General features: G+C 38.0%; 206 protein-coding genes, 4 tRNA genes, 19 pseudogenes, 2 riboswitches and 4 other annotated features (2 of these 235 only partly in view). Of the genes and pseudogenes, 182 read left to right on the forward strand and 47 right to left on the reverse strand.

Annotated features, from left to right (window positions below; all coding sequences use genetic code 11):
* The 7 genes and pseudogenes from lacC to RBL01_RS02670 form a co-directional block, all read left to right on the forward strand.
* A protein-coding gene (gene lacC, locus RBL01_RS02640) for a tagatose-6-phosphate kinase (protein ID WP_002290553.1) crosses the window boundary here: on the forward strand, positions 1–209 show its final stretch. The gene continues 724 nt to the left of window position 1, outside the view; 209 of the gene's 933 nt are visible here — the last part of the coding sequence; its start codon lies off the left edge, out of view; it ends in the stop codon at positions 207–209.
* A 2-nt stretch (positions 210–211) separates the two neighbouring features.
* Complete coding sequence (gene lacD / locus RBL01_RS02645; RefSeq protein ID WP_002290551.1) at positions 212–1192, forward strand: tagatose-bisphosphate aldolase; 981 nt, start codon at positions 212–214, stop codon at positions 1190–1192.
* A 27-nt stretch (positions 1193–1219) separates the two neighbouring features.
* Positions 1220–1537: a PTS lactose/cellobiose transporter subunit IIA gene (locus tag RBL01_RS02650; RefSeq protein WP_002290550.1), complete on the forward strand. Its 318-nt coding sequence runs from the start codon at positions 1220–1222 to the stop codon at positions 1535–1537.
* Entirely contained in the window at positions 1537–3243 is a 1707-nt protein-coding gene (locus RBL01_RS02655) for a lactose-specific PTS transporter subunit EIIC (protein WP_002343085.1), read from the forward strand. Before RBL01_RS02650 ends, RBL01_RS02655 begins: the two co-directional genes overlap by 1 nt.
* A gap of 141 nt (positions 3244–3384) precedes the next feature.
* Positions 3385–4791, forward strand: coding sequence for a 6-phospho-beta-galactosidase (gene lacG, locus RBL01_RS02660; RefSeq protein ID WP_010718300.1), 1407 nt, complete (start codon positions 3385–3387; stop codon positions 4789–4791).
* 22 nt (positions 4792–4813) lie between these two features.
* A pseudogene (locus RBL01_RS02665) lies at positions 4814–5087 on the forward strand (DUF3884 family protein).
* Positions 5088–5107: 20 nt separating this feature from the next.
* Entirely contained in the window at positions 5108–6007 is a 900-nt protein-coding gene (locus RBL01_RS02670) for an aldose 1-epimerase family protein (protein ID WP_010718299.1), read from the forward strand.
* Between the two features lie 355 nt (positions 6008–6362).
* On the opposite strand, the pseudogene RBL01_RS02675 reads toward RBL01_RS02670, so the two are convergent.
* Together RBL01_RS02675 and RBL01_RS02680 are read right to left on the reverse strand one after the other, a co-directional pair.
* Positions 6363–6629 (reverse strand): annotated as a pseudogene (locus tag RBL01_RS02675) (DNA polymerase III subunit epsilon); the annotation flags it as partial.
* Between the two features lie 80 nt (positions 6630–6709).
* Positions 6710–7213 carry a LexA family protein gene (locus RBL01_RS02680; RefSeq protein WP_002342445.1) on the reverse strand — a complete coding sequence of 168 codons (504 nt, stop codon included), beginning with the start codon at positions 7211–7213 and terminating at the stop codon, positions 6710–6712.
* Here RBL01_RS02680 and RBL01_RS02685 point away from each other — a divergent pair.
* Both RBL01_RS02685 and clpL read left to right on the forward strand, forming a co-directional pair.
* On the forward strand, positions 7176–7412 hold the full coding sequence (locus RBL01_RS02685) for a helix-turn-helix transcriptional regulator (protein ID WP_071243184.1): 237 nt from the start codon (positions 7176–7178) through the stop codon (positions 7410–7412). The two genes, RBL01_RS02680 and RBL01_RS02685, sit on opposite strands and share 38 nt — an antisense overlap.
* Before the next feature lie 236 nt (positions 7413–7648).
* A complete protein-coding gene (clpL, locus tag RBL01_RS02690) occupies positions 7649–9763 on the forward strand; it encodes an ATP-dependent protease ClpL (RefSeq protein ID WP_410779638.1) in 2115 nt (704 codons plus the stop codon).
* A 180-nt stretch (positions 9764–9943) separates the two neighbouring features.
* Here clpL and RBL01_RS02695 read toward each other — a convergent pair.
* A pseudogene (locus RBL01_RS02695) lies at positions 9944–10258 on the reverse strand (transposase); the annotation flags it as partial.
* 72 nt (positions 10259–10330) lie between these two features.
* Between RBL01_RS02695 and RBL01_RS02700 the strand changes: the two are divergent.
* The 11 genes and pseudogenes from RBL01_RS02700 (at position 10331) to RBL01_RS02750 (ending at position 20115) form a co-directional block, all read left to right on the forward strand.
* A complete protein-coding gene (locus RBL01_RS02700; protein ID WP_002341366.1) occupies positions 10331–10567 on the forward strand; it encodes a hypothetical protein in 237 nt (78 codons plus the stop codon).
* A 218-nt stretch (positions 10568–10785) separates the two neighbouring features.
* Positions 10786–10977, forward strand: a complete 192-nt coding sequence (locus tag RBL01_RS02705) for a hypothetical protein (protein WP_002314345.1) — start codon at positions 10786–10788, stop codon at positions 10975–10977.
* Between the two features lie 517 nt (positions 10978–11494).
* Positions 11495–12844 (forward strand): primase C-terminal domain-containing protein, encoded by a 1350-nt coding sequence (locus tag RBL01_RS02710; protein WP_063285975.1) that lies wholly within the window; start codon positions 11495–11497, stop codon positions 12842–12844.
* Positions 12845–12887: 43 nt separating this feature from the next.
* Positions 12888–13082 carry a hypothetical protein gene (locus RBL01_RS02715; RefSeq protein WP_002311030.1) on the forward strand — a complete coding sequence of 65 codons (195 nt, stop codon included), beginning with the start codon at positions 12888–12890 and terminating at the stop codon, positions 13080–13082.
* A 13-nt stretch (positions 13083–13095) separates the two neighbouring features.
* Complete coding sequence (locus RBL01_RS02720; protein ID WP_002316998.1) at positions 13096–13236, forward strand: hypothetical protein; 141 nt, start codon at positions 13096–13098, stop codon at positions 13234–13236.
* A 13-nt stretch (positions 13237–13249) separates the two neighbouring features.
* A pseudogene (locus RBL01_RS02725) lies at positions 13250–15055 on the forward strand (DNA topoisomerase).
* Positions 15056–15611: 556 nt separating this feature from the next.
* Entirely contained in the window at positions 15612–15800 is a 189-nt protein-coding gene (locus tag RBL01_RS02730; RefSeq protein WP_038809792.1) for a hypothetical protein, read from the forward strand.
* A gap of 724 nt (positions 15801–16524) precedes the next feature.
* Entirely contained in the window at positions 16525–16947 is a 423-nt protein-coding gene (locus RBL01_RS02735; RefSeq protein ID WP_002307506.1) for a cupin domain-containing protein, read from the forward strand.
* Positions 16948–17030: 83 nt separating this feature from the next.
* Positions 17031–17684: an ATP-binding cassette domain-containing protein gene (locus RBL01_RS02740; protein ID WP_025370695.1), complete on the forward strand. Its 654-nt coding sequence runs from the start codon at positions 17031–17033 to the stop codon at positions 17682–17684.
* Positions 17681–18445: an ABC transporter permease gene (locus RBL01_RS02745; protein ID WP_002311027.1), complete on the forward strand. Its 765-nt coding sequence runs from the start codon at positions 17681–17683 to the stop codon at positions 18443–18445. The genes RBL01_RS02740 and RBL01_RS02745 overlap by 4 nt, the downstream gene beginning before the upstream one ends.
* 509 nt (positions 18446–18954) lie before the next feature.
* Positions 18955–20115: pseudogene (locus RBL01_RS02750) on the forward strand (IS3 family transposase).
* 1995 nt (positions 20116–22110) lie between these two features.
* On the opposite strand, the gene RBL01_RS02755 reads toward RBL01_RS02750, so the two are convergent.
* The gene (locus RBL01_RS02755) at positions 22111–22776 is read right to left on the reverse strand and encodes a helix-turn-helix domain-containing protein (RefSeq protein WP_002326331.1); all 666 of its coding nucleotides are present in this window, start codon (positions 22774–22776) and stop codon (positions 22111–22113) included.
* A gap of 178 nt (positions 22777–22954) precedes the next feature.
* Here RBL01_RS02755 and RBL01_RS02760 point away from each other — a divergent pair, with 178 nt between their 5' ends.
* The 10 genes and pseudogenes from RBL01_RS02760 to RBL01_RS02805 all read left to right on the forward strand — a co-directional run bounded on the left by RBL01_RS02760 (position 22955) and on the right by RBL01_RS02805 (position 34943).
* Positions 22955–24937 carry a DUF1430 domain-containing protein gene (locus tag RBL01_RS02760; protein ID WP_156249430.1) on the forward strand — a complete coding sequence of 661 codons (1983 nt, stop codon included), beginning with the start codon at positions 22955–22957 and terminating at the stop codon, positions 24935–24937.
* A gap of 3 nt (positions 24938–24940) precedes the next feature.
* Positions 24941–25579 carry an ABC transporter ATP-binding protein gene (locus RBL01_RS02765; RefSeq protein WP_002318710.1) on the forward strand — a complete coding sequence of 213 codons (639 nt, stop codon included), beginning with the start codon at positions 24941–24943 and terminating at the stop codon, positions 25577–25579.
* 375 nt (positions 25580–25954) lie between these two features.
* Positions 25955–26866 (forward strand): peptidylprolyl isomerase, encoded by a 912-nt coding sequence (locus RBL01_RS02770; protein ID WP_002316482.1) that lies wholly within the window; start codon positions 25955–25957, stop codon positions 26864–26866.
* A 215-nt stretch (positions 26867–27081) separates the two neighbouring features.
* On the forward strand, positions 27082–27519 hold the full coding sequence (locus tag RBL01_RS02775; protein WP_002328523.1) for a hypothetical protein: 438 nt from the start codon (positions 27082–27084) through the stop codon (positions 27517–27519).
* A gap of 94 nt (positions 27520–27613) precedes the next feature.
* Positions 27614–28498, forward strand: coding sequence for a diacylglycerol/lipid kinase family protein (locus RBL01_RS02780; protein WP_002328522.1), 885 nt, complete (start codon positions 27614–27616; stop codon positions 28496–28498).
* Positions 28499–28718: 220 nt separating this feature from the next.
* A pseudogene (locus RBL01_RS02785) lies at positions 28719–29399 on the forward strand (hypothetical protein); the annotation flags it as partial.
* Between the two features lie 79 nt (positions 29400–29478).
* A pseudogene (locus RBL01_RS02790) lies at positions 29479–30604 on the forward strand (IS3 family transposase).
* 43 nt (positions 30605–30647) lie between these two features.
* Positions 30648–33140, forward strand: a pseudogene (locus RBL01_RS02795) (Ig-like domain-containing protein); the annotation flags it as partial.
* A gap of 19 nt (positions 33141–33159) precedes the next feature.
* Positions 33160–34188 carry a DUF916 and DUF3324 domain-containing protein gene (locus tag RBL01_RS02800; RefSeq protein WP_058128724.1) on the forward strand — a complete coding sequence of 343 codons (1029 nt, stop codon included), beginning with the start codon at positions 33160–33162 and terminating at the stop codon, positions 34186–34188.
* A complete protein-coding gene (locus RBL01_RS02805) occupies positions 34185–34943 on the forward strand; it encodes a WxL domain-containing protein (protein WP_002330033.1) in 759 nt (252 codons plus the stop codon). The genes RBL01_RS02800 and RBL01_RS02805 overlap by 4 nt, the downstream gene beginning before the upstream one ends.
* 85 nt (positions 34944–35028) lie before the next feature.
* Here RBL01_RS02805 and RBL01_RS02810 read toward each other — a convergent pair whose 3' ends face one another.
* Positions 35029–35769, reverse strand: a complete 741-nt coding sequence (locus tag RBL01_RS02810; protein ID WP_058128723.1) for a LytR/AlgR family response regulator transcription factor — start codon at positions 35767–35769, stop codon at positions 35029–35031.
* A 60-nt stretch (positions 35770–35829) separates the two neighbouring features.
* Here RBL01_RS02810 and RBL01_RS02815 point away from each other — a divergent pair, with 60 nt between their 5' ends.
* From RBL01_RS02815 to RBL01_RS02855, 9 genes and pseudogenes are all read left to right on the forward strand, one after another.
* Positions 35830–37083, forward strand: a complete 1254-nt coding sequence (locus RBL01_RS02815) for a GHKL domain-containing protein (RefSeq protein ID WP_073463078.1) — start codon at positions 35830–35832, stop codon at positions 37081–37083.
* Between the two features lie 294 nt (positions 37084–37377).
* Positions 37378–37632, forward strand: a pseudogene (locus tag RBL01_RS02820) (winged helix-turn-helix transcriptional regulator); the annotation flags it as partial.
* 121 nt (positions 37633–37753) lie between these two features.
* Entirely contained in the window at positions 37754–38080 is a 327-nt protein-coding gene (locus RBL01_RS02825; protein WP_002318717.1) for a nucleotide pyrophosphohydrolase, read from the forward strand.
* 67 nt (positions 38081–38147) lie between these two features.
* Positions 38148–38861, forward strand: coding sequence for a class A sortase (locus tag RBL01_RS02830; RefSeq protein WP_002318718.1), 714 nt, complete (start codon positions 38148–38150; stop codon positions 38859–38861).
* 309 nt (positions 38862–39170) lie between these two features.
* Positions 39171–40022, forward strand: a complete 852-nt coding sequence (licT, locus tag RBL01_RS02835) for a BglG family transcription antiterminator LicT (RefSeq protein WP_002318719.1) — start codon at positions 39171–39173, stop codon at positions 40020–40022.
* A gap of 120 nt (positions 40023–40142) precedes the next feature.
* Positions 40143–42008 carry a beta-glucoside-specific PTS transporter subunit IIABC gene (locus RBL01_RS02840; protein ID WP_165537884.1) on the forward strand — a complete coding sequence of 622 codons (1866 nt, stop codon included), beginning with the start codon at positions 40143–40145 and terminating at the stop codon, positions 42006–42008.
* A gap of 13 nt (positions 42009–42021) precedes the next feature.
* Positions 42022–43464, forward strand: a complete 1443-nt coding sequence (locus RBL01_RS02845) for a glycoside hydrolase family 1 protein (RefSeq protein WP_156249428.1) — start codon at positions 42022–42024, stop codon at positions 43462–43464.
* Positions 43465–43571: 107 nt separating this feature from the next.
* Positions 43572–44273 carry a GntR family transcriptional regulator gene (locus RBL01_RS02850; RefSeq protein WP_002293839.1) on the forward strand — a complete coding sequence of 234 codons (702 nt, stop codon included), beginning with the start codon at positions 43572–43574 and terminating at the stop codon, positions 44271–44273.
* Between the two features lie 161 nt (positions 44274–44434).
* Positions 44435–44911 (forward strand): annotated as a pseudogene (locus RBL01_RS02855) (PTS fructose transporter subunit IIC); the annotation flags it as partial.
* A gap of 397 nt (positions 44912–45308) precedes the next feature.
* Here RBL01_RS02855 and RBL01_RS02860 read toward each other — a convergent pair.
* Positions 45309–45518, reverse strand: a complete 210-nt coding sequence (locus RBL01_RS02860) for a phenylalanyl-tRNA synthetase subunit beta (protein WP_002296192.1) — start codon at positions 45516–45518, stop codon at positions 45309–45311.
* A 240-nt stretch (positions 45519–45758) separates the two neighbouring features.
* Between RBL01_RS02860 and RBL01_RS02865 the strand changes: the two genes are divergently transcribed.
* The 3 genes from RBL01_RS02865 to RBL01_RS02875 are packed head-to-tail and all read left to right on the forward strand — an operon-like array spanning position 45759 to position 47491.
* Complete coding sequence (locus RBL01_RS02865) at positions 45759–46334, forward strand: TIGR00730 family Rossman fold protein (RefSeq protein WP_002340344.1); 576 nt, start codon at positions 45759–45761, stop codon at positions 46332–46334.
* Positions 46334–46774, forward strand: coding sequence for a nucleoside 2-deoxyribosyltransferase (locus tag RBL01_RS02870; RefSeq protein WP_002293607.1), 441 nt, complete (start codon positions 46334–46336; stop codon positions 46772–46774). Before RBL01_RS02865 ends, RBL01_RS02870 begins: the two co-directional genes overlap by 1 nt.
* Before the next feature lie 15 nt (positions 46775–46789).
* Positions 46790–47491 (forward strand): deoxynucleoside kinase, encoded by a 702-nt coding sequence (locus tag RBL01_RS02875; protein WP_002340345.1) that lies wholly within the window; start codon positions 46790–46792, stop codon positions 47489–47491.
* A 487-nt stretch (positions 47492–47978) separates the two neighbouring features.
* Here the strand turns inward: RBL01_RS02875 and RBL01_RS02880 are convergent, their stop codons facing one another.
* A complete protein-coding gene (locus RBL01_RS02880; protein WP_002299985.1) occupies positions 47979–48404 on the reverse strand; it encodes a hypothetical protein in 426 nt (141 codons plus the stop codon).
* A gap of 373 nt (positions 48405–48777) precedes the next feature.
* Here RBL01_RS02880 and RBL01_RS02885 point away from each other — a divergent pair, with 373 nt between their 5' ends.
* The 5 genes from RBL01_RS02885 (at position 48778) to RBL01_RS02905 (ending at position 55555) form a co-directional block, all read left to right on the forward strand.
* Positions 48778–49749 carry a LacI family DNA-binding transcriptional regulator gene (locus RBL01_RS02885; protein WP_002299983.1) on the forward strand — a complete coding sequence of 324 codons (972 nt, stop codon included), beginning with the start codon at positions 48778–48780 and terminating at the stop codon, positions 49747–49749.
* Positions 49750–49780: 31 nt separating this feature from the next.
* On the forward strand, positions 49781–51178 hold the full coding sequence (locus tag RBL01_RS02890; protein WP_307780858.1) for a glycoside hydrolase family 1 protein: 1398 nt from the start codon (positions 49781–49783) through the stop codon (positions 51176–51178).
* Between the two features lie 158 nt (positions 51179–51336).
* Positions 51337–51960 (forward strand): hypothetical protein, encoded by a 624-nt coding sequence (locus RBL01_RS02895; protein WP_002293828.1) that lies wholly within the window; start codon positions 51337–51339, stop codon positions 51958–51960.
* 475 nt (positions 51961–52435) lie between these two features.
* Positions 52436–54529: an LTA synthase family protein gene (locus tag RBL01_RS02900; RefSeq protein ID WP_002321113.1), complete on the forward strand. Its 2094-nt coding sequence runs from the start codon at positions 52436–52438 to the stop codon at positions 54527–54529.
* A gap of 159 nt (positions 54530–54688) precedes the next feature.
* On the forward strand, positions 54689–55555 hold the full coding sequence (locus tag RBL01_RS02905; protein WP_002340346.1) for an Rgg/GadR/MutR family transcriptional regulator: 867 nt from the start codon (positions 54689–54691) through the stop codon (positions 55553–55555).
* Between the two features lie 21 nt (positions 55556–55576).
* On the opposite strand, the gene ndk is transcribed toward RBL01_RS02905, so the two are convergent.
* Positions 55577–56014: a nucleoside-diphosphate kinase gene (gene ndk / locus RBL01_RS02910; protein WP_002293327.1), complete on the reverse strand. Its 438-nt coding sequence runs from the start codon at positions 56012–56014 to the stop codon at positions 55577–55579.
* 172 nt (positions 56015–56186) lie between these two features.
* A riboswitch (M-box (ykoK) riboswitch) is annotated at positions 56187–56361 on the forward strand.
* 341 nt (positions 56362–56702) lie between these two features.
* On the opposite strand from ndk, the gene mgtA reads away from it, so the two are divergent.
* The 7 genes from mgtA to nhaC all read left to right on the forward strand — a co-directional run bounded on the left by mgtA (position 56703) and on the right by nhaC (position 66441).
* Positions 56703–59351: a magnesium-translocating P-type ATPase gene (mgtA, locus tag RBL01_RS02915; RefSeq protein ID WP_038809202.1), complete on the forward strand. Its 2649-nt coding sequence runs from the start codon at positions 56703–56705 to the stop codon at positions 59349–59351.
* A gap of 86 nt (positions 59352–59437) precedes the next feature.
* On the forward strand, positions 59438–60109 hold the full coding sequence (locus RBL01_RS02920) for an HAD family hydrolase (RefSeq protein WP_002321117.1): 672 nt from the start codon (positions 59438–59440) through the stop codon (positions 60107–60109).
* 76 nt (positions 60110–60185) lie between these two features.
* Positions 60186–60419: a binding site (T-box leader), on the forward strand.
* Between the two features lie 41 nt (positions 60420–60460).
* Positions 60461–60699 (forward strand) — a binding site (T-box leader).
* A gap of 55 nt (positions 60700–60754) precedes the next feature.
* Positions 60755–61828, forward strand: coding sequence for a methionine ABC transporter ATP-binding protein (locus RBL01_RS02925; RefSeq protein ID WP_002293318.1), 1074 nt, complete (start codon positions 60755–60757; stop codon positions 61826–61828).
* Between the two features lies 1 nt (position 61829).
* Positions 61830–62510: a methionine ABC transporter permease gene (locus RBL01_RS02930; protein WP_002293786.1), complete on the forward strand. Its 681-nt coding sequence runs from the start codon at positions 61830–61832 to the stop codon at positions 62508–62510.
* 16 nt (positions 62511–62526) lie between these two features.
* Positions 62527–63366 carry a MetQ/NlpA family ABC transporter substrate-binding protein gene (locus tag RBL01_RS02935; RefSeq protein ID WP_038809203.1) on the forward strand — a complete coding sequence of 280 codons (840 nt, stop codon included), beginning with the start codon at positions 62527–62529 and terminating at the stop codon, positions 63364–63366.
* A gap of 30 nt (positions 63367–63396) precedes the next feature.
* Entirely contained in the window at positions 63397–64620 is a 1224-nt protein-coding gene (locus RBL01_RS02940) for a M20 family metallopeptidase (protein ID WP_002319046.1), read from the forward strand.
* A 402-nt stretch (positions 64621–65022) separates the two neighbouring features.
* Positions 65023–66441 (forward strand): Na+/H+ antiporter NhaC, encoded by a 1419-nt coding sequence (gene nhaC / locus RBL01_RS02945; protein WP_002293307.1) that lies wholly within the window; start codon positions 65023–65025, stop codon positions 66439–66441.
* A 264-nt stretch (positions 66442–66705) separates the two neighbouring features.
* Here nhaC and RBL01_RS02950 read toward each other — a convergent pair whose 3' ends face one another.
* Positions 66706–67149 (reverse strand): DUF305 domain-containing protein, encoded by a 444-nt coding sequence (locus tag RBL01_RS02950; RefSeq protein ID WP_002299975.1) that lies wholly within the window; start codon positions 67147–67149, stop codon positions 66706–66708.
* 217 nt (positions 67150–67366) lie between these two features.
* Positions 67367–68707, reverse strand: a complete 1341-nt coding sequence (locus tag RBL01_RS02955) for an amino acid permease (protein WP_002296179.1) — start codon at positions 68705–68707, stop codon at positions 67367–67369.
* Positions 68708–68975: 268 nt separating this feature from the next.
* On the opposite strand from RBL01_RS02955, the gene RBL01_RS02960 reads away from it, so the two are divergent.
* Positions 68976–69872 (forward strand): oligosaccharide biosynthesis protein Alg14, encoded by an 897-nt coding sequence (locus RBL01_RS02960; RefSeq protein ID WP_307780857.1) that lies wholly within the window; start codon positions 68976–68978, stop codon positions 69870–69872.
* Between the two features lie 149 nt (positions 69873–70021).
* Here the strand turns inward: RBL01_RS02960 and RBL01_RS02965 are convergent, their stop codons facing one another.
* Positions 70022–70963 carry a 2-dehydropantoate 2-reductase gene (locus tag RBL01_RS02965; protein WP_002302095.1) on the reverse strand — a complete coding sequence of 314 codons (942 nt, stop codon included), beginning with the start codon at positions 70961–70963 and terminating at the stop codon, positions 70022–70024.
* A gap of 124 nt (positions 70964–71087) precedes the next feature.
* Here RBL01_RS02965 and RBL01_RS02970 point away from each other — a divergent pair, with 124 nt between their 5' ends.
* The 6 genes from RBL01_RS02970 to RBL01_RS02995 all read left to right on the forward strand — a co-directional run bounded on the left by RBL01_RS02970 (position 71088) and on the right by RBL01_RS02995 (position 78730).
* Entirely contained in the window at positions 71088–72209 is a 1122-nt protein-coding gene (locus RBL01_RS02970) for a glycerate kinase (protein ID WP_307780856.1), read from the forward strand.
* 257 nt (positions 72210–72466) lie between these two features.
* The gene (gene eat(A) / locus RBL01_RS02975; RefSeq protein ID WP_163299522.1) at positions 72467–73969 is read left to right on the forward strand and encodes an ABC-F type ribosomal protection-like protein Eat(A); all 1503 of its coding nucleotides are present in this window, start codon (positions 72467–72469) and stop codon (positions 73967–73969) included.
* Positions 73970–74035: 66 nt separating this feature from the next.
* The gene (locus RBL01_RS02980) at positions 74036–74563 is read left to right on the forward strand and encodes a histidine phosphatase family protein (protein WP_002296174.1); all 528 of its coding nucleotides are present in this window, start codon (positions 74036–74038) and stop codon (positions 74561–74563) included.
* Positions 74564–74773: 210 nt separating this feature from the next.
* Positions 74774–75835: a DUF871 domain-containing protein gene (locus tag RBL01_RS02985; RefSeq protein ID WP_002327704.1), complete on the forward strand. Its 1062-nt coding sequence runs from the start codon at positions 74774–74776 to the stop codon at positions 75833–75835.
* Between the two features lie 2 nt (positions 75836–75837).
* Positions 75838–76734 carry an N-acetylmuramic acid 6-phosphate etherase gene (murQ, locus tag RBL01_RS02990; RefSeq protein ID WP_307780855.1) on the forward strand — a complete coding sequence of 299 codons (897 nt, stop codon included), beginning with the start codon at positions 75838–75840 and terminating at the stop codon, positions 76732–76734.
* Positions 76735–76747: 13 nt separating this feature from the next.
* Positions 76748–78730 (forward strand): glucose PTS transporter subunit IIA, encoded by a 1983-nt coding sequence (locus RBL01_RS02995; protein ID WP_307780854.1) that lies wholly within the window; start codon positions 76748–76750, stop codon positions 78728–78730.
* A 64-nt stretch (positions 78731–78794) separates the two neighbouring features.
* On the opposite strand, the gene nrdI is transcribed toward RBL01_RS02995, so the two are convergent.
* The gene (gene nrdI, locus RBL01_RS03000) at positions 78795–79241 is read right to left on the reverse strand and encodes a class Ib ribonucleoside-diphosphate reductase assembly flavoprotein NrdI (protein WP_002287091.1); all 447 of its coding nucleotides are present in this window, start codon (positions 79239–79241) and stop codon (positions 78795–78797) included.
* A 210-nt stretch (positions 79242–79451) separates the two neighbouring features.
* On the opposite strand from nrdI, the gene RBL01_RS03005 reads away from it, so the two are divergent.
* On the forward strand, positions 79452–80876 hold the full coding sequence (locus RBL01_RS03005; RefSeq protein WP_002327706.1) for a basic amino acid/polyamine antiporter: 1425 nt from the start codon (positions 79452–79454) through the stop codon (positions 80874–80876).
* A gap of 180 nt (positions 80877–81056) precedes the next feature.
* On the opposite strand, the gene RBL01_RS03010 is transcribed toward RBL01_RS03005, so the two are convergent.
* From RBL01_RS03010 to RBL01_RS03020, 3 genes are all read right to left on the reverse strand, one after another.
* Positions 81057–81830: an ABC transporter permease subunit gene (locus tag RBL01_RS03010; protein ID WP_002287088.1), complete on the reverse strand. Its 774-nt coding sequence runs from the start codon at positions 81828–81830 to the stop codon at positions 81057–81059.
* Positions 81827–82732, reverse strand: a complete 906-nt coding sequence (locus RBL01_RS03015) for an ABC transporter ATP-binding protein (protein WP_002327707.1) — start codon at positions 82730–82732, stop codon at positions 81827–81829. Before RBL01_RS03015 ends, RBL01_RS03010 begins: the two co-directional genes overlap by 4 nt.
* A gap of 153 nt (positions 82733–82885) precedes the next feature.
* Complete coding sequence (locus tag RBL01_RS03020) at positions 82886–83206, reverse strand: DMT family transporter (RefSeq protein ID WP_270748218.1); 321 nt, start codon at positions 83204–83206, stop codon at positions 82886–82888.
* A gap of 473 nt (positions 83207–83679) precedes the next feature.
* On the opposite strand from RBL01_RS03020, the gene RBL01_RS03025 reads away from it, so the two are divergent.
* The 4 genes from RBL01_RS03025 to RBL01_RS03040 all read left to right on the forward strand — a co-directional run bounded on the left by RBL01_RS03025 (position 83680) and on the right by RBL01_RS03040 (position 87510).
* On the forward strand, positions 83680–84366 hold the full coding sequence (locus RBL01_RS03025; protein ID WP_002327708.1) for a DUF969 domain-containing protein: 687 nt from the start codon (positions 83680–83682) through the stop codon (positions 84364–84366).
* A 1-nt stretch (position 84367) separates the two neighbouring features.
* The gene (locus RBL01_RS03030; RefSeq protein ID WP_002287082.1) at positions 84368–85312 is read left to right on the forward strand and encodes a DUF979 domain-containing protein; all 945 of its coding nucleotides are present in this window, start codon (positions 84368–84370) and stop codon (positions 85310–85312) included.
* Between the two features lie 197 nt (positions 85313–85509).
* Positions 85510–86154 (forward strand): pyroglutamyl-peptidase I, encoded by a 645-nt coding sequence (gene pcp / locus RBL01_RS03035; protein ID WP_002287081.1) that lies wholly within the window; start codon positions 85510–85512, stop codon positions 86152–86154.
* A 78-nt stretch (positions 86155–86232) separates the two neighbouring features.
* Complete coding sequence (locus RBL01_RS03040) at positions 86233–87510, forward strand: hypothetical protein (RefSeq protein WP_002327709.1); 1278 nt, start codon at positions 86233–86235, stop codon at positions 87508–87510.
* Positions 87511–87693: 183 nt separating this feature from the next.
* On the opposite strand, the gene pnuC is transcribed toward RBL01_RS03040, so the two are convergent.
* Entirely contained in the window at positions 87694–88443 is a 750-nt protein-coding gene (gene pnuC / locus RBL01_RS03045) for a nicotinamide riboside transporter PnuC (RefSeq protein WP_002299958.1), read from the reverse strand.
* A 331-nt stretch (positions 88444–88774) separates the two neighbouring features.
* On the opposite strand from pnuC, the gene RBL01_RS03050 reads away from it, so the two are divergent.
* The 4 genes from RBL01_RS03050 (at position 88775) to RBL01_RS03065 (ending at position 90637) form a co-directional block, all read left to right on the forward strand.
* A complete protein-coding gene (locus RBL01_RS03050) occupies positions 88775–89155 on the forward strand; it encodes a VOC family protein (RefSeq protein ID WP_002287076.1) in 381 nt (126 codons plus the stop codon).
* A 95-nt stretch (positions 89156–89250) separates the two neighbouring features.
* Positions 89251–89760, forward strand: coding sequence for a hypothetical protein (locus RBL01_RS03055; RefSeq protein ID WP_002287075.1), 510 nt, complete (start codon positions 89251–89253; stop codon positions 89758–89760).
* 76 nt (positions 89761–89836) lie between these two features.
* Positions 89837–90016: a hypothetical protein gene (locus RBL01_RS03060; RefSeq protein ID WP_002291570.1), complete on the forward strand. Its 180-nt coding sequence runs from the start codon at positions 89837–89839 to the stop codon at positions 90014–90016.
* Positions 90017–90070: 54 nt separating this feature from the next.
* Positions 90071–90637, forward strand: a complete 567-nt coding sequence (locus RBL01_RS03065) for an N-acetyltransferase (protein WP_307780853.1) — start codon at positions 90071–90073, stop codon at positions 90635–90637.
* Positions 90638–90873: 236 nt separating this feature from the next.
* Here the strand turns inward: RBL01_RS03065 and RBL01_RS03070 are convergent, their stop codons facing one another.
* Positions 90874–91368, reverse strand: coding sequence for a hypothetical protein (locus RBL01_RS03070; protein WP_002327711.1), 495 nt, complete (start codon positions 91366–91368; stop codon positions 90874–90876).
* A gap of 139 nt (positions 91369–91507) precedes the next feature.
* Between RBL01_RS03070 and RBL01_RS03075 the strand changes: the two are divergent.
* Both RBL01_RS03075 and RBL01_RS03080 read left to right on the forward strand, forming a co-directional pair.
* Positions 91508–91898, forward strand: a pseudogene (locus tag RBL01_RS03075) (hypothetical protein).
* Positions 91899–92192: a hypothetical protein gene (locus RBL01_RS03080; RefSeq protein WP_010728846.1), complete on the forward strand. Its 294-nt coding sequence runs from the start codon at positions 91899–91901 to the stop codon at positions 92190–92192.
* A gap of 271 nt (positions 92193–92463) precedes the next feature.
* Here RBL01_RS03080 and RBL01_RS03085 read toward each other — a convergent pair whose 3' ends face one another.
* Both RBL01_RS03085 and RBL01_RS03090 read right to left on the reverse strand, forming a co-directional pair.
* Positions 92464–92979: an LURP-one-related/scramblase family protein gene (locus RBL01_RS03085; protein ID WP_002291449.1), complete on the reverse strand. Its 516-nt coding sequence runs from the start codon at positions 92977–92979 to the stop codon at positions 92464–92466.
* Positions 92980–93004: 25 nt separating this feature from the next.
* A complete protein-coding gene (locus RBL01_RS03090; RefSeq protein WP_002287072.1) occupies positions 93005–93874 on the reverse strand; it encodes a Cof-type HAD-IIB family hydrolase in 870 nt (289 codons plus the stop codon).
* A 125-nt stretch (positions 93875–93999) separates the two neighbouring features.
* Here RBL01_RS03090 and RBL01_RS03095 point away from each other — a divergent pair, with 125 nt between their 5' ends.
* The 4 genes from RBL01_RS03095 to RBL01_RS03110 all read left to right on the forward strand — a co-directional run bounded on the left by RBL01_RS03095 (position 94000) and on the right by RBL01_RS03110 (position 96926).
* Entirely contained in the window at positions 94000–94680 is a 681-nt protein-coding gene (locus tag RBL01_RS03095; RefSeq protein WP_002287070.1) for a uracil-DNA glycosylase, read from the forward strand.
* A 152-nt stretch (positions 94681–94832) separates the two neighbouring features.
* Complete coding sequence (pta, locus tag RBL01_RS03100) at positions 94833–95813, forward strand: phosphate acetyltransferase (RefSeq protein WP_002287068.1); 981 nt, start codon at positions 94833–94835, stop codon at positions 95811–95813.
* A gap of 122 nt (positions 95814–95935) precedes the next feature.
* Entirely contained in the window at positions 95936–96409 is a 474-nt protein-coding gene (gene tsaE, locus RBL01_RS03105) for a tRNA (adenosine(37)-N6)-threonylcarbamoyltransferase complex ATPase subunit type 1 TsaE (protein WP_002287066.1), read from the forward strand.
* A complete protein-coding gene (locus RBL01_RS03110) occupies positions 96402–96926 on the forward strand; it encodes a GNAT family N-acetyltransferase (RefSeq protein WP_002287063.1) in 525 nt (174 codons plus the stop codon). The genes tsaE and RBL01_RS03110 overlap by 8 nt, the downstream gene beginning before the upstream one ends.
* A 488-nt stretch (positions 96927–97414) precedes the next feature.
* On the opposite strand, the gene RBL01_RS03115 is transcribed toward RBL01_RS03110, so the two are convergent.
* Both RBL01_RS03115 and RBL01_RS03120 read right to left on the reverse strand, forming a co-directional pair.
* Positions 97415–97948 (reverse strand): 3'-5' exonuclease, encoded by a 534-nt coding sequence (locus tag RBL01_RS03115; protein ID WP_307780852.1) that lies wholly within the window; start codon positions 97946–97948, stop codon positions 97415–97417.
* Positions 97949–98687: 739 nt separating this feature from the next.
* The gene (locus RBL01_RS03120; protein ID WP_002293820.1) at positions 98688–99440 is read right to left on the reverse strand and encodes an exodeoxyribonuclease III; all 753 of its coding nucleotides are present in this window, start codon (positions 99438–99440) and stop codon (positions 98688–98690) included.
* A 112-nt stretch (positions 99441–99552) separates the two neighbouring features.
* On the opposite strand from RBL01_RS03120, the gene RBL01_RS03125 reads away from it, so the two are divergent.
* The 5 genes and pseudogenes from RBL01_RS03125 to RBL01_RS03145 all read left to right on the forward strand — a co-directional run bounded on the left by RBL01_RS03125 (position 99553) and on the right by RBL01_RS03145 (position 106239).
* Positions 99553–100473, forward strand: coding sequence for a Gfo/Idh/MocA family protein (locus tag RBL01_RS03125; RefSeq protein WP_002327714.1), 921 nt, complete (start codon positions 99553–99555; stop codon positions 100471–100473).
* A gap of 72 nt (positions 100474–100545) precedes the next feature.
* On the forward strand, positions 100546–101481 hold the full coding sequence (murB, locus tag RBL01_RS03130; protein WP_002287058.1) for a UDP-N-acetylmuramate dehydrogenase: 936 nt from the start codon (positions 100546–100548) through the stop codon (positions 101479–101481).
* A 297-nt stretch (positions 101482–101778) separates the two neighbouring features.
* Positions 101779–103257: pseudogene (locus RBL01_RS03135) on the forward strand (helix-turn-helix domain-containing protein).
* Between the two features lie 266 nt (positions 103258–103523).
* On the forward strand, positions 103524–105587 hold the full coding sequence (locus RBL01_RS03140) for a bacterial Ig-like domain-containing protein (RefSeq protein WP_010728843.1): 2064 nt from the start codon (positions 103524–103526) through the stop codon (positions 105585–105587).
* 82 nt (positions 105588–105669) lie between these two features.
* A complete protein-coding gene (locus RBL01_RS03145) occupies positions 105670–106239 on the forward strand; it encodes a GNAT family N-acetyltransferase (RefSeq protein ID WP_002317941.1) in 570 nt (189 codons plus the stop codon).
* A gap of 174 nt (positions 106240–106413) precedes the next feature.
* Here RBL01_RS03145 and RBL01_RS03150 read toward each other — a convergent pair whose 3' ends face one another.
* Positions 106414–107220, reverse strand: coding sequence for a hypothetical protein (locus RBL01_RS03150; RefSeq protein ID WP_002330881.1), 807 nt, complete (start codon positions 107218–107220; stop codon positions 106414–106416).
* Positions 107221–107357: 137 nt separating this feature from the next.
* Here RBL01_RS03150 and RBL01_RS03155 point away from each other — a divergent pair, with 137 nt between their 5' ends.
* Positions 107358–108872, forward strand: coding sequence for a flavocytochrome c (locus RBL01_RS03155; RefSeq protein ID WP_002287050.1), 1515 nt, complete (start codon positions 107358–107360; stop codon positions 108870–108872).
* Positions 108873–109331: 459 nt separating this feature from the next.
* Here RBL01_RS03155 and RBL01_RS03160 read toward each other — a convergent pair whose 3' ends face one another.
* From RBL01_RS03160 to RBL01_RS03185, 6 genes are all read right to left on the reverse strand, one after another.
* Positions 109332–110315 (reverse strand): NAD(P)H-quinone oxidoreductase, encoded by a 984-nt coding sequence (locus tag RBL01_RS03160; RefSeq protein ID WP_002287048.1) that lies wholly within the window; start codon positions 110313–110315, stop codon positions 109332–109334.
* Positions 110316–110319: 4 nt separating this feature from the next.
* Positions 110320–110967: an NAD(P)-binding oxidoreductase gene (locus tag RBL01_RS03165; protein WP_038809315.1), complete on the reverse strand. Its 648-nt coding sequence runs from the start codon at positions 110965–110967 to the stop codon at positions 110320–110322.
* A gap of 84 nt (positions 110968–111051) precedes the next feature.
* Positions 111052–111684: an ECF transporter S component gene (locus tag RBL01_RS03170; RefSeq protein ID WP_002317936.1), complete on the reverse strand. Its 633-nt coding sequence runs from the start codon at positions 111682–111684 to the stop codon at positions 111052–111054.
* A 15-nt stretch (positions 111685–111699) separates the two neighbouring features.
* The gene (coaC, locus tag RBL01_RS03175) at positions 111700–112251 is read right to left on the reverse strand and encodes a phosphopantothenoylcysteine decarboxylase (RefSeq protein ID WP_002317935.1); all 552 of its coding nucleotides are present in this window, start codon (positions 112249–112251) and stop codon (positions 111700–111702) included.
* Positions 112248–112985: a phosphopantothenate--cysteine ligase gene (locus tag RBL01_RS03180; RefSeq protein ID WP_002293460.1), complete on the reverse strand. Its 738-nt coding sequence runs from the start codon at positions 112983–112985 to the stop codon at positions 112248–112250. Before RBL01_RS03180 ends, coaC begins: the two co-directional genes overlap by 4 nt.
* Positions 112982–113971, reverse strand: a complete 990-nt coding sequence (locus tag RBL01_RS03185; protein WP_010728841.1) for an oxidoreductase — start codon at positions 113969–113971, stop codon at positions 112982–112984. The genes RBL01_RS03180 and RBL01_RS03185 overlap by 4 nt, the downstream gene beginning before the upstream one ends.
* 257 nt (positions 113972–114228) lie before the next feature.
* Here RBL01_RS03185 and RBL01_RS03190 point away from each other — a divergent pair, with 257 nt between their 5' ends.
* The 6 genes from RBL01_RS03190 (at position 114229) to RBL01_RS03215 (ending at position 120279) form a co-directional block, all read left to right on the forward strand.
* Complete coding sequence (locus RBL01_RS03190) at positions 114229–114771, forward strand: helix-turn-helix domain-containing protein (protein WP_002287040.1); 543 nt, start codon at positions 114229–114231, stop codon at positions 114769–114771.
* A 16-nt stretch (positions 114772–114787) separates the two neighbouring features.
* Positions 114788–115873, forward strand: coding sequence for an ABC transporter ATP-binding protein (locus RBL01_RS03195; RefSeq protein ID WP_002287039.1), 1086 nt, complete (start codon positions 114788–114790; stop codon positions 115871–115873).
* Positions 115874–115884: 11 nt separating this feature from the next.
* Positions 115885–116691 (forward strand): ABC transporter permease, encoded by an 807-nt coding sequence (locus RBL01_RS03200; protein ID WP_002317932.1) that lies wholly within the window; start codon positions 115885–115887, stop codon positions 116689–116691.
* Positions 116692–117519: an ABC transporter permease gene (locus RBL01_RS03205; protein WP_002287036.1), complete on the forward strand. Its 828-nt coding sequence runs from the start codon at positions 116692–116694 to the stop codon at positions 117517–117519.
* Positions 117516–118589 (forward strand): ABC transporter substrate-binding protein, encoded by a 1074-nt coding sequence (locus tag RBL01_RS03210; RefSeq protein WP_002293464.1) that lies wholly within the window; start codon positions 117516–117518, stop codon positions 118587–118589. The genes RBL01_RS03205 and RBL01_RS03210 overlap by 4 nt, the downstream gene beginning before the upstream one ends.
* Positions 118590–118860: 271 nt before the next feature.
* Positions 118861–119088 (forward strand) — a binding site (T-box leader).
* A gap of 60 nt (positions 119089–119148) precedes the next feature.
* A complete protein-coding gene (locus RBL01_RS03215; protein ID WP_002317926.1) occupies positions 119149–120279 on the forward strand; it encodes a 5-methyltetrahydropteroyltriglutamate--homocysteine S-methyltransferase in 1131 nt (376 codons plus the stop codon).
* 649 nt (positions 120280–120928) lie between these two features.
* On the opposite strand, the gene RBL01_RS03220 is transcribed toward RBL01_RS03215, so the two are convergent.
* Both RBL01_RS03220 and RBL01_RS03225 read right to left on the reverse strand, forming a co-directional pair.
* The gene (locus tag RBL01_RS03220) at positions 120929–122542 is read right to left on the reverse strand and encodes an FAD-dependent oxidoreductase (protein WP_010728840.1); all 1614 of its coding nucleotides are present in this window, start codon (positions 122540–122542) and stop codon (positions 120929–120931) included.
* 194 nt (positions 122543–122736) lie between these two features.
* A complete protein-coding gene (locus RBL01_RS03225; RefSeq protein ID WP_010728839.1) occupies positions 122737–124671 on the reverse strand; it encodes an ABC-F family ATP-binding cassette domain-containing protein in 1935 nt (644 codons plus the stop codon).
* Positions 124672–124896: 225 nt separating this feature from the next.
* On the opposite strand from RBL01_RS03225, the gene RBL01_RS03230 reads away from it, so the two are divergent.
* Positions 124897–125553, forward strand: a complete 657-nt coding sequence (locus tag RBL01_RS03230; protein WP_002317923.1) for a redox-sensing transcriptional repressor Rex — start codon at positions 124897–124899, stop codon at positions 125551–125553.
* Positions 125554–125626: 73 nt separating this feature from the next.
* Here the strand turns inward: RBL01_RS03230 and RBL01_RS03235 are convergent, their stop codons facing one another.
* Complete coding sequence (locus tag RBL01_RS03235) at positions 125627–125980, reverse strand: thioredoxin family protein (RefSeq protein ID WP_002317922.1); 354 nt, start codon at positions 125978–125980, stop codon at positions 125627–125629.
* A gap of 192 nt (positions 125981–126172) precedes the next feature.
* On the opposite strand from RBL01_RS03235, the gene RBL01_RS03240 reads away from it, so the two are divergent.
* The 3 genes and pseudogenes from RBL01_RS03240 to RBL01_RS03250 all read left to right on the forward strand — a co-directional run.
* Positions 126173–127102, forward strand: coding sequence for a permease (locus tag RBL01_RS03240; protein WP_002317921.1), 930 nt, complete (start codon positions 126173–126175; stop codon positions 127100–127102).
* Between the two features lie 10 nt (positions 127103–127112).
* Positions 127113–127949 (forward strand): TIGR03943 family putative permease subunit, encoded by an 837-nt coding sequence (locus RBL01_RS03245; protein WP_038809692.1) that lies wholly within the window; start codon positions 127113–127115, stop codon positions 127947–127949.
* Positions 127950–128195: 246 nt separating this feature from the next.
* Positions 128196–128852, forward strand: a pseudogene (locus RBL01_RS03250) (LytR/AlgR family response regulator transcription factor); the annotation flags it as partial.
* A gap of 51 nt (positions 128853–128903) precedes the next feature.
* Here RBL01_RS03250 and RBL01_RS03255 read toward each other — a convergent pair.
* Entirely contained in the window at positions 128904–130082 is a 1179-nt protein-coding gene (locus tag RBL01_RS03255) for an IS256-like element ISEf1 family transposase (protein WP_000997695.1), read from the reverse strand.
* Positions 130083–130189: 107 nt separating this feature from the next.
* Between RBL01_RS03255 and RBL01_RS03260 the strand changes: the two are divergent.
* From RBL01_RS03260 to RBL01_RS03270, 3 pseudogenes are all read left to right on the forward strand, one after another.
* Positions 130190–130291, forward strand: a pseudogene (locus tag RBL01_RS03260) (DNA-binding response regulator); the annotation flags it as partial.
* Between the two features lie 200 nt (positions 130292–130491).
* Positions 130492–131233, forward strand: a pseudogene (locus RBL01_RS03265) (ABC transporter ATP-binding protein).
* Positions 131226–132805 (forward strand): annotated as a pseudogene (locus RBL01_RS03270) (ABC transporter). Before RBL01_RS03265 ends, RBL01_RS03270 begins: the two co-directional pseudogenes overlap by 8 nt.
* Before the next feature lie 251 nt (positions 132806–133056).
* Here the strand turns inward: RBL01_RS03270 and RBL01_RS03275 are convergent.
* Positions 133057–133536: a threonine/serine exporter family protein gene (locus RBL01_RS03275; RefSeq protein WP_002317916.1), complete on the reverse strand. Its 480-nt coding sequence runs from the start codon at positions 133534–133536 to the stop codon at positions 133057–133059.
* Between the two features lie 15 nt (positions 133537–133551).
* Positions 133552–134304, reverse strand: a complete 753-nt coding sequence (locus RBL01_RS03280; protein WP_307780844.1) for a threonine/serine exporter family protein — start codon at positions 134302–134304, stop codon at positions 133552–133554.
* 116 nt (positions 134305–134420) lie between these two features.
* On the opposite strand from RBL01_RS03280, the gene RBL01_RS03285 reads away from it, so the two are divergent.
* The 7 genes from RBL01_RS03285 (at position 134421) to RBL01_RS03315 (ending at position 138373) form a co-directional block, all read left to right on the forward strand.
* A tRNA-Gly gene (locus RBL01_RS03285) sits at positions 134421–134491 on the forward strand.
* Positions 134492–134842: 351 nt separating this feature from the next.
* A complete protein-coding gene (locus tag RBL01_RS03290; protein ID WP_002300763.1) occupies positions 134843–135568 on the forward strand; it encodes a DNA/RNA non-specific endonuclease in 726 nt (241 codons plus the stop codon).
* A 254-nt stretch (positions 135569–135822) separates the two neighbouring features.
* Entirely contained in the window at positions 135823–136089 is a 267-nt protein-coding gene (locus tag RBL01_RS03295; protein ID WP_002290885.1) for an IreB family regulatory phosphoprotein, read from the forward strand.
* Positions 136086–136517, forward strand: a complete 432-nt coding sequence (ruvX, locus tag RBL01_RS03300; protein ID WP_002296503.1) for a Holliday junction resolvase RuvX — start codon at positions 136086–136088, stop codon at positions 136515–136517. Before RBL01_RS03295 ends, ruvX begins: the two co-directional genes overlap by 4 nt.
* A gap of 24 nt (positions 136518–136541) precedes the next feature.
* The gene (locus RBL01_RS03305; protein ID WP_002290887.1) at positions 136542–136847 is read left to right on the forward strand and encodes a DUF1292 domain-containing protein; all 306 of its coding nucleotides are present in this window, start codon (positions 136542–136544) and stop codon (positions 136845–136847) included.
* Positions 136848–137040: 193 nt separating this feature from the next.
* Positions 137041–137829 (forward strand): sulfite exporter TauE/SafE family protein, encoded by a 789-nt coding sequence (locus RBL01_RS03310; RefSeq protein ID WP_002338511.1) that lies wholly within the window; start codon positions 137041–137043, stop codon positions 137827–137829.
* 109 nt (positions 137830–137938) lie between these two features.
* Entirely contained in the window at positions 137939–138373 is a 435-nt protein-coding gene (locus tag RBL01_RS03315; RefSeq protein ID WP_002306155.1) for a GNAT family N-acetyltransferase, read from the forward strand.
* A 67-nt stretch (positions 138374–138440) separates the two neighbouring features.
* On the opposite strand, the gene RBL01_RS03320 is transcribed toward RBL01_RS03315, so the two are convergent.
* On the reverse strand, positions 138441–139763 hold the full coding sequence (locus RBL01_RS03320) for a 2-hydroxycarboxylate transporter family protein (protein WP_002317912.1): 1323 nt from the start codon (positions 139761–139763) through the stop codon (positions 138441–138443).
* Between the two features lie 153 nt (positions 139764–139916).
* The gene (locus RBL01_RS03325) at positions 139917–141557 is read right to left on the reverse strand and encodes a malolactic enzyme (protein WP_002306156.1); all 1641 of its coding nucleotides are present in this window, start codon (positions 141555–141557) and stop codon (positions 139917–139919) included.
* A 329-nt stretch (positions 141558–141886) separates the two neighbouring features.
* Here RBL01_RS03325 and RBL01_RS03330 point away from each other — a divergent pair, with 329 nt between their 5' ends.
* The 12 genes and pseudogenes from RBL01_RS03330 to RBL01_RS03385 all read left to right on the forward strand — a co-directional run bounded on the left by RBL01_RS03330 (position 141887) and on the right by RBL01_RS03385 (position 155553).
* Positions 141887–142357 carry a DUF4809 family protein gene (locus tag RBL01_RS03330; protein WP_002301065.1) on the forward strand — a complete coding sequence of 157 codons (471 nt, stop codon included), beginning with the start codon at positions 141887–141889 and terminating at the stop codon, positions 142355–142357.
* A 384-nt stretch (positions 142358–142741) separates the two neighbouring features.
* Entirely contained in the window at positions 142742–143845 is a 1104-nt protein-coding gene (locus RBL01_RS03335; RefSeq protein WP_002306159.1) for an alpha-hydroxy-acid oxidizing protein, read from the forward strand.
* Positions 143846–144129: 284 nt separating this feature from the next.
* Complete coding sequence (locus RBL01_RS03340) at positions 144130–144810, forward strand: WxL domain-containing protein (RefSeq protein WP_002343180.1); 681 nt, start codon at positions 144130–144132, stop codon at positions 144808–144810.
* An 89-nt stretch (positions 144811–144899) separates the two neighbouring features.
* A complete protein-coding gene (locus RBL01_RS03345) occupies positions 144900–145928 on the forward strand; it encodes a DUF916 and DUF3324 domain-containing protein (protein ID WP_038809388.1) in 1029 nt (342 codons plus the stop codon).
* 13 nt (positions 145929–145941) lie between these two features.
* A complete protein-coding gene (locus tag RBL01_RS03350) occupies positions 145942–146277 on the forward strand; it encodes a hypothetical protein (RefSeq protein ID WP_038809390.1) in 336 nt (111 codons plus the stop codon).
* Entirely contained in the window at positions 146261–148741 is a 2481-nt protein-coding gene (locus tag RBL01_RS03355; RefSeq protein WP_307780843.1) for a hypothetical protein, read from the forward strand. Before RBL01_RS03350 ends, RBL01_RS03355 begins: the two co-directional genes overlap by 17 nt.
* A gap of 55 nt (positions 148742–148796) precedes the next feature.
* Positions 148797–150356, forward strand: a pseudogene (locus tag RBL01_RS03360) (helix-turn-helix domain-containing protein).
* Positions 150353–151717 (forward strand): annotated as a pseudogene (locus tag RBL01_RS03365) (NAD(P)/FAD-dependent oxidoreductase). Before RBL01_RS03360 ends, RBL01_RS03365 begins: the two co-directional pseudogenes overlap by 4 nt.
* A gap of 170 nt (positions 151718–151887) precedes the next feature.
* Positions 151888–152958 (forward strand): ABC transporter permease, encoded by a 1071-nt coding sequence (locus RBL01_RS03370; RefSeq protein ID WP_002296464.1) that lies wholly within the window; start codon positions 151888–151890, stop codon positions 152956–152958.
* 14 nt (positions 152959–152972) lie between these two features.
* On the forward strand, positions 152973–153641 hold the full coding sequence (locus tag RBL01_RS03375) for an ABC transporter ATP-binding protein (protein ID WP_002295078.1): 669 nt from the start codon (positions 152973–152975) through the stop codon (positions 153639–153641).
* A 19-nt stretch (positions 153642–153660) separates the two neighbouring features.
* On the forward strand, positions 153661–154239 hold the full coding sequence (locus RBL01_RS03380; protein WP_002306167.1) for a TetR/AcrR family transcriptional regulator: 579 nt from the start codon (positions 153661–153663) through the stop codon (positions 154237–154239).
* Between the two features lie 402 nt (positions 154240–154641).
* Positions 154642–155553 (forward strand): N-acetylmuramoyl-L-alanine amidase, encoded by a 912-nt coding sequence (locus tag RBL01_RS03385; protein WP_002295084.1) that lies wholly within the window; start codon positions 154642–154644, stop codon positions 155551–155553.
* Between the two features lie 377 nt (positions 155554–155930).
* On the opposite strand, the gene rnhC is transcribed toward RBL01_RS03385, so the two are convergent.
* Entirely contained in the window at positions 155931–156848 is a 918-nt protein-coding gene (gene rnhC, locus RBL01_RS03390) for a ribonuclease HIII (protein ID WP_038809701.1), read from the reverse strand.
* A gap of 201 nt (positions 156849–157049) precedes the next feature.
* Here rnhC and zapA point away from each other — a divergent pair, with 201 nt between their 5' ends.
* The 8 genes from zapA to RBL01_RS03430 all read left to right on the forward strand — a co-directional run bounded on the left by zapA (position 157050) and on the right by RBL01_RS03430 (position 167287).
* Entirely contained in the window at positions 157050–157487 is a 438-nt protein-coding gene (gene zapA / locus RBL01_RS03395; RefSeq protein ID WP_002290800.1) for a cell division protein ZapA, read from the forward strand.
* A gap of 57 nt (positions 157488–157544) precedes the next feature.
* The gene (locus RBL01_RS03400) at positions 157545–158093 is read left to right on the forward strand and encodes a CvpA family protein (RefSeq protein ID WP_038809700.1); all 549 of its coding nucleotides are present in this window, start codon (positions 157545–157547) and stop codon (positions 158091–158093) included.
* 114 nt (positions 158094–158207) lie between these two features.
* Positions 158208–160568 carry an endonuclease MutS2 gene (locus RBL01_RS03405; protein WP_165537813.1) on the forward strand — a complete coding sequence of 787 codons (2361 nt, stop codon included), beginning with the start codon at positions 158208–158210 and terminating at the stop codon, positions 160566–160568.
* Between the two features lie 86 nt (positions 160569–160654).
* Positions 160655–160969, forward strand: a complete 315-nt coding sequence (trxA, locus tag RBL01_RS03410) for a thioredoxin (RefSeq protein WP_002290803.1) — start codon at positions 160655–160657, stop codon at positions 160967–160969.
* 181 nt (positions 160970–161150) lie between these two features.
* Positions 161151–162929, forward strand: coding sequence for an excinuclease ABC subunit UvrC (gene uvrC, locus RBL01_RS03415; protein WP_038809698.1), 1779 nt, complete (start codon positions 161151–161153; stop codon positions 162927–162929).
* Positions 162930–163073: 144 nt separating this feature from the next.
* Entirely contained in the window at positions 163074–163973 is a 900-nt protein-coding gene (locus RBL01_RS03420) for an ABC transporter ATP-binding protein (RefSeq protein WP_002295091.1), read from the forward strand.
* Positions 163966–165228, forward strand: a complete 1263-nt coding sequence (locus RBL01_RS03425) for an ABC transporter permease (protein ID WP_002296456.1) — start codon at positions 163966–163968, stop codon at positions 165226–165228. The genes RBL01_RS03420 and RBL01_RS03425 overlap by 8 nt, the downstream gene beginning before the upstream one ends.
* A gap of 160 nt (positions 165229–165388) precedes the next feature.
* Positions 165389–167287: a fructose-bisphosphatase class III gene (locus RBL01_RS03430; RefSeq protein ID WP_010721985.1), complete on the forward strand. Its 1899-nt coding sequence runs from the start codon at positions 165389–165391 to the stop codon at positions 167285–167287.
* Positions 167288–167614: 327 nt separating this feature from the next.
* On the opposite strand, the gene RBL01_RS03435 is transcribed toward RBL01_RS03430, so the two are convergent.
* Positions 167615–168334, reverse strand: a complete 720-nt coding sequence (locus RBL01_RS03435; protein ID WP_010721984.1) for a gamma-glutamyl-gamma-aminobutyrate hydrolase family protein — start codon at positions 168332–168334, stop codon at positions 167615–167617.
* A gap of 189 nt (positions 168335–168523) precedes the next feature.
* Positions 168524–168571 (forward strand) — a sequence feature (sodium ion sensor (DUF1646 type); this cis-regulatory element may regulate processes involved in with the transportation of sodium ions).
* A 99-nt stretch (positions 168572–168670) separates the two neighbouring features.
* On the opposite strand from RBL01_RS03435, the gene RBL01_RS03440 reads away from it, so the two are divergent.
* Genes RBL01_RS03440 through RBL01_RS03485 form a run of 10 tightly spaced genes read left to right on the forward strand, consistent with a single transcriptional unit; the run spans position 168671 to position 178588 of the window.
* Complete coding sequence (locus RBL01_RS03440) at positions 168671–169003, forward strand: hypothetical protein (RefSeq protein WP_002349065.1); 333 nt, start codon at positions 168671–168673, stop codon at positions 169001–169003.
* Positions 168990–170993 carry a V-type ATP synthase subunit I gene (locus RBL01_RS03445; RefSeq protein WP_002318568.1) on the forward strand — a complete coding sequence of 668 codons (2004 nt, stop codon included), beginning with the start codon at positions 168990–168992 and terminating at the stop codon, positions 170991–170993. Before RBL01_RS03440 ends, RBL01_RS03445 begins: the two co-directional genes overlap by 14 nt.
* Positions 170994–171011: 18 nt before the next feature.
* Positions 171012–171482, forward strand: coding sequence for a V-type ATP synthase subunit K (locus tag RBL01_RS03450; protein ID WP_002292848.1), 471 nt, complete (start codon positions 171012–171014; stop codon positions 171480–171482).
* A 20-nt stretch (positions 171483–171502) separates the two neighbouring features.
* Entirely contained in the window at positions 171503–172087 is a 585-nt protein-coding gene (locus RBL01_RS03455) for a V-type sodium ATP synthase subunit E (RefSeq protein ID WP_002295097.1), read from the forward strand.
* 14 nt (positions 172088–172101) lie between these two features.
* Positions 172102–173088 (forward strand): V-type ATPase subunit, encoded by a 987-nt coding sequence (locus RBL01_RS03460; protein ID WP_002306177.1) that lies wholly within the window; start codon positions 172102–172104, stop codon positions 173086–173088.
* On the forward strand, positions 173078–173389 hold the full coding sequence (locus RBL01_RS03465) for a V-type ATP synthase subunit F (RefSeq protein ID WP_002292844.1): 312 nt from the start codon (positions 173078–173080) through the stop codon (positions 173387–173389). The genes RBL01_RS03460 and RBL01_RS03465 overlap by 11 nt, the downstream gene beginning before the upstream one ends.
* 21 nt (positions 173390–173410) lie before the next feature.
* Entirely contained in the window at positions 173411–175192 is a 1782-nt protein-coding gene (locus tag RBL01_RS03470; RefSeq protein ID WP_307780842.1) for a V-type ATP synthase subunit A, read from the forward strand.
* On the forward strand, positions 175185–176561 hold the full coding sequence (locus RBL01_RS03475) for a V-type ATP synthase subunit B (protein WP_002292842.1): 1377 nt from the start codon (positions 175185–175187) through the stop codon (positions 176559–176561). The genes RBL01_RS03470 and RBL01_RS03475 overlap by 8 nt, the downstream gene beginning before the upstream one ends.
* Before the next feature lie 6 nt (positions 176562–176567).
* The gene (locus RBL01_RS03480; RefSeq protein ID WP_002295103.1) at positions 176568–177203 is read left to right on the forward strand and encodes a V-type ATP synthase subunit D; all 636 of its coding nucleotides are present in this window, start codon (positions 176568–176570) and stop codon (positions 177201–177203) included.
* Between the two features lie 29 nt (positions 177204–177232).
* On the forward strand, positions 177233–178588 hold the full coding sequence (locus tag RBL01_RS03485; protein ID WP_002304549.1) for a TrkH family potassium uptake protein: 1356 nt from the start codon (positions 177233–177235) through the stop codon (positions 178586–178588).
* Positions 178589–178779: 191 nt separating this feature from the next.
* On the opposite strand, the gene RBL01_RS03490 is transcribed toward RBL01_RS03485, so the two are convergent.
* Positions 178780–180174, reverse strand: coding sequence for a PLP-dependent aminotransferase family protein (locus tag RBL01_RS03490; RefSeq protein ID WP_002304550.1), 1395 nt, complete (start codon positions 180172–180174; stop codon positions 178780–178782).
* Between the two features lie 91 nt (positions 180175–180265).
* Between RBL01_RS03490 and RBL01_RS03495 the strand changes: the two genes are divergently transcribed.
* Together RBL01_RS03495 and RBL01_RS03500 are read left to right on the forward strand one after the other, a co-directional pair.
* The gene (locus tag RBL01_RS03495; protein ID WP_002334119.1) at positions 180266–181237 is read left to right on the forward strand and encodes an ornithine cyclodeaminase family protein; all 972 of its coding nucleotides are present in this window, start codon (positions 180266–180268) and stop codon (positions 181235–181237) included.
* Positions 181234–182016, forward strand: coding sequence for a PhzF family phenazine biosynthesis protein (locus tag RBL01_RS03500; protein WP_010721982.1), 783 nt, complete (start codon positions 181234–181236; stop codon positions 182014–182016). Before RBL01_RS03495 ends, RBL01_RS03500 begins: the two co-directional genes overlap by 4 nt.
* A 168-nt stretch (positions 182017–182184) precedes the next feature.
* Here the strand turns inward: RBL01_RS03500 and RBL01_RS03505 are convergent, their stop codons facing one another.
* Entirely contained in the window at positions 182185–182556 is a 372-nt protein-coding gene (locus RBL01_RS03505; RefSeq protein WP_002327753.1) for a VOC family protein, read from the reverse strand.
* Between the two features lie 133 nt (positions 182557–182689).
* On the opposite strand from RBL01_RS03505, the gene RBL01_RS03510 reads away from it, so the two are divergent.
* Complete coding sequence (locus RBL01_RS03510; RefSeq protein ID WP_002312217.1) at positions 182690–183133, forward strand: NUDIX domain-containing protein; 444 nt, start codon at positions 182690–182692, stop codon at positions 183131–183133.
* 42 nt (positions 183134–183175) lie between these two features.
* Here RBL01_RS03510 and yidA read toward each other — a convergent pair whose 3' ends face one another.
* Genes yidA through RBL01_RS03525 form a run of 3 tightly spaced genes read right to left on the reverse strand, consistent with a single transcriptional unit; the run spans position 183176 to position 186185 of the window.
* Positions 183176–183985, reverse strand: coding sequence for a sugar-phosphatase (gene yidA, locus RBL01_RS03515; protein ID WP_002295119.1), 810 nt, complete (start codon positions 183983–183985; stop codon positions 183176–183178).
* Positions 183986–184003: 18 nt separating this feature from the next.
* Positions 184004–185371, reverse strand: a complete 1368-nt coding sequence (locus RBL01_RS03520; protein ID WP_002304556.1) for an HD domain-containing protein — start codon at positions 185369–185371, stop codon at positions 184004–184006.
* Entirely contained in the window at positions 185355–186185 is an 831-nt protein-coding gene (locus RBL01_RS03525; protein WP_002295123.1) for a lipoate--protein ligase family protein, read from the reverse strand. The genes RBL01_RS03520 and RBL01_RS03525 overlap by 17 nt, the downstream gene beginning before the upstream one ends.
* Before the next feature lie 162 nt (positions 186186–186347).
* Here RBL01_RS03525 and RBL01_RS03530 point away from each other — a divergent pair, with 162 nt between their 5' ends.
* From RBL01_RS03530 to RBL01_RS03550, 5 genes and pseudogenes are all read left to right on the forward strand, one after another.
* Positions 186348–186785, forward strand: coding sequence for a DUF1934 domain-containing protein (locus tag RBL01_RS03530; RefSeq protein WP_002327754.1), 438 nt, complete (start codon positions 186348–186350; stop codon positions 186783–186785).
* A gap of 75 nt (positions 186786–186860) precedes the next feature.
* Positions 186861–187481 carry a DNA-directed RNA polymerase subunit delta gene (gene rpoE, locus RBL01_RS03535; RefSeq protein WP_002304561.1) on the forward strand — a complete coding sequence of 207 codons (621 nt, stop codon included), beginning with the start codon at positions 186861–186863 and terminating at the stop codon, positions 187479–187481.
* A gap of 188 nt (positions 187482–187669) precedes the next feature.
* Positions 187670–188176 (forward strand): RNA polymerase sigma factor, encoded by a 507-nt coding sequence (locus RBL01_RS03540; RefSeq protein WP_002295126.1) that lies wholly within the window; start codon positions 187670–187672, stop codon positions 188174–188176.
* 16 nt (positions 188177–188192) lie between these two features.
* Positions 188193–189092 (forward strand): RsiV family protein, encoded by a 900-nt coding sequence (locus tag RBL01_RS03545; protein WP_002304565.1) that lies wholly within the window; start codon positions 188193–188195, stop codon positions 189090–189092.
* Positions 189093–189183: 91 nt separating this feature from the next.
* Positions 189184–190069: pseudogene (locus tag RBL01_RS03550) on the forward strand (polysaccharide deacetylase family protein).
* A 191-nt stretch (positions 190070–190260) separates the two neighbouring features.
* Here RBL01_RS03550 and RBL01_RS03555 read toward each other — a convergent pair.
* Positions 190261–190332: transfer RNA gene (locus RBL01_RS03555), tRNA-Arg, on the reverse strand.
* 59 nt (positions 190333–190391) lie between these two features.
* Between RBL01_RS03555 and rpoN the strand changes: the two genes are divergently transcribed.
* The 7 genes from rpoN to RBL01_RS03590 all read left to right on the forward strand — a co-directional run bounded on the left by rpoN (position 190392) and on the right by RBL01_RS03590 (position 199119).
* Positions 190392–191726, forward strand: a complete 1335-nt coding sequence (gene rpoN / locus RBL01_RS03560) for an RNA polymerase factor sigma-54 (RefSeq protein WP_002295132.1) — start codon at positions 190392–190394, stop codon at positions 191724–191726.
* A 148-nt stretch (positions 191727–191874) separates the two neighbouring features.
* On the forward strand, positions 191875–192966 hold the full coding sequence (locus tag RBL01_RS03565; RefSeq protein WP_002321448.1) for a sugar-binding transcriptional regulator: 1092 nt from the start codon (positions 191875–191877) through the stop codon (positions 192964–192966).
* A gap of 40 nt (positions 192967–193006) precedes the next feature.
* Complete coding sequence (gene gap / locus RBL01_RS03570; protein WP_002292818.1) at positions 193007–194008, forward strand: type I glyceraldehyde-3-phosphate dehydrogenase; 1002 nt, start codon at positions 193007–193009, stop codon at positions 194006–194008.
* 109 nt (positions 194009–194117) lie between these two features.
* Positions 194118–195308 carry a phosphoglycerate kinase gene (locus tag RBL01_RS03575; RefSeq protein WP_002295135.1) on the forward strand — a complete coding sequence of 397 codons (1191 nt, stop codon included), beginning with the start codon at positions 194118–194120 and terminating at the stop codon, positions 195306–195308.
* A 103-nt stretch (positions 195309–195411) separates the two neighbouring features.
* A complete protein-coding gene (gene tpiA, locus RBL01_RS03580) occupies positions 195412–196167 on the forward strand; it encodes a triose-phosphate isomerase (RefSeq protein WP_002292815.1) in 756 nt (251 codons plus the stop codon).
* 115 nt (positions 196168–196282) lie between these two features.
* Positions 196283–197581, forward strand: a complete 1299-nt coding sequence (gene eno / locus RBL01_RS03585; RefSeq protein WP_002292812.1) for a phosphopyruvate hydratase — start codon at positions 196283–196285, stop codon at positions 197579–197581.
* A 398-nt stretch (positions 197582–197979) separates the two neighbouring features.
* The gene (locus tag RBL01_RS03590) at positions 197980–199119 is read left to right on the forward strand and encodes an ArgE/DapE family deacylase (RefSeq protein WP_156249471.1); all 1140 of its coding nucleotides are present in this window, start codon (positions 197980–197982) and stop codon (positions 199117–199119) included.
* 66 nt (positions 199120–199185) lie between these two features.
* Here RBL01_RS03590 and RBL01_RS03595 read toward each other — a convergent pair whose 3' ends face one another.
* Positions 199186–199761, reverse strand: a complete 576-nt coding sequence (locus RBL01_RS03595) for an ECF transporter S component (protein ID WP_002289479.1) — start codon at positions 199759–199761, stop codon at positions 199186–199188.
* 4 nt (positions 199762–199765) lie between these two features.
* On the reverse strand, positions 199766–200740 hold the full coding sequence (locus RBL01_RS03600) for a nucleoside hydrolase (protein ID WP_307780841.1): 975 nt from the start codon (positions 200738–200740) through the stop codon (positions 199766–199768).
* A 23-nt stretch (positions 200741–200763) separates the two neighbouring features.
* A riboswitch (PreQ1 riboswitch) is annotated at positions 200764–200808 on the reverse strand.
* A 214-nt stretch (positions 200809–201022) separates the two neighbouring features.
* Between RBL01_RS03600 and RBL01_RS03605 the strand changes: the two genes are divergently transcribed.
* From RBL01_RS03605 to RBL01_RS03725, 25 genes are all read left to right on the forward strand, one after another.
* Positions 201023–201991 carry an alpha/beta hydrolase gene (locus RBL01_RS03605; RefSeq protein ID WP_002317887.1) on the forward strand — a complete coding sequence of 323 codons (969 nt, stop codon included), beginning with the start codon at positions 201023–201025 and terminating at the stop codon, positions 201989–201991.
* Between the two features lie 112 nt (positions 201992–202103).
* Positions 202104–202382 carry a GNAT family N-acetyltransferase gene (locus RBL01_RS03610; protein WP_002296443.1) on the forward strand — a complete coding sequence of 93 codons (279 nt, stop codon included), beginning with the start codon at positions 202104–202106 and terminating at the stop codon, positions 202380–202382.
* A 117-nt stretch (positions 202383–202499) separates the two neighbouring features.
* Positions 202500–202736: a preprotein translocase subunit SecG gene (secG, locus tag RBL01_RS03615; RefSeq protein ID WP_002289017.1), complete on the forward strand. Its 237-nt coding sequence runs from the start codon at positions 202500–202502 to the stop codon at positions 202734–202736.
* A gap of 102 nt (positions 202737–202838) precedes the next feature.
* Complete coding sequence (locus RBL01_RS03620) at positions 202839–203594, forward strand: alpha/beta hydrolase (RefSeq protein WP_172436868.1); 756 nt, start codon at positions 202839–202841, stop codon at positions 203592–203594.
* Positions 203595–203596: 2 nt separating this feature from the next.
* The gene (gene rnr, locus RBL01_RS03625; RefSeq protein ID WP_038809449.1) at positions 203597–205954 is read left to right on the forward strand and encodes a ribonuclease R; all 2358 of its coding nucleotides are present in this window, start codon (positions 203597–203599) and stop codon (positions 205952–205954) included.
* Between the two features lie 21 nt (positions 205955–205975).
* Entirely contained in the window at positions 205976–206440 is a 465-nt protein-coding gene (smpB, locus tag RBL01_RS03630) for an SsrA-binding protein SmpB (protein WP_002292799.1), read from the forward strand.
* 301 nt (positions 206441–206741) lie between these two features.
* On the forward strand, positions 206742–207461 hold the full coding sequence (gene atpB, locus RBL01_RS03635; protein WP_002300474.1) for a F0F1 ATP synthase subunit A: 720 nt from the start codon (positions 206742–206744) through the stop codon (positions 207459–207461).
* Positions 207462–207513: 52 nt separating this feature from the next.
* Positions 207514–207729, forward strand: coding sequence for an ATP synthase F0 subunit C (atpE, locus tag RBL01_RS03640; protein ID WP_002292797.1), 216 nt, complete (start codon positions 207514–207516; stop codon positions 207727–207729).
* A gap of 90 nt (positions 207730–207819) precedes the next feature.
* Positions 207820–208344 carry a F0F1 ATP synthase subunit B gene (atpF, locus tag RBL01_RS03645; RefSeq protein ID WP_002292796.1) on the forward strand — a complete coding sequence of 175 codons (525 nt, stop codon included), beginning with the start codon at positions 207820–207822 and terminating at the stop codon, positions 208342–208344.
* Positions 208331–208873: a F0F1 ATP synthase subunit delta gene (locus tag RBL01_RS03650; protein ID WP_002292794.1), complete on the forward strand. Its 543-nt coding sequence runs from the start codon at positions 208331–208333 to the stop codon at positions 208871–208873. The genes atpF and RBL01_RS03650 overlap by 14 nt, the downstream gene beginning before the upstream one ends.
* A gap of 22 nt (positions 208874–208895) precedes the next feature.
* Positions 208896–210452 (forward strand): F0F1 ATP synthase subunit alpha, encoded by a 1557-nt coding sequence (atpA, locus tag RBL01_RS03655; RefSeq protein ID WP_002289008.1) that lies wholly within the window; start codon positions 208896–208898, stop codon positions 210450–210452.
* Positions 210453–210465: 13 nt separating this feature from the next.
* On the forward strand, positions 210466–211368 hold the full coding sequence (locus RBL01_RS03660) for a F0F1 ATP synthase subunit gamma (RefSeq protein WP_038809447.1): 903 nt from the start codon (positions 210466–210468) through the stop codon (positions 211366–211368).
* 22 nt (positions 211369–211390) lie between these two features.
* Complete coding sequence (atpD, locus tag RBL01_RS03665; protein ID WP_002289006.1) at positions 211391–212797, forward strand: F0F1 ATP synthase subunit beta; 1407 nt, start codon at positions 211391–211393, stop codon at positions 212795–212797.
* Between the two features lie 13 nt (positions 212798–212810).
* Positions 212811–213233 (forward strand): F0F1 ATP synthase subunit epsilon, encoded by a 423-nt coding sequence (locus RBL01_RS03670; RefSeq protein WP_002289005.1) that lies wholly within the window; start codon positions 212811–212813, stop codon positions 213231–213233.
* Between the two features lie 715 nt (positions 213234–213948).
* Complete coding sequence (locus tag RBL01_RS03675; protein ID WP_002289004.1) at positions 213949–214179, forward strand: DUF1146 family protein; 231 nt, start codon at positions 213949–213951, stop codon at positions 214177–214179.
* Positions 214180–214275: 96 nt separating this feature from the next.
* The gene (gene murA, locus RBL01_RS03680; RefSeq protein ID WP_002289003.1) at positions 214276–215577 is read left to right on the forward strand and encodes a UDP-N-acetylglucosamine 1-carboxyvinyltransferase; all 1302 of its coding nucleotides are present in this window, start codon (positions 214276–214278) and stop codon (positions 215575–215577) included.
* A gap of 12 nt (positions 215578–215589) precedes the next feature.
* Positions 215590–215766, forward strand: coding sequence for a DNA-directed RNA polymerase subunit beta (locus RBL01_RS03685; RefSeq protein ID WP_002292789.1), 177 nt, complete (start codon positions 215590–215592; stop codon positions 215764–215766).
* A 134-nt stretch (positions 215767–215900) separates the two neighbouring features.
* Positions 215901–216197 (forward strand): membrane protein insertion efficiency factor YidD, encoded by a 297-nt coding sequence (yidD, locus tag RBL01_RS03690; protein ID WP_002331562.1) that lies wholly within the window; start codon positions 215901–215903, stop codon positions 216195–216197.
* A gap of 63 nt (positions 216198–216260) precedes the next feature.
* Complete coding sequence (locus tag RBL01_RS03695; protein WP_010778165.1) at positions 216261–216728, forward strand: GNAT family N-acetyltransferase; 468 nt, start codon at positions 216261–216263, stop codon at positions 216726–216728.
* An 84-nt stretch (positions 216729–216812) separates the two neighbouring features.
* Complete coding sequence (locus tag RBL01_RS03700) at positions 216813–217697, forward strand: ROK family protein (protein ID WP_038810173.1); 885 nt, start codon at positions 216813–216815, stop codon at positions 217695–217697.
* 113 nt (positions 217698–217810) lie between these two features.
* Positions 217811–218047 carry a DUF2969 domain-containing protein gene (locus RBL01_RS03705; RefSeq protein WP_002316425.1) on the forward strand — a complete coding sequence of 79 codons (237 nt, stop codon included), beginning with the start codon at positions 217811–217813 and terminating at the stop codon, positions 218045–218047.
* Positions 218048–218134: 87 nt separating this feature from the next.
* Positions 218135–218215 (forward strand) — tRNA-Tyr (locus RBL01_RS03710).
* Between the two features lie 6 nt (positions 218216–218221).
* A tRNA-Gln gene (locus RBL01_RS03715) sits at positions 218222–218293 on the forward strand.
* A 124-nt stretch (positions 218294–218417) separates the two neighbouring features.
* Complete coding sequence (locus RBL01_RS03720) at positions 218418–218588, forward strand: hypothetical protein (protein WP_002294990.1); 171 nt, start codon at positions 218418–218420, stop codon at positions 218586–218588.
* A 219-nt stretch (positions 218589–218807) separates the two neighbouring features.
* Positions 218808–219515, forward strand: coding sequence for a GntR family transcriptional regulator (locus RBL01_RS03725; RefSeq protein WP_002292782.1), 708 nt, complete (start codon positions 218808–218810; stop codon positions 219513–219515).
* A 58-nt stretch (positions 219516–219573) separates the two neighbouring features.
* Here the strand turns inward: RBL01_RS03725 and RBL01_RS03730 are convergent, their stop codons facing one another.
* The gene (locus RBL01_RS03730; RefSeq protein ID WP_002323820.1) at positions 219574–220218 is read right to left on the reverse strand and encodes a YigZ family protein; all 645 of its coding nucleotides are present in this window, start codon (positions 220216–220218) and stop codon (positions 219574–219576) included.
* Positions 220219–220344: 126 nt separating this feature from the next.
* Here RBL01_RS03730 and RBL01_RS03735 point away from each other — a divergent pair, with 126 nt between their 5' ends.
* From RBL01_RS03735 to cls, 10 genes are all read left to right on the forward strand, one after another.
* On the forward strand, positions 220345–220632 hold the full coding sequence (locus RBL01_RS03735; protein WP_002294988.1) for a hypothetical protein: 288 nt from the start codon (positions 220345–220347) through the stop codon (positions 220630–220632).
* Positions 220633–220739: 107 nt separating this feature from the next.
* Positions 220740–221060, forward strand: coding sequence for a PTS sugar transporter subunit IIB (locus RBL01_RS03740; protein ID WP_002292778.1), 321 nt, complete (start codon positions 220740–220742; stop codon positions 221058–221060).
* Between the two features lie 80 nt (positions 221061–221140).
* Complete coding sequence (locus RBL01_RS03745; RefSeq protein WP_010778163.1) at positions 221141–222454, forward strand: helicase-related protein; 1314 nt, start codon at positions 221141–221143, stop codon at positions 222452–222454.
* Positions 222451–223170 (forward strand): ComF family protein, encoded by a 720-nt coding sequence (locus RBL01_RS03750; RefSeq protein ID WP_307780840.1) that lies wholly within the window; start codon positions 222451–222453, stop codon positions 223168–223170. The genes RBL01_RS03745 and RBL01_RS03750 overlap by 4 nt, the downstream gene beginning before the upstream one ends.
* A 127-nt stretch (positions 223171–223297) precedes the next feature.
* Positions 223298–223849 carry a ribosome hibernation-promoting factor, HPF/YfiA family gene (gene hpf, locus RBL01_RS03755; RefSeq protein ID WP_002294985.1) on the forward strand — a complete coding sequence of 184 codons (552 nt, stop codon included), beginning with the start codon at positions 223298–223300 and terminating at the stop codon, positions 223847–223849.
* A gap of 221 nt (positions 223850–224070) precedes the next feature.
* Positions 224071–226605: a preprotein translocase subunit SecA gene (secA, locus tag RBL01_RS03760; protein WP_038809528.1), complete on the forward strand. Its 2535-nt coding sequence runs from the start codon at positions 224071–224073 to the stop codon at positions 226603–226605.
* 125 nt (positions 226606–226730) lie between these two features.
* A protein-coding gene (prfB, locus tag RBL01_RS03765; RefSeq protein ID WP_096948712.1) for a peptide chain release factor 2 occupies positions 226731–227832 on the forward strand; the annotation gives its coding sequence in 2 pieces (ribosomal slippage) (positions 226731–226802 and positions 226804–227832; 1101 coding nt in all).
* A 104-nt stretch (positions 227833–227936) separates the two neighbouring features.
* A complete protein-coding gene (gene ftsE / locus RBL01_RS03770; RefSeq protein WP_002292768.1) occupies positions 227937–228623 on the forward strand; it encodes a cell division ATP-binding protein FtsE in 687 nt (228 codons plus the stop codon).
* Positions 228616–229500 (forward strand): permease-like cell division protein FtsX, encoded by an 885-nt coding sequence (ftsX, locus tag RBL01_RS03775; RefSeq protein ID WP_002294981.1) that lies wholly within the window; start codon positions 228616–228618, stop codon positions 229498–229500. The genes ftsE and ftsX overlap by 8 nt, the downstream gene beginning before the upstream one ends.
* A 151-nt stretch (positions 229501–229651) precedes the next feature.
* On the forward strand, positions 229652–230686 hold the 5' portion of the coding sequence (gene cls / locus RBL01_RS03780) for a cardiolipin synthase (protein WP_002300487.1). Its footprint extends 414 nt past the window's final position; only the first 1035 of its 1449 coding nucleotides appear in the window; it begins with the start codon at positions 229652–229654; the stop codon falls past the right edge of the window.

Genomic DNA, 230686 nt, shown 5'->3' on the forward strand with positions numbered 1-230686 from the left:
CTGATATCCCAGTTGTTAATCCAGTCGGATCAGGGGACTCAACGGTAGCTGGTATTGCATCAGCTTTAAATAGTAAAAAAAGTGACGCTGACTTATTAAAACATGCGATGACATTGGGTATGTTAAATGCTCAAGAAACAATGACAGGGCATGTGAATATGACTAATTACGAAACACTAAACTCACAAATTGGAGTAAAAGAGGTATAAAAATGGTACTTACAGAACAGAAACGCAAATCTTTGGAAAAAATTTCAGATAAAAACGGTGTTATCTCAGCTTTGGCATTTGACCAACGTGGTGCTTTGAAACGTTTGATGGCACAGTATCAAGATACAGAACCAACTGTAGCTCAAATGGAAGAACTAAAGGTTTTGGTTGCTGATGAACTTACAAAATACGCTTCTTCAATGTTGCTTGACCCTGAATATGGACTTCCAGCAACAAAAGCATTGGATAAAGAAGCAGGTCTTCTTCTTGCCTATGAAAAAACAGGTTATGATACATCAAGTACAAAACGTTTGCCTGACTGCTTGGATGTTTGGTCTGCAAAACGTATCAAAGAGCAAGGCGCTGATGCCGTTAAGTTCTTGCTTTACTATGATGTAGACAGCTCAGATGAACTTAACCAACAAAAACAAGCTTATATTGAACGTGTTGGTTCTGAATGTGTCGCTGAAGATATTCCTTTCTTCTTGGAAATCCTTGCTTATGATGAAGAAATCTCAGATGCAGGTTCTGTTGAATATGCAAAAGTGAAACCTCGCAAAGTCATTGAAGCGATGAAAGTTTTCTCTGATCCACGCTTTAACATTGATGTTCTTAAAGTAGAAGTACCAGTTAACGTTAAATATGTCGAAGGTTTTGCTGATGGTGAAGTGGTTTACAGTAAAGCTGAAGCTGCTGACTTCTTTAAAGCACAAGAAGAAGCGACTAACCTTCCATACATCTACCTAAGTGCAGGTGTATCTGCTAAATTGTTCCAAGAAACATTGCAATTTGCTCACGACTCAGGTGCCAAGTTTAATGGTGTGCTTTGTGGACGTGCTACTTGGGCAGGATCTGTAGAACCTTACATCAAAGAAGGTGAAAAAGCAGCACGTGAATGGTTGCGTACTACTGGATTCGAAAATATTGATGAACTTAACAAAGTTCTTGTTAAAACAGCTAGTCCATGGACTGATAAAGTATAGTAAAAACATAAAACGGAGGATATTGTTATGAACAGAGAAGAGATGACTCTCTTAGGGTTTGAAATTGTTGCTTATGCTGGAGATGCTCGCTCTAAACTTTTAGAAGCGCTTAAAGCGGCTGAAAATGGTGATTTCGCTAAGGCAGATAGTCTTGTAGTAGAAGCAGGAAGCTGTATTGCAGAGGCTCACAATTCTCAGACAGCTATGTTGGCTCGAGAAGCTTCTGGGGAGGAACTTCCATACAGCGTTACCATGATGCATGGTCAGGACCACTTAATGACTACTGTCTTATTAAAAGATGTGATTCATCACCTCATCGAACTTTATAAAAGAGGAGCAAAATAATGCATAAACTCATTGAACTTATTGAGAAAGGGAAACCGTTCTTTGAGAAAATCTCTCGAAACATCTATCTTCGTGCTATTCGTGATGGATTTATCGCTGGTATGCCAGTCATCCTTTTCTCATCTATCTTTATCCTTATTGCCTATGTCCCAAATGCTTGGGGATTCCACTGGTCAAAAGACATTGAGACCTTCTTGATGACTCCTTATAGCTATTCGATGGGTATCCTAGCATTCTTTGTTGGTGGTACTACCGCTAAAGCTTTGACGGACTCAATGAACCGTGACCTACCTGCGACCAATCAGATTAACTTCTTATCTACGATGCTAGCGTCTATGGTAGGGTTCCTTTTGATGGCAGCTGAGCCTGCAAAAGAAGGAGGCTTCTTGACAGCCTTCACGGGAACAAAAGGTCTTTTGACAGCATTTATTGCAGCCTTTGTGACAGTTAATGTTTACAAGGTCTGTGTGAAAAATAATGTTACTATTCGTATGCCTGAAGAGGTTCCACCAAATATCTCTCAAGTATTTAAAGACTTGATTCCATTCACTGTATCGGTTGTTCTCCTTTATGGATTTGAACTCATTGTTAAGGGAACTCTTGGTGTAACCGTTGCAGAATCAATCGGTACCCTTCTTGCTCCTCTCTTCTCAGCTGCAGATGGTTACCTTGGAATTACACTTATCTTTGGTGCTTATGCCTTCTTCTGGTTTGTTGGTATCCACGGTCCTTCAATTGTCGAACCAGCAATCGCTGCTATCACTTATGCCAATATCGATGCCAACTTGCATCTTATCCAAGCTGGACAACATGCAGATAAAGTTATTACTTCTGGTACTCAAATGTTTATTGTTACCATGGGTGGAACAGGAGCTACATTGATTGTTCCATTCTTGTTCATGTGGATTTGTAAATCAGAACGTAACCGTGCCATCGGACGTGCCTCAGTTGTTCCAACATTCTTTGGGGTTAATGAGCCAATCTTATTTGGTGCACCAATCGTATTGAATCCGATTTTCTTTGTACCGTTCATTTTCGCTCCGATTGTCAACGTTTGGATCTTTAAATTCTTTGTTGACACATTGAACATGAACTCATTCTCTGCCAACCTTCCATGGGTTACTCCTGGTCCGTTGGGAATTGTACTCGGTACTAACTTCCAAGTTCTATCATTTATCTTAGCCGGACTCTTGGTAGTTGTTGATACTATCATTTATTACCCATTTGTTAAGGTATACGATGAACAAATTCTTGAAGAAGAACGTTCTGGTAAAACAAACGATGCTCTTAAAGAAAAAGTAGCTGCAAACTTCAATACTGCTAAAGCAGATGCCGTTCTTGGAAAAGCAGGCGTTGCTAAAGAAGATGTAGCAGCAAACAATAATATCACAAAAGAAACTAATGTCCTTGTTCTTTGTGCAGGTGGAGGTACAAGTGGCTTGCTTGCCAATGCCTTGAACAAAGCAGCAGCAGAATACAATGTTCCAGTCAAAGCGGCAGCGGGTGGTTATGGTGCTCACCGTGAAATGTTGCCAGAGTTTGACTTGGTTATCTTGGCTCCACAGGTCGCTTCAAACTTCGATGATATGAAGGCTGAAACAGATAAATTGGGCATTAAACTTGCAAAAACTGAAGGAGCTCAATATATCAAATTGACACGTGATGGACAAGGTGCTCTTGCATTTGTTCAACAACAGTTTGATTAATAAATTTGTAAAAGTTATTTGAGACGAGATTATTCTTTCAGTTCCTTATAATATTGTTAACCATATCATTGCATTTCATTTCCTTGGTTTCCGGAACTCAGAATATCGTCTCAAATGCTTTTTTTGAAAGGATTTATAGTTATGATTAAAACACTTCCTAAAGATTTTATTTTTGGTGGTGCTACAGCTGCTTATCAAGCAGAAGGTGCGACTCACACGGATGGTAAAGGCCCAGTTGCATGGGATAAGTATCTTGAAGACAATTATTGGTACACAGCAGAGCCTGCAAGTGATTTTTACCATAAATATCCTGTTGATTTAGAATTAGCTGAAAAATATGGCGTTAATGGTATTCGTATTTCAATTGCCTGGTCTCGTATTTTCCCAACTGGCTATGGCGAAGTAAATGAAAAAGGTGTTGAATTCTACCATAATCTTTTTGCCGAGTGCCACAAACGTCATGTTGAGCCATTCGTGACTTTGCACCACTTTGACACACCAGAAGTTCTTCACTCAGATGGAGATTTCTTAAACCGCGAAAATATAGAACACTTTGTAGATTATGCCGCTTTCTGTTTTGAAGAGTTCCCAGAAGTAAACTACTGGACAACTTTCAATGAAATTGGCCCAATTGGAGATGGTCAATACTTGGTTGGTAAATTCCCTCCAGGCATTCAATATGATCTTGCCAAAGTCTTCCAATCACACCACAATATGATGGTTTCTCATGCACGTGCTGTGAAATTGTATAAAGATAAAGGTTATAAAGGCGAAATTGGTGTAGTACATGCGTTGCCAACCAAATACCCTTATGATCCAGAAAATCCAGCAGATGTTCGTGCCGCTGAGTTAGAAGATATCATCCATAACAAATTTATCTTGGATGCAACCTACCTTGGACACTATTCAGATAAAACGATGGAAGGGGTCAACCACATCCTAGCTGAAAATGGTGGAGAACTTGATCTTCGTGATGAAGACTTCCAAGCACTTGAAGCAGCTAAAGATTTGAACGATTTCCTTGGTATCAACTACTACATGAGTGATTGGATGCAAGCCTTTGATGGTGAGACTGAAATCATTCACAATGGTAAGGGTGAAAAAGGAAGTTCTAAGTACCAGATTAAAGGTGTTGGTCGCCGAATCGCACCAGATTATGTGCCTAGAACGGATTGGGACTGGATTATTTATCCTGAAGGCTTGTATGACCAAATCATGCGAGTGAAAAATGATTATCCAAACTACAAGAAGATTTACATCACTGAAAACGGTCTTGGATACAAAGATGAGTTTGTAGATAATACCGTTTATGATGATGGTCGTATTGATTACGTGAAGAAACACTTGGAAGTTTTATCAGACGCAATTGCGGATGGTGCAAATGTTAAAGGTTACTTCATCTGGTCACTTATGGATGTCTTCTCATGGTCAAACGGATACGAAAAACGTTATGGACTATTCTATGTAGACTTTGACACGCAAGAACGCTATCCTAAGAAATCAGCTCATTGGTATAAGAAAGTAGCAGAAACTCAAGTGATAGAGTAATATTACTTGAAAATGTAAAAAATTGTTATCCGATACTTTAGAAAAAGTACAACACTTATTTAGACCAGGCTTTGAAAAGGTATATATTGTTAGTTTCGAAGATTGTCCTATGATTCCTGAGCTTGAAGCTACCCCCGTTGCTAAAATGTGGTAAATGGTATGTTTTAACTAGAAAAGAGTGGATTTGCCATTCTGATTTAGAGTTATCAGCATTTGAATGGGAATTTTTACAATCACTCGATGTAGAAATACGTGAGACTATTCACTTCGAGGTAAATTATTTGCCTTTCCAATAATAAAAAGAAAGGAATTAGTTGTGACTATCGAATTAAAAAACGAGTATCTTACTGTTCAGTTTAAAACACTTGGTGGTCAACTGACTTCGATTAAAGACAAGGATGGGATAGAGTATCTCTGGCAAGCTGATCCAAATTATTGGAATGGACAGGCGCCTATTCTATTTCCTATCTGTGGTAGTTTACGAAATGATTGGGCTATTTATAGACCTCAAGAAAGACCTTTTTTTACAGGTCTTATTCGTAGACATGGTTTTGTTCGAAAAGAAGAATTTATTCTGGAAGAAGTCAATGATAATAGCGTGACCTTTAGTATTAAACCAAATGCTGAGATGCTTGATAATTACCTATATCAGTTTGAACTGAGAGTTGTTTATACCTTGAATGGTAAATCAATTAGAACCGAATTTCAGGTAACGAACTTGGAAATGGAAAAAACAATGCCTTACTTTATTGGAGCCCATCCAGCATTCAATTGTCCTTTAGTAGAAGGTGAAAACTATGAGGATTATTATATTGAATTTAGTGAGGTTGAGTCTTGCTCGATACCAAAGAGTTTTCCTGAGACAGGATTATTAGATTTGCAAGATCGGACACCTTTTTTGGAAAATCAAAAGATTCTCGATTTGGACTACTCACTTTTTTCCCATGATGCCATTACACTTGAACAGCTCAAGTCTCGTAGCGTAACGCTTCGGTCAAGGAAGTCTGGTAAAGGTCTTCGAGTAGATTTTGATGATTTTCCGAACTTGATTCTGTGGTCTACAACTAATAAAAGTCCATTCATTGCTTTGGAACCTTGGAGTGGTCTCTCCACTTCACTTGAAGAAGGTAATTTCTTAGAAGATAAAAGACAGGTAACGAAAATTTCACCTCAAGAAACTTCTAGAAAAATCTATGATATTACTATCCTTAATTAAAATTTGTTATTATTTGAGTCTTCAATAAGATTTGAATACTCTTACCTTGTGATGATAGATTGGTCTTCTCCGTGCCAGTCTTACATCGCAAGGTTTTTAAGTTTTTTGTGGGTCTATGTCAACTGTAGTGGGTGACGAAAAGCTTCAGCATTTTAGCAACATATGTTTTCCTCAAGCTAAATGTTTAATCGCTAAAAGTGGAAAATCAGAAAGTTGTTGAATGTATAGTTAAAATTGCTATGTATTAGGGTGAAATAGATGATTTGAAAGGAGAAATAACTGACATACTAAAAAAAATTCAACAAAAATCTATATAAAAAATAGAAATAAACTAATGATTCAGCATAATCTGAATCACTAGTTTATTTCTATCTATTTTGTTTTCGATAACGTTTTCTTTATCAGGGTTTTGAATAGTAGCATCTTCATTTTTTTCTATCGTTTGTTCTTTGATGATTTCTTTCATTTTATGAGAAAAACTCAAGAAAAGAATTCCTACCACGACAGAAAATCCACCTGATAAAAAATCTCCACTTGCTATGATTCCACCAAATAAACCTATAAATACAAGAAAAGCGCCTATTGAAAGTAATAATATTCGTACAATATTTTCATTTTTCATCCCCATCTCTGATATAATAATATACACAGTCTCAGAAATGAGAACCCTAGCCGCAGCTCCAACTGCGAATGGGGTATTTTTTATAGGTCAAAACTTACTTTTACCGCTTTACCCAAAATTCTTGCTGGATTATTTTCATCAATGATATAAGGATGATAATCATTATTATCGGGCATTAGCATTACAACATCATTAACATGTTTAACTCTTTTGAGAGTCGCTTCAGAGTCGCCGTTTACTATAACTGGTGCAATTTCTCCATCTTCCACAACTGGTTGTCTTCGAATCAACACGTAACTATCAGAAGGGATTGTAGGAACCATGCTATTACCTTTGATTTTTAAATAAAAGACTTCACCAGTGGGCAAGTTTTCGTCTATCTCTTCTCTATATTCTTCAATATTTTCTTCAGCTAAAATAGGATCTCCACAAGCAATTTCTCCCAAAACAGGAATCTGTCTATATTTTTTAACAGGTATTAAATTTTTCGGTATCTCGCCATACCGCGGATCAATCGTAGACTTCAATACGCCAAAATAATCTGCTATGTCGTTAAAGGCAGCGCGCGTTAATGCTGGATTCACTAGCAAAGAAGCCGCTAAAGCTGCTGATGTGCATTTTCAAACGTTGTCCAAATATGAAAAAGATAGTTCTGATATTCCATTTTCTCTTTTAAATGAGCTGTCTAATCTGTATCAAGTTCCTATTAACAATATTTTTTTGGGCAAAGAGTACGCTTTAATCTGTATCATAAATAATAAAAGAAATGAGGTAAAGAATTGAACGAAGTTTCAAAGGACGTTCTGGCAATCGAAGCCCACGAAAAAGCAAAGTCTTAGTCTGATACGCTTAACACTTCTTTACTATTGTTTAAACAAAATTATCCTAATTATTTCTAATTGATTCTATAAGCACTTTACTTAGCGATACATAAAAATTGTGATACAATTCAGTTGTAGTTTTAAAGGATATTATGGTCACTAAGTTACACATATAAATTTTTATGGAGGTGTGGTAATATGGCAAATTTCTACGGAAATGATCCTTTTTTCAACAATGATATGGATGATGTTTTCAATCAATTATTTCGGCGCATGAATAATCAAAATTCGGAGCGTGCACGGTATTTAGTTAATGGACAATCGTTGACACCGGATGAGTTTGCTCAATACCGAGCAACTGGTAAGCTACCCCAAAATAATAAAACAATAGAAGTATCTAAAGATGGTAAACAGGCTGTTAAAAAAGGAGGAATTTTAGAAAAGTTAGGGACTAATTTGACGGAACAGGCTCGTGATGGATTACTAGATCCAGTGATTGGACGTGAGAAAGAGATTCAAGAAACTGCAGAAATTTTGAGTCGTAGAACGAAAAATAATGCAATCTTAGTTGGTGATGCCGGTGTAGGTAAAACTGCAGTCGTCGAAGGTCTGGCACAAGCAATTGTGGCTGGTAAAGTTCCAGAAACGATTCAAGATAAAGAAATCTATTCGATTGATTTATCGTCTTTGGAAGCGGGAACTCAATATCGCGGTTCTTTTGAAGAAAATATTAAACAGCTGGTAGAGGAAGTTAAAGCAGCTGGTAATATTATTCTATTCTTCGATGAAATTCATCAGATTCTCGGCACGGGTGCCACTGGTGGTGAAGATGGTGGCAAAGGATTGGCTGATATCATTAAACCTGCTTTGTCACGTGGCGAGCTGAGTGTAATCGGGGCTACGACTCAAGATGAATATCGCAATACTATTTTGAAAAATGCGGCTTTGGCACGGCGATTCAATGATGTTGTGATTAATGAACCGACGGCCGCTGACACTTTACGTATATTACAAGGTGTTAAAGAGCTGTACGAAAAACATCATCATGTTGTATTACCAGATGATGTTTTGAAGGCGGCTGTGGATTATTCAATCCAATATATACCACAACGCACTTTGCCAGATAAAGCTATCGATTTGATCGACATGACTGCGGCTCATTTAGCGGCTAAAAATTCGCAAACTGATGTTGAGACATTGGATCAACGCCTTAAAAAATTAGAGGAAGCTAAGGAGGCCGCCATTAAAGCGGAGGACTTTACAAAAGCCGCTGATATCAAGAAGTCGATCGAGGAAACCAAGCAAAAAATTAAAGAAACGGATCAAAAAGAAAAAATCACTGCCACGATTGATGATGTGGCACAATCGGTTGAACGTTTAACTGGTATACCAGTTTCTGATATGGGCGCTAATGATATTGAGCGCTTGAAAAATCTTGATAAGCGTCTGAAAAGTAAGGTAATCGGTCAAGATGAAGCGGTTGAAATGGTAGCAAAAGCAATTCGGCGTAACCGTGCGGGCTTTTCAGAGGGTGATCAGCCGATTGGAAGTTTTCTGTTTGTGGGCCCAACTGGCGTAGGAAAGACTGAATTAGCTAAGCAATTAGCCTTAGATATGTTTGGAAATGAAAATGCGATTATTCGGCTAGATATGAGTGAATATGCTGATCGTACAGCTGTGTCGAAATTAATTGGTACCTCGGCTGGATACGTAGGCTATGAAGATAATGCTAATACTCTAACTGAACGGGTTCGGCGTAATCCATATTCCATTGTATTATTAGATGAAATTGAAAAGGCTGATCCACAAGTATTAACGTTACTGTTACAAGTGATGGATGATGGGCGCTTAACGGATGGACAAGGCAATGTCATTAATTTCAAAAATACGATTATTATTGCTACTTCTAATGCTGGCTTTGGTAATGAAGCATTAAGTGGTGACAAGCAACGAGATCAGTCATTAATGGATAAGTTAGCACCATTTTTCCGCCCAGAATTTCTGAACCGTTTTAATGGAATCGTGGAATTTTCACATCTGACTAAGCAAGACTTAAGTCAAATTGTCGATTTGATGTTGGCGGATGTACAAAAAACTTTAGCCAAAAAATCCATCAAACTTGAGGTAACTAAAGCGGCTAAAGATTGGCTGATGGAACAAGGCTATGATGAAGCAATGGGTGCGCGGCCATTACGGCGAGTAATTGAACGACAAATTCGTGATAAGGTAACGGATTTCTACCTTGACCACTTAGATGTCAAAAACTTGAAGGCTGATTTAGTGGATGCTGAGATTGTGATATCGGCAGCTTAGCTTAAATCAGTGTTCATAAATAACTTTATATAAGAGGAGATTTATTGGGAAGGAGATTGCTTGATAGATCTCCTTTTTTCGTTGATTTTCACCATTTGATATTAATCTATTGAGTAATATGGGTAGCGTCAAGAATCTTGTGTAAATGAAATGCCTCCGTACATATAATATGTAGTTAATTTAAATAAAGGATGATTCCAGGGTGTCCTGAAGTCCTTTGAATCCGCGATGGATTCGCTTCATAGACTTCTCGTTGTAGACATTAAACTGAGAAACCAGGAATCGATCCAGTGAATCTTCCGTTGGAAATTGTTCTTTGTGGTTGGTGTTGCGTTTGAGATGTTTGTTAAAGTTCTCAATGAAGTTGGTTGAATACAATGAACCGCGAATAGCTGGTGGGAAATCCATGAAAGTGAGCAGATTCGGCATTTTAAGCAGATTTTTGATTAACTTGGGATAGGTCTGATGCCAGTTGTTGGCGAAGTCATTCAATTTTCGTACCTGGCATGACATTTAGTGGGACTTCTGAACGAAATGAAGTTGATTACTGATGAATATAACTAGGAAATGACGCAATCGATTGGGGATATGGACCTTGAAGATGCCAAAATTAGCATAGAAGATCTAAGTGTTTATACGAACGATGATCAAACCTATTTCGTCGTTTTTGATCTCAAATATGAAGGATTGGATTCAAATCAAGTCCTTGTTTATGTAGCATCCGATCACGTCAGTTATTCCAATATAATCGATCATTATGAGCTAATCGCAACAAATACCAAATTAAAAAAGTGGAATAGATGATGGCTATTTTCGAAAAAGTCTCTTACTTTATTTCTATCGATCATCGGTAAAGTATCGTCGGTCGGTCACAAATCAAGTCAAACACCTGGAACGGGTGACGAGCAATGAATTTGATCAATTCAAAAATAAAGTAGCTTTTGAAAAGCTGCAGCGTGAAATCGAACAAGCAAAAATGAGTCAAGAGTCAGACCTATTCAATTAGGAGAAAGAGGAAAGTCATGGAAAATTATTACTTTATCAATAGCGTGGATCCAGAGAACCAAATGATGCGTATTCAAGAAGTGGGTGCTGGCGAAATGAGTGCGCAACAGGTACGTATCACGAAAGAGGATGCCGATGTTTATTCTTTAATGTTGGATGAAGCAACGCAAGAAGGGGAGCCGCTGATCGTTCAGCTGGATCTAAAATAAAGTCAAAATCAGCCGTAGAAAAAATTTTTTCGACCAGTACAAATAAAAACCGATTTTCTTTTTTTAGAAAGTCGGCTTTTAATAACGAAGCTAATTTAGTTGAAGTAGTTGCTCAATAATCGAAGAGCTGCCTGGTAAAAATAAAAGTAGACTACCTATGACTAACAAGATCCCTAAAACAAAACAGGCTATTACGAATTTGGTTGATCTAGATACTTCTTTATTTGAAACACTTATGATCAACAAAGTTATACCGACAGCTAACGTTAAAAAATACCAAAATCCCATTGTTATCGCCCACTTTCTTTGAATAGTTTTTACTTTCAAACTGTTTAATAAATTTTATCATAGACAAGAAGAACTAATCCTTGTACAAGAAAAATATATGTAAAGTTTAAACTTTCTTATACTATATAGGTTGAATTAAATACTTTACATCCGCACGCACAGTCGGTCAATCACTACCAAGCCAGGTAAAAGCAAAGGGGCTATCTTTGCGTATCGCTCAAAATCAAGCATGATTGGCGGACGTGGCGTTGTTCTGACTTCCGAAGAAGCGATTCACGAAAACAAAGATACATTTACGCATTGGACACCCAACGTTTATCGTTATGGAACATATGCAGACGAAAATCGCTCATATACTAAAGGGCATTCTGAAAATAATTTAAGACAAATCAATACATTCTTTATTGATTTTGATATTCACACGGCAAAAGAAACTATTTCAGCAAGTGATATTTTAACAACAGCTATTGATTTAGGTTTTATGCCTACTATGATTATCAAATCTGATAAAGGTTATCAAGCATATTTTGTTTTAGAAACTCCAGTCTATGTGACTTCAAAATCAGAATTTAAATCTGTCAAAGCAGCCAAAATAATCTCGCAAAATATCCGAGAATATTTTGGAAAGTCTTTGCCAGTTGATCTAACGTGCAATCATTTTGGGACTGCTCGCATACCAAGAACGGACAATGTAGAATTTTTTGATCCCAATTACCGTTATTCTTTCAAAGAATGGCAAGATTGGTCTTTCAAACAAACAGATAATAAGGGCTTTACTCGTTCAAGTCTAACGGTTTTAAGCGGTACAAAAGGCAAAAAACAAGTAGATGAACCCTGGTTTAATCTCTTATTGCACGAAACGAAATTTTTAGGAGAAAAGGGTTTAGTAGGGCGCAATAGCGTTATGTTTACCCTCTCTTTAGCTTACTTTAGTTCAGGCTATTCAATCGAAACGTGCGAATATAATATGTTTGAGTTTAATAATCGATTAGATCAACCCTTAGAAGAAAAAGAAGTAATCAAAATTGTTAGAAGTGCCTATTCAGAAAACTATCAAGGGGCTAATAGGGAATACATTACCATTCTTTGCAAAGCTTGGGTATCAAGTGATTTAACCAGTAAAGATTTATTTGTCCGTCAAGGGTGGTTTAAATTCAAGAAAAAAAGAAGCGAACGTCAACGTGTTCATTTGTCAGAATGGAAAAAAGATTTAATGGCTTATATTAGCGAAAAAAGCGATGTATACAAGCCTTATTTGGTGACGACTAAAAAAGAGATTAGAGAAACGCTAGGCATTCCTGAGCGGACATTAGATAAATTGCTGAAGGTACTGAAAGCGAACCAGGAAATTTTCTTTAAGATTAAATCAGGAAGAAATGGTGGTATTCAACTTGCTAGTGTTAAATCATTGTTGCTATCGATCATTAAAGTAAAAAAAGAAGAAAAAGAAAGCTATATAAAGGCGCTGACAAATTCTTTTGACTTAGAGCATACATTCATTCAAGAGACTTTAAACAAGCTAGCAGAACGCCCCAAAACGGACACACAACTCGATTTGTTTAGCTACGATACAGGCTGAAAATAAAACCCGCACTATGCCATTACATTTATATCTATGATACGTGTTTGAAAGAGAAGACGAAAACGGAGATAAAAAATATTTTATCGGTACATTTCAAAGCGATAAGTTGAAACGACTCACTCCATATAAAGATGATAAAGAGGAATTGGCTCAACAGCTTAAAAAACAGCAAGACCAACATAGAGAACAAAAGCAAGAACAAACGATAGCTTTACAAAGAGAAGAAGAAAAATAAAGGAGAATGAGCTATGAATTTTCTACAAAATAATTTCCAAACTTTATATTTAGGTGCAGCTGCAGGAGATATTCAAGGAAGAATTTCCGGAGCATTAACAACAGTTCAATCCGTATTGACAGGTATACAAGATCGTCAAAAAGCATTTAGATGAAGCGGAAACAATCGTGATTGCGACCGACAGCGACCGAGAAGGTGAAGCAATCGCCCGCTTGATTATCAATCTTTCGGGAAATAGCCGGAAAACCATTAAACGTTTATGGATCAACTCGCTTGAAACTAGCGAAATCAAAAAAGGATTTCAAAATCTGAAGGACGGACAGGCGTTTTATTCCACTTACAAAGAAGCAGAAACCCGACAAATCGCTGATTGGCTGGTAGGAATCAATCTCACCCGTCTTTACACGCTTTATATGCAGAAAAACGGCATGAGAGGCGTGTTTAGCGTTGGACGCGTCCAAACCCCGACTTTGTTCTTGATTTACCAACGCAACGAAGAAATCAAACATTTCGTCAGCAAGCTATTTTATGAGTTGTATGCCACTTTCACACACTCGAATGGTAAGTACAAAGGGAAATACAAAGAGCGGTTTGATACACTCGAAAACCTTGACGGGTTCAAAGAAACCAATCAGCTAGAGCAAGCGGAGAATGCCGAAGTAACAAATGTCAAAGTGGAAGAAAAACGGTAGTATGCGCCGAAACTCTTTAGCTTGTCTGATTTACAATCTTTCGCGAACAAACGCTTTAAGTACAGTGCCGAAAAAACGCTTTCGATCGCTCAAAAACTCTATGAAAAAAAGGTGCTTTCTTATCCAAGAAGCGATACCAATTATATTGGTAGCCCCGAATTTGACTACCTGAAAAGCAACCTCAGTCGGTATCTCGAACTAGCAGGAGTGGGCATTTCCGAACCGCAGCTAAACGAAAATAAACGGTATGTAGATGGAAGCAAAGTACAAGAACACTATGCGATTATTTCAACGAAGACATTGCCGAAGCTCAGTGATGTAACGAAAGACGAAAAAAACATTTATCTTCTGGTCTTGTATCGTACCCTCGCAATTTTTAAAAAGCCGTATATCTATGACGAAACGACCATTGATACAGCGATCAATCAGGTTCTGTTCCAATCAAAAGGGAAGACAGAAAAAGAGCGTGGATGGAAACGACTATATAAACAGGAAGAAAAAGACAAGGACGACCCACTTTTACCAGAAGTAACCGTCAATGATTCAGTGGCTTTCGCCCTTGAAACAAAGGAAGGGAAAACCCAACCACCCAATTACTATACAGAGGGCACACTGCTAACCGCCATGAAACATGTCGGACGGGCAATGGACGATAAAGACAGCAAAGACATTCTTAAAGAAACCGAAGGGATTGGAACCGAGGCCACTAGAGCCAGTATCATTGAAACCTTGAAGAAACAGGACTACATCACGATCAGTAAGAGTAAAATCTATGTGACAGAAAAAGGCGAATTGTTGTGCCGCATAATTGCAGAGGACGAAATCGCCAATGCCGGCATGACTGCCCAATGGGAACGCTATTTGAAAAAGATCCGAAGCCAACAAGGCACACAAGAAGCTTTTTTAGACAGTATCGAGCGGTTTGTGCAGCACCTCATTGAAAAAGTGCCACAAAACTTCCAAGACAAAAAAGAAAACATTGCAGATGTAGCCGGTCATATGGAACAAGAAAATGTGATGGGTACGTGTCCGAAATGTCAAAACAGCGTAGTAGACAAAGGAAAATTTTATGGCTGTTCGGGCTACAAAGACGGTTGCAAATTTACGCTTCCTAAAAGATGGAGCCAAAAAGCACTCACAAAGAAAAATGTCCAAGATTTATTAAGCAAAAGAGAAACGAGTTTAATCAAAGGGTTCAAAAGTAAAAAAGGAAGCAATTTCTCGGCAAAGTTAACACTGAATGACGAAATGAAATTAGCTTTTGAATTTCCAAAAAAATAAAAACACAAGATCTAGACCTTGCCCCTTTTGGAAAAAAGGGGCAAGCCCCCAAAATCGTCTCAGTCACCCAGTTGTAATAGCCTAAAACTGAATAACACTTAAATAAGTCAAGGAACGGGTAAGTATTTTTTGGCAGACCACCAAAAAATCTCCACCCTCACAGTCCTTGACTTCTTTATTTTTGGCTGTGGGCTGTCGTCGCCGACAGTCAAACCAGTTGTAAAAAATATTTGCTATCTTGCCTGTCGCTAAAATAGTGTACCGCCAAAAAACGCTTGAAAGGAATTTTTCTTTTGCTCGCTTGTTGCTTTGTAAGAATAAGTAGCTATTCTGCAAATAACCCTAATATTTCGTATTTCTCTAAAAAACCAGTGTTTGAGAGGGAAGTTCTACGCTCATTTCAGATTGATCTATGGGTAACTATCCATGAAAATGCCTGTAAACCGCTCTTTTTTCAGTTTTTTTAAAGAGAGAGAAAATAAAAATAAAATACCAACTTTTTACGTATATTAATAACGAAGGACTTAAATATAGGATGATCAAAGGAGGCGTTCTTATGTATGAAGACGAATGGAGAGAATACTATGCAACCAAAAATGAGAGCATACATATTACGAGAAACAAACTCATTTTCCAATGCAATGAAGGAATCGCTCTGTCTACTCATAAAACGGAAATTGAAAGAACCATGCATGCATTGGCACTTAAACTCTTATTACTGGAGTTAAATTCATATGATTTTTAATCTGCAAAAAAGTTTATAGCACCGTCGCTTATACCAGAAAATATAACAAACGCCGCATTGTTTTTTTGTGCACTTTAATAATCTATTCAACTAAGGAATTAAGCTGGCTGTCAAGAGAGTAATATCGTATTGAATCTCAGGTGGAAATTTTCTGCGGTATCTTTTTTGACTGAAATGACATTAGTGTCTTTTGGGGATTGTGTATGTAAGTATTTTTTAAAATCATTTTAATAAGTTTTGGACAAAAATTCTCATGAAAAAACAGAATTTAAATAGCATGATAAATTAGAGAAGATAGTTTAATGTGCTTATAGGAACACCCCACTTTTACAGTCACAATCAATAACCTTGCTACTTTCTTTCGAAATTGATAAGAGTCTAAAGGATTGACAACGCTTGATAGTGAGCATAAACTTAATGTACGCTAGTCAGTTTACAAGTGTAAACTAAAAAAGTATGATGTGTCGTCTCTGAAATTCTCCCTGATTCAAGTCATAACCAGAGTACATATCGGTTATTTTTTGATTCCATATTTTTTCCTTTATGTGCTGAGGATTAAGGGGTACCAATTGTAATTGCGCGTTATATGGTCTTTGTTTAGAATCGCTCTCCAAAAAATCAATTTTTTTGCATAGAATTTTTAGATGTGGTACCATTAATTAGAATTATTATAAATAAGAAGTAGGTATCATTGTTTCAGTACAAAGACTAGGAGGAATGGAAGATGGAAATAGACTACAAGGATCATGGGAAGAAGCCGTATATCATTAATATTGAAGACGCCACCACAGGAAATGATAATTACCGGACGACCATTTGGACAGGCAGTAAACTGCAAGTCACCGTAATGTCCATTCAACCGGGCGATGACATCGGTTTGGAAGTGCACGAAGGCATTGACCAATTTATCCGTATTGAAGAAGGAGAAGGCGTGTGTAAAATGGGGCCTTCTAAAGATAACTTACATGTTCAACAAAAAGTGATGGATGATGACGCCGTATTTGTTCCGGCGGACATGTGGCACAACATCGAAAACACCGGTGATAAGCCGCTCAGACTGTATACCATTTATGCTGGTCCAGATCACCTTGAAGGAACGGTTCACCCTACTCATGAAGACGCCAAAAACGATCCAAACGAACACTGAGGTACACTAGGATGAAACAAAAGCCCTGCACCCGTATGGATGGTCCACTGGTGCAGGTCTTTTTTATAAAGGAGAGAAGTGGTATGAGTGATTCATTGTTTCAATTAGAGAAGGTTGGTTTTCAGGCAAACGGAAAACAAATCCTTCAAGATATCTCTTTTACAGTAAACAAAGGGGAAGTGATTGTTTTTTCTGGTCCTTCTGGAAGTGGAAAAAGTACCCTTTTGAAATTAATTGGTACGCTGCTTTCCCCAACTTCCGGAAAAATTTATTATCGGGGTACGGATCTGCAAAAAATCGATCCTGTGGAGTATAGAAAAGAAGTCTCTTATTTCTTTCAAAACGCTTCTCTATTCGATGAGACAGTTCAAGAGAACTTGTCTTTTCCTGCCCGCATAAGAGAAGAAGGATTTGATCGGGAACGTGCAAAAAAATTGTTAGAACGAGTTCAAATACCTGAAACTTACTTATCGAAAGAGGTCAAGGAACTATCAGGAGGGGAAAAACAACGGGTTGCATTGGTCCGAAATTTGATGTATCAACCGAAAGTGTTGCTCCTGGATGAAGTTACCAGTTCATTGGACCAAGAAAACAGAGCGATTGTCCTTGATTTAGTCCGAGACATGATGAAAGACCAACAAACTACGGTGTTGGCCGTCACTCACAACCAGGAAGAAATCGACCAAGCTTCTCGTCTGATTACTATCAAAGGTGGAAAAATGGAGGAATCGAAATGACAAACAATTTGGAAATCAGTAATCTTTCTTTGCTTTTATCCTCTGTCCTCTTGATAGTTGCCTTGTTGATTGATTACAAAGAGAAATTGGGATTAGGAAACGACATTTTTATTGCGGGAATTCGCGCTGTCGTTCAATTATTCCTTATTGGATATGTATTGAGCTACGTATTACGAGTGGATAACAACTTTCTCACTTTAGCGATGGTTTTGTTCATTGTGTTCAACGCTTCTTATAACGCCCATACACGCAGTGAGGGGATCAACCGCTCTTTTAAAATTTCAACGACGGCTATTGGAGTAGGAACAGCCTTGTCCTTACTCATTCTTGTTTTTTCAGGAGTCATTGACTGGACCCCTTCCCAAATCGTTCCAATTACAGGCATGATTGCCAGCAACGCCATGACTGCGATTGGAGTGACCTATCGGTCTTTGAATTCAAAATTTACGGACCAACGCCAACAGGTATTGGAAAAATTGGCATTGGGAGCCAATAAAAAACAAGCGTCCATGAGTATTGTAAGAGAAAGCGTCAAAACGGGCATGGCTCCTTCTATTGACCGAACAAAAACGGTTGGACTTGTCAGCCTACCAGGTATGATGTCAGGGTTGATTTTTGCGGGAATTGATCCTGTTCAAGCGATTCGTTACCAAATTGTTGTGATGTTTATGTTGATTTCAGTTACTGCGATTTCTTCATTTATTGCTAGTTATATGGCTTACCGTGAGTTTTATAACAATCGCAGTCAATTAATTATATGATTTGGGATGATACACTACTCTTAAAACCAGTGGTTACAATTTTATGTAGTTAAAAGAAGACCTCACGAGAATAATTGCAAAAAGAACTTCATTTTTTAAGGAAGAAGGATATTTTTGTCATCGAATCTTTGGAACGACTAGAGCGAAACTATGATGAAATTTTTTATATAGTGCAGCAACTGGATTAAAAGGATATCGGACTGATTGTTTTGAACATGCCTATCCTCAACCAATGAGAACTTTCGACGAAATCATGTTCTAGAAAGAAATTTCTATCCAATAAGAATTCCAAATCATGGACACTATTATCAAAGAAGCTTTAATAGATAAAATATTCAAAGCAGATTCTAAAAAAGTCGATTCCACAAAATATACATGAAATGAAAAATGGAGGAATATAAGTGAACTTTATGTATGAAGTTAAAACAACTAAATGGATAGGCTACAATTAACTAGACAGAAAAATTAAGGTGTGTAGACTAGAAGAAAACATACCAGGAGGAATTTTTATGTCTAAGAGAACACGAAGAACTTTTTCACAAGAATTCAAGCAACAAATCGTCAATCTTTACTTAGCTGGAAAGCCACGTGTAGAAATCATTCGAGAATATGAACTAACGGCTTCAGCATTTGACAAATGGGTAAAGCAATCTAAAACGAGTGGTTCATTCAAAGAAAAAGATAATCTTACGCCTGAACAAAAAGAATTGTTAGAACTACGTAAAAGAAACCAGCAATTAGAAATGGAAAATGATATTTTAAAGCAAGCAGCGCTGATATTCGGACGAAGAGACAAGTAATCGATGCGAATAAGCATCTTTACCCTATATCAGCGATGTGCAGAATATTAGGTCTATCACGTCAGTCCTATTATTATCAATCAAAACCAAAGAAAGACGAATCAGAACTTGAAGAAGTAGTCGCTGAAGAATTTATCCGCAGCCGAAAAGCCTACGGCTCAAGAAAAATAAAAAAAGCCTTATCAAAACGAGGCATTCAGATCAGCCGACGAAAAATTAGTAGAATCATGAAAAATAGAGGATTAAAATCGAGCTATACTGTTGCTTATTTTAAAGTACATCATTCTACTTGCAATGAAGCCAAAACGACAAACGTATTGAATCGTAAATTCTTAAGAGACAACCCATTAGAAGCGATCGTAACAGACTTGACTTATGTACGAGTCGGGAAAAAATGGAATTATGTCTGTTTCATTTGGATCTGTTCAATCGAGAAATTCTCGGCTATTCTTGTGGAGAACATAAAGATGCCGTTCTAGTAAAAAAGCATTTAGCCGTATCAAACAACCTCTGACAGAGGTTGAGATTTTTCATACTGATCGTGGAAAAGAGTTTGATAACCAAGCTATTGATGAATTATTAACAACTTTTGACATCAATCGATCATTGAGTCATAAAGGCTGTCCTTTTGATAATGCCGTAGCTGAATCAACTTATAAGTCGTTGAAAGTAGAATTTGTCTATCAATACACATTTGAAACCTTACAACAATTGGATTTGGAGTTATTTGACTATGTCAATTGGTGGAACCACCTTCGGTTGCACGGTACACTTGGCTACGAGACACCGGTTGGTTACCGTAACCAGAGATTGGCGCAGCGAATCCTTGATAATGAGCTCGGATGTGCTAACGCTAGCGAGGCAGTCTAACTTTAACTGTTAGCTCCTGCCGAAGATCGTCACATCCGAGGAGGCTCATTGTCAAGGACAATCGGAATAGCATACGGAAAGAAGTTCTGCACCTTATAAAATTTGTCAAAAAAACTGTTGCCATTCCACAACTTTATTTTCAGATTTAGATAATTCTTGCAAATATCTATTGTACTTAATCGATCAACTATCCATAACTTTATCTTTGAGTCGTAAATAAACATAAGATTATTGATATGGAAGAAATTCAAAAAGATATGAAACTAATCAGATAGGTAAGAAATATCTTAAGTTGTAATAAAGAGATACAATAACCCTTAATCAACAATTACTAGAGAGCTTAAAAAAATACGTGAATCATTTAGAAAAAAATCAATTATCTTCAATTATAGTAAATGAACTTAACTTCATAGCTGAAACAGAATAACTTAAATCCTCAAATAACTTCTCTACCTGCTGTTTTGGTTACGATATTGGCTACGTTCCCGATGATAATATCTGCTGCTATATACTGTCAGTCTATAGTAATTTGTTAAATGAAATATCTATACAAAGCTTATTCCTTTACTCTGATTCCCAAAAGAGTCATTGGAAGGGTCTGTTGGATAACAACTAATTAATTGATCGAAACGCTTTAATATAAACGTTTCGATCATTTTTTTATTTATCAGTATATTAACTTAAAACAAACGACCGTCCAGAAATAATGAACTGAACAGCTAATATTATCCATTTGTCTGATGAATCTAAAGACTTGAATGTTTACTACTAGATTGTTTAAATTCTAGTAGTAGCTCAAGCAACATTTTTTAGTCACTACTTTGAGTGCGAACGACAATAATAAAATGTATGAAAGGGAATGGGGATAATTTTCTTCCCTTTTTACTAAATACATTCTTTTCCGTTATTAGAGAGGACTGAGCACTCAATATAATCCTATTCGTTGATTATGATGCCAAACAAACTTGCGAAGGCTGAGCTTGCTAGTGAGTAACCTTTTTAGAAATGGAGCGAGATAAATTCACTTCTTCCATTTGTTCGAACTAATTGGGCCGTCGGTAATGAGTATCACGATTAGAATAAACGATTGGATTCACTTTGACTTGGCGGGTAGCGAGTCTAGCACTTAACATATTATTTACTGATCCTGCATTAAGCTTGAATTTAATGGACTAACTAATGATAGCAATATCGTGATAATCAACAAGTAGTAATAAATGAATTTTCTCTGCGGGAATTCTAAACTCAAAATTATCTGTCAGCCAATTTCAGTTGGCTTTTTTCTTCTTATTTGGAGATAAAGAATTTTTCAACATATTCTCTTTATAATTTTTTGGTTAATTTTTCCGTATTTTTCCAAAGTTTTCTAGCCTTGGTTGCTGCTATTTCTTCACACCATTGCGTCAGGTATCACTATTTGGATTTGGAACTGTACTCCCAGAATTAATGGGTACCTTTAATTTGATTTTTTATCAAACGCCGGAAGATGCTGTCTTTAAAGCCCTTGGGGTAGAATAGACAACTTTTTATTAAGCTAATATCTTCAGAAAATTAATCAATGAACTTAACTTCATAGTTTAAACAGAAAAAATTAATTGCTTAAATAACTTTTCCATTTGCTGGTTTGACCACGTACCAATCTATATTACTTACTAGATTAGTCGTTAATCTATTCGGATCGAATGGGCAAAATATTTTTGTGTATGTTCGTCCTTGATTATGATTCCAAAAAGAATCATTGGGAGGCTGTGGCGTAAATATTATACTATAGGCCAGAAATACCTATATTTAGTTATTTCTGGATTTTTTGATAGAAAAATAACAGAAGAATAATACAAATAGCCTAATACTAGAATAGTCAGTCATTTTTTTTACCTATCATTCTGAACTTTTTTATTTAGGAACTTTCATCTCAAAGCTTTTTCAATTAATTTGTACCCCTGTTTTTTTTGATAAGATCATGTGCATTGTTCTATCTCTACGTTCATCTCCTACTTAATGCCTATCTGGCTCCTGAGGGCTTCTTTTTAAGGCGTCGTCATAGTCTTGGCTGAGGATTTCTTGGTAATCTGAGGGAATGGCTTCCCAAGAGAGCAGGCGAACGTTCATGACGTGTTTTCCTTTGTGTTTGATTACAGCATGATTCTTACCTTTTTCTACCTCTCCAGCGTGAAAAGAGAGCCATGTACCATGTCCAAAGATATCATTACATACCCAATGTTCGATGGAATTTTCCACGTATCCTACAGGGAGTGTGGTATAGCCGATTTGTGGTTTCAAAAAAGGATTGAATCGATCAACCGTTTCATTTTTGTATTGATAATTGATAAGAAAAAGATAGACCAAAAAAAAGACGAGAAGAAAGAAAGATAGTGCCTTTTTGAGTGATAATGGTGGTTTTGATGAATAAGATTTCTTGTTAACAAGAGGTTCGTCTGGCAATGTTGGTTCTATTGATTCGGTAGCTGATTCAATAGAAGGAAAATCAATCGGCAGCCCTAAAGTCTGATGTAAAAGTGACAGCATTTCAAGATCTGGCATTGTACGAGAATTTTCCCAACTAGAAATCGTTTTATCGGAAACACCAATTTTTTCGCCTAATTCTTTTTGCGTAAGGTTACAATTTCTGCGGTAAGTTCGTATTTTTTCTCCGATGTTCATCTTCTTCTCCTTTCGATTCTACAGTATATAGATTTATTCTACATGACCTATACACTTGATAGATACGTTTTTTTGATGAAAAACGGTATGATTTTATCAAAGAATCATTTAAGTAAGGGAGAGTGGTGATAATCAAAAAAAGTTCACAGTTTTACTCACAATCATAGTGACCGGTATCATGAGTGGTTTTGCCTTGGTTAGTATAAATAAACAGGTACTCTATCGGACAAATGAATTTTTCCATCAAACAGATACTTATACTCCGATTCGATTGCCACAACATTTTATTGGGCAAGAAGAATATGAGCAGCTAATCATGGTATTTGAAAATGTCTCATCAGAAACTGAGCTTTCTTATATGAAAAAAACAGTAAATGAATCCAATGAAGTAGATACATCTTGGAACTTCAAGATACAGCCAAAGCTTGAAATGACATTGTATTATCAAGGGGATGTCAAATCTTCTCACGAGAAGGTACCCTATTCTAATACCTCCTTTCGCGTAACGTCCATTGAAGAATCGATCAAAATAAAAGATTTTGAAGGTGAATTTTTCTTGATGACGAGAGAAAAAGAAGCCTATGAACGGTTCATTTCACTATTTGTGGAACGATTCAATCAAGCATTTCACACTGATTATGCCACTAATATTTTTGAAGACTTTGAAAATAGCTATTCGTATTCGGTTATTTCAAGTACAGACGTATATAATTATCGAGTGTATTTAACTATTGGATTGATTCTTTTATTCCTTTTGTTATCATCCTTTTTCTTATTGATGAATAAAGAAATAAGTTTATTGTTGAATAATGGCTTTTCATTACATCAAGTATTGTGGTGTTTATTGGGGAAAAAGAAAATCATTATTACATTCATAATTGCAGGAATCATTGGTGGTTTTATTTTTATGTATTATAAGGAGCAATTTCTTTATTTGTTCCAGATGTACGTTTTCTTGTTCAGCGGAATATATGGTATCTCTTTGATTTCTCTTTTATTAGTTGAAAAAATCGCTTCGTTAAGAGAAGCGTTCAACTATATCCAATACATTCTTTTTACATTTGGATTGTTATTTTCTCTTCTTTTGACCGTTGCCAATGTCGAATTAGCAACTATCGTTTTTTCTTCTTCACAGTTAGCTGTTTCCCATGAACCACCAAAAGAAATCGCTGGTGAGGACTATCATGTATTTTATCCAGTAACCATCGGGAAAAACCACGTGGATTTTATTTATTCCAATCGTTTTGCATCAGCAGCAGATCAGGAATTATATGAAACTTTGAATAAAAACGGAAGTATATTAGTCAATGTATCAGATTACTTGAATGAAGAAAACGAACAGTTTGGCAGAGGGATAAAAATAAATCTGAATTATCTTAAGAAATTTCCTTTGATTGATGTCTCTGGAAGGTTGATCCAAATAACCGAAGAAGAAACGCACCCTGTTATATTGATCCCTGAACGATATAGACATACAGATTTAAAAAATGACCTGGCGCAAATAACAGAATATTATCAAGAAATCAGTGAAAAAGAACCAAAATTTCTATTTATAAAAAACAATCAACCCATTTATACATTTATTCCTTCTATCCCCTGGATCGAACATTATCCGGTTGTTGAAATACTGACATTGAAAAACAGTACGTATTGGGAAAGAAATATTCTCAGCGGAGAAATCTATCCACTGTTAAAGATCAAGATAGGCTCTTTGTCGAAAGAAAGGTTATTTGAGCTGATTGAAGAAAGTCAGTTACGTGATAACTTGCAGTTATCATTTCCGTATACTCAGACTGAAGAGATAGCTGTCAAAGTGTTAAGCAGATCATTTCATTACTTGATACAGATATTTTTACTCACTTTCTTTTCTTTCTTCTTGTTGAGCTATGTCATGTTATGCATATATTTTGTCTACAATTGTCGGAAAATCGCTATCTTTCGTTCAAGTGGTTATTCGCTCTTTGAAACGTATAAAGATTTCTTCATGATGAACCTCATCAAATGGGGAACGACAAGTGTAATCTTCCTTTTTCTTATAGAAAGAGAGCCTAAATATCTTTTTAATATTTTTTTCTTTAGCTTCATTGATTTTATTCTTTCAGTTGTTTTTATTTTGTCTACAGAAAAGAAAAGTCAGTTATTGCTGATGAATGGAGGTTAACAATTGGAGCCGTTGATAGTGATAAAAGGTGCGAAAAAAATCATTCGAAACAAAACGATTCTTCATTTGGATCGTTTCACTGCGGATGCTGGGGATCTTGTGACTGTTGTTGGAGAAAGTGGAGCAGGTAAAAGTACGTTATTGAATATATTAGGATTGAATGATCAGTTCAGTTCAGGACAATTCTATTTGTTCGATCAAGAGATGAAACAATTAACTGGAAGAGAGAAGCGCTTGATAAAAAGAAATACCATATCTTTTCTTTTTCAAGATTTTGGGTTGATTGAATATGAAACAATCGATTTTAATTTAGATATTGGATTGAAGTTTTCGAATTTAAATGTTTCAGATAAGCGAACAGCAAAGTATGAGGCATTGAAAAAAGTAAATATAAACAAGAAACTAAGTACGCCTATCTACACATTATCTGGTGGTGAGAAGCAAAGAATCGCCTGTGCGAGAGTCTTATTGAAGAATAGCAAAATCATTTTAGCCGATGAACCAACTGGATCATTAGATAAACGAAATAAGGAGCAAGTCGTTGAAATCTTATCGCAACAGGCTTCCCAAGGTACGTTAGTTATCGTGGTCATGCATGATCCATATCTGACCAAAATAGGAAACAAGAAGATCATGCTTTAGAAAACAAATGAAAAATCAATTTTTTTCAATAAAAACAACAAAAAAATGTCTGGAAAATCGAACATAAAAGTGTCTGATTTGAATATCCCAGCAGCGGAAGAAGAAAAACAAAATTGATAACATTTGTTCTAAGAATTAGTTACGTTAAATACGGAACGCAAGATAGACTTGAAAAACGGTAACAAAAGAAGTAGTATATTAAGGTGTGATGTGCTACTTGACATTTATTCTGCTGAGCGAACTTTCTGGATTGTGTAGCCTTATATCTATTCAGGACGTATCGAGCAGATTAGTAAAGGTGTTCTTGATGATTTTCATCTTGAACACCTTTGTTTTTAGCAATTCGCAAAAAACGAAAAGTAGGAGAATTGATAAATGAAAAAAAGATTTTTAGCACTTGCCATCGTACTAGGCACTGGCTTATTGTCAGGCTGTACGAATGCCGGTGAAAAAACAGCCGTTAGTTATAAAGGCGGTACAATCAGCGAACAAGAAGTAATGGATAGCTTGAAAAAAATGCAAGGAGCAGATTCCGCTGTGCAACAGTTGATCGTTTATCAAGTATTTGAAGATAAATATGGAGATGACGTATCAACCAAAGAAATCGATTCCCAATATGATCAAACAAAGAAACAATTGGGTGATTCATTTGATTCACAATTGAAATCTGCAGGTTACACAGAACAAACATTCAAAGACAGTATCAAACAAAGTCTAGCCTTTCAAGAAGGTCTAAAGAAACATATCAAATTGACCGATGAAGATTTAAAAACGGCTTGGGAATCTTTCCATCCAGAAGTGGAAGCTCAAATTATCCAAGTAGCAAGTGAAGATGATGCAAAAGATGTGAAGAAAGCTGCTGATAAGGGAGACGATTTCTCTAAATTAGCCAAAGACAAGTCAACTGATACTACGACAAAAGAAGATGGCGGAAAAGTGAAATTTGATTCCACTACTACAACGGTTCCGGCAGAAGTCAAAGAAGCAGCCTTTAAGTTGAAAGATGGTCAAGTTTCTGATGTGATCACTTCTACCAATGCTTCAACTTATAATACGGAATATTATGTGGTTAAAATGGTGAAAAACCAAAACAAAGGCAACGACATGGATAAATACAAAAAAGAATTGAAAGAAATTGCAACAGACACAAAATTAAGTGACAGTACCTTCCAGAATAAAGTAATTGGCGAAGTATTGAAAGACGCTAATGTAAAAATTAAAGACAAAGACTTTGAAAATGTTTTGAGTACATTCACTTCAGATTCTAGTACAGCAAGTAGTAAATAAGCGGTATAAATAAAAATATGAACTATTTAAATCAATAAAACTGTTCATCTAAATCTTTTTATTAGAACTAAATCAACAGTAGTTTAATTACTACTTGATTTAGTTCTTTTTATTTTAAAAATTTTTTTTACTTAGAATCCAGCGACCCTAGATATTTTTCTGTATAATCTTAAATAAAGAAAACAATATCAAAAAATGCACGTAGAAGTAGATAAATGGAGTGGTTTTGCAAATTTCTTTTATTTCTAGAAGTTATTCACGTATACGGATTTGTTTTTCTCACAAATAAAAAGGCAGGAAGTACAATGGATCATTTGTATATAAAATATATTCATCAATTTTCCGTTTTGGTGTTAGGCACACTAATTATAGCGGGGATTGTCGCATTTATTATTCAAGGTCGTGACATATTAACAGTACATCAAGAGTTTTTCAGTTATGCATTTGGTATTCCTCTGATCGCTATAAGGTCTGATAACAAAAAGTGGAAGAAACGCTATTACATTCTCTTGCTATTTTTGTGTTTTTATCTGCCACCTAAGATTTTTATTTTATTAGGTATACAATGCCTATCATTTTCTTTTATTTCCTATATCATTGTTTTAATTTTCCTCAGTTTCATAGTATGGGTGTTTTATCTTGTCAAAAAATAAATGAATGTTTCATGAACAGTACTTCATCACAGCCTAATTTTTTTCTTTATGCTATCGTTATATTAAAGAAATCAATCAGAAGGGAAAGAAAGTGATGAAAAAAGTTTTATTAGTGGTAAACCCCAGTTCAGGCGGTGAACAAGCAAAGGAATTTGAGCAATTAGCGATAGCAAAATTGGAATCGGTGTTTGATGAAGTGGTCGTCTTGCATACAAAAAAAGCAGGGGATGCAAAAAACTTTACTCGCGAAGCGGCTACGGAAGGGTATCATAGTATGTTTGTCATGGGCGGAGATGGAACAGTCAACGAAGGAATCAGTGGAATCGCTGAACAAGAACATCGGCCAAATTTCGGATTTTTCCCATTGGGTACGGTGAATGACTTGGCTCGAGCATTAGGGATACCGCTAGAACCTGAGGAAGCGATCAATCATTTTTCGATTGAATCAGTCAAGCCATTGGATATTGGAAAAATAAATGACGACTATTTTATGAATGTCGTCGCAATTGGCTCTATCCCTGAAGCAATCAATGATGTAGATGCGGAGAAGAAGACGAAATTTGGAAAACTAGCTTATTTCATGTCAGGAATCAAACAGTTAGCTTCCACACAATCCTACTCGTTTCACGTAGAAGTTGATGGAAAGAAGAAAGAAATTGAGAGCAGTACCTTGCTGATAGGACTAACTAACTCAGTCGGCGGTTTTGAAACATTACTTCCAAATGCAAAAGTGGATGATGGTAAGCTCCATTTGGTTTATTTAAAAGATTCTTCTTTGATCGATACGCTTAAAACATTGCCAGACCTATTAAAAGGAGTAGATGAATCTACGAAAAATCTAGCCTATCTTACTTGTGAGCAATTAGTTGTGTCATTAGCTGATGAGGAAGAATTGACGACGAATGTTGATGGGGATGAAGGGGATAAATTACCTGTGATAATCAAAGTGTTACCCTCACATTTACAGGTTTATTGTTAAAATGGAGGTTGTGGCCGAAGAGTTGTCAGGAGAACACCGCTTGTTCGGGATAAGGGACTGTGACAAGACTTTTGTCACAGCCTTTTTTTGTACAAAAAAGAAATTTTCACCTAACAGAAAAATTTTCCATAAAAATACATATTTAAATATGAAAGTACAATTACAAATAAATTAAAACGTTAAAATAAAATTGTCAAAACGTCAGAGAGGATGGTGGAGAATGAATCAATATGTAAAAAAGCTGATTGCGTCGATTTTGTTTGTCTTCCCTCTCTTGATGGTGACATCCGTTTTTGCCGATGTAGAGAAAACAAGCGAATCAACGCAATCAGAGAATCAAAGTTTTGACAAGACTACTTTTTCAGAAGAATCAATTACTTCTGAAACTACAGAATCCCAAAGTGAGGCGCCTACTTCTAATACAAGGCAAGAAGAAAATAAGACAAGTGAGACCTCAGAAGTAGCTGAACAAACGTCTGATAGCAGTGAAGAGGTACAGGTTAGAGTTGTTTCAGCGGATGGGTACAGCGAAGCTGCCACAACAGAAGAACTGACGCAGCTTCTCGCAGACGAATCAGTAGCTAAGATTCGTTTAACTCAGCCTTTGACTTTAGACAGGGAATTGGAGATCAAGCGAGATATCGTTATCGATTTTGGCGGACTTGCTCATAATTTCGGCACACATCACATCTATATCAATGAGACACCTCAGTCGATCGAGTTTCAGAATTTTAAAGGAACGGCAGCTCATCCAGGTGGGTTGATACCAAATATCGATGGAAATGCCATTATCATTGCTTATATGTCCGATTTTTGGGGAAACAGATATCATTTTACGGGAGAAATAAAATTTACCGGGACACTTGACTTATATGATGGTTCTAAATTAGGCCTGATTTACTGGTGTTAGTATCAAATCTTAGACAGCTTTTCGTAGAGACAAGAATAAATTAAACTTATCTACGAGAGGATGAATTTTTATGACCCGATATGAAGAAAATTTTAAACAAATGATTGTTGAACTGAATCAAACTGGACGTTCTGTTCGAGGGTTAGCGAAAGAATATGGCTTATCTGAAGCAACGATTTACAAATGGAAGAATTTATATTTACCTGATCAGTCCACAGGACTGACTGGAAAAGAAGTAGCTGAACTGAGAAAAGAAAATGCTCGTTTAAATGAGGAACTTGAAATCTTAAAAAAAGCCGCAGCCATATTCTCTCGGAAAACCTAAATTCGCTTGTTCAATTTATTGAAAAATGGTGTAAGGATTACACTGTTTCTTTGTTATGTCGGTTATTAGAAATCCCTAGAAGTGTCTATTATTTTTATAAGAATAAACCGTTGACAGCTACAGAAATCAGAAATAATAAGTTGAAAAAGAAGATTTCAACAATTTTTTTACGAATAAACAACGCTATGGTGCCACAAAGATCCATCAAGTTTTATTAAAAGAAGGGATTTCAGTATCTCTTAAACATGTCCAAAAGCTAATGAAACAATTAAATTTAAGGTCGATTGTAGTTAAAAAATATAGACCTCAAAGGTCTAATAAACCGATCATTTCAAAAGAGAATCTCTTAAATCAGGACTTTTCTACTGAAACGATCTGTGAGAAATGGGCAGCTGACATTACGTACATTCCTACTAAGAAAAATGGTTGGTGTTACTTATCTTCAATCATGGATTTACACACGAAAAAAATTATTAGTTATACATTTTCAAAACGAATGACTGTGGATTGTGTCATTCAAACATTGAATAAAGCAAAAATACATTATCACATTCCAGAAGGAATGATTCTACACACTGACTTGGGCAGCCAATACACAGCAAGAGAAGTGGAACGATGGCTTAAAACCAACAAAATAAGGCATTCTTATAGTAGAAAAGGAACACCTTATGATAATGCTGGAATCGAATCTTTCCATGCCTCATTGAAAAAAGAAGAAGTCTACACGACTAGCTACTCAGATTTTGAAGAAGCAAATCGAGCGCTATTTAGCTACATTGAAGGATTTTATAACCGAAATCGAATCCATAGCTCGATTCACTATCTAACCCCACAGGAATTTGAAGAATTAGCAAAAGAAAAAATGGCTTAACCGTCTCTACTAAAATGTGTCCAAGATATTGACTCAAATCCATTACGCCCCTCGTGCAACTGTCACATTAGATGGTGTTTCCGGTGTATTGGATGTCCAACCAGTGAAAGAAGGGATGAATGCCGCTCCGTGTAAAGCTTATTTTTGTAGAAGCTATCAGCTAAATGTAATCAATGGTAGTCAGCTTTATGGACCATATCTAGGAAAATTCTATGGTTTTCTAGATTCAGGTGATGAGACGGGCAGTGGAAAAACAGCACCAGGACTCCATATCTTGAGTGGTTCAAAGGTCTCTCTTGACTATGATCGGGCAGATGGCGTCAGCGATGAAGGAGAGGCTGTCGATACGCTACCCGGGAATGTCACATTTAAAGTCAGTGGCTCAGGAAGTGAATTTTCGGTAAATACAAAGATCAATATTACCAACGACAACAATCGCGGAATTATCCAAATGAGAGGCTCAGGATCAAGAGTCGCTGTGTCGAATGATGGGAAAATCACAATCAATACAGCGACTACTGGCGGATTTCGCCTGCAAGGAGATTCTAGTCAAATCCATGTATCAAGTGGTGGACAAATCTCGGTCAAAATGGCTGGAGATGGCGACCAACCTGGAAACAATGGGATGCGTTTTGTAGGGAAAGGACTTTCTTTGATCGTAGAAGGAGCCGGATCAGTCATCGATATTGATAAGCAAAGTGGTCGTTCTAGCGCAGTTCGTTTTGAGAACGGTACGCAAAAACTAACAGTAACTAATGGAGGCTCATTGAAGGTAAGAAATGCAGGGGATGGCAAATCTTATGTGAACAGACTCAATCAAGGAAACCAAGCGATCCAATTTTATGACGCTTCTGGTTTTCTAGAAAGTCCAGGGTCAGCTGATTTTACGGTTACTGGAGAAAAATCAAATATCGATATACGCGCAGATTCCGGAGCTACCGTAGATACAACTGGAGATATTGATTTGAACTTTATGGCTGGCGAAAAAACTTATTTAGTCATGGTCGGGAAAATTGGGGAAGATAAGACTGGCATCATCAGTGGGGATGTGTTGAATGTAGACTTAGAATCTCCTACCTATTTCGATTTCCAAAACAAACGGATCGGAAGCGAGACTAATGGCATAGGTGGCTGGGTATTTCAAGGAAATGGCGATTCTTCTTTGAAGATCGCTCATTCAGAAATTGCTTTATGGCGAAAGGCAGGAGCAACGTTCGATAACTTTGAAAAAGATCCGGATTATTTTTCTGATATGACAGACTTATCGATCAATGGAACCGACTTAGGTAATTTTGTATCAAGCCCTAGTGCAGGTTTAACAAATGAATTTGCTCAGACAGGTGCCGGAATGAAAAATTATAATCGAATCAGTGCCAATAACCAGCTTCCGATGATTGAATCCTTAAGAGTACCAACGAATGCAGATAAAAAAATCTATGGGCATGTCGTTGTTCCCGAAGGTGTCGAGGCAAAGCCAAGAGATGCTTGGACAGGCGAAGTAGAAGTGACTTTACGTATTACTTATGCAGATACGACGAAATCACCTGTAGAAATTACTGCTCTCACACAAGGACAAACAGATGAAAATGAAGGGGCAGGATATAATCCGTGGGGAGAAGGCGAACAAGGCGGTTTGTTTGAGGTTCAAGTACCCAACGAAGAAAGACTAACAACGGGGGATCAAGTGCAAATAGTTGCTGCTAAAAAAGTAAGAGGCGGCCAAGAAGTGACAGAACTGGACTCTGCCAAAACGACAGTCGATGTGATTCCTCCTGAGCCTGCTAAATTAAGTACCACATTGATCAATGCAGCTTCTCGCTCAATCACAGGTACAGGCGAAGCAGGAGCTTTGGTTTCATTGAAAAAAAATCAAGCTGTTTTGTCCGAAACAACTATTGATGATACAGGGAAATTTGTTCTTTCTATCCCAGAAAATCAACTTTTTGCAGGAGATGTATTAGAAATTGTATTAAACGACCAAGCAGGAGAAGCTGCTGCTAAGGGTGTGCAGAACAAGCCAAGTACCAACGATGAAATTGGGAATCACAATCCAAGTGATACGCCAGTTGTTTATCATGATGCCCCGCCTTTTGCACCTGCTACGAAGATTGTAGTAGAAGGTGGTCTCTCATTTCTTGCCCCTTCCAAACTCGATTGTGGTCAGATCAAAGCAACTGGGTTGACGCAAGAAGCATTTGGCCAAATGGATATACAGGAAAAATTATGGATTTATGATCAGCGAGAAACAAAAAGTCCATGGATCTTAACGATAAAATTATCTCAGCCTTTCACAACCGATGCAGGATTTTCTATGCAGGATGTCCTATATTTCAAGAAAGCTGAGGAGTATCAATTAGTGAATGAAGAAGAACTGGAAATTGTCAGAGGACAAAATTCAACGAATGTGCAAACAGATTATTCAGAATATTTAAATAATGGTTGGGCGTTTAAACTTGTCTTAACCAAAGAAAATCAGATAGCTGGTAATTACTCAGCAGAGATGACATGGACATTAGCAGATGCGCCGACAGAATAAAGATCAAGGAGGATGATTGATGAATCGAATATGGAATAAAAGTCATCGAAACAACTGCTCTTTACTTCTGATCCTTCTCCTTGGATTCATCCTTTGGCAGACACCTGTCCATGCCTCCGAATTCAACTTTGCGGTAGATTTTGAATTACCGGCTAATCAGATTGATAAGAACAAAACATATATAAATGTAAGGATGGAGCCTGGGAAAACACAGGAAATCCCCTACACGGTCTTTAACCGAACAGATAAATCAGTAACAGTTGAGACATTGATCAACTCCGCTACGACGAATTCAAACGGTGTGATCGAATATGGAGAATCAAAAAGTAAATTTGATGAAACATTAAGTTATGATATGAAAAACTTAGCAAAAACAGTGGGAGAAATAACTGTTTCTCCTCAAAGTGCGGTCACTGAGACACTTTCACTGAAAGCTCCAGAAAAAGAGCTGGCTGGTGTGGTCGCAGGAGGAATCACGTTTCAAGAAAAAAAAGAGAACGTTTCTAACAAAAGTACAGTTGGTGTCGTCAATCAGTTTTCTCAAGTGAAAGCAATCTTGATTCGAAATAGCGAAAAAGAGTCTTCCCCAAATTTGAAATTAAAAAAAGCTTATGCGGATCAAAGCGATGGAAGAAATGTGATTAAGGCGAATCTTCAAAATCCAAATGCTTCTTATATGTTCGGCTTGACTACATCGGTTGAAATCTACAAAAAAGAAACAAAAGAGCCTTATCTTTCAATAAAAAAAGAAAAAATAGATGTAGCACCCAATACAAATTTTGATTTACTTGTCCCATTAGAAGGAAAAAAATTAGCTCCGGGACATTATCAAGCGGTTGTGAAGGGTGCTTGGAAAGAAAAACGCTGGAATCTCCATACCGATTTTGAAATAACTGATGATGCAGCGGACCAATTGAATGAAAAGGATATTGATTTAAAAAATCAGCCAGAAACATTTGACTGGCGATGGCTGATACTTGTTGGAGTCATTCTTATTGGCTTATTTGCTGGATTATTTATTTTAAAAGAAAGAAGGAAAAAGAAATGAAAAAAACAATTGCATTAAGTACCGTTCTAGCTGGAAGTCTATTATTATGTACACAAAGTGTTTTTGCTGAGAATAAGAGCTCAGCCACTACAGAAGGAACGATTTCTGTAACAAAACCAGATGCCGCAAATCCTGAAGACGTTGTTCCAGTTCCTCCTGTTGATCCAAATGATCCCGATACGCCGTTTACACCTGACGAACCAAATCAGGGAACATCCGGATTACTGACGATTGACCAAGCTCCAGATCTTGATTTTGGAACAATCAAGTTAGGTACAGCAAAAACAGTATATGCTGCATTACAAAACGGAACGGACAGTACAGGGACAGCAACACAAGTACAGAATTTCGTACAAGTAACGGATAAAAGCGGAATTTATGCCGGTTGGAAACTATCAGTCAAACGAACAGAATTTATTGGTACAACATCTGATACGAATAAACTAACTGGTTCAAAGGTGAAATTCAAAAACGCCGTGATTCGAAATAGCGCAACTAATAGCAGTGGAACGCCATCTACTATTTCTGGTACTGGCGCTGAAGGAATTGAGATCCCAGCAGATCAGGCAGTAGATCTAGTAACTGCAGGAGCAAATGAAGGGATTGGCACATGGATTTATTCATTAGGAGAGAATGTGGAACAAGGGAGACAATCAGTGGAATTATTTGTTCCTGTATCCAATTATGCCGTAGACAACTACGTTTCAACATTCACATGGTCGTTAACAGATGCTCCTACAGAAGGGAAAGCGTAAAATCAAATCAATGACTTCAGGGAGTGGAGCCGATTCAAGGCCTACTCCCTGAAATCTGCTATGCTTACGTCTCAGCTCTTATTCATCAACTCGAAGCAGTTTTTTGGAAGTCATGGAAACGTTCCTTTGTCTTTTCAAAGATCTTTCGACCAACGAGTAAGGAGTCACCATTGAAAAATTCTAACACATAATGAGCAGAATCAATTTTCTGCAATTGCGATAAGTTGATACAGTAAGATTTTAATAGTAAAAAGTAAGCATACTTTTCCAACTCTGTCTTCAATTGTTTTAAAGAAGTATTCACTAATTTATCTTCTGTAGTTGTTTTGACCATAACTTGGTTTTTCAAACCTTTGATACTTTCAATATATAAAATTTCCCGAGGATACAGGACGAGACTTCCACCTTTTTGATCAATAAAGATTTTATCGACATTTACGATTTGCTGTTCTTTCCAATTGATCTGTTCTAGCACTTGACGAATTTGTTCAGATAAATTCCTGTCTTTTCTGATATATCCAATCGGAAGGATTTTCCGATTGATGATCTCTACTGCAAAATTCGTATAAGCGGTGAAAAAAACAATATTACTATGTGCATTTTTTTTACGTATTTGTTCGGCGACATCAATACCTGTGAGTGATTGCTTCAAGTCGATATCGATAAAGAAAACATCGTGATTATAAATAGTGCCCAACTGGATCAACTGATTGATTTGAGAGATAGAAGTGAGCTGCACGATATTCTCGATATGATGATTGACCAATTCTTTGATGATCCATTCGCTGTGAAACTGGTTATCTTCTATGATAAAATACTTTTTCATATGCAGGCTCCTATTAAAAAAATATGTGTACATTTTGAAACAAAACAATGGAGGAATAAGATGGTCGCAACAGTGACACTTTATTTGAACTTTACTTTGATTTTAGATTTAGGTATCTATTTATTCTTTTCGAAACAACTGCTAGTAAAAAACAGCTTTGGTTGTATAGCTTTGATGGTGGTGACACTTTTATTTCCTATCCCTAAAGTGAGCTTTCCTTACCTAGTTGGCTTATTATTGATGTTTCTTTTTTATTTTACTACGAAAAACCTGTTTATCAGCTGTTTGATCAGTAATCTTTTTTTTGCTATCACTGGACTCAGCTTTTTTCTGGTTTTTGATCTGATGGATTATTTAGGAAAGAGACATCTTGGAACAGCAAGTTTTTTTGCACTACTTATCGCATTTATTTTCTATCTATTAGTAAAAAGTATAGACAAACAGACGAGATTTCTCAACTTGCTTTTTACTTATCCAACTGAACACTATTTTGGAGGTATTTGTATTTTATTAAGCTGGGGCGTGATTTACTTGGTATTGGGAAGTGTTCACTTCCGCTCATCTAATTATCTGCTTCTATCTCTTTTGTCGATAGTCATCAGTTTTTTTTCTTTGTTTTTTTCCATTATGTTGATCAGTTTCCAAGTAAAAGAAAGACAACATCAGGAATCGCTTCAACTGTATCAAATAAATGAAGAATATTACCATCATCTAGAGGAATTCAAACATGATTATAAAAGTCTACTGTTTTCATTAAAAATTACTCTTCAGGAAAATAAAAAAGAAACGTTGGAATTTTTAGAAATCTTAGAAGATCATTCTGCAGCTATTTTTGAAAAACCGCAAATACAACAGCTAACAAATATTGTATCCCCAGCTGTCAGGGGTGTCTTTTTAAAATTTCTAGAAAAAGCAGAATCGGAGAAAATCCCGATCCAAGTAGTTATTCCTGTCGAAGTGAAAACAATCCCGATTGATCTGGTTGTTTTTATTCGCTGTTTATCTATTTTTATTTCTAACGCATTCGATCATCGTGTAGCCGATCAGAGTCCGATTACGATCAATCTGCTGGAAGAAAAAGAGGGATTACGTTTTAGTATAGCGAACAAGGCAAATCCGACGAATTTGACGCTATCGGAGATGGTCAAAATAGGAAAAACCTCTAAAAAAAATGGCGGGTTAGGTCTATACAGTGCGAAAAAAATGTTGGATGTTTACGAAAATGCAGAACTAAAAATCGAATTTTCAAAACAGAATCACTATTTTTTTGTAGAAATGTATCTGGCATCTAGAAAGAGCAAATCAGCCTACTGACTTACTGTCAAAGGATAAGATTGAGGAAAGTCTACACGGAGATAGAGACAACAACACAGCATATTCAAAAGAAACAGAAGCGTGATGACCGTTGTCACCCTTCTGTTTCTTTTGCTATGTAGTTAAACAAAGTAGTTGACACTTCCGCTACTTAGTATTAGTACGAAAGTATACTTCATGATACTAAGTAGATAAGAAGTGAAAAGCGGAACCCACGATCGTCAAAATGCTAACTGCTTTGCTTACACCAGATAAAGGGAAGAGCAATATCGCTTATTTTAGGCGTGGAGAAGCAAGAAAATCCCTACGATCACACAAAAAATGCTGACCCAGCAGTTAAGAGAGTTAGAACAAGATGGCATTGTCCATCGAAAAGTCTATAACCAAGTCCCGCCTAAAGTAGAGTACTCGCTCACCGAAGAAGGAAAATCATTAAGAGAGATTCTAGTAGCGATGTCTGTTTGGGGAGAAGAACGTATCGAAAAACAAAAAGCCTCAGGGGAAGAAGTCACATTACTGCATACACATGGTGGCTACCTAAATTACTGATTTCTATGACATTTATTTTAAATAAAAGAAAACAGGAGTTTTTTTAAAAGCATCATCTATTTTTTATGTAAAAAAATGGTATGATTAATCAAGTAAGAAATGATTGGAAGAAGGCAAGCAAATGAATAGCATGGAAAAAGTCAACCAGTTTAGAGATGAACGTAATTGGCGACAATTTCATAACGAAAAAGATTTGGCTATTTCTATTTCTTTGGAAGCATCTGAATTGTTAGAACTTTTTCAATGGAAAACGCCGGAAGAAGTAAAAGAAACACAATTAGAACGAATCAAAGAAGAACTGGCGGATGTATTGATCTATTCATACATGATGGCAGACAACCTTCAGCTGGATCTAGATGAGATCATTGAAGAAAAATTGATCAAAAATAATTTGAAATATCCTGTAGAAAAAAGCGCAGGTGTACGAAAAAAATACACAGAGTTTTAGAAATGTGTCATTCGGCTGTTGGAAAGAGCAAAAGAAAAACAGTAAAATGAGTCTGGAGGGAGAGAAAATGAAAAAAAAAGGAAAAGCAAAAAGATGGCTAGTCAATATCCTCTTGTTCCTCTTGTTATTAGTAGGACTAGCTTTGATTTTCAATGAACAGATCAAGGATTATCTTGTCAGAGAGACAGGAGATAAATATGCTATAGCGAATGTAACAAAAGAAGATCTGAAAAAGAATAACGATAAAGATGTCAGTTTTGACTTTGATGCGGTAGAACCAATGACGACAGAAGGGGTCATGAGGTCGCAGATGAGAGGAACAGATCTACCAGTGATTGCTAGTATCGCAGTCCCTTCAGTTTCAATCAATTTACCGATTTTCAAAGGCTTGGATAATACGTCACTACTTTACGGAGCAGGAACATTATCTCCAGATCAAGAAATGGGAAAAGGAAATTATGCCTTAGCAAGCCATCGTGCAACGAACCCTGAATTGTTGTTTACACCGCTGGAAAATTTAGAGATGGGTGCCAAGATCTATTTGACAGATTTAGAAAATGTGTATACATACAAAACATTTTTTAAAGAAAAAGTTGCTCCTACAGATACCCAATTACTGAATGAAGTCGAGGGAAAAGAAATTGTCACACTAATTACTTGTGGCGACATGGATGCCGTCACGCGACTAGTTGTACAAGGAGAACTGGAAAGTGTTACACCGATAAAAGATGCGACAGATGATATGAGATCTGCTTTCAATCTAGAGACAAAAACATTTTAGGATACTGGGACATAAGTCGTTACAGATTAAAAACAGCCAAAGGATATGAATCGATAAGGAAAAACCAATTTGCTGAAAAAAAGAGGAACGCAAAGAGGTGCATCTCTGATTTGGTTGTTTTCTAGATAGACTTGTGTTCCAGTTTTTTTATTTTTTATATGAAAAGGCTTGCATAAATAAAAATTCGATGGTATGATGATTTTGAATAAGAAATGGATTGTTACTGTACGGTAGGCAAAACCAGAATTCAGCTAAGAAACAGTAGGCGAATTCTAGGTTTTTTTATTTTTCTTGAGAGGGCGAAGCAAAATGAAAATTGATAAAATTTTGAATAACAACGTCGTCATTTCGAAAAATGGATTCGGGGAAGAAGTCGTTTGTATGGGAAGAGGACTAGCTTTTCAAAAAAAGATTGGGGACGAGATTTCGCCAGAAGCGGTCCAAAAAGAATTTGTTTTAAGAGATTCTTTTGCTAAAAACCAATTCCAGCAGCTGATGGCTGATATTCCGGCAGAGGAGATCGAATGGGTCAAACAAGTAGTCGAACTGGCTGAAGATAAACTAAAAGTTGAATTTTCGCCTAATATTTATCTGACATTGACCGATCATCTTCATTATGCGATCACACGAGCAAAAGAAAATATCCAACTGCCTAATCCATTATTATTTGAAACAAAAAAATTTTATCCGAAAGAATATCAAGCAGCGAAAGAGGCTCTTTTGTTCGTGAAACAAAAGACGGGTGTGGAACTTTCTGAGGATGAAGCCGGTTTTATTGCCTTTCATTTTGTGAATAGCCAACAAGGAAACGAAGACATGCAAGTGACGATGACCGCTACCACAATGGTAAGAGATATACTGAGTATCATCAGTAAATTCTTCGGCATCGTGTTCGATGAAGAATCTTTGAATTATCAGCGTATTATTACTCATCTGCAGTTTTTTGCCCAGCGTTATCTCAAAGGGGAAGGATCTGACGAACAAGATGAATTTCTCTACGCATTAGTTCAAGGAAAGTATCCAAAAGCGTTTCATTGTGTCGAACGGATCAATGAGTATCTTCGACAAACGCAAAAACAGGAAATGGGGATCGCAGAGCAGATTTATTTGACGATCCATATTCAAAGAGTAGTAAGTGAGAAAAAAAGCATCCAATCATAAGGATTGTTACTGTATGGCAGGCAAAACCTGGATTGAAAAAATAGGTTCACGAATGTTTGTGACTGTTTTTTTCAATCTGGGTTTTTATTTTTTAAATAAAAAAGAAAGAAGGAAAAAACAATGGATAATCAAGCAGTTGGTCGTCGTGTATGGGAAGCGGTAGGAGGACAAAAGAATGTCAAAAGTTTAGTACATTGTGCTACGCGGTTGCGATTCAGATTAAAAGATGAATCTTTAGCAGATACGCAAAAGTTAAAAGAAGACCCGGACGTGATCCAAGTCGTCCAAAGTGGCGGTCAGTATCAAGTAGTAATTGGCAGTAATGTAGCAGATGTTTATCAATCGATCGTGGATGAGGAAGGTCTTGCAGTTTCGGAGGATGGAAAAGAAGAGTCCAAAAATATTTTGAATCGTCTGATCGATATTATCTCTAGTATATTTACACCTTTTCTAGGGGCGATGGCAGCCGCCGGGGTATTGAAAGGATTCTTATCATTGGCAACGGTGATGGGCTGGCTGACAGCTGATAGCGGTACTTATCAAATATTGTTTGCTGCAGCAGATGGTGTCTTTACCTTCTTACCTGTCATGCTTTCTTTTACAGCAGCTAAAAAGTTCAAAGCCAACCAGTTTTTAGCAGTAGCAATTGCTATGGCACTTGTGTATCCAGCTATCACAGCAGTTGCTGGTGCGGGAGAAGCTATCAGTTTCTTTGGGATCCCAGTGATTCTTTCACCATCTGGTTATACTTCTTCTGTCATACCAATCATTCTAGCCGTATGGGTTCAAAGTAAATTAGAGCCATTCGTAAAAAAAGTGATTCCGCAATTTCTGCAAATGATTTTAGTTCCGCTTGTCGTTTTAGTAGTGATGGTTCCATTAACATTTCTTGCTTTAGGACCAATCGGGACGGTTGCCGGTAATGCTTTAGGCGGTCTCTTCAACTCGATTTATGGATTTAGTCCAATCGTAGCAGGTCTAATCATGGGAAGTTTATGGCAAGTATTCGTGATGTTCGGCATGCATTGGGGATTCGTACCGATCATGTTTTTGAATATCGAACAATATGGGTTTGATGTATTGATGCCAATGCTTCTTCCAGCCATCTTGGCACAAGGTGGGGCTGCTTTAGCTGTAGCATTGCGAACAAAAGATACGAAACTTCGAGCATTAGGGATTTCTTCTACAGTGACTTCGTTATTTGGAATCACTGAACCAACTGTGTATGGTGTGACATTACCTTTGAAGAAACCATTCATTGCCGCTTGTATTTCTGGAGGTATTGGTGGAGCTATTATCGGATTTTCCGGAGTAAAAGCTTTCTCCAGCAGTTTGGTCAGCTTATTGACGATTCCGACTTTCATTAGTACGGTGGATGGTGTAGAGTCAAATGTGACAGTAGCAGTAATAGCTACAGGAATTGCTTTTGTTCTTGCATTCGTAGGTACATTGATTTTAGGATTTGACGAACAAACACAAGACAATCAATTAGAAAACAAACATGCGAATGCAGGAGAACCGATTACTTCAGCACGGCATACCTTAAAAAGTCCTTTAACGGGTAAAGTACTGCCATTGAGTGAAGTACCAGACCAAGTTTTTTCTTCTGGCGTGATGGGAAAAGGTATCGCTATTGATCCAGAAGTAGGAGAACTAGTTGCACCTGCAGACGGAGAGATCACGACTATTTTTCCAACTGGACATGCTGTAGGAATCACAACGACTGACGGAGCGGAGATTTTGATTCATATCGGGATGGATACAGTAGAATTAAATGGGAATGGCTTTGAGATCTTAGTCAAACAAGGGGATCTCGTCAAAGCAGGAGATTTATTGATTCGTTTTGACATCGAAGCAATTAGAGCAGCTGGCTATAGCGTAATCACTCCAGTTGTCATTACGAATACTGATGCATTTGCCGATATACTTGAATTAGACCAAAAAGAGATTATTGCAAACGAAGATGTTCTGGCAATTGTAAAATAAGGAGGAAATCAGGATGCAATCACGTTTTTCAGAAAAATTTTTATGGGGTGGAGCAACTGCTGCCAATCAATTAGAAGGGGCTTATGATCGAGACGGAAAAGGGCTATCCGTTGCAGATGCTATGCCTGGAGGTAAGCAGCGCTTTGCGATTATCGGCAGTGAAGAATTTGACTGGACGATTGATCAAGAAAAATATATTTACCCGAATCATCGAGGAATCGATCATTACGATCGTTTCAAAGAAGATCTTGCCTTGTTTGCGGAAATGGGATTCAAATGTTATCGTTTTTCGATTGCCTGGACACGAATTTTTCCAAATGGAGACGAAGGTACTCCTAACGAAGCGGGATTAGAATTTTATGATCAGCTGATTGATGAGTGCTTAAAATATGATATTGAACCTGTGATCACGATTTCTCATTACGAAATGCCTCTTCATTCGGCAAAAGAATACGGTGGCTGGAAAAATCGAAAACTGATCGACTTCTATGAACGATTTGCTCAGACAGTATTAGAGAGATACAGCAGTAAAGTCAAATATTGGATGACTTTCAATGAAATCAATTCGGCCTTTCACTTTCCAGCTTTAAGTCAAGGATTAGTAAAAAGCAATGGAGCAGGAGAGTACCAAAATATTTTCCAAGCATGGCATAATCAATTCGTTGCAAGTAGCAAAGCCGTAAAAATCGGCCACGAATTGCGTTCGGATATCCAAATCGGCTGCATGATTATCTATGCAACAACTTACAGCATCGATGCCAATCCAGTCAATCAGGCAGCAACAATGATCCAAAACCAAGAATTCAATTTTTTCTGCACGGATGTCCAAGTACGTGGAGAATACCCTGCATACACAGCGCGTATCCATAAAAAATATGGAGTCGATCCGGAAAAATTAGAGCAAACGGAAAAAGACTTCCAGTTGCTAAAAGAATATCCAGTGGACTACATCGGATTTAGTTATTATATGTCTACGGCAATCAATGAGACTGATCCACAAGCAGCAACTTCAGAAGGGAACTTGCTGGGAGGAGTAAAAAATCCGTTTCTTGAGGCAAGTGAATGGGGCTGGCAGATCGATCCAGAAGGGCTGAGAATCGCATTGAATGAATTATACAATCGTTACCAGAAACCATTATTCATTGTTGAAAACGGTCTTGGAGCCATTGATCATATGGAAGAGGATGGCACGATTATTGATGATTATCGGATCGATTATTTACGTCGTCATATCGAAGCGATGGCTAATGCAGTAGCAGACGGTGTAGATTTGATGGGCTATACGCCTTGGGGATGTATGGATCTTGTCAGTGCATCAACAGGAGAAATGAGTAAACGTTACGGCTTTATCTATGTGGATCTAGACGATGAAGGAAATGGGACACTGAATCGATCAAAGAAAAAATCTTTTGATTGGTATAAAGAAGTAATTGCCTCAAATGGCGTAAACTTGTAATTAAAGCAGCTGAATGAAAAAGAACACACTTCTCACATGTGATTTGTGTTCTTTTTTTATTTTTTATGTGCTATTCTTTTAGTAATAGTAAAGCAAAGGGTGACGTTATGAAAAGGACACGTGTACTATACTTGGAAGTCGCAGATAAAATTAAAGAAGATATTTTCTCAGGAAAATATCCAGTCGGTTCGATGTTACCGACAGAAAGTGAATTAGAAGAACTGTTTCAAGTCAGCAAAATCACTGTCCGAAAGGCAATCGAACTGCTGGCATCAGATGAATATGTCGCAAAGAAAAGTGGTCGTGGGACGACGGTTCTAAGCAATCGTCCTTACAATCGATTATCCAAAGCGGCAAGCTTTACGCAAATCTTGGAGAACTCCCGATATGAAGTCCGGAAAGAAACGCTGGATTTGCAATTGGTCCATATAAAGAAGGAAGATCCTTTGTTTTCCTTTTTCGGTGAGCAAGCTGTTTGTTTTAAGCGCTTATATTATTTGAACAATCAGCCTTATATTTATTTTGTTCATTATCTTCCACAAGAAATGATGCAATTCAGCAGAGAAGAATTTGGCAAAGAATCTTTGTATCGTTTGCTGACGAAAAAAGGATATACTATTGACTCATTTTCTGATGATTTCTCGGCAGTATTTTTAACAGAAGAAGAACAAGGAATTCTGAAAACAGACGCACAGATCGGCATCAAACGGATACGGAAATCGTCTACGCAAATTGGGGAAATGATTGAATATTCGGAGGCGGTCTACCATACGGAGCTGCATCCTTACCATATTGATTATGAAACATAAATAAAAAAAGAGGTTGTGAAAAAGCTGCCCTGCATCAAGTAATAAGAACAGCCAAACAAAAATAGCTTCTCATATTTTTCGTTTGGTTAGGCTTATTACCGCAGATACACGGCTGTTTCTGGATTACCATTTATTCTGGATAAGGGGGTGTGGCACGATTTTCAGAAGGAATCTATGAACCAATCACTGTATTGATTTTAGCTTCGATGGTAACCCCATTCGGCTTGACGATCGCTTATTTCTTAGGGAAAATCATTCGTAAAAATATATTCAATCGTCAAGAAATCGATACATTGAAGACCGCTTTTCCTATGGGGATCTGTCAGATCACAGAGGGATGTTTCCCTATCGTATTGAACGACTTGGCACGCAATGTCATAGCAACGGGAGTCGGTGGGGCAGTAGGTGGCGGATTAAGCATGTTTTGGGGCGCAGATAGCCGTATTCCGGCATCGGGAATGTTTGCAGTCGCTACGATGACCAGACCATGGGCATTCATTGGTGCATTGTTAGCTGGTTCTTTTGTCACAGGAATAACCATTTTATTATTGAAAAAACCAGTAGATCCGAATGCAGAAATCATCCAAGAAGAAAAAGAGGAAGAAGACATATCTTGGGATGATTTGACAATTAGTTAGGAGAGGCAGAATGGATTACAAGAAAAAAGTACAATAGATGTACCTTGAGGCAGGAATGGTATGAAAGAATCAGAGTTAGAAAGAATCGAATATACAGATTTTGGTTTAGGAGCGATCGAAACTGTCCAGAGCATCGGCACCCTCCTTGAAATGACGATGAAGGAAAAATGAGAACCTTTCGTTGTCGAAAAGGTCTGGTATACCTTATGTCGAAGGAAAGGAAACAAAAAAACTTTCCTGTACTATTCCAAAAAGGAAAGAAAGTTATTATACAGTAAAAAAAGAAATTATTCTTCATGCTAGAGATCAGTACACGTTCGAGCCCAATATCAAACACTAGTTCCAGGCAGGCGCAACAGGTGCGGTTATCACTGAATTTTCTTCCAGCAGTGACGATTCAAGTGATATTTTTACAAATCCAGCTATTTATCGTTAACAAAAAGATTTTTAGGAGAAGCTGATGAACAAAAATGATCAAATTTTGATCGTTTAGTTCGTCGGCTTTTTTATTTAGAGAAACATCATTTATCAGTGAAACATAACACGAGAACAAAATGATTTTTTCGTTAATAAAAGAAACAAGTATTTGTTGTTTAAAATAATACACGTTATTGGCATATAGGACGAAATCCCAGTATCTTCTATAAGTAAGTCATTTCATATCGATGAAAACACGTTATTTATTTTTGTTTTATCTATAAAATAGCTGAAAAATTATTTTTTTCTAAATACTATATATAGTGGTGTCTATCCTATATACCACTAAAAAACTACAAAATCTAGTCTTTTATTTTAAAAAAACACGTGTAGAATGAAGATAGACTTTTGAGTTAGGGAGTGTTTTTTTATGAAATTTACTGTTTTTTGCGGTTCCCGTTTTGGTAATAAAGAAAGTTACAAATTTATTGCGCAAACGTTAGGAAAATACATGGCACAAGAAGAAATCGAACTGGTTTACGGTGGTTCATACTCCGGGATTATGGGAGTGATTAGTAAAACAGTACTGGAAAATAATGGAAAAGTCACAGGTATCTATCCGAATGGGCTTTTTGAAACTGAATTGCCTGGAAAAGATGTTACTACATTTATTCCTACAGAAACGATCGATGAAAGAAAGGTATTATTATTTGAAAAGGGAGATGCTGTCCTCGTTTTCCCTGGAGGTCTAGGTACATTGGAGGAATTCTCACAACTTCTTTCTTGGATAGCAATCGGTCTGACGCCTGACAAGCCAATCGGAATATTGAATATTGGCGGTTATTACAGCGGCTTGCAACAATTATTAGAAACTTTTGCAAAAGAGGATTTTATGGATAAAAAATGGTTGGATCAAGTAATCTTTTCCAACAATCCATTGGAACTGGTCAATGAATTACGAGCAGTATCTATTAAAAATCAGTTATTATTGAAGGAGGCAAAATAATGAGTCAAATATATTTAGCAGGACCATTTTTTTCAGAGGAGCAAATCGATCGAGTAAGTCGTATCGAAAAAGCGTTGGAGGAAAACAAAACAGTCACAAGTTTCTACTCTCCACGTCATCACCAAGAAAGCAATTATGAACTATTCAGCGCTGGATGGGCGCAGGAAGTATACGAAAAAGATATGGAAGAACTGACAAATGCAGAATTTGTTGTTGCTATCCTTGACTTTGAGCATCAAACAATCGATCCAGGAACGGCTTACGAATTAGGTGTGGCAACTATGTTGAAAAAACCGATGATCATTGTACAAGAAGAGACGGTACCTACGAACTTGATGATTACACAAAGTCTCCATACGTATTTAAAATCAGACCAAGCTGTACGTGAATATGATTTTGAAACATTGCCTGTTGAAACTTACGTAGGCGAGTACTTATAGAAGAGGAAGGGTTGTATGTCAGTGATTTTGATTTCAGGAACGATTGGTGCAGGTAAGAGCAGTTTGACGGATATGCTTGCAAAAGAGATTGATTCTAAACCATTTTATGAAAATGTCGAAGATAACGAAGTATTGCCGCTCTTTTATTCAAATCCTGAGCAGTACGCTTTTTTATTGCAAATCTTCTTTTTGAACAAGCGATTTTTAGCAATGAAAAATGCTTTAGTGAACGATGACAATGTGCTAGACCGATCCATCTATGAAGATAGCCTGTTGTTCCATCTAAACGCTGATTTAGGTCGGGTAACGGATATCGAAGTACAGCAGTACGATAGCTTATTAGATACGATGCTAAACGAGTTAGATGATGTTGCTCCAAAAAAACGGCCTGATTTGATGGTCCATATCAAAGTTTCTTTGGACACGATGCTAGAACGTATCAAAAAACGTGGGCGTGACTATGAACAGCTAGAAAGCGATGAGACGTTATATACCTATTATGAAACGTTGAACACCCGCTATAATCAATGGTATGAAGATTTTGATGTATGTCCTAAAATACAAGTGGATGGGGATAAATTCGATTTTGTAGAAAATCCAGAAGATGCAAAAAAGGTGATCCATCAGATCCAAGAAAAACTAGCTGAATTGGAAGGAAAGCCTGCTGGAAAATATTTTACGGATAACCAGCATGCAAAAGGTCAAGAATTAGGCTAAAAATAAAAAACCAAACGACGGGAAAGAAAAATTACTACGTGATGTAGAATAAGCCTTTCTATCGTTTGGTTATTTTATATTCAAATATTTGAAATAAATAAATCTTTACTCTTTGATTTGTAAACTGAAATGATCCACTGTTTGTTTTACTGATGAAGCTTGATCAAAGGAAGAAGCTGAGTTTGAAGTTCATAAAAATCAGCCATAGTGAGTTTTGCTTGGATTTGTTTATCTTCTTCTACTTTTTACATAATTTTGAACAGGATAAGATTCAAATGTTTTAAATGAATCTTTGACTAGTTTGTGACAGTTGTCGCATATGCTCAAGCTTCCTTGGTCATTAAATTCTGTATGGATATTTTTGTTGTTATTACATGTACAATAATCAGGACTATCGATCATCCATTTCGTCTCCTTTACAATCATCTTGCTTCTTTACTATAGCAGAAAAGAAGGGGAGAAACAAAAGAAGATCCAACAGACGGCACTATAGACTGTAGATGTTGCCATCCTCATCCTTCAAACGGTAATTACCGATTTTGGTAAATGTGATGGTTGCTTCTTTTTTATTTTCTTTTCCTGAAATAATATATTCGTCATCTTTGGTAGTAATCTTGATGTCTGTCAGCACTGTTTTTTCTTCAGATGATTCAGAAGAATCAGTTTCTTGTGTCTGATACGTGCGTGTCCATTCCATTTTTTTATCTGTAAATGTCAACTGTCCCGCGGATAAATCCATATCTTTACGTACTTTTAGCGTATATACACTGTTAGTGATATCTGCTTTTTCCGCTTTTAAGACAGAAGAATCGGTTGTTTCATCCGAGGATTGGTCAGAGCCGCCAAACAAATTACAGCCAGTCAATGTCAAAAGTCCCGCAGACAAAATAAATAGTACGATTAATTTCTTCAAAATACTTCCCCCATTTGATAGGATAAAGAAATTATACCATTGGAAAGTAAAACTTCAAACGGATGGAAGAGAAAAACGCACAAAACACCCACAAATAGAGTAAATTTTAGAATAAAATTTTAAAAAGGCAAAAAATTCGCCATTTTAGGAAAGCGTTTTAAAAAAGTGTTGCAATCTTTTAAAAAAATGCTATATTAAAAATGAACCGGTTCAAATACTTGTTTAAGTATAATTAATAGTGAGAGGAAGTTGCTCTACTGAAGACTTTAGTTATATGGATATTGATGACAAGCAACACTATGCAAAGAAAGCGGTCATCATAATCGAACAACAAGAAAGAGAAATCAAATGTAACTGGCAGGAGTGAGAATGTATGGCATCGATCCGTGACGTGGCTAAGATGGCTGGTGTTTCAGTGGGAACAGTTTCCCGTTACTTGAATGGTCAGCAACTGAAGGAAAAGAACATGAAAAAAATAGCAGAAGCGATTTCAGCGTTGGACTATAAAGAAAACATCATTGCTAAAGGGTTGAAGAATAATCGAAGCTTCTCTATTGGACTTTTGATAAACGGGATTTCCAGCCGTTTTGGGTCGGAAGTTGTCTCAGGGATCGAAAGAGTAGCTGAAGAAAATGGGTATAGCTTATTATTAAGCGGGTTTGCCGATCAGCCAGAAAAAATTGAACAAAAAATTGAATACCTGATGAAGCATGTGATCGATGGGCTGATTGTCTTCTTATCCGAAGAAGAGTGGTCTGGATTTGAAATGCTCACAAAAATGAGTATTCCAGTTATCGCATTGAATTGCCCAGAAGGACCAGCAGGTATTGATACAATATTAGTGAATGATCGAGAAAGTGTAGCAAAAGTGATCGCTCATCATGGTGAACAAGGACATAAAAAAATCGGATTTATTGCTGCCACTCAAACAGACTACGTAGCAAGAGAACGTTTAGCAGGAGCAAAAGAAGCGGTACAAAATGATCCATCGATCCAATTAGAGGTCTTTACAGGAGACTATTCTAGAAAAAGTGGCTATTATGGGGCAAAAGAATTATTAGAAAAAGGAGTAACAGCGATTTTTGTCAGCAATTATAATATGTCGATCGGTGCTATCGAATGTTTCAATCAAGAAGGTATCAGAATCGGGAAGGATATTGCGTTTAGTCATTATGATTATTTGGATAAAAACGATTTGAGCATCCTTCCGAAAATCACGATTACACCACCAACAGATAAAATCGGGGAACAAGCCGCAGAACAGCTGTTGAAACGAATCAAAAAAGAAGAGGAAGAAAATGAAAAAGTAATTGTGATGGAAAATATCATACATGGAATCAACTAAAACGAACTAAAAAAGAAAAAGAGGTGCTTTGATGAAAAAATATCAATTTCCAGCAAATTTTTGGTGGGGTTCTGCAGCAAGTGGCCCACAAACAGAAGGAAGGATTTCAGGTGATGGAAAAGGAGAGAACATTTTTGATTATTGGTACAAAAAAGAACCGCAAAAGTTCTTTGACCAAGTAGGACCTGAAAAAACTTCACAAGTTTATACGAAGTATCAAGAGGATGTACAGTTGATGAAACAGACTGGGCATAATTCATTTCGAACATCTATCCAATGGAGCCGCTTGATACCTGATGAATCTGGAACAATCAACGAAGAAGCCGTTCGTTTCCATCATCGTTATTTTGATGAGTTGATTGAAAACGGTATCGAACCCTTTGTGAATCTGTATCATTTCGATATGCCGATGTATCTGCAAGAAAAAGGCGGATGGTTGAACCGAGAAACGGTTGAAGCCTATGAAAAATATGCCAAAAGTTGTTTTGAATTGTTCGGTTCGAAAGTAAAAAAATGGTTTACTCATAATGAACCAATCGTTCCAGTCGAAGCAGGTTATTTATATCGATGGCATTATCCAGAAGAGTCAGATATGAAAAAAGCGATCCAAGTTGGCTATCATGAAGCGTTGGCCTCAGCGTTAGCCATCAAATCTTACCATGAAATGGAGCAAGGTGGTGTTATTGGTATCATCTTGAATCTGACACCAAGCTATCCAAGAGACGAATCAAACCCTGAAGATGTTAAAGCAGCGCAAATAGCAGATGCGTTCTTCAATCGTTCATTCCTTGATCCAGCTGTAAAAGGCGAGTTTCCAAGTGAATTGATTGAGATAGTAAAAGAACTTGATCTCATGCCTGTGATCCATCCAGAGGATTTGACGGTCATCAAAGAAAATACAGTAGATCTTTTAGGTATCAATTATTACCAGCCACGCCGGGTAAAAGCAAAAGAAACACCAATCGATACTAAAAACGGTCCAATGCCTGAGGATTATTTCGACAATTATGAAATGCCTGGTCGTAAAATGAATCCTTATCGCGGATGGGAGATCTATGAACAAGGAATCTATGATATTTTGATCAATGTACGAGATCATTATGGAAATATCGACTGCTTTATTTCTGAAAACGGTATGGGTGTAGAAAACGAAGCACGATTTATCAAAGAAGATGGCATGATCCACGATGATTATCGGATCGAATTTGTCCAATCTCATCTGAAATATGTCCATCAAGCAATTCAAGAAGGTGCCAATTGTTTAGGCTATCATATGTGGACATGTATGGATAACTGGTCATGGACCAATGCATATAAGAATCGATATGGCTTTATTTCAGTAGACTTAGCACAAGATGGAAAAAGAACAATCAAAAAATCGGGTCACTGGTTCAAAGACGTATCAGATAAAAACGGATTTGAGGCTTAAGAAAGAATAGTTGAGAGCAAATGCGTGAAATTCTCCATTCTTACCATTTTGTGAAAAAGAAGTTCAATTATTTACGATCTTTTTCAACTTTTTTGTCTTTCTATTTCATTTTTTGTATATAATAGAATAGTCAAAATTAAATAGGAGTGGAGGAAAGCATGAGGAAAAAAAGACCGTTTCTTCTCTTTTGGTTATTCGGTTTTTTCTTACTGCTTATTTTATCCGCAGCATTTTCAGGAAAAATGACAGCAGATCTTGCTCAGAAAGAAACAGAAAAAATCGTAGCAAGCAAAGAATCAGTAGATAATTTCAAAAAAGAATTCTCAACTTATTGGTGGGCGGAGTATAAAATAACTGCCAATTACGAAAAAGGCGAATTGGACATCTATTTGCCAAAAGGAAAAGAAGAAAATCAATTTATTAATATCGATGACGTACTTAGTGCGATTTCTCTCAGACAATATCAATTTAAAGACAAGCATTTGACCGTTTTGCTTTTGACTCATGATGGCGACAAAGTAGCCCGTTTGAAAAATGGAAAAGTGATCACCGCTTATTCTGAAAAAGTAGACAAAAAAGTGGTCGCCGATCGTTTAGCGGAATGGAAAAAGACAAATGAACAAGTCAAGAAAACAACTGTCTCTTCTCAAAAAAACGAGTCGACAGGAACAAGTCCTTCAGATTCTGGCAGTGGACAAACGATAACGGGAAGTGAAGAAAATCAAGCCTCAATTATTACGAATGAGTCATCACAAGGACAATATCAATCCTATGGACAATGAAAAACAGAGGTTGTGAAATCAGCGTTTTGACCTGAGTATTAGAGAAACAAACGGCAAAATAGTTCCTCATATTTTGCCGTTTTTTGAGCTAATACCGAAGGTCAGCTGATTGAACACCGTGTATCAAGAGGTCTTGAGCTTGCCGTTTAACTCTGAGCCACAAGGAACAATTTCAAAAAACAGCTTCTCATGTTTTATAAATATTGTGACTTGTGGCCGAGGAGTTGGCAGGAGAACACCGTTTAAAGAAGAAGTTGTGAAAAAGCTGTCCTGCATCAACTAAACAGGAGCTGCGACAAGACTTTTATCACCTTACTGTTTCAATCGCTTATATCACAGCGGTTTTATGCTGTGAAAAGTGCACGGAATAATCTTTAGAAAGAATAAAAAAATCTTAAGATAACAACTTTTTTAGGGAATTTTCATTTTTCAGGAGCAAAATAAGGAAAAATGTGAATAGAGAGAAGTGATATACGTGACACAACTTAAAAAATTGTGCCAAAATCGTTTAGCAATCGTTTTGACAGCTGTTTTCTTTTTCTGGATGAAGACGATTATTGCTTACTATGCAGATTTTTCGTTAGGTGTGGAAGGTACGATCCAGTACTTTATCTTGTGGATCAACCCGATTGCAACTACCTTATTGTTTTTTGGCCTTTCTTTGTATATTAAAAAGCCAAAGCCAGCATTAGCCATTCTTTTGATCATTGATATTTTAAACACGCTTTTGTTGTACTTGAACATTATTTTTTATCGGGAATTCACAGATTTCATTACAGTCAAATCTGTATTGGGATTTTCGAAAGTGTCGCAAGGGTTATCAGGAAGCTCCTTTTCTTTGATGAAACCCCATGATGTCCTCTACTGGCTGGATATTGCTACGTTCATTGGGATACTGGTTTGGTTGACGATCAAGAAAATACCTATCAAAAGTCAACCTGTCAGCAAACCGATGGCTATCGCTGTGACCTGTCTTTCAGGGCTTATTTTTTCAGGAAATCTAGCGCTGAGCGAAGCCAACCGTCCACAATTGCTGCAGCGAACATTTGACCGTTCATATATTGTCAAATATCTAGGAATCGATGCGTATACTATTTATGATGGAATCAAAACAGGAATGACTAGCAGTGTTCGCGCGCATGCAAGCAGTAATGGGATTGATGAAGTTTTAGATTATACAAAGAAACATTATGCAGAGCCAAATCCCGAAACATTTGGGATCGCTAAAGGGAAAAATGTGATCGTTCTCCATTTAGAAAGTTTCCAGCAGTTTTTGATTAATATGAAGGTAGACGGACAAGAAGTCACACCGTTTTTAAATAGTATTTTCCAGAATCAAGCAACGATCAGCTTTGATAATTTTTTTCATGAAGTAGGACAGGGAAAGACAAGTGATGCTGAAAATATGTTGGAAACTGGCACATTTGGTTTACCTCAAGGCTCATTATTCACAGAACTTGGGTCAGATAATGTCTTTCAAGCCGCACCAGCGATCCTTGGACAAAAGCAAGGCTATACAAGCGCTGTTTTCCATGGGAATGTAGCTAGTTTTTGGAATAGAGATCATGTATATAAAAACTTAGGTTATGACAATTTCTTTGATCGATCTTATTTTGATGAATCAGATGAAACGCTAGGTTATGGAATATTAGATAAAGATTTATTCAGTGAATCTGCCCAATATCTTGAACATCTACAACAGCCGTTCTACACGAAATTCCTTTCCGTAACCAATCACACGCCTTATTATACGGATGATAAGAATTTCGATTTTCCATCTTTGAACACTGGAAATAGCACAGTAGATAACTATGTTCGAACGGCACATTATTTGGATCAGTCATTGGAACAATTTTTTACGTACCTGAAAAAATCCGCTATTTACCAAAATTCGATCTTTGTGATTTATGGGGATCATTTTGGCATCTCAAATACAGATAATAAAGACTTAGCAAGTGCTCTTGGAAAAGACCCAGATACATGGAATGAATTTGACAACGCACAAATGCAGCGTGTGCCATTAATGATTCATATACCTGGTTATACTAAAGGGTCAGTCAATCACGAATACGGTGGAGAAATCGATGTTTTGCCGACATTACTTCATCTCTTGGGAATCGATGATAAAGACTATCTCCATTTTGGTACGGATTTATTATCTCCTCAGCATGATCAAGTAGTGGCTTTTCGAAATGGGAACTTCGTGACACCCAAATACACCATCTTAGGAGGAAAAGCTTACAATAACCAAACAGGAGAAATCATCGATACGAAAGCAGCAGGAATCGACGAGGAAATTTCCAAAGATCAGGAAAAAGTCAAGTCTGCTTTAAGTCTTTCAGATAAGCTGAATCAAGAAAATCTCTTGCGTTTTTATGTGCCAAACGGATTTGAAACGATCGATCCGAAAAAATATGACTATAAAAATGAAGCAGAACGTAACATAGCCATCGAAAAGCAAAAAGGCGAACATTCGACAAGTGTCTTTTCAAAAAATGGCAATAAAACAACAACCAACTTATATCCAGTAACAAGAACAGACGTTGAACAGCAAAAAGATAATCAATAAACAATCAAACCAACCTTCAGTAGTTAGACAACATTCTAATGCTTGAAGGTTGGTATTTTTTATGAAAAAAACATTTTTTTATTTTTTTCGTGTATTTTTCCTTTTTAACGTATCTATTTATTGAATGTGGAAAAATTTAAATTAAAAAGGAGAACTATTATGTATGATGGTGAATTGATCAAGAAACTTCGAGTCAACAAGAAGTTGACACAGTCCCAATTAGCGGAAGGAATCTGTTCTAAGACTTCTCTAGTCGGGATTGAGACAAATTCAGTGAAAAAAATGTCATTTGTAACATTGAGATCATTTTTAGAGCGAATGAACATGACACTTGCAGAATATGAATGGATGCGAAACCAGCTGGATGAACCAATAAAGTTAAAGAAAAAAAGACGAATGCTAGATCGGGTACAAGAAGACAGCTTTGATCCTTATAAAGAGATCAGCAATAACCGTAGGCATTTTAAGAAAACAGAAGATCTGTATTATTTGGTTTTGAGTCTTCACATGGTCGAAAAAACAGAAGTATCTGAGACAGAATTTGAATTTTTACGTTATGAATGCCGAATCATTGAAGAATACTTGATGCAGATACCAGACTATGGTCAATTTGAACTATCTATTCTAGCTGATTTTCCTTGGATATTCAGTGATCGGTTCATTGAGAACAATTATTTGAAAATCAAAAAAAGAATGCGACGATTAGCACAGTTGAACAATCATGAGCAGTATCTCTTTACTTTTTTAATGAACCTGACTTCGTTTTATATAGAAAATGGTCGGTTGAAAAAGGCACGTAGTGTGAATGAAGATATGAAACGGAGCTTAGCACATAAAGAAAGAAGTACAGTGATCTATGAAACATTGATGGCAGATTATTATCAAAGATTGATTTCTGCTGCTTTAGGGGAAAAAAAGACGAAAGACTACCAAGAATTCTTCACAGTGCTCGAATATATGTTAGGAAAGAATCAACGGAGGTCCTTAGAGAAAAAACTGCTGGCCATTGCTGAACCCAGCAACTAGACCAGCAGTTTAGAATTTGTATCACTTCGCCGCTTTTTCAGACGGTTTGTTTATATCGAATGGCGGGAAAAAGCGGGCGATCTCTTTTACCGCAGCATCACGGGAATCAGAAGCGTGAATGATGTTTTCAGTCCCCGGCAGCGCGTAGTCTCCTCGGATCGTACCTGGAACAGCATCGGCAGCTTTTGTTGCCCCAACCATCTTACGGACGATATCGATCACTTCCTCGCCGACCAGCACAAGATAAACGACAGGACCGGAAGTCATGTAATCGATCAGTTCATCAAAAAAACTGCGCTCAGTCAAGTGCTGATAATGTTCTTTTGCTAATTCAGGAGTCATAGTTTCAAACTTCATTTCAGCAATGGCCAGTCCCTTTGCTTCAAAACGTTGAATGATGCTTCCGACTAAATGGCGTCTCACGCCGTCTGGCTTGATAATAACAAGTGTTCTTTCCATAACAGCACCTCGTTTCCTACTATATTTCTATTATAGCGGGAGGTGGAAAATGAGACAAATAAAACCGCGTGAGACAGGAATATAACGTGTGTATTTTAAAAAAAGTATGAAAAACATGGAAAATTGATTTGACATCCTCTTTTTTAGTTGTTATATTAACGAAGGAAAACCGAATAAGATTTGTTAGGTGAGGCTCCTATACAAACATAGGCTACTGCCCAAAAACGTCGAGAGACGCCAATGGGTAGAACAGGAATTGTCGAGATAAGGCTTTTCATAAGGTAGCTAAAAGCAGGTATCTGCTTTTTACGTTGTACAGTGTCAAAACTCAACGATGAGATCTGAGAAGCTTTTTTTAATATGCTTTTTCAAACCTTTCGCTGAGTATTTGGCGAGAGGTTTTTTTGTTGCCGCAAATCCCCATCGGTGAAAAATAAAAAGGAGGTGGTCTAATTGGGAAAATAACTATTCGAAAAATGATTGGAAGTCATGAATTAAAATTACTTAGTAAAGGAGATGAGAACAAATGGATGACAGTCATTCGAAAAACAAGGATCTAGAGGAAAGGCCAAGGCTATTATCTATCTGTTCTCAGCCCCTTTCAGTTTTTTCTCTATCGATCCGATGAATAGCTAAAGACCAAAAGCAGCGAGAACAGCTGTCTTTTGGACACAAAGGAGAGATTGAGATGGAAAAAAAGAAAGATACACAAAAAATCTATGCAGCTTTTGCTGGAAAAACGAAACAAGAATTATTTGACCTATTCCACGCATCAGCAAATGGATTGACAGAAGAACAAATCGAACGTTCAAGAGAAAATTACGGTGAAAATGCGATTTCATATGGCAAAAAAACACCATTCATCGTAGAAATATTGAAAGCATACATCACGCCATTTACATTAGTGTTGATCGCATTAGGAATTATTTCATTCATCACGGAATATGTATTAGCAGCTCCTGGAGATAAAGATCTTTTCGGTGTAGCCATTATCTTCACTATGGTAATCGTCAGCGGGACAATGACGTTGATTCAGTCCGTACGTTCCAATCAAGCGGCTGAAAAACTGAAATCACTTGTGAAAGTAACGGCAGCTGTAAAACGTAATGGAAAGTACACAGAGATTCCTATGGAAGAAATCGTCTGTGGAGATCTTGTTCGGCTTTCAGCAGGGGATATGATACCAGCGGATATGCGTTTATTGTCCGCAAAGGATTTATTCATTTCCCAAGCAGCATTGACAGGGGAAAGCTATCCAGTAGAAAAGCATGCGAAAGTATGTGAAGACGATCAGCAAAGCGAAACAAGTTACGAAAATCTTGTCTTTATGGGAAGTAATGTCATAAGTGGAAGTGCGGAAGGAATCATTGTTTCTGTTGGAAATGAAACACTATTTGGTCATGTAGCAGAAACGCTATCTGAAAAACCAATTCAATCAAGCTTTGAATTAGGCATCCATAAAACATCCATGCTACTGATCAAATTTATGTCATTGATGGCTCCAGCAGTTATCGTCATCAATGGGCTTACAAAAGGGGATTGGCTAGAAGCTTTTCTTTTTGGACTATCTGTAGCAGTTGGTCTAACACCTGAAATGCTTCCAATGATCGTTACGACGAATTTGGTCAAAGGAGCAAGTGTGATGGCCAAAAAAGGAACAGTGATCAAAAATTTGAATGCCATCCAAAACTTTGGTGCAATCGATGTGTTATGCACGGATAAAACGGGGACATTGACACAAGATAAAATCATTCTTGAATATCATATGGATTGTGAAGGAAATGAAGATGATCGTGTTTTGCGCCATGCGTATCTAAATAGCTACTATCAAACAGGGCTGAAAAATTTGTTAGATGTGGCTATCATTGATGAAGCAACAGAAACTTTAGATACAGATAAGATCAATTATCAAAAAGTGGATGAAATTCCTTTTGATTTTGAACGTCGTCGTATGAGTGTTGTGGTTGCTGATCCAGCTGGTAAAACACAAATGATCACAAAAGGCGCGATTGAAGAAATGCTGAACATTTCTAAATTTATTGATCTTGGCGGTACTGTTACACCATTAACAAAAGAACGAAAAGAAGCCGTACTTGCAAAAGTACAGTCACTTAATGAAGATGGCTTACGAGTGATTGGTGTCGCACAAAAGACCAATCCAAGCGTCGTTGGAGAATTTTCAGTCAAAGATGAGTCAGACATGGTTTTGATTGGTTATCTTACTTTCCTTGATCCACCAAAAGAAACAACGAAACAAGCGTTGAAAGCTCTGAAAGAACATGGTGTAGCTGTAAAAGTTCTGACTGGGGACAACGAATTAGTTACACGTTCAGTGTGCCGTCAAGTAGGTCTAGAGATCAATGAATTGGTTACCGGTGAGAAAATCTCGGAAATGAGTGATCATGAATTAGCACAAGTAGCTGAAGACCATGAAGTATTCGTAAAATTGAATCCTCAGCAAAAAGCACGTTTGACGACAGCTTTACGTAAAAATGGTCATACTGTCGGATTTTTAGGAGATGGTATCAATGACGCTCCTGCAATGAAAGTGGCTGATATCGGTATTTCTGTAGATACAGCTGTGGATATTGCGAAAGAATCTGCAGACGTGATCCTTTTAGAAAAAGATTTGACGATTTTGGAAAGAGGCCTTCTTTCTGGACGAGAAACTTTTGGGAATATCATGAAATATATCAAGGCTACAGCAAGTTCTAATTTTGGCAATATGTTTTCCGTGCTGATTGCAAGTATGTTCCTGCCATTTTTACCAATGCTGCCTTTACAACTTCTGTTTTTGAATCTAATCTATGATGTTTCCTGCATTTCCTTGCCATGGGATCGGATGGATAAAGAATATTTGGACGAGCCAAAAAAATGGAATGCATCTAGTATTGGGAAATTCATGGTTTACTTTGGCCCAACAAGTTCGATATTTGATATTACTACTTACTTGTTGATGTATTTTGTTATTTGTCCTGCTGTAGTTGGCGGAAGTTTCCATACATTGGATAGTTCACAGCAAGTGATTTTCATCGCATTATTCCATGCAGGATGGTTTGTCGAATCACTATGGACACAAACCTTAGTGCTCCATGCACTGCGTACACCGAAAGTACCATTTATCCAAAGCAACGCAACATTTGCCATGTTTGTTATCACTACATTAGGAATTATTGTCGGTTCTGTCCTTCCTTTTACAAGTTTTGGTGCTGAATTAGGCTTGATGCCACTTCCTGGCAATTACTGGTTATGGTTATTTGCTACAGTCATCGCTTATCTGGCGCTTGTGACAGCTGTGAAGAAAATCTATATCCATCGATTCCAAGAACTCTTATAAACGAGAAGGCTGGTTCTTTGCTTCTGTTATTTTTGGACCAGTCGTGCTAAACTATGTGTATTGTTTTGGAAAGGATTAATGTATAGATGAAAGGTGCAATATTTGATTTAGATGGTTTGTTAGTTGACACAGAAAAAACGTATCGTGATGGCTGGCTTTGGGGATTTCAGCAATTTGATATCCATATCCCAAAAGAAATCGTTGACGCTTGGGGCGGAAAAAACTGGAAACAAAGTTTTGATATTTTAGTGAAAGCAGCAGGTAGCCCTGAAAAAGTACAGGAAGTCCGAGCGAAGCGTGAAGAATATTTTTATCAACAGCTGACAAGCGGAGCCATCCACTTAAAACCATATGCAAAAGAAATATTGGCAGACTTAAAAGAACGTCATATGAAACTAGGCATTGCTACGACCACTGTTACGAAAAGAGCAACAGATATCTTGGATCACTTTAAATTAGCTGATTACTTTGACACGTTTACATTCGGAGACGAAGTGTCGGAGAACAAGCCTTCACCGATTCCTTATCTGACAGCTTTGGAACGAACAGGATTAGAAGCTAGTTCAGCCTTTGCAGTGGAAGATTCTTTAGTAGGAGCAACAGCTGCTTCACGAGCAGGATTAGGCGTTGTTTTGATACCTGATTCCAGTTTTGTCCGAAATTATACCGTCGAAGAAAAGGAAAAATTGAAACTTCTTGCTGAAGGAAAAGATCTTCGAACTGTTATTGAAATGTTAGATAAAAAAACAGAAAAATAAATATAGAAAAAATAATTTGAATTTCGTGCTTGACTTTTTAGTTTTCCTCATGTAGATTAATCCCAACAACAAAATATCGATTTCGTTGAAAAGGAAAGTAAGTTTGGAAACTTTGCAGAGAGGCTCTGGCTGGTGAGAAGAGTCAAGTAAGAAAAGCTGAAAATGGCCTTGGAGAATAATTTGTCGATAAGTAGGCAAATTCGGAACTGTTCGACCGTTAAAACGAACGCCAATCTCTCTTTTTGAGATGTTGGGCTTGAGGGAAGGAAACTTCCGAAAAAAGGTGGTACCGCGATACGTCGTCCTTTTACTGACATAGTTTATGTTAGTAAAAGGATTTTTTTTTGAATATTATTTGCATTGAAATGGTAAGTACGATAGAAGAACCTTTGACAGAGAGCTTCGGTAGCTGAGAAGAAGCAAGGAACGACTATTGGAAAATGGCCATCGAGCAATTCATCCCGAGCATAGATGTAAGGCGATGACGGCTGCGACCGATATCTTGCTAGAGTATGATCGTACTTGAAGAGGAGTTGTGTGTGAACACAGCTTGAACATGAGGTGGTAACACGCAAAAAAGCGTCCTCAAGAAAATGACATTTTCATTTTCTTGAGGACGCTTTTTTTAGATAAGGAGGAATTTTAATGATTGAATTGCGAGATGTTTCTGTATGTTTCAAACAAAAAGAAAAAGAGATACAGGCAGTAGATTCTGTAGATTTAACGATTGAAAAAGGCGATGTTTATGGAATCGTCGGTTACTCAGGTGCAGGGAAAAGTACGTTAGTTCGTGTGATGAATTTGCTGCAGAAACCAACAGCAGGAGAAGTCATTGTCAATCAGACGAATTTGAGTCAGCTCTCTCCCAAAGAATTGCGAAAAGAAAGAAAGGCCATCGGTATGATCTTTCAGCATTTCAATCTAATGGAAAGCCGAACTATTTTTGACAACGTTGATTTTTCTTTAAAGTATTCTGGAAAATCGAAACAGGAACGTCGTCAAAAAGTGAATGAACTACTGGAACTTGTCGGTTTGGAAGAAAAAGCATCTGCTTATCCTAAACAACTGTCGGGGGGACAAAAACAACGAGTAGCAATCGCACGAGCTTTGGCGAATGAACCTAAGGTATTATTATGTGATGAAGCAACCAGTGCACTTGATCCGAAAACGACCCTTCAGATCCTTGCATTGTTAAAAAAATTGAATCGCCAGTTAGGTTTAACAATCGTCCTGATCACTCATGAGATGCAAGTTGTCAAAGAAATCTGCAACAAGGTAGCGGTTATGGAAGATGGAAGAATCATTGAAAAAGGTAGTAGCATCCAGATCTTCAGCAATCCTGAAGAAGAATTGACCAAAGATTTTATTCGAACAGCTACTCATCTTGACCAAGCATTAGAAACGATCATTGCCCATTCTGCTTTTGCCGATCAGATCGCCAATAAATGGCTGGTGGAATTAAGTTATATTGGAAATCAGACGAACGAACCTCTAATCGCTCATCTGTACAGCAAATATCAAGTAACAGCGAATATTTTATATGGCAATGTAGAGTTATTACAAGAAACGCCGTTAGGGAGTTTGATCGTTACTTTAGCTGGAGAAACCAAACAGCGGCAAAAAGCATTGGATTATTTGATCAAATCTGGTGTAAAAATAAATATTTTACAAAAAAACGAATTAGATAGTCGTATCAAAGTGATCGAAGGAGGAAGATAAAATGACTGATTTCTTTAAAACATATTTGCCCAATGTTTATTTGATTCCGGATGAATTTGTCGAAGCGACGAAGCAAACACTATATATGTCTTTTTGGACAGCATTCATTGGCGGGATGATCGGAATCATCTTAGGTGTGACGTTAGTAGTGACACGCCCTAATGGATTACTAGCTAACCGTCTGCTATTTGAAATACTTGATAAGCTGATCAATATCATTCGTTCCATCCCTTTCATTATCTTGCTTTCTCTTTTAGCATTGACTACTCGTTTCTTAGTTGGAACGACGATTGGTGCGAAAGCAGCCTTAGTGCCATTGATTTTTGGAGTTGTTCCGTTTTTTGCTCGTCAAATCGAGAACGCACTGCTAGAAGTTGATCCTGGGGTGATCGAAGCGGCAGAAGCGATGGGAACCAGTCCAATCGGTATTATTTTACGTGTGTATTTGTTAGAAGGTTTGCCTGGTATCATTCGGGTCTCGGCGTTGACTATCATCAACGTGATCGGACTGACTACCATGGCTGGAGCAGTAGGTGCAGGCGGATTAGGGAATCTTGCTATATCGAGAGGGTATAATCGATTCCAAACAGATGTAACGATTGTGGCTACATTATTGATTCTAATCTTAGTTTTTTTAAGTCAATTTATCAGTAATCAACTGATTAAAAAAATTACACATTGAAAGTGGAGGAGAAAAAATGAAAAAAATTATTCGTTTTGTAGTCATTACATTTGTAGCAATTATTTGGTTGGCAGGGTGTAGCCAAGGAAAAGCAGATACAACTGACAAAAAAGAAACTACCGTAAAACTAGGAATTATTGGAGAAGATACAGATGTATGGGACAACGTGAAAGACCGTTTGAAAAAGGAGAACATTAATTTGGAATACGTGAAATTTACAGATTACAATCAACCAAATACGGCTTTAGCAGATGGATCGATTGATTTGAATTCTTTCCAACATCAATTCTTTTTAGACAATTACAATAAAGAACACGGAACTGATTTAGTATCGATCGGAAATACTGTCAATGCACCGCTGGGAATTTATTCTAACACTTTGAAGGATGTAGCTGATATCAAAGACGGAGCAAAAGTAGCAATCCCTAATGATGTTACAAATGGCGGCAGAGCTCTTCTGTTATTGCAAACTGCTGGATTGATCAAAGTGGATAAGGCAAAAGGACAAGCGCCCACTGTTTCTGATATTACCGAGAATAGAAAAAATCTAGACATTTCTGAATTAGATGCTTCCCAAACAGCACGTGCTTTGTCAGATGTAGACATTTCAGTGATCAATAGCGGTGTAGCTGTAGATGCTGGATTTAATCCTGCTTCTGATGCCATCTTCTTAGAACCAGTGGATGACCATGCACGTCCTTATGTGAATATCATCGTTGCAAGAAAAGAAGATGAAAAAAATAAAACGTATCAAAAAATAGTAGACGCTTATCAAACAGAAGACACAGTCAAAGTAATCGAGAAAACATCAAAAGGATCAAGCGTGCCTGCATGGGAAACATTCGGGAGAAAATAAGAAAAATGACTAGCATAGGAGGAATTTTTTATGACAACAACAATCTCAACAAACCAATTGAAGGATCTAATCCAATATCGTTTACCAGAATATCAAGCACTTGCTCTAGATATCCACGAACATCCTGAAGTAAGTAACTATGAGTTTTATTCCTCAGCAGCGTTGATTAAACAATTAGAAAAAGAAGGGTTTTGGGTAGAAAAAGAAGTAGCTGGACACCGAACAGCCTTTGATGCACGTTATATTTCCAATAAACCCGGACCCACAATTGCCTTTTTGGCAGAATTCGATGCTTTACCAGGTATTGGTCATGCATGCGGGCATAATTTGTTTGGTACTTACTCCGTATTAGCCGCCAGCATAGTGGAGCAATTTATTGATGAAACTGGTGGAGAAATCCGTGTATATGGCACCCCAGGGGAAGAAGGGGGCGAGAACGGATCAGCTAAAGGCAGCTTTGTTCGAGAAGGTTTTTTTGAGGATGTCGATGTAGCGTTATGCGTCCATCCAGCTTTTCGTTATGGGAAAACGACAGAATCTTTAGCGAATGATCCAGTCGACATCAAATTTTACGGTGTCGCTTCCCATGCAGCAGCAGCACCTGAAAAAGGAGTAAATGCTTTGGAAGCATTGATCCAAGTGTTTAATGGAATCAACGCTCTACGCTTGCAATTGCCAAAAGATGTCAATATCCATGGGATCATTACAGACGGAGGAGTAGCTGCCAACGTCATTCCAGATTACGCTGCTGGACGTTTCTATTTACGTGCAGGAAATCGGCAAACATTAGATAAAGTATATGAAAAAGTGGAAAATATCGTACGAGGTGCTGCGATAAGTACGGGCACGACTTTTGAGTTTGGATTGTTCCAAAATGCAGTTGATGATGTCATCGTTACTCCTTCTTTTGATGACTTATTCTTCCAGCATGCAAAAGAAGCAGGTGTTCCAGATGAAGAAATAGAAACGGAACAAAGAACAAGTCTCGGTTCTTCTGATGTAGGAAATGTCAGCCAAGTCATACCAACAATCCAGCCTACGGTAGCAATCTCTGAGACATATATTGCCGGACACACAGAAGAATTCAAAGCTGCTGCTAAAAGTGACAAAGGCCTTGCTTCTATTGCGATTGCAGCAGAACTACTCGCCAATACAGCTCTTGATCTGTTGAAAGAGCCAAAGCTATTAGAAAGAATCAAGCAAGAACATCAAGAAATAGTAGCAAGAAAAAAACAAGAGGGCGCTACTTTCTAGTAAAAAATAAACTTGTGTGTGAAAGTTATAAAAATAATTTTCAGAAAAATGAAAAAATATTTTCTTTTTCATTGACAAATGATCTTATGGAAGGTAAACTTCATACAAGTCAACTTTTCACGCAGTAGCGGTTAGGTGTTTTGTTCAGAAAGTCGGTGGTCGCTGTGAACCGATCAAGCCTAATTGACGAATTACATGGAAAGTCCATACATTTGAATAAAAGTTTGAAAGTGAAAAACAGATCTGTTTTTAATTAAGGTGGTACCGCGGAGTCATTCGTCCTTAGTTTAAAACAGGTCTTTTTATTTTTATAAAGGAGGAATAGCGGATGAATTGCGGCGGAGTAATCCGATATCTTAACTTTTTTAGAACATAAGAACAACTAAAAAAGGAGAGATTATCATGGGAAAAAAAGGAACACCAAGTTTTTTAGAAGCAACACTTGTATTAATGGTTATTGTTTTAGGCATTGCGATTGGCGTTGTCGGATTAAAGGTCTCACCTAATATCACGATCTTAGCAGCGATCGGAATGGTCATGTTGTATGCAGTGATAAAAAGATACCCGACAGATTGGCTGCACGAAGGAATCATCAATGGCATCAAACCAGGAATCATCCCAATCTTTATTTTTATTTTAGTAGGTTCATTGATTGCTGTATGGATACAAGCAGGGATCATTCCAACTCTAATGGTCATTGGGTTCAAATTGATCAGTGTCCAGTGGTTTGTCCCTTCTGTATTTGTTGTGTGTGCAATCGTAGGTAGCGCTGTAGGGAGTGCCTTTACTGTTATGTCAACGATTGGGATTGCATTTTTCGGTATTGGGACAACACTAGGCCTAAATCCAGCGCTGGTTGTTGGAGCTATTGTTTCAGGTGCCGTTTTTGGAGATAAGATGTCTCCATTATCCGAATCAACAAATCTAGCAGCAGCTATTGTTGATGCCGATTTGTTCAAACACATCAAGCATATGATGTGGTCAACTGTTCCGGCATTTGTTGTTTCTTTCTTTTTATTCATGATTTTAGGACACACAAGTAAAGCCGCAAGTCTTTCATCTATTCGTGAAGTGACTGATGTTCTAGAAGCAAACTTTACTATTTCAATCTGGTCACTGATTCCTTTATTTTTAATGTTACTGTGTGCATGGAAAAAGGTGCCGGCAATTTTGACGATTTTGTTGAATATCGCTGTAGCAGTAGGAATGATTTTTATTCAAAACCCACAAACTTCCTTAACGAAGTTGGCTGGGGTCATCGAATCAGGGTTTGTTTCAAATACTGGAAACCAACAAATCGATTCACTGCTTAGTCGCGGAGGAATCGAAAGTATGATGCCTACTGTGTCATTGATTATTCTAACTTTGTCATTAGGTGGATTGTTGATCGAATTTGGCTTGATCTCAACCGTGATGGAACGAGTATCAAGAAAGATGACGAACACACCAAAATTGATTTTTACAACATTGATGACAAGTATCGGAGTAAATATTTTTATTGGTGAACAATTCCTATCTGTTATTCTGCCTGGTAATGCATTTAAAGAAACTTATGAAAAAGCAGGATTTGATCCAACTGTATTAGGTAGAACGCTAGAAGATGGTGGAACAGTAATCAACTACTTAGTGCCTTGGGGAATTGCCGGAAGTTTCGTAGCAAGTACATTTGGTATTCCTACACTCACTTACTTGCCATTCGTATTTTTCAGTTTGCTTTCTCCTGTGTTTTCGATGGTCAGTGCCTTCACAGGTTGGGGAATCTCAAAAAAATTTGTGAAACCGCAAGAAGCAGTAAGCAAGACAGCGCAATTAGAACAATAAAAACATAAAAAGGGATTGTGACAAGACTTTTTTTGTCACAATCCCTTTTACGAATAAACGGTGTTCAAAAGCTTGCATCTGCGGTAATAAGCCTAACCAAACGAAAAATAGGAGAAGCTATTTTTGTTTGGCTGTTCTTATTACTTGATGCAGGGCAGCTTTTTCACAACCCCTTATTCACGGTGTTCCAGAAGTAGCTTCTTCTTATTTCTTGAAGCTGATCACTTCTGGAACATCCTCTTTTTTTATTTGGACGGATAATGGTCATTCCATTTCTTTGATCATTTTTTTCATTTTGTCGATCTCTTCTTCTTGTGCCTGGATGATTTCTTCCGCTAATTTTTTTACTTCAGGATCTTTTAAATCAGCTCGTTTACTTGTCAGGATAGCGATAGAATGATGAGGAATCATGGCCTTCATCCAAGCTGTGTCGTTGACAGTAGTTTGGCTTCGTACCATAAACAAGGAACCGGCAAAAACAAGAAGACTAGCGGCTAAGATCATAACATTTATCTTTTTGTTTTCATACATTTTCCACATGAACAACAGCATGATGACTGCCATGACTGCACCCATCATCAACGCCATGAATACTCGTGTACGACTGAAGAAGATATGATCGAGCGCATAGACATTCAAGTACATCATACCAAACATAACTACCGTTGAAACACCGATCATCAACAAAAACTTCCAATACTTTTTCATTTAAAACAAACTCCTTTTTTTCATTCCTTTCTTCTATCATGTCATGAGCATGGAGAACAATCAATTATTTTGCACAGAGGGTTTTTGAACACCGTTTACCAAGAGGTCATGAGACTGTTTATTCGGAAAAAGGAGTTGCAACAAGACTTTTGTCACAACTCCTTTCTTCAATAGTTCCATCTATTCCACATAAATAAAATAAAATTTTCTATCGATTTCATTCATTCGTCAATACGAACGCATCATTCTTTTTTTGATAACTGAAATAAATGAACAGGTAAAGCAGGCCAGTCAATACAGTTACCCCAATGGAGTTCGTGAACAGGATACCAAGGAAAATCAATCCTAAGACAGCTAATGCAAAAAAGCTGATTCCTTTATCCCATAATGTTCCTTTTCTTAGTGCCAGTACAAAGGATGCCGCACTGATAATGATCCAGATCAATAATACTGTATACGAAAGGGAACCTGCCAGATAGCCAAATAATTTGTCACCGACAAAATAAGAAAGAGCTACACCAAGATAAAGAACACTGGTACAAAATAAAACAGCACGTTGCGGTACTTGATGCTTGTTTAAAACAGCTAGTTTTCTAGAGGAACCTTTTCGATCCTTCAAACGGAAGAACAAAATTCTTGAAGATGCATACACACCCGAATTGATAGATGAGAACAAAGCAAGGACAATAACAAAATTGACGATATCCGCTGCAAATGGGATATTCATTTTTTCAAATACCATCACAAAAGGACTGACATTCGTGCCTGCTAAAGTATTCCAAGGAAAAAGAATCAAAAGCAAAAACAAAGGAATGATGTAAAAGGAAATGATTCTTCCCATGACACCTTTGATGGCTTTAGGAATCGCACGTTTAGGATCATCTGCTTCGCTTACCGTGATAGCAATCAGTTCAGAACCGCCGTAAGAATAGATAACTACAAGCAAAGAACTGATGATTCCCTTCATACCATGAGGAGTAAACCCACCATGGTCAGTCAATTGCTGAAGGGTAGGGAAAACGCCTGTGCCCAACATTTGCTGACCGACAAGATAAGTAGCAAAAATGATTAGTAAGATAATGACACTGATTTTAGCAAAAGCCAGCCAATATTCTGTTTCTGCGAATAACCGTACCGAATAAAGATTGATGATCGTAGTTAAAACAGCCAACATAAAAACAAATACCCAGGCTGGAATGTGCGGGAACCACAACTGCAAAAAGGAAGCAGCTGCAACAGCTTCAGCGATGATATTGATAATCCACATAGACCAGTAGACCCAATCAGTAAAATCAGCAGAATGAGCACCTAGATAAGGGCGTATCAAACCAGATAATCCGTGATGCGTGTCGCCACCGCTTAAAACGATTTTTCCCAGACCTTTCATCACGATATATAAAATCAGCCCGCCAATCAAAAAAGCAATCAATACAGAAGGGCCGGCGATCCCAATCGCTTCGCCACTTCCTTTAAATAGACCTGCACCGATTGCTCCACCTAAAGCTAACATGGTGATATGTCTGGAGCTAAGTTGTTTTTTCAATTTTTTATCTTCCATAAATGACCTCTTTCTTTTAAATTCACAATCAAAATTTATATTAAGAATAAATAGCAATATTTAACAATGACTAATGATAACAAATTTTCAGACAATTACAACTATTCAGAAAACTTTTAGGCGAATTTTAATAGAAGAATGATTTATTTCATCATATTTTCATACAAATGTTAAATTTTCATACAAATATAGGAAGCGTTTTACTGGCTTTTTACTATTTAAACAGGCTATCATAGGAAAAAGTGACAGAGAAAGTGAGGCGGAAAAGATGAACAAAAATGACGTACTGCTAGTTGCAAAAAATAAATCACTTTATTTTTTGCCTTCCATCCGCTCTTTAGATGTTTGGTCCGGAAAAGATTTACTACAGTCGGAATTCATTAAATCAGCTAGACAACAGTTGGCAAATTATCAGCTGATCGTTTTTTTAGATTATGGATTTAATATGGAGATGGCTCGACGCGTGCGCCCATTTACCAATGCAAAAATTGTGTTATTTTTTTGGAATCACTTCAAAGCAGAACACGAGGCGATGCTGAAGCAGACACAAGATGAACCGGCAATCGATGAGATTTATCATTTTGATTTTTTGGAAGCAAAAGAACTTGGGCTGAAACATAATAGTTCATTTTATTCGAAACATATGGATTTTTCTTCTAGCGAACCAAAGACGGATCTATTTTTTGGTGCAACGAATAATGGGAGAAAAGAACGAGCAGAAAGCTATAAGCAGGAATTTATAAAAAGAGATGTTACGACCAACTATTTCATTCTTCCACATCGAGGGAATGAACAACCTGGATATCTTGCTTATGAAGAGTACCTGAAAAAAACAGGGGAATCGCGCGGGATTCTGGAACTGTTGCGGGAGGGTCAGCAAGGAGTGACTTTGCGGACATTTGAATCTATGTATTTTCAAAAGAAACTAGTGACGGATAATCAAGCGATTGCTCATTATCATTTTTATCGTCCTGAAAATATTTTTTTGCTTCGAGAACGTGATTTAGATGAATTACCGGAATTTCTGCATACACCTTTTAAGCCAATCCCATCAGAGCTATTGGAATTTTATGATGCAGAAAATTGGGCAAAACGATTTATCACTAACGATTCCACTATTTATGAGCAATACGAATATGACCTCTCCTCTGTTGAAAATAAATAAAAAACCTACATTTTGAAGAGATTATGTACCGAAACAAACAAGCACAATTCTTATGGCATCATGAGAGTTGTGTTTTCTTTTTGATCTTTCATTGGGCTTAAAAAAAGAGAACCAGCTGCTGATTCAGCTGATTCTCATCAGAGAGCCTTTTATTCTGCGCCAAGGATTCCTTCTTTTGCATGGACTAATTGGGTCAAAAAGGCACAATATGGTGTAGCAATATCATATTTTTGTCCTTTTCGCCAAACGGCACCATTGATGTAGTCGATTTCAGTCAAACGATGGTTTTTGATCAGGTCTTGGTACATAGATGGGTAATGCAACCCGATGTTGTCAGGATCATAAGTAGAAGCAATATGTTGGTACACTTCTTCTTGATCTAATATGATTCCTTCTTTTGCTGCGATAGAAGCAAATTCAGATACGATTGTTCGAACCATGCTCTCTGCCGTTTTTTGCGCGCCTAGTTCAGCAATATTACAATCCAAAATCGTGCATAAACCATTCAATGTTCCATTTACACAAGCTTTTCGCCAAATGGAATAACGAACATTATGGCTATAGATCGGATTTAATTTTGCTTCTTGAAAGACTTCCACAACTTTTTTTGTAAATGCTTCGCCTTCTGGTTCCAAGTTCTCTAGTTCGATTTCTCCATCACCTAACAATGTGACTTTTCCGGGACCAGCTAGACCAGCTGTCCACATCGTGATCCCAAATAAGATATTTTTCTTTGGCACATATTTTTCCAGTACATCTTCATGACCTAATCCATTTAGTAAACACAAAACATAAGTATTGTCAGTAATAATGGATTGGATCGAACGAAACATATCATCTAATTGATTCGCTTTTGTTAATGCTACGATCAAGTCCACGTGTTCGTTGCTTTCGATGATTTCTTCTGGTGAATAGATTGGCAGTTTTGCGACCACTTCTTTACCGTTAAAGTCAGCAATCAACCCATTTGTACGAATGGCTTCAATGTGTGCAGGCCAACGATCGATCAAGAGGACCTCATTTCCGCTTTGATGTAGCATCAATCCGATTCGGCTGCCCATTGCTCCGGCTCCAGCTATTGCGATTTTCATGTTTTTTCTCTCCTTTATCAATGAGTTCCCTTTTAGTATATAGAAAAATGGAAGAAAATAGCATTGTTTTGTTTGAAAAAAATGAAAAAAAGTGTCTTACTTAAGAAGAAAGTGAGGGATACAGATGGATATTTTGGCGGCAATTGATTCATTTAAAGGAAGTGCTTCTTCATTTGAACTAAATCAGGCAGTTCTAAATGGCTGGGAAGATCGTAAAGGAAGAAAAATCAATGTGCCGATTGCAGATGGCGGAGAAAATACTGCAGAAGCAATCTATTACGCGCTCGGGGGAACATGGCGTACCATTGATGGGATGGATCTCTTATTCCGTCAGCGAAAAATCAGCTATTTATTGACAACTTGGCAAGGAAAAAATACCGCAGTCATCGAATCTGCACAAGCATTGGGGTTAGATCTACTTGATAAACCAACGGATCAAACTATCCGACTTGCTTCCAGTTATGCCTTAGGAGAACTTATCAAAGATGCACTGCTTCAAGAAGTAGAACAAATTATTGTCACTTTAGGAGGAAGCGGGTGTAGCGATGGTGGTCTAGGATTACTCCAATCCTTGGGTGCTTCTTTAGAAGGGTACACAGAAGGAAATCCTTTATTATCTACTAAAAAACTTCATTTTGATCGAAGAAACGTTCTTGTTTCTAAAGTAAAATTGATTATCGCTGCAGATGTTACCAATCCATATACAGGTCAACAAGGAGCTGCTTGGCAATTTGGAAGACAAAAAGGAGGAATAGATACGACGCTAGCTTTCTTAGATAAACAAGCAGGAAAGATTGCTCAGCAAATAAAAGATTTCTGGGAGGTGGATTTAGATGATATTCCAGGAAGTGGAGCAGCAGGCGGTATTGGTGGAGCCCTTTTTTTGTTGGGAGCGAAGATGGTTTCTGGTTTCGATTTAGTCAGCCAAATCACTGGATTGGAAAAAAAGATCGAACAAGCAGATGTCATCATTACAGGAGAAGGGCGGATCAATCAGCAAACGATCCACGGAAAAGTTCCACACGGTGTAGCAGTGCTTGCAAAAAAATATCGAAAACCAATAATCGCTATTTGCGGAAGTAGAGACCAAGAGCTAGAAGGACTCTCTGATTTTCTCCCAATTGTCTTAAGTATTCATTTGGGTCCAATAGGTTTAGAAGAAGCAATGGAACACAGGCAAACATTAGAAAAAACAAAAATCTTAGGACAGACACTTAGCAGATTTTTCACCATCCTCCCGAAGTAGTTGACAAAATCATTTTCTTTATGCTATCGTAATTTCAAATATAGGACAAAGTGAGGGATCCGTGCATTGAAAAATTAAGTCGATTGATGAAAGCTGCATTCAGACTGTACCTTGTGGAGACAAGGGAGCAGTGTGCAGATTTTCGGGATTGGCTTGGTTTTTTCGATGTATGGGTCTTTTTGTGTGTACCCAACCCTTGCATCCTCTTTAGCCAGTTCTGAAAATAGGACTGGTCTTTTTTTACGAGGTGATGGAAAATGTCTAAAATCGAAATAAAAAATCTGACATTCGGCTACGACAGCCAAGGCACATTATTATTTGAACAAGCAAATCTAAATTTTGACACACAATGGAAACTAGGACTTATCGGACGAAACGGTCGAGGAAAGACAACTTTACTGAATATTCTACAAAATAAACTACCTTATCAAGGGCAAGTAATCCATCAGCAAGAATTTGTCTATTTCCCGCAACAGACAAAAGATAAAGAACGTTTAACCTATTACGTGTTAAATGATATTACGGATTTTGAGATATGGGAAATCGAAAGAGAGCTCCAATTGATGCAAACAGATCCTGAAATCTTATGGAGAGAATTCAGCACACTATCGGGGGGAGAGAAGACAAAAGTCCTACTGGCACTTTTATTTGTGGATGACACTCATTTCCCGTTAATCGATGAACCAACGAATCATTTGGATATCTCTGATAGAAAACAAGTAGCGGCTTATTTGAAAAAGAAAAAACAAGGCTTCATCGTGGTCAGCCATGACCGGGGATTTATCGATGAAGTAGTGGACCATGTTTTAGCAATCGAAAAAAGTCAACTGGAACTTTATCAAGGGAATTTCTCTATCTATGAAGAACAGAAAAAACTTCGTGATGAATTTGAAATGGCTCAAAATGAAAAATTGAAAAAAGAAGTCAGTAGGCTAAAGAAAACAGCAGCTGAAAAAGCCGAATGGTCTCGTTCCCGAGAAGGAGATAAAACAAAGAAACAAGTCGGATTCATCGATACTGAATCTAGACGAGTGAATAAAGGAGCAGTGGGTGCTGATGCTGCACGGACGATGAAACGATCCAAAGCAATCGTGAATCGGATGGAGACCCAGATCAGCGAGAAAGAAAAACTATTAAAAGATATCGAATATATCGATTCTTTGACGATGAATAGCCAAGCGTCTCACCATAAGCGACTTTTAAGCGTAGAAGATCTTCAATTAGGGTATGAAAATCTGTTATTCGAGCCAATTCATTTTACAATCGAGCCTCATCAGCGGGTGGCGATTTCAGGTCCTAACGGTGCAGGAAAGTCATCCATTATCCATTATCTTCTGGGAGCATTCAACGGCAAGGTTATAGGAGAAAAATACCAGCCAAAACATCTGAGCATTAGTTATGTACGCCAAAATTATGAAGACAATCGAGGAACGTTGGCGGAATTTGCAGAGAAAAACCAAGTAGACTATCAAGCATTTTTGAACAACCTCCGAAAGCTTGGGATGGAAAGAGATGTTTTTCATAACAAGATCGAGCAGATGAGTATGGGCCAACGGAAAAAAGTGGAATTGGCTAAATCTTTATCACATCCAGCTGAACTATATATATGGGATGAACCATTGAATTATTTGGATGTCTTCAATCAAGAACAATTAGAACAACTGATCTTGAACGTGAAACCTGCCATGTTACTAGTGGAACATGATCAAACCTTCCTGGATAAAGTATCTACTGAGATTATTTCTCTTGAGAAAATCTAACCCTTGTAATCTCAAGAACAACAAGGTATGGTTAAGGGGAACTTTGCCAACGAAGGAGAGAATCACATGCTTTATGTAACGAGACACGGAGAAACAACTTGGAACGCACAAGGATTAGTTTGCGGACGGGCAGATGTGCCGCTGACTGAAAAAGGACAGATGCAGGCACAGAAACTAGCAGAAAAGGTAGTAGATTTGCCTGTTCCAATCACGAAAATCATCCATTCCCCTCTTCAACGAGCAAGAGATACAGCACAAGCAGTTGCTGATCGTCTCAGCTTGCCGCTGACCGTTGATGAACGATTGGTAGAAATGGATTTTGGGGATTATGATGGACTGCCAAGCAAAGATGAGAACTTTCAAAAAGCACGTTTAGCGTTCGCTGTACGATTCCCAAATGGGGAGTCAGTCTTAGATGTGTATGCACGGATCGTTCCTTTATTGAAAGAATGCATCGAAGACGAAGAAAATGTCTATCTGTTAGTTTGCCATAATGCCTTGATAAGAGTGATCAATGCTTATTTTCATCCGATGCCTAATGAGGGGTTCTTTACATTCATGGTAGATAATACAGAATTGGTTTCTTATGAGTAATTATGTTTTTGTGTTATTTAAATAAAATATTTCAAGGCACTGCTTTTGCTTAGCAGTGCCTTTTTTAGGTTATGACAATTCTTTTGGTAATATAAACTCAACCTTTAGAAATGAAATTTAATTATTTTAATAAAAGTATTGAAATTTTGTTTCTTTAGATATATACTCTAGTCATAGAAATGAAGACGGATACAGAAAAAGAGGGATAATATGTTTGGCTTTTCAATATTTATGAACGATTCTTTGTCAGAAGAGAAGAAACAGTATATACGCCAAATGGCATCCAATGGCTTTGTCGGTATTTTCACTTCCATGCATATACCAGAAGATGATGTTTCGGCATATCAAAAGCGATTGATCGAACTAGGAAGCGAAGCGAAAAAGAATAAACTAGAATTGATGGTCGATATTTCAGGAGAGGCATTGGAACGAGCGGGTTTTTCATTAGAAGATCTAACGCCTTTGAAAGCAATTGGTGTAACAGGTTTAAGAATGGATTATCATATTTCCAATCAGCAGATTGCCGACTGGTCACATCAATTGAAAATCAGTTTGAATGCTAGCACGATCACGCCTAAAGATATCGATGAATTGAAAGAAGCAGAAGCTGATTTCTCACAGATTGAAGCTTGGCATAATTATTATCCACGTCCCGAAACAGGGCTGGACAAAGAATGGTATCAGAAAAAAAATAAATGGCTCAAAATTCAAGGTCTCCTTGTCCAAGGTTTTGTACCAGGAGATACAGAGTTGAGAGGCCCACTATATCAAGGATTGCCAACTTTGGAAGAACATCGAGGGATCCATCCTCTTGCAGGCGCTCTAGATCTATTAGCAAGTAACACGGATATTGTTTACATCGGAGATGCAGGTCTGTCAGAAAACGTTCAGGAGCAATTTGCTTCTTTCCAAAAAGAACAGACAGTCTTGCTCCATACGGAACCTGTAGATGAAGAATTTTACGAATATATATTAGGGAAGCATACGAATCGGCAAGACGATGCAAGAGATGTCATACGAAGCGCAGATGCACGTTTTCGAGAGATTCCGCCTATCCCAGCAAGAAATACAGCTACGCGTATGAAAGGGTCTATTACTTTAGATAACGAAAAGTATTTGCGCTATATGGGTGAGATCCAATTAACCAAATATGATTTGCCAGCGGATGAAAAAGTGAATGTAGTAGCTAAAGTTATCAAAGAAGAGCTACCATTGATCAACCAAATCAAAGCTGGTATGAACTATCAATTTATAAGAAAAGAAGGAAGATAAAAATGAGCAAAATCAATTTAGAGAACCTAACAACGGAACGCAGAAACCAAGAAACTTTTGGATTAGATGAGATGAGTATTTCTCAAGCCGTTCAACTAATGAACAAAGAAGATCAGAAAGTGGCCGCTGCGGTTGAAAAAGAACTGACAAGTATCGAACCAGTGATTGCTAACACGATTGAGTCCTTTAAAAAAGGTGGACGTCTGATTTATATGGGAGCCGGAACAAGTGGAAGACTAGGTGTGTTAGATGCTGCTGAATGCATACCGACATTCGGTGTAGAACCGGAAATGGTCATAGGTCTAATTGCTGGTGGAGAAGAAGCAATGACTGTAGCTGTCGAAGGGGCCGAAGATTCTTATGAGCTAGGGCAAGAAGATCTAATCAAGCTGAATTTGACAAAAAATGATATAGTTATTGGTATCGCAGCTAGCGGTCGTACACCATATGTGATCGGTGGATTAGATTACGCAAAATCGATCGGTGCTGTCACAGGAACGATTTCTTGCAATAAACAAGCCGAAATCAGTAAACACGCGGATTTCCCAATCGAAGTCGATGCAGGTCCAGAATTTTTGACAGGCTCTACTCGATTGAAGTCAGGAACAGCACAAAAACTTATCTTGAATATGATTTCTACTATCAGTATGATTGGTATAGGTAAAGTATTCAATAACTTGATGGTCGATGTCAAACCAACAAATGAAAAACTAATCGAACGCTCAAAACGAATCATCATGCAAGCGACAGAAGCTGATTACGAAACAGCTGAAAAGTACTTTGAAGAAGCAGATCAAAATGTTAAGCTGGCTATCGTCATGATTTTGACAAATAGTGATAAAGAGGAAGCTCAAGCAAAATTAGCTGAAGCAAACGGATTTGTAAAAGGGACCTTATGAGGGGGAAAAGACCATGGCAAAAAACGAACTGACTTTGGAAGAACTGGCAAAACAAATTTATAAAGGGGCAGGCGGCATGGGCAATGTAGAAAGCATTGTCCACTGCATGACTCGTGTGCGTATGAATATCATCAATGATGATCTTGTAAATGTCTCTGAATTAAAAGCGATTCCAGGAGTGCTTGGTGTAGTAGAAGATGAACAGCTTCAAGTCATCATCGGACCTGGGAAAGTGAACAAAGTAGCACAGCAAATGGTTGATTTGGCAGGCGTGAAATTAGGAGAAAAACTTCCTTCTGTAAGTGCAGCTACAGCAAATTCATCAGCATCTGGAAAAGACCGTGTAAACGAACGGGCACAAGAAATGAAAGCGGCACAAAAATCGAAACAAAAACCATCTAAAATCAAATCGGTATTAAAAGACATTTCTAATATCTTTGTGCCAATGATTCCTGCATTTGTCGGTACTGGGATCGTGGCAGGGATTGCCGCAGTTTTAGCAAACTTAGTCACAGCCGGAACACTTGATGCAGCAACATGGCAACAATATATCGATGTGATGAACATCTTGAAAAACGGGATGTTTAGCTACCTAGTTATCTATACAGGTATCAATGCTGCACAAGTTTTTGGTGCAACACCAACTCTTGGTGGAGTTATCGGGGCCGTTGTGATGCTGACAGGGATGAATCCGGAAGCACCACTGAAAAATTTATTTACTGGTGAAGCTCTTGCAGCTGGACAAGGTGGGATCCTAGGTGTCATCTTCGCTGTTTGGCTATTGTCAATCGTTGAGAAAAAACTGCATAAAGTAGTACCTGATGCGGTAGATATCATCGTTACACCAACTCTTTCATTGATTGCCATCGGTCTGATTGAAATTTTCTTCATCATGCCTTTAGCAGGTTTCATTTCTGATGGCATGGTCGGTGGGATCAACTGGGTACTTGGCGTTGGTGGAGCATTTGCCGGCTTCGTTCTAGGCACATTATTCTTGCCGATGGTTATGTTCGGACTGCATCAAATTTTGACTCCAATCCATGTGCAAATGATTGATGAAACTGGTCGTACGCTATTGCTTCCAATTCTTGCGATGGCTGGTGCAGGACAAGTGGGTGCAGCATTGGCATTATGGATTCGCTGCAAAAAAGATAAAGAATTAACAGAAATGATCAAAGGAGCTTTACCAGTCGGGATCCTAGGAATCGGCGAACCATTGATTTACGGAGTAACATTACCTCTAGGACGCCCATTTATTACTGCTTGTATCGGTGGAGGTATCGGCGGGGCAGTGATCGGAATGATCGGAAATGTCGGGGCTATCGCTATTGGACCTTCAGGAGCCGCTTTGATCCCATTGATCTCTGACGGTAAATGGTTAGGCTACATCCTTGGATTATTGGCAGCTTATACTGGTGGCTTCGTTGCTACATTCTTCTTCGGTATTCCTAAAGACCGTTTAGAAAAAGAAGAATTAGCGACTGAAACAGCCACAGTAAATGAAGTGCCTGAAAAAGTAGTAACTCAAACTTCAGCTGAAAGTGTGACTATCCTCTCATCAGTTGCTGACGGAACAGTTGTTTCTTTAGATAAAGCAAGTGATCCAGTTTTTGCACAAAAGATGATGGGTGAAGGCTACTTTGTAGAACCAGAAAACGGACATATCTGTTCTCCAGTTACTGGGGTAGTCAGCTCTGTCTTCCCAACGAAACACGCTATTGGGATCACAACGCCAAATGGTTTAGAAATCTTGCTTCATATGGGAATCAACACAGTTGACTTAGGCGGTACGCCATTTGATGTGAAAGTAACAGAAGGGCAGCAAGTGACACCTGATACGCTTGTAGCAGAAGCTGACTTAGAAGCGATCAAAGCAGCAGGCAAAGAAACATCCATGATCGTCTTGGTAACCAATATGGATCGTGTAAAAAACTTTGTCTTGGAAAAAACAGGTAAAGCAAAAGCAAAAGCACCTGTGATGGATGTCAAAGCTTAATATGATAGAAACAATAGAAACGAAAGAAGAAGCTGAAATCTATTTTTCAGCTTCTTCTTTTTTATTATTTATTGTTTTCTGCTAAAATCTGATAAATTCGTGTCACATCAGATGGTGTTCCCCGTAATTCATAATCTGCCAAGAAAGGAAAGCCAAATGTTTGTGCATATTGTTTGGCTGTTAGACAATACTGATTATTGAAGTTTTTATTTCCGCTACCGACTACACCAAGACAAAGTTTATGATTGTCTTCATGTTCCAGATATTCACGCATCGTTTCGGTCAAGATTTCTGTATCACCGTTATCTAAACCATTTCCGCCGTCTAAATAAGTAGGAACGAAAGTAAAAAATGGTTCTGTTTCTTTCGTAAAATCACTATTTTCATGGATTTCTTTTAAAGTAACTTCAGGATTGACAGGATCTTCTGCATGCATTTTTTCAGCATATTCTGCTAGATGTTTGGCAAAGGCACGCGTATTTCCTGAAATCGATATATATAAAATGTTCATGGATCATCCTCCAATTCTTTCCTTTTAGTATAGCATCTTTTTTAAGTTTTTTGGTGGTGTAATTTGGAAAGGGACTAGGCGCTTTGCTTGTATAATGAGAAAAAAGCCGGTAGAATTATATTTCTATTAAAGTTTTTATTAATTAAGTAAAAATAAAAAAGGTTTGTTATACTTTTTGATAAAAGCGGTTTTATTTTGGAGGATGCTTACATGGATACAGAGCAACAGAAAAAAGGAATTGGTTTAATTCCACTTGCTGCCTTAGTAATTGGTTCAGCGATTGGAGGTGGCGTATTTGGTATTATGACGGACATCTCCGGATCGGCTGGCGGCCCAGCTATTTTCAGTTGGGTACTCGTAGGAACAGCAATGTTGATGCTCTCCTTGTCGATCAATAATATCAATAAAAAACGTCCAGATTTAAAAGGCGGGATCTTTAGTTACGCAGAAGAAGGTTTTGGCCGTTTCGCTGGTTTTATCAGCGGTTGGGGTTACTGGCTCACATGCTGGTTAGGCAACGTAGCTTTTGCAACATTGTTGATGAGCGCATTAGGATATTTCTTCCCAGTATTTGAAGGTGGGCAAAATCTGGCATCGATCGTGATGAGTACAGTCTTTTTATGGGGATATGCATGGCTAGTGAATCGGGGAGTCGAAAATGCTAGTTTCGTCAATGCTATCGTCACATTCTGTAAATTAGTGCCATTATTTTTATTTATTGTAGTAGCTATCAGCACGTTTTCGATCCAACAATTCATTGATAACTTTTCTAGCGACATTATATTGAATGCGAATGGACAGCCGATCCCGTTTTCCAGTCAAGTATTGAGTTGCATCATGGTGATGCTTTGGGTATTTGTTGGTATTGAAGGAGCCTCTGTCGTAGGTTCACGAGCAAAAAAACAATCAGATGTTGGGAAAGCAACGATTCTAGGGATATTCGGCTTGATTATTATTTACGTCTTGGTTTCCATGCTTCCATATGGGACAATGACGATGAATCAGCTGCAAACGATCAAGGCGCAGCCTGCTATGGGCTATGTGTTTGAAATGATGGTTGGTAAATGGGGAGCAGTCGTGATCAACGGCGGTTTGATCATTTCTTTAGTTGGTGTTTGGCTCTCATGGACGATCTTACCGATTGAAACAATGGGAAACATGGCTGAAGACGGACTTTTGCCTAAAGCATGGGGAAAACTCAACAAAAATGGGGCACCAACTTATGCTATCGTATTGACGACGTTATGTACGAATGTCTTTTTACTTTCATTATTATTCACTGACAGTGCTTATAACTTTGCTTACACACTTGGTACAGCAGCTATTTTCTTCACGTGGCTTTTCTTAGGATTGTACCAAATGAAACTTTCTTATCAGCGGAAAGAATGGGTCCAATTTTTAGTAGGGCTTTTAGCAAGTGCCTTTCAAGTATGGGCTATGCTAGTCGTAGCCTTTAATGAAGTAATGCTTGTTCTTGTTCTTTTCTTGCCAGGCATTTATTTTTACCTCAAAGCACGTAAGGAGCAAAACGAGCCTGTACAACATATCCACTTAGATAAGATTTTACTTATAGGTGTGACGATGGTCGGAGTGATTGCAATGGTTTTATTTGCCACTGGGATGATTCACGTATAGAAGTATAAAAGAAGTATAAAGAGAGGTTGTGAGCCTGTCGTTTATTCAAAAACATACTAGGAAAGGAGCTGTGACACAAATGTTGTCACAGCTCCTTTTTCAGAATAAACGGTGTTTAAGAGACAGCCAATCGGCAATAAGGCTGAACGTCTCTTTCACAACCTCTTTTTTGATGAGTCATCATACATTTTTTCGCTTAAATACGAGATATCCTAATGCTAAGAACAAAACGATGTAAGCTAAATTACCGAACAGCATTTGATTAGTAGAAAGATGAGTCAATTGCTTCATGATCTCTTCGTTTCCAATTTGGTTTTGCAGATTCAACATACTGATCGGATTCCATTTGATCCACTCCCATTTTTGGATGAGTGCGATAAGGATACCAGATATGATTGACGAAGCAAAATAAAAGACGATTCCTGCTGAGATGGATGCACCGGAACTATTGATAAAGCAAGCAATCATCAACACTAAACTTAAAATCAGCCATAAACCGATATAACTACCCAAAGTATAAGTGAACAAGCTTTGGATCAGTGTTTGACCAGTAGAAACCTTCTCCGTGAAGGAAATCGAAGGGAAAAGAATCAGTTTCATCAACACAGTGACAATAATAGCTAAAAGGTATAAATAAACAGAATAAATAACTAATGTGATCCATTTGCTTACTAATATTTCTCCTCGAGAATACTTTCGATAAAGGAGATTTTTCAATGTACCATATTGTGCTTCCATCGAAATGATCGTGCTTGCAGCTGCAATCATGATAAAGACAATCCAAGATGTGGCACTAAAAAGTTGAGCAGTCATTTCAACTGGATCAATGATCGTCGTGTATTTTTTGGCTAGAAGTGCTGTTCCTATGAGCAAAACAACTAATAGAACAGATAAAACAGCAGTTGACTTTTTCTTGATCAATTTAAATAATTCTTGTTTTACAAGCAATGTCATTTTTCTTCTTCCCCCTTTACTGAATCCAGAATTTCCAATAGAGAAGATTCCAAATCATTCGTCAGATGCTGGACGTCTGTCACATGGATATTTTCTGCAGACAATAACTGGATCACAGTTCCTAATAATTCTTCGTTTTCTTTTAGAAGCTTGATTTTATCAGAATCTTCCAAGGGATATCCAGCGTCTGTCAAGATCGTTCGAGCAGCTTGATCATTTGTTGTAGAGATAACGATGAAATCTTGCGCTGTTTGGTTCAATTCAGCCATTGTACATTGTTTGATGATCTTTCCTTGATTGATCAGGATCAGCTCATCGACCATTTTTTCAAGCTCGCTGAGTAAGTGACTGGAGATCAAGAAAGAGGTGCCCTGAGTAGCCAAGTCGGTAATGATTTTTCGCACATCTCTTGTTGCTTGTGGATCCAAACCGTTCATCGGCTCATCTAAAATAACTATAGACGGATGGTTCAGTAAGGCAAGAGCAATTCCCAATTTTTGTTTCATTCCCAACGAGTAGGATTTCGCTTTTTTGTGAATGTACTTTTCCATCTTGAGCTGATTCACGATAGTGTCGATAGCAGATACATCGTTGGTTTCAGAGAATAACTTCAGATGATCATAGCCTGTTAAGAATGGATAGATACCCGGGTATTCGATCAATGCTCCTACTTGTTCCAACCCTTTATGACTAGAGGGAGAAATCTCATTTTCACCAATACAGATTGTTCCATCTGAGTAATGGATCAGTCCTAAAATAGCTTTCATGATCGTTGTTTTTCCAGCGCCATTAGGACCTACTAATCCAACGATTTTGCCAGGGGATAAGCTAAAACTGACATCGCTGAGGGCTTGTTTGTGACCAAAGTTCTTGGATAATTCTTGGACCGAAAGACTTTTCAAAAATATTCACTCCTTTTCTATAGATAGTACAAGCATACACCTGATGAGTGGAGAAGTCGCTAGGTCATGAGTCTTATTTCTTATTTGTTCATAAAAAAATTGAATATTAAATAAAAAGGCTTATTTTTTCTGATCAGTACTTATTCCAAGTGTCTAGTGGCCGCTAGTAATCTTGATGCCAATGATACTGATGAGTAGCATCTCCACAAAGAACCAAGTGGAAAGATTCAGCTTATCATGAAACAAGACCACACCAATTATGACCGAACCAACTGCGCCAATCCCTGTCCAGATAGGATAAGAGAGACTCATCGGCAAACTTTTGATTGCCTTTGACAAAAAGTAAAAACTAGCAATCATTCCAATCACTGTGTAAAAAGAATAATTGATTTTAGAAAAACCATCACTCCATTTCATCATCGTTGACCAGAATACTTCCAAAATTCCTGCTATGATTAATTCCATCCATGCCATACTTACATTCCTCCTTAACTATAAAAAAATACACAAAAAGAGGAAAATCATCCCTTCAAAGACCTAATGGAATGATCATCCTCTTTATCCTACCCGGTGGCAGAACGTATATCTTTTTCTGTAGTATAGCACACCTATCCAGATATCGGCAATCTCATACTTTTTAGTAAAATGTACCAAGCATTGACGGATATATCGTTAGCGGAAAAGAAGATGAATGCTTTGCAATTTCATAGAAAGAAGTTGTTATTTATTAATCATTTAAAAAAAACAGTAACTAGACCTTATTTCTATATATTATCGGGCAATAAATTAAAAAAAGCTTTACCTTACAATAAGTAAGATAATTTTTGTGATAAAAAAATAACGAAAAATATTTAAAAATAGTGTCTATTTCGTGAGAAAACAACTATATTTTTTATGTGTTTTGCTTTATAATTAAAAAAATATTGTCATTTTATGGAGGAAAATATATGGAAAATTATCTTAGCCTTTTAGGCGTCTTGATTGTTATTCTCGGGTTTGCATTTAAATTAGACTCGATATTGATCGTAATGGTTGCTTTAATTGTTACAGCTTTGACTGGCGGTCTTGGCATTCAAGGAATGTTAGAACTTTTAGGTACAAGTTTTGTAAACAATCGCGGGATGGCGATTTTTATCATAATTATGTTGGCAACAGGAACGCTTGAAAGAAATGGTCTGAAAGAATCAGCGGCTTCCTTGATCAAGCGATTCAAGAAAGTATCTGCTGGTATGATTGTAGATATTTATGGGATCTTTCGAATGATCTTTGCGGCTTTTAACGTGAGTTTTGGTGGAGTTGCTGGATTTGTTCGTCCAATCATTTTACCGATGGCATTGGGGACCATCGAATCAAAAGGGTTAGAAGTCCATCCTAAGCATGAAGAAGAACTAAAAGGTATGGCTTCAGCTATGGAAAATGTCTGCTGGTTCTTTGGCCAAGTACTATTCATCGGAGGAGCAGGGGCGTTGCTAGTCCAATCAACACTGAAAGATCTAGGATATGACGTAACATTGGGACAGCTTGCTTTAGTGGAAGTTCCAGTGGCTATCACGGCTTTAGTTGTGGCAAGTGTCTACTTCTACCTTAAAGAAAAGAAATTAGCGAAGAAATATTATCCAGGAAAGGGGCAATAAGATGGACTTTTTTACAAATCCTGATATTTTATTAGGCGATAAATTACTGGAGATCCTTTATATCGTGATGGGACTCGTATTGATTTACACTGGAGTAAGAAATTTAACAGATAAAACCAATCCTCATCGTTATGGGTCAGCCTTTTTCTGGACGGTCTTAGGGGTAGTTATTGCAGGAGGAAGATGGCTTCCGGCAATCGTGAACGGTGGCTTGATCTTTGCGATGACCATACCAGCAATTGCTAAGAAAGTCAGCAAAGGAGAAAGCCGGCTTCCATCAAAAGAATATATGGAAAAAATGTCAGACAAACTAGGAATGAAAATCTTTATTCCAGCTTTGAGTATCGGTGTCTTTGCGATCTTGTTTGCTCTATTTACCAATTTAGGTGCTTTAGTCGGCGTGGGCGTCGGTGTTTTTGCAGCCATGCTAATCTTGATGTTCTTTTCTCGAGATAATCGACCAAGTACATTTTTAGATGATGCAGCAGATATGCTGGGCACAGTAGGGCCGTTAAGCATGTTGCCAATGCTTTTAGCTTCTCTAGGTGCGGTATTTACAAGCGCTGGAGTTGGGACAGTGATTTCCAATGCAGTAGGTACGATCGTTCCAGAAGGAAATGTGAACATCGGCATCATCATTTACGCTCTTGGCATGGTGATATTTACGGTAATCATGGGGAATGCATTTGCGGCCATCACCGTGATGACGGTTGGGATCGGTGCACCATTCGTATTTAGTCATGGAGCGAATCCAGCGTTAATAGGAATGGTTGCATTGACTTGCGGTTTTTGTGGGACCCTGCTGACACCGATGGCTGCTAACTTCAATATCGTGCCTGTAGCGATGCTGGAGATGAAAGACAAATACGGAGTGATCAAAAACCAGTTGTTTATTGCGTTATTTATGCTAGTTTTCCAAATTGCTTATATGATTCTATTTAAATAATAGAAGAGAAGGGTTGTGACAGAATAATTGTCGCAACCTCTTCTAACATTGTAGTGGAACACTATTTTTTATAAGAATATATTAAGTTTGATCTGTTATGTTATTTAAACTATTGTTTCCTTTATTTACGCTGTTCAAGGAAAATGGTATGATAAAAGATAACCATATGTTAAATCAATCGGACGGAGGAACAACAGATGAAAGTACTAGTAACAGGTTTTGATCCATTTGGTGGGGACAAAGTGAATCCAGCCTATGAAGCAGTAAAAAAAATGCCAGATGAAATCAGCGGTGCTGAAATCATCAAAGTGGAAGTACCGACCGTATTCGAAAAAAGCAGTCAAGTAGTCAAAGAAGCCATCCAACAGCACCAACCAGATGTCGTGATCTGTGTCGGACAAGCAGGTGGGCGGTCAGCAGTCTCGTTCGAACGTGTCGCAATCAATCTAGCAGAAGCAAGAATCCCTGATAATGAAGGAAATCAGCCATTCGATACGGCTTTAGAAGAAAACGGTCCAGCCGCTTACTTTACCTCATTGCCAATCAAAGCAATGACAAAAAATGTACAAGATCATGGTCTACCAGCGTACATCTCTTATACAGCAGGAACATTTGTCTGCAATGATATCATGTATCGTTTGCTTCATTTGATCGAAACACAATTCCCGGCAATTCGAGGTGGGTTCATCCACGTGCCATTCTCACCCGATCAAGTGATCGATCGTCCAGTGGGTACGCCTTCTATGTCTTTAGAAGACATTGCTTCTTCTTTGACTTATGCAGTTGAAGCAGCAGTAGAAAATAAAGAAGATATTTCCGGAAATGCCGGAACAACTCACTAATTTAGCAAGAAACACTGGCTGGTTGCTAACGTTATGTTAGTAGCCAGCTTTTTGTAATTAGAAAGGAAAGAAACAGCCGTGGAAGAATGGCAATCCGTCTTTGAAGAATGGTTTCCAAAAGAAATCAGCAAAAGCTATCCCATCAAAATTTCTAAACAATACACAAGCAGTCAACGTTGGGAGATCTATGCAAAATTAACGAAAAAACAGCGGGAACTAGTCGATAAGCACCGCCGATATCTAATCAGCTCTCGTTTTATGGAAGAACATTATTTAGCTGCAACAGATTGGGTGTTTTCTGACTTCAAGATCAATCCGTTTTTTCGAACAAAACGAAGCCAGCAAAAATTGTATTGTGAGTGTGGTAGAGAATTAAAAGTGCAATACATCGTTAAATCGCCAAAAACCGGAAAGATCCTAAAACTAGGCATCAACCACTTTGCCGATCACCTGCATGTCTCTCCGACAGTGGCAGCTTCGATCCATCAGGGAATGACAAAAGTTGATCTGGCCTTAGACGAATTATTATGGCTTAAGCAGAAGAATATCGATTTTCCTGAAGGACTATGGCAAAAATACTGTTTTGTCTTGTACCAAAATCGTCGGATGAAACAGCCATATTTACCGCATATAAAATTAGCTCAGCGGCTCGCAGAATTTCGCCAAGTAGAAATGCCGATTTACATAGCGGATTATCAAGCATTGGAAAATGAAATCAAGAAAATAAGTGAACACATCAATGGGCAGCCAAAAAAGCGACAGATAAAAAAAGAACTATTTGACGACTTTGCAGAAGAATTAGTAAAGGATGTAGAAGAATTCTTGACCAACTATCGCGCATTTTTACGTAAAGATTGGCAATCCATCGTATATGAAGAAGTGCCAGTACATCCTAATGCTTATTTTGAAACATTTATTTCTGTGTTGAGAAAGACAAAACGTCAACGAACACCAGAAGTCACTGCTCAGATGGAATATTTTGCGAAAAACCAACGATTCATCCAACCAAAAATCTATCTATTTATTTGGAAGCAATATTGTCGCTATGGTTTTACAGAAGGGTTCTTCGACAGCATTCCTCGGATAGTCAGAAATGGTTTTTTAAAAGTATTGCGTAAAGAACGAGAAGCTATACAATCTGCTGATAAGAAAGACCGTACAGTCTCAAAAGAAAAATGGCAACTAGTAGTGAAAGATATCCAATCTGGAAATGTGCAAGAGACAATCGACAAATGGAAAGGAAAACATTATCGTTTTACTGAAGCTCAGAAACAAGCGTTGGAATATTATCAGAAGTTAGAAGAATCACTGCGTTTCAATGATGAGGCAAGAAAGTATCTGAAGGAATTACTATAAAAAATAGAGGCTGGGACAGAAGCGTTTAACTCCAAGAAATAAGAAGGAATTCACGAAAATTGCTTTTCGAATTTTTGTGAATTTCAGCTTATTTCCGAAGGAGTTGCTTCTGCTTCCGCCGTTTATACGTGTTTAGAGCGTGAGACAAAAGTGTTCTTTACTTTTGTCCCACGCTCAGTTTTTTTATGCGTGTTGTTGTGCGTTGTAGTATTCTTCTTCCATTTTTTGCATACGTTCACGTTCTTTTTGGTTATACCAAGGTGAAACGGTAAATGCAAGGACATCATTCAGCAAGTAAACAGAGCTGTTCACGAACATCGCCAAACTTGCAGATCCATGCGTAAATGAAATATACCAAAGGACCATTTGAGCAAGCCCTGAAGCTAACCACCAGTAATATTGGTTGTTGTAACGCAAGAAACTGATGATACCAGCAGTCAAGCTAATAGAAAAAGCAATGGCATCTACCCACGGCCGAGGATCATCTGTATAACGACCAATCAGGAATCCTGAAACAAGATAGACAAGGAAAGTACTGATGATTGCGATAAACCAGCTTTTTCCAGTGAATTTTCGGATTTTTGAAGCCATATTATGATTCCATTCTTTACTTAACAATACGGGGATATCCAATGTGATCATATAAGCAATCTGTTCACCGATACTTAAATAGTTCTTTGCTGAGAATCCAACGATAATAAAACAAATCGCAGACAAAATACCTAAAATACCGTTGACTGATTTTGCCGCATTGATGGATAAAATACACAATACACCAAGCGTGGTACCGATAAATGTAATAACGGCCAGCCAAGTGATGGGACTATTGACAAGAGTCATGACCTGACAGCCAAGACTGAAAAAGAAAAGATAATAATTTTGTTGCGGCCAGCCTTTTAGCTGATGAGCTAAAAACTGAAAATATGACTTCATGTATGAGGACTCCTTAAGACACTAAATGTAGTGTGTTCTGTATTTACTAACACAATCTATTGTATGCCTTTCTTAAAAAAAAACTAGTCTTTCAATTATAAATAATTTGTGTTACGATAATTTTCTGTTTGTTTTCTTGAAAATATAATTTCTTACTTTCATTTATTATATTGGGAACAGGAAGAGTGTCTTGGAGGACCTACTTTCTGTTTTTTTTTGCCTTTTTTCTTAATAAAAAGGAAAAACAGCTATTTTTTTCAATCTGACACATTTACAATGGAACTGGAGATTAATATAGATCCGAGCTTAAACGAAGAATAGGAGTGCTCATATGAACCTTACAACGATCCATCATATAGCCATCATTGTTTCAGATTATCAGAAATCACGTGATTTTTATGTTAATAAATTAGGATTTGAAGTAATCAGAGAAAATTACCGCAAAGAACGAGATGACTATAAATTAGATCTGAAACTAGGAAGTGCTGAATTGGAGATTTTTGGAATTGCTAATGCACCACAACGACCAAACTATCCAGAAGCTTGTGGCTTGCGTCATCTTGCTTTCAAAGTAGACGATATTGAAGAAACAATTGCAGAATTGCAGTCCTTAGGGATCGAATCAGAACCGATTAGAGAAGATACCTTTACAGGAAAAAAAATGACGTTTTTCTTTGATCCAGACGGATTGCCATTAGAATTGCACGAATAAAGATAACAAAATTGTCACTTTTTTTTCGTTTCATTCGATTTTTCATTCGTTCATTTCTTGATATTCTTTAAAAAAAAGAAACAGGAGAATGAAGAATGAAAAAAATGATGTTTGGTGTTGCTGCCCTCATCGTAATAGGGATTACCGGTATGACGGGACTGCTCAATGCCGCTTTTCACATGGATGATATTAGTGACCAGGAATATCGGATCTCATTGAAAAAAGCAGCAGCAATTGTAAAAAACGAAACAAAAGAACATAACATATCTGCTATTCATTTTGCAGTTGAAAAAGATTTGGAGAATCCTACGAATGCAACATATGAATACCAGTTTTTTTGTGAAGGACAAGTCATAGCAGTCAATCCATCCACTGGGAAAACAACCGTACGAAATGACACGGAAAAGGCCGCAGAACATCTTTTTGATATAGAAAAAACGGAAGAGTTCAAACAACCGCAAGCAGCGATGAAGGAAGCAGTCAGCTACTACGGGAAAAAAGCAAAAGTGAAAGAGTGGACACTTCTAGTCAAAGATGAACGTCCTTATTATAAAGTCCGATTAATAGATGGAGAACAGGACCGTCAGGTATGGATATCTGCATAGAAGAAGGATATTGCTTCTCTTTTTTACAATATAAGAGTAAGCTAAGAGAGTAAAGATGAAAGGAAGTTGAGATAACATGGAAAAAATGAAATGCCCTAATTGCGGAAAAAAATTTGCATACGAAGAAGTCAATAATGTAGTCGAACATAATGATAAAGAAATGCCAGTCGTCTGCCCTTATTGCCGAACTGAAGCGGCAAGAATCGTTACTCATGGTTATTTCATTACTGAAAAGATTGAAGATTTTTTAAAATAACGATTTTGCGATTTCTTTTTCTGCATGTTAGAATGGCGAAAAGGAGAGGAAACTATGATTCGTTTTGCGAGAAAAGAAGATGCTCCAGAAATCGCCCCATTGATCTTAGTGATTCTAAAAGATATGGAACTGCCATTTTTGAAGCAGACAGGGGAACAAAAGACTTTAGAGATTTTAGAAGAAGCAATCACTGATCCAAATTATCGTTACAGTTATTCACGAGGTATCGTAGAAGAAATAGACGGTAAAGTTGCAGGAGTTGCTTACGGTTATACAGATGAAGAAGAATCAATCATCGATCAGCCACTGGTACCTATCTTAGAGAAATATCAGCTAGATTCGTCTACACGTTTGTTCATTGATAAAGAAACGTTTCCCAACGAATGGTATTTGGACTCTATCAGTGTATCAGAAGATTTTAGAGGACAAGGCATCGGTTCGCGATTATTAGAAGCATTACCTAAATTGGCGAAGAAAGCTAATCGCTCCGTCATCGGTCTAAGTGTGGATGAAAAAAATCCAAAGGCTAAAAAATTATACGAACGCCATGACTTCAAAGTTGTCGGTCAGCGGATGATCAGTGGTCATCTTTATGATCATATGCAAAAGAAATTAAATTGATTTAAATTGTCAAATAGTGAAAAAATAATAATGGTGTAAAGAAGAATGAACGTTACTAAAAATTGAATAGGTTTTAATAAGGTTGTGACAGAAGTGGTCAGCTTCAAGAAATAAGAAGGAATTTACGAAAATTGCTTCTCAAATTTTTGTAAAATTTCGGCTTATTTCCGAAGAAACTGGCTTTTGAACACCGTTTATTCGAAATAAAGGACTGTGACATGATTTTTGTCACAGTCCTATTTGCTATCCGTTGTAAAACTATATTCGACTCCGAATGAATCTTTCAATCTTGTTTGGTTATCAGCTGCCCATGTAAATTCCTTTTTGTAATCTTTTCCGATTAGATAAGTTTTTTTATTATCAGAATCGATTTCCACTCTTCCATTTTTGACTTTCCTGTTGAAACTTTGCAGTAACTCTGGATTTTCAGTAGAAATAGTTTCGGAAGGAAAGTCTTCTTTAATCATTTCAGCCAGTAACAGTCGATCGGTTTCGCTTAACAATTTTGTTGGAGAGGTATTTAAATTTATATTTTGTTTAAATTCTTTACTGATTTCTAAATACCCATTATCTAAAATATAAGTTCCTCTAGTTTGTAAGGTTCCATTAGCTGTAATTTGTTCTATTGTGACATGAGTTATTTTATTGTAATTCGAATTGCAACCGCTGATTATGAATAATAATAACAAATTCGATGTATAAATAGTTCTTTTTAATAACTTTTTTTTCATGTGTCCCTCTCCTTTACCTTCTTTTTTTTTGATATTTTACCATATTTGCGAAAAAATAGTAATATAATTGGAGTTTTGTTTAGTATGCATAAAAATTCAATGTATAATGAAAGTGTAAAAATATAAATGGAGGTTTTTTATGATTAAAAATGTTTTTTATCTAGCTGTTTTTTGCTGTTTTATTAAGTAATAACTGTGTCCATGCTGAAGAAAAAGATTTTAGCTATGGTGAGGATGCTCCTTCTCACATTGTAGAAACTACTATTTTTGATTTTGATCAAATGAAGTTTATCACTATTTCCCCACAAGCTATATTGACTCGTTATTGGACAAGCGGATGGACAACGACTGGAAATCCTGCCCCAGCTGTTGCATTCTTCCAATCTGGAGCCTATCGAGGTTGGCTTGGAAAATATAGGGAAATGCCCCTTTCAAATGGAACTCGAGGTTATTATGAGGGATATTTTTATCACCATTCCTTACCTTTACCGATTCCTTCAAAAATAAATATCAGGAAGGAGATAATATAAGTGAAAAAATTTAAGAACTTATTTATTTTAATAATGGCTATATGGGGATTAACCGCTTTTTCACAAAAAATCCATGCTGATACAAATGATTTAAATGCTGAGGAAGTAATGAGTACTATCAATAGCAGAGGTAGTAAAGTTATCTACCACACAAGACGATCGGCTACTTTAAGCGGTCTAACAAATACAATTATATATAATGATGGTATTTATTGTGGGCAATTATATTTACAAACTTGGTCTTACGACAAAGATTTTGCTACAGGAAGATTTTGGTATGTAGGGATTATATAGAGGAACAGTCAGATCGAATGGAGGATGTCCTATCGGACGATTAAAGTCTTAATATGTGTTATGAGAATATAGAAGGATAAAACAGCACTTTTTTAGTTCATCATCAAGAGTGTTTGAATACCTCCGTCTCGAAGGGAATTTTGATATTTCCTATTTTTGATAAGAAATATTGGGAGTCGTTACTCGATCAAGTAACGACTCCCAATATCGTAGATTCTTAATTTTGACTTAGAGTTGGAGATTGTTTATTGTTAGCTTGCTTTCATTTTTTCTAGTTCACATCAAATCGATAGGATAAAGGCTTTTCTTTGCTTTTGTCTTTACGGTAGAGCCAGTAATCTAAAACCGCAGCAATACAAATACAAACTGGAGCATCTTCATCATTTGAGACATCCAATACATAGTAATCTCCTGAAAAAAGTGTTGCTTTATCCATTTTCATGATTTGCTGATTGAAATGATGGATTTGATATTGATGATTATAGATATCACCTTGGACTGTCCAGTGAAGTCTACGAATATAATAAAAGTCACCGGGCCAATTGAATATTTTCTGCATGGTTCCCACCTTTTCGAACTCTTTATACAGCTCAAAACGCGTACCGAATGTCAGGCTTATCTGCTTGATGTGAGCAACGAGATCGCCATTCATGGCATAAAGAGACAAGGCATCGCCCTTTGTTCCCCAGCGACCAACCATCAAAAACAGGGAATGTCCTTTTTCGTTTTTGACAATTGTCCGAGTTGCACGTCCAAGCTGCTTTTCCTGAATGAAAAATTCTGACATCTATATCCCTCTTTTCTAGATAAAACTACAAGTCTTCTGCAATCGCGCGCAATATGGCTTTTCCTACGCCAGATTCAAGGTTGGTGTCCGTTGTATATTTGGCATAATCTTTTACTTCGATTTCTGCATTTCCCATTGCGAAACTGACTCCTGCTACTTGCAGCATGCTGACATCATTGAAGTTATCGCCAATCGTCATGACTTCTTCTAAAGAAATCCCACGCTCGTGAGCGACATGGGCAACAGCAATTCCTTTTTGAGCGTTTTTATGGTTAACTTCGATATTGTTTTGACCAGAGGAAGTAACGGCTAGATCGCCTAAAAGAGAAATCTGCTTTCCAACTGGACCTAATACAGCTGGCCCTTCTGTATGAAAACAAATAATTTTTAAAACTTCCAGATTCTTTTCTTCCAAAATAGCACGAATACTGTCCACGTATGTGATGTGCAATAACTCCAGCTTAGCTGAGGCCATGGCAATCGCCATTTTATACGTAAGGTGAGGTAAATGGGTAGCCACCATGGAAGCAAAACTTTCAATTCGTTTCGCTTGATTTTCAGAATAAAGACCATCGTTGGTTGCTACTTCATAGTAAATACCGTTAGCATCTAGAATATCTAAAACAGAGATTGCTTGATTATTTGGAATCGACACGGTAAACAATGAATTTCCTTCTTTATCAAATACCTGTGCCCCGTTCAAAGTGATCATCGCACAATCGATTCCTACCTCATCTAAAGCTGCGCGAGCTTCTTGATAGTTTCGACCAGTAGCGACCATGAACTCAACACCGGCATCATTTGCAAAACGTATCGCCTCGGCATTTTCAGGAGAAACACTCATATGGGCATCTAATAATGTGCCGTCCATATCTGATGCAATTAATTTGATCATAATGATTATCGTTCCTTTCTGCTTCTTGTTCCTAGTTTACCATATTAATCAAGTGCGGAGGGTGAAGATTGTCCCTTGTGATTGAAGAAAATGTGAGTTATTCTTTTTATTAGGAGGTGGAGTTTTTGAAAGAAATCATTCATAACAGTTGGCAAGAAGTTTTGTCCTCAGAATTTTCAAAAGATTATTATCTGCATCTAAGAGAATTTTTAAAAAAAGAATATGCGTCCCAAAAGATCCATCCAGATATGTATCATATCTATGAAGCATTGGAATTGACTCCTTATGAAGAAGTTAAAGTGGTGATTTTAGGACAAGATCCTTATCATGGAGAAAATCAAGCTCATGGCTTATCTTTTTCTGTGCAACCTGGCGTAAAGATCCCGCCATCGTTAAGAAATATCTATAAAGAGCTTTATGATGATCTTGGAATCGCACCTGTTCAACATGGAAATCTAGTGTCATGGGCTAAACAGGGAGTCCTTTTACTCAACACCGTTCTTACCGTTCGGGAAGGGCAAGCGTATTCTCATCGCGGGAAAGGTTGGGAAAGATTAACAGACACGATCATTGAAAAATTAAATGAACGGGAAAAACCAATCGTGTTTATCTTGTGGGGAAAACCGGCACAAGAAAAAATCAAAATGATCGATAAGAGTCGCCATATCATCATAACATCTCCACATCCCAGTCCGTTATCTGCAAGTCGTGGCTTTTTTGGTTCCAAACCCTTCTCGAAAACGAATGATGCGCTCCTTGCGTTAGGAGAAGAACCGATTGATTGGCAACTGCCTGAAACAGTGTAATAAAACAGCACTTTCCTGTTATAGTGCAATTCGCTTTGTATGTGAAAAACTTAATTTTTCCAGCATTTTTGACTGATACAGATAAAATAAACTGTTCTTTTTTTCTGGAATAGTGTATGATAATACATATAAAAACGTCTGGAGGTCATCTTGTGGAATTGTTTGATAGTTTAAGATTTAAGATTGTTCGCCGTGGGATCAAAATCGTTTTCCCGGAAGCTACTGATGCTCGTATTTTAGGCGCAGCTGCCCGGTTGAAAGCAGAAGAACTTGTGGAACCCATTTTAGTAGGGAACGAAGAAGAAATAAGAAATGCAGCGCATGCCAGAGGAATCAAAACATCTAGCTTTACGATCATCAGCCCTGATAATTACGATAAGTGGGATGAAATGGTGGATACTTTTGTTGAACGCAGAAATGGAAAGGCATCCAAAGAACAAGCAGAAAAGATTTTAAAAGATGTGAATTACTTTGGTACGATGCTTACGTATATGGGGATTGCAGACGGAATGGTCTCTGGAGCGATCCATTCGACTGGCGACACTGTTCGCCCAGCACTTCAGATCATCAAAACAAAGCCTGGCATCAGTCGGACAAGCGGAGCGATGATCATGGTACGTGGAAGAGATCAAGAAAAATATGTCTTTTCGGATTGTGCGATCAACGTGAATCCAACTGCGCAAGAATTGGCTGAAATCGCCGTAGATTCTGCAAAAACAGCAGAATTGTTCGATATCGAACCAAAAGTAGCAATGATGAGCTTCTCGACAAAAGGCTCAGCGAAATCGCCAGAAGTAGACAAAGTAGTTGAAGCAACTAAAATCGCTAAAAAACTAGCGCCACAATACATGATCGACGGCGAATTGCAATTTGATGCTTCTTATGTTCCTTCAGTTGCACAACTGAAAGCGCCAGATTCAGAAGTAGCTGGTCAAGCAACAGTCTTTGTATTTCCAGAATTGCAGTCAGGAAATATCGGCTATAAAATTGCTCAGCGTTTCGGTAACTTTGAAGCAATCGGACCAATTCTACAAGGCTTGAACAAACCGGTTTCTGATTTGTCTCGTGGAGCAAATGAAGAAGATGTATATAAATTATCGATTATCACAGCAGCACAAACATTGATTGATTAACAAATACACGCGAACTAGCCAAAAACAGCAGCTGCTGTTCTTGACTAGTTCATTTTTTCTTTAAAAAAACTTCATTACGCGATATACTGGCAAAAAGAAAGAAGAGCGGGAGAAGATGAAAAATGATCGAACTATCAGGATTAACAATGACAGAACAATTCGCAGAGGCAATTGGTCATTCCGCAATGCCAGGTGACAATCTGATATTGACTGGTGATCTAGGTGCGGGTAAAACAACGTTGACGAAAGGAATTGCCCAAGGATTAGGGATAACGCAAATGATCAAAAGTCCGACATACACGATTATTAGAGAATATAGTCAAGGACGGATTCCGTTGTATCATATGGATATTTATCGGGTAGCAGCTAGCGGAGCAGATTTAGGGTTAGATGAATATTTTGAAGGTGATGGGCTTTCCGTTGTCGAATGGGGAAATCTATTAGAAGAAGCACTTCCGGAGGATTATTTGGAACTGATTTTAGAAAAAAGTGATACAGATTTAGAAAAACGGTATGTGAAACTAATCTCATACGGGGAGCAAAGTGAAACCTTCAAACAGCGAATTCTAGAAAAATGGGCTGAAAATCATGAGTGAAGAAGTTGGGATCATCTTGCGGGAAGCAGTGCCAGGAGATGCAAAAGACATTCTTTTGATGATGGGACAAGTCAATAAGGAGACAGAATTTTTAGTTTTGGATGAAGCAGAACTCCTGTTACCACCAGAAACCTTAGAAGAAGAGTTGGATTATATATACGAAAGCAATAATAATTTATTGCTGCTTGCAATCTATGAAGGGACGATTATTGGAACAGCATCTGTCAAGGCAGACAGTCAATTTCGTTTGTCTCACGTGGGAGAAGTCGGTATCAGTATTCTGCAGGAATATTGGGGAATGGGACTAGGCACTCTTATGCTAGAAGAAATCATCAGTTGGGCGAAGGAAATGGGTGTACTTTTTCGATTGGAGCTTGACGTTCAAGTTCGTAATGAAAGAGCCGTACACCTTTACCGAAAAATGGGCTTCCAAATCGAAGCGGTCATGCCTAGAGGGGCAAGAACAGATCTAGGCGAATTTTTAGATGTATATAAAATGAGTTATTTGATTGAATAGAAGAAATAGGAAAAGAGTGAGAAACTGTCATCCTTTTGAGAAGGCAGAAAAACACACGAAGGGACTATGACAAAATACGTGTCACAGCCCCTTTTTCTGAATAAACGGTGTTCAATCAGCTAACCTTCGGTATTAGCTCAAAAAACAGCAAAATATGAGGAACTATTTTGCCGTTTGTTTCTCTAATACTCAGATCAAAACGCTGATTTCACAACATCTTGGTAAACGGTGTTCAAAAGCTTGCATCTGCGGTAATAAGTCCAACCAAATGAAAAATATCAGAAGCTATTTTTGTTTGGCTGTTCTTATTACTTGATGCAGAACAGCTTTTTCACAACCTCTTCCTTATACGGTGTTCTCCTGCCAGCTCCTCGGTCACCAGTCACAATATTTAATAAACATGAGGAGCTATTTTTTGAAATTTCTCCTTGTGACTCGGAGTGAAACGGCAGGCTCACGACCTCTTTGTGTGTTTCATAAGTATTCTTTTACTTTATAGTCACAAGTTTTTTCAATGGATCTGTCCCGAATTTTTTTTCTTGATAAAGCAGGATTTCCGCACATGCACGACTATCTTCCAATGCATCATGGTGATGATCTAATTGGATGTTCAAATTTTCGCACACAGTGTTCAATCGATGATTTGGAAATTCAGGAAACAAGCGACGGCTACTTTTCACTGTACATAAAGAAAGATAATTAGGCTGTTCAAGATGATAATAATCTAAGCATCCCGCTAAGACCTTTGTATCAAAAGCAGTATTATGTGCAACGACTAAACGATTTTTTTGAAAATATGGTTGGATAGTTTGCCAGACTTCTGGGAATTTCGGCGCATTGCGTACGTTTTCTTGATGGATTCCGTGAATTTGGACATTTCGCCAGAAAAAAGGAGTCTCAGGCTGTATCAATGTATAGAATTCATCAACGATCTGGCTGTTTTTTACCATGACTAGCGCAAGAGAACAAGCACTATAAGGCTGATGATTGGCAGTTTCAAAATCCATGGCAACAAAATTCATTTCTGTAAAACCTCCTTGGGAAATTACTGTAACATACTTTTGAAAAAAGCAAATAAATTTAACAAAAAACATAGAATTTTTTATGTAATATTTGTTGAAAAAAGCTAGTTTTTGAACTTATTCCTTGTGATTTGGAGTTAGATAGGGATCATGACTTCTCGGTATTAAGTCAAATTTATGCAAAGTTGTGAGGAACCATTTTCAAAAAAATTTCTTACGACTCGAAAGTAGGCGACTTTTTCGCAACCTCTCCACTAAACGGTGTTCAATCAGCTGACTCTCGGTATTAGCTCAAAAAATGGCAAAATATGAGGAACTATTTTTCCATTTGTTTCTCTAATACTCAGGTCAGGACGCTGATTTTACAACCTCTCCACTAAACGGTGTTCAATCAGCTGACCCTCGGTATTAGCTCAAAAAATGGCAAAATATGAGGAACTATTTTTCCATTTGTTTCTCTAATACTCAGGTCAGGACGCTGATTTCACAACTTCTCAATAAACGGTGTTCAAAAGCTTGCATCTGCGGTAATAAGCCTAACCAAACGAAAAATATGAAGAGCTATTTTTGTTTGGCTGTTCTTATTACTTGATGCAGGACAGCTTTTTCACAACCTCTCGATAAACGGTGTTCAAAAGCCAGTTTCTCGGTATTAAGCCAAATTTATGCAAAATGTGGAAAGCCATTTTCACAAAATTTTTCTTAATACTCGAAACTAAACGACTTTTTCACATCCTCTTTATTTCAAATCTAATTCTACTGGACAATGATCACTGCCCATAATATCCGTATGGATCTTTGCATCAGCTAGTCTTGGCTCTAAATCTTTGCTCGTCAAAAAGTAATCGATCCGCCAACCAGCATTGTTTTTTCTTGAATTGAATCGGTAGTTCCACCAAGAGTAGACACCTTCCTGGGTTGGATAAAAATAACGGAATGTATCGATAAACCCGTTATCCAACAGTCGAGAAAGAGCCGCTCTTTCTTCTGGAGTGAATCCAGCATTTTTTTGATTCGTTTTCCAGTTTTTCAAATCAATCTTTTGATGAGCGACATTTAGATCCCCACACACGATGACTGGTTTTTGTTTTTTTAGATTTTCCAAATAATTATAAAAGGCTTCTTCCCATTCTAATCGGTAATCTAAACGTTTTAATTCGCTTTGAGAATTTGGCGTGTAACAGGTTACAAGAAAGAAATCGGAATATTCCAAAGTAATCAGACGGCCTTCTGTATCATGGATATCGATACCCATTCCGTAAGTGGCATTCAATGCTGGTTTTTTAGCAAAAATCGCTGTGCCGGAATAGCCTTTTCGTTCTGCGTAATTCCAATATTGATAATAACCTGGAAGATCTAAATCAATTTGTCCTGCTTGGAGTTTTGTTTCCTGCAGACAGAAAAAATCGGCGTCTAACTCATGAAAAACTTCTAAAAAATTTTTATTTACGATGGCACGAAGCCCGTTTACGTTCCAAGAGATAAATTTCAATAAAAGCACACTCCTTCGAATTAATTTCCTTACCTTTGCGATACTATTGTACCTCATTTTAGTAAAAAATGGTGTAAGATGAAAGTAACTAAATGATCCAGGAGGAAAGTCGATGAAGATTGGTGTAATCGGTGTAGGGAATATCGCAGAAAAAGCATATTTACCAACTTATGCGAAAAAACAAGGAACACTTGATTTTTATTTTGCAACAAGAAATAAAGAAACAAAAGAAAGAATTCAAAAAGAGTACGGGTTCCAACATCTATATGAAACGATCGATGAGCTTTTAGAAGAAAAAATCGAAGCATGTATGATCCACGCAGCAACAAAAGTACATTATGAATTAGCCAAAAAATGTCTAGAAAATGGTATCCATGTTTATATTGACAAACCACTGAGTGTCCATCTAAATGAAGTTCGTGAATTGCAAGAATTAGCTGATAAGAACCAAATAATTTTGATGATCGGTTTCAACCGACGCTTTGCTCCTATGGTAGAAGAATTGAAATGTATCCCAGATAAGCGGTTGATCCACCTGCAAAAAAATCGAATAGCGGCAAAAGAAACGACAGAATTCGTCCTTTATGATTTGTTTTTACATCTTATTGATACAGCTGTGTATTTATTAGATGAACCTATTTTGAGAACAAAATACCAGATAAGAGAAACAAAGGAATTTTTGGAATATGCCATTTTACAATTAGAAACACAAAATCAAACGGCTATTTTAACGATGGATTTAGCAAGTGGCGCTAATATAGAAAAATATCAAGTAACAAGTAAAAATGGTACTTATGAAGTAAACGATCTGACCCAGCTTGTCATTCAAGATGCTGATGGAAAAAAAGTGAAAGAATTTGGCGACTGGACAAACACGCTAGTCAAACGCGGGTTTGAGCCAATGGTAGAGGCCTTCTTTTCTCAGATCCGTTTAGGTAAATCGGAAACAGAATTGCTTAAACAAAAAGAAGTTGTAAGAAGTCATGAATTATGTGAGGAAGTGCTTAAAGATCACTACCGTCATCAACTTTGAACAAGACTGGCAAGATTGTATTAAGCGTGATAGAATAATGAGGACGTTTGAGAAAAGAAAGGAAAATCCTCAGTGAATAAAGAAGAAATAGTTGAAAGCTTAGCCACGATTACTATATTGTTTGATGAACCATTGATGAACTATACGTTTACGAAAACAGGTGGACCAGCTGATGTCCTTGCATTCCCGAAAAAGCAAGAAGAAGTAAAGCAAATCATCGATTATTGCCGAATCCATGATATACCTTGGATGGTATTAGGAAATGCAAGCAATCTGATCGTTCAAGATGGCGGGATTCGCGGTGTAGTCATCATGCTGACTGAAATGAAACAGATTCATGTCAAAGGAACGATGGTCATTGCGGAAGCAGGTGCCTCACTGATTGATACGACTTATGCAGCTTTGGCAGAATCATTGACTGGATTTGAATTTGCTTGCGGCATCCCGGGAAGTGTCGGTGGAGCGGTTTATATGAATGCAGGTGCGTATGGCGGAGAGATCAAAGATGTTTTTGCTGAAGTGGATCTTTTGCTTGAAGATGGAACATTGAAAACTTTGACAAAAGACGAAATGGTATTTTCTTATCGTCACAGTAAAGTCCAAGAATTACGTGCTATCGTATTGGAAGCTCGATTCAGTTTGCAAACAGGGGATTATGAAGCAATCAAAGCAAGAATGGATGAGTTGACCGAATTGCGTCAATCAAAACAGCCATTAGAATACCCTTCATGCGGAAGTGTCTTTAAGCGCCCAGTTGGACACTATACGGGTCAGCTGATCCAACAAGCAGGATTGCAAGGCCTGAAATGGGGCGGTGCACAAGTCTCTGAAAAACATGCTGGATTCATCGTCAATATCGATCATGCGACAGCGACAGATTATATTGAATTGATTGCGCACATCCAAGAAGTAATCAAAGAAAAATTTGATGTGTCTTTAGAAACAGAAGTGCGGATCATTGGAGAAAAACAAGCAATATCAGAAACAAGCAGAAGTTTAGCCAATTAATAAGTAATGGAACTTAAAATAAGTAAAAGAGCAGGACGGTGGCCGCCCTGCTCTTTTTTGTGGTTGTTTACGCAAATGGCGCAAATCTTGTACATTTTAACACAATAAAACAAAAAATATAAAATATTTCCTCATAAATTTTTCCATTTTTTGAAATATTCTCAAAAAAAAGATAAAAAATGAGAATAACTGATGAAAAAACAAGCGTAATCCATCATAAAATCAGTATAGGTGAAGAGATGAACTTTCATCTGCATATCAAGTAATTGGTATGAGGCATTTTTTGAGGTGTAGGATATGAAGTTGGATTACCTTATAGAAGAGGAAGATAGAGAAAAACTGCTGCTAGCTAGATATTTAGAATTTGAGAAAAAGAATTATGTAGTGCTACCTAAGTTATATGAAACATTAGGTTTGTCTAAATTTAAAACAAGAAATTATATCATAGAATTAAATAAAGAATTTACTGAATTCAAAACAAAGCCAGAGATCCAAATTTCAGAAGAAGCAGAGATCCATGTCGAACGTCTGAATTTGACGGATATCAAAAATTTAAGAAGAATCTACTTTTAACGATCAAAAATTGCTCGACTGTTAACGGAGATCGTGGATTCAAAAGTAACGATCGAAAAATTTGCAGAGAATCATTTTTTAAGCATATCAAGAGCCTATGTAAAAAGAAGAGAATTAGTCTCTTTTCTTGAACAGCATCAAATAAAGTTAAAAAAAAACATATTAGTTGGGGAAGAAATAAACATACGGAACGTATTATTTGGGGTATATTTCGGGGTCTTTAATGGTTTTTCTATGCCATTTAGAGAAAGCGTCATGAATGAAGCAAAGAGTATCGTGCAATATTTTGAATATCTGTTCAATTTAAAACTGTCTGAAACAAAACGAATCAAATTCAATTTGCTAACCACTATTAGTTTGTTGAGGGCCTATGGGAATCAACCAATCGGAAAACGTTTCTTTTCAGATGAATACTTTAAGAGCTCAGAAGGAATGAAGATCATCAAGGATTTATCACATATTTCTTTTCTTCATATCCCTAAAGAGCAGATCATTGATGAGATTTCTTATATCATGTTGTTTTTGATTACGGAAGAAGAATTTGAATTAGATGGCGCATTTGGACTTGCGGAAGCTCATTTTCATGATATCCACATGATTAGTCAAAAAATGTCAGTGGAATTGATTGATCAATTACCATTTTCGATTGAAATCTCTGAAGAAGAAAGACTATATATACGAAAAGAACTTCGTATGGGTATGATGCATGTCAATCGAAAAAATTGGATATTCGACTTTGAGATGACTAGCTTTACGTCTAAAAAGCAGCTACAGTTTTTCTTCGAGACGTATCCAATATTCAGTACAGCAATCCAAAAGGTCATACAAGAGAATAAACGCTATTTCTTGGGAAAAGATGAACGTTTCATGATTCGCTTATTTTATGATTATCTCTTTTTATTGGTCGGTATTTGTCCGGTATCATATTTTGAAGCACCGATTCATGTCTGTATTGATTTTTCGCAAGGATCTGCTTATACCGATTACATTATTTCTCAAGTGAAAGGATTTAAAAATTACAATATTGTGATTGAGAGTCGAATCACTTCTCGTACGAATATTTATTTATCTGATTGTTTACTTGAAAAATTTAATAAAGAACAGATAATTTGGAAAAATCCACCGACTCCAGATGACTGGGAATATTTTGGAAATATCATCATCAGAGAAAAAAATAGACATTTAACTGATAAAATCAGCTAGTATTTATGGATGGCAGCTTTGTCTCACATATTTATTAGATGATTTATGTTTTTTTCAAAGAAAAGGTAACTAGATATAACTAGATATATTACTTAACAAAATTAAAAAGTACATAAGTTATTATTCCGATTTTCTTGAAACAATAAAAAATCAAAAAAAATACTCTCCTAATAGTCCATCTTCTTTTGATTTTATTTATATAATGAAATCATCTTATGAAAATTACTACTTCATGTTTAGACAAGAGTAGGGAGGACTAAGAATAAATGTGTTCAAAAAGACGTTCAAAACAACTAAATAAACACGCTTGTCGTTTAGATAAGGAACGGTCGTGTTCTGAAAAACACTACGTTAAGTTTATGATGCGCACGATGCTGATCAGTTTATCTGTAGGTGTCTATATGCATGTACCCGTTCAGGCAACGGCACAAACCATCAAGGTCGTACGCACCTCTGTTTCTGAGACCACTGATTCCCCTATCACTATTACTCATACTTTCACTGATGCAAATGGAAAACAGCTACTTCCTGCATTGACTTCCTATAATAAAGTCAGTTATCCTCCAACGATAAACCACTACTGGTTAATTCCTAACAAAACATTATGGACATCGGAAACCGGAAGCAGTGTGCCGCTTTCTATCTTTTCCGATATGACTGATCCTACAAAAGGTGATCAGTTAAAACAGATCACTGATATTTTGAATCATGCTTTGACAGATATAAAGGACGGTGGAAGCGCACAAGTTTCTTATGTATATGAAAAAGATTATTCACAGTTTGAAGGAAAGAAAATCGATGTTCTGGCAGGGACAAAAGTTTCGATATCTGATCTGGTAGAAAGGCTGAAGAACGCAGATGGAACACAAGGAGATATGTCCAAAGTAATTTCAAACAATGGGAATATCGTGGATACGACTAATACAGGAACATCTACTATTTCCTTGTCCTATTTTGATCCAATTGCTTTAAAAACAAAGACTGCATCTGCTGTGATCCATGTTCGTGCTGATCAAACAGCTATCAAAGGAAAAGATCTTCACTTAAGAACAGGAGAGAGTTACGCCACTAAAGATCTTGTTGAATATGTAACAAAAAGCGATGGAACTTCAGGAAATAAAGAAGAAATCAAAATGAACGGGACAGTAGATACTACAACTCCGGGAGAATATCCCGTTGTATTAACTTATATAGACTCGAAAACATCAAATGTGGCAGAAACAACAGCTGCAGTTTATGTAGAAGCATCTGCTGCTTCATCGACTGTCATCACTCATTTTATAGATAGTCAAACAAATAAAGAACTTCAAGCAGAAACACATATGAGTAGTGTAAATCGTATTCCTGATTTGCGCCTACCTGCTGAATTTTCTGATCGAGTGCCAAATATAGATTTATCGACTTATGAACAAGACGGAAAAGTCACTTCTATTTCTGATTGGATGCAAGCAAACGGATTAGACAGAAAAAGTCACTGGTCGGAGATCCTTGAAGTACTTCACTCAGAACTGATGAATAACAGGAAGCAATCAGGAGGGGAAATTACCTTTACTTATGTTTATATACCAGACAATCGTTCATTAGAAGGCCATAATCTTATTGTTCATCCAAACGAAAAAATAAACAAAGAAGAGTTGATCCAATCAGCAACAAATTCCTTAGATAAACCCGTACCGTTAAAGGATGTATCGGTTACAATCAATGAAGTACCATTGGAGGATGGTTATTTGACCAAACAAACAGGTGATTTTACGATTATGTATAGTTATCATGACCCGTATTCACTCCAAGAACTCCATGCTCAGTCACTATTACATGTTTTACCATTAAACAAACAGATAGATCAAAAAGAACAAAAAAGACAAGAAGAAAGCTTGTCAGAAAAAAAACAACAAATGGCTCATGCAGTTTCTCCAACAGGGAAAGTAAAACAAACAAGAAGCCTAGAGTTAGCAAGAATATCTAGAAAAATCTCAGAATCTAATAAAACGATAAGGCAAGAAGCTCATTTGGCCCCACAAGTTTCTGGATTGGAAAATGAAATTTTAGAGCCTAAAATAAAACAACAATCAGAAAAAGAATTTGTTGCTAAACAGTCGGAAGATCAGAATGAATCAGATGACCAGAAGGAAACGAAGAAAAAACGCTTGTCAACTATTGATTCCACCGATGAGCATCTGCAGCCGCAAGTACCACTTCCTAGTCCGGGAACACCCGCACCTGGTGGAGGTATTCCTTCTTCTTCTGCTTTAGGAGATTTCATGCGAGGTATGGCAGGAACATGGGTATACGCTAATCGAAATGAATTTGGCGCAGATGACTGGTTCTGATTTATATCTCTATCTGTTATAGTCAAATAAGTAGCTGAGTCATATGTTATTTGGCATAATGGAGACGAGGAGGGATAGAAAAATGTTAGATAAAACGTTACCTTACGCAGAAATCTGGATGACAAGACCACTTCAACAAAATGTTCCAATCACGCCTTTAGCGGAAGGTTTTGAATTTCGATTTTATCAAAAAGAAGATGAATCTGCTTGGGCGGAGATTGAGACTTCCGTTGGGGAATTTCAAACGACAGATGAAGCACTTGAGTATTTTCAACAAAACTTTGCTCCTTATCCTGAAGAACTTGAAAGAAGGATGTTTTTTGTAGAGACAAAAAAAGGAGAAAAAGTAGCAACCTGTACCGCTTGGCGAAAAAAATCAAGAGAGCAAGTGTATCCGGTTTTTCATTGGTTAGCAGTGAAACCAGATTACCAAGGAAAAGGGCTCGCAAAAGCATTGACTGCCAGAGTCTTGCAAGAATTTCCTACCCTCCATACGGACGGACCAATCTATCTTCACACACAGACATGGAGCCATCAGGCGATTGCTCTTTATAAAAAAACGGGTTTTACTTTTATTGCTGAAAATCTAGACGGCACACCTAATCCAGATTATGAAAAAGTTATGCAGGTTTTAAGTAAATTAGATAAATAACGAAATGGTGAAATAAGTCCTCAGTATTGGGATAAAAAACGAAATAGTCATTCCTCATATCTTACTTTTTTGAGTTAATACTATCGGATAACTAATGGCATGCCATACATTCAAAAAAGAAGGGGCAGTGACAAAAGTATTGTCACTGCCCCTTCTCTTGTTTTTTAGCATGTTTTATCGTTTGATTTTTTTAGGAATAAAATTCTTGATGAACGTAAATTTTTGGTAATCGTTTCGACTATAGAGGTAACCAAATACACTGAAAACAACTGCTCCAATAAAATTAACAAATAAATCCTTCATAGTATCCATGATTCCCACGTCTAAGTAACCATTTTGGATGATTGTTTTATCTGTTTTACCATCTGCATTTTGATTTTCAATGATTGTCCGAGTGATATCTGGAACATGATAGACAGTGTTTCCGTCTTTACTTAACTCCACACTATTGATTTGCTGGATGATCGTATCTTTTTGCATATCGAATTGCAGTAATTTATCTGCTGAAAATTCCACAAACTCCCACATAACACCAACTGTCATCGAAAAACAGAAGGAAACAACCGCTAGTAATAAAGGAGTCAAGTTCATGGTTTTTGTATTTTTATTGAGCAAATAAACAAGGGAAAAGCCGACACCCCCAGCTAAAAATCCGCTGAATGCATGTAGAAAAGTATCCCACATTGAAAAATAGCCATAAAAATCACTTAACTCTCCTAAAACTGTTGAACTAAAAATAAAAGATAACAAAATGATTTCTAGCATATTTGGAATCTGTATCTTTAATATCTTTTCCAGAAAATAAGGGATTTCAAATAAAATTAGTGTCAGTAATAAAAGCATTGTATTTCCCCAGTGTTGGTTCCAGACCTGATCCACTAGCATAATAACGACGATGATACGTAATAAAATATAGATTCCGTTTGTGATTCTACCTGCAGTTTTTGTACTGTTCGTAAAAAAGGTTTTCAAATGATTCATAAAATAACTCCTTCATGTATATCCTTAATTATACTAAGAAGCGTGTGTTTACCAAAGCTATATGACTTAAAGAAAAACAGAGTTGATATTGTGAAAAAAATCACTTAATATAGTATAAGGAGAAAAGGGGGATACAAATGAAAAAATTAGTTGCTGGTTTATTAACAGCCGTTGCACTTCTTGCTATGAGCGCATGCGGCGCAGATCAGAAAAATACAGCGCAGACAAGTTCTAGTACGAAGGAATCTGCCGAAGTATCATCAGGCGCTTCTGAACAAGTATATACAGATCCAAAAGAAATGAAAGAATCTTATGATGTCGTGATTATTGGAGCTGGTGGTGCAGGGATGGCAGCAGCTATCGAAGCAAAAGATGCTGGGTTGAATCCAGTAATTTTGGAAAAGATGCCTGTTGCCGGAGGAAACACATCTAAATCATCAAGCGGTATGAATGCTTCAGAAACAAAATTTCAAAAAGAAGAAGGAATCAAAGACTCGAATGATGCCTTCTATGAAGAAACGCTAAAAGGTGGTGGAGGAACGAATGATAAAGAAATGCTTCGATACTTTGTCGATCACTCTGCTGATGCGGTCGATTGGCTAGATCAAAACGGTATCAAACTGGACAACTTAACGATCACTGGAGGGATGAGTGAAAAGAGGACACATCGTCCGTCTGATGGCTCGGCTATTGGTGGATACTTAGTGGAGGGGTTATTGAATAACGTCCATGAGCGGGAAATCCCTATTTTTGTCAACGCAGATGTGACAGACATTAAGAAAAATGGGGAAACGGTCAATGAAGTGACTGTACATGTTCAAGGAGAAGAACCAAAAGAGGTCACCGGAAAAGCAATCGTAGTTACCACAGGCGGTTTTGGTGCCAGCAAAGAATTTATTGAAAAATATCGTCCCGATTTAGCTGATTATATTACGACAAATCAAGAAGGATCAACTGGAGATGGTATCACCATGATTGAAAAATTAGGCGGACAAACCGTTGATATGGATAAAATACAAATTCATCCAACTGTGCAGCAGGATGAGGGGGTCTTGATTGGTGAGGTTGTTCGCGGAGAAGGAGCAATCTTGGTCGATCAAGAGGGGAAAAGATTTGTCAATGAAATGGATACAAGGGATAAAGTATCTGCAGCAATTACAGCATTGCCTGAAAAATCAGCTTATTTGATTTTTGACCAAGGCGTGCGTGATCGTGCCACAGCTATTGAATTTTATGACCAAAAAGGATATGTCACAACTGGAAAGACAATGGAAGAATTAGCAGAAAAAATCGATTTACCAAAAGAAACACTAGCAAAAACAGTTGATGGATGGAATACGGATGTTGCGGAGAAAAAAGATGCTCAATTCAACCGTGCCACAGCCATGGAACATGACTTATCGTCTCCGAATTATTATGCGATCAAAATCGCACCAGGAATCCATTACACGATGGGCGGTGTGAAAATCAATACGAACACTGAAGTATTAGATAAAGAAAACCAGCCAATTAGGGGGTTATATGCTGCTGGTGAAGTCACAGGTGGCTTACATGGAAACAACCGGATCGGTGGAAATTCAGTTGCGGAGATCATTATTTTTGGGCGACAAGCGGGCATACAAGCAGCTCGATTTGCTTCGGAAAATGAATGAAATAGAACGTAAATAAAAAGAGGTTGTGAAATCAGCGTTTTGACCTGAGTATTAGAGAAACAAACGGCAAAATAGTTCCTCATATTTTGCCGTTTTTTGAGCTAATACCGAGGGTCAGCTGATTGAACACCGTTTAGTGAAGAGGTTGTGAAAAAGCTGCCCTGCATCAAGTAATAAGAACAGCCAAGTAAAAACAGCTTCTTATGTTTTTAACTTGGTTGGACTTATTACCGCAGATGCAAGCTTTTGAACACCGTTTATTCGGAAAAAGAGCGTGGGACAAAAGTAAAGAACACTTTTGTCTCACGCTCTAAACACGTATAAACGGCGGAAGCAGAAGAAACTCCTTCGGAAATAAGCTGGAATTCACAAAAATTTGAAAAGCAATTTTCGTGAATTTCTTCTTATTTCTTGGAGTTAAACGCTTCTGTCCCAGCCTCTTTTTTGATCAGCATGATTTTATTCAGTTATCTTCAAAATGATTTTTCCGATGTTTTTGTTTGCTTCCATATATTCATGCGCTTGTTTGACTGCGCTGAATTGGAATGTACGGTCAATGATTGGCCGAATCTTGCCATTTTCTAAAAAAGGCCCAGCTTTTTGCATAAAAGTTTGTGCGAGCTCTGCTTTATACTGATCACTTCTAGGTGTCAATAATGTACCAAGCAGTTGGACACGTTTCCCAATCAATACACCAAGGTCTATCTCAGGCACGATGGTCCCACCTAGCATACCAATCAAGACCCAACGTCCATCAACGGCTATAGAAGCTAAATTCTTTTCCCAGTAAGAAGCGCCGATGAAATCCAAAATAACATCGACTCCCCGACCTTCAGTGATTTTTCGTACCTCTTCTTGGAAGTCTTGTTTTTTATAGTTGATCAATTCATCTGCACCAAGTTCTTTACAAAAGGCGAGTTTTTCTTCTGATCCTGCAGTAACGATGATTTTCGCGTGAGAAAGCTGTCTAGCTAATTGGATCGCTGCTGTTCCCACACCACTTGCTCCTGCATGGATCAAGACAGTTTCGCCTTCTTGTAATTTTCCAAGCCAGTAAAGTGTTTGATAAGCAGTCAAAAAAACTTCTGAGATTCCAGCAGCAGAAACATAGTCTAGCGTATCAGGGAGAAGGATTGCACGATCGGCAGGCATCACAGCATATTCGGCATAACCACCTAGATTGACTAATCCGTATACTTTTGTCCCAGGAGTAAAAGTGGAGATATCACTTTTATTCTCAACTACCTCTCCAGCTACTTCGACTCCCAAAATAGGGTAGGGAGGTTTCAAAGAGACTGATTCTCTTTTCATAATATCTGTTCGATTGACAGCTGCTGTATGGACTTTGATCAGTAATTCGCCTTGTTTTGGTTTAGGAACAGGCACTTCAATTTGTTCTAATACATCTACAGAACCAGGATGCTTGATTGAAATGGCACGCATGGATCTATTCCTCCTTTGCCCATTCTTGGAATGCTGTATTCAACTCTTTGCTACCTTCAGAAAGTACTAGAGTCGTACGAGAAATATCCGTTTCTTCCACTAGAGCGGCAAGTACAGCAGCAACTGTAGAGCGAGTGATCGTTTTTGATGCCTTTTCATTAGGCTTAGTTAATTGAATGGAAGTAACTTCTTCATCGTTAGTCAATGTGACTGGTTGAAGAATGACAAAATCTAAGTTAGTTCGTTTCAGCCATTCATCTGCATAATGTTTAGTAATATAATAATCTGTCATGGACTCAGGCCATTTTGCTGGTTCATCTGCATAAACAGCACTGACCATCAGATAGCGAGAGACATGCGCATTTTCAGCTGCGATCACTGTTTTGATTGCGCCATCCAAGTCTACTTGCAGAAGATTCTTTCCTTGAGAGCCGGCAGCAAAAATCAATACATCGATGCCTTTGAATACTTCGGTCATTTTTTCCACGGACCAAGTTAAATCAAAAGAGATATACGAAACATTCTCTTTTTTTACTAATGTTTGGGAAGCAACATCTCTCACCCCTGCAAAAATTTCATGGGAACTTGGAGCTAAATCTTTTATCAGGTGTCGGCCAATTTGTCCGTTTGCACCTACAACAAAAATTTTCATTTGGATCATCCTTTCGACGTCAAATCTTTCCATTCAATAGTAACACCAAAAGAGAAAAAAATCAGAGATCGGCTACGATGACTATCAGTTAGTAAGAGAAGGGTGCTTGAAGTATCTTAACAAGACATTGCATACTGCTGCAGTCGCAAGACCTGCGACGATTCCTTCAGGTATACCACTTGTAAAAATAACCGCTAGAATAGCTGAATAAACAGCATTTAAATTTGTTCCGATGACTTTGGCATAATCTTGCTGGAATAAAAAGTAGATCATATTCATCACTAAAATCGTATTGGTCAATGAACCGGAAAGTCCAGCTAAGAATAAAGAAACGGAATCTGCTTTTTGTTTCATTAGTTTGCGCAGACCTTTATAAACGAAATAAGGAACCACCCCAATCAAGATACGAGGAATAAACGCGATCAGCAAGGCTTTCCAGCTTCCATGTTCTGTTCCGATGACTGGGATAAACGGAGAAAAGACAAAAGACAAAGGTGTTTGGATAACTGTGCTACGGATCATGCTGATCAGTCCAAATGTACCGCCAAGAAAAGCACCTAGTCTTGGTCCTAAAACGATCGAAGCAATGATTACAGGAATATGCATGGTTGTTGCATGGATTGGACCGATAGGGATAAAACCTAAAGGCGTAACAGCTAATAAAATCAAAATAGCTAAAAACATCGCAGTTAATGTAAAGTTTTTTGTATTTTTCATAAGTACTCCTTTTTTCTAAGCATTTCTTTCATTAAGAGTCAGCATGACCTGTTCGATGATCGTCTGAATATCAGCTAAGGCACCTTTTCCAAAATCTCCACAAGCTAAAAGAGATTCTCTTGGTTCAATTTCCTGATAGCCGACAGATCTCAATGTTTCCAGATTACGCTGAGTGATCGGGTTTTGATACATATTCGTGTTCATGGCAGGGGCAATCAATTTTGGTGTTCCCACTGGAAGCGCCATTGCGACTGTTGAAAGAAGATCGTCTGCAATGCCATTTGCTAGCTTGCCGATAATGTTTGTTGTAGCAGGCGCAATGAGAAACAAGTCAGCTTGTTTTGCTAGTTCGATATGATTGATTACCTGCGGATTTGATTCTTGCATGACGTCTGTATGGACTGCGCGCTTCGACAGAGATTGCAAGGTTAATGGCGTGATAAAATGTGTGCTGCTTTTAGACAAAATCACATCTACCTGGGCACCTAATTTGACAAATTGACTTGTAAGATCAGCGCTTTTGTAAGCAGAAATACTTCCAGTAACGCCTAGTAAGATCTTTTTCATTTTGATTCCTCCAGTCTAATTTTCTCAGTAATCAATGCAGCAATCTCAGATTTACTTTGAGCTTCTTCCACTGTTCCATCTTTAGATAAGAGATAGCCGTGGTGTGTCTCGCCATGGATTTCCGTCAAATCATTTGCGAAAATAAAATCAGTTTTGTTATTTATCAGACTATTTTTTGCGACTGCCAGAAGAGATTCCTTTGGTACATCTACTAATAGTTTGAAACCAATGATTTTTGCTTTTGGCTGCCATTCACGTAGATAAGAAATGATTTTTGGTGTTTTCTTCAAAACGAGCACAAGATGCTCGGTGTCAGAAGAGATCTTTGAAACAGTGGTATCTGTCTGTTCATTTTCCGCAAACCAATTGTCCAGTTCTTCTTGCGTTGAAGAAGTGGGTAGGTTTTTTGCCAGCTGTTCTTCTGAAAAACTAAAAGCAGGAGTAAAATCACTGACTGCCATACTGTGGATAATCGCATCGTAGTGTTCTTTTTTCGTTAGTGCTTCTAATTGTAAAAATAAGTCCAGTGCAGATTCGATCGTATAAATCGTTATATTGGAGTGTCTTTTCGGTTTCAGTGCTTGTTTCGTAGTCACGTAATCGATTGTGGTATCCGGATTGGCAGCTAAATAATCAGCTAATGCTTGCCCTAATCGTCCTGTCGAATGATTTGTAATAGCACGTACTTGATCGATTTTTTCAGTCGTTCCTCCAGCTGTGATTAGAATCTTCATTTATGGTCACCTACATTTACTAGTGTTCTTCCTTGGTGTGTTCCAGCAAGTAGTTTAGATGCTGTTTCAGGCAATTGATACAGAGTAATCTCTTGGACGACCAGTTCATCTGCAATCTGCAAATCCGCCATCTGTTGCCATAAAGAAAGACGTTGATCTATTGGTACATTGACAGAATCAATTCCAATCAACTGGATGTTTCGCAGAATAAAAGGCAAGACAGTCGCGTTTAGTTTGATTCCTCCAGCATTGCCACATAAAGCTACTGCACCGTTATAAGAGATCAATGGAAGAAGACTGCTTAGCTGCTCGCCACCTACTGTGTCGATGACATAGTCGATTTGCTGTTTTCCTAAAGCTTTTGTTGTCTCTGGCAGAAATTCATCAGGTCGTACGACTTGAGAAGCACCTAGACTTTTTAGCCATGTGACAGACTCTTCTTTTCTGGAAAAGGCAATGATTGACTGGAATCCTAGTTTATGTAACAGGGCTATCGCTGTACTGCCTACACCGCCAGAAGCACCAGTAACGACAACTTTTTTATCAGAGGTCATACCTTGGCGGATTAAAGCGTTCACACATAACATAGCAGTAAACCCTGCTGTACCAAAAATCATCGCTTGACGCAGTGTCATATTTTTCGGTAGAGGGACTAACCAGTCTCCTGGTACTTTTTGGTATTGGCTGTAACCGCCTGGATAGGTGACACCAAGCCCAAAACCAGTAGCAAGTACAAGATCTTCTTTTGAAAAACGTGGATTGTTACTTTGGACGACAATTCCGGATAAATCAATCCCTGGAGTCATCGGATAGGTTCGTATCACCTGACCAGATTCGCTCATTGCCAATGCATCTTTATAATTGACATCAGAATAGGCAATTTTTACCAAGACTTCATTTTCAGCCAATTCAGTAAATGGCAGATCACTGATTGCTGTATGGAAAATAGGTTCCTTTATTACCTGAAAAGATCGAAAAGCGTTCATTCGTGAGACACTCCTTTTAAAATTTTCTTTTATCATACCATAAAGCCTACTCTTTTATTCTTGTTCTTCCGTAAATTTAGACAAAAATTAGGTGAAAAATAAAAAATCAAACAACTAGAATTTATTCCAAAAGATAAAGAAATATTCAGCAAAAAAAATTTTACAAAGGGTTGCCTTTTTCAATAAATTTCGTATACTAATACGAGTGGTAGTAAACAGGAAGTTTACTATTAGAAAACTTCGATTCGGAGGAAATTATGGAAATTGGTGAGAAGTTAAGAAATTTGCGCATCCAAAAGAATTTGACACAAGAAGAACTAGGCGAACGCACAGATTTGTCAAAAGGGTATATTTCCCAGTTGGAACGAGATTTAAGTTCACCATCAATGGAAACATTCTTTTCTATTCTTGAAGTCTTAGGTGTGACTCCAGAAGAATTTTTTCATCAAGAAGCAGCGAATCTGCAAGTGGTTTATTCAAAAGAAGATCATACGGTTTATTTCGATGAAGAAAACGGGTATGAATTGGAATGGCTCGTGGCTGATTCGAATGAAAAAGAAATGGAGCCTGTCTTGCTGACTTTTGAAGGTGCAGGAGAATATAAGACGTTTGAACCTTCATTATCTGAAACGTTTATTTTTGTATTAGAAGGGGAATTAGAGTTAAGCTTAGGAGAGACGGTCTATGTGGCAAAAGCAGGACAGTCGATCTATTATCAAGCGACAAAACAACATCAATTAAGGAATCATCTCAAAAAACGAACAAAAGTATTGATTGTTGCAACGCAATCATATTTGTAATATAGGGGGTAAAAACGTGGGGAAACCAATCATTTCATTTGATCAAGTAGTGAAACGCTATGATGATGAAACAGTATTAAAAAAAGTAAGTTTTGAGATCGAACAAGGAAAATTTTATACACTGCTTGGTCCTTCCGGCTGTGGCAAAACAACGATCCTACGTATTATAGCTGGATTCACCGAAGCTACAGAAGGGGACATCTATTTTGAAGGGAAACGGTTGAATGATTTGCCAGCTAATAAGCGACAAGTAAATACAGTCTTCCAAGATTATGCACTTTTTCCTCATATGAATGTTTTTGATAACGTTGCTTTTGGATTGAAGATCAAGAAAATGTCCAAATCAGATATCGAAAAGAAGGTAAAAGATGCTTTGCGTATGGTCCAGCTTCCTGGATACGAAAAACGGGAGATCAGTGAAATGTCTGGTGGTCAAAGACAGCGTGTAGCGATTGCACGAGCAATTGTAAATGAACCGAAAGTATTGCTACTAGATGAACCGTTATCGGCGCTTGATTTGAAACTACGTACAGATATGCAGTATGAACTGCGGGATCTGCAACAACGATTAGGAATCACGTTTATTTTTGTTACTCATGACCAAGAAGAAGCGTTGGCAATGAGTGATGAGATTTTTGTCATGAATAAAGGGAAAATCGTCCAAAGTGGTACACCCGTAGATATTTATGATGAGCCAATCAATCATTTCGTTGCTGATTTTGTTGGGGAGAGCAATATCGTGGACGGTGTAATGATCGAAGATAATCTAGTTGAGTTTGTTGGTAAGCAATTTGAATGTGTCGATGGCGGGATGCGTCTAAATGAACCAGTTGAAGTTGTTTTACGCCCAGAGGATTTGACGATCACGACACCAGATAAAGGAAAACTAGTCGTAACGGTCGATACTCAGCTGTTTCGTGGTGTCCATTATGAAATCATCTGTTATGATGAACAGCAAAATGAATGGATGGTCCATTCAACGAAAAAAGCTAAAGAAGGAAGCAAAGTAGGATTGGCCTTTGAGCCAGAAGATATCCATGTCATGCGTTTCAACGAGTCTGAAGAAGAATTCGATGCACGTCTTGACAGCTACGAAGAATAGGGGGGACAAGAATGAAAACAATGCGCAGGATCTATTCCGTCCCTTATATTTTGTGGATCGGTTTATTCGTGATCGCGCCTGTATTAATGATCATTTATCAATCTTTTTTTGATATGAATGGGCAATTCACGCTGAATAATTATCTATCTTATTTTACGTCGGGGACATCGCTTTCTATGACGATCAATTCTGTATGGTATGCATTTTTGATCACGTTTTTCACGCTGATCATCAGTTACCCGACTGCTTATTTTTTAACAAAACTGAAGCACAAGCAATTATGGCTGATGCTGATTATTTTGCCTACATGGGTGAATCTGCTGCTTAAAGCTTACGCATTTATTGGGATTTTCAGTGTGCACGGCAGCGTGAATCATTTCTTTGATTTTATCGGGATCGGGCCGAAACAGATATTATTCACAGACTTCAGTTTTCTGTTCGTGGCAACGTATATCGAGATTCCATTTATGATTATGCCAATTTTCAATGCATTGGAAGAGATGAATCCTTCTTTGATCAGTGCTAGTAGAGATTTAGGCGCGAATAGCTTTGAGACCTTCCGACGAGTGATTTTTCCGTTATCATTAAATGGTGTGAAAAGTGGTGTCCAAGCAGTATTTATTCCTTCTCTTTCTTTATTCATGCTGACTCGTCTGATTGGCGGAAATCGGGTGATCACTTTAGGAACGGCTATCGAACAGCATTTCTTGGTTACACAAAACTGGGGGATGGGTTCTACAATCGGTGTGATTTTAATCATTGCTATGTTCATCGTGATGCTCCTGACAGGCGAGAAGAAAAAAGGAGGTCGCTCATAAATGAAAAAATTTAAATGGTCGTATCTTTATTTAGGGATTGTTTTTTTATTCTTATATGCACCGATCTTCTATCTGATTTTTTATTCCTTCAATGAAGGAGGAACGATGAACAGCTTTACAGGATTTACTTGGGAAAATTATGAAGCTGTTTTTGAAGATACACGTTTGATCATTATCGTATTGAATACGTTCATGCTGGCTTTCTTATCTGCATTGATCGCCACGATCATCGGGACATTTGGGGCTATGGGGATCTATTACACGAAGAAACGACGTGCACGGACAGCGTTGTTGAGCATGAATAACATCTTATTAGTCTCTCCTGATGTTATTATCGGTGCTAGTTTCTTGATTTTCTTTACACTACTAGGATTCGGATTAGGTTTTCAGAGTGTATTGCTTTCCCATATTGCTTTCAGCATTCCAATCGTCGTCTTGATGGTCTTGCCAAAATTGCAGGAAATGAACGATTCAATGGTTGATGCGGCTAGAGATCTTGGTGCTAATAATTTCCAAGTAGTCAAAAATATCATTTTGCCTTATCTTTCTCCAGGAATCATAGCTGGATATTTTATGGCATTTACCTATTCTCTTGATGATTTTGCGGTTACGTTTTTCGTCACAGGAAATGGCTTTACGACGCTCTCAGTAGAGATTTATTCTCGTGCAAGACAAGGAATCAGTTTAGAAATCAATGCGCTAAGTGCGTTAGTTTTCTTGTTCTCCATGATATTGGTCATTGGATACTACTTCATTAGTAAAGAAAACCGTCCAAAACGGCTGAAGAAAAACAGAAGAGTACGCGAGGGGGTGGCACGGCTGCGATGAAAAAATTACAATCTCTGTTTTTAGGTATTCTCATCATTATTGCGGTGCTGCTGCTTGGTGTTCGTCAACTTGAAAAAACAAGTGGCATGAGTGGAGCAAAGGTACTTACCATCTATAACTGGGGAGATTATATCGATCCTAGTTTGATCACGAAATTTGAAAAAGAATATGGATACAAAGTGAATTATGAAACATTTGATTCTAATGAAGCGATGTTCACAAAAATCCAGCAAGGTGGGACAAACTACGACATCGCTATACCAAGTGAATATATGATCCAAAAAATGATCAAAGAAAAACTAGTACTTCCATTAGATCATTCGAAGATCAAAGGATTAAATAATATTGATCCACGATTTTTAGACTTGGATTTTGATCCAGATAATCAGTATTCGATTCCATATTTTTGGGGAACTTTAGGGATCGTATATAACGATAAATTCTTTGATGCAGATCAAATTAAGCATTGGGATGATTTGTGGAAGCCGGAATTAAAAGACAGTTTGATGCTGATTGACGGTGCACGAGAAGTTATGGGGCTTTCTTTGAATAGTTTAGGCTATTCTTTGAATAGTAAGAATATGGCACAGCTGACAGAAGCAGCAAATAAATTGAATCATTTAACGCCAAATGTCAAAGCAATCGTGGCAGATGAGATCAAAATGTATATGATCAATGAAGAAGCCTCCGTGGCAGTGACATTTTCTGGCGAAGCTGCCGATATGATGTGGGAAAATGAACATTTACATTACGTAATCCCACCAGAAGGTTCCAATCTTTGGTTTGATAATATCGTTATGCCAAAAACCGTGAAAAATAAAGAAGGTGCCTATGATTTCATCAACTTTATGCTAGAACCGGAAAATGCGGCACAAAATGCAGAGTATATTGGTTATTCTACACCAAATGAAAAAGCAAAAGCGTTATTGCCAAAAGACATTTCGTCGGATGAACAATTCTATCCATCTGATGACACGATCTCCCATCTTGAAGTCTACGAAGATCTAGGATCGAAATACCTAGGCATCTATAATGACCTATTCTTAGAATTCAAGATGTATCGGAAATAGCGAGAAAATAAGCAAATTTGCATAACTATAATAAAAAGGACTTAGTTTTGATGGGAAATTTTTCAAAATTAAGTCCTTTTTTATGTGGTTGAAACGGGTATGATCATTTTAAGGAAGTGATCTAAGATGAAAGGATGACTGAACAATTATCATATTAGAAAAGCTTTATTGTATTCCACAAACAAATTACTAAGAATAACAAATTAGTTTTTGTTTGTTCTTATTCCCTATTGACTTTTCTTTCAAACATGCTATTCTAATTTTATTCTAATAGTATCCGATGAGAAGGAAAGTAGACAGAAAATGGTTCAAGAGAGGCTTTGGTTGGTGTAAAAAGCTAGAAGTTGACTGTCGAAAATGGCCTTAGAGGATTTTTTGTCGAAAGGTAGGCAAAAACGAACAGTCTTTCGTTACCAAGACCACTGATTTTATTGTCAGGCTGAGAGAAAGAATGTTTTTTCTGAAAAAAGGTGGTACCACGAGTATAATCGTCCTTTTACTAGTATTTGCTAGTAAAAGGATTTTTTTTTACAAAAAAACAAAGAAAAGAGTGAGTGAAATGAGTAAAAATAGACCATTTACAGTAGATCATGTCGGAAGTTTCTTACGCCCGCAATCGATCAAAGAAGCAAGAAAAAAAGTTCAAGAAGGCTTACTTTCAAAAGAAGAACTTCGTGCAATCGAAGACCAGGAAATAAAAAAATTAGTGGAAGACCAAAAAGCAGTCGGCATCAAAGGAATTACAGATGGTGAATTTCGGCGTGGATTTTGGCATCTTGATTTTTTAGAAGAACTAAATGGTATCGAAGGCTATGTTCCAGAAACTGGATATAATCAAACATTCCACGGAAAAGCAGCACCAGCTTATAATATTCGGGTAGTAGATAAATTATCTTTCAATCCAAATCACCCATTTTTAAAAGATTTTGCTTTTCTGAAAGAAGTAGTGGAAACAGATGATACTTTTGTTGCAAAAGCAACGATCCCTAGTCCCACGATGATTTTACGACAAGAGATCCTATCTAATGATGGTTCTTCAAAAATCAAGGAGATTTATCCTGATCTATCTGATTTTTATGAGGACTTGTCCTCTACTTACAAATCAGCGATTCATGCTTTTTATGAAAAAGGTTGCCGTTACCTGCAATTCGATGATACAAATTGGGCGTTTCTAGCTGATCAAACTAAAAGAGAAGCACTTCTTCAAAAAGGAATTGATCCGAAAGAAATGGCCCATATTTGTACAGAGATTATCAATAACGCACTGGAAGACAAACCAGAAGATTTGACGATCACAACACATATCTGCCGCGGGAATCACGCTTCTTCTTGGCTGTTTTCCGGTGGATATGAACCCATTGCAGAAGAGTTGTTTTCAACAAATTATGATGGTTTCTTTTTGGAATACGATTCTGACCGAGCAGGAGATTTTACTCCTTTAAGACATTGGAGTAACAAAGAAAGTAAAGTTGTTTTAGGATTAGTTACTTCTAAGTTTCCAGATTTGGAAGATACGGAGAAAACAAAAGAACGAATAAAAGAAGCACAACAATTTGTACCATTGGAAAATCTAAGTATCAGTCCTCAATGTGGGTTTGCTTCAACAGAAGAAGGAAACCATTTAACAGAAGAAGAACAATGGAAGAAAATCCAATTATTGCAGCAAGTCGCAAAAGAAGTTTGGCTATAAAAATGTGAGGCTTGGCAAAAAAAGCGTCCCAAAAAGTCGGCTTTTCATGGAGTGGAGAAATCCACTCTTTTTTATTTACCTTTTATATTATTTATTTGTTAAATAAATAGGAACAAAAAAATTAAATTACTTAATACACACATTAGGGATCATTCGTTGAAGGATTAGAAGACAACGAGGATGGCGAAAAATATGATTACAATAGAAAAGTCGTTCTAAACAAATCAGTTCCTAGTATCACACAACGTAAGCCAGTCGATTTGGTGAGATTAGAGGAGTGAAAGCAAACTTTATTACATAAGAAAAAATATTCGAAAGGGATGCTAGTTTAGGTACTAGTGCTGATAGATTAATATGATGCCTCGTAATATTAGGCGTAGTTACTCTAGAGACATCACTATGGACTATGATTTGTCTCAGAGTCACAACATGTTTTTTTATGAAAAGAAACAGCTAAAATAATTAAATTGCGCAATGTTTAAACTTTCTTAAACTATAACCTAATAAATGTGAAGAAATAATGCACAATTTCTTCACATTTATCTTCTATTCTATATACATACCAACCAACAACCCTATATACTTTTTCATTTTTACTCCTCAAGTAAAAATAACTCCTAGACCGCGGCTACCCACCGCGGTCGTTTTTTTATTCTTCAATCAAAACCGCTTTGATACCCAAACCTGCCAAGATTCGGGCAGAAGTATAAGTATTCAATCCTCTTCTGAAAGTAATATAAATTTTTTTATCTTTTGGGATTTCATTGATTCGATCTCGTAACTCATTCATTGGAATATTTTTTGTTGCCGAGATACTGCCAGAAGGTGCTTTATTAGGTTCACGTATGTCTAAAAAGAACGCTTCTTTCAAATCGTTTTCGGGTATATCACTTGCTTTGATCGTTTCTACGATATTCGTCATTTGATTGATTGCGACATAACCAGCTATATTCAACGGATCACGGGTAGTAGAATACGGTGGAGAGTAAGGCAACTCCAAATCGGGCAAATCAAAGACTGTCAAGTTTCCGGTGATCGCTACAGAAAGTTCTCCCATCCGTTTATCGACACCTTTTTCTCCAAATGCTTGTCCACCTAAAATACGACCGCTATCTGCATCAAAAATCAGCTTTAGATTTAATCTTGTAGCTCCTGGATAGAAATAGGCATGGTCAAAAGGAGTGATAAAAACAGTTTTATAATTTGTTATGCCTGATGCTTTTAGTGCATGTTCTGTCATTCCAGCATAACTTGCTGTATGATCAAAGATTTTTGCGACACCTGCACCAATATATCCGCGATAGCGCATAGGCGTACCATTTAAAATATCTGCCAACATGTGTCCTTGACGATTGGCCGCACTGGAAAGCATACTTTGGATCGGCTGACCAGTCACTACACTAGTTGTTTCGATAATATCGCCAATCGCATAGATGTCCGGAAGATTGGTTTGTAACTGGTCATCGACAATGATCTGTCCTGTATCAGATAATTTTATGCCGGCTGCTTTCACCACTTCATTATTCGGAGAAACACCAACAGCAAAAATTAGCATATCAGCAGAAAGGACGGAGCCATCTGATAATATTATTTCTCGACCTTTATCACGGATCTCAGTAACTCTTGTTTCTAAATGAACGGCTAATCCTTCTTTCAGCAATTTGTCATAAACTAAATTAGCAATTTCTGGATCATAAGGGAAAGCGACTTGTGGCAATTGATCGATTAAAGTCACGTCTAAGCCGCGATGCTTGAAATTCTCAGCTAATTCCAGACCCATAACACCTGCACCAAGAATGACGACATGTTGTGGATTTTTTTCTTCAAGGAACGATTTGATTCGATCCGCATCCGTCACACTACGGAGGACAAAGCCGTTTTCTGCTTCAAAAACTCCGGGAATATCCGGATAATCTGGTCTAGCACCAGAAGAGATGATCAACTTATCGTAATCTGTTTTTGTTTCTTCATTTGTGGATAGGTCTTTAACTGTTAATCGCTTAGTAGAAGGATCGATTGCTGTTACTTCGTGTTTAGTAAATACGTCGATGTTGTTTTTTGTTTTCAATATTTCTGGTGTACGTTCGATCAGCGAGTCACGGTCCGTGATCACACCACCTAAATAATAAGGCAAAGCACAACTTGCGTAAGAAATATTCTCTCCGCGTTCATAGATAATGATTTCGTGTGCTTCATTCAATCGACGGAAACGAGTGGCAAATGAAGGACCGCCAGCTACACCGCCAATGACAACAACTTTCATAAAAACATCTCCTTTTCTATGTTGATCGTACTATGTTATGGCAAAAAACAGCAAATAATTGTGCCGGAAAATTATTGTTTATTTTGTCAGTAGAGAAAAATAGTAAGAAAAAAGAGAACGGTTTCGCTATGTTTCTGCATAAAAAAGAAAGAGGCTATGACAACAGTGCTGTCACAACCTCTTTCCATTGGCTTTTAATTCTCGTATTCTTCTAATTCCAAGCTTAGTTCTTCCCATTCCGTCAATTTTGTTTCTTGATCTTGTCTAGCAGCTTCTAAATCTTGGTTCAGCTCATTGAGTTTTACGTGATCTTCCAGGTTTTCTGGCGCGACCATTTCTTGTTCCAACTGATCGATCCATTCATCGATCCGCGCCATTTCTTCTTCAACCTGAGTAATTTTTCGTTGAAGGCTACGGATAAGCTTTTGCTGTTCTTTGCTTTGGTAATAGTCAGATTTGTTCGTGGGAGCAGGAGCAGATTCTGGCTCATCTTGTGCCAACAATTCGGCGATTTCTTCTTCTTCCTGCTTTTTCTCTAAATAATAATCATAGTCTCCTAGATAGACTTTGCTGCCATTTTCAGAGAGTTCGACGACTTTTGTCGCGATCCGATTGATGAAATATCGGTCATGGGAAACAAAAAGCAGTGTGCCGTCGTAATCGATCAATGCATTTTCTAATACTTCTTTGTTGTCAATATCTAAATGGTTTGTTGGTTCATCCAAAATCAAAAAATTTTCTTTGTTCATCGCTAATTTGGCTAAAGCAACCCGTGCTTTTTCACCGCCACTTAGCAGAGGGATTGGTTTTTCTACATCTTCGCCAGAAAATAAGAAAGCACCTAAAGCACTTCGAATCTCTTTTTCTGGAGTGGTAGGATGCTCATCCCACAATTCTGCTAGGATCGTCTTGTTTGTATGCAGATCAGCTTGACCTTGATCGTAATAGCCGATGGTGACATTTGTCCCTAGCGTTTCTTTTCCACGAATAAAAGGAATCTGGTGAATGATTGATTTCAGCAATGTCGATTTCCCGATACCATTCGGACCTACTAGAGCAATCGCTTCTTGACGACGGATATCTAGATTGATTGGTTCAGATAAGGTGACACTATCATATCCGATAGCGGCATCTTCGATTTGCAAGACTACATTTCCAGAAGGCTTTTCTATACTGAATAGAAAGTTTGCTTGTTTTTCATTCCCTTGAGGACGATCCAGTCGGTCCATTTTTTCTAATGTCTTTCTGCGGCTTTGCGCTCGTTTTGTGGTAGAGGCGCGAACAAGGTTCCGAGCAACGAAGTCTTCTAATTTATGGATTTCTGTTTGCTGCTTTTCATAAGCCTTCCATTCACTTGCTAGCTGTTCTGCTTTCAAATCTAGATACTTCGAATAGTTACCTTTGTAATGGCGCATTTTTCTTCTGCTTAATTCATAGACTTCATTGACTACTTTATCTAAAAAATAACGGTCATGGGAAACAATCAATAATGCACCAGTATAGCTTTGCAGATAATTCTCAAGCCAGGAAAGCGTCTCGATATCTAAATGGTTCGTTGGTTCATCTAGAATCAAAATGTCAGGGTGTTGCAAAAGCATGCGAGCTAAAGCTAAACGTGTGCGCTGTCCGCCTGATAAAGTATCGATTTTCTGATCATAAAATGAAGAATCGAATTTAAACCCATGCAATACGGAACGAATTTCATTTTCATAACCATAGCCGTTTCGATCTGAAAAATCGTGTTGCAGCCGGTCGTATTCTTTTAAATAAGAAGTATATGCAGGTGTGTCTGGCGTACCTTCGCTAATGAAAATCTCTAGCTCGCGCATCCGCTCTTCCATTTGTCTAACTTGTTCAAAAGCTTTCAGCATCTCGTTCCAAACTGTTTCATTGGAATCAAGTCCTGTGTCCTGAGCGAGGTATCCGAGAGTCGCTGTTTTATTTTTAGCGATCTTTCCTTCACCAGGTGCTTCAATTCCAGCAATGATCTTCAATAAAGTCGATTTTCCAGCGCCATTTCTGCCAACTAAAGCGACACGAGCGCCTGTACTAATTTCTAAATGTATGTTTTCAAATAAGACTTCTGCACCAAAATGGCGAGCAATCTGATTGGCTTGTAATAATATCATGGAATCCTCTTTTCTACTTTGTGAATTCTCCTCAAATAAAAAACTATTTTTCAATTAGTAGTCTACCATAAATTCCATTATACTGCGAGATTTGCAGAAATGATAAATAAATGAACAAAGAATAAAATTTCACAATATCTGAGCAATGGAATTGATTTTTTCCTATAAATACTGCTATGATGGAGAAATCAAAGATGTAATTAGACAATACGTGGAGGTCATTTCGTGAAAGATCATATTATTCCAAAGGCGACAGCTAAAAGACTGCCTTTGTATTATCGCTATTTAAGGATTTTAAATAATGCTGGAAAGAAAAAAGTGTCTTCAACTGAATTAAGTGAAGCCGTTCAAGTAGATAGTGCAACGATCCGTCGAGATTTTTCTTATTTTGGCGAATTAGGAAAACGTGGGTATGGTTATGATGTAGAAGATCTTATGCACTTTTTTGCGAAGACATTAAACGACGATCAATTGACAAATGTTGCGCTGATCGGTGTAGGGAACTTGGGAAGTGCTTTACTAAAATACAAATTCCATCAAAGTAATAGCATACGTATCAGTTGTGCTTTTGATGTGAATGAGGAAATCGTTGGGCGCATCGTAGACGGTATCCCCGTTTATCCAATGGAAGATATGTCAGAACAAATCAAGATCCAACAAATCGAAGTAGCAATTTTAACGATACCCGCTGAAAGAGCACAAGAAGTAGTCAATCAGTTAACGGAAGCAGGAATCAAAGGAATCTTGAACTTTACCGCTGCTCGATTGAATACTCCGTCAGATGTATTGATCCAAAATGTTGATTTGACGAATGAATTGCAAACCTTGATCTATTTCTTGCATTCTGACGCAAATGCGCATTCCGAAAATACAGCAGAATAAAAATAAAAAGCGATTGAACAAATGAAGGCAAAACTTTCACTTGTTCAATCGCTTTTTTCTGTTTGGACAACGATTATTTTGTTCGGAAGATTTCTTCATAAGAAAGGGAATCATCTTCTGCTGTCAGTTCATCTAGTAGATAACGGATTTTTTCAAAGTCGATGAACCGTGCTTGCCGAAAGACTTCTTTTCCTTGATGAAAAATCAGGACAACTGGCGCAGTCAGCACTTCAAATTTACTAGCTACTTCTGGTGTTTCAAATGCATCCAAATGAAGTGCCGGAATATCATAATGTGTGAGAAGTTCCTCTAGTCGTGGACGAACAGCGTGACAAACACTGCAATTAGGCATCGAAAGATAAATGACGGCAACGGATGATTGTTGCAGTATGTCTTGAACTTCAGTCAAGTTAGTGGTTTGTTTCATTTTTATTCTCCCTTTTATGATAGAAGTGATATGTATGAGACCTTAATTTAATGGGAATAACAGAAAAAGTCAATTGAAGTGCTTTGGTAAAAAATAAGAGTTGTGTAAAAATTTACAGAGCAACTTGTTTTTTTTTGAATAAAAGCGTATATTTGCAAAGCAAATGAACTAGAAATAAAAAGGAGGAAACTCATGTTTTCTTTTATTCCAAATTCGGTTTTGCAGATGAGTACGATTTTCTTATCGATCGTTATTGAAGCATTACCTTTCGTATTATTAGGTTGTCTTATCTCAGGCGCTTTACAAGTATTTTTGACCCCAGAACGTGTGAAGCGATGGCTTCCTGAAAATCGTATCTTCTCTATTTTTACTGGTTCGATCTTAGGATTTTTCTTTCCTTCATGTGAATGCGGCATCGTACCGATCGTTCATCAATTTGTTAAAAAAGGCGTACCAGTTCACACAGCATTTGCTTTTATGCTGACTGCTCCGATCATCAATCCAATCGTGATTTTTTCCACTTTTATCGCATTTGGCAATTCTTGGCAGATGGCAAGCTGGCGGGTGATAGGCAGCTTTTTTGTTGCCCTTGTGATTGGTGTCTGGCTTGCCTATTTTCAAAAAGACTCTGTATTGAAAGAAAAAATCACGTATAAAGTAGCAGAAAATCACCATCATCATGTCCATGAAGAAGAACAAAGTGAGAATAATGAACCAAAAAATCAGCTGATCCATCAAACTGGGCATGTGTTGACACATTCAATCGACGAATTTTTTGATACAGGTCGTTATTTGATCATTGGCGGATTAATCGCAGCTGCGATGCAGACTTATTTACCAACTAGAATTATGCTAACGCTCGGCTCAACAAAGATTTTAGCCATTATCATCATGCTGTTATTGGCCTTTACGATGTCTCTTTGCTCAGAAGCAGATGCGTTTATAGGATCTTCTTTGTTAAGTCTGTTCGGCACAGCACCTGTAGCTGCCTTTTTGGTCTTTGGCCCAATGGTCGATATCAAAAATCTACTGATGATGAAACGATATTTTACAGGACGCTTTATTTTATCGCTGATCGGACTGATTGCCCTTAGCGTTATTGGATTCACATTATTTATTTAGGAGGGAAAATATGCTGCGGTTTTTGATTTTATCTGGGTATTTCGAATTGATGATGTACTTGCAAGTTTCTGGCAAACTCGATCAATATATCAATGTCCATTATCGCTACTTAGCTATTCTTTCAATGATTTTATCTGCTCTTTTGGCTTTAGTTCAGCTGTATTTGTGGGTCAAAAACGGAAAAGCAGAGGAAAAGGCACACAAGCACAATCATGACCATGGGTTGTCAAAACCTTATCAACGTGGAATCGCTTATGTACTGCTAGCTTTGCCAGTAATCGTGGGGACGTTGTTTCCAACAGTTAGTCTCGACACTACGATCGTAGAAGCCAAAGGATTTAATTTCCCAGTAAGTAAAGAATCAGTAGGGGATCCGGAGATGCAGACACAATACTTAAAGCCGGATACCAGTATTTATTTCAACAAATCAGACTACTTAGACCAAATGAATGAGTTGAAAGAAAAGTATGGAGATAAGCAAACTATCGAGATCACAGATGAAAACTATTTAGAGGTTATGGAGCTAATTTATAATTACCCTAGCGAATTCATTGGCAAAAAAATCAGCTATGAAGGATTTGTTTACCAAACACCGAACGATAGCAATACAGATATTTTCTTGTTCCGATTCGGCATTATCCATTGTGTGGCAGATTCAGGAGTCTTTGGTTTGTTGACGCATATGCCGGAAGGAGTAACGGTTAAAAATGATGAATGGTATAAAATAGAAGGAACCATCCAATCAGACTATTATCAACCATTCAAGCGTGAAATCCCATCTGTAGTTGTTACAAACGCTGAGAAAGTCTCTGCTCCGAAAAATCAGTATGTGTATCGTTCTTTTTAAAAGAACAAAATAAATAAACATAGCTCAGACAGCTGACACGCAAGGACGTCGGCTGTCTGGCTTTTTTTGCATGATGTATTCATTTGTTTGATATTTATTTTAGAAGCAGCATCCTGAAAGTATTTGATATCGGTTTCAAAGGTGTTGGAAAAGATTGTGAAGAGAATTACAATTTATTCCTAACATGTATGTTGAAAGTTGTATGAAATGATTTTGATAGTAAAATATCGAGTGGAGGTACTTTTTATGGTAACGCGTATATTTATTTTGGATGATAGTTTGGTTTTTGAAAAAATGCTAGTAGAAATTTTGGAAGAATCCAGAATTTTATTAAGTCCTTGGAAATTTGAGATCGTTCAGGGATTGAACGTTATACAATTTGTTGAATTCATTAAAAATAATGAAATCTATTCCTCAGATATTTTTTTCCTAGACATCGATTTGAACGCCTATTATAGCGGTATCGAACTAGGAGAAATGCTTAGAGAAAAGAATGAAAAGTGTGAAATTGTTTATCTAACGTCTCATCCGAATAAAGCAATAACTGTTATTAATCGAAAGATTACGCCTAGTGGTTATTTGATAAAAGAATTCACTTATGAAAAAAATAAAAAAAGCATCCAAAGTTACTTATTGAAAGAAAAAGAAAACTATCCTGTTCAACATGCTACGAAAAAAAGGTGGACAACTGTCCGTTATGGTAATAGCGATCACTATATCCATTACGATGAAATCCTTTATCTAATGAGCATGCCAGGTTATAAAAATAAAATAGGCCTAGTATTGAAAGATGAAGAGATTCTCGTAAACGGCACAATTAAAAAATATAAAAAGTCACTCGAATATGAGTATTTATGTAAAGATTTAAAAGCTTATATCATTAATACTGAAAACATCACATCGGGAGCGTCAATAATTTTGTGTAAATAAATTGTCCTCCTGCAAAATAATTAGTTACTCAGTAAACATTGAAACTAATGTATCGGTTACCTGTTGAAAACCTTTATGGCTTCTGTTTAGAAATTTTTGATTGTATGTATCAAAAATGCTGACTAGAAAGCGTTCTAGTGATTCTTCATTTTGAAACTGCTCTTTTCTACGGCTGTATCTTTTAATTTGCTTATTGAAAGACTCGATTAGATTGGTTGAGTAAATGGTTCTACGAATGCTAGGTGGAAAATCATAAAAAGTTAATAAGTCTTGGTTTTCTATGAGTGACTGCGTCACTTTAGGATAGTTTTTCTTCCATTTCTCAATCATGCCGGATAAGAAGGTATTCGCTTCTTCTTTTGAGTTAGCTTGATAAACAGCCTTAAAGTCATCACAGATTTCTTTTCGGTCTTTGACACGTACTTTATGAGCGATATTACGAGATACATGGATACAACAATGCTGATATTTTGCTTTAGGATAAATTTGATGGATAGTATCTTTCATGCCTTTTAAGCCGTCCGTAATAAAAAGCAAGACTTCTTGAACTCCTCTGGAGTTAATATCCTGTAGCAGCTCATTCCAAACGTATGTTGATTCAGTTGGAGCAATCGCATAACTCAGTACTTCTTTAGTGCCGTCTTCTCGTATACCAATGGCAATATAAATCGCTTCTTTGGATACAGTTTGACGTTTTAGTGGAATGTAAGTAGCGTCCATAAAAATAGCGACATACTTATCATTTAAGGCTCTGGATTTAAAGGCATTTACTTCTTCAGTCAGAACTTTAGTCATGTTGGACATGGTTTGTGGAGTATAGTGATGACCGTACATTTTTTCGATCAAATCAGCAATTTCAGACATCGTAACACCTTTTTCGAATAAATGGATAATAGTGGTTTCCAATGTATCGTTTGTTCTTTTGTAGGCTGGTAAAGTTTGTTGTTTAAACTCACCATTACGATCTCTAGGTATTTCCAATGTTAATTCACCATATTCGGTTTTGATTGATCGAAAGTAAGAACCGTTTCTCGAATTACCTGAATTAAAACCAGTGCGATCATATTTTTCGTAATCTAAAAAAGCCGTTAATTCAGTCCGTAGGAGTGTGTTTATCGCTTTTTCTAAGTGCGAACGGAATAATTCATTTAAATCGCCTTTAGTGACTAGAGTTTGCACAATTTCTGTAGTAAAATCATTCATAGGGAAGTCCTCTTTTCTGTGAATTGGTTGTCGTTAACTTTATTCTACAGAAGGGACTTCCTTTTTTGTATGGATTTTTTCATTTACACAAAATATTTTATACTCTCATCACATCTATTAGCAGAGTAAACGAAATAGTAACATTTGCAAATAGAGAACAACTAGAGATGGGAAAGAGAAGTATTGATAAACTAAAGAATTTTATGTAAGAAAAGATAGAAAATGAATCATTTTAAAGAAAACAAAGACTCATATCTTACCTGTTAGAAGAGTGTTTTCCTGTAGAAGAGACAACCCAAGTAGCAGCCTGTCGTTTCTATCCTTTTTTGTTATGCACTCTTTTTGACATTTACTCCACCAATAACGAAGGGTACAATAAAAAGTAATAACAAACAAAAGGAGTACAGAAATGATTGAATTCATCTATGTAAGTAAAAGTTACGGGAAAAAACAAGCATTAAAAGACTTGTCTCTCTCGATAAGACAAGGGGAAATTTTTGGATTTTTAGGACATAATGGTGCCGGAAAATCAACTACGATTAAAAGTTTAGTTAGTATTATTGAACCATCATCGGGAACGATTTTAGTAGATGGAATGAAATTGACGGAAAATCGCTTGAGTATCAAACAAAAAATCGGTTATGTGCCTGATTCACCAGATATTTTTTACAATTGACGGCTGGAGAATATTGGGACTTGATTTCAGCTGCCTATGAATTAGACACACAAAAAAAGAAAAGCGTTTAGCAGAATTGACAGCGCTTTTTGATATGTATAGTCATCAAAATGAAACAATCGCAAGTTTTTTACATGGAATGCGTCAAAAAACGATTTTGATCGGCACGTTGCTGCCGGATCCAGATATTTGGGTATTGGATGAACCTTTGCAAGGACTTGATCCTCAAGCAGCATTTGATTTGAAAGAAATGATGAAGGCTCATGCCGCAAAAGGAAAAACGGTCATTTTTTCTACACATGTATTGGATACCGCACAACAGTTATGCGATAAACTGGCTATTTTGAAGAAAGGTGAATTGATTTATCAGGGGGCAGTTAGTGAATTATTGAATGGCTTACCTGATGAAACGCTAGAAAAGATTTATTTGAAAATGGCTGGAAGGCAAGCGACAGGAGATGGGCCGTATGTATAAGCGACAATTATTAGAATTAATTCGAGTTAATCTTTTATATGTTAATCCACAGCTCACGAATAAAGCAAGAGAGAAAGGAAAAAAGGGAAAGCGATTAACTATCTATCTTTTGTCTCAAAACCTTCTTTCAGGGCTGATTTTTTACTGATTTACGGATTTGCTATGTTTGCTATGAACTTTGTTAAATTGCCAGGTTTCTTTACTTATTACGTGGCACTTTTTGGTATGTTAGGTTTAACTCAAAGTATATCAGTCATTTATAATATCTTTTTTGAAGGAAATGACCTGCAAGTATTTTTGCCTCTGCCTTTTGGACAAGGACAGGTTTTTTCAGCAAAGATTTTGGCAGTTGCTTTGACCATCATTCCTTTTGTTTTTCCGCTTCTAGTCATGTTTATTTTAACCGGATGGCGAGCTGATCTAGGGATTTTGCTTACTATCATTATCTCGATCCTTTTGTTTTCTCTATTTTTGATTATTCTTTTTTGTCTGGCTAGTTTGATTGTTTTTGGTTTGGCTCGAACAGCAGTGTTTAAAAAACATAGAAAAACAGTTTCTAGTATCTTGCTTGGCAGCTCGATGCTGATCGCATTTGCTGGAATCATGTGGATGAATCATCAAACGGGGACTATTGAAAATGAGTTAACAGATCGGCATCCGATTTCGATATTATTGCCATTCTATTATGCTGCCAGTCAGCCACTTTCTCAACAAGGTTTATTGGGTTGGGGAATACTAGCTATCATGGCTCTGGGATTTTTCCTTGCTGTAAAACAGCTGATAGTACCAAAGCTTACAGAGCAACTGACTGATTCAAACAGTGAGTTCAAAATAAAAAGAACCCATAAAAAGAACCAAAATGTGCATCAGCTTTTATTTAGTTACAATGCTCAATTAGTAAAAGAACCTAATTTGATTATGCAAGTTCTTTCTTCTTCCTTGTTAACTCCAATCATTTTTATTCTTGCTTTTGCCCTAGGAGGCGAAATAAAATTAACTGATTTAGATAATAAGTTAGTCGGTGTTGTTTTCCTAGTAGGGATCGCATTGGCTTTCTTAACAGTTAATCAGACTTCTTTTATCAGTAATCTTATTTCTTTGGATCAAGAAAATTTTCTGTTTATCCGTTCTTTGCCAATCTCTATGAACCAATATTTAAAAGAAAAGTTCAGATTCGGATGGATATTGCAGAGTTTTTTAACTGGTGGGATCGCATTATTAAGCGGACTGTCTTTTCGGCTGCCTTTGTTTTTTATCCCTAGCTTGCTATTTGGTTCTTTATTCGGCTGCTACTTATTGTCACTACGTTATTTCGCTAGAGATTATCGGTTGCTGCTACTGAACTGGACCAATATTAACCAATTATTTAACAGAGGTTCAGGAAGTTTGGGTTTAGTCGCAACTATGATGGGTTCATTGATCATCAGTATTATTCTTATCGTCTTATACGGAATGTTGGCTTTGTTTTATCCATTTTGGTTAGTGAATATTCTTGTGATCGGTTTAGTTCTAATACTTTCCGCTCTATGGATCGTTTATTATCAACGAACGTTTTGGAAAAAATTTGAATAAAGAAGAGGGGCCGTGACAAAAATCAATGTCGCAGCCCCTTTTTTACAGATAGAGGGTGTTCAAAAGTCAGTTTCTCAGTATTAAGTCAATTTTATGTAAAAGTGTGAGAAGCTATTTTTACAAAACTTTTTTTAATACTCAAAATTACTTCTTATTGCTCCTGCGGTTACTTGTTGCAATGTTTGTGAGAGATTTTGTCATCGCTCAAGGCTGAACGTCTCTTTCACAACTTTTTCTTTGTTACACTTCGTTTATTTAAAAAGCCGTTTTTTTCGTTTCAACATGATGGCATCACGCTTTACTTTGAAATTACGGATGTTATGGTTAAAGACTTCTGATAATACAAGACCTAAAGCGATTGCTCCAGCAATCATAATTGCTTGGACCGCATAATGAGCCGCTTCTCGATAGGATTCAGTAACGAGATTTCGAACCGCTTGATAAGCTAAACCACCAGGGACTAGAGGAACCATCCCGGGAATATTGAAAATCGTTACGGGCATTTTCAAACGTTTAGAGAAAAGATCGCTGATGAATGCTACTCCTAAAGAACCAAGCAATGAACCAAAAGCAGCGGATCCGCCTATTTGAACACAGATCCAGTAGATCATCCAGCCAAAAGCACCAGAAAGACCACAACAAATCAATGAACGCCTAGGTACATTTGTAATAACGGCAAATGCCGCAGTCGCTAAAAAACTAAAAGAAAACTGAATAAATATCGTCCCCATACTTGTATTCCTTTCCTAATAAAAAAGCTGGAAAATAAAAGCAATCGCAAAACCGATCATCGTAGCAGTCATCATCGCTTCTGTTCCGCGAGAAACTCCTGAGACATAATGGCCAGCTAGCAAATCACGGATAGCGTTCGTAATTTGAACCCCAGGAACTAAAGGCATCACACATCCGATAATGATTAGATCCTGATTGATTCCTAAGCCAAAACGTACGCTGTAGATAGCGGCTATGCCAATCAATAAAGAAGATAAAAATTCCGATAAAAATTTGATTCTAAAAAATTTCAAACTATATAGATAAGCTGCGTATCCCAATCCTCCAATGACTAAAGTCACAGGTAAATCGGTCATCTTTCCGCCAAATAACACCATAATCGTTCCACTGATCACTGCCGCGCTAACGATTTGCAACCAGACAGGAAAGAAAGAACGGTCTCGGTCGATTGCTTGCAGTTCGCAGTAAAGTTCTTCTAATGTTAGCTCTGAAGCAACATATTTACGTGAAAGATCATTTACTTTTACTACTTTTTCTAAATTAATCGAACGGTTGGTAATTTGTTCCATTCGGATAGTCGAGATACGATCAAGACCAATAAAGAGACCGGTTTGAGTGACATAGCTGACCAAACGGAAATTTCCAGAAGCTAAAGCAATTCGACTCATCGTATCTTCTACCCGATACATCTCCGCATTGCTTTCCATCATGATTTTCCCAGCGAGTAAACAAGTGTCCAGCAACAGATCTAATTTTTTTCCCGTCATAGCATCTTCTCCAATAATTGATTGATTAGTTTTATTTTACTACAAAACATACCAGAAGCGTAAAGAATAAAAAAACTTGAGGAAGGAATAAAAGAGGCGTATACTGTTTTTGTATTGCGGGTGTAGTTTAGTGGTAAAATCCCAGCTTCCCAAGCTGATGTCGCGGGTTCGATTCCCGTCACCCGCTTAAAATAGGTTGTGAAAAAGCTGCTCTGCAACAAGTAATAAGAACAGCCAAGCAAAAACAATTTTTACTTGGATGGACTTATTACCGCAGATGCAAGCTTTTGCGCACCGTTTACCAAGCGGTTTTGAAATCAGTGTATTGTCTTGAGTATGAAGAAAATTTTTGAATAATAATAAATACCTTACAGATAGAGTTGTGACTGATTAGAGACGAGGAATCCGTCTCTTTTTTGTATTTTTAAACCATCTTAAAATTGGTTTTATTTTTTTGCTGTTTCTATTTCTTTCCAGTATTTATTTATAGGGGAACATATGTTAAGATTTAGGGAGCTGTTAGTAAAGGAGTAAAGAAATGAGCAAAAAAACAACCAAGGCGATCGTGGGGATCGTCGCTGCTGTGATTGCAGGGGCATTCGGTGTTTCCACCACACAAAAAGATTCAGATATTTTTCAGCAGATTACAACTATTTTTGATTCCACACCACAAGCTTCTCAAGTAGCGGATGTGCCAGAATATGATGGAAAACATCAAGAAATAGAAATCAATGGGAATCAGCCGGAATTTACAAAAGAGGATCTTAGCCTTTCCAAAGGAACATGGGAAAGCTATTCAAATATTGATAAATTGAACAGAGTAGGACAAGCCAATGCTATGCTTGGAAAAGATTTGTTCCCTACTGAAAAGAGAGAGCCTTTGTATATTGACCCGACAGGTTGGAAACAAAAGAAATTAAGTGACGGGCAATGGTTATATAATCGCAGCCATTTAATTGGCTTCCAGCTGACTGGTCAAAATAACAACATTAAAAACTTGATGACAGGGACACGTTCGTTGAATGCTCCATACATGCTTGCTCACGAAAATGATATTGCGGCATATATCAAAGAAACAAATCATCATGTACGCTACCGTGTCACTCCTCATTTTGAGGGGGATGAACTGGTAGCCAGGGGAGTGCAATTGGAAGCAGAAAGCATTGAAGACAAAAAAATTGAATTTAATGTCTTTATCTACAATGTTCAAGATGGCTACACGATCAATTATGAGACAGGACAAGCAACAAAAACAAAAAATTAGTAGCAGCTATTCGAATTTTTTATGAATATTATGAAAAAATTGTGTAAAAACATACATTCAAAGAAATATAGCGTATACTTTATGAAAAGAGTACTTTTGATAAAGCTACAGAAAAAAGGAAAAAAACATACAAATAGTGTTTCTTAATTTATTCGGAAGTTTGGAATATTTGTTTGTAGTTTTCCCTTTCTTCGAGTAAAATAAGGTTGTAGAAGGTAAGCTGGAATTACCTTGCGGGAAAGAGGTGTAGAATCATGGGTTTTACAGATGAAACCGTACGTTTTGGTTTTGACGATAGTCGCAAAAAAGAAGTGAGCGAAACATTAGCGATTGTTTATCGGGCTTTGGAAGAAAAAGGCTACAATCCAATCAATCAGATTGTCGGCTACTTGCTTTCTGGAGACCCGGCCTACATTCCTCGTTATCGTGATGCTCGAAATTTGATTCGCCGTCACGAACGCGATGAAATTATGGAAGTAATTGTCAAGGACTACCTCTCAAATCATGGAGTGAATTTATGAGAGTAATGGGCTTGGATGTCGGTTCTAAGACAGTAGGTGTTGCTATCAGTGACCCCTTTGGCTGGACAGCTCAAGGAGTAGAGATCATTCGGATCAATGAAGCAGAAGAAGAGTTTGGCTTTGATCGGTTGAAGGAATTAGTAGCACAATATGAAGTAGACCGGTTTGTAGTTGGATTACCTAAAAATATGAACAATTCCATCGGACCAAGGGCAGAAGCTTCCATGTCATACGGAGAAAAGATCAAAGAACTATTCTCCTTGCCAGTTGATTATCAAGATGAACGATTAACCACTGTTCAGGCAGAACGTATGCTAGTAGAGCAGGCAAATACTTCAAGAGCCAAACGAAAAAAAGTCATCGATAAATTAGCAGCTGTGATGATCTTACAAAATTATTTAGACGGCTCAGGTAAGCAATTATTTTAATAATAAAAGAAAAGAGGTAATCTTATGACAGAACATAACCATTCCCACGACCATGAAGGACACGAACACATCACATTGGTGGATGACCAAGGAAATGAAACATTATATGAAATCCTACTAACAGTTGACGGACAAGAAGAATTTGGACGTAACTATGTTCTTTTATATCCTGCTGGTGTTTCAGAAGATGAAGATGTAGAATTACAAGCTTATGCATACATCGAAAACGAAGATGGAACAGAAGGCGAGTTAGAACAAATCGAAACAGACGCAGAATGGGATATGATCGAAGAAGTATTCAATACATTCATGGCGGAAGAAGAAGAATAGAACAAAAGAATTGATATGGTGCAAGAAAGCTGGACTCTCTGAAAAGGAGAGCCCGGTTTTTTTGTTTAGCACTACATTTCCTTAAAAAGTAGAAAAGCTTTCGAAGCCTCGTTCGTTTCTTTTACTGTATAATATAAGCAAAGAGTAAAAATCGCTAAAAGATATAAATAAGAGAAAGGATATACAAGATGATATGATTGGTCTGATTTATTTTGTGGTGATCGTTCTGGCAAATACAGTTGGCGCTATTTCCGGCATGGGCGGAGGCGTGTTGATCAAACCGATTCTTGATCTTATCGGTGCCCATTCTATTGCAGGTATTTCTTTTTACTCAACGGTTGCGGTATTCACGATGTCTATTGTTTCGACAGTGCGACAAGTATCAAGTGGGAAATCGCTGAATTGGCAGATTGTCGGTTGGGTATCTGGTGGAGCTGTAGTTGGAGGAATAGCCGGTAACATTGTATTCGAAGTTTTTTTACAGTTGTTTGAAAATGAAAAGCATGTGCAGCTGATCCAAATTTTCTTGACGGTATTGACCTTGGTTTTTGCGTTCTTCTACACCAAGCATCATCAGCCAAAATTTCATCTAACGTCATGGATTTGGTATCTTATATGTGGGGTGATCTTGGGCTTTTTAGCTAGCTTTTTAGGTATCGGTGGTGGACCCATCAATGTTTCATTGCTGATGCTGATGTTTGCCTTGCCAATAAAAGAAGCAACGCTGTATTCTCTATCTACGATTTTCTTTTCTCAACTGGCTAAATTGGTAACGATTGCTTTAACAAGTGGCTTTATGCGCTTTGATTTATCTATGTTGTTTTATATTATCCCCGCTGCTGTTATTGGAGGTTTGTGGGGAGCAAAATTTAGCAGGATTTTGTCTCCAAAAAAAGTGACCTTTATTTTTCAAGCGATTGTCATCATGGTTCTTTTGATCAATTGTTACAATGCCTTTGTCATCTTGCAAACATTAAAATAATCTAGACTAACGCAAGTCAAAATCACTGAAACATATTGTTTTAAATGGAAAAAGTATACTATGATAAAAAAATTCATTTTAAAAAATCAGACATTGGCTGGTGATTTGGATGTTACGGGAAATGCGTTTAGAAGATGCAGAAGCACTACGTGAAATCAATGCGGATCAATTAGGGTATGATATACCATTAACCGTTACGGTGAGACAAATGAAGAAACTGCTGAAGGAGCCAGAGAAAAATTTTTTCTTGGTTTATGAAGATCCTACTTCTAAAAAAGCAGCTGGCTATGTACAAGCGGAGTCCTATGAATCGATTTTTAGCGATCCAATGTTCAATATTATGGCACTTGCTGTGTCTAAATATGCTGAAAAAAGAGGAATCGGAAAGGCTTTGATGACTGGCGTAGAAGAAGAAGCGAAAAAACGAGGAATAACGGCAATAAGGCTTAATTCTGCAGAATACAGAGTAGAAGCACACCAATTTTATGAACACATCGGTTATCATTCCGATAAAATGCAAAAAAGATTTTTGAAAATCCTGTAAATCTTTATCACAAAAATACCCGATCATCAAGCCGATACTTGATGATCAGGTATTTTTGTTTTTTTGACTAAGAAAGTAATTGCATCAAGAAACCAGAGATGATCAAAACGATGGCACCACCAAGCCGATTGCCCATTTGAGCAAAAGCAATAAGTTCCATCCGATTAGCTGCAGATAAGACAGCTACATTTCCTGTTCCGCCCATCGAGTTGTTGCATAAGCCAGCAGTAATAGTTGATTCGATTGGATATAAACCAAACAAACGACCGACAAATCCTGAAACAACTGAAATCGCGATAACACTTGTCAGACATAAGACAACAAATTGCCATGTCAAAGCAGAAGCTAATACATTCAGATTCAACAACGCAATACCGATACCGGCAAGAACAGCTGCTGTCAAGTTTTTGACAATCAAGTTATTGAACATGATAGCTGCATCTTCATAATATTCTGGTAATAGGTTGGCGATTTTACAGATGACAACGATAATAATCATAAATGCGTATGCATGGACTTTAGGAACAAAATAGTTACCAATTTGTCCTAAGATGAAGAAAGTCAATGATACCATCAAACCAACACCTAACTGTGGAATGGAAGGTTTCACAGTTCGAGGTTTTCCATCGCCAAGATCGCCTTTTTCCATTAATTTACCATTGCCGTTGAATTTTGGCATTGATTGTCCAGCACGAGCAACTAATGCTGCACCGATGATAGCTAAGACATTTGTCATTGCTGTAGCAGGAATCAGGCGGGAAATGATAGAAGAAGCATCCGTACCTAAAACATTTGCATAAATCGTTGATAAAGGAACGGCTCCGGCTCCAACACCACCAGCCATCGCAGGTAATGAGATGTATAAAACGGAATTTGCAAAACCATTTCCGATAAGCATGCCCACGAGTCCTACGGCAAAAAAGGAGACGACCATTGAAATAAGTGCAACGGGAATAAAACGAACAGAAGCTTTCATCAATAGATTACGGTTCATACCAAGGATGCTACCAGTAATCAAGGCAGCAATATAAAAGTCCAAAAAGCCCATATTGCTGACAAAGTTTTCTGTGGATTTCACTACATATTCAGGTAAGATCCCAAATGTAGCAATCGCAGCAGAAGCGAAGATCGCAAAAACGGAACCACCACCCAAATAACTTTTGACGATAGGGATTTTTGTCCCGATAAAATGAAATAAATTACCGAAAATAACCAAAACTGCGATTGGTCCAATCATATTCGTCGGTAATTTCCCTAAAGCCATTGCAATGATCAGGACAAGGACCATGATCAAATAAAGTGGCAAACTTACGCCGGTGATTTTTGTGGACCAAAAACCTTCTTTTTTCTTTTCCTCAACTGCAGTTGCAGTTGTTTTTTTTTGTGCCATTTTTACAGATCCTTTCTTATTCTGTATCGTATGAAAAAAGCCAAAGAAAAGCGGCAAAAGAGCAGGAGTTGGCTGGCCGCTGTTTTGCCGCAGTCGCTTTTTTCTTTTTAGACGTCATACAAAGTTTCTGTATGTTCTTTTACTATAACGATCTTAATCTTCTAAAGATTTATATTCAGGAACCCATTTAGCAGATTCAACTGCTTCTTTGATATCCGTGATTTCTTCACGATTCAAGTTTTGTGCGACAACTGATTTTGCGACAGTTTCAGCAATCGTTTGAGAAAATTCAGTGATTTTTGCTACTGGAGGCAAGATAGCTGCTCCTGGTTTTGTTACATCAACGATTCCGCCTAATGCTCGACTAGCTTGAGAAATGATTTCAGCATTTACTCGTGTAGCTGTTGAAGCAATCAAACCAAGTCCTAAACCTGGGTACATCAAAGCATTATTTGCTTGACCGATTTGGTAAGTTACACCATTATATTCAACATCAGCAGCAGGGATACCTGTTCCAACTAATGCTTTTCCGTCCGTCCATTCTATTAAATCTTTTGCTTTTGCTTCTGCCAATTTTGTTGGATTAGACAAAGGCATGATGATCGGACGTGGTGTATGAGCAGCCATTTCTTTCACGATTTCTTCAGTGAATGCTCCAGGTTGGGTAGAAGTACCAATCATGATTGTCGGATGGATCGCTTTTACAACTGCTTCTAAGTTTGTCAATTCATCAGCATTAGTGAATTCTGAGCGTTTGCGAGCGAATGGGATTTGACCAGGAGTCAATCCTTCTGTATCTTCAAACAATAAACCTTGTTTATCTACTTGATAGAAATGTTGGCGTGCTTCTTCTTCAGGTACACCTTGACGGATCATCTCATCTAAAAGGATGTTTGCGATACCCACACCAGCAGTACCAGCACCAAATGTCAAAATTATTTGATCTTTCAATTGTTCACCGGATATATTCAATCCGCCTAATACACCTGCTAGGACAACAATTCCTGTACCTTGGATATCGTCGTTGAAAGTAGTGATTTGATCTTCGTATTTTTCTAAGATCGCTGCAGCATTTCCTCGTCCAAAATCTTCCCAATGCAATAACAATTCTGGGAATAATTCGGTAGCTGATTGAACGAATTGATCGATGAATTCATAGTAAGTTTCGCCTTCTACACGAGCATGACGATTGCCTAAGTATAAGGGATTATTCAATAATTCTTCATTATTAGTACCAGCGTCGATCGATACAGGCAAAACTTGTGCTGGATTAATACCAGCAGCAGCAGTATAGACCATCAATTTGCCGATAGCGATGTCAACACCGTTCACACCCCAGTCGCCCATACCTAAGATTCCTTCTGCATCAGTCACAACAATCAAACGAATGTCTCGTCCATCTGCCGCGTTCTTCAAACTTGCTTTGATGTTTTCTGGTTCGTCGATTGAAAGAAATGCAGCATCTTGCGGTTTCAAGAAAATTTCGTTGTATTGTTCGATTGAATCCGCAACGACAGGATCATAAACGACAGGCATGAATTCAACTAAATGTTCGCCCATCAATTTATAAAACAATGTCCGATTCGTATTGAATAGATTCATTAAGAAGATACGTTTTTCCAAATCTGTTTGTTTGCTTAAGTATTGACCATAAGCTTGAACAGATTGTTGTTCCAGTGTTTGGACAGTACTTGGAAGCATACCAGTGATTCCATATTTTGCCCGTTCTTCTTTTGTAAAAGCTGTTCCTTTATTTAGAAAAGGATTATTTAATAAGTTTAACCCTGTAAGCATGAATGATTCCTCCTAAGTTTTAATACAAACGAAGTATAGAAGTTAGATGATGATATAGTCAAAAAGAGCAGGTATGATAAATTTTATTTATATGTAATATAGCCAAAAGAAATCAAAATAGCAGTATTTGTTCTTTTTATATCGACAATCCTTGCTTGAATACTATGCGTATCTCTTATATGCTAGAGAAAGAAAAGTAGAAGAATAAGGGATAGATGGAATGGATAAATAGGATTTCTGAGGAAAAAAGCACATGATAGCGTTGATAGGAGTCACCTATGTCAGGTGATAAAAATACATAAGTAGAAAATTAAGAGGAGGAACAGAAAATGCAAGAAGTTCAATTGATCAGAAAAAGCGAACTATCAGAAGGCGGTTGCAATGCATGTGGCGTAGTAGAAGCGACAAGCTATACATTAAAATTAGATTCCAATCAAGCAATAATCTCTGAACTGACAGTAGGCGGTCTTGTGGACAGTCTGGCGCTTGCTGAAGGTTTTACTGGAGAAGATATTTATGAGATGTTTTCAGAAGTCCGTCAGTTAAAAAAAGGAGAAAAATGCATAGAGGTTCATCATGAGAGCCCGAATGTGAGGTTCAAACGTGGTGATAATGAGATGATCTTCAAGAATCATGTGTCTGATCACACTGAACTATATGAAATCGTGAATCAAATACTGACTGGGCTTTTTGAATTAGGACCTTATGAGTTCAAGGAAGAAAACGGTAATCCAAAATTAAATGAAGAATGGCAAGAAACGATTGAAACACAAAGAAACAATCCACACTTATTTCAATAGTCTTCCACAGTATTTCGTAAAAATGTTGATGAAAAAGGAACACCGTTTTATCGAGAGGTTGTGAAAAAGTCGCTTAGTTTCGAGTAGTAAGAAAAATTTTGTGAAAATGGCTTTCCACATTTTTGCATAAATTTGACTTAATACCGAGAAACTGGCTTTTGAACACTGTTTATTCAAAAAAAGGGACTTTGACACGACTTTTGTCAAAGTCCCATCGGCTTTTTATCTATTTTTATTATAATCATTTCTTCCATAGTAGTGACATCTGGAATGGCTGAAATGTAAACAGATTATTTGCCTGTATCAATGTCGAAGAGTAATATAAAAAGTGTAAACGCTATCATGTTGTTTGTCATTCAATTTTTATAGAGAGAAGGCATTGAGATGGAAAAAACATATCAAGCAGGTACAAATGAAGGAATAGTAGATTTTATCAATATGGAAGATTTAGAAATCGCGGCTTCACAAGTAATCCCAGCTGGTGGTTATGGTTACATCAGCAGTGGTGCTGGCGACTTATTTACTTATCAAGAAAATGAACGGGCATTCAATCATCGTTTGATTATTCCTCATGTATTAAGAGATGTAGAATTACCCGATACAACTACACATTTTGATGAAGAAACGCTGACTGCACCAATCATCATGGCACCAGTTGCTGCTCATGGATTAGCTCATGTGAAGGCGGAGAAAGCTTCTGCAAAAGGTGTAGCAGATTTTGGGACGATCTATACAGCAAGTTCTTACGCTTCTTGTACTTTAGAAGAGATAAGAGAAGCAGGCGGGGAGAAAGCACCGCAATGGTTTCAATTTTATATGAGCAAAGATAATGGAATCAATTTGGATATTCTTGAAGTGGCCAAGCGTAATGGAGCAAAAGCAATCGTATTGACAGCGGATGCAACAGTTGGCGGAAACCGTGAAACAGACCGCAGAAATGGGTTTACCTTCCCGCTGCCAATGCCGATCGTTCAGGCTTATCAATCAGGAGTAGGCCAAACGATGGATGCTGTATATAAATCTTCCAAACAAAAACTTAGTCCAAAAGATGTAGAATTTATCGCTGCTCATTCTGATTTGCCAGTCTACGTGAAAGGTGTTCAATCAGAAGAAGATGTCTATCGATCATTAGAATCTGGTGCTGGTGGAATTTGGGTATCTAATCATGGTGGCCGTCAATTAGATGGTGGGCCTGCTGCGTTTGATTCGTTGCAATATGTGGCAGAAGCAGTAGATAAACGTGTACCAATCGTGTTTGACAGCGGTGTACGACGTGGACAACATGTTTTCAAAGCAATCGCATCAGGTGCCGATCTTGTTGCTATTGGCAGACCCGTTATTTATGGATTGTCTTTAGGAGGAAGTACAGGAGTCCATCAAGTGTTTGATTTCTTTAAAACAGAATTGGAAATGGTCATGCAATTAGCTGGAACACAAACAGTAGAAGATATCAAAAAAATAAAATTGCGTGAGAATCGTTTTATTTAAGAAACAAATGACGAAAACAAATAGGAGTGCGGCAGATGATGCCGTACTCCTATTTTTATAGTTCAAGGATGTCACTAATAGAATAATTTGAAACGAAAAAATAAAATTGAAATATTTTTTCATACTTAATAAAAAAGGAAGAATATTCATGTAAACGATTTTATTGTTTTTTTCTTTTTTATACAAAAAGGGTCATAATTTCAAGTAAACGGATGAATTCATGAGGATTTTTTGCATACTGTCTCTACTATACTTAGGTCACTAAGAAAAAGGAGTGATTTATTATGAAAAAGAACATGATTGGGATATTATTACTTTCAATACTTCTTCTAGGCGGCTTGGCAACACCAGCTTTTGCTGAGGGTCAAGCGACTTCAAAAGGAGATATTACCTTTACTGAACCAACAAATACCGTGGAGCCTCTTAACCCTACTGATCCTTCAAAACCAGTAGAGCCAGCAGATCCGGAAAATCCAGCAACTGGCCAGACAGGTCCTTTAACACTGGATGTAGTTCCCGAATTGCCATTTGGTACACACGAGATTGAAAGCGGAACAAAAACGTATCAAGTAGACGCTTCAAAAAACGATACACCTTATCTTCAAGTATCAGATCGTCGTGGTGTAGGTGCAGATGGCCAAGCACAAGGGTGGAACGTGACAGTTTCGGTTTCAGATTTTGTAAACGGTTCACAAGTTTTGCAAGGCGCTGAATTAGATTTTGGAACATCCACTGTTAAAAGTACGTCAGATAACGAATCCACTGGACCAACTAGTCAAACTGTAACTGGGTTGAGTAAAGCAAGTGCAGCGACACCAATATTTACAGCAGCAAAAGATCAAGGTCTGGGAACATGGCTTTCTGTTTATGATCCAGCAAATATCACACTGAAAGTGCCGAAAGCAGCAGCTGGAACATTCACGGCTGATTTGACTTGGAACCTCGTGGCTGGCCCAGTAGCATAGAGTATGAAATAAATTCAACAAACTGCGGTGAAAATACTATAGGTGAAGGATCTTTTACCGCAGTTGTTGTTGAAAGGATGTGGTGGACAATGAATCAAAGTAAACGACTGTTTGTTTCGTTTTTTTCTATTTTAAGTCTATTTTTCATTTTTCCGTCAATCAGTAAAGCAGAAGATTCAGCAGGAGACTTTGGGATCAAACCGGTATTTCCAGAGAATCAAATAGATAAAGCAATCGGTTATTTTGATTTATTAGTGGCACCGGAACAAAATCAGATACTAGAAGTAATTATCAGCAATTCTTCAGATGAAGAACGAACATTTGAGGTCTCTGTCAATCCGGCGGTAACGAGTGATGGTGGAACGATCGATTATAGTCAAAAAAAACCAACGTTAGATGAGACATTGCCGTTTGATGTCCGTGACGTTTTGCTCATTGCGAAAAAGGAAATCAATGTATCAGCACATGCAGAAACAACTGTACCTATAGAAGTGAAAATACCAGCAAAAAGCTTTAAGGGACGTGTATTAGCGGGTATTCATGTTTCACCTAAAGAAGAAGCTGAAACAGAAAATGCTACAGAAGGAGCACAAATCAAAAATCGTATTGCTTATAATCTCGCAGTCGTTTTACAAGAAAGTCAAGAGACGATAGAACCGGATCTGAAACTTTTATCAGGAGATTTGGACGAGGTCAACGCAAAGCCAACTGTTCAGCTTCGTTTCCAAAATCCTCAGCCTAGGATTATCAGCAATTTGATATTTACGAGCAAGATCTTTTATGAAAATCAGCTTTATATTGAAAATACGTCTAATGCATTTTTAGTTGCACCAAATTCGAATTTTCACTTGAATCTTGATTTAGCTGGTGATAAAGCAAAAGCCGGCGATTACCGCGCAGAAATCATAGCAAAATCAGGCGACAGTAATGAATGGCGATTTACACAAAACTTTACGATCGAAAAAGAAAAAGCACAAAAAGTAAATAAAAATTCCGTTTTTGCAGTACAAGAACAATCTTTCCCATGGCTTTATGCAGGATTGGTTGCTGCAGTTCTAGTGTTATTGTTAATTTTGCTGTTTTTGTGGGTCCACAAGAAAAAAGGAGAAACAACATGATGAGGTGATTTCGCTGAAAACATCGATCTTATTGGGAGGGATTATTGCAAGTTTGCTGTTCTTCAGCTGGCAAGAGCCAGTCCAAGCAGATACCAAAAGTTCAGGTACGATTACATTTTATGATCTAAGTCCAGTTCCGCATCCAAGTGGTTCAGTCAATGGCGCATCAAAACAGCAGACACATTCACCGATTTATAAAGAATCTAATCAACATGGCGTATTCCCGGAGACGAATGAACAAAAGATCCGTTTTCTTTATTTGATCATTGGTATAGAATTATGGCTTCTTGCGTGGTTGTTGTTATGGAGAAGAAAGGAAAAGGAGGATGAACATGTTGCTACAAAATAAATTTTCATTTTTTTGCTCCTTCTTTTTTACTTCGTTTTTTGTTTTAAGTATATTTACCTTTTCACCTTCGACAGAAGCTGTTGGAGCAACGCCTCCTACCATTTCTTATGATCCATACACGTATGAAAATATCGTACCTCCAAATGGTGGACGTAGTGCAGTCAATGGCGGGAAGCTTGTCCAACTAACTGGGGCTAACCAATTGCCTAAATTGACTGCTACTTATTTGAACGATGGTTCAAATGATCCTTGGAAAGGTGGCACGGTCCGTTTTCATTGGGAAAGCCATGTGAAGCTAACAAATGTACTTGATTTGGTGAATATTACTGCACAAGGATTTGCGTTTGTGGCGATCATCAATTTGCTGGAACATGTATCAAGCAGTGATGTATTAAAAGCAATTGACTGGAACAACGCCTACTTGTATATTGCCGGTGCCCCCATCAAGGTTACTAGCGGAAGTTTATTATCAGCAGGAAGCCATACCTTGCGTTTTGGGATGGGGTCGTGGGATACTAATACTCTATTAGCAGATATTATTGCTATTATTACGCGAGGCGAATTCAACGTGGACGATATCCCGCTTCAATTTGATATTACAGCTAATGTAGCGAAGATGACAGAAAACGGAGATAAATATGATACGAGCCCAAACAAAATTTTGACAAAAGGCAGATTACAGCCTTCTGTTTCGAAAAAGGCCGTTTTTTCTGTTGATTTTTATGATTCGAATAATATTATCCAAGATCGTATGTTCAATTCGATTTTAGCTCCAGCTGCAGGTAGATTTTATCCTAAATTAACTGGCGGAAACTTGAATCCAGGAGTATATGCATTTTCTACAAGTGCAGAGATAAATACGTGGAATAGTTACATCTCACCAAGTGATTCAACAGGAAAATATAATACATTTGCTGATACCACAGAATACGTGGATGGAAATAACCAGAACCTTCCAGGCTCTACCAATAGTCGGACATTGACGATGGGGCTGTCTGAAGGACGTTTTGATCAGTTGCCATTTAGTCGCTTTGATCGCGTAGTCAACTATTTTACAGGAAAAAACGTTACACAAGGAGCAACACTGACTCATACTCCAGCAAGCACAAGTGGATTGAACCAGACAGCCAATATCGTGTACAGTGGGAAAGATGCGCAAGGCGGATTGCTTTCTCCTGTTGCTTTAAAGGTATTGGAGCAGTACAAGCTAGACGGAACGGTTTTACCAACAAACTTAACAGCCGATAGTCAGTGGGGAAAGCTCCTTTCTTCTGCATCGTACCAAGTCACGGCCAATTGGTCAGCAACTGAACTAAAAAAGGGTTCGATCCATTCCAGGCTTTATTCGAAAGGAACCCAAAAATTAGCGACAGGATGGACAGATCAACTTTTCCAAACGATCCAATCAAATAACGGGGGTGTAAATACAGCTACTTCTACACTAACTGCATTGGCTTCAGGGCAATATTATTTTGATTATCGCTTGGTGGACGATGTACTTACTAACATGTATCCGTCTTTTGCGTACAAATGGCAGTCTGAACAAGCTGGAATCACCACTCTTCCTCAAATAACAGTGGCTAATTTTCCATCTGTGAGTGCAGATAGTCAGCTAAAAAACCTTAGTAGACAACCTGAGACAGGAGATCCCCTGTCTGCTCTATCAGGAGATACGATTCAAGAAAATGTGACATTCACGTTAACAAAATCTGGGGATGCGATAACCGACAAAAAAATCACGATCTCACTTCCTGAAAATACTACTTATATCAATGGTTCCTTAAAATTAAATGGTACAACTATCGCAGATACCGGCATTCAACAAGGAGTTTCTGTCCCAGCAGATCTATTGAGCAAAATAGGAGATACCATTCATCTTACTTACAACTATCAATTAAATACTGTAGATACTTCTGTACAATCCGTCAGCATACTGACAAAGGCAGCTGTACTTTCCAGCAATATTACATTAGCAGATGGTGCTAAGCTTCCTAACCCAGTTGTCCAAACATCTGCTAAAACAATTCTTGTCCCCAAACAAGAATTAACATTAGTTAATGTACCAGATGATTTTACATTTGGTAACGATCTCCCCAAACCGTTGAAGACAAGTTATTATGAAGCAAAAGGCGATTTTTCTTTTGATGTGCGGGATACTCGGCTTCCAAGCACGTCTCCTTGGCAACTGACAGGGACATTGACTTCTTTATTTAAGAATAATCAAGGTCAAGAATTAAGCGGAACAAAATTATACTTCAATCATTCTGGATCAAAGCAATTGATTCAGCAAGGTCAAAACACGTTGATTTATGAGAGTGATGGAACAGCTAAAGGAGAGGTTCTCGTTGACTTTCCCGATACCGATGGTTTACTCTTAGAGGTAAATAGCAGTACGAATGCTCAACCTGGCGCAACGTATCAAGGCATGGTCACATGGGAACTGACAGCTGGGCCAACCAGCTAAGTGATTAGAATTTGTATGGATCTGTGATAACTGTCACAGATCCTCTTTTTCAAGGATGAGAAGGAAACTTCTGCTGTTAAAATCAGAAATGCTTGGAGGAGTGGACTTGGAACTTTTCAGTTTGCTTGAAAAAAATGAACAACGGCAAATCAAACTTTTCCAACTTTTATTAGAGGAAAAAGGAGAGATTTCCGTTAATAACGTACTTACCCGCTTATCAGTTGATCGGGCTACCTTGAAAGAAGATCTGTTTTATTTACAAGCTAACTTGGAAAATATCAAACAATTGGAAATTGTTATCCAAGAAGGGAATATTTTATTAATCAGACATGGAAATATAGCAGCAGTCGATGTTTGTTATCATTGCTACTTGCGCTATTCTACAAAATATCAGATACTTCTTTATCTGTTGGAAAATGGCTCATTTGATCGGCAGAAACTTGTCATGGAACTTAATATCAGTTCGGCTACTTTGTCTCGCAGAGTGAAGGAATTAAATGATTCTTTAAATGAGTTTCATCTGAAAATAAAAAGCGGGCGGCTGACCGGTCCAGAAAGTCAAATTCGTTATTTTTATTTCCAATTATTTTGGTTTGGACGTCCTTATCTTGAAAACAAAAAAGAATACAGTGATTTATCAGGAAACACTTTTTTAGATCTGCTGCAAAAAGAGTTTAGTTTTGCTATTACAGAAGAAGGACGATTGAAATTTTAAATATGGCTTTCCATTATGAAGAAGCGAATGCGCTGTACGAAAAAATCCAAACCAGATTATAGCAATCTTCCTGTTGGATTGTTTCAAACGACACAATTTTTATTGGACCTCCATACATTTTTGACCCGTTACTTCTTTCAATATGCCTTTCCTTGGAATCAAAATGAAACGTTGGTTTTTTATCTTTTCATGATCAGTAACTTTACATTAGATACACATAACTCGCATGTCCAGGAGTTTTTGATAAGCGAAAAATACAAAGACGACGTAGTAGCTCAATTGAATCGAACGTTTAAACAATCGATAGAAGAATATTTCTCTTTTTATGTTTTTCCAGAAGAGATTTCGCAAAAGATTGCGTTGACAGTGATGCAAAATCACGCTCATTTTGCCTATTTTAGAGGATGGATGAATATTTTTGGCCAAGAAGGATTAAAACAGCGGTTAACTGAAGTAGAAGATAAACAATTCCTGGTTTTATGTGAAAGATTGGTCAGACAAACATTTGCTATTGTTGATTTTACTGAAGTAGACGAGGAAAATGCCCGCTTTGAATTATTTGCTCGCTATGCATCTATTTTGCGGACGCTGATCAAGCAGTTAGAATTACGTCTGCAAATTGCTTATGATCTTCCTTATGAAAGGCTAATGGCGGATATCGTGAAAGAAATCATCCAGGAATAATTGCTGAATACGATCAAGTATGATTTAGTCGAATACGAGAAAGAAAAGCAGTATGATATCATTTTGACTAGCCAATTGAAAGAGTACCCGTCACAGAAGTCCGCTAAAGTTTTTGTATTCACTAGCAACGAATATAATTATGATTTCCCCTATTTGAACCAATTTTTAAAAGAATGTTATTTAGAAAAATTGAATTTAAGGATGAATAAAACATGAAAATCGTGATCATTGGTGCTTCCCATGCAGGCATCACAGCTGCCCTAAATCTAAGAAAACTTCAACCGAAAGCAGAAGTTTTACTGATCGATGAAGATCATAAAGATGGACTAGGCTATGTTTCAAATGGAATCAACCTTTATTTAAAAGGAAAGATACGTAGTTTAGCTGAAGTTGCCCATAACATGCGGACTCTTCAAGAAAGTGGGGCAAAACTGATCACCAAATGGAGAGTAACTGAACTTGATCCAGACAAACATCAGCTCATCCTCGCATCCAAAGAAGGAAAAAACGAGACCATAACCTATGATAAATTAATCGTAGCAACAGGTTCCTCTCCTGTCACCTTGTATAAACAAATTGAAGCTGAAAATGTCTACACCTATAAAAATCTAGTGCAATCTAAGCAAGTACTTGCCGCTTTAAAAGAAGCAAAAGAAGTAGTGATCTTCGGTGCTGGTTATATTGGATTGGAATTAGCAGATGCTTTGAGAAATAAAGGATACATTATTCATCTAGTTGATTATATGCCGAATGTTTTATCAAGATATTTCGATAAGGATATGATCAACAGTTTTCAAAATCAGCTGCAAACTAAGCAAATCAATTTTTATCCAAATGAATTCTTGATCGATTGGAAAAAATCAGAAGAGAAAGTAGTATCCGTACAACTTCTATCTCAAGCAATAAAGGCAGATATGGTCATTTTTTCTGCCCAAACTCGTCCTAATACGACATTGTTAAAAGAAAAAGTGGCTTTGTATGAGGATGAGACTGTGATAGTCAATGAATATCTGCAGACAAGTGATCCGGACATCTATGCGATTGGAGATATCGTCCCAGTCAGTTTTGACAAAAATAAACGGCATCTCTTTTTACCTTTAGTTACTCGAGCTGTACATATGGCAAGAGCAGTAGCGCTAACTTTGAGTGGTCGGCCAACCGCTTACGACCTCAGACAAAAGATAACAGCAGCAGTCATTATAGACTACTTTTTAGGAACTGTAGGGCTGACAGAAGATGAAGCGCCATTCTTGGAACAAAATACCGGTTCGTGTTCAGGAGAATTTGATCTATTTCCATAATACGATGAAGAAAACAAAACAGTAAATGCAAAGCTGATCTACCATCCGGATACATTAGAAATAATTGGCGGACAGCTGATAAGCCAAGAATTCTTATTATCAGATTTGAACCTGCTTGCGGATATCGTGAAACACAAAACTACGATTCCACAGCTAGCAGTTGAGGATTTTGGATTTCTGTCTGAATACACCTCTCGTTTTCACTACCTCAATGAGTTAGCTTTTAAAGTACTAGCTAAGAGAGCAAATAGCAATAGAGTAGATAAAAGACTGTGAGAAATATCACGGTCTTTTATTGTGTGGGGATATAATAAATATTAATCAATTGAGAATAAAAAATTCATATAATGAAATAGCGGAAGAATTTTTTGAGCATAATATTCGCCAAAAATTTATCAAGTGATAAAATTGTTGTATAAAATGATTATTTCAGGAGGAGGAGTTAAATGTTTTTAGCATTAAATGAAATTATGCATTCAAAGTTACGTTATGCGTTAGTTGCAGGGGTGATGTTTTTGATCGCCTACCTGGTATTTTTTTTGACTGGGTTAGCTTATGGCTTAGCTCAAGATAATCGAACAGCAGTCGACAAGTGGGAGGCAGATTCGATTGTGCTTTCGAAAGATGCAAATTCAAATCTAGGGATGTCCATGATTACTAAGAAGATAGCAGAAGAAGTCGAAGGTGGGAAAGTGGCGTATCTTGCCCAGACACCTGGAGTCGTGACTAGTAAAGACAGTACAGAAGAAGGAAAAATCAATGTTAGCTTCTTCGGTATCGATAAAAATCAATTCATCATGCCCAATCTTGTTGAAGGAAAAGCTTTTGATAACGATGATGAGGCAGTAGGCGATATTAGTTTGAAAGAAGAATATGGTCTAGCCGTAGGAGATACAGTTAAGTTATCTGGTAGTGACAAGACGTTTAAACTAACTGGCTTTACGGATCATGCCAAATTCAATGTCTCACCAGTTCTCTATACAACCATCAATGCTTACCAAGAGATCCGCTTCGAAAAAGAAGATACAAGTGAAAATGCACGGATTAACGCAATAGTTGTCAGAGGTAAAATCAGTAATTTACCTGAAGATTTAGAACAGATCAAAATTTCTAAATTCATCAATGAATTACCTGGATATAATGCGCAAGTATTGACTTTTGGATTTATGATCGGATTTTTGATCGTTATTGCGGCTATTGTGATCGGGATTTTCATTTATGTACTGACGATGCAAAAGATTAATATCTTTGGTGTAATGAAAGCACAAGGGATCACAGGAGGATTTATTGCGCGTTCTGTAGTGGCACAAACATTCATTTTATCATTTGTTGGTATTCTTCTTGGTCTATTAGGAACAGTGGGAACATCCCTTGTTCTACCTGATGCGGTTCCATTCCAAAGCAATTGGCTGTTTTTTGGCGTCATTAGCTTGTTGATGTTAGTAGTAGCTGTGTTAGGCGCACTATTTTCTGTTCGGACAATCGTAAAAATCGATCCGTTGAAGGCAATTGGATAAGAAGGAGGAAGAGCATGAAAGCAATAGAATTTAAAGAAGTAGAAAAAAGTTTCCAAGATGGCGACCAAGTAGTTAAAGCATTGAAAGAAACAACCATGAGTATCGATAAAGGGGAATTTGTTGCAATCATCGGTCCTTCTGGTTCAGGTAAAAGTACTTTTTTGACTTTGGCAGGCGGATTGCAGACGCCTAGCAGTGGCTCTGTATTTATCAATGATCAAGAATTCAGTAATCAAAAAGAAAGTGAACGCGTTAAACTACGTTTTAAAGAAATTGGCTTTATTTTGCAAGCTTCCAATCTGGTTCCTTTTCTGACAGTAAAAAAGCAGTTATTATTAGTAGATAAGATCAAACATGAACATCGTCAAAAAGAAGCAAACGAATTATTTGAGCAGCTTGGCGTGGATAAGTTGATCAACAAGTATCCAGAAGAACTATCTGGTGGAGAACGGCAAAGGGTCGCAATCGCTCGTGCATTGTACAATGATCCGTCCATTATTCTAGCAGATGAACCAACTGCTAGTTTGGATTCAGAAAAGGCACGAGAAGTAGTCGATATCTTGGCAAAAGAATCAAAAGACAAAAATAAAGCAACGATCATGGTTACTCACGATACACGGCTGATTGACAAATGCGATAGAATATTTATGATGGAAGATGGTGTATTGAAAGAAAAAGAATAACCAAAAAGCAGGTGGAAAAATGATCCATCGATACAACAAAGATACACAGCAAAAAATTTTGAAAGAAGCGACTGACTTGTTTATGTCCAAGGGATATCTCGGCACTTCAACAAGAGAGATCGCACAAAAAGTTGGGATCACCCAGCCCAATCTCTATCATTATTTCGGTGATAAAGAAAAACTATATACGGCAGTTTTAGAAAACCACTTAAAAGATGTTGGAAAAGCTTTGAGAGAAATCGTTCAAACAAGCGAAACGGGATTTCAAGTGACCTTGACAAAAATGGCGCAGTTTTTGATTGAGACACATCTGGTCGATTTGTTTCTGATGCTTCACGATCTTGAAAGCAATCTTTCAAAGGAAACAAGAGATCATCTTTTCTTTCTATGGAAGAAAAATTATCGTGAACCTTTTGAAGAAATCTTTTCAGCAAACCAATCTGTGCTAAGAAATGGGATTTCAAAAGAAATCGCAGCAAGGCATTTTTTCTTAGTGTTAGCACCTTACATCACTCGGTCGAAAAGACCTGTGGAAGAACCGCTAAATGTGGCGCAATTGATCGATTTATATTTGAATGGTGTATTAGGAGAAGCGTAAAGCTGTTATATAGGGAGAAAAATAGTTAGGTGAAGAAGCAAGATATGACGAAGATCGTTATATCTTGTTTTTTTTACATAGGTAGTTTTTCATAAATACAAATTTGTTATTCTCTCATGATTATCAGGGTATATTTTTATTTATTATGTCGGTGTTCCAGGAAGTGTTTTAATTTAATAACGAAGAAATTAATTGTTTGTAGAATGAAGGAAACTATTTATTGGGTAGATGAATCACCACGAATAGTCAAAGGAGATTTCAGGATATGCCAAAAATGAAAAAAAAACATTTTAGCAGTAATATTATTTTCTACGGTTATATCTTTTACAGCCCCTTTTTTGCGTACTTAAGCTGATTTTAAGTTTTGACCCTTAGTCTGGATCTACGAGGTGAGAGTCAAGAATGAAAAAAATAATTGGAGCTTTTGTATTTGCAATCATTATCATTATTATCTGTTTTCAAATAGATGTTTTTGGTCAAAAAAAGATAGTTGGACAAACGGTCAGCAGTACGAACAGTACGGTTACAAAGACAAAGGAATCATTTGATGACACAGAACAAGAGACATTAATCAAAATCGGAAAAAATGACCGTACACTATATACAGATGACTCGCTAACTACCCCACTTGCAACTATAAACGGCGGAGAGCTGGCGGAGTTTCTTTCTGAAACAAAAAATGCTTATCAGATCAAGACAAATGATGGCTATACTGGATATTTAGCCCTCGAAGATGGAACCAAAGTCACAAAGAATATACAAACAAAACCGGAAGAGCTATCTGATGCAGTGATTGTATTAGATCCTGGGCATGGCGGAAATGATACTGGGGCATTAAGCAATGATGAACAAACAGAAGAAAAAGATATAACATTAAGTACAGCCATAAAAGTAAAAAAGGCGCTAGAGGATGCTGGAGCAACGGTTTATTTGACCCATACTACAGATGAATTAGTACAGCTTGGAGATATATGCGACTACAGTGAAGAAAAAAAGGCAGATGTCTTTATCAGTTTACACGCAGACTCTACGGAATATGCGAATGAAGCAACTGGAATCACGACATATTATTACTATGGACAAGAGGAAACATTAGCACAGACAATTGCTGACTCCTTCACTGATCTGCCTCTGGATTCAAGAGGAATCTCCACTGGGAACTATCAAGTTCTTCGAGAAAATCTTCAACCTTCTATTTTAATCGAGATGGGTTATATGAATAATGATAGTGATTTAAAGGAATTAGTAACAGACAGTTATCAGCAGCAGATTGCTGCAAGTTTGACACAAGCATTGACCACTTATTTTCAGTAATAAATAAGCCCAGCCAAACAAAAATAGCTCTTCATATTTTTCGTTTGGCCGGGCTTATTATCGCAGATGCAAGCTTTTGAACACCGTTTAAGGAAGAGGTTGTGAGCCTGCCGTTTAACTCCGCGTCACAAGGAGCAATTTCAAAAAACAGCTTCTCATGTTTGATGACTATTGTGACTTGTGACCGAGGAGTTGGCATGAGAACACCGTTTAAGAAAAAGGTTGTGAAATCAACGTTTTGTTCTGAGTATTAGAGAAACAAACGGAAAAATAGTTCCTCATATTTTGCCGTTTTTTGAGCTAATACCGAGGATCAGATGATTGAACACCGTTTATTCGGAACAAGGGACTGTGACATGACTTTTGTCACAGTTCCATTACTTTTTTAGTAGCTTCAAAGCTTTTTCTGTATTGGCAAAATGAAGTTTGGCATATTTTTCAAGCATAGGCATGCCGCCTTTCTCCAATAGTTTTGCCGCTACTTGGTCAGATTTCGTTCCAGCTCCTGACGGAAGGGTGATTCCAGATTCAGCTGATGCTTTGTCTAACTCTTCTAAAAAGCTGGCACGACTGATGATAGAAGCAGCAGCAACAGATAAATGATATTGTTCTCCTTTAGTAACGAAGTACAGTCTTTCTTGTAATTGATTTTTTTCTAAACGCGCATATTTTTTAAAATTTGCTTCTGGCGTAAACTGATCGATCAAAATCGCTTCTGGTTTTTCTGGTGCGATCTTTTTTAGCAGCAAATGGATTGCTTGATTATGCAAAGCGACTTTCATCCGAACAGCATTGTATTTTGGCTGGATCTCATTGTATTTTTCTGGGGGCAAGACAAGTAGTTTGTAAGGGATAGTTTCTTTTAAGACATCAGCAAGTTGGATGATTTGGCTATCTTTTAACTCTTTTGAATCTCGAACACCAAGTTTACGTAATTCTGCAAGCTGATCACGTTTCACATAAGCAGCACATACTGTTAGTGGACCGAAATAGCTGCCATTTCCGACTTCATCGCTACCTAAAACGGATAATTGACTGATATTTTTTGGCAAAGAAGAGACCGTTCTTGCTGGTTTGGCCTGTTTATCCTGTGCCTGTCCCCAGCGCTGAGCTTCCGTTTCTGCGTTTGCCCCTTGGAACATCACTTTTCCTGATGTGTAAGCAGTGATGGTCGTCCCGTCTTTTTTAGCAGCAAAGATAGTATAAGGAATCTGTTTATTTAACAAATAAGAGCGATAGTATGCTTTCATTTGACTAAGTTGGTCGTTCGTTGCTTTGATAATGACGTTGCTCATAAAATTCTCCTCGTTTTTATACATAAATCTATACCGCAACTCCTGAATTTTCGTTTTCTAAGAGATTGCGAGACATAGCATTTTTTTTAAGTTTATCATATAATAGTTAAGTATGTGAAAAATATTTGTGGAGAACGGTGAAAGAACCAACTTCATGGTACACTAAATAAAACTTTCATCAAATAGGAGGAAATGATTCGTATGGCGCACGAAAAAACACGCTACAAAGCAGTGATTGCCAACCAAACATATACTATTATCGGACGGGAAACCAAGCATCATATGGATATCGTAACGAAGCTGATCAATGAGCAGTTAGCAGAATTGAAACAATTATCACCACAAATGGATAATGAACAAGCAGCGATCTTGATGGCTGTCAATGCGCTTTCGGATCAATTGAAGAAACAAGAAAGAATCTTGGAGCTAGAAGAAGAAACAGCAGAATTAAAGAAAAAAATGATCAAATTTACAGAGCTTGAAAATCGCGTAAAACGCATGGAAGCAATCGAGAATGAAGCTCGAGAAGTACTGAAAGAAAATGGTCAAGCAGATTATACTATTAAAAATCATGTGGAAGCACAACAGATTTTAAATGAAAAACGAAAAGGACAAATCAAACAAAAATCTTCTAATTAAGATCCTTTTATCAAAATAAGAAAAATTTAAAAAAGTTAGAAGAGAAAGGAACGTAGCATGCTGAGTTTGCTGATTTTATTTTTATTGCTAATTGCGTTTTTTTCTGGAGCACGTCGCGGGTTTGCTTTACAAGTCATATTCGCAATCGGATATGTGTTGTCATTTATTGCTGCCCAGCATTTTTACAAACCATTAGCAAGTCATTTGGAATTATACATTCCATACCCAGCTGTCACCCCGACATCAAAGTTAACATTTTTTGATCAAGTATTTGCCTTTCACCTAGATGAAGCTTTTTATGCAGGAACGGCTTTTCTGATCATTTTGCTGATTGGCTGGCTGATTACCCGATTTGTGGGGGTCTTTGTCCATGGATTGACGTATGTGCCGATCTTGAGACAGGTAGACTGGATTGCAGGAGGCATCCTGTCACTAATCATGGCTTACGTTACTATATTTTTGATTTTGCAGTTACTTGCCTTTGTTCCATTAGATGTGGTCCAAAATCAATTCGGCGAGCATAGTTTCGCTCGTTTTATCGTTGAGAGAACGCCATTTCTTACCAACAAGATGTATGAGCTTTGGGTAACGAATATTTTGAATTAAGGAAAACAGTGCTGGAAAATATTTCGTTTTTTGTACACAGTAGTTTATTTAAGAAGGCTGCGTAGCGTATGTCCGGCACAGCTCTTTTTTCATAGTGAAAGATAAGGTGATAAAATGAATAACCGAATCCTTGAAACATTGGAATTTGAAAAAGTCAAACAGATGGTCAGACAATTTGTAGTGACTGCACAAGGAAAAGAAGAACTGGCAGAATTGGTACCAGTGAGCGAGGAACAAACGATCACAAACTGGCTTCAAGAAACTGAGGATGGATTGAAAGTGCAACGTCTGCGAGGCGGGATCCCTATACCTAAACTTGAAAATATCCGTCCCCATATGAAACGGATTGAGATCGGAGCAGACTTGAATGGAGTGGAGCTTGCACAAGTTTCCAGAGTATTGTCTACGACAAGCGAATTGAATCGTTTCATTGATGATCTTTCTGACAGTGAAATCGAATTTGCACGTTTGTATATGTGGGCAGATCAGTTAGTCACGATCCCTGTTTTGAGCCGCCGTTTAAAGGAAGCAATCGATGAAGACGGACGCGTGACTGATGACGCTTCTCCTGAGTTAAAGAGCATAAGACAGAACATTCGGCGAAGTGAACAAGCTGTTCGTGAACAGTTAGATGGGATCGTCCGTGGGAAAAATGCAAAGTATTTAAGTGATGCGATCATCACCATGCGAAATGACCGCTACGTTATCCCAGTCAAACAAGAATACCGCGGTGTATTTGGCGGTGTAGTCCACGATCAAAGTGCTTCAGGACAGACTTTATTTATTGAACCAAAACAAGTGGTGGATTTGAATAATCGTTTGCGTCAATATCAAATCGCTGAACGAAATGAGATTCAACGTATTTTAAGTGAACTTTCTGCAGAACTTGTTCCACATCGTCAAGAAATCATCCACAATGCTTATGTGATTGGTAAAATGGATCTGATGAATGCAAAAGCACGATTTGGTAAAGAACTAAAAGCCATCGTGCCGGGAATCAGTGAAGACAATCATGTCGTCTTGAAACAAGCAAGACATCCGCTGATCGATCAGGAAAAAGTAGTTCCTAATGACATCACAATCGGAAAAGACTATCAAGCCATCGTCATTACAGGACCTAACACAGGTGGGAAAACGATCACGTTGAAGACTTTAGGTCTGTTACAACTGATGGGGCAAGCAGGATTACCGATTCCTGCAGGTGAAGAAAGTCAAATCGGTATTTTTGAGGAAGTATTTGCGGATATAGGAGACGAACAGTCGATTGAGCAAAGTCTATCGACCTTTTCTTCTCATATGACGAACACTGTAGATATTTTATCAAAAGTCAATGAAAAAAGTCTGGTATTATTTGACGAGCTCGGTGCAGGAACAGATCCGCAAGAAGGTGCTGCTCTAGCAATCGCAATCTTAGATGATCTTGGTAAAAAGTCTGCTTATGTGATGGCAACAACGCATTATCCTGAATTGAAAGTTTATGGATACAATCGGGCAAATACGATTAATGCCAGCATGGAGTTCGATGTGGATACACTAAGTCCAACGTATCGTTTGCTGATTGGCGTTCCTGGACGAAGCAATGCGTTTGAAATCTCTAGCCGATTAGGTCTTGATACAGAAGTTATTGATGAAGCGAAGCAGTTGATGAATGATGAGAGCCAAGATTTAAACGAAATGATCACAGATTTAGAGAATCGCCGGAAAATGGCAGAGACCGAATATCTGGAAATGCGTCATTTTGTTTCTGAGGCACAAGAACTTCACGATGATTTGAAAGAAGCTTACAGCTATTTCTTTGAAGAACGTGAAAAAGAAATGGAAAAAGCAAAGAAAAAAGCAAACGAAGTCGTGTCAGAGGCGGAAGAAAAAGCAGAAAAAATCATTGCTGATATTCGTAAAATGCAACAGCAGATTGGGCAAGGAAATGTGAAAGAGCATCAGTTGATCGATGCAAAGACCCAATTAGCAAATCTACATCAAGAAGAAACTTTGAAGAAAAATAAAGTATTGAAGAAGGCGAAAGAACAAAAAACGTTGAAACCGGGAGACGAAGTGTTGGTTACGACTTACGGCCAAAGAGGGACGCTTTTACGTAAAAACGGGAATCAGTGGCAAGTAGAAATCGGTATATTAAAAATGAATGTATCCGAAGACGAGCTGACGCCTGTTGCTCCTCAAAAAGAGCCGACACAACGAGTTATCCATGCTGTACGATCTGAATCTAGTAGTCACGTGCCGAATCAATTGGACCTTCGAGGAAAACGATACGAAGAAGCGCTAAGTGAGGTAGATCAATATTTGGATTCTGCCATTCTAGCTGGTTATCCTCAAGTGACTATTGTCCACGGAAAAGGAACAGGCGCACTTCGCAAGGGAATTACTGATTATCTTAAAAACCATCGGAGCGTCAAAAGCTTTGAGTTTGCACCGGCAAACCAAGGCGGAAATGGTGCGACAATTGTTAAATTTAAGTAAAGCTTACTAAAGGTAAGCAGATGGTTCGCTATCCAAGTATAGAAATGCTATACTAGTCATAGATTTTAAAAATGGAGGTCTTTGATATGTCACAAGTAATTACAGATAAGACATTTAATGAAGAAACAGATAAAGGACTTGTATTGATTGATTTTTGGGCAACTTGGTGTGGTCCATGTCGTATGCAAGCACCGATTTTGGATCAGTTGGAACAAGAATATGATGAAGAAGAATTCAGAATTGCTAAAATGGATGTGGATGAAAATCCAGAAACTCCTCAACAATTCGGTATCATGAGCATTCCAACATTAATGTTGAAAAAAGATGGTCAAGTAGTAGAAAAAGCTGTTGGTGTTCATTCAAAAGAACAACTACGTCAAATGATCGATCAATATTTATAAAAACTTAAAGCAAAAATAAGCTGAGGGTGGGACTGAATCCAGTTCCGTCCTCGGTTTTTTTGCGGTTGAGTTAAGGTTATTCAAATTAATATTTTTTGAGTATAATTACGTTGTCAGGCTGGATTGTTTTTTTGACAGACATGCTATAATAACTTTAATTGAATATGAAGGGGAGTACCAGATGAACGAACGAATCAAAAACAAATTAGCTTTACTTCCTGATCAGCCCGGCTGTTACTTGATGAAAGATAAAAATGGAACGATCATTTATGTCGGCAAAGCCAAAATATTAAAAAATCGTGTCCGCTCATATTTTACTGGCAGCCATAATACGAAAACGGAACGGCTTGTTAGTGAAATCGAAGACTTTGAATACATCGTTACAGAATCGAATATCGAAGCATTGCTCTTAGAGATCAATCTGATAAAGAAAAATGATCCTAAATACAACATTATGTTAAAGGATGATAAAACCTATCCTTTCCTTAAGATAACGAATGAAAAATATCCCCGTTTGGTGATTACTCGTAAGGTACTAAAAGACAAAGCACTGTATTTTGGACCATATCCCGATGTCGGTGCGGCGAATGAGACAAAGAAGATCCTCGATCGATTATTTCCTCTGAGAAAATGCAAACCTAGTCAGACGAAGGAGCCTTGTCTTTACTATCATTTGGGACAATGTCTGTGTCCTTATTATTTCGACGTAGATCCGAAAGTCTATGCGAAAATCGTTGATGAAGTGAAAAACTTTTTAAACGGAGGACACGAAAAAATCGAGTCAGAGATCCATCAGAAAATGGAAAAAGCTGCTGAAAACATGGAGTTTGAAAAAGCTGCAGAATACCGAGACCAGATCCGTGCCATTGAGACAATCATGACTCGCCAAAAAATGACAAATACTGATTTACTGGATCGAGATGTATTTGGTTATGCGATTGACAAAGGATGGATGTGTGTCCAAGTGTTTTTCGTAAGACAAGGAAAGCTAATTGAACGAGATGTTTCAATGTTTCCTTTCTATAACGAAGCAGAAGAAGATTTCTTGACTTACCTCGGTCAGTTTTATCAGGAAAATGAGCATTTCATTCCTAAAGAAGTCTTGATTCCTGATACGATCGACAAGCCCATTGTAGAAGCTTTGTTAGCTACGAAAGTGCTGCAACCAAAACGAGGAGAAAAGAAAAAATTAGTTGAATTGGCGAATAAGAATGCCTCAGTTGCTTTGAATGAACGGTTTGATCTGATTGCCAGAAAACAGGAACGGACGATCGGAGCAGTTGAACGTTTAGGAAACGCGATGAATATCCCGACCCCAATACGTATCGAGTCTTTTGATAACTCTAATATCATGGGGACGAATCCTGTGGCTGCGATGGTCGTATTCATTGATGGAAAACCGGCAAGAAAAGAATATCGGAAATATAAAATAAAAACAGTCAACGGACCGGATGATTATGCATCAATGAGAGAAGTCATCTATCGCAGATATTCACGAGTGATTCGCGAAGGGTTGCCTTTACCTGATTTGATCTTGATCGATGGAGGAAAAGGACAAGTAGATGTGGCAAAAGATGTCTTAGAAAATCAATTAGGAATCGATATTCCTATTGCTGGCATGGCAAAAAACGATAAACATAAAACAAATGAGTTGCTATTCGGTACAGATTTGGCTGTAGTACCGCTTGAGCGAAATTCACCAGAGTTTTTCTTACTCCAGCGAATCCAAGATGAAGTCCATCGATTCGCAATCACTTTCCATCGGCAGCTACGCAGTAAAAACAGTTTTGCTTCCCGATTAGATGAAATTGAAGGGTTAGGACCAAAACGAAAAAAAATGCTGCTTAAAGAGTTCAAATCGTTGAAAAATATCACAGCAGCCACGACAGAAGAATTACAAGAAATCGGACTGCCGAAAAATGTCGCACAAAACGTATTTGATAAATTACATCAGGAATGAGGAAAGGGCACTTTACAAAGAAAGTAAAGTGTCCTATCATTTTATGTACAACAAAAAGAGCGTTTACGTTTTGTTGGTAAATAATAAATCGCTTACGTCTGGTGTCTAAGGATATATGTGATTTCTTGAAGAAGGAGTGAAGAAATGTTAGAAGTCAAGGATCTTGTTAAAACTTTTGGGAACTACACAGCTGTCGATCATGTCTCTTTCCAAATCCCCGATGGAAAAATCATGGGGCTAATTGGCCAAAACGGGGCTGGGAAGACAACGACTTTTCGTTTGATCTTGGATTTTTTGACACAAGACCAAGGAGAAGTGTTATGGAATGGCCATCATCTTGGGGAGAAAGATTATGATGTCATCGGTTATCTTCCGGAGGAACGGGGACTTTATCCGAAAGTAACGATTCAAGACCAACTGCTTTATTTTGCAGAACTTAGAGGGAAATCAAGAAAAGAGATTGAACCAAAAATCGATTTTTGGATGGAAAAATTTCAGGTAAAAGGGAAAAAGACGGATAAAGTAAAATCTTTGTCTAAAGGAAATCAGCAAAAAGTCCAGCTGATCGCCACGTTAATCCATGAACCTAAATTGATCATTTTGGATGAGCCATTCAGCGGGTTAGATCCGGTAAATGCTGAATTGCTAAAAGATGGAATATTGGAATTGAAAAAACATGGTTCATGTGTCATTTTTTCTAGCCACAATATGGATAATGTAGAAAAAATCTGCGATCATTTGATCATGTTGCGAAACGGAAAAATGGTTTTGAATGGAAAAGTACATGAGATTCGTGAATCATTTGGCCGTACGAAGTTATTCTTGGAATCTGGTTTAAGCCAACAGGAAGTAGAAGAAATCGAAGGCGTGAAAAAAGTGATCCTTCATGAAGACAATACGTTAGAGATTACCTTAGAAGATCCTGAAGCTGGGAAAGAAATCTTTACTCGTGCGACTCAGTTCGGCTACATTCCTATGTTTAACCAGCAACCGCCAACTTTGGAAGAGATTTTCAAATTGAAAGCAGGTGAAATCGATGCGTAAGTTTTGGATTATTACCAAAGATGTCTATTTAAAAAATGTTAAGTCGATTTCTTTCTTGATCATGATATTAGTCCCTTTTATCATGCTGGGTATCATTTATGTAGCAGGAAACTTTGCTCAACAAAATAGTGATGTCAATAAAATCGGCGTATTGGCTGATAATGAGCAAATCAGTCAGCAAATGAGCCAAGTCAAAACAGATGATTTTGAGTTCAAAGCAGTTGATTCTGAAGAAAAAGCACAAAAAGAGCTTTCGGAAGAAAAAATCGATGCGTATTTAGTAGTCTCAACTGAGAATGATAAGATAAATGGGATGCTTTATAGCGAAAATTCATTAGGACAAAGTACACAACTACTGATACAACAACAACTGACTGGCTTGCAATCGATGCTTCGAGCAAGTCAATTAGGCATTTCACCAGAAGAAGTAGCTAGCTTGAGCCAACAAGCAAGTTTGACTCGACAAAAAGTCAATTTTGATTCAAAAGGAAAAATGACAGTCGGAGAAGATAACTCGACAGTCCAATATGTCGTAAGTTATGTAGCAACGATTGTCTTGTTCATTATTATTTTGACGTATGCGCAGATCATTGCACAAGAGATCGCTTCTGAAAAAGGCACGCGGATCATGGAAGTGATCCTGTCCAGTACGACTGCACAAAAGCATTTTTACGGAAAACTAACAGGTGTTTTACTTGTTGCATTAACGCAAATGGCATTATACGGTATTATTTTTGGTATAGGATACAGTCAATTCAAAGATATGGAAATGGTCAAAAATATATTAGACGGTATCTCATTGGATAACTTGATTGGACCATTCTTGTGGTATTCTCTTCTATTCATGATCTTTGGCATTTTGATTTTTTCTGTTTTAGCAGCTTTATGTGGCTCTTTGGTCAACAAAGCAGAAGATACAGCAAAAGCAATTTTGCCAGTGACTTATCTATCTCTAGGCGGATATATGCTTGGATTGATACTAGGAGCTTCAGATCCAAACAATATCGTTATTCGGATCACTTCGTATATTCCATTCTTATCTTCATATATTATGCCGGTTCGCTTAGCAAATGAGACAGTCGGTATGGGTGGAGCATTGATTTCCTTGTTGGTACTTGTAGCCGTAACATTCTTATTGATGATCTTGTCTGCAAACATGTACAAATCGAATGTACTCGTTTATAGCGAAGGCGGATTATGGAGTTCATTAAAACAATCGATTTCAATTATGAGGAATGAACGAAAAAAAGCATAAAACAATCCTAAAATACAGAAGGAAGCTGGACATCTATTGTTCCCAGCTTCTTTTTGTATAGACCTATTTTATTTATTTTACTATATTGGATATATATTCATTGAAAATAGTGTACAACAACTTTATAATATTGAGTATACCAATTTTTGGAGGCGTTTTAATGGACCGTTATTTAGATTTACTTTCAGAAAAATTCCCCTCAACGGAAGATGTCATCACGGAAATCATCAATCTCGAAGCAATTTTGCAGCTTCCAAAAGGAACAGAGTTATTTTTGAGTGATATACATGGCGAATTTCCTGCTTTTGATCATATTCTGCGTATCGGTTCAGGAAATCTTAAAGAAAAGATCAAAGACCTTTTTTCTGAACAAATGACGGAAACGGATATCAGCCAATTCACTATTTTTACGGCTTATCCAGAATATGCATTAACGACTGATTGGTACAAAGAACAAGATAAATCGCAGCTGATCCATCATTTGATCGATCTTTTACGGTTTACGACAGTCAAATATACCCGGTCAAAAGTTCGAAAAGGATTGCCGAAAGAATATAGCTATATCATTGAGGAACTCTTGTATATCGATGACCGTATCAATGGAAAAAAAGACTATGTAAAAAAAATCATTGAACAACTTGTTTTGATGAAGGAAGAAGAAAAATTTTTAACGAAACTTGCACAGACGATCCAAAAATCTGTCATCGATCATTTGCATATCGTTGGAGATATTTTTGACCGAGGAACTCAAGCAGCAAAAGTGATGGATCGAATCATGGATTTTTCTTCTGTAGATATCCAATGGGGAAATCATGATATTTTGTGGATTGGTGCGTATTGCGGCTCTGAGGCATGTTTACTGACACTTTTACGGATTGCAGCACGCTATAATTATTTATTTGAATTAGAGAAAGAATATGGGTTGAATTTACGTCCATTGTTTTCTTTTGCTCATCAAACTTATCAGAAGAATCCAGTATTTGCGCCTAAAAACAGTAAAGATCTATCCGAAAGAGAGCAAGAAGAATTAGAAAAGATCCATCAGGCACTTTCTATCCTTCAATTCAAATCAGAACATCAGTTATTGGATCGTCGACCTGAATTTAAAATGGACGATCGTAAATTGCTGGAAAAAATCGACTATGAAGCATCAACGGTTGATTTAGAAGATCAGCTCTATGAGTTGAAAGGAACTTGTTTTCAAACGATCCAGCCAGATGATCCAAAAAAATTCTTGGAAGAGGAACAAAAAGTGATTGATAGTTTGATGTATTCATTCCAGCATTCTTTGAGAATGCAAAAACATATGACGTTTTTGATCGAAAAAGGGGGAATGTATCTCACGAACAATCAGCATGTGCTGTTTCATGGCTGTATACCTGTAGACGAGAAGGGACAGCTCTTAGCATTTGAATTAGACCAATCTTATCGCGGAAAAGAACTGCTGGGCTTTTTTGAAAAACAGATAACTGAAAGCGCAAAAGATCTGACTGCAAAAGAAGATTTAGCAACCGATTTGATTTGGTATGCATGGAGTGGGCCATTTTCGCCTTTATTCGGCAAGAGTAAAATGGCGACTTTTGAACGTTATTTTCTCACAGAGCCTCATACGCACATCGAGAAAAGCAATCCTTATTATCACTTGCGAGATGAAGAGTGGTTCAGTGAAAAAATTTTAGCAGAATTCGACACAAAAGAAGAAGGGTCAGCAATCATTAATGGGCACACGCCAGTAAAAGTAAAAAAAGGGGAGTCACCGATCAAAGCAAATGGAAAAGTATTTGTCATTGACGGAGGTTTATCCAAAGCTTATCAAAAAACGACAGGAATTGCCGGTTATTCACTATTATGCAATTCTTATGGTTTCCAAATCGTGACACATTATCCGTTTTTGCCTATTGAACAACAATTTGCAAAAAAATCCGACCAAACAAATGTGAAAAAAGTAATCGAACAGCAACTACCACGCAAACTCAATCGTGATACAACAAAAGGTATGGAACTGCAGCAGCAGATTACCCAGCTCAAAAGGCTGTTGGACTATCGAAAGGACGATTGAGAAGAATTCCAGTGAACATTGTTCCATAGACTGGAGACTGAGACAAAAGTCGTGTCGCAGTCTCTTTTTCCGGATAAACGGTGTTCAATCAGCTGACCCTCGATATTAGCTCAAAAAACGGTAAAATATGAGAAGCTATTTTTCCGTTTTGTTTCTCTAATACTCAGGTCAAGGCACTGATTTCACAACCTCTTCCTTAAAAGGTGTTCAAAAGCCAGTTTCTCGGTATTAAGCCAAATTTATGCAAAAATGTTGAAAGCCATTTTCACAAAATTTTTCTTAATACTCGAAACTAAACAGCTTTTTCACAACCCCTCAGAAAGTCTATTAAAATTCATTCACAAAGAAATCGAATAAGCGCTGTTCAGATGGATGTACACGGTGGGTAAGTTCCGGATGCCATTGGACACCGAGGATTTTATGCGTATCATCTTTGCTTTGAACCGCTTCAACGAGTCCATCGTTAGAAAAAGCGATGGCTTTTAATAAAGGTGAAAGATCTTTGACTGCCTGATGATGGTAAGAATTCACAAAATATGGATCGGGGAGAAGGTTGCTTAACAAACTGTCTGAAACAATCTTGACTTCGTGAGTCGTAAATTGCGGGGCAGTGGGCTGTTGTTCATGTTTTACTGACCACTTTGGATATAATGAAAGATCTTGATAAAGTGTACCTTCCAAAACGACATTCAATAGTTGGAGTCCCCGGCAGACTGCAAAAATTGGTTTTCTTTGTTTCAATGCTTCCAAGATCAGTGCCTGTTCAAATTGGTCTCGTTGAATATTTGTTTCCGTTAGTTTTGGATGAGGGTCTTCCATGTAAAGTTGCGGACTAACATCCTGACCGCCTGCAAGAATGAGTTTGTCGATTTGTCCAATCAGTTGAGAAGCTGAATCTGGAGACATGACTGGCAGAATAAGAGGCAATCCTTGAGCATCTAAAACTGCATCCACGAATCCTTGCGGTGTATAGCTCACTTGATTTCCTTGGAAAGTATCTGTTGCTCGAATCAGTTGATTTCCGGCAATGCCGATGATTGGTTTCATTTGTATTCCCCCTAAAGTAGACCTATTGTAACAAGGATTATAAAAAAATTAAACTATGTAAGACTTGCCCCTATACTTATCTGTTCTTGCTGTGTTACTATCTGTAAAGAGAAATTTCGTGTGAAATTCATGACGATAGTTGAAAATATTGCTTAATTTGTTATAATAAAAATTAAGCAGAAATAAAAAGGTTGGGCGTAAGCTTCAAGGATCTAGTTCTTCAAGGGGTGAGAAGGACATTTTATTGAAGGGGCCTGCCTATACTAAGTTATCTTTAGAGGTACATACTTTCAATGAAAAAAGAAAGCATGTACCTCTTTTTTAAATCGAAAGGAAGTGAAGCAAGTGTTAGAAGCTTTGGAACAAATCCGAAAAGCAGAAGAAGAAAATGAAAAGCGTGCTCAAACACTGCGGCAGCAGCTGAAGATCTATGCAACAGAAAAAGAGCAGGAATTGGAAACGATCCAAACAAACTATCGACAACAACTAAAACAGTTGGTGGAAGAAAAAGAACAATTCGAAATACAAGAATTAGAAAAAGAAAAAATGAAATTGAAAGCAGAAGCAGACAAGGTGCAAGCAACTTTGAAAGATCAATATCAAAAGCATCAGAGTCAAGCGATCGGTGCGATCATTGAAAGGGTGAAAGAAACTTATGGCCGTCACTAAGATGGAAAAAGTGACCCTCATTTCAGATAAAAGAAATCAGGAGAGGATTTTACAAGCAGTACAAGGAATCCAAAACGTTGAAATCCGGGATCTGTATCAAAATAGAACAAACAACCAGTGGGTGGAGAAGTATTTTCCAGATACCACGATTATTGATAAAGAAGCAAAATTAAGCGCTTTAGGTAATCGGTTGAAAGATATCCAAGAAGCTATCCAATTCATACAACACCACGGCGATAGCCGTCAAAAGAAACTCCATTTAAAACGTCAAGAACTTTCCTTACAAGATTTGGAAGCCAATTATTCCGAAGAAAATTTCATAAATAAATTGAAAGAAGTCCTTGATTTAAAAGAAAAGTGGGAACAACTAACTGAAGAACGTGATCGTTTAGAAGAAGAGGAAGAATGGCTTCTTCATTGGCAACAGCTGGATATTGCTCCAAGTATGTATGCAAGTAAGACGACCATTTTTGAGATGGGGACTGTGAGTGCAGCAAATTTTGAAAGTTTCAAGGAAGAACTGAGTAAGCTTGATGACGTTTATATGGAAGAAATAGATTATACGCCAAAACAAGTTTATCTTTCGTATGTTGCTTTAAAAAAATCAGTTGCTGTTATAGAAGAAATTGCTGGGAAATACGGGTTCAATAAAGAAACGTATCCTTATGAACAAAATCCTAAAGAAAAACTGCAAGAGACCAAGCAGCAATTATCCATTGTTCACGAGCAGCAAAAGAAGATAACGACAGCGTTAGGTCAGTGCAGTGGCTATATCCAAGAATTTGAATGGGTAGAAGAAGTCACACTTGCCGTTGCAGAACGAGAAAAAATAAAAGAACGGTTTATCCATGCGACTTATCTGATCGTTTTGCAAGGTTGGGTAGATGCAGAAGAAAAACAGAATTTGCTGCATGTGTTAAACGAAACCGTATCAGAAGAAGATATATACGTCAGTTTCGAAACACCAAACTCAGAAGAGATTCAGCAGGAAGTCCCTACTAAATTGAAAAACCATCCGCTTGTCGAACCTTTTGAATTGCTGACTGAAATGTACAGTCTGCCAAAATATGAAGAAGTAGATCCAACACCTTGGATGACACCATTTTATCTTGTCTTCTTCGGGATGATGGTCGCAGATGTTGGTTACGGATTGCTGATGCTCATTGGGACAATACTAGCTCAAAAACTACTTGTTCTACCACGCGGGATGAAACGTTTCGTAAAATTCTTTGAGATTCTCTCGATACCATCGATCATCTGGGGATTGATCTACAGTTCATTTTTCGGACAGGCATTACCAAAAGAACTGTTTGGCATCCGCTTGCCTTTCCCAATCCTATCTACGACGGATGACGTCAATACGATTTTGATTTTATCCGTGATTTTCGGTCTGATACAGATTTTGGTTGGATTATTTGTGGCAGCAAAGGAAAATATCAGGAGAAAAGATTACTTGAGTGCTGTCAGTGATGGATTTGCCTGGCAAGGGATCCTAATTGGGATCGTTATTGCGTTGGTTGGTGCCATGTTGATAAAAAATACAGCATTTGTTTACCTTGGCGCTGGGCTATCGATCATTGCTGCCTTATGTATCTTGATCGTTCCGATTATCCAAACGCCGTCTAAAGTCAAAGGTGCTGCCAAAGGTGCGTATAATCTTTACGGACTGACCGGCTATATCGGTGATTTAGTCAGTTATACACGTTTGATGGCATTGGGTATTTCAGGCGGAAGTATTGGAGCGGCATTCAATATGCTAGTTGCTTTCATGCCGCCAGCTGCTCGATTCAGTGTAGGGATCCTTTTGATCATCGCTTTACACGCACTGAATATGTTTTTGACACTGCTAAGTGCCTATGTCCATGGCGCACGATTGCAGTATGTCGAATTTTTTGGGAAGTTTTATACAGGAGGCGGACGTGCCTTTGATCCGCTGAAAACGGCGGAAAAATACGTCAACATCAATCACAAGAAAAAAAACAATAAATAATTGGAGGATTTTTATACAATGATGGATTACTTAATTAGTCAAAATGGTGGAATGGTATTTGCGGTATTAGCGATGGCAACAGCGACGATTTTTTCAGGGATCGGTTCAGCTAAAGGTGTTGGAATGACAGGTGAGGCAGCAGCAGCATTGACAACAAGTCAACCAGAAAAATTCGGGCAGGCTCTGATTCTGCAATTGCTTCCAGGTACGCAAGGTTTGTATGGATTTGTTATTGCCTTTTTGATTTTTATCAACTTAGGAAATGATATGTCAGTTGTACAAGGACTGAACTTTCTAGGCGCTTCTCTGCCGATTGCTTTTACAGGCTTGTTTTCAGGTATTGCCCAAGGAAAAGTCGCAGCGGCAGGTATTCAAATTTTAGCGAAAAAACCTGAACATGCTACAAAAGGAATCATTTTTGCTGCGATGGTTGAAACATACGCGATTTTAGGTTTCGTTATTTCCTTCTTATTAGTGTTGAATGCCTAAGCATAAAGGAGGAAAAGCAGATGAACGCCATTGAAAAAATCATCTCTCAGATGAACGAAGCAGCAGAGCAGGAAAGAGCGGCGTTAGAACAAGAAGAGCGAATGAAGATCGATCAAAACTTTGAACAAAAACGTACGCAAGTTGAAACAGAACATCAAAAACAAAAAGAAAAACAAATCGAATTACTCGAAAAAAAATACCGTCAGCTAAGGAATCGCCAGCAAGTAGAAGTACGACAAGAAAATTTGAATGCGAAGCAGGAATTTTTAAGACGATTGTTTGCAGATGCGGTAACTGAAATGGAAAATTGGGATGAATCTGAACAAATCCAGTTTATCAAAAATGCATTGTATTCATTACCTTTGACAGGAAAAGTAGCATTCATTGCTGGAGAAAAATCAGCAGCCTATCTTTCTCAGACGTTGTTGGATGAATGGAACAATGAACTTCCCTTTATGATGGTTTTAAGTGATGAAACTGTTGCTGATCAAGCGGGTTTTCTGATAAACGATCAAGGAGTTCAGTATAATTTTCTTTTCAGCAGCCTTGTACAAGATATCCAAGGAACGATGAGTTTTGAGATTGCCAATCAATTATTCGAATAAGGAGGGATCAGTGTATGGAATACCACGAACTAAATCCCTTGATTCGCGGAAGAGAGCTTGAACTTTTGTCCAATGAGACATTTGAACGGATGATTCAAACAAATTCTGTCGAAGCACTTGGTGAAATATTGAAATCCACGATTTACAGTCCATATATTTATGACGGATATGAATATGACTTCGAACAGAATCTTTTAAAGGAGCAGAGCCGTCTATTTCGCTGGTTAAAGGAATCAGCACCGGAGCCTGAAATCGTTTGGATCTATACGATGCGCTATACTTTTCATAATCTGAAGGTTTTGACAAAAGCCGAGATGACAAATCAAAATCTGGACCATTTGTATATCGACGATGGATTTTATTCATTAGAAACCTTGAAGGATGCCATTCATACGCAAGTTTCAAATGAACTCCCTGAAAGCATTATGGACAGTATACGAGAAGTACGTGATTATTTTGAAGAGTCTACCATTCTTCAGGGAATTGACGTGATTTATGATCGACAGTTTTTGACAGAGCAGCGACGGCTTGCCGATAAGCTAGGATATCAAGAATTGCTGACAGAAGTCATTGCTTTTATTGACTTGACCAATATCACAACGATGGCTCGAGGAATATTGCAGAAAAGAACATATGGGTTCATGACGACGGTACTTTCCAGCTCGGGAAGTATCGAAAAAGAAGTATTTTTGAACTTTGTAGATAAAGATATGGAAGATTACACGAATTTTCTATTAGAGACAGATTATGCTGATTTTCTGCGCCCTGTCATCCGTGAGGGAAATCTTGATCTCGTAAAGCTTGAACAGTTGAAAGATGATTATCTAAGTTCATTGTATCAAGAAGCACAAACACAGGCTTTCGGACCACTGCCACTACTAGCCTTTTTGAACGCAAAAGAGGTAGAAAGCAAAAACCTTCGTTTACTGGTTATCGGCAAAAGAAGCCATTTCGAATCAGAAACAATCAGAAAGCGGGTGAGACAAGTCTATGACGCATAAGATCGGTGTAGTTGGCGACAAAGATTCTGTTTTGCCATTCAAATTGTTTGGCTTTGATGTTCGTTATGGTACAACCAAGCAAACCGTTCGTCAGGCAATTGAAGAAATGGCAAAGAATGAGTATGGCGTGATTTATGTCACAGAGCAATGTGCAGCATTGAGCCCAGAAACGATCGAACGTTACAAGGAACAAATGATACCTGCTATCGTATTGATTCCCAATCATCAAGGATCATTAGGGATAGGGCTGGAAGAAATTCAAAAAAACGTAGAAAAAGCAGTAGGTCAAAATATCTTATAGTATGAAAAGGAGATAGAAATTTTGCAAATTGGAAAAATCATAAAAGTCTCCGGACCTCTTGTAATGGCTGAGAACATGTCTGATGCCAGTATCCAAGACATGTGTCTAGTGGGAGATCTAGGAGTTATCGGAGAAATTATCGAGATGCGTGGCGATGTGGCGTCTATTCAAGTATATGAAGAGACTTCTGGAATTGGTCCAGGCGAACCGGTTCGCTCTACTGGTGAAGCTTTATCTGTTGAATTAGGACCAGGGATCATTTCACAAATGTTTGACGGAATCCAACGGCCATTAGATACCTTTATGGAAATCACACAAAGTAATTTCTTAGGGCGCGGAGTTCAATTGCCCGCATTGGACCATGAGAAAAAATGGTGGTTCGAACCAACAGTAGAAGCCGGAGAAACGGTGAGTGCTGGAGATGTTATCGGGATCGTAGAAGAAACAAAAGTTATAAAACATAAAATCATGGTGCCAAATGGGATAAAAGGTACGATCAAAACAATCGAAAAAGGTTCATTCACTATTGATGAAACAGTATGTGTCATTGAAACCGAAAATGGTGACAAAAATTTGACGATGCTTCAAAAATGGCCAGTAAGACGTAGTCGGCCAATCAAAGAAAAATTAAACCCGGATGCACCCATGATCACTGGACAGCGAGTGATTGATACATTCTTCCCAGTGACAAAAGGAGGAGCAGCAGCTGTACCTGGTCCTTTTGGTGCAGGGAAAACAGTCGTTCAGCATCAAATTGCAAAATGGGCCGATGTGGACATGGTTGTCTATGTGGGATGTGGCGAGCGTGGAAATGAGATGACGGATGTTTTAAATGAATTCCCTGAATTGATTGACCCTAATACAGGAGAATCGTTGATGGAACGTACGGTATTGATTGCTAATACATCAAACATGCCAGTAGCAGCTCGAGAAGCTTCTATCTATACGGGAATCACAATTGCGGAATATTTCCGTGACATGGGTTATGACGTTGCTATCATGGCAGACTCCACTTCACGATGGGCAGAAGCACTTCGTGAGATGAGCGGACGTTTGGAAGAAATGCCTGGTGATGAAGGTTATCCAGCTTATCTTGGTTCACGGCTTGCGGAATACTATGAACGATCTGGAAGAGTCATTGCATTAGGATCAGAAGGTCGCGAAGGAAGTATAACCGCAATCAGTGCTGTATCGCCGTCTGGAGGGGATATTTCGGAACCAGTCACACAAAATACATTGCGGGTCGTAAAAGTATTCTGGGGTCTTGATTCCAGTTTAGCCCAAAAAAGACATTTTCCTTCGATCGATTGGATACAAAGCTATTCTCTTTATTCAACAGAAGTAGGGAAGTATATGGATCATATCCTTCAAGCTGACTGGGCATCCATGGTCACCGAGGGCATGCGTATTTTGCAGGAAGAACAGCAGCTGAATGAAATCGTGCGTTTGGTAGGGATTGATTCCCTTTCAGATAATGACCGTCTGACATTAGAAGTGGCAAAATCCATTCGTGAAGATTATTTGCAGCAAAATGCTTTTGATGATGTCGATACATTCACTTCAAGAGAGAAACAATTCAAAATGTTGAAGATGATCTTGACCTTTGGTGAAGAAGGACGCCGTGCGTTGTCGTTAGGTGCTTATTTAAGTGAGATCATGGACGGTACCGTATCGATTCGTGAAAGGATCGGACGAAGCAAATATATCCCGGAAACAGAATTAGAAAAACTAGATCAAATTATTGGTGAAATCAAGCAAACGATGCAAACGATCGTTTCAGAAGGAGGCATGAGCGATGATTAAAGAATATCGTACGATCGGTGAAGTCGTCGGTCCATTGATGGCGGTTGAAAAAGTTGCTGGTGTCAAATATGAAGAATTAATCGAAGTTCGTATGCAAAATGGCGAGATTCGTCGTGGACAAGTATTGGAAGTCCAAGAAGATAAAGCAATGGTCCAAATATTCGAAGGAACAAGTGGTATCAATTTACGTGACTCTTCTGTACGATTTTTAGGCCATCCTTTAGAACTAGGTGTATCGGAAGACATGATCGGTCGAGTATTCGATGGTTTGGGACGACCGAAAGATAACGGACCAGAGATCCTGCCTGAAAAGCATTTGGATATTAACGGAGAAGTAATCAATCCAGTAGCTCGGGATTATCCAGATGAGTTTATCCAAACAGGTATCTCTGCAATCGATCATTTGAATACATTAGTTCGTGGGCAAAAATTACCAGTATTTTCTGGCTCTGGTCTTCCTCATAAAGAATTAGCTGCTCAGATCGCGCGACAAGCAACGGTACTCGATTCATCAGATGATTTCGCCGTAGTCTTTGCTGCTATTGGAATCACTTTTGAAGAAGCAGAATTTTTCATGGAAGATTTTCGTCAAACGGGCGCAATCGACCGTTCTGTCATGTTTATGAATTTAGCAAACGACCCTGCAATCGAACGTATCGCTACTCCTCGTATGGCTTTGACTGCTGCAGAATATCTTGCTTATGAAAAGGGAATGCATGTTTTGGTTATCATGACAGACATGACCAACTATGCAGAGGCATTGCGAGAGATTTCTGCAGCACGGCGAGAAGTTCCAGGAAGAAGAGGATATCCTGGGTATCTTTACACGAACTTAGCTACTTTATTCGAACGAGCAGGAAGAATCCGCGGACTAAAAGGATCGGTTACTCAAATTCCGATTCTAACAATGCCAGAAGACGATAAAACTCATCCAATCCCTGACTTGACTGGTTATATTACAGAAGGACAGATCATCTTGACTAGAGAGCTTTACAAGAGTGGGATTCAGCCACCAATTGATGTACTCCCGTCTCTTTCGCGGTTAAAAGATAAGGGAACTGGACCCGGAAAGACAAGAGAAGACCATGCAGCTACGATGAATCAGCTTTTTGCAGCCTATGCACAAGGAAAACAGGCAAAAGAATTAGCCGTAGTTTTAGGTGAATCTGCTTTATCTGATGTAGACAAGATCTATGCGAAGTTTGCTGAGCGGTTTGAAAAAGAATATGTCAATCAAGGATTCTACACGAACCGTTCGATTACTGAAACACTTGATCTAGGGTGGGAACTGCTATCGATGTTGCCAAGAACCGAATTAAAACGAATCAAAGACGACATGCTGGACAAATATCTGCCAGAAGGGAAGTGAGTTCTGATGGCACGATTGAATGTGAATCCGACCCGCATGGAATTGACTCGATTGAAAAAACAGTTGACAACTGCCACAAGAGGGCATAAATTATTAAAAGATAAGCAAGATGAACTGATGCGTCAATTCATCCTGTTGATTCGAAAGAACAACCAGCTGCGTCAAGAAATGGAAGAGTCTATGACAGAAGCAATGTCTGATTTTGTATTGGCAAATGCTTCGATCACGGAGCCTTTCATCGAAGAATTATTTGTTTTGCCGGCGGAAAACGTTGATTTGTCTATCGTAGACAAAAATATCATGAGTGTAAAAGTACCTGTGATGAATTTTGAATATGATGAACAGCTGACAGACACACCTTTGGAATACGGGTATTTGAATTCCAGTGCCGAACTGGATCGGTCAATCGATCGGTTTACTACCCTGCTTCCAAAACTTTTGGAACTGACAGAAATCGAAAAAACTTGTCAACTGATGGCGAGTGAAATCGAAAAGACACGTCGGCGAGTCAATGCATTAGAATATATGACGATCCCTCAATTAGAAGAAACGATCTATTATATTCGTATGAAGCTGGAAGAAAACGAGCGCGCAGAAGTAACAAGGTTGATCAAAGTAAAAAATATGGGTACCACTGACTAAGTGGTATCCTTTTTTAAAAGAGGAAAACGATGATTAAACAAAGCAAACAAATAAAGAAACGCTTGCCGGCTGTTCAGCTTCTCGCATTAGGATTTTTTCTCCTGATTTTAGTTGGCGGCGGCCTACTTACCCTACCATTTTTTAGTAATAGTGGGCATGGGACAAATTTTATCGATGCGCTTTTCACTGCAACTTCTGCTGTCTGTGTGACGGGATTGACAACATTGAATACAGCAGAGCATTGGAACAGTGCTGGTCAATTTTTGATCATGCTTTTGATTGAGATCGGCGGTCTTGGTTTTATGATGGTTCCGATTCTATGCTTTGCATTGATAAAGAAGAAAGTCAGTCTCAGCACACGTATTATATTAAAAGAAGCGCTGAATCTAGAAGAAGTATCAGGTGTGATGAAGCTCATGCTTTACATCCTGAAATTGGCCTTTGTGATCCAACTGATTGGTACGGTTGCTTTATCTTTTGTATTCGTGCCTGAATTTGGCTGGTTGAAAGGTATCTGGTACAGTTTGTTCCATGCAATCTCTAGTTTTTGTAATGCAGGGTTTGATTTGTTAGGAGACAGTTTAGCCAATCACCAGCAAAATGTTTATTTGATCATGGTGGTATCTGCTTTGATCATTTCTGGCGGGTTAGGCTTCATCGTATGGCGTGATTTACTGGAATATCATCAGAAAAAGAAGATAACGATTCATTCAAAAATCGCATTAACCGTTACAGGTACCCTTTTATTAGGCGGATTCGTTGTGTTCTTTTTCACAGAGCGCAATGGGGAAACGCTAGTGGAAGGGAATATGTTTCAACGATTGGCAAACACCTTTTTTATGAGTGTGACACCTAGAACGGCTGGATATTATTCAGTTGATTACCTCCATATGAGCCATGCAGGTCTGATTTTAACGATGTTTTTGATGTACATCGGTGGAACATCTGGGTCGACGGCCGGCGGATTGAAAACAACTACGTTAGGTGTGTTGCTGATCCAGATGCGTTCGATGCTTAAAGGACGTACGAGAGCGGAAGCATTTGGCCGTACCATCCGACAAGGCGCAGTGTTGCGGGCACTTACTTTATTTTTTGTTACGTTGACGTTGTGTGTAGTCGCCATCATGATTTTATCGGTGACTGAAACGATACCTAAAACTTCTGGCATCGAATATATTGCTTTTGAGGTCTTCTCTGCGTTTGGTACAGTAGGTCTTACGATGGGATTGACGCCAGACTTGACTGCAATAGGGAAATTGATCATTATAGCGCTTATGTACATTGGACGAGTTGGTGTATTGACTGTGGTCTTCTCTCTGATGACAAAAGCACAAAGAACACAATCAAAATACAAATATCCAGAAGAAAGTGTCATGATTGGATAATTTCATCTTCTGACAGAAACCTAGTGATTTAGTAAAATAAGAAAATAAAATAATTTTTCTTGCTTCTTGGATACTTTAAGTGCAAAATGTTCGTTTATTTTTTGAGGCACTACCCGTTGTTGAACCTCGGGTAGTGCCTCTTTTTTATTGAAAGGAATCAATAAGATTTGATTCCTTTATTTATCAATAGGTTATAATTCATATTTTTTTATTTTTTCTTTTACGATACTTAGTCCAGAAGCTAAAATTTCAAGGTTATTAGAGGATAGGGAAATTCGAACGAATGCATCTGGTTGCGCACGTGTAGTAAAGCGTCTGGAATGATAAAGTCGGATACCGTTAGCAAGAAAGTCATTCTCAATTATCTTAGGATCAATCTCAGGATCAACTGGAAGAATTCGATAGTAAGGGACACGATTCGTTGGTTTTTCTACTTTGAAAAGAGAATCAAAAAGCTGATTGGCTCTTTTCGTAAGACTTAATTTAGTTTCTAAGATCCTATTTGCTTCATTTGAATGGAGGATTTGAGTGATGACTTCCACATCTAATCCAGAAGTTTTCACATTTATATTAAAAATTGCTTGTTCTATCTTGTTTTGGACATGTACTGGAACTACAAGATAAGCAACTCGCAATCCAGAACAAATAAATTTTGTCATTCCAGCTAAGTAGATTGTTTGGTTAGGTAATAATTTTTGGAAAGGAGGAATGATCGTATGTTGATAGTAAGTTGTTAAAAATGAATGGATATCATCTTCAATAACCCATAGACCTTCTTTTTCAATCACTTCGGCTAATTGCTCTCGTCTTTTGTGAGAGATTTGAAACCCTATAGGATTATTACAAGAAGGCATAAGAAAGACACCATGAATCTTCTTTTTTCTACATTCCTGAATCAATATATCAGGTCGCATTCCTTGCTCGTCAAAATCAATTGGAACGATCTCTAAATGATATAACTGAGCCAATTCAATGAAATTAGCGTATGTATATCGGTCTGTTGCTATTCTATCACCTGGAGAGAAAAGTGCAGAAAGTGTGATAGCCAATCCATTTTGAACACCGGAAACAATAGATAGAGATTCTAAGGACGGAATGACTCCTTGAGTTTTTAACCAATTTGCTGCAGTAGTCAATTGAAAATTTGTGCCTTTGGGATCTTGGTAATTAAGCAAACCAACAAGATTTGGGTTATTACTAGTTGATTGAATAAACGGGACAACGAATTTATTACATTCTTCAAAAGAACTAACCAGACCAAAATCAATGATATGTTCGGTTACTTCATTGGTAGAGATGGTGATGGACTCAAAGACATTGGGAGAAATAAATGTGCCACTTCCAATATTCGTATACAGCAAACCTTTCTCAATTCCATATTTATAAGCCTTGCCAACGGTAGTAAAATTTAAATCTAAATAATCAGCTAGCTCTCTTTGGGAGGGTAACTGAGTGTTTTTCTGTAATTTATTCTTTAAAATATCTTGTTCTAATTGTTGAATCAACGATCGATAATAAGGACGCTTCAATTTTTGTTTGTCTGGTCGCCAAGTTAACGGGTAATTGTCATAAGAATTAATAGGCATTTTCTCCACTCCTTAAAATTGTATACCATACAATTTTGCCATTGATTGTATTGATTTTAGAAGTTAATCTTTTGTGAGGAGGGAATTGTCTATGAAAATTATTAATTTTGAGGAAGTAGTAGCTTCTTTTAGTTTTGAAGAAGCGATTCAAGTAATGAAAAAATGTTTTTTTGATTATGAAAGTGGTAAAATCAGCCAAAATCCTCGATTGGTGGAAATTTTACCTGACGGAAAAGACAAAAATATGTTTGCGATGATGCCTGCTTATTTGGGGGAGAACAGATATTTTGGAACAAAAGTCATTACCGCTTTTCCGGATAATCATCAGTATCATTTACCTTCTCATTTAGGAGAGATTTTCTTGTTTGATGCTCAAAACGGACTACCCAAAGCATTGATAAACGCAAATGCAGTCACCTGGATTCGAACAGCTGCTGTATCTGCGCTGGCAACAGATTACTTAGCAAATCCGCATGCAGAAACACTTGCTTTAATTGGAGCTGGTCAACAAGCATTGTCGCATTTGACTGCGATTTCTACCATTCGTCCCATCACTACAGTGTTTGTTTACGATATTTTAGAAGAAAGACGAAATACTTTTATCGCTAAAGCTAAAAAACAGTATCCTAAAATAACGTTTATAAATGCAATATCAGTAGAAGATGCAGTACGTCCAGCGGAAATCATTTGTACGTTGACCTCTAGTAAAGAGGCATTTCTTCAAAAAGAGTGGGTAAGGGAAGACGCACATATCAATGCTGTGGGCACATTTACTCCTGATACAAGAGAGATAAGTACATCGTTGATGGAAACTTCTCAAATCTATGTAGATGATTACTCAGCTGCCTTAACAGAAAGCGGGGACCTGCTTATAGCCATGGCAGAAGGAGATTTAGAGGAATCTTGTATTGTTGGTACATTAGGCGAATTAGTTTCTGAGAAAAAAACATTTTATAAAGGAGAATCGAGGCCGACGATTTTCGACGCAGTTGGTCTAGCTATTGAAGATCTTTGTTGTGCAGAATATATTTATAACAAATTAGAGAAAGGGGCTTTAAAATGAACTTAGATTATTACGTAGTTGATGCATTTGCAGATGAGGTGTTCAAAGGAAATCCAGCAGCGGTTTATGTGCTAGAAGAATGGCTGCCAGAAGGTACGATGCAAAAAATTGCCATTGAAAACAATTTATCTGAAACAGCATTTACAGTGAAGAAAAACCAAGAATTTGAGCTTAGATGGTTTACGCCAGATCGAGAAATCGATCTTTGTGGTCACGCGACATTAGCAACAGCATTTGTTTTATTTAACTATTACAAAATACCTGATGAAACGATTAAATTTTCTACTCAAAGCGGTAATCTATTTGTGACAAGAATTAAAGATTATTATTACATGGATTTTCCTAGTATTATGCCGAAAAAAGTGCCGATATTGACTGAATATGAAGAAGCAATTGGGGCTAAGATTAAAGAAGCCTACTTAGCACGTGATTTATTTTTCGTATTAGAAGATGAAAAAACGGTGGCTAAATTGCAGCCAGATTTTACAGCTATCAAAAATTTTGAATTAGGAATAGGAGTCATCGTGACAGCAGAAAGTGTGCAAAAAGACTTTGTTTCTAGAACCTTCTTTCCAAAATTAACAATCAATGAAGATCCAGTATGTGGATCAGCACATTCTAATCTTATTCCTTATTGGGCAGAAAGAATGAATAAAACAAAATTGTCAGCTTATCAAATGTCATCAAGGGGCGGGGATCTAGAATGTGAATTAAAAGAAGATCGTGTGATAATAGGAGGAAAAGCAGTTTTGTTTTCTAAAGGTACCTCGCTTATTTGATTTCTTTCAAATGAATTAAAAATAAATTGGTGGAGAGTGGCAGCCTTATAGCTACAATGGTTGTTAAAAAAAGACGCAAACTTTTTCAATTTAATGAAAAGTTTGCGTCTTTTTTTAATTATTGGTGTTTGTTTTTTATTCAATCAAGAGTAAAATGCCCCATACTAACTATCCTCGGATGACTTCGATTTTATAACCATCAGGGTCAATGACAAAGTAGTAAGAAGGCGTAGTGCCAGGTAATCCTTTTAAGTCAGTAATCTCAAGACCTGCAGCTTTATGTTGCTCGTGTAATTTTTCTAAATCATCAGCTGCAATAGCGATATGACCATAGCCGTCTCCTAGATCATACGCACCATGATCATAGTTGTAAGTCAACTCTAATTCATAGTCATCTCCAGGAAGTGTCAAATAAACAAGTGTAAATTTGTTTTCTGGAAAATCACGGCGGCGGCTTTCTTCAAAACCAAATGCCTTTTGATAAAATTCGATTGATGCTTCAAGATCTTTCACCCGAACACATGTGTGAGCCATTTTCATAAATTCATCTCTCCTTTTCCTTTTACTCAATCATAACAAAAAGAAGTAAGGAAATAGTTGATTTGTGCTTGTTCATGAGAAATTTCTCATGTAAAATGGATAGAAAATAATACTGTTAAGGTGGAAACAATTCATGGATAAACCAATTTTTGGTGAAAAAAAGCAATCTGCTAATTATCAAACCCGTTATGCAGCATATATTGTCATAGAAAGAGACAAGCGGATTGCGGTGATCGAGGCTCCAAATGGTGCTTTTTTCCTTCCTGGTGGGGAAATCGAAGGAGAAGAGACGAAAGAAGAAGCGATTGTCCGTGAGCTGATAGAAGAAATGGGAATTGTGGCAGAAATTTCTTCTTATCTGGGAGAAGCTGATGAGTATTTTTACTCGAATTATCGTGCAACTTATTATTATAATCCAGGATATTTCTTTGTTGCTGATTCTTGGAAGCGTATAGGAGAACCAACTGAAAAGACCAATAAAATTTGGTGGGTGAGCCCTCAAGAAGCGCTTGTGAAATTGAAACGTGGTAGCCACCGATGGGCAGTCGAGAGATGGATCGAAAAAAATAAAAACTGAAAGAAAGCGAGTAGATCAGCTTTCTCTCAGTTTTTTTATTTATTACAGTACATATTTTTTGATTGCTTCAGCTACACCGTGCTCGTCGTTTGATGAAGTGATGACATTTGCTGCTTCTTTGACAAGAGAAACGGCATTTCCCATTGCTACTCCTAGACCAGCATATTCAATCATGGATAAGTCGTTCTCGTTATCTCCGATAGCCATGATTTCATCTTGATCAATACCAAGGTGCTGTGCGAGATTCGCAACTGCCGCACCTTTACTTGCTTCTTTATTTAGTACTTCGAAGTAATAGGGCGCACTTTTGACCGTTGTGTATTTATCACGGAAAGTTTGCGGTAAACGCGCAATTGCTGCATCTAAAATTTCTGGTTCGTCGATCATCATCATTTTGACGATGTTCATGTCTGGTGTCATTTCTTCAGGTGTTCGATATTTTAGCGGCATCTTGACTAAACTTGCTTCGTGGATCGTATAAGCGCTGATATCTCGATTAGGCGTGTAGATCGCTTTGTCATCGATCGAATGGAGATGACTGCCGACACGGCGTGCCATCACTTCGATCTCTAGGAAATCTTCATGAGTCAGTCCGTGACGGGCGATGATTTTACCTGATTTCGTTTGTTGTACGAGTGCCCCGTTATAAGTAATAACGTAATCATTATCTTGAAAAAGGTTCAACTCGTTTAACTGTTCCTGGACACCTGGTAAGGGACGGCCAGTGCATAAAACGATCGAAACACCTTTTGCAACAGCAGCGGCAATCGCTTCTTTTACTTCTTTTGTTACTTCTCTTTTCTCATTTAATAAAGTACCATCGATGTCGATAGCGACTAGTTTGATAGACATAATTTCCTCCAATATATTTTAATTTATTTCAATCAATGCGCCATTACGGATATGGCTGGCAAATTCTTGATAAGTTTCGTCAAATAAATCATAATGATCACGCAAGGACGGATCAACCATTTCTTTTGGAAAGAAAAATCGCTCATCTCCTTGTTCTTGTCCCGCTAATGCAGCAACAAGCTGACTAACCTGTGATAATTCTATCAAAGTTCCGTCATTTCGCAAAATCTCGATTTGTGTGCGATGTCTGCCTTGTTCTGGGCGATAAAAATCATAAGGCAGATCGTAGCTAGAATTCACAGCAGTGTAATAAACAGGGTTATAGCCAACCTTTTCTACTAACAAAGTGAGTTCTTGGACTAATTTTGAATCCCGGTTGCCAGAAAAAGTAGCAGATTTCAGTGGTTTACGATTCAAAAAACGTTTAGCTAAATCATTTAAAATAGGATCAGCAGATTCAGACCATTGAGTAAAGTAAGTGCCCAAGACCCCATCATCAAGTTTGAGGTATTCTTCTAAAGTAAAGCTTCCGTCAAGAAATGGCAGAAGTAATTGAGAATGGAGTTCAAAACTGCTGGCATCTTCTTGATACAACTCGTGTGCGCGATGAAGCAGATGCTCCAAAATCACTTCCATACCACGGGAAACAGGATGGAAGTACACTTGCACATACATTTGATATCGGCTAACGATATAATCTTCCACTGCATGCATGCCACTCATGGAAAAAGCGATCCCGCCTTCATAAGGACGAATCACACGTAATATTCGGGTAAGATCAAATGTTCCATATTCTGTTCCAGTGAAATAAGCATCCCGAAGCAAATAGTCCATTCGATCTGCATCGATCTGACTAGAAATCATTTGGACAACTTGTGGGTTGGGGTAAGTTTTTTGGATCACACTAGCTACCTTTTCAGGAAAACCTTCTTCTACTCGGTTAAGAATCTGATACACTTCTGTTTCTGGAGAAGTGATGATCTCTACAGTGATGGCTTCATGATTCGTATGGAAGATATGTTCAAATGTATGAGAGTAAGGACCATGACCGACATCATGCAACAGTGCCGCACATAAAGTCACCAGCCGTTCCTGATCATCCCAGCCTCCGTTGCCTATTTTTTCTTTTGAAAAATTTCGAGAAAAGATATCGCAGATTCGTCTTGAAATCTCATAAACGCCTAATGAATGGGTAAAACGGCTATGTTCTGCTCCGTGAAAAGTGAAAGAAGAAGTGCCTAATTGTTTAATGCGTCGTAAACGTTGGACTTCTTTCGAATTGATCAAATCTAAGATTACTTTATGCTGGACATGGATATAGTTATGGACTGGATCACGAAAAACTTTTTCCATAGGCAGCATTTGATATTTATAAGGGGTTGTCATAATGTAGCTCCTTTATGTTATTACGTTGTTCCATTCTCTGGATTTGGTTGTTCCATTGCTCCAGCTGGATTTCTTTTTTTAGCCAGTCGGTAGAATCCTGTAAATCACTTGCAGAATACAGCTTTTCAAAAGCTTTTGCAAATGCTTCTTTGACTTCTTTTACAAAAAGGGGTTGGTCAAGCAGTTCTTCAAGTGTTGCCATTGTAGCAGGATCCACTGCAGGATAGCCATTTGTACCAAAGTCTTCTTTTAAAGCAGATTGATAAAATCGCTTCATGACTTGCCCGCGTTTTTCCTGATTACCGTTGACACTTAAGTACATCATAACAGAAATCCCATTTTTGATCCGACGCTGAGCGATACCGGCAAATTTTTTGCCATGGATGCTTAAATCATAAGTTCCAGGACAATAAGAATGGGTGATTTCGAATGCTTGTATCGGTGCCTTTGGAAAAGCGTATTTAGTCAATAGGAGCATTTGCTCGTAAGCGTCATCTATGGTTATTTTTTTTGTGTCACTTTGAGGGAAAATCAAAGAAATATTTAAAATTCCTTCATCTGATACGATCCCTAATCCACCTGAATTTCTGATCACTGGAGCGTAACCTGCATCTTTCAGTGTTTGGATCCCGTCACTTAGAAAAGGAGTTCGAACATCCTTCATACCTAAGATGACTGTGCAGTCATATTGCCAGAAATGTAAAAAGATTTGCTGGTGTTCTTTAGAATATTCCGTTAATATATCTGTTAATGCAAAAGGGGAAAAGTCGTTTTTTTGATAAATGTGCTGATCTAGTCGAATCGCAGGGTTCATTCAACCGGCTCCTTTGTATAAATTCATATTTTCTACAATATTATACTCTAAAATCAAAGAGTTGTTTTGGAAAAAAGGTTTTCTGTAAAAATGGACAAGTTGGTTGACAAAACAAAAGAAACTAGGAACAATGTAGCTATGAGAAGTAAAGGAGAATGAATAATGGAATTATCACAAGGAACACCGATTTCAATCAAATTGCGTACAAAAGTAAAACAGCAAGGGGAAGTGCAAGATTTTTATTTTGATTTGAAAGGGCAAATGGTGACAATTGGCGATACGCTGTACATACGTTATAAAGAGATTCAGGAGGAGACGGGCGATGAGATTCCTGTAACGATCAAATTAGTTCCAGATGGTCATGTACAGCTGATCCGTGCAGGAGAAATGCGGATGCGTTTGAAATTTGGCTATAAAGAACGGTTAGAAACATCCTATCGAATACCATACGGTATGATCCAGATTGCTACTTTTACGAAAGAACTGCATGTTAGTTTGAAAGACCGTCCCACAGCAGGGAAGGTTCGAATCGATTATGATCTGTTCATGGGACCGGAAAAAATCGGCGAATATTATTTGACCTTGGATTTTACAGCGTAAATATAAAAGAAAAGTTTGATTTTTTGTGTCTGATTTTGTATGATAAGGAGTAGACTGTGAAAGGACGTGTCCTGATTGGAAATTAGTGTATTTGAAGGTGCAAACAAAAGCGAATTATCAATGATCGAAGTAGCACACGCGATCTTAGAACAACGTGGCGATGTCATGGATTTTTCTGATTTAGCTAACCAGATCCAAAACTATCTTGAGAAATCAGACAGTGAAATTCGTGATTCACTCGCACAATTTTATACTGACTTGAATATTGACGGCAGCTTTATCTCATTAGGGGATAATCGTTGGGGCTTGCGTTCATGGTATGCTATCGATTCGATCGATGAAGAAGTAAACCATGGAATGGACGAAGAGGATGAAGATACTCCACGTCGCCGTAAACGCAAGAAAGTCAACGCCTTTATCAATGATGATGAAGACGCGATCGATTACAATGACGATGACCCAGAAGATACAGATCTGACAGAAGAAGATGACGATGATCTGTTTGATGACGATGATGATGAAGATGAAGAAATCGCTGCTTATAATTCTGACTTGCAAGAAATCGGAGCAGATGACCCGACAGATGATGAAGAAGACTTGCCAGGAAATATCGAAGAAGATTTAAGTATCATAGACGAAGACGATGATGATGAAGATTATGAAGAGGAAGAATTTTCTGACTCTGAAAAAGAATAAACATTATTTTCTTACGAGAGGTTGTGACAGAGACGATCAGCCTATCAGAATAAGGAGGTGTGACACGATTTTTGTCACACCTTCTTTTTTGTATATAAAAATCCCAAGTAAATACATAAAAAATAAAAAAATTGAAACTTTTAGCGCACCTTGTACGTCATATTAAGTGAGGCAGAAAGGAGTGGAGAATGATTTTTACTGGATATAAGAAAAAACGGCAGATCGAAAAATACCGTCACCTGCTGAATGGACTCATCGAAACTGATTATCAAAAAATGTTCCGTATCACGATGAATTACGTACATGATAAAGAAGAGGCCTTAGATGTGATGCAAGATAGTTTTCATAAAGCCTTGAACTATTTTGAAAAAGAAAAAGAGATCGAGCATTTTAGTGCATGGTTTTATCGGATATTGATCCGCACGGCATTAGATAGTTGGCGCAGACAAAAAAGGACGCCTGTGGACTTATTTGAAATTCAAGATATCCCCCAACAGTTACCTTTAGAAACTTCCGTTGCAGAGCTCCATATGATTTTAGATAAAATAGACAGTCCGGAAAAAGAGATTCTGATCCTCTACTTTTTTGAAGGATTTCGTTTGAAAGAAATTGCAACTATCTTGGATATGAATGAAAACACAGTTAAAACGAAAATGTACCGCTCATTGAATGCTTTACGTCAAATCCTAGAATGAAGGAGAGAAGAGTGCCATGTATTCCCAAAAAGAAAATTTAAAAAAACTAAAGAAAACTTATAAAGAACAAGCAATTCCCAAAGGGCTTAAAGAGGAGATCCGCCAGCGTTTTATTATCGAAGAGCAATCATTTATAAAAGCAAGGCGGAGAAAGAGACGTCTCCAAGGGTTCGGAGTATCTTTGGCTATCGTAATGATTACAACAAGTAGCCTTCTTTTTAATAGTCAAGTTCGAAGCTTTGCAGAAGATTTACCCATCTTAGGATCAGTCATTGAATTGATCTTAGGCGAACGCTTTACTGATCGATCTGAAAAAATCGATATTCAGGTACCGAAGATCAATACACAAAATGAGAAAGAAAATAAAACAATTCATGGATTAAATCAAAAATACTTTCGCGAAGGACAAGCAGATTTTGAAAAAGCTGAAAAAGAATATGGAAATTTTGAAACGGATCATTACCAAGTTTTGGGAGATTATCAGAAAATCGTAGACGATAACCGGTTTCTCGTGATTGAAAGGCAGATCACCCAAACAGCAGCAGATAGCCATGTTGAAAAAAGATACGACACAATCGACAAGAAAAACAGTGTCCAGCTCTCACTTCCACTTTTATTCAAAGATGACACTTATCTATCTGTTTTGACAAAAGAAGTCAAACGGCAGATGGCCGAACAAGTCAAGGAAGATCCATCTAAGTACTATTGGACTGAGCAAGATATTCAAGAAGGGACGATAGAAAAACCAACACTTGTTACGCCTACACGAAGTTTTTATTTGAACAAAGAGCATCAATTAGTTTTGACTTTTTCTCAATACGAAATTGCTCCTGGTTATATGGGTACACCAGAATTTGTCATTCCTAAGTCCGTGACAAAAACGATTTTGGCATCGGAAGATTATTTGGATCATTAGACGAGAAGTAGTTGCGACTAGCAGTTTCAATTTTCAAGTAAGTACAAGTCAAGTAAATAATAAGAAGAGAAAAAGAGAAAAAAGAGATATAGTGAAAAGAAATTATTTAGTCATCAGTATTATTGCTTTATCCGTGCTTTTGTTTTTCGAAATTACTTCGTTGGCCTCCTTGATCACCGAAGTAAAAGGACAAACACACTCTTCGGAGCATTCGTCACAATCTTTCAAACAATCAGAACAATCAACCATTAAAAGCCAATCAACTGAAACAGCTAACGTCAAAGAAGCCATTCAAGAATCAGCGGAAAAGGTACAAAGTCAATCATCACAATCAACACAAGACAGTACAGAAGCAATCCAAGACCCGACTGTCAAAAGCGTCGCAATCAGCTTTGATGATGGACCAGGAGCGACCACAACGCCGCAGCTTCTGCGAATCTTAAAAGAAAAAAACGTGCATGTCACTTTTTTCGTCTTAGGAGAAAATACGGCGCAGCATCCTGAAATCGTGAAGCAGACAGCTGAAGCAGGGCACGAGATTGGCAATCACACATACGATCATCAGAATCTGGCCACTCTTTCTGCCCAGTCGATGACGGAGGAAGTGACGAAAGCAGACACTGAGATCAAAAAAAGTCACTGGCAAAACCCCCGCTTTTGTTCGTCCGCCCTATGGTTCTGTCACGAATGTAGGAGCAACGATCATCCAGCGACCGATCATCGAATGGTCTGTTGATTCAGAAGATTGGAAGACAAGGAATCCTGATTTGATTTTGCAGAAGATCCAAGCAACAGTATACGATGGGTCAATTATTTTATTCCATGATATCTATCCTGAAACGATTCGTGCCGTTCCTCAAGTGATCGATTATCTGAAAGAGCAAGGCTATCGCATCACGACAGTTGGCGATTTATTAGGGCATCCAACGGCTGTCGAGAACTATTATGGCAGAAACGATCATCGGCCAGTTCAGTAAGTGAGACAAGTATCTTTAATAAATAACACATTTTAATAAGTAGTTGAACACATAACTACCTTACTTGCAAAGGCTTAACAATATCTATACAGATACAACAAAAAACTGTCCACCAATTCTCTTTGGCGGACAGTTTTCACTTAAAAATAAAGAAGCAACTATTCGTAAATTATGCTAAAATAGCAGTAGAACGCGTCCTGAGGGAATCGAACCCCCGTCTCAAGAACCGGAATCTTACGTGATATCCACTACACTAAGGACGCAAGCACTGGGATAATTGTAACTAAACAGATAAAAAATTACAAGGGGATTGGACAAAAAAATGAAATTTGAGCAAAATTTTTCACAAAAACAGCAGCAGACACAGAAACTAGCCATGACGCAACAGTTGCAACAGTCCATCCAAGTTTTACAATATAACAGTGAGGAGCTGTTGGCATTCGTTGAGAATCAAGCAATGGAAAATCCATTGGTGGAAGTTGTTGAGCCGGAATGGCAGCCAGATTACATAAAAGCTTCTTCATCTTCTTATGAAGGAGAAGAGACAAATTACCTAAATCAGATTCCTGATACAAAAGGGTCTTTATTTGATTCATTGATCGAACAAGTCCATTTGAATTACCGAGATACTTTTTTGAGGAAAATCGTTCTTTATCTTGTAGAATACATCGATTTGAACGGATTTTTGACGATTAGTTTAGAAGAAGCCGGAAAAGAGATTGGAGCTACGCCTATCCAAATGCTCGATGCGTTGACTCTGATTCAGCAATTAGAACCAGCTGGAGTAGGTGCACGTAGTTTGCAAGAATGTCTCATGCTTCAAACAGAACGAGATGATTATGCGCCGGAATTAGCTTATATCGTGTTGGAAGAATGTTTTGAGGAACTGGTGGAGCGAAAATGGAAAGAAATCGCACAACGTTTTTCTGTTGATCTACATGCTGTTCAGCAGATATTCGACTATTTACAAACGTTGAGTCCAAGCCCTGGCCGGATTTTCGACCGTAGCAGCGAATTGTACATTATTCCTGATGTCCGGGTATTAGTGGACGACGATAAAAATGTACAAGTTATCTCAAACCGAAAAAATCAACCAAATATACGCTTTCAAGAGAGTTACTTCAAACAAATGTCACAACAAGCAGATAAAGAAACTGAAAATTATTTAAAAGAACGGAAACAGGAATTCGAATGGTTGAAGAAAACGATCCTCCAACGTGGGGATACAATTTTGCGGGTTGCTCAAGTCATTGTTTCCCGGCAAAAAGCTTTCTTTATCGACAAGGAACGTCCAATCAAGCCTCTTACGTTAAAGGAAGTTGCAACTGAGATAGATGTGCATGAATCCACGGTCAGTCGTGCAGTCAACGGGAAATATTTGGAAACAGATTTCGGTGTATTTGAATTAAAAAAATTTTTCACTACACGAATTCCTACGAATAGTACAGAACAGACAGAAGACCTTTCAGCAGATACAGCGAAGAAAAAGCTGCAGGAATTAGTCGATCAAGAAGACAAAAACAAGCCGTTGTCGGACCAGAAATTGGTTGAATTGCTGAAAAAAGATGAGATAGCGATCTCAAGACGAACAGTAGCAAAATATCGTGATTTATTAGGAATCCCGAGTTCATCAAAAAGAAAACGTTATGATAACTAATCAGTCAAAAGACTAGAAAAAGTATTTCACTTTTTCTAGTCTTTTTAGTTGAAAAACGAGAGCAAAACTGTTAGACTTACAGTCGTGAGGTTGAGATTTCCCTTTATTGATGTGAAATTCGAATAGTTAATTTCTTTTTTTATCGTATATGGGTCGTTTTAAGTCTACATTGGACGTAAAGTGTCCAACTAAGGAGATCGCTATGCTGGATGAAATAAAAATGATTGAATCTGTTGCACCAGATATTATCGAAGTGTTGCAAGAACGCTATAAAATTTTACGAAATATCTATTGGATGCAGCCGATTGGGCGTCGAAGTTTATCGGAAAGTATGGGGATCACAGAACGAGTCTTACGAACAGAAACAGACCTTTTGAAAAATCTGAATTTGATCGACACCTCAAAAAGCGGTATGACGCTGACAACTAAGGGCGAAGAAGTTTATCAAAGCCTTGAAAACTTCATGGATCAGCTTTTAGGTACGCATCAAACCGAACAACAGTTGGCAGAATATTTTGGTAACCAACGCTGTATCGTTGTTTCAGGAAACAGCGAAGAGCAGACCAAAGTGGCTGATGCATTCGGCGAAGCGCTGAGCGAAGCCTTAGACCGACTACTTCCAGAAGGCGAGAATATCATCGCTGTGATGGGAGGAACTACTATGGCTGTGGTAGCCGAACAATTGTCTAATCTGGAAAATAAGAAACGGCATAACCTGTTTGTCCCTGCAAGAGGCGGGATTGGTGAAGCGATAACTGTACAGGCAAATTCTGTCAGTGCAAGAATGGCTGCTAAAGCAAACGGTAACCACCGCGCACTTTATGTTCCGGAACAATTAAGTCTGGCAACTTACAATTCTTTACTCAATGAGCCATCTATCCAAGAAGTCTTAAACTTGATTAGTGAAGCGAATTGTGTTATTCATAGTATTGGGCGTGCATTACACATGGCAGCACGTCGTAAGATGACTGAAAAAGAATTAGTCATGCTGAAACAAGCAAATGCTGTTGCGGAATCTTTTGGCTACTTTTTCAATGAAAAAGGTGAAGTCGTTTATAAGGTCCCTAGAATCGGCATAGAATTGCAAGATTTGGAAAAAGTCCCGATCATCATGGCAATCGCGGGCGGAAAATCAAAAGCTAAAGCAATTCGAGCTTATATGAAAAATGCACCAAAACAAACGTGGCTCATCACTGATGAAGCTGCTGCAAATGAGATTTTAAAAGGGGTAACCCTTTAAAATAAATATTTTTTTGATTTTCATAAGGAGGAAATCTTAAATGACAGTTAAAGTAGGTATTAATGGTTTTGGACGTATTGGACGTCTAGCATTCCGTCGTATCCAAGATGTAGATGGAATCGAAGTAGTAGCAATCAACGACTTGACAGATGCTAAAATGTTGGCACACTTGTTAAAATACGACACAACTCAAGGACGTTTCAACGGAACAGTTGAAGTTCATGAAGGTTCATTCAACGTAAACGGAAAAGAAGTTAAAGTATTAGCTAACCGCAACCCAGAAGAATTACCATGGGGCGAACTAGGCGTAGATATCGTTCTAGAATGTACTGGTTTCTTCACTTCTAAATCAGCAGCTGAAAAACATTTAACAGCTGGTGCTAAACGCGTTGTTATCTCTGCTCCTGGCGGAAACGATGTTCCAACAATCGTTTATAACACAAACCACGAAACATTAACTGGTAAAGAAACAGTTATCTCAGGTGCTTCATGTACTACTAACTGTTTAGCTCCTATGGCTAAAACATTGAACGACAAATTTGGTGTTGTTGAAGGATTAATGACAACTATCCACGCTTACACAGGTGACCAAATGACTCTAGACGGACCTCATCCTAAAGGTGACTTCCGCCGTGCACGCGCTGCTGCTGCAAACATCGTTCCTAACTCAACAGGTGCTGCTAAAGCTATCGGTTTAGTAATTCCTGAATTGAACGGTAAATTAGACGGAGCTGCTCAACGTGTTCCTGTACCAACAGGTTCATTAACAGAATTAGTAACAGTTCTTGAAAAAGAAGTAACTGTTGACGAAATCAATGCAGCAATGAAAGAAGCTTCAAACGAATCTTACGGATACAACACAGACGAAATCGTTTCTTCAGATATCGTTGGTATGACTTACGGTTCATTATTTGATGCTACACAAACTAAAGTAATGACAGTTGGCGACAAACAATTAGTTAAAACTGTTGCTTGGTACGACAACGAAATGTCATACACTGCACAATTAGTACGTACTTTAGAATACTTCGCTAACTTATAAGATAGACAAACGTACAAGTGTAAATTATAGACATGTACATTTAAAAGCGGGGAAGCAATCGCGCTTCTTCCGCTTTTTTTGATAATAAGTTTATTCAGGAGGAAATAAAATGGCTAAGAAAACAGTGAAAGATATCGATTTAAAAGACAAAAAAGTTCTTGTCCGTGTTGACTTCAACGTTCCTTTGAAAGACGGCGTGATCACTGACGACACTCGTATCAAAGCAGCATTGCCAACAATCAACTACGTTCTAGAACAAGGCGGAAAAGCAATCCTTTTCTCTCACCTTGGACGTGTAAAAACAGAAGAAGATAAAGAAGGAAAATCTTTAGCTCCAGTTGCAAAACGTCTAGGCGAATTATTAGGTAAAGAAGTAACATTCGTACCTGAAACTCGCGGAGAACAATTAGAAGAAGCAATCCGCAACATGAATGACGGCGACGTTGTCGTATTCGAAAATACACGTTTTGAAGATATTGACGGTAAAAAAGAAAGCAAAAATGATACAGAACTAGGTAAATACTGGGCTTCATTAGGCGATGTATTTGTTAACGATGCTTTCGGTACAGCTCACCGTGCACATGCTTCTAACGTAGGTATCGCTTCAACTGGTATCCCAACAGTTGCTGGATTCTTGATGGAAAAAGAAATCAAGTTCATCGGTGAAGCAGTAGAAGAACCAAAACGCCCAATGATTGCAATCCTTGGTGGCGCAAAAGTTTCTGATAAAATCGGCGTAATCGAAAACTTGATTCCTAAAGCAGATAAAATCTTAATCGGTGGCGGAATGACTTACACATTCTACGAAGCAAAAGGAATCAAGATCGGTAACTCTCTAGTAGAAGCTGATAAAGTAGAACTAGCAAAAGAATTAATCGAAAAAGCAGGCGACAAACTTGTCTTGCCAATCGACAATGTCTGTGCACCAGAATTTTCAAATGATGTTGAAACACAAGTAATCGAAGGAGACATTCCTGATGGTTTGATGGCTTTAGACATCGGCCCAGCATCAGTAAAATTATTTGCTGATACATTACAAGGTGCAAAAACAGTTGTTTGGAACGGACCTATGGGTGTATTTGAAATGAGTAACTTTGCTAAAGGTACAATCGGTGTTTGTGAAGCAATCGCTAACTTAGAAGGCGCAACAACAATCATCGGTGGCGGAGACTCAGCTGCAGCAGCAGAACAATTAGGATTTGCTGACAAATTCACACACATCTCAACAGGTGGTGGCGCAAGCTTGGAATTGCTTGAAGGTAAAGAATTACCAGGACTAGCAGCAATCAACGATAAATAAACGACCAAGTTTGCTCAATTCTGACGAGTAATCGATTAAAAGGTGAAGGGAGTTTTCATGACTCCCTAGCCATTTTTCAATAAATTAAGGAGTGTGTTCCTCAATGCGTAAACCTATTATCGCAGGTAACTGGAAAATGAACAAAACTGCATCAGAAGCAAAAGAATTTGCTGAAGCAGTAAAAAACAAAATCCCTTCAAATGACAAAGTTGATTCAGTCATCGGATCTCCTGCATTATTCTTACAAGAATTAATGACATCAGCTGAAGGTACAGAACTAAAAATCTCAGCACAAAACTGCTACTGGGAAAACTCAGGTGCGTTCACTGGTGAAACTTCACCAGCAGCTCTTGCTGATCTAGGTGTTCATTATGTGATCATCGGACATTCAGAACGTCGTGAATATTTCCATGAAACAGACGAAGACATCAATAAAAAAGCAAAAGCTATCTTTGCAAATGGTATGACACCAATCCTATGCTGCGGCGAATCTTTAGAAACCTATGAAGCAGGCAAAACTGCTGAATGGATCGAAGGACAAATTACAGCTGGTTTAGCTGATCTTTCAGCTGAACAAGTGTCAAACATGGTTATTGCTTATGAACCAATCTGGGCAATCGGTACTGGTAAATCAGCTGACGCACAAATCGCTGACGAAATTTGTGGAGTTGTACGTCAAACAGTTGAAAAACTTTATGGAAAAGAAGTATCAGAAGCAGTTCGTATCCAATACGGCGGTTCTGTAAAACCAGAAAATATTGCTGAATACATGGCAAAAGAAAATGTTGACGGTGCTTTAGTCGGTGGCGCAAGCTTGCAAGCAGATTCATTCTTGTCATTGTTAGACGCTGTAAAATAATTGTTGAAAATTTGCGAAAAATGCAAGAAATGTTTGCACTAATGAGCAAAATTAACTAAAATCGTATATGAGGGAAATCCCTTAGGAAAAAACAAACTCAAAGGAGAGACAAAACATGTCAATTATTACTGATGTTTACGCTCGCGAGATCTTAGACTCACGTGGTAACCCAACAATCGAAGTAGAAGTATACACAGAAAGCGGAGCTTTTGGCCGCGGAATGGTTCCTTCAGGTGCTTCAACTGGTGAATACGAAGCAGTTGAATTACGTGACGGAGACAAAGCTCGTTATGGCGGTAAAGGTGTAACTAAAGCTGTCGACAACGTAAACAACATCATTGCTGAAGCAATCATTGGCTACGATGTTCGTGACCAAATGGCTATCGACAAAGCTATGATCGCTTTAGACGGAACTCCTAACAAAGGTAAATTAGGTGCGAACGCTATTTTAGGTGTTTCTATCGCTGTTGCACGTGCAGCTGCTGACTACCTAGAAGTACCTTTATACCACTACCTAGGCGGATTCAACACAAAAGTATTGCCAACACCAATGATGAACATCATCAACGGCGGATCACATGCTGATAACTCAATCGACTTCCAAGAATTCATGATCATGCCTGTTGGCGCTCCAACATTCAAAGAAGCTCTACGTATGGGTGCTGAAGTATTCCACGCATTAGCTTCAATCTTGAAAGCTCGCGGATTAGCAACTTCTGTTGGTGACGAAGGTGGATTTGCTCCAAACCTTGGTTCAAACGAAGAAGGTTTTGAAGTAATCATCGAAGCAATCGAAAAAGCTGGCTATGTACCTGGTAAAGACGTTGTTCTTGCTATGGATGCTGCTTCTTCAGAATTCTACGACAAAGAAAAAGGTGTTTACGTACTAGCTGACTCAGGCGAAGGCGAAAAAACAACTGACGAAATGATCAAATTCTACGAAGAATTAGTTTCTAAATATCCAATCATCTCAATCGAAGATGGATTAGACGAAAACGACTGGGACGGATTCAAGAAATTAACTGACGTATTAGGCGACAAAGTTCAATTAGTTGGTGACGACTTGTTCGTAACAAACACTCAAAAATTATCTGAAGGTATCGAAAAAGGAATTGCTAACTCAATCCTTATCAAAGTGAACCAAATCGGTACATTAACAGAAACTTTCGAAGCTATCGAAATGGCTAAAGAAGCTGGCTACACAGCAGTTGTATCTCACCGTTCTGGTGAAACAGAAGATTCAACAATCTCTGATATCGCTGTTGCAACAAACGCTGGTCAAATCAAAACTGGTTCTCTATCACGTACTGACCGTATTGCTAAATACAACCAATTACTACGTATCGAAGACCAACTTGGTGAAGTTGCAGAATACAAAGGTTTGAAATCTTTCTACAACTTAAAAAACAAATAATTCTTTTCTAATGAAGATACATGATCGACTATTGAAAGATAGTCGAGTATGATCACTTAGTTAAGTAATCGAACTCTCTACTTGCTGAAATATCAGCAGGTAGAGAGTTTTTTTGCAACTAGCTTCTGTATATGATGTTTACAAAGAATGGTACAAGAAAAGATCATCCTTGAAAAAGGAAAGCTAACAATAACTAGCATCATATAAGAGCTTTTAAGGATAGAACAGTAGAATTGGAATCTATGGGCAAGTCCTCTCGTATAAATAAAATAGGAGGGAAGTAGCAGCATATTTTTCATAAAGTGGCTCTCTTTCTTCATTTTTACTTTGGTTGCTCCTATTTGAAAATTCGAGCACACTCAAATACAATAAAAAGAAATGGCAAGGGAGAGGATTAGATGAAAAAAGAAGAAAAAATCGCGATTTTACAAGAGATTATCCGAATTAAATCAGTGAATGGAAACGAAGGTGAAGTAGCAGCCTATTTGAATAAGCTTTTGGCAAAGCATGACATAACAGGAGAGATTGTTTCTTACAGAGATGGTAGAGATAATTTGATTGCTCGTTACCAAAAGGGCCAATCAGGAAAAGTGTTAGGCCTATCTGGGCATATGGATGTCGTGGCGGCTGGTGATGAATCGTCTTGGACCTATGCACCCTTTGCAGCAGAAATCCATGGGAACCGTTTGTACGGACGTGGTGCTACAGATATGAAGAGTGGCTTGGCAGCGATGGTGATTGCCATGATCGAACTGAAAGAGTCAGGAAAACCATTTAACGGAACAGTCAAATTATTAGCCACTGTCGGAGAAGAAGTGGGTGAACTAGGTGGGGAACAGCTCACGAAATCAGGCTATGTAGATGACTTAGATGCCTTGATCATCGGAGAGCCAACCAATTACAGTTTGATGTATACGCACATGGGATCAATCAACTATACAGTCACCTCGCACGGAAAAGAAGCGCATAGCTCTATGCCAGACCAAGGTTATAATGCAATCAATCACCTAAATGAATTCATTACGAAAGCAAATGCTGAAATGAATCACCTCGCTGAAACAATCGAGAATCCTGTCCTAGGAAAAACAATCCATAATGTTACATTGATCAGTGGCGGGAATCAAGTCAACAGCATCCCAAGCCATGCGCAGCTCCAAGGGAACATTCGATCGATTCCAGAATACCCAAATGATAAAATCATTGCATTGCTGCAATCAATCGTCAATGAATTGAATCAAGAGACAGACTATCATTTGGAATTGATGATCGATTACAACAAAATACCTGTCAAAGCTGATCCAGATTCTCCTTTGATTCATTGCATTCAGCAACAATTCAGCCAGCCATTACCTTTAGTTGGAGCGGCAGCAACAACGGATGCAGCCGAATTTACGAAAGCTAACCATTCCTTCGACTTTGTCGTCTTTGGGCCTGGTGTCGTTACTTTGCCTCATCAAGTAGATGAGTATGTTGAAATCGATAATTATTTGGATATGATCGAAAAATATCAAGGAATTATTTTATCCTACTTAGCGTAAGATTTTTTTAATAAATGAAAAAACAGAGCCAGATTAGCATTATTTTGCTAATCCAGCTCTGTTTATTCAGCCTATTTTTCTTTTTGAATATATCAAGCGTTGGGGCAACATAGTGATGACTAATGAAACAACGACGATAGACAACAAGCGATCAAGGTAGTCTGTACCCGCCTGTACCAAGATCACACTTGTTGTCTGACTTAAACCTAACCCATGTAATAGCTGAACGATCATACTGGATCCTGAGGAGGTGATCCCGCCAAATAACTGAACGGTAATGATCGAAGAAACGATCGTTCCAGGTACCGACAAAATCAAAGCGAGTAATAACAGTTTCAAGCTGTTTTTATCTTTGCCGAGATATCTTGGCAAAATCAATCCAGCAAGCAAGCCTGTGAGAATTTGGATTGGCGAATAATACAGAGAAAAAATATCTGTAGTCACTCCACTTAAAATACCGCTGGACAATCCTGTCAGCATTCCAGGTACAGGCCCAAGCAATGCACCAGCAAAAATCGTTCCGATAGAATCGAGATAGATTGGCAAACGAAGCCATAAAGCAATCGTTCCTCCAATATAATTGATCCCAATACACAAAGCCATCACTGTAAGTACGCGAGTTGCCATTTTGTTTTTATTCATTTTTTTAGCCCATCTTTAACCTTTCCAAATCTTTCATAATCGTTTCTTCTTGTGCATTTAAAAGAACGGTTAAAAACTTTCGGAAAAAAAGACGAGTATCTACTTTTGTCATAATTTTACTGTTAGCAGGTTTCTGCCAAAATTCATAACGATCAACCAATGTTTGTCCACGACTTATTCCCTGAGTTTCCACAGCGGTGAAGCTTTTGAAACCTTCACAGATGGCCCCCTCGATAAAATAAGCAACAGCTAACGGATCATTGATGACACATCCTAAAATTCTTTCTTGTTTCCAGTGGAAGTCAAAATAAAAACGAGTGATCGCTTTTAGATACTCTCCCTCTTCAGGACTCATTTGACAGCAGTATTCGAGGATAGTCGGTGTCAAGACGATTTCTCTTGTCACATCTAACCCAACCATTTCTATCGTTTGTTTGAGATTCTCGAATACATAAGAAGCTGCTTCAGGATCACACCAGTAATTGTATTCAGCAACTGGCGAACAGTTACCATGGCTTTTGTAAGTTCCACCCATCGAGATAAAACGATCCATATGTTTCCCAATATTTGGGTTGACTTTCAAAGCAAAAGCGATATTGGTCAAAGGACCCAAAGCAATGACTGATGTATTTGTCTTTTCTTTGAAATAATCAGCCAAAAAATCAACGGCATGGAGAGGTTCTGCCTGTTTTCTCAAGATCATCGGGAAATTTGTTTCCCCTAAACCATCCATACCATGAGTGTCTTGTGCACTGATGAAAGGTTGCTTCAAAGGTTTTTCCATTCCTTGATAAACAGGAATGGAAAAACGATCACAGCGTTCCAGGCATTTCAGCACATTCTGCGTACCTATATCTGCAGGGACATTCCCACAAACTACGGTAATAGCAACTACTTCGATATCAGGGGATTTGACAGCTAATGATAAAGCTAAAGTGTCGTCGATCCCTGGATCGCAATCAATAATTACTTTTCGCATTATTTCCAATCTCCTTTCTTTAGAGATACTTAGTTTTTTATTCTGGGAAGTTTCCGAACCAGTCCAAGACGAGCGTCTTGATTATAATGCACGAAATTAGTATACTGGCTTTTATTGCGAATGTAAATGCTCTCTTACAAGTAAATCTATTGAGGAGAACTTTAAGTAAATGATACAATGAAAAAGAAATGGAATTTACGTGTGCCGAAAATAAAGAATCCTATGGATCGGTACATTGGATAATAGATAGATTATAGTTTGGCAGAAAGCGGCGGGTGTACAATGGTTATTTTTTATTTCATTCTTATTCTGATAATTATAGGGATCAGTTACCATTTTCTTTCTTATTTTTATGCAAAGAAATTAGTAAGAGCGGGAGTACAGAGAGGATATGACTGGTATGAAGACACTGGTCATCGTTTGATGGACCCTGCTGCAGTCACGTCAGTAGAAAAAAAACGACAAAAATTAGAAGAAGAGTGTGAAAGCTTTTGGGAGCAGGGAACACCCAAAACAATCAAAAGTTATGACGGGTTGAAACTAGCTGGTCAGATGTTCATCCATCCAAATAAGCAGAATAAATGGGTCATTTGCGTACATGATTACCGAAGCACAGGGAAAAGAGACATGTCTCATATAGGTAAAAGATATGCAGAGAAAGGATTCAACGTTCTTGTACCTGATTTACGTGCGCACGGAGAAAGTGAAGGAGAAATCATCGGAATGGGATGGCTAGATCGGCTAGATTTAATTGCCTGGATCCAACTCATCTTAGATGAACAGCCGAATGCGTCCATTATTTTACACGGCGGATCAATGGGAGCTTCTACGATCATGATGGCAAGTGGTGAAAAACTTCCATCAGCGGTCAAAGGATTTATTTTAGACAGCGGATATGTTTCTGTTTATGCAGAATTCCGATATATGTTAAGTAAAATCACTGTCTTTCCTAAAAAAATGGTCATGAGATATGCGAATCATTATGCCCAGAAATACGCCGGTTACTCCTTAAAGCAAGCATCAGCTACGAGACAGCTTGGCAGCAACCATCTGCCTTTATTAGTCATCCATGGTGAAAGAGATCATTTTGTCCCTACAGAAGCAGCGTACACGATTCAAAATGCTACGGCAGGGGATAAAGCACTGCTGCTTGTTCCAGAAGCAGAACACTTGGAAGCATCGATGAAAGATCCGAAAACCTATTGGACAGTGATTTTTTCATTTATTGAACAAAGAATAACGATGGATTAATTTTCTCTTCTTTTTTGTAAGTAATTTGAGGATAAATAATTGTTTATAGATCTGGAGACTGCTAAAATAAGGTAGGAATAAAAAAATATCAGTTATTTGAGGAGTGCGGCATATGGAAATCAAAGAAGAAAAAAATCGTCTTGCTTTATTCAATGATGAGCAACAAGAGATTGGAGAAATGACATGGTCAGATGCGGGCCCAGACATCATGATCATTGACCATACATTTGTAGATCCAGCATATCGTGGTCAAAAGTTAGCTGAAAAGCTAGTGTATACTGGAGTAGAATTAGCAAGACGAGACGGGAAAAAGATCATTCCTTTATGCCCTTATGCAAAAAAAGAGTTTGAAAAGAAACCAGAATATCAAGACGTCTTACGTCAGTCATAAGAATAACAGCTGAAAGTTTTGAACTTTCAGCTGTTATTCCATTTATATAGAGTTGTCACGGACTTTTATCTATGATAAAGTTAAAGAGACGATATCTTTTGGGAAGGAGGCTGCGATATGTATAATTTAATTTTGGGAATCGTGATCGTTTTATCGATTGTTATGGTCATTGCGATTATGATGCAGCCAAGCAAGCAAAATAGTGCAGCGAGTGCATTTACCGGCGGTGCGGATCAACTATTCGGCAAACAAAAAGCTCGCGGCTTTGAAGCTGTCATGCAGCGATCAACTGCAGTTATGGGAGCTATCTGGATGATCTTATTATTTGTCCTAGCATATTTATCTTCGAAGTAGTTGAATAAGCCTCTCGCAAAACGGCGGGCGGCTTTTTTTATTGCAAAGAGAACGCTTAAGAAGAAGTTATGAAAGAAACTATGGTAAAATTAGGCGAAAGAGGTGAGACGAGTGAGACAATTACCAAAACCCCTTTATGCAAAACATGGAAAGCGAGCGGTTTTGCTGCTTCACGCTTACTCAGGAAGTCCAAACGATGTTCGAATGCTCGCACGATTTTTGGAAAAAGCAGATTATACAGTTTATGCGCCGCTTTTTAAAGGACACGGAACAATGGAGCCATATGATATCTTGCAAGAAAAAGCAGAAAGCTGGTGGGCAGACACTAAAAAAGCCATCCATTTTTTACAGTCTGAGCAGTTTTCTGATATTGCCGTATTAGGATTATCGATGGGCGGCATCTTTGCTGTACGAGCACTAGAAGAAGAATCAGTGATTGGCGGCGGTTTTTTCTGTTCGCCTTTGTCTCCTGTAAAAACAAACGTGCCTGAAAACTTTGAAAAATACGTACGTCAAGTGCTTAAGACAGCAGGTAAATCAGAGAAAGAAATCAATGAAAAAGCAGTTGCTTACCGCTCGTTAGCTGAACATCAATTAATGGATATACAAGACCAAGCAGCAATCGCAGAAAGTAGACTATCAGATATCCAACAGCCAATATTTTTAGCTCAAGCTGGGAAAGATGAAATGATCGACCCAAATGGTGTATTTGAAACGGCACGCAAATTGAGCCGCCAACGAGTGACACTTCAATGGTATCCTGAAAGCGGTCATGTGATTACAGTTGGCACAGCAAGACGCGAATTAGAAAAAGACGTGTTGGAATTTTTAGAAAAATTACCTTGGAATGAGGAATAAATATGACAAAAGAAACAATAAAAGAGAAAATTCTCTTTTTCATGGAAAGCAGTCGCAAACGTAGTTTTTCTATGGAAGAAATCGCTGAAGGTCTAGGCTTTCAAAAAAGCGATGATTTTAAATTACTAGTACAAACGATTGCTCAAATGGAAAGAGAACAGAGTATCGTTTTCAATAAAAAAGGAAAAGTCAAACTTCCTTTAAAACCGATCTTGGTCGAAGGGACATTTCGGGCAAATGAACGAGGATTTGGATTTGTAACGATTGATCCCGAAGAAGATGATATCTATATCCCGAAAGAAGCGACTGGCTTTGCAATGGATGGGGATACCGTAGCAATTGATATCATGAAGCGAGCAAATACAGATATGGATCGCGGAGCAGAGGGAAAAGTAGTGGAGATTCGAGACCGAGCGACTACTCAGCTAGCCGGAGAATTTGTTGCTTATTCAGACGAAGAGATACAGGAAACGGATCTTTATGGTGTGGTCATCCCGAAAGATAGAAAGCTTAACCAATTCAAAGTGTATGCAGCGGCAGAGGGAGTTCGTCCAGTTGACGGAAGTATTGTATTGATCGAACTGACCCATTACCCTGAAAAAGGGTATGCAACTAGTTTAGAAGGGATAATCAAGCAAGTGATTGGTCATAAGAATGACCCTGGCATGGATATCCTCTCGATTGTCGTGGCTAACGGTATTCCTACAAAATTTCCTGATGATGTGTTATCTGAGGCAGATGAAGTTCCAGACCAGATCAGCGAAAAGGATATTGTTGGACGCAGAGATTTAAGAGATCAGCTCATCGTTACGATTGATGGAGAAGATGCAAAAGATCTAGATGATGCAGTGACGGTCAAAAAATTAGAAAATGGTAATTATTTTCTTGGAGTACACATTGCAGATGTATCTTACTATGTGACGCAAGGCAGTCAACTGGACAGAGAAGCATACGAAAGAGGAACAAGTGTCTATTTGACCGATCGAGTGATTCCGATGATCCCACAACGTTTATCCAATGGTATCTGTTCATTGAATCCCCATGTTCCACGACTCACCATGAGTTGTGAAATGGAGATCGATCCAAATGGACAAGTTGTCTCTCATGAGATTTTTTCAAGTGTGATCCAAACAACAGAACGGATGACCTACACAGCTGTCAATCAAATCTTAGAAGATCAAGATGAAGAAACGATGCAACGTTATGCTCAGCTCGTGCCTATGTTCCAAGAAATGGGTGAATTGCATCGAATCCTTGAAATGATGCGAATCAAACGTGGAGCGATTTCTTTTGAGGATCGTGAAGCGAAGATCCTTGTTGATGCTGAAGGACACCCAAATGATATCCAGCTAAGAAGCAGAGGGATAGGTGAACGCTTGATCGAATCCTTTATGCTTGCTGCCAACGAAACGGTAGCTGAACATTATAATAAATTAAATCTTCCGTTTATTTATCGAATCCATGAACAGCCAAAAGAAGAAAAAATGCAGCGCTTCTTTGATTTTGCTTCAGCTTTGGGCATTCTGGTACGAGGAACGAAAGGAACGATCACACCGAAAGATTTACAGCATGTGATCGAAGGAGTAGAAGATAAACCAGAAGCTGCAGTTATCAATACTATGTTGCTAAGAAGTATGCAACAAGCACGCTATTCAGAAGACAATTTTGGGCATTATGGCTTAGCAGCAGATTACTACACACATTTTACATCTCCTATTCGACGCTATCCCGATCTGATCGTCCATCGGCTGATCCGTTCTTATAGCCAAGATAAAAGTGAAAGCAATCAAAGTTTATGGGCTGAGGAACTTCCTGAAATCGCGGATCATAGTTCTAAGATGGAGCGTCGCGCAGTAGAAACAGAACGTGAAGTAGATGCGATGAAGAAAGCAGAATTCATGATGGACAAAGTGGGAGAAGAATTCGACGGGATCATCAGCTCTGTTGTGAAATTCGGACTGTTTATCGAACTACCGAATACAGTAGAAGGATTGATCCATATCAATGAATTGAAACAAGACTACTTCCATTTTATTGAAAATCATTTAGCGCTTGTAGGTGAAAGAACTGGACTGACTTTTAAAATCGGACAAAAAGTGCGCGTAAAAGTAGTCAAAGCTGATCCAGATGAACGAGCAGTGGATTTTGAACTCGTTTCCGCAGAAGAGGTCACTGCGTTGGAACGTCCAAAAGCACGCAATGGAAAATCTGGAAAACGAGAAGGAAAACAAGCAGGCAAACGCTCAGAAAAAAATGGCAAGAAGAACAAACGATATAGTGATAGTAAGCAAACGTTCGGTAAGAAAAAAGGGAAAAAGCCATTTTACAAAGGTGTCAAAAAGAAGAAAAAGAAAAAATAAAATGAGTTGGAGGAAACAGCTATGCCAAAAGGCGAGGGAAAACTAATTGCACAAAACAAGAAAGCTCGCCATGATTATTCGATCATCGACACGATGGAAGCAGGGATGGTCTTGCAAGGAACGGAGATCAAGTCGATACGAAACAGCCGGATCAATCTGAAAGATGGATTTATTCGCGTCCGCAACGGGGAAGCTTTCTTGCATAATGTTCATATCAGTCCTTATGAACAAGGAAATATTTTTAATCATGATCCGTTGCGCACGAGAAAACTATTATTGCACAAGAAACAAATCGTTCGTCTTGAAAACGAATTGAAAAACACGGGAATCACTGTTGTTCCTTTAAAAGTCTATATTCGTAACGGCTATGCCAAGGTATTGATTGGTCTGGCAAAAGGGAAAAAATCGTATGATAAACGGGAAGATTTGAAACGAAAAGATATCGATCGACAAATTGATCGAACTTTAAAAAATTTCTCTAGATAATTTCATTATCCTTTTTCGCATATTCGGTGCTTTTGCTTTTACTTAATGATAAAATTTGTTAGCATTTAATCTGACAAAACATGATTATCACAGGTTTTTTCTTAGATCAGGAGCACCGTGCATGGGGAAAAATTCGCTTCGTTTTTGACTGAAATAAAAAAGTGTCTAATTTTCATGAAAATGTTTTGAATTTTCTGTTTCATGGTGGTATGATACCGTGTGGTTAGAAACCGATTGGAAAAAACCAGATACGCACATGAATTGATTTTATGTGAATTTCGGGGAAAAGAGGTGAAATGGATTGGATGAACGCTCGCTAACGTTCCACATTGGACCAATTTGGTTTGATGGTACAGTTTGTATAATGGTGTTACTGACCTGTTTGATTGTTTTCTTCTTAGCTTACTTTTTTACAAGAAATCTTAAGTTGAAACCAACAGGCAAACAAAATGCGATAGAATGGGTCATTGATTTTAGTCGAGGAATCGTAACAGATAATCTGCCTAGAAAAGAATTGAGCAATTTCCATTTGTTGGCATTTACATTGTTTTTATTTGTTTTTGTTGCAAACAACATCGGTTTAGTAACAAAAATCGTCTTACCTAACGAAACAACACTTTGGAAAAGCCCGACAGCAGACCCGTTTGTTACTTTAACTTTGGCATTTATAATGATCTTACTTACTCACTTATTCGGGGTGAAAAAGTTAGGCTTCAAAGGATATTTCGTAAATTCGTTCTTGAAACCCTATAGTTTTATGTTTCCGATGAAACTGATTGAAGAATTTACAAACTTATTAACACTTGCTTTACGTCTTTATGGGAATATTTATGCGGGGGAAGTTTTGCTAACCTTGATTGCAAAAATGATGACAAGCTTAGGCTGGTTCTCATTACCATTAGCAATTCCATTAGAGATGGTCTGGATCGCGTTCTCCTTGTTTATTGGGAGCATCCAAGCATTTGTCTTTGTCACTTTGTCAATGGTTTATATGAGCCATAAGATTGAAGTAGAAGAATAATACTCGGTTAAAAAACAAACTACTATTTATCTATTTTAGGAGGAAAACAATTATGAATTATATCGCAGCAGCAATCGCAATCATGGGAGCAGCAATCGGAGCCGGTTATGGTAACGGTCAAGTTATCTCTAAAACAATCGAATCAATGGCTCGCCAACCTGAAATGTCTGGTCAATTCCGTACAACAATGTTTATCGGGGTAGCTCTAGTTGAAGCTGTTCCTATCTTAGGGGTAGTTATCGCCTTGATTCTAGTTTTTGCCGTTTAATTGAATCAGTATTAAGGCAGAAACAACATCGTTTGTTACTGCTTTTTTACATGGAAACTAGAAATACTCCAAAGAAAGGAAGGCTCGCCTATGCTGAATCAATTGGCAATTGCAGAAGTTGGCAATGCGATGTTAGGTAATATCATCGTTGTCAGCGGCTCATTTTTGATACTACTGGCTCTCTTGAAGCACTTTGCTTGGGGACCAATCAGCGATATTTTGAAAAAACGTGAAGACAAGATCGCCAATGATTTAGATTCTGCAGAACAATCTCGCATCAACTCAGCGAAAATGGAACAAGAACGCGAACAACAATTGTTAGCCTCTCGTTCTGATGCAGCTGATATCATCAAAAATGCGAAAGAAAGTGGAGAATTAAGCCGCCAAAATATTTTGAAGGATGCTCAAGAAGAAGCAGCTCGTCTAAAAAGCAAAGCCCAAGCTGATATCACTGTAGAACGTGATTCAGCGCTGAACTCTGTAAAAGACGACGTTGCAGAACTCTCTCTTCAAATCGCGGAAAAAATCTTGAACAAAGAATTATCTCCAGAAATGCATGAATCATTAATCAATCAATACATTGAAGGTCTAGGTTCTTCAAATGAAACTAGATAAATATACAGTAGGAAGACGTTACGGGAAAGCTTTATTTGAACTGGCGATCGATTCAAATCAAGCAGAAGAAATCTATCAAGATCTCGTAAGTTTACGTCAAATCTATGAACAAGTACCTGGATTAGGGAATATGTTAAGTGATGTTCGTCTAGAACCTCATGAAAAACGAGAAATCATGGACAAGCTTGTCAGCGGTTATGATGGAATCGTTAAAAACTTTTTAGAAGTTGTTTATGAGTATAACCGAATGGATGACCTTTTGTTCATGATTGAAGAATATGAACGTCGATATGATGAACATCAAGGGTTACTATTGGGAAGTGTCACAACAGCAGTCCCACTTTCAGACGAACAACGAATACAATTAGAAAAGAATGTTGCAAAAACAATGGACTATCAATCAGTTGAATTAAAACAAATCGTTGATTCTTCTATTATTGGTGGCGCGATTGTTGAAGCCAACCATCGAGTAATCGACGGAAGCATTCGCACGCAATTAGAAAAAATGCGTAATCAATTAAACAGATAGTACAAAGAGGTAGGTGAATCGAATGGCCATCAAAGCAGAAGAAATTAGTGCCTTGATTAAAGAACAAATTGAAAATTATCAAAACGTGCTTTCAGTCGAAGAAATCGGTACCGTAACTTATGTAGGTGACGGGATCGCTCGTGCACATGGTTTAGAAAACGCGATGAGTGGTGAGTTGCTTGAATTTTCAAACGGCTCATACGGAATGGCGCAAAACTTAGAGTCAAATGATGTAGGTATCATTATCCTTGGCGATTTCGAGTCCATTCGTGAAGGAGATAAAGTAAAACGAACAGGTAAGATCATGGAAGTTCCAGTTGGAGAGGCCTTGATCGGTCGGGTAGTCAATCCGCTAGGTCAACCAATCGACGGACTAGGTGAAATCGTTACTGACAAAGCTCGTCCAGTAGAAGCGATGGCACCAGGTGTTATGCAACGTAAATCTGTTAACGAACCAATGCAAACAGGTCTAAAAGCAATCGACGCTCTTGTACCAATCGGACGCGGCCAACGTGAATTAGTTATCGGTGACCGTAAAACAGGGAAAACTTCCATTGCGATCGATACGATCATCAACCAAAAAGGTCAAGATATGATCTGTATCTATGTAGCAATCGGACAAAAAGATTCTACAGTTCGTACACAAGTTGAAACATTGAAAAAATATGGCGCAATGGATTACACAATCGTTGTGAATGCCGGTGCGTCTCAACCAGCGCCGTTGCTTTATATCGCACCATATGCTGGTACTGCAATGGGTGAAGAGTTCATGTACAACGGTAAACATGTCTTGATCATTTTTGATGATCTTTCAAAACAAGCTGTTGCTTATCGTGAACTTTCCTTGCTACTTCGCCGTCCACCAGGTCGTGAAGCTTATCCAGGGGATGTTTTCTACTTACACTCACGCTTATTGGAACGTGCAGCAAAATTAAGTGATGATTTAGGTGGCGGTTCAATGACTGCCTTACCATTTGTTGAAACACAAGCTGGAGATATCTCTGCTTATATCCCAACAAACGTTATTTCGATCACTGATGGACAAATCTTCTTAGAAAGCGACTTGTTCTACGCAGGTACTCGTCCAGCGGTTGATGCCGGACTATCTGTATCTCGTGTAGGGGGTTCTGCGCAAATCAAAGCAATGAAAAAAGTTGCTGGGACTTTACGTCTAGACTTAGCAAGTTACCGTGAATTAGAAGCATTTACACAATTCGGTTCTGACTTGGATGCAGCAACACAAGCAAAACTAAATCGTGGACGCCGTACAGTAGAAATCTTGAAACAAAAATTGCATGCACCGCTAGCTGTTGAAAAACAAGTAGTGATTTTGTATGCTTTGACACATGGATTCTTAGATAGTATCCCTGTAGACAGTATTTTAGACTTCGAACATGAATTATTCGAATATCTGGATACCAATCATTCAGATATCTTTGAAACAATCCGTACAACAAAAGATCTTCCAGAAGAAGAAGCGTTGAACAGTGCGATTCAGGAATATAAAGACATGTTCTTAGCTACAAAAGGAAATAATTCCTCTACAGAAGATAAATTGAAATCCATTCAAAATGCATAGTGAGGTGAGATGAATGGGTGCTTCATTAAATGAAATCAAGACACGTATCGCTTCAACGAAAAAAACGAGCCAAATCACGCGGGCAATGCAGATGGTGTCTGCTTCTAAGTTGACAAAATCTGAAGCTTCTTCACAGAAGTTTCAGGTTTATGCAACAAAAGTAAGAGAAATCGTTACGCATTTGACTGCTACTCAGTTAAATGATATTGCCTCAGAAAATCCTAGAGGGGATATCAATTACAACAGCATGCTGCTCAGCCGTCCTGTTAAGAAAACTGGTTATATCGTCATCACTGCAGATGGCGGTTTAGTCGGTGGATATAACAGCTCGATATTGAAACAAACGATGTCTATTTTAGAAGAAGACCACCAATCACCCGATGATTACGTGATGATCGCAATTGGCGGAACTGGTGCAGACTTCTTTAAAGCACGCGGTATCAATCTAGCATATGAGCTGCGCAATCTATCTGATCAGCCAAGCTTTGATGAAGTCCGCAAAATCGTAAATATGGCAACAACTATGTACCAAAACGAAGTATTTGATGAATTATACGTATGTTATAACCATCATATCAATTCGCTAACTAGTCAGTTTCGTGTAGAAAAAATGCTGCCAATCTCAGACTTAGATCCAGAAGAAGCAACTACTTTCGAACAAGAATATATTTTTGAACCTTCAAAAGAAGAAATCTTGTCTCATTTATTGCCTCAGTATGCTGAAAGTTTGATCTACGGTGCGATCGTTGACGCCAAAACAGCAGAACATGCTGCTGGTATGACAGCAATGAAAACAGCAACTGATAATGCTGCTAATATCATTGATGAGCTGACGGTTTCTTACAACCGTGCAAGACAAGGGGCTATTACCCAAGAAATTACCGAAATTGTTGCCGGAGCTTCGGCACTAGAATAGTATTGAGATTGGAGGAAAAAAGATGAGTTCAGGCAAGATTGTTCAAGTAATCGGTCCCGTTGTCGACGTGGAATTTTCTTTAGACCAATCCTTACCAGATATCAACAACGCATTAGTTGTTTATAAAAATGACGAAAATAAATCAAAAGTTGTTCTTGAAGCAGCGTTAGAATTAGGGGACGGAGTGATCCGGACCATTGCGATGGAATCAACAGATGGTTTACAAAGAGGAATGGAAGTCATTGATACAGGCAAAGCAATCTCTGTTCCTGTAGGTAAAGAAACATTAGGTCGCGTATTCAACGTACTAGGAGATACGATCGACTTAGAAACACCTTTCCCAGAAGATGCGGAAAGAAGCGAAATTCATAAAAAAGCACCAGCCTTTGACGAATTAAGTACAAGTACAGAAATTTTGGAAACAGGGATCAAAGTTATCGATTTGCTTGCCCCATATTTAAAAGGTGGGAAAGTCGGACTATTCGGTGGTGCCGGTGTTGGTAAAACCGTACTGATCCAAGAACTGATCCATAATATCGCCCAAGAACATGGTGGTATTTCTGTATTTACCGGTGTAGGTGAACGTACTCGTGAAGGTAATGACTTGTATTATGAAATGAAAGATTCAGGAGTTATCGAAAAAACAGCCATGGTGTTCGGACAAATGAACGAACCACCAGGTGCACGTATGCGTGTTGCTTTGACTGGTTTGACGATTGCGGAATATTTCCGTGATGTAGAAGGTCAAGATGTACTGTTGTTTATCGACAACATTTTCCGTTTCACTCAAGCTGGATCTGAAGTATCAGCCTTGTTAGGACGGATGCCTTCTGCGGTTGGTTATCAACCAACATTGGCAACAGAAATGGGTCAATTGCAAGAACGTATCACATCTACGAAAAAAGGTTCGATCACATCGATCCAAGCAATCTATGTGCCAGCCGATGACTACACTGACCCGGCGCCGGCAACAGCATTCGCTCATTTGGATGCGACAACCAACTTGGAACGTAAATTAACAGAACAAGGGATTTATCCAGCGGTAGATCCATTGGCTTCTTCTTCAAGTGCTTTAGCACCTGAAATCGTGGGAGAAGAACATTATAAAGTAGCAACAGAAGTCCAACACGTATTGCAACGATATCGTGAATTACAAGATATCATTGCTATCTTAGGTATGGATGAATTATCCGATCAAGAAAAAGTGTTAGTTTCTCGTGCCCGCAGAGTCCAATTCTTCTTGTCACAAAACTTTAACGTGGCTGAACAATTTACTGGTCTTCCAGGTTCATATGTCCCTGTAGAAGAAACAGTGAAAGGATTCCGCGAAATCTTGGAAGGCAAATACGATGATCTTCCTGAAGAAGCTTTCCGAAGTGTTGGCCGAATCGAAGACGTCGTAGAAAAAGCGAAAACACTAGGCTACTAGAAAGGGGTGCCCCATGGATCAATATTTAACAGTAAATGTGGTAACTCCTGCCGGTTTGGTCTATGATCACCACGCAGCTATCGTCGTTGCACGTACGACAGCTGGTGAGCTTGGGATTTTGCCTAAACATGCACCAATCATCGTTCCATTGACGATTGATGAAGTTCGTGTAAAACGAACAGATTCAGATACCCATGTCGATTGGATCGCTGTTAATGGCGGAATCATGGAAGTTCGTGATAATGTTGTTTCAATCGTTGCTGATAGTGCGGAACGTGAACGTGATATCGATGTATCTCGTGCGGAACGTGCAAAACAACGTGCAGAACGCCAAATCGAAGAAGCAAAAGCAAAACAAGATACGAACGAATTGAAACGGGCAACTGTTGCGTTGCACCGAGCAATCAATCGTATCAAAGTATCTAAGCACTCATAAAATGAGATGCGGATGTTTATCCGTGTTTAAGAACAGTAAAAAGAGGTTATGACAGAAGTGGTCAGCTTCAAGACATAAGAAGGAATTTACGAAAAATTGCTTCTCAAATTTTTGTGAAATCTCAGCTTATTTTTCGAAGAAGCTACTTCTGGAACACCGTATATCAGAGGTTGTGAAAAAGCTGCCCTGCATCAAGTAATAAGAACAGCTAAACAAAAATAGCTCCTTATATTTTTCGTTTGGTTGGACTTATTACCGCAGATGCAAGCTTTTGAATACCGTTTATTGAGAGGTTGTGAAAAAGTCGCTTAGTTTCGAGTATTAAGAAAAATTTTGTGAAAATGGCTTTCCACATTTTTGCATAAATTTGGCTTAATACCGAGAAACTGGCTTTTGAATACCGTTTACCAAGAGGTTATGAAATCAGCGTCCTGAACTGAGTATTAGAGAAAAGAACGGAAAAATAGCTCCTCATATTTTGCCGTTTTTTGAGCTAATACCGAGGGTCAGATGATTGAACACCGTTTATTTGGAATAAGGGACTGCGACAAGACTTTTGTCTCAGTCCCTTTTTTTGCATATTTTTAGCATTTATTTCCTAAAAAATGTAAGGGGATTCCTATATTTTTAAGTATACTTGTTTTTCCTTTTATACATTTTATGGTATTATCATTTTATTAGTTATTATAAAACAATCGTTAGAAAGGACGTCATTATGCAAGTATACGGAATTGATGCGGTGCTTCGAATCGTGAGTCATTTGGCGTTTATCTACTTAGCCTTCTGGTCTTTACGTTCGTTACGCATTGAAACTTTTTTCAGACCAATGCATAATACGCAAATTAGAATGGCAATCGTACTTTTTTCAATTTTTTTAGGGTACACTGCAAGTAATTTTTTCTTAGAAGTTATCGCTTTATGCCGAAACCTTTTCGTTAGCCTGTAAATTTTAAAAAAAGGTACTATTTTAAAAGCAAGGATGTTATAATAGAAAAGATTTTGAGTAAGTGTATGCTCATTGGAATTTTTTGGAGGGAACAACATGGAAGAGATCATCGTAAGAGGTGGCAATCAATTAAATGGAACAGTAAGAATTGAAGGAGCTAAAAATGCTGTTTTGCCTATTTTAGCTGCTAGTTTGTTAGCAGAAGAAGGTATTACGACATTAGACAACGTTCCGATTCTTTCTGATGTCTTCACTATGAATCAAGTGATTCGTCACTTAAACGTAGATGTAGATTTTGATGAACAAAAGAATCAAGTAACAATCGACGCTTCAAGACAATTAGAAATCGAAGCGCCTTATGAGTATGTTAGTCAAATGCGTGCTTCAATCGTTGTGATGGGTCCGCTACTTGCCAGAAATGGACATGCAAAAGTAGCTATGCCTGGTGGATGTGCGATTGGTAAACGACCAATCGATTTGCATTTAAAAGGATTTCAAGCTTTAGGAGCAAAAATTATTCAAAAAAACGGCTATATCGAAGCAATTGCGGATGAATTGATCGGTAACACGATTTATTTAGATTTCCCTAGTGTAGGTGCTACTCAAAATATCATGATGGCTGCTGTAAAAGCAAAAGGAACAACCATCATTGAAAACGTAGCTCGCGAACCAGAAATCGTTGATTTAGCAAACATTTTGAATAAAATGGGCGCTCAAGTCTATGGAGCTGGTACTGAAACAATGCGTATTGAAGGCGTGGATCATTTACATGCAGTCAACCACTCAATCGTACAAGATCGTATCGAAGCAGGTACCTTTATGGTTGCTGCTGCAATGACACAAGGCAATGTGCTGATTGCAGATGCTATCTCTGAACATAACCGCCCATTGATTTCTAAATTGATCGAAATGGGTGCAGAAATCATTGAAGAAGAAGGCGGAGTCCGTGTCATCGGACCAAAACATATCTTACCTACAGATGTAAAAACGATGCCTCATCCTGGTTTCCCTACAGATATGCAAGCTCAAATGACAGCTATCCAATTAGTTGCAGAAGGTACAAGTGTAGTGACTGAAACAGTGTTTGAAAATCGTTTCCAACATTTAGAAGAGATGCGCCGTATGAACGCTCATGTCAAAATCGACGGAAATGTAGCAATCATGGATGGAAACCATGAATTGCAAGGTGCAGAAGTATATGCAACAGACTTGCGGGCAGCAGCAGCATTAGTTTTAGCTGGCTTGAAAGCAAATGGAATCACACGTGTGCGTAACTTGAATTATCTAGACCGTGGATATTATAATTTCCATATCAAACTACAGCAATTAGGTGCAGACGTTGAACGTGTAGACATGGATCAAACTTCTGCTGAAAAAACAGCACAAACGATTGCTTAAGGAAGTGGCTGAATGAGTAACCAACGATATATCTTATTAACTTTGATAAAGATTTTAGTGGTGATCTTATTGCTTATCCTTCTTTTTGTGGCCGGAACGATGATCGGATATGGTGTCATCGGTGGCGGCAATCCATTTAAAGTATTTCAGCCAAGTTTGTGGATTCATATTCGAGACTTTTTTCATTGATAAATAAGAATCACAGTGGTTCTAGTCGATATGAAGTGAGCCATGAAGCAGAACATGATAAAAGAAAACAGAAGGGAACGTTGACGTTAGTCGCGATCCCTTTTTTTAGTAAAAGAAAAGAAGGAATCTAATTGATGAAGAAGATATTGATTTATTTAGTTAGAGGATATCAGCGCTTTATTTCGCCTGCATTTCCACCTAGCTGCCGTTATTACCCAACCTGTTCCAATTATATGATAAAAGCAATTCAAACCCATGGTGCGCTAAAAGGGACGGTAATGGGGACTGCACGGATCTTACGCTGTCATCCTTTTGTCAAAGGCGGTATCGATTATGTACCATTGACATTCCAATTAACGCGAAATAAGAAAGATAAAAAAGAACCAGATTATAAAAAGGTTGTGAAAAATACGGGTAGCACTGAGCGATAAAGAAAAAGAGGAAATTTATTGTCAAAGTAACAACTCCGCAACTACTTATATGGGGGACAAAAAATGATCGAAGAACTAAACAAGAAAGATTTACCATGGTCCTTGTTATTAGATGCAGATCCTGATAAAGAAAAAGTTCAAGTATATGTTTCCAGAGGGAGTGGCTGGATATGGAAAGAAAAAGAAAAAACAATAGGTGTACTGATCTATGTGGCAAGGGAAAAAGAATACGAAATCGTCAATGTAGCAGTAGCCCCAAAGTATCAAGGAAAGGGGATTGGCGGAAAATTACTTGAGACAGCTTTTCAGAAGCTTTCACAACTCGCTTCCAGTCAAACTCAGATCATCATACGAACCGGCAGTACTAGCAGTGCGGCGTTACATCTCTATCAAAAAATGGGCTATGTGGAGATTGGTCGAGTCAAAGACTATTTTATCCATCATTACTCTGAGCCCATTTTTGAAAATGGAGATCAATTAAGGGATCAAGTGATTTTAGCAATTCACTTACCTAAAAATAGCTTTAACTAATAAAATTTCAATTCAAGAAAATGCTTTCAAATGCTAAATAGATACATTACAATAGCTTTAGCAAACAAAAAGGAGAATATTTTTATGGGAATATTAGTTTTTGATTTTGGTGGATCGGCTGTCAAATATGGTTGTTGGGATGGCAAAGAGATTAAAGGTAAGGGACAATTTGCAACGCCTGAATCTTGGGAAGAAATGAAAGCGCGATTATTTCAAGTTTATAAAAAAATACTCGTTTCTTTTGAAGTCGAAGGAATTGGAATCAGCTCTCCTGGAGTAGTGAATAATGAGAAACAGGTGATTGAGGGAATCAGTGCGATCCCTTATATTCATGGATTTAATATTTTCCGAGATTTGGAAACTCTGTTTCAACTCCCAGTAACGATTGAAAATGACGCCAACTGTGCCGGAATGGCTGAATTTTATGAAGGTGCTGCCCGTGATTATCAAGATGTTGCTTTTGTTGTGGCAGGAACTGGGATTGGCGGGTCGTTGTTCACGAAAGGACAAATCAATAAAGGGGCACATCTTTACGGTGGAGAATTTGGGTTGATGTTCTTAAATGGCGATAAGACATTCAGTAAACTTGGTACAGCGGTACAGATGGCTTGGCGTTATTGTGAACGCAAAGGTCTCGATAAAAATTCTTATACCGGAAAAGATGTCTTTGAATTAGCAGAAACTGGAGATGCAATAGCAAAAGAAGAAGTTGAGAGTTTTTATACGTATCTTACAAAGGGATTATTCAGTATTCAATTTTCGTTTGATCCAGAAGTGATCGTATTAGGCGGCGGGGTTTCTGCAAAAGAAGGGCTCATTGATGAGATCAAAAGCCGAATGAAGAAGCTGACAGAACAATTCGATCTGCATGATTTCGAACCGCAGATTTTATTATGTGAATACAGAAACGATGCTAATCTTGTAGGTGCAGCAGCAAACTATCTCGCTGTACGTCAAGGGGAGAATTAAGAGCTTTAGAGAAGGTGCAGCTTGCATAAAAGAAGTGAATGAAATGAATAGGAGATTTTTACCTAAGGAATGTTTTATTTGCTGCAGTATGATAAAATATCTGAGAGGTGAAAATGATGTCAAAAAAAAATAAAGATATTGAAGTGCGTATAGAAGAAGTGAAAAAAGATATCAAAGGTAAGAATTATGAAGTCACTCAGTTATTTATAGGGAAAAAAATGATTGGTGAGATCTTAGCCTATGGGCCAAAAGAATATGAAATTTTCTTTGGTGAAGAAGATTTTGGAAAAGAAAAAAGTCTTGAAAATGCGATAGAAACAGTGATTCGACACTGGAATCTGCACGAATAAAAAAATATCAAAAAAACTTTCAATAAAGGGTTGCAAAAATCTGGAAAATTAGGTATTATAACTAAGTCAGGTTGATACAAACCTTTCGGAGGAGTAGCGAAGTGGCTAAACGCGACGGACTGTAAATCCGTTCCTTAGGGTTCAGTGGTTCGAATCCACTCTCCTCCATTTCATTGGGGTATAGCCAAGCGGTAAGGCAAGGGACTTTGACTCCCTCATGCGTTGGTTCGAATCCAGCTACCCCAGTATACCACAATCGTAAGCTCTCGTTAGTTCGAGAGCTCTTTTTTTTGCTTTACTACCTTGTTCCTTGAAGATTCTGCTGATTTAAGATAGAGTTAAGTTAACTACAAGAATTGGAGGGATCCACATGAAATGGAAAGAAAAAGTAGACGAAGCAGCTGAAAAGTTATATGATTTGGTCAAATCAGAAAAATACAATATTGAAGTGAATATTCCGAAAAAAGGCGGAAAAGCGGTCCAGGTAAAATCAAAACGCCCAACGAATCATACAAAAAAATGGATGGCTAAAAACCGCTAATAATAACAAAAGATCCATAAGTCGGCATTTTCATCGATTTTAGGGTCTTTTGTTATTTTCTAGGTTGGACATATCTAAAAAATTGTTTCTGACAATAGGAGTAGGAAGAACGATGTGTGTCTAAATCCTCTGTTGATGGATAGAAACCTTTATCTTTTTCAGTTGTGAATCAGGTATATACCAGTTATAATAGAAGAAACGAAAGGACGGGTGTACGTTATGTCGAATCAATTACCTGTATATATACAGATTCATGACCAATTAAAAAATGAAATCGAACAAGGTATATGGAAAGTCGGAGACCGTCTTCCTTCAGAAAGAGAATTAGCAGTGAAATTCAATGTCAGCCGTATGACGTTGAGACAAGCAATTCAAAACTTGGCAGATGAAGGAATCTTAGAAAGAAAGATCGGTTCGGGTACATATGTTGCGCGAGAAAAAGTACAAGAAAAAATGTCTGGTGCAACAAGTTTTACAGAAATTATGGAATCGCAAAATCGAGTACCGTCTAGTCGGACAATCTCTTATTTCTTGACTTCGCCAAGCTCAAGTGAAATGGAAAAACTAAACTTGAGTAAAGATGACACGATCTTGCGAATGGAACGTATTCGTTTCGCAGATGATGTCCCTATTTGTTTTGAAGTTGCCAGTGTGCCACAAAAGCTGATCGATGGCTACAGCAAAGCAGAGATTACTGAATCGTTGTATCGCACGCTAGAAGAAAAAGGCGGGAAAAAGATCGGTCCAGCGAATCAAACGATTACTGCTGTGTTGGCTTCTGAGAAAATTGCTGACTATTTAGAGGTAAAACGAGGAGATGCAGTTCTTCGTTTGCGCCAGATTTCTTATTTTGAAGACGGTACGCCGTTTGAGTATGTGCGTACGCAATACGTAGGAAATCGTTTTGAGTTTTATTTGGAAAAATAAAAAACAGGTGATCCCTGATTCCTTATTAGAAATAAAAGAGAATCAGAATCACCTGTTTTTATATATGATCAGTTACCAGTTGCTCGTGATAAGAAACAGGACCCTCTTCAAATTGGACTTGTCCGTTCAGCAGCTCAATGATGGATTCTTTAAAGTGGTCAGCACTTTTTTCATCTACAGCACAGATGACGCTAACTTGATCAGTATATTGGATTTCTTTTATAAAAAAATGTTGGAGTTCAAGATAATTCTGTAATTTTCCTAGTTGCGGATACGTGATCATCACAGAGATCTCCTGTTGCAAGGTACCTTCTACGATTCCAATGTCAGACAATGCTTGAGAGACCGCATGAGTGTATGCTCGTATTAACCCGCCTGTGCCGAGTTTCGTTCCTCCAAAATATCGAGTGACTACTGCAGCTACATTGATCAGTTGATTTTTTTTGAGGACTTCCAACATCGGTACGCCCGCCGTTCCACTTGGTTCTCCATCATCGCTGCTTCGCTGGATTTCATTTTTTTCTCCAATGATGAAGGCGCTGCAGTTATGGTTCGCTTTCCAATGTTCTTTTTTTATTTCTTGAATGAAACTTTTTGCTTCGTCCTCTGATTCTATTCGTCTAAGAGAACAGATAAATCGTGATTTTTTGATCTCAATCTCACTTTGTCCATTTTCTTTTATTGTACGATAGCGCTCGATCATCTTGTCACCTCTTTTTTTCATTTTCTTTATTCAGTATAAATAAAGTTCTAGGTTGTTTCAACACTGTAACGGTTGCGCAATTGCTGTAGTATGCGATAATAAAGACAAAGGCAGGTGGATCTGGGGATGCAGGAACGAATGAAAAAGTACGATGCAATTACGCATTATTTGAAGAACAATGGCGGCTCTCAAGTAACGTTGACCTTTACCCAATTTGACGAACTGCTGTTTCCCAGTAACGGACTTCCCAAAACAGCAAGGGAAAGTACAGATTGGTGGGCAAATGATTATAAACACCCTGAAAAAGGTGCCTATGGCTGGATAAATGCAGGCTATGAAGTAGTTGTCATCAATTTGGACAAAGAATATGTCGTGTTCAATAAATTAGTGAAATCTAGTTGGCTATTTGATTAAATAAACCGCGTTTAGAAAACGTTGACAAAATTCTTTCTTTTTATATAATAGAGTAACAGACGCGAAGAAAACGTTTGCGTAGTTTGTTTTAAAAAGGAGAGAAAAGTATGGCTAAAAAAACAATCATGCTTGTATGTTCGGCTGGTATGAGCACAAGTTTACTAGTAACAAAAATGCAAAAAGCTGCTGAAGCAAAAGGAATCGACTCGGATATTTTCGCTGTGTCCGCTTCTGACGCAGATAACAATCTTGCAAATAAAGACGTGGATGTGTTGTTATTAGGCCCACAAGTTCGCTTTATGAAAGCTGATTTTGAGAAACGTCTGGAACCAAAAGGCATTCCTTTAGATGTCATCAATATGGCTGATTATGGTATGATGAATGGCGAAAAAGTGTTAGATCAAGCAATCACGCTCATAGGTGAATAAATAGAACAGTATAACTATCGAACAAGCGATCCAAAAAATAGATCGCTTGTTTTTTCGTATATTTTTTTAGGGCGAATAATATGAATCATTTTTGGGGTAGAAGGCTTCTGACGAGAGATATTAAAGCAATAGACTGTGAGGAGGTAAATTTACCAAATTATGAGAAGATCGCAGCAGTGGAACGTTTGGGCAACTGGATTCTTTGTCATCGCTGTGGAATGAGGACGTCCGTCATTGATGGACAGCTTGCAGATTACGGTTATTTTTGTACACATTGTCTATATTTAGGGCGATGCGACACTCAACAAGATTTATATTTGTTTGATCAGCCTGAAGCAAAACCTCGAGAAGTCGTCTTTTTTTGGACAGGACAGCTTACTGAAAAACAAACGGAAATCTCAAAGAGAATACTTTGCCATTCAGAAAAAAGACATCATCTTATTTGGGCTGTAATAGGCGCAGGGAAAACAGAGATGCTTTATCCTATTTTAGTGGAAACTTTAAAAGCTGGAGGAAGAGTAGCGATTTGTACACCGCGAGTCGATGTTTGTAATGAATTGTTTTTACGCTATCGTTATGTTTTTCCAGAAGAAAAAATCACGTTGCTCCATGGGAATACAGCAACGGCTTATACCTTTACTTCTTTTGTTATCTGTACGATTCATCAGCTATACCGTTTTTATCGGTCCTTTGATTTAATAGTGATCGATGAGATCGATGCGTTTCCTTATAACGAGGATGCAGGATTAGCTCATGCTGTGCAAACAGCGATTAAACCAGACGGACGATTCATCTACTTAAGCGCCACACCTGATAAAAAGTTACTAAAGGAAATCAAGCAAACGTTTGACATCCACAAACTTGCTTTACGCTTTCATCGACGTTTGCTTCCTGAACCCGTCTTGGTTTTCATGAATAATTGGCGACAAAAATGCAAGAACAAGAAGAAGATAAAATCTTTGGTGCGGATCATTCATCAATTAATTAAAGAAAACCATATCCTTTTATTTTGTCCAAGTATCACGATGATGCATCGTTTGAAAGCCACACTTCAAGAGGCTCTTCCGAGATATGAGATCACAGATGTTTCTTCAAGAGACAATCAGCGGGCGGAAAAAGTCCAGAAAATGCGAGAAGCAAAATATGACATACTGTTAACCACGATGATTCTTGAACGTGGAGTCACATTTGAAAGAATATCCGTTATCGTTTTAGGAGCGGATCATCCGGTTTTTACTAAATCTTCTTTGGTACAAATCGCAGGAAGAGCCGATCGTAAAGGGCCTTATACGAACAGTCAAGTATATTTTTTCTATGAAGAAAAAACTGCAGCTATTCGAAAAGCTTGTCAGGAAATCAAAGAAATGAATGAAGAAGGGAAGAAGATGCTGTGAGGTGCAGTTGCTGCAGTAAAGATATCGTCCAAAATTTAACATTCAGCGAGATTATTGGTGTTTCGAAATACAGATTACCTCAGACTTGTTCAGTTTGTCGCGCACAATTTCATTTATTGGAAACAAGAGGCTGTTCTGGCTGTCAAAAACCAATCCATTTCAATCTAGAGAGTACGGAAAAGAAAGTAAAGTCTATTCCCGTTTACTGCAGTGACTGTCAAGAATGGAAGAAGAAATATCCGGCCTATGATTTTCAGCACCGTGCCTTTTTTGTGTACGATGAAAATATGAAGGCCTGGCTCAATCAATACAAGTTTATGGGAGATATCCGACTAGCAGGCACCTTTGCATATAAATGGACGCAGATAAAAAAAGAATACCCGACATACATCTATTGTCCAATACCTTTATCTGAAAAAAGGCGAACAGAAAGAGGATTCAATCAAGTAAGCGAGATGTTGAAAGCAGCAAGAATTCCTTTTCAGATGCTACTCAAAAGAGAGAAGCATCTGCTGGCTCAAGCAAAAAACACGCGAAAGGAAAGATTGGAGATGCCTCAACCTTTTGAACTTGCAGTCACCTTTTCTAAGATACAAAATAAAAAAATATTGATTATTGATGATGTCTATACAACAGGACAGACTCTTTTCCACGCAGCAGATTGTTTGCAGGTCGCACAGCCGAAAATCATCCGAACTATTTCTTTGGCGAGATGAATTAGATGTGGAAATTTGATAGCGATTTAATTTGCAAATAACCTAGAGTTCGATATAATAGAATTAAGAAGAGGGAAAGAGTGGTCCTTCTCCTTCTTGATTGTGGTAGACGAAAGGGGTAATTTTTATGTTTAGATATAATGTACGCGGCGAAAATATCGAAGTAACTGAAGCGATTCGCGACTACGTTGAGAAAAAAGTAGGCAAACTAGAACGCTATTTCAGTGACGCACCCGATGCAACGGCGCATGTGAACTTAAAAGTTTATACAGAAAAAACAGCAAAAGTGGAAGTAACGATCCCATTACCTTATCTTGTATTACGTGCCGAAGAAACTTCTCCAGATTTATACGCAAGTATCGATTTGGTTGTTGACAAATTGGAACGCCAAATCCGCAAATTCAAAACAAAAATTAATCGTAAATCCCGTGAAACGGGCATGAATACTGCAGATGCTGCTGCTTTATTCAATGAAGAGGACGAAAACGAAAATGATTCTGAATTAGATATCGTACGTACGAAACGCCTTTCATTGAAACCAATGGATAGTGAAGAAGCAGTCTTGCAAATGAACATGCTGGGACATAACTTCTTTATTTTTGAAGATGCAGAAACAAATGGTACAAGTATCGTTTACCGCCGTAAAGATGGAAAATACGGACTGATTGAAACAGACTGATCAGCCTTACTTAAATAACAACGAAAACTTGCAGCAGCTACTGACAGCTGCCGCAAGTTTTTTTGAGTTTCCTCCTCTTTTAGATGAAATATGAATAAATTATGAAGTTCTTACTTTAATACGCTTAAGATATTTCAATTATCTATAACTAATGATAAAATGAAAAGTAAAGTCTACATAGTCTGGATAATACACAGAAGGAAAAGGAGATTACACAACGCATGGCCAATTTGATTCGTTCACTTATCGAAAACGATAAGAAAGAACTAAAACGTTTAGATAGCATTGCAAAAAAAGTTGAAGCATACGCTGACCAAATGGCAGCATTAACTGATGAACAATTACAGGCAAAAACTGCTGAATTCAAGGGCAGATACCAAAAAGGAGAAACATTAGATCAATTACTTCCGGAAGCTTTTGCAGTCGTCCGAGAAGCAGCAAAACGTGTATTGGGGTTATATCCATACCACGTACAATTGATGGGTGGAATCGTGCTTCACGATGGAAATATCCCTGAAATGCGTACTGGTGAAGGTAAAACCTTGACTGCGACGATGCCAGTATATCTGAATGCTCTGACTGGCGAAGGGGTCCACGTAGTTACCGTCAATGAATATTTAGCAACCCGTGACTCAACGGAAATGGGCGAACTTTATAATTTCTTAGGATTAACAGTGGGGTTGAATATCAACTCAAAATCTTCGGATGAAAAACGCGAGGCTTATAATTGTGATATCACTTATAGTACGAATAATGAATTAGGATTTGACTACTTGAGAGACAATATGGTCGTTTACCGCCATCAAATGGTACAACGTCCGCTGAATTATGCCATTGTCGATGAAGTTGATTCAATCTTGATTGATGAAGCGAGAACGCCGCTGATCATTTCAGGGCAAGCAGAAAAATCCACAGCTTTATATACAAGAGCAGACAACTTCGTGAAACGTTTGAAAGAAGAAGAAGATTATAAAATCGATGTACAATCAAAAACAATCAGTTTAACCGAAGCAGGGATCGAAAAAGCAGAAGAAACATTCGGTTTGGATAACTTATACGACATTGAAAATACTGCATTGACCCATCACTTGGATCAAGCATTGAGAGCCAACTATATCATGCTTTTAGATATCGATTATGTTGTCCAAGACGGAAAAGTACTGATTGTTGACCAGTTCACTGGTCGGATCATGGATGGACGCCGTTATTCAGATGGACTTCACCAAGCAATCGAAGCTAAAGAAGGCGTAGAGATCGAAGACGAAACGAAAACCATGGCGACGATCACTTTCCAGAACTATTTCCGTATGTACAAGAAACTTGCGGGAATGACTGGTACAGCTAAAACAGAAGAAGAAGAATTCAGAGAAATTTATAACATCCAAGTATACCAGATTCCGACAAATCGTCCGGTTATCCGTGATGATCGTCCAGATTTGCTTTACCCAACATTACAAAGCAAGTTCCATGCTGTCGTACAAGATATCAAAGATCGCTACCGCAAAGGACAGCCTGTGTTAGTCGGAACTGTTGCGGTTGAAACATCTGAGTTATTATCAGATATGCTGAATCAAGAACGTATTCCTCATGAAGTGCTGAATGCGAAAAATCACTTTAAAGAAGCAGAGATCATCATGAATGCTGGTCAAAAAGGTGCTGTGACGATTGCTACCAACATGGCTGGTCGGGGAACAGATATCAAGTTAGGACTTGGGGTAAGAGAACTTGGTGGTCTAGCAGTTATCGGGACAGAACGACATGAATCTCGTCGTATCGATAACCAGCTTCGAGGACGTGCAGGACGTCAAGGAGACCCTGGTATGTCACAATTCTACTTGTCATTGGAAGATGATTTGATGAAACGATTCGGTTCAGAACGAATCAAAGCTTTCTTAGATCGGATGAATATCGGTGAGGAAGATGCTGTTATCCAAAGCAAGATGCTAACGAAACAAGTAGAATCTGCACAAAAACGTGTAGAAGGAAATAACTATGACACACGTAAAAACGTCTTACAATACGATGATGTGATGCGTGAACAACGTGAAGTAATCTATAAACAGCGACAAGAAGTAATCATGGAAGAAAAAAGCTTATCCAAGCCACTAATGAACATGGTCAAACGGACAATCAGTCGTGTAGTAGATGCGCATACACAATTAGAGAAAGAAAATTGGAATTTGGAAAGTATCATCGATTTTGCCGGCAGTACTCTTGTCCATGAAGATAGTATTACTCTTGCAGATATCGAAGGAAAAACAGCTCAGGAGATCAAAGAGTATCTAAACGAACGAGCACAAGAAGTATTTAATACCAAAGCGGCTCAACTAAATGGTCCAGAGCAATTGTTGGAATTTGAAAAAGTCGTGATCTTGCGTGTTGTGGACTCTAAATGGACAGACCATATTGATGCAATGGATCAATTACGTCAGTCAATCGGCTTACGTGCTTATGGACAGAATAATCCATTAGTCGAATATCAAACAGAAGGCTATAAGATGTTTGAAGATATGGTAGGCGCCATCGAGTATGAAGTCACTCGAATCTTTATGAAAGCTGAGATCCGTCAAAACGTACAGCGTGAACAGGTTTCTCAAGGAACAGCTTCTCACTCAGAAGACGGAGATGCCAAAGAAAATAGTAATACTAGCGCGAAAAAACAGCCAATCCATGTGAACAAGGTCGGAAGAAATGATCCTTGTCCTTGTGGAAGCGGGAAAAAATATAAGAACTGTCATGGAAAAAATGCAAACTAATTTCTGACAGCAGGATTGGTGAGACAAATTCTTTTTTTAAGAATTCGTCTCACCTTCTTTCTGTTATTTGCTGATTCTGTTAGACTAGATATAATGAAAAAAGTATAGTGAAAGAAGGAAAAAACATGGAAATATCCGAAATTCGAAATCTCCTGACAGAAATGCAGGAAAAGGTCACAAGTTTCAGGAGGTCTCTTTGACTTAGATCAGCTGGAAGAAGACATCGCGGAAGCAGAAGCAAAAATGGCTGAACCTGGTTTTTGGGATGACAGCGAAGCCGCACAAAAAGTGATCAGCGAAAATAACGCTAATAAAGAAACCTATGACCAATTCCATTCTCTTGCCGAAGAACTAGAAGAAATCGAATTGATGGTGGAGATGCTGCAAGAAGAACCTGATGCAGCAATGCAGGAAGAAGCAGAAACACGTATCAATGCATTAGATGAAAAAATGAAGACGTATGAATTATCTATGCTGTTAGACGGACCTTATGATCGAAACAATGCGATCGTCGAATTGCATCCAGGGGCTGGCGGAACGGAGTCCCAAGACTGGGGCAGCATGCTTTTACGTATGTATACACGTTGGGCAGAGCAGCATGGCTATCAAGTAGAAACACTAGATTATCAAGCAGGTGATGAAGCAGGGATCAAGAGTGTGACCCTGCTGATTAAAGGACACAACGCTTTTGGTTATCTAAAATCAGAAAAAGGTGTTCATCGCCTTGTACGGATTTCGCCTTTTGACTCAGCGAAACGACGTCATACTTCTTTTTGTTCGGTAGATGTGATGCCAGAGCTTGATGAAACGATCGATATAGAAATCAATCCAGATGATTTGAAAATCGATACGTACCGAGCAAGTGGTGCAGGTGGTCAGCACATCAATAAAACAGAATCTGCTGTACGGATCACTCACTTGCCTACAGGAACAGTAGTAGCTAGTCAGGCACAACGTTCACAATTGAAAAACCGTGAGCAAGCGATGGGGATGTTAAAAGCTAAGCTTTATCAATTAGAAGTGGAAAAGAAAGAACAAGAAGCAGCTGCACTTCGAGGAGAACAAAAAGAAATCGGCTGGGGTTCACAGATCCGTTCTTATGTTTTCCATCCCTATTCTATGGTAAAAGACCATCGGACAAACGTAGAGACAGGAAATGTCCAAGCAGTTATGGACGGTGACCTTGATTTATTTATTGACGGCTATTTAAAAATGCATCTACAATAAGAACTCATTGTTAAATTGAAATAAAATTGTAAGATTTTGCAAGCATGTTGAAACATTGCCATGCTATAATAGCTAAAGACTGAAAAAGATATGGAGAGAACGCCATGATTGAAATGAAGGATGTAATGAAGAAGTACTCAAATGGTACGACCGCTATCCGCAATCTCTCGATTGTCATCGAACAAGGAGAGTTTGTCTATGTGGTTGGTCCGTCTGGAGCCGGTAAATCTACATTCATCAAATTGATGTATCGAGAAGAAAAAGCTTCAAAAGGAACTTTGAACGTCGCAGGTCATGATCTAATAGCAATCAAAAACCGCGAAGTTCCTTATCTACGCAGAGAAATCGGCGTGGTGTTCCAAGACTATAAATTATTACCAAGAAAAACAGTATATGAAAATGTTGCGTACGCTATGCAAGTTATCGGCAGAAAACCTCGAGATATCAAAAAACGAGTAATGGAAGTGCTGGACCTTGTTGGTTTGAAACACAAAGTTCGAGTCTTTCCTAGCGAATTATCCGGTGGGGAACAGCAACGTGTCTCTATTGCTCGGGCAATCGTGAATACGCCTAAAGTACTTATCGCGGATGAACCGACAGGAAATCTGGATCCAGAAAACTCATGGGAAATCATGAAATTATTAGATCGGATCAATGCCCAAGGAACTACTGTCGTGATGGCTACACATAACAGTACGATCGTAAATACGATTCGGCACCGAGTAATTGCTATCGAAAACGGCCGCATTATTCGAGATCAAGCGGAAGGGGAATATGGATACGATGATTAGAACCTTTTTCCGCCATTTATTAGAAAGTATCAAGAGTTTGAAACGTAACGGCTGGATGACAGTTGCTTCAGTCAGTGCGGTAACGATCACGTTGACTTTAGTCGGTGTATTCATGGCAGTTATCATGAATGCAACTAAATTAGCTCAGGATATAGAAGGAAACGTTGATGTATCTGTATTCGTAGATATCGGTACAAAAGACGAAGAGATGAAAAAGCTAGAAAAAGAATTGAATGACTTAGATCATGTTAAAAAAGTTGAATTTTCAAGCAAAGAACAGGAATTGAAAAAAATCCAAAACGAAATGGGTGATTCCTGGAAATTATTTGAAGGTGACAATAACCCGTTATATGATGTGTATGTAGTAAGTGCTACTGATCCTTCTTATACAAAACAAGTAGCAGAAGAAGCAGCAGATTTGAAGAATGTTTCTCGTTCTGATTACGGTGGAGCTTCCTCAGATCGGATTTTCCAAATCGCTGGTGCAGTTCGGACATGGGGATTAGTTGCAGCGGCATTGCTGCTGTTCGTAGCGATGTTTCTCATTTCGAACACGATTCGGATCACGATTTTGTCTAGACAGCGTGAAATTCAAATCATGCGTTTAGTCGGTGCAAAAAATGGATATATTCGCTGGCCGTTTTTCCTTGAAGGTGGCTGGATCGGTCTGATCGGTGCGATTCTTCCGATTTTGATCATCACATTTGGTTATGCATGGTTTTTCCAATTGATCAATCCATCATTATTACGTTCCCATTATTCATTGATTCATCCACAAAATATCGTTTGGAAAATCAATCTTTTAATGGTCGGCATTGGTGTGATCATTGGTTCACTTGGCTCGATCATTTCTATGAGACGTTTCTTGAAATTCTAATACCACAATATAAATAAAATGAGAAAGTTGGACAGTTTCGTTCCAGCTTTCTTTTTTTATTGGCTAGGAGAATAGAAGGAAGCGGCTTTTTTCCCTTTACTTTAAAAAACAACTTGGGTATTCTTAAGTTGGTAGAAGAAGAGGTGAAGCCGTGAAAATTATCGTTGACAATTTTTTTACGATCCTTTTGATTATGAATATTTTGCTTTCCTTTATCATCGTTTTTCGAGAAAGAAAGGAAACTGCTCAAACATGGGCATGGCTGCTCGTTTTGATGTTCATTCCAGTTGTAGGATTTATTTTATATATTTTTTTAGGAAGAGGGATTTCCAAAGAGAAAATCTTTGATTTGAAGATCCAAGGGAAAATCGGTAAGAACCTGGAAATTGAAGAAGACAAACAGGCATTGATGCGAGGGCTTTATCCTCATCCGCCTACTGGACAAGTAGATGTGAAACAATTGATCTATATGCTCACGGTATTTGAAAGTACGCTCTATACGACTAAAAATGAAATCACTTTATTTACAGATGGTCGTGAAAAATTCGATGCGCTGATTGAAGATATCAAGCAGGCAGAAGACCATATCCACTTCCAGTATTATATTTATCGCAGTGATGCATTAGGTGAAGAAGTTCGAGATGCATTGACAGAGGCGGCAAGACGAGGGGTAAAAGTCAGAGTCCTTCTTGATGCATGGGGTTCCACACAAGTTTCTTCCAGCTTTTTTCAGAATTTGAAAAAAGCAGGCGGAGAAGTCGCATTTTTCTTTCCTCTATTTGTTCCGTATATTAATCCTCGGATCAATTATCGCAATCATCGTAAAATCGTAGTTATTGATGGGAAAATCGGATATACAGGTGGGTTCAATGTTGGAAATGAATATCTAGGATTGGTAAAGAAATTTGGTTATTGGCGAGACAATCATTTGCGTATTTACGGAGAAGCGGTGTATACCTTGCAAAACCGTTTTTTGATGGACTGGAATTCTCAGCATACAAAAGAAGTAGGCTATTCTCCCAAATTTTTTCCGTCCATTCACACTACTGGTGATATAGCTGTTCAAATCGTGACAAGCGGACCAGATACCGAACATGAACAAATCAAAATGACTTATTTGAAAATGATTTCGTTAGCCAAACGGGAGATATTGATCCAAACGCCTTATTACATACCGGATGGATCG

The sequence above is a fragment of the Enterococcus sp. SB12 genome (assembly GCF_030910025.2).
In the GTDB taxonomy this organism is placed as follows: Bacteria; Bacillota; Bacilli; order Lactobacillales; family Enterococcaceae; genus Enterococcus_B; species Enterococcus_B faecium.

Bases quoted from the DNA above. Each gene is read 5' to 3' on its own strand.
- RBL01_RS03525 (WP_002295123.1), bottom strand. From the start codon at position 186,185: ATGAACCCTGCGATTCGACTAGATCAGCACATTTATCAAAAAAACGAC.
- RBL01_RS03330 (WP_002301065.1), top strand. From the start codon at position 141,887: ATGCAAGAAGTTCAATTGATCAGAAAAAGCGAACTATCAGAAGGCGGT.
- RBL01_RS03255 (WP_000997695.1), bottom strand. From the start codon at position 130,082: ATGAATGATTTTACTACAGAAATTGTGCAAACTCTAGTCACTAAAGGC.
- RBL01_RS03480 (WP_002295103.1), top strand. From the start codon at position 176,568: ATGGCACGATTGAATGTGAATCCGACCCGCATGGAATTGACTCGATTG.
- rpoN (WP_002295132.1), top strand. From the start codon at position 190,392: ATGAAATTTGAGCAAAATTTTTCACAAAAACAGCAGCAGACACAGAAA.
- RBL01_RS02775 (WP_002328523.1), top strand. From the start codon at position 27,082: ATGGAGTGGTTTTGCAAATTTCTTTTATTTCTAGAAGTTATTCACGTA.
- RBL01_RS02950 (WP_002299975.1), bottom strand. From the start codon at position 67,149: ATGAAAAAGTATTGGAAGTTTTTGTTGATGATCGGTGTTTCAACGGTA.
- RBL01_RS03245 (WP_038809692.1), top strand. From the start codon at position 127,113: ATGCTGCGGTTTTTGATTTTATCTGGGTATTTCGAATTGATGATGTAC.
- RBL01_RS03065 (WP_307780853.1), top strand. From the start codon at position 90,071: ATGATTCGTTTTGCGAGAAAAGAAGATGCTCCAGAAATCGCCCCATTG.
- RBL01_RS02650 (WP_002290550.1), top strand. From the start codon at position 1,220: ATGAACAGAGAAGAGATGACTCTCTTAGGGTTTGAAATTGTTGCTTAT.
- RBL01_RS02800 (WP_058128724.1), top strand. From the start codon at position 33,160: ATGAATCGAATATGGAATAAAAGTCATCGAAACAACTGCTCTTTACTT.
- tpiA (WP_002292815.1), top strand. From the start codon at position 195,412: ATGCGTAAACCTATTATCGCAGGTAACTGGAAAATGAACAAAACTGCA.
- RBL01_RS03650 (WP_002292794.1), top strand. From the start codon at position 208,331: ATGAAACTAGATAAATATACAGTAGGAAGACGTTACGGGAAAGCTTTA.
- RBL01_RS03675 (WP_002289004.1), top strand. From the start codon at position 213,949: ATGCAAGTATACGGAATTGATGCGGTGCTTCGAATCGTGAGTCATTTG.
- RBL01_RS03430 (WP_010721985.1), top strand. From the start codon at position 165,389: ATGGACCGTTATTTAGATTTACTTTCAGAAAAATTCCCCTCAACGGAA.
- RBL01_RS02845 (WP_156249428.1), top strand. From the start codon at position 42,022: ATGCAATCACGTTTTTCAGAAAAATTTTTATGGGGTGGAGCAACTGCT.
- nhaC (WP_002293307.1), top strand. From the start codon at position 65,023: ATGGGAAAAAAAGGAACACCAAGTTTTTTAGAAGCAACACTTGTATTA.
- RBL01_RS02995 (WP_307780854.1), top strand. From the start codon at position 76,748: ATGGCAAAAAACGAACTGACTTTGGAAGAACTGGCAAAACAAATTTAT.
- nrdI (WP_002287091.1), bottom strand. From the start codon at position 79,241: ATGAACATTTTATATATATCGATTTCAGGAAATACGCGTGCCTTTGCC.
- RBL01_RS02710 (WP_063285975.1), top strand. From the start codon at position 11,495: ATGATTGGCGGACGTGGCGTTGTTCTGACTTCCGAAGAAGCGATTCAC.
- RBL01_RS03705 (WP_002316425.1), top strand. From the start codon at position 217,811: ATGATGTCAAAAAAAAATAAAGATATTGAAGTGCGTATAGAAGAAGTG.
- RBL01_RS02925 (WP_002293318.1), top strand. From the start codon at position 60,755: ATGATTGAATTGCGAGATGTTTCTGTATGTTTCAAACAAAAAGAAAAA.
- RBL01_RS02825 (WP_002318717.1), top strand. From the start codon at position 37,754: ATGAATAGCATGGAAAAAGTCAACCAGTTTAGAGATGAACGTAATTGG.
- secA (WP_038809528.1), top strand. From the start codon at position 224,071: ATGGCCAATTTGATTCGTTCACTTATCGAAAACGATAAGAAAGAACTA.
- RBL01_RS03200 (WP_002317932.1), top strand. From the start codon at position 115,885: ATGAAAACAATGCGCAGGATCTATTCCGTCCCTTATATTTTGTGGATC.
- RBL01_RS03735 (WP_002294988.1), top strand. From the start codon at position 220,345: ATGCAGGAACGAATGAAAAAGTACGATGCAATTACGCATTATTTGAAG.
- RBL01_RS03215 (WP_002317926.1), top strand. From the start codon at position 119,149: ATGAGTAAAAATAGACCATTTACAGTAGATCATGTCGGAAGTTTCTTA.
- RBL01_RS03280 (WP_307780844.1), bottom strand. From the start codon at position 134,304: ATGACGGGAAAAAAATTAGATCTGTTGCTGGACACTTGTTTACTCGCT.
- RBL01_RS03380 (WP_002306167.1), top strand. From the start codon at position 153,661: ATGATCCATCGATACAACAAAGATACACAGCAAAAAATTTTGAAAGAA.
- RBL01_RS03435 (WP_010721984.1), bottom strand. From the start codon at position 168,334: ATGAAACCAATCATCGGCATTGCCGGAAATCAACTGATTCGAGCAACA.
- RBL01_RS03685 (WP_002292789.1), top strand. From the start codon at position 215,590: ATGAGTAACCAACGATATATCTTATTAACTTTGATAAAGATTTTAGTG.
- licT (WP_002318719.1), top strand. From the start codon at position 39,171: ATGAAAATTGATAAAATTTTGAATAACAACGTCGTCATTTCGAAAAAT.
- RBL01_RS02960 (WP_307780857.1), top strand. From the start codon at position 68,976: ATGAACAAAAATGACGTACTGCTAGTTGCAAAAAATAAATCACTTTAT.
- RBL01_RS02895 (WP_002293828.1), top strand. From the start codon at position 51,337: ATGAGGAAAAAAAGACCGTTTCTTCTCTTTTGGTTATTCGGTTTTTTC.
- RBL01_RS03320 (WP_002317912.1), bottom strand. From the start codon at position 139,763: ATGGCACAAAAAAAAACAACTGCAACTGCAGTTGAGGAAAAGAAAAAA.
- trxA (WP_002290803.1), top strand. From the start codon at position 160,655: ATGTCACAAGTAATTACAGATAAGACATTTAATGAAGAAACAGATAAA.
- RBL01_RS03520 (WP_002304556.1), bottom strand. From the start codon at position 185,371: ATGACAACCCCTTATAAATATCAAATGCTGCCTATGGAAAAAGTTTTT.
- RBL01_RS03025 (WP_002327708.1), top strand. From the start codon at position 83,680: ATGGAAAATTATCTTAGCCTTTTAGGCGTCTTGATTGTTATTCTCGGG.
- tsaE (WP_002287066.1), top strand. From the start codon at position 95,936: ATGATCGAACTATCAGGATTAACAATGACAGAACAATTCGCAGAGGCA.
- coaC (WP_002317935.1), bottom strand. From the start codon at position 112,251: ATGAAAAAGATCTTACTAGGCGTTACTGGAAGTATTTCTGCTTACAAA.
- RBL01_RS03510 (WP_002312217.1), top strand. From the start codon at position 182,690: ATGGATAAACCAATTTTTGGTGAAAAAAAGCAATCTGCTAATTATCAA.
- RBL01_RS03405 (WP_165537813.1), top strand. From the start codon at position 158,208: ATGAATAACCGAATCCTTGAAACATTGGAATTTGAAAAAGTCAAACAG.
- RBL01_RS03340 (WP_002343180.1), top strand. From the start codon at position 144,130: ATGAAAAAGAACATGATTGGGATATTATTACTTTCAATACTTCTTCTA.
- RBL01_RS03490 (WP_002304550.1), bottom strand. From the start codon at position 180,174: ATGCCTATTAATTCTTATGACAATTACCCGTTAACTTGGCGACCAGAC.
- RBL01_RS03070 (WP_002327711.1), bottom strand. From the start codon at position 91,368: ATGAAAAAAAAGTTATTAAAAAGAACTATTTATACATCGAATTTGTTA.
- RBL01_RS03290 (WP_002300763.1), top strand. From the start codon at position 134,843: ATGAGCAAAAAAACAACCAAGGCGATCGTGGGGATCGTCGCTGCTGTG.
- RBL01_RS02935 (WP_038809203.1), top strand. From the start codon at position 62,527: ATGAAAAAAATTATTCGTTTTGTAGTCATTACATTTGTAGCAATTATT.
- yidA (WP_002295119.1), bottom strand. From the start codon at position 183,985: ATGTCTATCAAACTAGTCGCTATCGACATCGATGGTACTTTATTAAAT.
- RBL01_RS03600 (WP_307780841.1), bottom strand. From the start codon at position 200,740: ATGCGAAAAGTAATTATTGATTGCGATCCAGGGATCGACGACACTTTA.
- rnr (WP_038809449.1), top strand. From the start codon at position 203,597: ATGACAAAAGAAACAATAAAAGAGAAAATTCTCTTTTTCATGGAAAGC.
- RBL01_RS03275 (WP_002317916.1), bottom strand. From the start codon at position 133,536: ATGGGGACGATATTTATTCAGTTTTCTTTTAGTTTTTTAGCGACTGCG.
- RBL01_RS03005 (WP_002327706.1), top strand. From the start codon at position 79,452: ATGGATACAGAGCAACAGAAAAAAGGAATTGGTTTAATTCCACTTGCT.
- mgtA (WP_038809202.1), top strand. From the start codon at position 56,703: ATGGAAAAAAAGAAAGATACACAAAAAATCTATGCAGCTTTTGCTGGA.
- RBL01_RS03220 (WP_010728840.1), bottom strand. From the start codon at position 122,542: ATGAAAGTTGTTGTCATTGGCGGTGTAGCTGGCGGTCCTTCATTTGCC.
- RBL01_RS03190 (WP_002287040.1), top strand. From the start codon at position 114,229: ATGGAAATTGGTGAGAAGTTAAGAAATTTGCGCATCCAAAAGAATTTG.
- RBL01_RS02905 (WP_002340346.1), top strand. From the start codon at position 54,689: ATGTATGATGGTGAATTGATCAAGAAACTTCGAGTCAACAAGAAGTTG.
- RBL01_RS03240 (WP_002317921.1), top strand. From the start codon at position 126,173: ATGTTTTCTTTTATTCCAAATTCGGTTTTGCAGATGAGTACGATTTTC.
- RBL01_RS03145 (WP_002317941.1), top strand. From the start codon at position 105,670: ATGTTAGATAAAACGTTACCTTACGCAGAAATCTGGATGACAAGACCA.
- RBL01_RS02805 (WP_002330033.1), top strand. From the start codon at position 34,185: ATGAAAAAAACAATTGCATTAAGTACCGTTCTAGCTGGAAGTCTATTA.
- RBL01_RS03115 (WP_307780852.1), bottom strand. From the start codon at position 97,948: ATGAATTTTGTTGCCATGGATTTTGAAACTGCCAATCATCAGCCTTAT.
- RBL01_RS03020 (WP_270748218.1), bottom strand. From the start codon at position 83,206: ATGGCATGGATGGAATTAATCATAGCAGGAATTTTGGAAGTATTCTGG.
- RBL01_RS02740 (WP_025370695.1), top strand. From the start codon at position 17,031: ATGAGTGATTCATTGTTTCAATTAGAGAAGGTTGGTTTTCAGGCAAAC.
- RBL01_RS03590 (WP_156249471.1), top strand. From the start codon at position 197,980: ATGAAAAAAGAAGAAAAAATCGCGATTTTACAAGAGATTATCCGAATT.
- RBL01_RS03165 (WP_038809315.1), bottom strand. From the start codon at position 110,967: ATGAAAATTTTTGTTGTAGGTGCAAACGGACAAATTGGCCGACACCTG.
- atpA (WP_002289008.1), top strand. From the start codon at position 208,896: ATGGCCATCAAAGCAGAAGAAATTAGTGCCTTGATTAAAGAACAAATT.
- RBL01_RS03540 (WP_002295126.1), top strand. From the start codon at position 187,670: ATGATTTTTACTGGATATAAGAAAAAACGGCAGATCGAAAAATACCGT.
- RBL01_RS03370 (WP_002296464.1), top strand. From the start codon at position 151,888: ATGTTTTTAGCATTAAATGAAATTATGCATTCAAAGTTACGTTATGCG.
- RBL01_RS02655 (WP_002343085.1), top strand. From the start codon at position 1,537: ATGCATAAACTCATTGAACTTATTGAGAAAGGGAAACCGTTCTTTGAG.
- RBL01_RS03185 (WP_010728841.1), bottom strand. From the start codon at position 113,971: ATGAACGCTTTTCGATCTTTTCAGGTAATAAAGGAACCTATTTTCCAT.
- RBL01_RS02700 (WP_002341366.1), top strand. From the start codon at position 10,331: ATGACGCAATCGATTGGGGATATGGACCTTGAAGATGCCAAAATTAGC.
- RBL01_RS03315 (WP_002306155.1), top strand. From the start codon at position 137,939: ATGTTACGGGAAATGCGTTTAGAAGATGCAGAAGCACTACGTGAAATC.
- atpE (WP_002292797.1), top strand. From the start codon at position 207,514: ATGAATTATATCGCAGCAGCAATCGCAATCATGGGAGCAGCAATCGGA.
- RBL01_RS03160 (WP_002287048.1), bottom strand. From the start codon at position 110,315: ATGCGTGCCATTTCAATCAAGCATCCTGGTTCTGTAGATGTATTAGAA.
- RBL01_RS03125 (WP_002327714.1), top strand. From the start codon at position 99,553: ATGAAGATTGGTGTAATCGGTGTAGGGAATATCGCAGAAAAAGCATAT.
- gap (WP_002292818.1), top strand. From the start codon at position 193,007: ATGACAGTTAAAGTAGGTATTAATGGTTTTGGACGTATTGGACGTCTA.
- RBL01_RS03180 (WP_002293460.1), bottom strand. From the start codon at position 112,985: ATGAAGATTCTAATCACAGCTGGAGGAACGACTGAAAAAATCGATCAA.
- RBL01_RS03545 (WP_002304565.1), top strand. From the start codon at position 188,193: ATGTATTCCCAAAAAGAAAATTTAAAAAAACTAAAGAAAACTTATAAA.
- RBL01_RS02735 (WP_002307506.1), top strand. From the start codon at position 16,525: ATGGAAATAGACTACAAGGATCATGGGAAGAAGCCGTATATCATTAAT.
- RBL01_RS03495 (WP_002334119.1), top strand. From the start codon at position 180,266: ATGAAAATTATTAATTTTGAGGAAGTAGTAGCTTCTTTTAGTTTTGAA.
- atpF (WP_002292796.1), top strand. From the start codon at position 207,820: ATGCTGAATCAATTGGCAATTGCAGAAGTTGGCAATGCGATGTTAGGT.
- smpB (WP_002292799.1), top strand. From the start codon at position 205,976: ATGCCAAAAGGCGAGGGAAAACTAATTGCACAAAACAAGAAAGCTCGC.
- RBL01_RS03400 (WP_038809700.1), top strand. From the start codon at position 157,545: ATGCTGAGTTTGCTGATTTTATTTTTATTGCTAATTGCGTTTTTTTCT.
- ruvX (WP_002296503.1), top strand. From the start codon at position 136,086: ATGAGAGTAATGGGCTTGGATGTCGGTTCTAAGACAGTAGGTGTTGCT.
- RBL01_RS02885 (WP_002299983.1), top strand. From the start codon at position 48,778: ATGGCATCGATCCGTGACGTGGCTAAGATGGCTGGTGTTTCAGTGGGA.
- RBL01_RS03695 (WP_010778165.1), top strand. From the start codon at position 216,261: ATGATCGAAGAACTAAACAAGAAAGATTTACCATGGTCCTTGTTATTA.
- RBL01_RS02875 (WP_002340345.1), top strand. From the start codon at position 46,790: ATGTCAGTGATTTTGATTTCAGGAACGATTGGTGCAGGTAAGAGCAGT.
- RBL01_RS03170 (WP_002317936.1), bottom strand. From the start codon at position 111,684: ATGAAAAATACAAAAAACTTTACATTAACTGCGATGTTTTTAGCTATT.
- RBL01_RS03575 (WP_002295135.1), top strand. From the start codon at position 194,118: ATGGCTAAGAAAACAGTGAAAGATATCGATTTAAAAGACAAAAAAGTT.
- pcp (WP_002287081.1), top strand. From the start codon at position 85,510: ATGAAAGTACTAGTAACAGGTTTTGATCCATTTGGTGGGGACAAAGTG.
- RBL01_RS03720 (WP_002294990.1), top strand. From the start codon at position 218,418: ATGAAATGGAAAGAAAAAGTAGACGAAGCAGCTGAAAAGTTATATGAT.
- RBL01_RS03085 (WP_002291449.1), bottom strand. From the start codon at position 92,979: ATGTCAGAATTTTTCATTCAGGAAAAGCAGCTTGGACGTGCAACTCGG.
- RBL01_RS03505 (WP_002327753.1), bottom strand. From the start codon at position 182,556: ATGAAAATGGCTCACACATGTGTTCGGGTGAAAGATCTTGAAGCATCA.
- RBL01_RS03335 (WP_002306159.1), top strand. From the start codon at position 142,742: ATGGAAAAAACATATCAAGCAGGTACAAATGAAGGAATAGTAGATTTT.
- RBL01_RS02930 (WP_002293786.1), top strand. From the start codon at position 61,830: ATGACTGATTTCTTTAAAACATATTTGCCCAATGTTTATTTGATTCCG.
- RBL01_RS02890 (WP_307780858.1), top strand. From the start codon at position 49,781: ATGAAAAAATATCAATTTCCAGCAAATTTTTGGTGGGGTTCTGCAGCA.
- RBL01_RS02955 (WP_002296179.1), bottom strand. From the start codon at position 68,707: ATGGAAGATAAAAAATTGAAAAAACAACTTAGCTCCAGACATATCACC.
- murQ (WP_307780855.1), top strand. From the start codon at position 75,838: ATGAGCAAAATCAATTTAGAGAACCTAACAACGGAACGCAGAAACCAA.
- RBL01_RS03445 (WP_002318568.1), top strand. From the start codon at position 168,990: ATGGCCGTCACTAAGATGGAAAAAGTGACCCTCATTTCAGATAAAAGA.
- RBL01_RS03355 (WP_307780843.1), top strand. From the start codon at position 146,261: ATGTTGCTACAAAATAAATTTTCATTTTTTTGCTCCTTCTTTTTTACT.
- lacG (WP_010718300.1), top strand. From the start codon at position 3,385: ATGATTAAAACACTTCCTAAAGATTTTATTTTTGGTGGTGCTACAGCT.
- RBL01_RS03605 (WP_002317887.1), top strand. From the start codon at position 201,023: ATGGTTATTTTTTATTTCATTCTTATTCTGATAATTATAGGGATCAGT.
- lacD (WP_002290551.1), top strand. From the start codon at position 212: ATGGTACTTACAGAACAGAAACGCAAATCTTTGGAAAAAATTTCAGAT.
- RBL01_RS03465 (WP_002292844.1), top strand. From the start codon at position 173,078: ATGACGCATAAGATCGGTGTAGTTGGCGACAAAGATTCTGTTTTGCCA.
- RBL01_RS03565 (WP_002321448.1), top strand. From the start codon at position 191,875: ATGGGTCGTTTTAAGTCTACATTGGACGTAAAGTGTCCAACTAAGGAG.
- RBL01_RS02940 (WP_002319046.1), top strand. From the start codon at position 63,397: ATGACAACAACAATCTCAACAAACCAATTGAAGGATCTAATCCAATAT.
- RBL01_RS03420 (WP_002295091.1), top strand. From the start codon at position 163,074: ATGTTAGAAGTCAAGGATCTTGTTAAAACTTTTGGGAACTACACAGCT.
- RBL01_RS02815 (WP_073463078.1), top strand. From the start codon at position 35,830: ATGGTCGCAACAGTGACACTTTATTTGAACTTTACTTTGATTTTAGAT.
- RBL01_RS02840 (WP_165537884.1), top strand. From the start codon at position 40,143: ATGGATAATCAAGCAGTTGGTCGTCGTGTATGGGAAGCGGTAGGAGGA.
- RBL01_RS03670 (WP_002289005.1), top strand. From the start codon at position 212,811: ATGGATCAATATTTAACAGTAAATGTGGTAACTCCTGCCGGTTTGGTC.
- RBL01_RS03375 (WP_002295078.1), top strand. From the start codon at position 152,973: ATGAAAGCAATAGAATTTAAAGAAGTAGAAAAAAGTTTCCAAGATGGC.
- pnuC (WP_002299958.1), bottom strand. From the start codon at position 88,443: ATGAAGTCATATTTTCAGTTTTTAGCTCATCAGCTAAAAGGCTGGCCG.
- RBL01_RS03345 (WP_038809388.1), top strand. From the start codon at position 144,900: ATGAATCAAAGTAAACGACTGTTTGTTTCGTTTTTTTCTATTTTAAGT.
- ftsE (WP_002292768.1), top strand. From the start codon at position 227,937: ATGATTGAAATGAAGGATGTAATGAAGAAGTACTCAAATGGTACGACC.
- RBL01_RS03110 (WP_002287063.1), top strand. From the start codon at position 96,402: ATGAGTGAAGAAGTTGGGATCATCTTGCGGGAAGCAGTGCCAGGAGAT.
- RBL01_RS02865 (WP_002340344.1), top strand. From the start codon at position 45,759: ATGAAATTTACTGTTTTTTGCGGTTCCCGTTTTGGTAATAAAGAAAGT.
- RBL01_RS03725 (WP_002292782.1), top strand. From the start codon at position 218,808: ATGTCGAATCAATTACCTGTATATATACAGATTCATGACCAATTAAAA.
- RBL01_RS03450 (WP_002292848.1), top strand. From the start codon at position 171,012: ATGATGGATTACTTAATTAGTCAAAATGGTGGAATGGTATTTGCGGTA.
- uvrC (WP_038809698.1), top strand. From the start codon at position 161,151: ATGAACGAACGAATCAAAAACAAATTAGCTTTACTTCCTGATCAGCCC.
- RBL01_RS02730 (WP_038809792.1), top strand. From the start codon at position 15,612: ATGTATGAAGACGAATGGAGAGAATACTATGCAACCAAAAATGAGAGC.
- clpL (WP_410779638.1), top strand. From the start codon at position 7,649: ATGGCAAATTTCTACGGAAATGATCCTTTTTTCAACAATGATATGGAT.
- atpD (WP_002289006.1), top strand. From the start codon at position 211,391: ATGAGTTCAGGCAAGATTGTTCAAGTAATCGGTCCCGTTGTCGACGTG.
- RBL01_RS03210 (WP_002293464.1), top strand. From the start codon at position 117,516: ATGAAAAAATTACAATCTCTGTTTTTAGGTATTCTCATCATTATTGCG.
- zapA (WP_002290800.1), top strand. From the start codon at position 157,050: ATGGCGCACGAAAAAACACGCTACAAAGCAGTGATTGCCAACCAAACA.
- RBL01_RS03475 (WP_002292842.1), top strand. From the start codon at position 175,185: ATGATTAAAGAATATCGTACGATCGGTGAAGTCGTCGGTCCATTGATG.
- RBL01_RS02685 (WP_071243184.1), top strand. From the start codon at position 7,176: ATGTCGTTAAAGGCAGCGCGCGTTAATGCTGGATTCACTAGCAAAGAA.
- RBL01_RS02970 (WP_307780856.1), top strand. From the start codon at position 71,088: ATGGATATTTTGGCGGCAATTGATTCATTTAAAGGAAGTGCTTCTTCA.
- ndk (WP_002293327.1), bottom strand. From the start codon at position 56,014: ATGGAAAGAACACTTGTTATTATCAAGCCAGACGGCGTGAGACGCCAT.
- RBL01_RS03090 (WP_002287072.1), bottom strand. From the start codon at position 93,874: ATGATCAAATTAATTGCATCAGATATGGACGGCACATTATTAGATGCC.
- RBL01_RS03660 (WP_038809447.1), top strand. From the start codon at position 210,466: ATGGGTGCTTCATTAAATGAAATCAAGACACGTATCGCTTCAACGAAA.
- RBL01_RS02980 (WP_002296174.1), top strand. From the start codon at position 74,036: ATGCTTTATGTAACGAGACACGGAGAAACAACTTGGAACGCACAAGGA.
- yidD (WP_002331562.1), top strand. From the start codon at position 215,901: ATGAAGAAGATATTGATTTATTTAGTTAGAGGATATCAGCGCTTTATT.
- RBL01_RS03425 (WP_002296456.1), top strand. From the start codon at position 163,966: ATGCGTAAGTTTTGGATTATTACCAAAGATGTCTATTTAAAAAATGTT.
- RBL01_RS03700 (WP_038810173.1), top strand. From the start codon at position 216,813: ATGGGAATATTAGTTTTTGATTTTGGTGGATCGGCTGTCAAATATGGT.
- RBL01_RS03295 (WP_002290885.1), top strand. From the start codon at position 135,823: ATGGGTTTTACAGATGAAACCGTACGTTTTGGTTTTGACGATAGTCGC.
- RBL01_RS02985 (WP_002327704.1), top strand. From the start codon at position 74,774: ATGTTTGGCTTTTCAATATTTATGAACGATTCTTTGTCAGAAGAGAAG.
- RBL01_RS03055 (WP_002287075.1), top strand. From the start codon at position 89,251: ATGAAAAAAATGATGTTTGGTGTTGCTGCCCTCATCGTAATAGGGATT.
- RBL01_RS03155 (WP_002287050.1), top strand. From the start codon at position 107,358: ATGAAAAAATTAGTTGCTGGTTTATTAACAGCCGTTGCACTTCTTGCT.
- RBL01_RS02850 (WP_002293839.1), top strand. From the start codon at position 43,572: ATGAAAAGGACACGTGTACTATACTTGGAAGTCGCAGATAAAATTAAA.
- RBL01_RS03385 (WP_002295084.1), top strand. From the start codon at position 154,642: ATGAAAAAAATAATTGGAGCTTTTGTATTTGCAATCATTATCATTATT.
- RBL01_RS02760 (WP_156249430.1), top strand. From the start codon at position 22,955: ATGAGTGGTTTTGCCTTGGTTAGTATAAATAAACAGGTACTCTATCGG.
- RBL01_RS03140 (WP_010728843.1), top strand. From the start codon at position 103,524: ATGTGTTCAAAAAGACGTTCAAAACAACTAAATAAACACGCTTGTCGT.
- hpf (WP_002294985.1), top strand. From the start codon at position 223,298: ATGTTTAGATATAATGTACGCGGCGAAAATATCGAAGTAACTGAAGCG.
- RBL01_RS03500 (WP_010721982.1), top strand. From the start codon at position 181,234: ATGAACTTAGATTATTACGTAGTTGATGCATTTGCAGATGAGGTGTTC.
- RBL01_RS03745 (WP_010778163.1), top strand. From the start codon at position 221,141: ATGAATCATTTTTGGGGTAGAAGGCTTCTGACGAGAGATATTAAAGCA.
- RBL01_RS03610 (WP_002296443.1), top strand. From the start codon at position 202,104: ATGGAAATCAAAGAAGAAAAAAATCGTCTTGCTTTATTCAATGATGAG.
- RBL01_RS03530 (WP_002327754.1), top strand. From the start codon at position 186,348: ATGGAATTATCACAAGGAACACCGATTTCAATCAAATTGCGTACAAAA.
- murA (WP_002289003.1), top strand. From the start codon at position 214,276: ATGGAAGAGATCATCGTAAGAGGTGGCAATCAATTAAATGGAACAGTA.
- RBL01_RS03310 (WP_002338511.1), top strand. From the start codon at position 137,041: ATGATTGGTCTGATTTATTTTGTGGTGATCGTTCTGGCAAATACAGTT.
- RBL01_RS02755 (WP_002326331.1), bottom strand. From the start codon at position 22,776: ATGAACATCGGAGAAAAAATACGAACTTACCGCAGAAATTGTAACCTT.
- RBL01_RS02745 (WP_002311027.1), top strand. From the start codon at position 17,681: ATGACAAACAATTTGGAAATCAGTAATCTTTCTTTGCTTTTATCCTCT.
- RBL01_RS03030 (WP_002287082.1), top strand. From the start codon at position 84,368: ATGGACTTTTTTACAAATCCTGATATTTTATTAGGCGATAAATTACTG.
- RBL01_RS03595 (WP_002289479.1), bottom strand. From the start codon at position 199,761: ATGAATAAAAACAAAATGGCAACTCGCGTACTTACAGTGATGGCTTTG.
- RBL01_RS03235 (WP_002317922.1), bottom strand. From the start codon at position 125,980: ATGAAACAAACCACTAACTTGACTGAAGTTCAAGACATACTGCAACAA.
- RBL01_RS02870 (WP_002293607.1), top strand. From the start codon at position 46,334: ATGAGTCAAATATATTTAGCAGGACCATTTTTTTCAGAGGAGCAAATC.
- RBL01_RS02810 (WP_058128723.1), bottom strand. From the start codon at position 35,769: ATGAAAAAGTATTTTATCATAGAAGATAACCAGTTTCACAGCGAATGG.
- RBL01_RS03150 (WP_002330881.1), bottom strand. From the start codon at position 107,220: ATGAATCATTTGAAAACCTTTTTTACGAACAGTACAAAAACTGCAGGT.
- RBL01_RS03460 (WP_002306177.1), top strand. From the start codon at position 172,102: ATGGAATACCACGAACTAAATCCCTTGATTCGCGGAAGAGAGCTTGAA.
- RBL01_RS02965 (WP_002302095.1), bottom strand. From the start codon at position 70,963: ATGAAAATCGCAATAGCTGGAGCCGGAGCAATGGGCAGCCGAATCGGA.
- RBL01_RS03225 (WP_010728839.1), bottom strand. From the start codon at position 124,671: ATGATATTATTACAAGCCAATCAGATTGCTCGCCATTTTGGTGCAGAA.
- RBL01_RS03325 (WP_002306156.1), bottom strand. From the start codon at position 141,557: ATGCTTACAGGGTTAAACTTATTAAATAATCCTTTTCTAAATAAAGGA.
- RBL01_RS03455 (WP_002295097.1), top strand. From the start codon at position 171,503: ATGAACGCCATTGAAAAAATCATCTCTCAGATGAACGAAGCAGCAGAG.
- RBL01_RS02780 (WP_002328522.1), top strand. From the start codon at position 27,614: ATGAAAAAAGTTTTATTAGTGGTAAACCCCAGTTCAGGCGGTGAACAA.
- RBL01_RS03010 (WP_002287088.1), bottom strand. From the start codon at position 81,830: ATGACATTGCTTGTAAAACAAGAATTATTTAAATTGATCAAGAAAAAG.
- RBL01_RS03485 (WP_002304549.1), top strand. From the start codon at position 177,233: ATGATTAAACAAAGCAAACAAATAAAGAAACGCTTGCCGGCTGTTCAG.
- RBL01_RS03050 (WP_002287076.1), top strand. From the start codon at position 88,775: ATGAACCTTACAACGATCCATCATATAGCCATCATTGTTTCAGATTAT.
- RBL01_RS03305 (WP_002290887.1), top strand. From the start codon at position 136,542: ATGACAGAACATAACCATTCCCACGACCATGAAGGACACGAACACATC.
- RBL01_RS02920 (WP_002321117.1), top strand. From the start codon at position 59,438: ATGAAAGGTGCAATATTTGATTTAGATGGTTTGTTAGTTGACACAGAA.
- eno (WP_002292812.1), top strand. From the start codon at position 196,283: ATGTCAATTATTACTGATGTTTACGCTCGCGAGATCTTAGACTCACGT.
- RBL01_RS02830 (WP_002318718.1), top strand. From the start codon at position 38,148: ATGAAAAAAAAAGGAAAAGCAAAAAGATGGCTAGTCAATATCCTCTTG.
- RBL01_RS02770 (WP_002316482.1), top strand. From the start codon at position 25,955: ATGAAAAAAAGATTTTTAGCACTTGCCATCGTACTAGGCACTGGCTTA.
- ftsX (WP_002294981.1), top strand. From the start codon at position 228,616: ATGATTAGAACCTTTTTCCGCCATTTATTAGAAAGTATCAAGAGTTTG.
- secG (WP_002289017.1), top strand. From the start codon at position 202,500: ATGTATAATTTAATTTTGGGAATCGTGATCGTTTTATCGATTGTTATG.
- RBL01_RS03060 (WP_002291570.1), top strand. From the start codon at position 89,837: ATGGAAAAAATGAAATGCCCTAATTGCGGAAAAAAATTTGCATACGAA.
- RBL01_RS02720 (WP_002316998.1), top strand. From the start codon at position 13,096: ATGAATTTTCTACAAAATAATTTCCAAACTTTATATTTAGGTGCAGCT.
- RBL01_RS03740 (WP_002292778.1), top strand. From the start codon at position 220,740: ATGGCTAAAAAAACAATCATGCTTGTATGTTCGGCTGGTATGAGCACA.
- RBL01_RS03730 (WP_002323820.1), bottom strand. From the start codon at position 220,218: ATGATCGAGCGCTATCGTACAATAAAAGAAAATGGACAAAGTGAGATT.
- RBL01_RS02705 (WP_002314345.1), top strand. From the start codon at position 10,786: ATGGAAAATTATTACTTTATCAATAGCGTGGATCCAGAGAACCAAATG.
- RBL01_RS03205 (WP_002287036.1), top strand. From the start codon at position 116,692: ATGAAAAAATTTAAATGGTCGTATCTTTATTTAGGGATTGTTTTTTTA.
- rnhC (WP_038809701.1), bottom strand. From the start codon at position 156,848: ATGAGCAACGTCATTATCAAAGCAACGAACGACCAACTTAGTCAAATG.